Source organism: Achromobacter sp. FW305-C-28, assembly GCF_058783235.1.
The window spans coordinates 1-227,221 of record NZ_JBYSYL010000003.1 but is presented as its reverse complement, the minus strand read 5'-3'; the positions used below and the strand labels follow the sequence as shown (position 1 = coordinate 227,221).

The 227,221-nt window shown below is 67.0% G+C and carries 200 protein-coding genes and 1 pseudogene (1 of these 201 cut by a window edge); 106 read left to right on the top strand and 95 right to left on the bottom strand.

Annotated elements, in window-relative coordinates; translation table 11 throughout:
* A protein-coding gene (locus AC3WMR_RS09820) for a TetR/AcrR family transcriptional regulator (RefSeq protein WP_492262928.1) crosses the window boundary here: on the top strand, positions 1-498 show its 3' portion. The gene continues 75 nt to the left of window position 1, outside the view; 498 of the gene's 573 nt are visible here — the last part of the coding sequence; its start codon lies beyond the left edge, outside the window; its stop codon occupies positions 496-498.
* Positions 499-510: 12 nt separating this feature from the next.
* Here AC3WMR_RS09820 and AC3WMR_RS09815 read toward each other — a convergent pair whose 3' ends face one another.
* The 3 genes from AC3WMR_RS09815 to AC3WMR_RS09805 all read right to left on the bottom strand — a co-directional run bounded on the left by AC3WMR_RS09815 (position 511) and on the right by AC3WMR_RS09805 (position 3,949).
* Positions 511-1,521, bottom strand: coding sequence for an aldo/keto reductase (locus tag AC3WMR_RS09815; protein WP_492262927.1), 1,011 nt, complete (start codon positions 1,519-1,521; stop codon positions 511-513).
* 123 nt (positions 1,522-1,644) lie between these two features.
* The gene (locus tag AC3WMR_RS09810) at positions 1,645-2,697 is read right to left on the bottom strand and encodes a serine hydrolase domain-containing protein (protein ID WP_492262926.1); all 1,053 of its coding nucleotides are present in this window, start codon (positions 2,695-2,697) and stop codon (positions 1,645-1,647) included.
* 70 nt (positions 2,698-2,767) lie between these two features.
* Positions 2,768-3,949 carry a pyridoxal-phosphate-dependent aminotransferase family protein gene (locus AC3WMR_RS09805; protein WP_492262925.1) on the bottom strand — a complete coding sequence of 394 codons (1,182 nt, stop codon included), beginning with the start codon at positions 3,947-3,949 and terminating at the stop codon, positions 2,768-2,770.
* A 200-nt stretch (positions 3,950-4,149) separates the two neighbouring features.
* On the opposite strand from AC3WMR_RS09805, the gene AC3WMR_RS09800 reads away from it, so the two are divergent.
* The 6 genes from AC3WMR_RS09800 (at position 4,150) to AC3WMR_RS09775 (ending at position 10,614) form a co-directional block, all read left to right on the top strand.
* Positions 4,150-4,920 carry a GntR family transcriptional regulator gene (locus AC3WMR_RS09800; protein ID WP_492262924.1) on the top strand — a complete coding sequence of 257 codons (771 nt, stop codon included), beginning with the start codon at positions 4,150-4,152 and terminating at the stop codon, positions 4,918-4,920.
* A gap of 182 nt (positions 4,921-5,102) precedes the next feature.
* On the top strand, positions 5,103-6,710 hold the full coding sequence (locus AC3WMR_RS09795) for an ABC transporter substrate-binding protein (protein ID WP_492262923.1): 1,608 nt from the start codon (positions 5,103-5,105) through the stop codon (positions 6,708-6,710).
* 27 nt (positions 6,711-6,737) lie between these two features.
* Positions 6,738-7,655 (top strand): ABC transporter permease, encoded by a 918-nt coding sequence (locus AC3WMR_RS09790; protein ID WP_025138347.1) that lies wholly within the window; start codon positions 6,738-6,740, stop codon positions 7,653-7,655.
* Between the two features lies 1 nt (position 7,656).
* Positions 7,657-8,550 (top strand): ABC transporter permease, encoded by an 894-nt coding sequence (locus AC3WMR_RS09785; RefSeq protein WP_492262922.1) that lies wholly within the window; start codon positions 7,657-7,659, stop codon positions 8,548-8,550.
* Between the two features lies 1 nt (position 8,551).
* A complete protein-coding gene (locus AC3WMR_RS09780; RefSeq protein ID WP_492262921.1) occupies positions 8,552-9,538 on the top strand; it encodes an ABC transporter ATP-binding protein in 987 nt (328 codons plus the stop codon).
* A 143-nt stretch (positions 9,539-9,681) separates the two neighbouring features.
* Positions 9,682-10,614 carry an ABC transporter ATP-binding protein gene (locus AC3WMR_RS09775; protein ID WP_492263304.1) on the top strand — a complete coding sequence of 311 codons (933 nt, stop codon included), beginning with the start codon at positions 9,682-9,684 and terminating at the stop codon, positions 10,612-10,614.
* 57 nt (positions 10,615-10,671) lie between these two features.
* Here AC3WMR_RS09775 and AC3WMR_RS09770 read toward each other — a convergent pair whose 3' ends face one another.
* Complete coding sequence (locus AC3WMR_RS09770; RefSeq protein ID WP_492262920.1) at positions 10,672-11,556, bottom strand: LysR family transcriptional regulator; 885 nt, start codon at positions 11,554-11,556, stop codon at positions 10,672-10,674.
* Positions 11,557-11,695: 139 nt separating this feature from the next.
* Between AC3WMR_RS09770 and AC3WMR_RS09765 the strand changes: the two genes are divergently transcribed.
* Both AC3WMR_RS09765 and AC3WMR_RS09760 read left to right on the top strand, forming a co-directional pair.
* A complete protein-coding gene (locus AC3WMR_RS09765) occupies positions 11,696-12,109 on the top strand; it encodes a hypothetical protein (RefSeq protein WP_492262919.1) in 414 nt (137 codons plus the stop codon).
* Positions 12,110-12,207: 98 nt separating this feature from the next.
* Positions 12,208-13,263 (top strand): tripartite tricarboxylate transporter substrate-binding protein, encoded by a 1,056-nt coding sequence (locus AC3WMR_RS09760; protein ID WP_492262918.1) that lies wholly within the window; start codon positions 12,208-12,210, stop codon positions 13,261-13,263.
* A gap of 54 nt (positions 13,264-13,317) precedes the next feature.
* Here the strand turns inward: AC3WMR_RS09760 and AC3WMR_RS09755 are convergent, their stop codons facing one another.
* Positions 13,318-13,881, bottom strand: a complete 564-nt coding sequence (locus AC3WMR_RS09755; protein ID WP_492262917.1) for a TetR/AcrR family transcriptional regulator — start codon at positions 13,879-13,881, stop codon at positions 13,318-13,320.
* A 105-nt stretch (positions 13,882-13,986) separates the two neighbouring features.
* On the opposite strand from AC3WMR_RS09755, the gene AC3WMR_RS09750 reads away from it, so the two are divergent.
* Together AC3WMR_RS09750 and AC3WMR_RS09745 are read left to right on the top strand one after the other, a co-directional pair.
* Positions 13,987-14,556, top strand: a complete 570-nt coding sequence (locus tag AC3WMR_RS09750; RefSeq protein ID WP_492262916.1) for a carboxypeptidase-like regulatory domain-containing protein — start codon at positions 13,987-13,989, stop codon at positions 14,554-14,556.
* A 114-nt stretch (positions 14,557-14,670) separates the two neighbouring features.
* Positions 14,671-15,261 carry a hypothetical protein gene (locus tag AC3WMR_RS09745; protein WP_492262915.1) on the top strand — a complete coding sequence of 197 codons (591 nt, stop codon included), beginning with the start codon at positions 14,671-14,673 and terminating at the stop codon, positions 15,259-15,261.
* Between the two features lie 83 nt (positions 15,262-15,344).
* On the opposite strand, the gene AC3WMR_RS09740 is transcribed toward AC3WMR_RS09745, so the two are convergent.
* From AC3WMR_RS09740 to AC3WMR_RS09730, 3 genes are all read right to left on the bottom strand, one after another.
* Entirely contained in the window at positions 15,345-15,671 is a 327-nt protein-coding gene (locus tag AC3WMR_RS09740) for a hypothetical protein (protein ID WP_025138337.1), read from the bottom strand.
* Positions 15,661-16,251, bottom strand: coding sequence for a 2-thiouracil desulfurase family protein (locus AC3WMR_RS09735; protein WP_492262914.1), 591 nt, complete (start codon positions 16,249-16,251; stop codon positions 15,661-15,663). The genes AC3WMR_RS09740 and AC3WMR_RS09735 overlap by 11 nt, the downstream gene beginning before the upstream one ends.
* Positions 16,252-16,380: 129 nt before the next feature.
* A complete protein-coding gene (locus tag AC3WMR_RS09730) occupies positions 16,381-16,632 on the bottom strand; it encodes a hypothetical protein (RefSeq protein WP_492262913.1) in 252 nt (83 codons plus the stop codon).
* A gap of 93 nt (positions 16,633-16,725) precedes the next feature.
* Between AC3WMR_RS09730 and AC3WMR_RS09725 the strand changes: the two genes are divergently transcribed.
* On the top strand, positions 16,726-17,517 hold the full coding sequence (locus AC3WMR_RS09725; protein WP_492262912.1) for an AraC family transcriptional regulator: 792 nt from the start codon (positions 16,726-16,728) through the stop codon (positions 17,515-17,517).
* Between the two features lie 96 nt (positions 17,518-17,613).
* Here the strand turns inward: AC3WMR_RS09725 and AC3WMR_RS09720 are convergent, their stop codons facing one another.
* On the bottom strand, positions 17,614-19,242 hold the full coding sequence (locus AC3WMR_RS09720; RefSeq protein ID WP_492262911.1) for an NYN domain-containing protein: 1,629 nt from the start codon (positions 19,240-19,242) through the stop codon (positions 17,614-17,616).
* 132 nt (positions 19,243-19,374) lie between these two features.
* Between AC3WMR_RS09720 and AC3WMR_RS09715 the strand changes: the two genes are divergently transcribed.
* The 9 genes from AC3WMR_RS09715 (at position 19,375) to AC3WMR_RS09675 (ending at position 26,896) form a co-directional block, all read left to right on the top strand.
* Positions 19,375-19,965, top strand: coding sequence for a GNAT family N-acetyltransferase (locus tag AC3WMR_RS09715; protein WP_492262910.1), 591 nt, complete (start codon positions 19,375-19,377; stop codon positions 19,963-19,965).
* Between the two features lie 247 nt (positions 19,966-20,212).
* Complete coding sequence (locus tag AC3WMR_RS09710) at positions 20,213-21,076, top strand: motility protein A (protein WP_492262909.1); 864 nt, start codon at positions 20,213-20,215, stop codon at positions 21,074-21,076.
* The gene (locus AC3WMR_RS09705; protein ID WP_492262908.1) at positions 21,073-22,056 is read left to right on the top strand and encodes an OmpA family protein; all 984 of its coding nucleotides are present in this window, start codon (positions 21,073-21,075) and stop codon (positions 22,054-22,056) included. The genes AC3WMR_RS09710 and AC3WMR_RS09705 overlap by 4 nt, the downstream gene beginning before the upstream one ends.
* A 152-nt stretch (positions 22,057-22,208) precedes the next feature.
* The gene (locus AC3WMR_RS09700; protein WP_492262907.1) at positions 22,209-22,562 is read left to right on the top strand and encodes a YciI family protein; all 354 of its coding nucleotides are present in this window, start codon (positions 22,209-22,211) and stop codon (positions 22,560-22,562) included.
* A 160-nt stretch (positions 22,563-22,722) separates the two neighbouring features.
* Positions 22,723-23,136, top strand: a complete 414-nt coding sequence (locus AC3WMR_RS09695) for a YciI family protein (protein ID WP_492262906.1) — start codon at positions 22,723-22,725, stop codon at positions 23,134-23,136.
* Between the two features lie 33 nt (positions 23,137-23,169).
* Complete coding sequence (locus tag AC3WMR_RS09690; protein ID WP_492262905.1) at positions 23,170-23,577, top strand: VOC family protein; 408 nt, start codon at positions 23,170-23,172, stop codon at positions 23,575-23,577.
* The gene (locus AC3WMR_RS09685; RefSeq protein WP_492262904.1) at positions 23,574-24,869 is read left to right on the top strand and encodes an RNA polymerase sigma factor; all 1,296 of its coding nucleotides are present in this window, start codon (positions 23,574-23,576) and stop codon (positions 24,867-24,869) included. Before AC3WMR_RS09690 ends, AC3WMR_RS09685 begins: the two co-directional genes overlap by 4 nt.
* An 8-nt stretch (positions 24,870-24,877) precedes the next feature.
* Positions 24,878-25,756: an AraC family transcriptional regulator gene (locus tag AC3WMR_RS09680; protein WP_492262903.1), complete on the top strand. Its 879-nt coding sequence runs from the start codon at positions 24,878-24,880 to the stop codon at positions 25,754-25,756.
* Between the two features lie 180 nt (positions 25,757-25,936).
* Positions 25,937-26,896 (top strand): DMT family transporter, encoded by a 960-nt coding sequence (locus AC3WMR_RS09675; RefSeq protein WP_492262902.1) that lies wholly within the window; start codon positions 25,937-25,939, stop codon positions 26,894-26,896.
* Positions 26,897-26,905: 9 nt separating this feature from the next.
* Here AC3WMR_RS09675 and AC3WMR_RS09670 read toward each other — a convergent pair whose 3' ends face one another.
* Positions 26,906-27,577: an HAD family hydrolase gene (locus tag AC3WMR_RS09670; RefSeq protein ID WP_492262901.1), complete on the bottom strand. Its 672-nt coding sequence runs from the start codon at positions 27,575-27,577 to the stop codon at positions 26,906-26,908.
* 148 nt (positions 27,578-27,725) lie between these two features.
* Positions 27,726-28,934, bottom strand: coding sequence for an MFS transporter (locus AC3WMR_RS09665; protein WP_492262900.1), 1,209 nt, complete (start codon positions 28,932-28,934; stop codon positions 27,726-27,728).
* Positions 28,935-29,042: 108 nt separating this feature from the next.
* Between AC3WMR_RS09665 and AC3WMR_RS09660 the strand changes: the two genes are divergently transcribed.
* The gene (locus tag AC3WMR_RS09660) at positions 29,043-29,945 is read left to right on the top strand and encodes a LysR family transcriptional regulator (RefSeq protein WP_492262899.1); all 903 of its coding nucleotides are present in this window, start codon (positions 29,043-29,045) and stop codon (positions 29,943-29,945) included.
* 22 nt (positions 29,946-29,967) lie between these two features.
* Here the strand turns inward: AC3WMR_RS09660 and AC3WMR_RS09655 are convergent, their stop codons facing one another.
* Complete coding sequence (locus AC3WMR_RS09655) at positions 29,968-30,396, bottom strand: GNAT family N-acetyltransferase (RefSeq protein WP_025138317.1); 429 nt, start codon at positions 30,394-30,396, stop codon at positions 29,968-29,970.
* A 488-nt stretch (positions 30,397-30,884) separates the two neighbouring features.
* On the opposite strand from AC3WMR_RS09655, the gene AC3WMR_RS09650 reads away from it, so the two are divergent.
* Entirely contained in the window at positions 30,885-31,694 is an 810-nt protein-coding gene (locus AC3WMR_RS09650) for a nucleotidyltransferase domain-containing protein (RefSeq protein ID WP_492262898.1), read from the top strand.
* A gap of 15 nt (positions 31,695-31,709) precedes the next feature.
* Here AC3WMR_RS09650 and AC3WMR_RS09645 read toward each other — a convergent pair whose 3' ends face one another.
* Positions 31,710-32,591 (bottom strand): IclR family transcriptional regulator, encoded by an 882-nt coding sequence (locus tag AC3WMR_RS09645; protein WP_492262897.1) that lies wholly within the window; start codon positions 32,589-32,591, stop codon positions 31,710-31,712.
* Positions 32,588-33,220 (bottom strand): flavin reductase family protein, encoded by a 633-nt coding sequence (locus AC3WMR_RS09640; RefSeq protein ID WP_492262896.1) that lies wholly within the window; start codon positions 33,218-33,220, stop codon positions 32,588-32,590. The genes AC3WMR_RS09645 and AC3WMR_RS09640 overlap by 4 nt, the downstream gene beginning before the upstream one ends.
* 224 nt (positions 33,221-33,444) lie before the next feature.
* On the opposite strand from AC3WMR_RS09640, the gene AC3WMR_RS09635 reads away from it, so the two are divergent.
* The 7 genes from AC3WMR_RS09635 (at position 33,445) to AC3WMR_RS09605 (ending at position 38,822) form a co-directional block, all read left to right on the top strand.
* Complete coding sequence (locus tag AC3WMR_RS09635) at positions 33,445-34,407, top strand: Bug family tripartite tricarboxylate transporter substrate binding protein (protein ID WP_492262895.1); 963 nt, start codon at positions 33,445-33,447, stop codon at positions 34,405-34,407.
* Positions 34,408-34,479: 72 nt separating this feature from the next.
* A complete protein-coding gene (locus AC3WMR_RS09630; RefSeq protein ID WP_492262894.1) occupies positions 34,480-34,860 on the top strand; it encodes a RidA family protein in 381 nt (126 codons plus the stop codon).
* A gap of 24 nt (positions 34,861-34,884) precedes the next feature.
* Positions 34,885-35,757, top strand: a complete 873-nt coding sequence (locus tag AC3WMR_RS09625) for an amidohydrolase family protein (protein WP_492262893.1) — start codon at positions 34,885-34,887, stop codon at positions 35,755-35,757.
* A complete protein-coding gene (locus AC3WMR_RS09620; protein ID WP_492262892.1) occupies positions 35,754-36,617 on the top strand; it encodes a fumarylacetoacetate hydrolase family protein in 864 nt (287 codons plus the stop codon). The genes AC3WMR_RS09625 and AC3WMR_RS09620 overlap by 4 nt, the downstream gene beginning before the upstream one ends.
* A gap of 10 nt (positions 36,618-36,627) precedes the next feature.
* Positions 36,628-37,410, top strand: coding sequence for a 2-oxo-hept-4-ene-1,7-dioate hydratase (hpaH, locus tag AC3WMR_RS09615; protein WP_492262891.1), 783 nt, complete (start codon positions 36,628-36,630; stop codon positions 37,408-37,410).
* A gap of 10 nt (positions 37,411-37,420) precedes the next feature.
* Positions 37,421-38,191 (top strand): aldolase/citrate lyase family protein, encoded by a 771-nt coding sequence (locus AC3WMR_RS09610; RefSeq protein WP_492262890.1) that lies wholly within the window; start codon positions 37,421-37,423, stop codon positions 38,189-38,191.
* 145 nt (positions 38,192-38,336) lie between these two features.
* Positions 38,337-38,822: a DUF6882 domain-containing protein gene (locus tag AC3WMR_RS09605; RefSeq protein ID WP_492262889.1), complete on the top strand. Its 486-nt coding sequence runs from the start codon at positions 38,337-38,339 to the stop codon at positions 38,820-38,822.
* On the opposite strand, the gene AC3WMR_RS09600 is transcribed toward AC3WMR_RS09605, so the two are convergent.
* Complete coding sequence (locus AC3WMR_RS09600) at positions 38,819-40,012, bottom strand: citrate synthase family protein (RefSeq protein ID WP_492262888.1); 1,194 nt, start codon at positions 40,010-40,012, stop codon at positions 38,819-38,821. The genes AC3WMR_RS09605 and AC3WMR_RS09600 overlap by 4 nt on opposite strands.
* Before the next feature lie 161 nt (positions 40,013-40,173).
* On the opposite strand from AC3WMR_RS09600, the gene AC3WMR_RS09595 reads away from it, so the two are divergent.
* Positions 40,174-41,580, top strand: coding sequence for a CoA transferase (locus AC3WMR_RS09595; RefSeq protein WP_492262887.1), 1,407 nt, complete (start codon positions 40,174-40,176; stop codon positions 41,578-41,580).
* 34 nt (positions 41,581-41,614) lie between these two features.
* Here AC3WMR_RS09595 and AC3WMR_RS09590 read toward each other — a convergent pair whose 3' ends face one another.
* From AC3WMR_RS09590 to AC3WMR_RS09580, 3 genes are all read right to left on the bottom strand, one after another.
* Positions 41,615-42,691, bottom strand: coding sequence for a hypothetical protein (locus AC3WMR_RS09590; protein WP_492262886.1), 1,077 nt, complete (start codon positions 42,689-42,691; stop codon positions 41,615-41,617).
* 132 nt (positions 42,692-42,823) lie between these two features.
* Positions 42,824-43,330, bottom strand: a complete 507-nt coding sequence (locus tag AC3WMR_RS09585) for a cupin domain-containing protein (RefSeq protein WP_492262885.1) — start codon at positions 43,328-43,330, stop codon at positions 42,824-42,826.
* A gap of 130 nt (positions 43,331-43,460) precedes the next feature.
* Complete coding sequence (locus AC3WMR_RS09580) at positions 43,461-43,895, bottom strand: hypothetical protein (RefSeq protein ID WP_492262884.1); 435 nt, start codon at positions 43,893-43,895, stop codon at positions 43,461-43,463.
* 667 nt (positions 43,896-44,562) lie between these two features.
* Here AC3WMR_RS09580 and AC3WMR_RS09575 point away from each other — a divergent pair.
* Entirely contained in the window at positions 44,563-45,537 is a 975-nt protein-coding gene (locus tag AC3WMR_RS09575; RefSeq protein WP_492262883.1) for an IS110 family RNA-guided transposase, read from the top strand.
* A 176-nt stretch (positions 45,538-45,713) separates the two neighbouring features.
* Here AC3WMR_RS09575 and AC3WMR_RS09570 read toward each other — a convergent pair whose 3' ends face one another.
* On the bottom strand, positions 45,714-46,109 hold the full coding sequence (locus tag AC3WMR_RS09570; RefSeq protein WP_492262882.1) for a hypothetical protein: 396 nt from the start codon (positions 46,107-46,109) through the stop codon (positions 45,714-45,716).
* Entirely contained in the window at positions 46,109-54,415 is an 8,307-nt protein-coding gene (locus AC3WMR_RS09565) for a hemagglutinin repeat-containing protein (protein ID WP_492281568.1), read from the bottom strand. The genes AC3WMR_RS09570 and AC3WMR_RS09565 overlap by 1 nt, the downstream gene beginning before the upstream one ends.
* A gap of 321 nt (positions 54,416-54,736) precedes the next feature.
* On the opposite strand from AC3WMR_RS09565, the gene AC3WMR_RS09560 reads away from it, so the two are divergent.
* From AC3WMR_RS09560 to AC3WMR_RS09535, 6 genes are all read left to right on the top strand, one after another.
* Complete coding sequence (locus AC3WMR_RS09560; RefSeq protein ID WP_492262880.1) at positions 54,737-55,957, top strand: helix-turn-helix domain-containing protein; 1,221 nt, start codon at positions 54,737-54,739, stop codon at positions 55,955-55,957.
* Between the two features lie 35 nt (positions 55,958-55,992).
* The gene (locus AC3WMR_RS09555; RefSeq protein ID WP_175196340.1) at positions 55,993-56,634 is read left to right on the top strand and encodes a Vgb family protein; all 642 of its coding nucleotides are present in this window, start codon (positions 55,993-55,995) and stop codon (positions 56,632-56,634) included.
* A 263-nt stretch (positions 56,635-56,897) separates the two neighbouring features.
* Positions 56,898-57,899: a DUF3348 domain-containing protein gene (locus tag AC3WMR_RS09550; RefSeq protein ID WP_492262879.1), complete on the top strand. Its 1,002-nt coding sequence runs from the start codon at positions 56,898-56,900 to the stop codon at positions 57,897-57,899.
* A gap of 10 nt (positions 57,900-57,909) precedes the next feature.
* Positions 57,910-61,206 (top strand): DUF802 domain-containing protein, encoded by a 3,297-nt coding sequence (locus tag AC3WMR_RS09545; protein ID WP_492262878.1) that lies wholly within the window; start codon positions 57,910-57,912, stop codon positions 61,204-61,206.
* A complete protein-coding gene (locus AC3WMR_RS09540) occupies positions 61,203-61,859 on the top strand; it encodes an OmpA family protein (protein WP_175220215.1) in 657 nt (218 codons plus the stop codon). The genes AC3WMR_RS09545 and AC3WMR_RS09540 overlap by 4 nt, the downstream gene beginning before the upstream one ends.
* Positions 61,849-62,619, top strand: coding sequence for a DUF2894 domain-containing protein (locus AC3WMR_RS09535; protein ID WP_492262877.1), 771 nt, complete (start codon positions 61,849-61,851; stop codon positions 62,617-62,619). Before AC3WMR_RS09540 ends, AC3WMR_RS09535 begins: the two co-directional genes overlap by 11 nt.
* 66 nt (positions 62,620-62,685) lie before the next feature.
* Here the strand turns inward: AC3WMR_RS09535 and AC3WMR_RS09530 are convergent, their stop codons facing one another.
* The 14 genes from AC3WMR_RS09530 to AC3WMR_RS09465 form a co-directional block, all read right to left on the bottom strand.
* Positions 62,686-64,020, bottom strand: a complete 1,335-nt coding sequence (locus AC3WMR_RS09530; protein ID WP_492262876.1) for a carotenoid oxygenase family protein — start codon at positions 64,018-64,020, stop codon at positions 62,686-62,688.
* 125 nt (positions 64,021-64,145) lie between these two features.
* Positions 64,146-64,874, bottom strand: a complete 729-nt coding sequence (locus tag AC3WMR_RS09525; RefSeq protein WP_492262875.1) for a putative type VI secretion system effector — start codon at positions 64,872-64,874, stop codon at positions 64,146-64,148.
* A gap of 278 nt (positions 64,875-65,152) precedes the next feature.
* Positions 65,153-66,082, bottom strand: coding sequence for a DUF6708 domain-containing protein (locus AC3WMR_RS09520; protein WP_492266870.1), 930 nt, complete (start codon positions 66,080-66,082; stop codon positions 65,153-65,155).
* On the bottom strand, positions 66,082-68,718 hold the full coding sequence (locus AC3WMR_RS09515; protein WP_492266869.1) for a T6SS effector BTH_I2691 family protein: 2,637 nt from the start codon (positions 68,716-68,718) through the stop codon (positions 66,082-66,084). The genes AC3WMR_RS09520 and AC3WMR_RS09515 overlap by 1 nt, the downstream gene beginning before the upstream one ends.
* Positions 68,708-69,559, bottom strand: coding sequence for a DUF4123 domain-containing protein (locus AC3WMR_RS09510; protein WP_492266868.1), 852 nt, complete (start codon positions 69,557-69,559; stop codon positions 68,708-68,710). The genes AC3WMR_RS09515 and AC3WMR_RS09510 overlap by 11 nt, the downstream gene beginning before the upstream one ends.
* Before the next feature lie 23 nt (positions 69,560-69,582).
* Complete coding sequence (locus AC3WMR_RS09505; RefSeq protein ID WP_492266867.1) at positions 69,583-72,282, bottom strand: type VI secretion system Vgr family protein; 2,700 nt, start codon at positions 72,280-72,282, stop codon at positions 69,583-69,585.
* A 13-nt stretch (positions 72,283-72,295) separates the two neighbouring features.
* Positions 72,296-74,980 (bottom strand): type VI secretion system ATPase TssH, encoded by a 2,685-nt coding sequence (tssH, locus tag AC3WMR_RS09500; protein ID WP_492266866.1) that lies wholly within the window; start codon positions 74,978-74,980, stop codon positions 72,296-72,298.
* Positions 74,981-74,999: 19 nt separating this feature from the next.
* Complete coding sequence (gene tssG, locus AC3WMR_RS09495; protein WP_175196318.1) at positions 75,000-76,100, bottom strand: type VI secretion system baseplate subunit TssG; 1,101 nt, start codon at positions 76,098-76,100, stop codon at positions 75,000-75,002.
* On the bottom strand, positions 76,064-77,902 hold the full coding sequence (gene tssF / locus AC3WMR_RS09490) for a type VI secretion system baseplate subunit TssF (protein WP_492266865.1): 1,839 nt from the start codon (positions 77,900-77,902) through the stop codon (positions 76,064-76,066). The genes tssG and tssF overlap by 37 nt, the downstream gene beginning before the upstream one ends.
* Before the next feature lie 53 nt (positions 77,903-77,955).
* Positions 77,956-78,441 carry a type VI secretion system baseplate subunit TssE gene (tssE, locus tag AC3WMR_RS09485; RefSeq protein ID WP_006395403.1) on the bottom strand — a complete coding sequence of 162 codons (486 nt, stop codon included), beginning with the start codon at positions 78,439-78,441 and terminating at the stop codon, positions 77,956-77,958.
* Positions 78,442-78,512: 71 nt separating this feature from the next.
* On the bottom strand, positions 78,513-79,016 hold the full coding sequence (locus AC3WMR_RS09480) for an Hcp family type VI secretion system effector (protein WP_006395404.1): 504 nt from the start codon (positions 79,014-79,016) through the stop codon (positions 78,513-78,515).
* A gap of 40 nt (positions 79,017-79,056) precedes the next feature.
* Entirely contained in the window at positions 79,057-80,547 is a 1,491-nt protein-coding gene (gene tssC, locus AC3WMR_RS09475) for a type VI secretion system contractile sheath large subunit (RefSeq protein WP_025141191.1), read from the bottom strand.
* A complete protein-coding gene (tssB, locus tag AC3WMR_RS09470; protein ID WP_263915622.1) occupies positions 80,540-81,064 on the bottom strand; it encodes a type VI secretion system contractile sheath small subunit in 525 nt (174 codons plus the stop codon). The genes tssC and tssB overlap by 8 nt, the downstream gene beginning before the upstream one ends.
* Positions 81,065-81,132: 68 nt before the next feature.
* Positions 81,133-81,855: a hypothetical protein gene (locus AC3WMR_RS09465; protein ID WP_492266864.1), complete on the bottom strand. Its 723-nt coding sequence runs from the start codon at positions 81,853-81,855 to the stop codon at positions 81,133-81,135.
* Positions 81,856-82,011: 156 nt separating this feature from the next.
* Here AC3WMR_RS09465 and tssJ point away from each other — a divergent pair, with 156 nt between their 5' ends.
* From tssJ to AC3WMR_RS09435, 6 genes are all read left to right on the top strand, one after another.
* Positions 82,012-82,629, top strand: a complete 618-nt coding sequence (gene tssJ, locus AC3WMR_RS09460; protein WP_175196297.1) for a type VI secretion system lipoprotein TssJ — start codon at positions 82,012-82,014, stop codon at positions 82,627-82,629.
* A 68-nt stretch (positions 82,630-82,697) separates the two neighbouring features.
* Complete coding sequence (gene tssK / locus AC3WMR_RS09455; RefSeq protein WP_492266863.1) at positions 82,698-84,044, top strand: type VI secretion system baseplate subunit TssK; 1,347 nt, start codon at positions 82,698-82,700, stop codon at positions 84,042-84,044.
* A gap of 36 nt (positions 84,045-84,080) precedes the next feature.
* A complete protein-coding gene (locus AC3WMR_RS09450) occupies positions 84,081-84,860 on the top strand; it encodes a DotU family type IV/VI secretion system protein (RefSeq protein WP_025141186.1) in 780 nt (259 codons plus the stop codon).
* A gap of 23 nt (positions 84,861-84,883) precedes the next feature.
* Positions 84,884-90,091 (top strand): type VI secretion system Vgr family protein, encoded by a 5,208-nt coding sequence (locus tag AC3WMR_RS09445; RefSeq protein WP_492266862.1) that lies wholly within the window; start codon positions 84,884-84,886, stop codon positions 90,089-90,091.
* The gene (locus AC3WMR_RS09440; RefSeq protein WP_492266861.1) at positions 90,072-90,734 is read left to right on the top strand and encodes a hypothetical protein; all 663 of its coding nucleotides are present in this window, start codon (positions 90,072-90,074) and stop codon (positions 90,732-90,734) included. The genes AC3WMR_RS09445 and AC3WMR_RS09440 overlap by 20 nt, the downstream gene beginning before the upstream one ends.
* Positions 90,735-90,769: 35 nt before the next feature.
* Positions 90,770-91,141, top strand: coding sequence for a hypothetical protein (locus AC3WMR_RS09435; RefSeq protein WP_492266860.1), 372 nt, complete (start codon positions 90,770-90,772; stop codon positions 91,139-91,141).
* Here AC3WMR_RS09435 and AC3WMR_RS09430 read toward each other — a convergent pair.
* Genes AC3WMR_RS09430 through AC3WMR_RS09410 form a run of 5 tightly spaced genes read right to left on the bottom strand, consistent with a single transcriptional unit; the run spans position 91,138 to position 99,037 of the window.
* Complete coding sequence (locus AC3WMR_RS09430; RefSeq protein ID WP_492266859.1) at positions 91,138-93,459, bottom strand: T6SS phospholipase effector Tle1-like catalytic domain-containing protein; 2,322 nt, start codon at positions 93,457-93,459, stop codon at positions 91,138-91,140. The two genes, AC3WMR_RS09435 and AC3WMR_RS09430, sit on opposite strands and share 4 nt — an antisense overlap.
* The gene (locus AC3WMR_RS09425) at positions 93,452-94,231 is read right to left on the bottom strand and encodes a DUF3304 domain-containing protein (protein ID WP_492266858.1); all 780 of its coding nucleotides are present in this window, start codon (positions 94,229-94,231) and stop codon (positions 93,452-93,454) included. Before AC3WMR_RS09425 ends, AC3WMR_RS09430 begins: the two co-directional genes overlap by 8 nt.
* Before the next feature lie 36 nt (positions 94,232-94,267).
* Positions 94,268-95,257, bottom strand: a complete 990-nt coding sequence (locus AC3WMR_RS09420) for a DUF4123 domain-containing protein (RefSeq protein WP_492266857.1) — start codon at positions 95,255-95,257, stop codon at positions 94,268-94,270.
* Complete coding sequence (locus AC3WMR_RS09415; RefSeq protein WP_492266871.1) at positions 95,254-98,148, bottom strand: type VI secretion system Vgr family protein; 2,895 nt, start codon at positions 98,146-98,148, stop codon at positions 95,254-95,256. The genes AC3WMR_RS09420 and AC3WMR_RS09415 overlap by 4 nt, the downstream gene beginning before the upstream one ends.
* 28 nt (positions 98,149-98,176) lie before the next feature.
* Positions 98,177-99,037: a hypothetical protein gene (locus AC3WMR_RS09410; RefSeq protein ID WP_492266856.1), complete on the bottom strand. Its 861-nt coding sequence runs from the start codon at positions 99,035-99,037 to the stop codon at positions 98,177-98,179.
* A 311-nt stretch (positions 99,038-99,348) separates the two neighbouring features.
* On the opposite strand from AC3WMR_RS09410, the gene AC3WMR_RS09405 reads away from it, so the two are divergent.
* The 5 genes from AC3WMR_RS09405 (at position 99,349) to AC3WMR_RS09385 (ending at position 107,216) form a co-directional block, all read left to right on the top strand.
* Complete coding sequence (locus AC3WMR_RS09405) at positions 99,349-100,200, top strand: M15 family metallopeptidase (protein ID WP_492266855.1); 852 nt, start codon at positions 99,349-99,351, stop codon at positions 100,198-100,200.
* A complete protein-coding gene (locus AC3WMR_RS09400) occupies positions 100,197-101,606 on the top strand; it encodes a hypothetical protein (protein ID WP_492281567.1) in 1,410 nt (469 codons plus the stop codon). Before AC3WMR_RS09405 ends, AC3WMR_RS09400 begins: the two co-directional genes overlap by 4 nt.
* 65 nt (positions 101,607-101,671) lie before the next feature.
* Complete coding sequence (gene tssM, locus AC3WMR_RS09395) at positions 101,672-105,439, top strand: type VI secretion system membrane subunit TssM (protein ID WP_492266491.1); 3,768 nt, start codon at positions 101,672-101,674, stop codon at positions 105,437-105,439.
* Positions 105,436-106,419 (top strand): type VI secretion system-associated protein TagF, encoded by a 984-nt coding sequence (gene tagF / locus AC3WMR_RS09390; RefSeq protein WP_025137941.1) that lies wholly within the window; start codon positions 105,436-105,438, stop codon positions 106,417-106,419. The genes tssM and tagF overlap by 4 nt, the downstream gene beginning before the upstream one ends.
* Before the next feature lie 2 nt (positions 106,420-106,421).
* Positions 106,422-107,216: an OmpA family protein gene (locus tag AC3WMR_RS09385; protein WP_025137940.1), complete on the top strand. Its 795-nt coding sequence runs from the start codon at positions 106,422-106,424 to the stop codon at positions 107,214-107,216.
* Between the two features lie 96 nt (positions 107,217-107,312).
* On the opposite strand, the gene tssA is transcribed toward AC3WMR_RS09385, so the two are convergent.
* A complete protein-coding gene (gene tssA, locus AC3WMR_RS09380; protein WP_492266487.1) occupies positions 107,313-108,428 on the bottom strand; it encodes a type VI secretion system protein TssA in 1,116 nt (371 codons plus the stop codon).
* A gap of 142 nt (positions 108,429-108,570) precedes the next feature.
* Between tssA and AC3WMR_RS09375 the strand changes: the two genes are divergently transcribed.
* The 6 genes from AC3WMR_RS09375 to AC3WMR_RS09350 all read left to right on the top strand — a co-directional run bounded on the left by AC3WMR_RS09375 (position 108,571) and on the right by AC3WMR_RS09350 (position 113,310).
* Positions 108,571-108,822 (top strand): hypothetical protein, encoded by a 252-nt coding sequence (locus AC3WMR_RS09375; RefSeq protein ID WP_025137938.1) that lies wholly within the window; start codon positions 108,571-108,573, stop codon positions 108,820-108,822.
* 36 nt (positions 108,823-108,858) lie between these two features.
* Positions 108,859-110,013 carry a PAAR domain-containing protein gene (locus AC3WMR_RS09370; RefSeq protein WP_492266486.1) on the top strand — a complete coding sequence of 385 codons (1,155 nt, stop codon included), beginning with the start codon at positions 108,859-108,861 and terminating at the stop codon, positions 110,011-110,013.
* A 111-nt stretch (positions 110,014-110,124) separates the two neighbouring features.
* The gene (locus tag AC3WMR_RS09365) at positions 110,125-110,370 is read left to right on the top strand and encodes a ParD-like family protein (RefSeq protein ID WP_025137936.1); all 246 of its coding nucleotides are present in this window, start codon (positions 110,125-110,127) and stop codon (positions 110,368-110,370) included.
* Positions 110,371-111,162, top strand: coding sequence for a type I methionyl aminopeptidase (gene map / locus AC3WMR_RS09360; RefSeq protein ID WP_025137935.1), 792 nt, complete (start codon positions 110,371-110,373; stop codon positions 111,160-111,162).
* A 135-nt stretch (positions 111,163-111,297) separates the two neighbouring features.
* The gene (locus AC3WMR_RS09355) at positions 111,298-112,518 is read left to right on the top strand and encodes an MFS transporter (RefSeq protein WP_492266485.1); all 1,221 of its coding nucleotides are present in this window, start codon (positions 111,298-111,300) and stop codon (positions 112,516-112,518) included.
* A gap of 156 nt (positions 112,519-112,674) precedes the next feature.
* Positions 112,675-113,310 carry a glutathione S-transferase family protein gene (locus AC3WMR_RS09350; protein WP_492266484.1) on the top strand — a complete coding sequence of 212 codons (636 nt, stop codon included), beginning with the start codon at positions 112,675-112,677 and terminating at the stop codon, positions 113,308-113,310.
* Positions 113,311-113,331: 21 nt separating this feature from the next.
* On the opposite strand, the gene sodC is transcribed toward AC3WMR_RS09350, so the two are convergent.
* The 3 genes from sodC to AC3WMR_RS09335 form a co-directional block, all read right to left on the bottom strand.
* Positions 113,332-113,856, bottom strand: a complete 525-nt coding sequence (sodC, locus tag AC3WMR_RS09345; protein ID WP_263914507.1) for a superoxide dismutase [Cu-Zn] SodC — start codon at positions 113,854-113,856, stop codon at positions 113,332-113,334.
* 213 nt (positions 113,857-114,069) lie between these two features.
* Positions 114,070-115,314, bottom strand: a complete 1,245-nt coding sequence (locus tag AC3WMR_RS09340; protein WP_492266490.1) for a DUF445 domain-containing protein — start codon at positions 115,312-115,314, stop codon at positions 114,070-114,072.
* A gap of 139 nt (positions 115,315-115,453) precedes the next feature.
* The gene (locus tag AC3WMR_RS09335; RefSeq protein WP_492266483.1) at positions 115,454-116,323 is read right to left on the bottom strand and encodes a LysR substrate-binding domain-containing protein; all 870 of its coding nucleotides are present in this window, start codon (positions 116,321-116,323) and stop codon (positions 115,454-115,456) included.
* A 271-nt stretch (positions 116,324-116,594) separates the two neighbouring features.
* On the opposite strand from AC3WMR_RS09335, the gene eno (AC3WMR_RS09330) reads away from it, so the two are divergent.
* Positions 116,595-117,875: a phosphopyruvate hydratase gene (eno, locus tag AC3WMR_RS09330; protein ID WP_492266482.1), complete on the top strand. Its 1,281-nt coding sequence runs from the start codon at positions 116,595-116,597 to the stop codon at positions 117,873-117,875.
* On the opposite strand, the gene AC3WMR_RS09325 is transcribed toward eno (AC3WMR_RS09330), so the two are convergent.
* Complete coding sequence (locus AC3WMR_RS09325; RefSeq protein WP_492266481.1) at positions 117,839-118,630, bottom strand: AraC family transcriptional regulator; 792 nt, start codon at positions 118,628-118,630, stop codon at positions 117,839-117,841. The two genes, eno (AC3WMR_RS09330) and AC3WMR_RS09325, sit on opposite strands and share 37 nt — an antisense overlap.
* A 123-nt stretch (positions 118,631-118,753) precedes the next feature.
* Here AC3WMR_RS09325 and AC3WMR_RS09320 point away from each other — a divergent pair, with 123 nt between their 5' ends.
* A complete protein-coding gene (locus AC3WMR_RS09320) occupies positions 118,754-119,476 on the top strand; it encodes an HAD family hydrolase (protein ID WP_492266480.1) in 723 nt (240 codons plus the stop codon).
* A gap of 12 nt (positions 119,477-119,488) precedes the next feature.
* Here the strand turns inward: AC3WMR_RS09320 and AC3WMR_RS09315 are convergent, their stop codons facing one another.
* The 4 genes from AC3WMR_RS09315 to AC3WMR_RS09300 form a co-directional block, all read right to left on the bottom strand.
* On the bottom strand, positions 119,489-120,229 hold the full coding sequence (locus tag AC3WMR_RS09315) for a hypothetical protein (RefSeq protein ID WP_492266479.1): 741 nt from the start codon (positions 120,227-120,229) through the stop codon (positions 119,489-119,491).
* 115 nt (positions 120,230-120,344) lie between these two features.
* Positions 120,345-120,962, bottom strand: a complete 618-nt coding sequence (locus tag AC3WMR_RS09310) for a hypothetical protein (protein ID WP_492266478.1) — start codon at positions 120,960-120,962, stop codon at positions 120,345-120,347.
* Positions 120,944-122,224 (bottom strand): hypothetical protein, encoded by a 1,281-nt coding sequence (locus AC3WMR_RS09305; RefSeq protein ID WP_492266477.1) that lies wholly within the window; start codon positions 122,222-122,224, stop codon positions 120,944-120,946. Before AC3WMR_RS09305 ends, AC3WMR_RS09310 begins: the two co-directional genes overlap by 19 nt.
* 105 nt (positions 122,225-122,329) lie before the next feature.
* The gene (locus AC3WMR_RS09300; RefSeq protein WP_492266476.1) at positions 122,330-123,259 is read right to left on the bottom strand and encodes a LysR family transcriptional regulator; all 930 of its coding nucleotides are present in this window, start codon (positions 123,257-123,259) and stop codon (positions 122,330-122,332) included.
* Between the two features lie 252 nt (positions 123,260-123,511).
* Here AC3WMR_RS09300 and AC3WMR_RS09295 point away from each other — a divergent pair, with 252 nt between their 5' ends.
* The 6 genes from AC3WMR_RS09295 to AC3WMR_RS09270 are packed head-to-tail and all read left to right on the top strand — an operon-like array spanning position 123,512 to position 132,182.
* A complete protein-coding gene (locus tag AC3WMR_RS09295; protein WP_492266475.1) occupies positions 123,512-125,632 on the top strand; it encodes a 3-hydroxyacyl-CoA dehydrogenase NAD-binding domain-containing protein in 2,121 nt (706 codons plus the stop codon).
* A 35-nt stretch (positions 125,633-125,667) separates the two neighbouring features.
* On the top strand, positions 125,668-126,849 hold the full coding sequence (locus AC3WMR_RS09290) for an acetyl-CoA C-acyltransferase (protein WP_492266474.1): 1,182 nt from the start codon (positions 125,668-125,670) through the stop codon (positions 126,847-126,849).
* A gap of 11 nt (positions 126,850-126,860) precedes the next feature.
* Positions 126,861-128,063, top strand: coding sequence for an acyl-CoA dehydrogenase family protein (locus AC3WMR_RS09285; RefSeq protein ID WP_492266473.1), 1,203 nt, complete (start codon positions 126,861-126,863; stop codon positions 128,061-128,063).
* Positions 128,064-128,072: 9 nt separating this feature from the next.
* On the top strand, positions 128,073-129,206 hold the full coding sequence (locus tag AC3WMR_RS09280) for an acyl-CoA dehydrogenase family protein (protein ID WP_492266472.1): 1,134 nt from the start codon (positions 128,073-128,075) through the stop codon (positions 129,204-129,206).
* 17 nt (positions 129,207-129,223) lie between these two features.
* Positions 129,224-131,155, top strand: coding sequence for an acyl-CoA synthetase (locus AC3WMR_RS09275; RefSeq protein WP_492266471.1), 1,932 nt, complete (start codon positions 129,224-129,226; stop codon positions 131,153-131,155).
* 40 nt (positions 131,156-131,195) lie between these two features.
* Complete coding sequence (locus AC3WMR_RS09270) at positions 131,196-132,182, top strand: tripartite tricarboxylate transporter substrate binding protein (protein ID WP_492266470.1); 987 nt, start codon at positions 131,196-131,198, stop codon at positions 132,180-132,182.
* Between the two features lie 103 nt (positions 132,183-132,285).
* Here AC3WMR_RS09270 and AC3WMR_RS09265 read toward each other — a convergent pair whose 3' ends face one another.
* A complete protein-coding gene (locus AC3WMR_RS09265) occupies positions 132,286-133,335 on the bottom strand; it encodes a D-cysteine desulfhydrase family protein (protein WP_492266469.1) in 1,050 nt (349 codons plus the stop codon).
* A 165-nt stretch (positions 133,336-133,500) separates the two neighbouring features.
* The gene (locus AC3WMR_RS09260; protein ID WP_492266468.1) at positions 133,501-134,412 is read right to left on the bottom strand and encodes a LysR family transcriptional regulator; all 912 of its coding nucleotides are present in this window, start codon (positions 134,410-134,412) and stop codon (positions 133,501-133,503) included.
* Between the two features lie 132 nt (positions 134,413-134,544).
* On the opposite strand from AC3WMR_RS09260, the gene AC3WMR_RS09255 reads away from it, so the two are divergent.
* The 4 genes from AC3WMR_RS09255 to AC3WMR_RS09240 all read left to right on the top strand — a co-directional run bounded on the left by AC3WMR_RS09255 (position 134,545) and on the right by AC3WMR_RS09240 (position 138,381).
* Complete coding sequence (locus AC3WMR_RS09255; protein WP_492266467.1) at positions 134,545-135,519, top strand: tripartite tricarboxylate transporter substrate binding protein; 975 nt, start codon at positions 134,545-134,547, stop codon at positions 135,517-135,519.
* 74 nt (positions 135,520-135,593) lie between these two features.
* Entirely contained in the window at positions 135,594-137,000 is a 1,407-nt protein-coding gene (locus AC3WMR_RS09250; protein WP_492266466.1) for a dipeptidase, read from the top strand.
* Positions 137,001-137,139: 139 nt separating this feature from the next.
* Positions 137,140-137,826, top strand: a complete 687-nt coding sequence (locus AC3WMR_RS09245; protein ID WP_025137912.1) for a GntR family transcriptional regulator — start codon at positions 137,140-137,142, stop codon at positions 137,824-137,826.
* 108 nt (positions 137,827-137,934) lie between these two features.
* Complete coding sequence (locus AC3WMR_RS09240) at positions 137,935-138,381, top strand: universal stress protein (protein ID WP_492266465.1); 447 nt, start codon at positions 137,935-137,937, stop codon at positions 138,379-138,381.
* A 4-nt stretch (positions 138,382-138,385) separates the two neighbouring features.
* Here the strand turns inward: AC3WMR_RS09240 and AC3WMR_RS09235 are convergent, their stop codons facing one another.
* Positions 138,386-139,261 (bottom strand): LysR family transcriptional regulator, encoded by an 876-nt coding sequence (locus AC3WMR_RS09235; RefSeq protein ID WP_492266464.1) that lies wholly within the window; start codon positions 139,259-139,261, stop codon positions 138,386-138,388.
* Positions 139,262-139,361: 100 nt separating this feature from the next.
* Between AC3WMR_RS09235 and AC3WMR_RS09230 the strand changes: the two genes are divergently transcribed.
* Positions 139,362-140,900 (top strand): MFS transporter, encoded by a 1,539-nt coding sequence (locus tag AC3WMR_RS09230; RefSeq protein WP_492266463.1) that lies wholly within the window; start codon positions 139,362-139,364, stop codon positions 140,898-140,900.
* Here AC3WMR_RS09230 and AC3WMR_RS09225 read toward each other — a convergent pair.
* Entirely contained in the window at positions 140,897-141,502 is a 606-nt protein-coding gene (locus tag AC3WMR_RS09225; protein ID WP_492266462.1) for a TetR/AcrR family transcriptional regulator, read from the bottom strand. The genes AC3WMR_RS09230 and AC3WMR_RS09225 overlap by 4 nt on opposite strands.
* Positions 141,503-141,627: 125 nt before the next feature.
* Here AC3WMR_RS09225 and AC3WMR_RS09220 point away from each other — a divergent pair, with 125 nt between their 5' ends.
* Together AC3WMR_RS09220 and AC3WMR_RS09215 are read left to right on the top strand one after the other, a co-directional pair.
* Entirely contained in the window at positions 141,628-143,886 is a 2,259-nt protein-coding gene (locus AC3WMR_RS09220; RefSeq protein WP_492266461.1) for a TonB-dependent receptor, read from the top strand.
* Between the two features lies 1 nt (position 143,887).
* Positions 143,888-145,111, top strand: coding sequence for an MFS transporter (locus tag AC3WMR_RS09215; RefSeq protein ID WP_492266460.1), 1,224 nt, complete (start codon positions 143,888-143,890; stop codon positions 145,109-145,111).
* On the opposite strand, the gene AC3WMR_RS09210 is transcribed toward AC3WMR_RS09215, so the two are convergent.
* A complete protein-coding gene (locus AC3WMR_RS09210) occupies positions 145,081-146,373 on the bottom strand; it encodes a cystathionine gamma-synthase family protein (RefSeq protein WP_492266459.1) in 1,293 nt (430 codons plus the stop codon). The genes AC3WMR_RS09215 and AC3WMR_RS09210 overlap by 31 nt on opposite strands.
* A gap of 179 nt (positions 146,374-146,552) precedes the next feature.
* Here AC3WMR_RS09210 and AC3WMR_RS09205 point away from each other — a divergent pair, with 179 nt between their 5' ends.
* From AC3WMR_RS09205 to AC3WMR_RS09185, 5 genes are all read left to right on the top strand, one after another.
* The gene (locus tag AC3WMR_RS09205; RefSeq protein ID WP_492266458.1) at positions 146,553-147,032 is read left to right on the top strand and encodes an Lrp/AsnC family transcriptional regulator; all 480 of its coding nucleotides are present in this window, start codon (positions 146,553-146,555) and stop codon (positions 147,030-147,032) included.
* A gap of 119 nt (positions 147,033-147,151) precedes the next feature.
* Positions 147,152-148,270 (top strand): porin, encoded by a 1,119-nt coding sequence (locus tag AC3WMR_RS09200; RefSeq protein WP_492266457.1) that lies wholly within the window; start codon positions 147,152-147,154, stop codon positions 148,268-148,270.
* Positions 148,267-148,980, top strand: a complete 714-nt coding sequence (locus tag AC3WMR_RS09195; RefSeq protein ID WP_492266456.1) for an ABC transporter ATP-binding protein — start codon at positions 148,267-148,269, stop codon at positions 148,978-148,980. The genes AC3WMR_RS09200 and AC3WMR_RS09195 overlap by 4 nt, the downstream gene beginning before the upstream one ends.
* 43 nt (positions 148,981-149,023) lie before the next feature.
* The gene (locus AC3WMR_RS09190; RefSeq protein ID WP_492266455.1) at positions 149,024-149,953 is read left to right on the top strand and encodes an ABC transporter substrate-binding protein; all 930 of its coding nucleotides are present in this window, start codon (positions 149,024-149,026) and stop codon (positions 149,951-149,953) included.
* Between the two features lie 40 nt (positions 149,954-149,993).
* Positions 149,994-151,643, top strand: a complete 1,650-nt coding sequence (locus AC3WMR_RS09185) for an ABC transporter permease (protein WP_492266454.1) — start codon at positions 149,994-149,996, stop codon at positions 151,641-151,643.
* Positions 151,644-151,732: 89 nt separating this feature from the next.
* On the opposite strand, the gene AC3WMR_RS09180 is transcribed toward AC3WMR_RS09185, so the two are convergent.
* The 13 genes from AC3WMR_RS09180 to AC3WMR_RS09120 all read right to left on the bottom strand — a co-directional run bounded on the left by AC3WMR_RS09180 (position 151,733) and on the right by AC3WMR_RS09120 (position 164,795).
* On the bottom strand, positions 151,733-152,746 hold the full coding sequence (locus tag AC3WMR_RS09180; protein WP_492266453.1) for a diguanylate cyclase: 1,014 nt from the start codon (positions 152,744-152,746) through the stop codon (positions 151,733-151,735).
* Between the two features lie 36 nt (positions 152,747-152,782).
* A complete protein-coding gene (locus AC3WMR_RS09175) occupies positions 152,783-153,799 on the bottom strand; it encodes a chemotaxis response regulator protein-glutamate methylesterase (protein WP_492266452.1) in 1,017 nt (338 codons plus the stop codon).
* Positions 153,796-156,057: a hybrid sensor histidine kinase/response regulator gene (locus tag AC3WMR_RS09170; RefSeq protein WP_492266451.1), complete on the bottom strand. Its 2,262-nt coding sequence runs from the start codon at positions 156,055-156,057 to the stop codon at positions 153,796-153,798. The genes AC3WMR_RS09175 and AC3WMR_RS09170 overlap by 4 nt, the downstream gene beginning before the upstream one ends.
* Complete coding sequence (locus tag AC3WMR_RS09165) at positions 156,054-156,725, bottom strand: chemotaxis protein CheW (RefSeq protein WP_492266450.1); 672 nt, start codon at positions 156,723-156,725, stop codon at positions 156,054-156,056. Before AC3WMR_RS09165 ends, AC3WMR_RS09170 begins: the two co-directional genes overlap by 4 nt.
* Positions 156,718-158,172, bottom strand: a complete 1,455-nt coding sequence (locus AC3WMR_RS09160) for a CheR family methyltransferase (protein WP_492266449.1) — start codon at positions 158,170-158,172, stop codon at positions 156,718-156,720. The genes AC3WMR_RS09165 and AC3WMR_RS09160 overlap by 8 nt, the downstream gene beginning before the upstream one ends.
* On the bottom strand, positions 158,169-158,705 hold the full coding sequence (locus AC3WMR_RS09155) for a chemotaxis protein CheW (RefSeq protein ID WP_492266448.1): 537 nt from the start codon (positions 158,703-158,705) through the stop codon (positions 158,169-158,171). The genes AC3WMR_RS09160 and AC3WMR_RS09155 overlap by 4 nt, the downstream gene beginning before the upstream one ends.
* Before the next feature lie 7 nt (positions 158,706-158,712).
* Positions 158,713-160,332 carry a methyl-accepting chemotaxis protein gene (locus AC3WMR_RS09150; RefSeq protein ID WP_492266447.1) on the bottom strand — a complete coding sequence of 540 codons (1,620 nt, stop codon included), beginning with the start codon at positions 160,330-160,332 and terminating at the stop codon, positions 158,713-158,715.
* Positions 160,333-160,681: 349 nt separating this feature from the next.
* Positions 160,682-161,083 carry a type II toxin-antitoxin system VapC family toxin gene (locus AC3WMR_RS09145; RefSeq protein ID WP_492266446.1) on the bottom strand — a complete coding sequence of 134 codons (402 nt, stop codon included), beginning with the start codon at positions 161,081-161,083 and terminating at the stop codon, positions 160,682-160,684.
* Positions 161,080-161,352 (bottom strand): antitoxin, encoded by a 273-nt coding sequence (locus tag AC3WMR_RS09140; RefSeq protein WP_492266445.1) that lies wholly within the window; start codon positions 161,350-161,352, stop codon positions 161,080-161,082. Before AC3WMR_RS09140 ends, AC3WMR_RS09145 begins: the two co-directional genes overlap by 4 nt.
* A gap of 50 nt (positions 161,353-161,402) precedes the next feature.
* Complete coding sequence (locus AC3WMR_RS09135) at positions 161,403-162,881, bottom strand: amidase (RefSeq protein ID WP_492266444.1); 1,479 nt, start codon at positions 162,879-162,881, stop codon at positions 161,403-161,405.
* 176 nt (positions 162,882-163,057) lie between these two features.
* Positions 163,058-163,570, bottom strand: a complete 513-nt coding sequence (locus AC3WMR_RS09130; protein WP_492266443.1) for a PaaI family thioesterase — start codon at positions 163,568-163,570, stop codon at positions 163,058-163,060.
* A 128-nt stretch (positions 163,571-163,698) separates the two neighbouring features.
* Positions 163,699-164,583 carry a LysR family transcriptional regulator gene (locus tag AC3WMR_RS09125; RefSeq protein ID WP_492266442.1) on the bottom strand — a complete coding sequence of 295 codons (885 nt, stop codon included), beginning with the start codon at positions 164,581-164,583 and terminating at the stop codon, positions 163,699-163,701.
* Positions 164,571-164,795 carry a hypothetical protein gene (locus AC3WMR_RS09120; RefSeq protein WP_492266441.1) on the bottom strand — a complete coding sequence of 75 codons (225 nt, stop codon included), beginning with the start codon at positions 164,793-164,795 and terminating at the stop codon, positions 164,571-164,573. Before AC3WMR_RS09120 ends, AC3WMR_RS09125 begins: the two co-directional genes overlap by 13 nt.
* A gap of 146 nt (positions 164,796-164,941) precedes the next feature.
* Here AC3WMR_RS09120 and AC3WMR_RS09115 point away from each other — a divergent pair, with 146 nt between their 5' ends.
* Together AC3WMR_RS09115 and AC3WMR_RS09110 are read left to right on the top strand one after the other, a co-directional pair.
* Positions 164,942-166,471 (top strand): MFS transporter, encoded by a 1,530-nt coding sequence (locus AC3WMR_RS09115; protein ID WP_492266440.1) that lies wholly within the window; start codon positions 164,942-164,944, stop codon positions 166,469-166,471.
* 100 nt (positions 166,472-166,571) lie between these two features.
* Positions 166,572-166,976: a group III truncated hemoglobin gene (locus tag AC3WMR_RS09110; RefSeq protein ID WP_492266439.1), complete on the top strand. Its 405-nt coding sequence runs from the start codon at positions 166,572-166,574 to the stop codon at positions 166,974-166,976.
* 16 nt (positions 166,977-166,992) lie between these two features.
* Here the strand turns inward: AC3WMR_RS09110 and AC3WMR_RS09105 are convergent, their stop codons facing one another.
* The 3 genes from AC3WMR_RS09105 to AC3WMR_RS09095 all read right to left on the bottom strand — a co-directional run bounded on the left by AC3WMR_RS09105 (position 166,993) and on the right by AC3WMR_RS09095 (position 171,662).
* A complete protein-coding gene (locus AC3WMR_RS09105; protein WP_492266438.1) occupies positions 166,993-169,377 on the bottom strand; it encodes an ATP-dependent DNA helicase in 2,385 nt (794 codons plus the stop codon).
* Positions 169,374-171,065 (bottom strand): VRR-NUC domain-containing protein, encoded by a 1,692-nt coding sequence (locus AC3WMR_RS09100; RefSeq protein WP_492266437.1) that lies wholly within the window; start codon positions 171,063-171,065, stop codon positions 169,374-169,376. The genes AC3WMR_RS09105 and AC3WMR_RS09100 overlap by 4 nt, the downstream gene beginning before the upstream one ends.
* A 90-nt stretch (positions 171,066-171,155) precedes the next feature.
* Entirely contained in the window at positions 171,156-171,662 is a 507-nt protein-coding gene (locus AC3WMR_RS09095) for a P-loop nucleotide/nucleoside kinase family protein (protein WP_492266436.1), read from the bottom strand.
* A gap of 193 nt (positions 171,663-171,855) precedes the next feature.
* Between AC3WMR_RS09095 and AC3WMR_RS09090 the strand changes: the two genes are divergently transcribed.
* The gene (locus AC3WMR_RS09090) at positions 171,856-172,371 is read left to right on the top strand and encodes a GNAT family N-acetyltransferase (protein WP_492266435.1); all 516 of its coding nucleotides are present in this window, start codon (positions 171,856-171,858) and stop codon (positions 172,369-172,371) included.
* Positions 172,372-172,454: 83 nt separating this feature from the next.
* On the opposite strand, the gene AC3WMR_RS09085 is transcribed toward AC3WMR_RS09090, so the two are convergent.
* From AC3WMR_RS09085 to AC3WMR_RS09075, 3 genes are read right to left on the bottom strand one after another with little or no spacing between them, the layout of a single operon-like run.
* A complete protein-coding gene (locus AC3WMR_RS09085; protein WP_492266434.1) occupies positions 172,455-173,774 on the bottom strand; it encodes a c-type cytochrome in 1,320 nt (439 codons plus the stop codon).
* A 10-nt stretch (positions 173,775-173,784) separates the two neighbouring features.
* Complete coding sequence (locus AC3WMR_RS09080) at positions 173,785-175,560, bottom strand: GMC family oxidoreductase (RefSeq protein WP_492266433.1); 1,776 nt, start codon at positions 175,558-175,560, stop codon at positions 173,785-173,787.
* Positions 175,561-175,563: 3 nt separating this feature from the next.
* Positions 175,564-176,277, bottom strand: a complete 714-nt coding sequence (locus AC3WMR_RS09075) for a gluconate 2-dehydrogenase subunit 3 family protein (RefSeq protein ID WP_492266432.1) — start codon at positions 176,275-176,277, stop codon at positions 175,564-175,566.
* A gap of 349 nt (positions 176,278-176,626) precedes the next feature.
* Between AC3WMR_RS09075 and AC3WMR_RS09070 the strand changes: the two genes are divergently transcribed.
* Positions 176,627-177,232 (top strand): hypothetical protein, encoded by a 606-nt coding sequence (locus AC3WMR_RS09070; protein ID WP_492266431.1) that lies wholly within the window; start codon positions 176,627-176,629, stop codon positions 177,230-177,232.
* Between the two features lie 64 nt (positions 177,233-177,296).
* On the opposite strand, the gene AC3WMR_RS09065 is transcribed toward AC3WMR_RS09070, so the two are convergent.
* The 3 genes from AC3WMR_RS09065 to AC3WMR_RS09055 are packed head-to-tail and all read right to left on the bottom strand — an operon-like array spanning position 177,297 to position 181,281.
* Entirely contained in the window at positions 177,297-178,055 is a 759-nt protein-coding gene (locus AC3WMR_RS09065) for a GntR family transcriptional regulator (protein WP_492266430.1), read from the bottom strand.
* Positions 178,052-179,803 carry a glycerol-3-phosphate dehydrogenase/oxidase gene (locus tag AC3WMR_RS09060; RefSeq protein WP_492266429.1) on the bottom strand — a complete coding sequence of 584 codons (1,752 nt, stop codon included), beginning with the start codon at positions 179,801-179,803 and terminating at the stop codon, positions 178,052-178,054. The genes AC3WMR_RS09065 and AC3WMR_RS09060 overlap by 4 nt, the downstream gene beginning before the upstream one ends.
* Positions 179,800-181,281, bottom strand: coding sequence for an FGGY family carbohydrate kinase (locus tag AC3WMR_RS09055; protein ID WP_492266428.1), 1,482 nt, complete (start codon positions 181,279-181,281; stop codon positions 179,800-179,802). Before AC3WMR_RS09055 ends, AC3WMR_RS09060 begins: the two co-directional genes overlap by 4 nt.
* Before the next feature lie 184 nt (positions 181,282-181,465).
* Here AC3WMR_RS09055 and AC3WMR_RS09050 point away from each other — a divergent pair, with 184 nt between their 5' ends.
* From AC3WMR_RS09050 to AC3WMR_RS09025, 6 genes are all read left to right on the top strand, one after another.
* Complete coding sequence (locus AC3WMR_RS09050; RefSeq protein WP_025140691.1) at positions 181,466-182,500, top strand: substrate-binding domain-containing protein; 1,035 nt, start codon at positions 181,466-181,468, stop codon at positions 182,498-182,500.
* Entirely contained in the window at positions 182,497-184,020 is a 1,524-nt protein-coding gene (locus AC3WMR_RS09045; RefSeq protein ID WP_492266427.1) for a sugar ABC transporter ATP-binding protein, read from the top strand. Before AC3WMR_RS09050 ends, AC3WMR_RS09045 begins: the two co-directional genes overlap by 4 nt.
* Entirely contained in the window at positions 184,017-185,048 is a 1,032-nt protein-coding gene (locus AC3WMR_RS09040) for an ABC transporter permease (protein WP_492266426.1), read from the top strand. Before AC3WMR_RS09045 ends, AC3WMR_RS09040 begins: the two co-directional genes overlap by 4 nt.
* Positions 185,045-186,025: an aldo/keto reductase gene (locus tag AC3WMR_RS09035; RefSeq protein WP_492266425.1), complete on the top strand. Its 981-nt coding sequence runs from the start codon at positions 185,045-185,047 to the stop codon at positions 186,023-186,025. Before AC3WMR_RS09040 ends, AC3WMR_RS09035 begins: the two co-directional genes overlap by 4 nt.
* Before the next feature lie 28 nt (positions 186,026-186,053).
* Positions 186,054-186,902 carry a class I fructose-bisphosphate aldolase gene (locus AC3WMR_RS09030; protein WP_492266424.1) on the top strand — a complete coding sequence of 283 codons (849 nt, stop codon included), beginning with the start codon at positions 186,054-186,056 and terminating at the stop codon, positions 186,900-186,902.
* Positions 186,903-187,053: 151 nt separating this feature from the next.
* Complete coding sequence (locus tag AC3WMR_RS09025; RefSeq protein ID WP_492266423.1) at positions 187,054-189,159, top strand: DNA/RNA non-specific endonuclease; 2,106 nt, start codon at positions 187,054-187,056, stop codon at positions 189,157-189,159.
* Between the two features lie 85 nt (positions 189,160-189,244).
* Here the strand turns inward: AC3WMR_RS09025 and AC3WMR_RS09020 are convergent, their stop codons facing one another.
* Entirely contained in the window at positions 189,245-190,723 is a 1,479-nt protein-coding gene (locus AC3WMR_RS09020; RefSeq protein ID WP_492266422.1) for an MFS transporter, read from the bottom strand.
* A gap of 163 nt (positions 190,724-190,886) precedes the next feature.
* On the opposite strand from AC3WMR_RS09020, the gene AC3WMR_RS09015 reads away from it, so the two are divergent.
* Positions 190,887-191,777, top strand: coding sequence for a LysR family transcriptional regulator (locus AC3WMR_RS09015; RefSeq protein WP_492266421.1), 891 nt, complete (start codon positions 190,887-190,889; stop codon positions 191,775-191,777).
* 77 nt (positions 191,778-191,854) lie between these two features.
* On the opposite strand, the gene AC3WMR_RS09010 is transcribed toward AC3WMR_RS09015, so the two are convergent.
* Positions 191,855-192,889 carry a helix-turn-helix transcriptional regulator gene (locus AC3WMR_RS09010; protein ID WP_492266420.1) on the bottom strand — a complete coding sequence of 345 codons (1,035 nt, stop codon included), beginning with the start codon at positions 192,887-192,889 and terminating at the stop codon, positions 191,855-191,857.
* A 358-nt stretch (positions 192,890-193,247) separates the two neighbouring features.
* On the opposite strand from AC3WMR_RS09010, the gene AC3WMR_RS09005 reads away from it, so the two are divergent.
* On the top strand, positions 193,248-193,739 hold the full coding sequence (locus AC3WMR_RS09005) for a GNAT family N-acetyltransferase (RefSeq protein WP_025140700.1): 492 nt from the start codon (positions 193,248-193,250) through the stop codon (positions 193,737-193,739).
* A 71-nt stretch (positions 193,740-193,810) separates the two neighbouring features.
* Here AC3WMR_RS09005 and AC3WMR_RS09000 read toward each other — a convergent pair whose 3' ends face one another.
* Complete coding sequence (locus AC3WMR_RS09000; RefSeq protein WP_492266419.1) at positions 193,811-194,791, bottom strand: Bug family tripartite tricarboxylate transporter substrate binding protein; 981 nt, start codon at positions 194,789-194,791, stop codon at positions 193,811-193,813.
* Between the two features lie 116 nt (positions 194,792-194,907).
* Positions 194,908-196,425, bottom strand: a complete 1,518-nt coding sequence (gene argH, locus AC3WMR_RS08995) for an argininosuccinate lyase (RefSeq protein ID WP_492266418.1) — start codon at positions 196,423-196,425, stop codon at positions 194,908-194,910.
* A gap of 200 nt (positions 196,426-196,625) precedes the next feature.
* Here argH and AC3WMR_RS08990 point away from each other — a divergent pair, with 200 nt between their 5' ends.
* Complete coding sequence (locus tag AC3WMR_RS08990) at positions 196,626-197,525, top strand: LysR substrate-binding domain-containing protein (protein WP_175192186.1); 900 nt, start codon at positions 196,626-196,628, stop codon at positions 197,523-197,525.
* 44 nt (positions 197,526-197,569) lie between these two features.
* Here AC3WMR_RS08990 and AC3WMR_RS08985 read toward each other — a convergent pair whose 3' ends face one another.
* Both AC3WMR_RS08985 and AC3WMR_RS08980 read right to left on the bottom strand, forming a co-directional pair.
* On the bottom strand, positions 197,570-198,190 hold the full coding sequence (locus AC3WMR_RS08985; RefSeq protein ID WP_492266417.1) for a phospholipase D family nuclease: 621 nt from the start codon (positions 198,188-198,190) through the stop codon (positions 197,570-197,572).
* A 255-nt stretch (positions 198,191-198,445) separates the two neighbouring features.
* Positions 198,446-199,600, bottom strand: coding sequence for an MFS transporter (locus AC3WMR_RS08980; RefSeq protein ID WP_492266489.1), 1,155 nt, complete (start codon positions 199,598-199,600; stop codon positions 198,446-198,448).
* Positions 199,601-199,890: 290 nt separating this feature from the next.
* On the opposite strand from AC3WMR_RS08980, the gene AC3WMR_RS08975 reads away from it, so the two are divergent.
* The 3 genes from AC3WMR_RS08975 (at position 199,891) to AC3WMR_RS08965 (ending at position 202,342) form a co-directional block, all read left to right on the top strand.
* Positions 199,891-200,832, top strand: a complete 942-nt coding sequence (locus AC3WMR_RS08975; RefSeq protein WP_492266416.1) for a LysR family transcriptional regulator — start codon at positions 199,891-199,893, stop codon at positions 200,830-200,832.
* A 106-nt stretch (positions 200,833-200,938) separates the two neighbouring features.
* Positions 200,939-201,241 (top strand): ArsR/SmtB family transcription factor, encoded by a 303-nt coding sequence (locus tag AC3WMR_RS08970; RefSeq protein WP_492266415.1) that lies wholly within the window; start codon positions 200,939-200,941, stop codon positions 201,239-201,241.
* Between the two features lie 114 nt (positions 201,242-201,355).
* A complete protein-coding gene (locus AC3WMR_RS08965) occupies positions 201,356-202,342 on the top strand; it encodes a zinc-dependent alcohol dehydrogenase family protein (RefSeq protein ID WP_492266414.1) in 987 nt (328 codons plus the stop codon).
* Here AC3WMR_RS08965 and AC3WMR_RS08960 read toward each other — a convergent pair.
* The gene (locus tag AC3WMR_RS08960; protein WP_175192179.1) at positions 202,285-202,962 is read right to left on the bottom strand and encodes a TetR/AcrR family transcriptional regulator; all 678 of its coding nucleotides are present in this window, start codon (positions 202,960-202,962) and stop codon (positions 202,285-202,287) included. The two genes, AC3WMR_RS08965 and AC3WMR_RS08960, sit on opposite strands and share 58 nt — an antisense overlap.
* Positions 202,963-203,040: 78 nt before the next feature.
* Here AC3WMR_RS08960 and AC3WMR_RS08955 point away from each other — a divergent pair, with 78 nt between their 5' ends.
* The gene (locus tag AC3WMR_RS08955; RefSeq protein WP_492266413.1) at positions 203,041-204,168 is read left to right on the top strand and encodes an MBL fold metallo-hydrolase; all 1,128 of its coding nucleotides are present in this window, start codon (positions 203,041-203,043) and stop codon (positions 204,166-204,168) included.
* Here the strand turns inward: AC3WMR_RS08955 and AC3WMR_RS08950 are convergent.
* Complete coding sequence (locus AC3WMR_RS08950; protein WP_492266412.1) at positions 204,155-205,165, bottom strand: LacI family DNA-binding transcriptional regulator; 1,011 nt, start codon at positions 205,163-205,165, stop codon at positions 204,155-204,157. The genes AC3WMR_RS08955 and AC3WMR_RS08950 overlap by 14 nt on opposite strands.
* A gap of 145 nt (positions 205,166-205,310) precedes the next feature.
* Between AC3WMR_RS08950 and AC3WMR_RS08945 the strand changes: the two genes are divergently transcribed.
* The 6 genes from AC3WMR_RS08945 to AC3WMR_RS08920 all read left to right on the top strand — a co-directional run bounded on the left by AC3WMR_RS08945 (position 205,311) and on the right by AC3WMR_RS08920 (position 210,628).
* On the top strand, positions 205,311-205,757 hold the full coding sequence (locus tag AC3WMR_RS08945; protein WP_492266411.1) for a nuclear transport factor 2 family protein: 447 nt from the start codon (positions 205,311-205,313) through the stop codon (positions 205,755-205,757).
* An 85-nt stretch (positions 205,758-205,842) separates the two neighbouring features.
* Positions 205,843-206,691 (top strand): fumarylacetoacetate hydrolase family protein, encoded by an 849-nt coding sequence (locus AC3WMR_RS08940; protein ID WP_492266410.1) that lies wholly within the window; start codon positions 205,843-205,845, stop codon positions 206,689-206,691.
* Entirely contained in the window at positions 206,688-207,266 is a 579-nt protein-coding gene (locus tag AC3WMR_RS08935; protein WP_492266409.1) for a VOC family protein, read from the top strand. The genes AC3WMR_RS08940 and AC3WMR_RS08935 overlap by 4 nt, the downstream gene beginning before the upstream one ends.
* Before the next feature lie 88 nt (positions 207,267-207,354).
* Positions 207,355-208,329: a C-terminal binding protein gene (locus tag AC3WMR_RS08930; protein ID WP_492266408.1), complete on the top strand. Its 975-nt coding sequence runs from the start codon at positions 207,355-207,357 to the stop codon at positions 208,327-208,329.
* Complete coding sequence (gene eno / locus AC3WMR_RS08925; RefSeq protein ID WP_492266407.1) at positions 208,326-209,630, top strand: phosphopyruvate hydratase; 1,305 nt, start codon at positions 208,326-208,328, stop codon at positions 209,628-209,630. Before AC3WMR_RS08930 ends, eno (AC3WMR_RS08925) begins: the two co-directional genes overlap by 4 nt.
* Complete coding sequence (locus AC3WMR_RS08920) at positions 209,627-210,628, top strand: phosphotransferase family protein (protein ID WP_492266406.1); 1,002 nt, start codon at positions 209,627-209,629, stop codon at positions 210,626-210,628. The genes eno (AC3WMR_RS08925) and AC3WMR_RS08920 overlap by 4 nt, the downstream gene beginning before the upstream one ends.
* 139 nt (positions 210,629-210,767) lie before the next feature.
* On the opposite strand, the gene AC3WMR_RS08915 is transcribed toward AC3WMR_RS08920, so the two are convergent.
* Positions 210,768-211,619, bottom strand: coding sequence for an SDR family oxidoreductase (locus tag AC3WMR_RS08915; protein ID WP_492266405.1), 852 nt, complete (start codon positions 211,617-211,619; stop codon positions 210,768-210,770).
* 170 nt (positions 211,620-211,789) lie between these two features.
* On the opposite strand from AC3WMR_RS08915, the gene AC3WMR_RS08910 reads away from it, so the two are divergent.
* Positions 211,790-212,773: an AraC family transcriptional regulator gene (locus AC3WMR_RS08910; protein WP_492266404.1), complete on the top strand. Its 984-nt coding sequence runs from the start codon at positions 211,790-211,792 to the stop codon at positions 212,771-212,773.
* A gap of 12 nt (positions 212,774-212,785) precedes the next feature.
* Here the strand turns inward: AC3WMR_RS08910 and AC3WMR_RS08905 are convergent, their stop codons facing one another.
* The 4 genes from AC3WMR_RS08905 to AC3WMR_RS08890 form a co-directional block, all read right to left on the bottom strand.
* Positions 212,786-213,136 (bottom strand): VOC family protein, encoded by a 351-nt coding sequence (locus tag AC3WMR_RS08905; protein WP_492266403.1) that lies wholly within the window; start codon positions 213,134-213,136, stop codon positions 212,786-212,788.
* Between the two features lie 90 nt (positions 213,137-213,226).
* Entirely contained in the window at positions 213,227-214,369 is a 1,143-nt protein-coding gene (locus tag AC3WMR_RS08900; protein WP_492266402.1) for a protein NO VEIN domain-containing protein, read from the bottom strand.
* A 129-nt stretch (positions 214,370-214,498) separates the two neighbouring features.
* Positions 214,499-214,909: a GlcG/HbpS family heme-binding protein gene (locus AC3WMR_RS08895; protein WP_492266401.1), complete on the bottom strand. Its 411-nt coding sequence runs from the start codon at positions 214,907-214,909 to the stop codon at positions 214,499-214,501.
* Positions 214,902-215,678 (bottom strand): SDR family oxidoreductase, encoded by a 777-nt coding sequence (locus AC3WMR_RS08890; protein ID WP_199166006.1) that lies wholly within the window; start codon positions 215,676-215,678, stop codon positions 214,902-214,904. The genes AC3WMR_RS08895 and AC3WMR_RS08890 overlap by 8 nt, the downstream gene beginning before the upstream one ends.
* Before the next feature lie 93 nt (positions 215,679-215,771).
* Between AC3WMR_RS08890 and AC3WMR_RS08885 the strand changes: the two genes are divergently transcribed.
* On the top strand, positions 215,772-216,680 hold the full coding sequence (locus AC3WMR_RS08885) for a LysR family transcriptional regulator (RefSeq protein ID WP_233175453.1): 909 nt from the start codon (positions 215,772-215,774) through the stop codon (positions 216,678-216,680).
* A gap of 81 nt (positions 216,681-216,761) precedes the next feature.
* Positions 216,762-217,112 (top strand): nucleotide pyrophosphohydrolase, encoded by a 351-nt coding sequence (locus AC3WMR_RS08880; protein ID WP_492266400.1) that lies wholly within the window; start codon positions 216,762-216,764, stop codon positions 217,110-217,112.
* Positions 217,113-217,158: 46 nt separating this feature from the next.
* Here AC3WMR_RS08880 and AC3WMR_RS08875 read toward each other — a convergent pair whose 3' ends face one another.
* The 3 genes from AC3WMR_RS08875 to AC3WMR_RS08865 form a co-directional block, all read right to left on the bottom strand.
* Positions 217,159-218,286 (bottom strand): molecular chaperone DnaJ, encoded by a 1,128-nt coding sequence (locus tag AC3WMR_RS08875; protein ID WP_492266399.1) that lies wholly within the window; start codon positions 218,284-218,286, stop codon positions 217,159-217,161.
* Positions 218,287-218,323: 37 nt separating this feature from the next.
* Complete coding sequence (locus AC3WMR_RS08870) at positions 218,324-219,175, bottom strand: methylenetetrahydrofolate reductase (protein WP_492266398.1); 852 nt, start codon at positions 219,173-219,175, stop codon at positions 218,324-218,326.
* A gap of 121 nt (positions 219,176-219,296) precedes the next feature.
* Positions 219,297-220,220, bottom strand: coding sequence for a LysR family transcriptional regulator (locus AC3WMR_RS08865; protein WP_492266397.1), 924 nt, complete (start codon positions 220,218-220,220; stop codon positions 219,297-219,299).
* A gap of 143 nt (positions 220,221-220,363) precedes the next feature.
* On the opposite strand from AC3WMR_RS08865, the gene msuE reads away from it, so the two are divergent.
* The 3 genes from msuE (at position 220,364) to AC3WMR_RS08850 (ending at position 223,061) form a co-directional block, all read left to right on the top strand.
* Positions 220,364-220,945, top strand: a complete 582-nt coding sequence (gene msuE, locus AC3WMR_RS08860; protein WP_492266396.1) for an FMN reductase — start codon at positions 220,364-220,366, stop codon at positions 220,943-220,945.
* 75 nt (positions 220,946-221,020) lie between these two features.
* Complete coding sequence (locus AC3WMR_RS08855; RefSeq protein WP_492266395.1) at positions 221,021-222,004, top strand: DUF1852 domain-containing protein; 984 nt, start codon at positions 221,021-221,023, stop codon at positions 222,002-222,004.
* A 28-nt stretch (positions 222,005-222,032) separates the two neighbouring features.
* Positions 222,033-223,061, top strand: coding sequence for a methionine synthase (locus AC3WMR_RS08850; protein ID WP_492266394.1), 1,029 nt, complete (start codon positions 222,033-222,035; stop codon positions 223,059-223,061).
* Between the two features lie 160 nt (positions 223,062-223,221).
* On the opposite strand, the gene AC3WMR_RS08845 is transcribed toward AC3WMR_RS08850, so the two are convergent.
* The 3 genes from AC3WMR_RS08845 to AC3WMR_RS08835 all read right to left on the bottom strand — a co-directional run bounded on the left by AC3WMR_RS08845 (position 223,222) and on the right by AC3WMR_RS08835 (position 225,379).
* Positions 223,222-223,842: an alpha/beta fold hydrolase gene (locus tag AC3WMR_RS08845; RefSeq protein ID WP_492266393.1), complete on the bottom strand. Its 621-nt coding sequence runs from the start codon at positions 223,840-223,842 to the stop codon at positions 223,222-223,224.
* Between the two features lie 211 nt (positions 223,843-224,053).
* The gene (locus AC3WMR_RS08840; RefSeq protein WP_492266392.1) at positions 224,054-224,572 is read right to left on the bottom strand and encodes a lipocalin-like domain-containing protein; all 519 of its coding nucleotides are present in this window, start codon (positions 224,570-224,572) and stop codon (positions 224,054-224,056) included.
* A 90-nt stretch (positions 224,573-224,662) separates the two neighbouring features.
* On the bottom strand, positions 224,663-225,379 hold the full coding sequence (locus AC3WMR_RS08835) for a class I SAM-dependent methyltransferase (protein ID WP_492266391.1): 717 nt from the start codon (positions 225,377-225,379) through the stop codon (positions 224,663-224,665).
* Positions 225,380-225,470: 91 nt separating this feature from the next.
* Here AC3WMR_RS08835 and AC3WMR_RS08830 point away from each other — a divergent pair, with 91 nt between their 5' ends.
* Positions 225,471-226,235 carry an AraC family transcriptional regulator gene (locus AC3WMR_RS08830; protein WP_492266390.1) on the top strand — a complete coding sequence of 255 codons (765 nt, stop codon included), beginning with the start codon at positions 225,471-225,473 and terminating at the stop codon, positions 226,233-226,235.
* 115 nt (positions 226,236-226,350) lie between these two features.
* On the opposite strand, the pseudogene AC3WMR_RS08825 reads toward AC3WMR_RS08830, so the two are convergent.
* Positions 226,351-226,806, bottom strand: a pseudogene (locus tag AC3WMR_RS08825) (IS3 family transposase); the annotation flags it as partial.
* Positions 226,807-226,867: 61 nt separating this feature from the next.
* Between AC3WMR_RS08825 and AC3WMR_RS08820 the strand changes: the two are divergent.
* On the top strand, positions 226,868-227,221 hold a 354-nt coding region (locus AC3WMR_RS08820; protein WP_492281566.1), incomplete at its 3' end, for a transposase.

The window sequence follows — 227,221 nt, the reverse complement described above, 5'->3', positions numbered from 1 at the left end:
TTGCAGGAATTGGCCCGCGCGGTGGGCGTCAGCAAGGCCACGCTGTACCGCTTCTGTCAGACGCGGGACCAGTTGGTGACGCGCCTGATGACGCACGGGGCCCAGGTGATGAAGCAGGCGCTGGCCGATTCACAGCTGGATAGCGCGCCGCCGCGCGAGGCGCTGCGCAACCTGATCGAACAGCATCTGGCGCACAAGGAACTGGCGATCTTCCTGATGTATCACTGGAAGCCGGACACGGAAATGCAGCCGGACATCATGGACAGCTGGTCGGGCTACCAGGAAACGCTGGACGCGTTTTTCCTGCGGGGTCAGCGCGAAGGCGCCTTCCGCGTGGACATCACGGCGGCGGCGCTGACCGAACTGCTGATGGCGGTGCTGACCAGCATGGTCGACGCCGAACGGCGCGGCCGCATCGCCCGGCTGGGCCTGGCGGCGATGGCCGAGCAGATGGTGCTGCACGGCATCGCCGGGGAACCGGTGGCGGCGGCGCGTTAACGGTGGGCCCTGTCAGGCCACCGTGACGGGACGACCGAAGAACGGGTAGTTCGGGTCGTTGTAGCCATGCGTGGACGCATGGCCCGGGGTCACCCAGGTGTCGACCAGGGCTTCGTCTTCGGGCGTGATCTTCACGTCCAGCGCGGCGTAGTAATCGTCCATCTGCGCCAGGGTGCGCGGGCCGGCGATGACGCTGGTGATGATGGGATTGGCCAGCACCCAGGCCGTGGCAAAGTGGCCCGGCTGCACGCCGCGCGCGGCGCTGTGCTGCACCAGCTGCTGGGCGATCTGCAGCGACTCTTCGCGGAATTCGGTGGCCAGGATGCGGCGGTCGCCCCGCCCGGCGCGGGTATCCGCCGCGGGCGCCTGGCCCGGCAGGTACTTGCCGGTCAGCACGCCGCGGGCGATGGGGCTGTACGGCACCACGCCCAGCCCGTAATGCTGGCAGGCCGGCAGGATTTCGACTTCAGGGCCGCGGTTCAGCATGTTGTAGTACGGCTGGCACACCACCGGCTGCGGCACGCCCAGCTTTTCGCAAAGGCGCAGGGTTTCGGCGATACGCCAGCCGCGGAAGTTCGACAGCCCGAAGCTGCGCAGCTTGCCCGCGCGGATCAGGTCGCCCAGCGCGAACAGCGCTTCTTCCAGGTTTTCTTCGTGGTAGTCGCGGTGCAGGTACAGGATGTCCAGGAAATCGGTGCCCAGGCGCGACAGGCTCTGCTCGACGCCGCGGATCAGCCACTGGCGCGAGTAGCGCGACTGGTTCGGGGCCTTGCCCACCACGTTGCCGATCTTGCTGGCCAGCACCCAGTCGTGGCGCTGCCCGGCCAGCAGCTTGCCCACCACTTCTTCGGACCGGCCTTCGTTGTAAACGTCGGCCGTGTCGATGAAATTCAGGCCGTGGTCGCGGGCGGACGCGACGATGCGGGCGGCGTCATCGTCGGGCGTCTGCTCGCCGAACATCATGGTGCCCAGGCACAGGGGCGAAACGCGAAGATTGCTGGTTCCCAGTCGGCGGTAGTTCATGGCGAATGTGTCCTTGGTTGCTTGGCAAATGCGAACACGCTCGCCGGCTGCCCGGCGAGCGCATGGTTCATGTTGCCAGAAGAATGCTGACAGGCCGCGGAAAATCCCTGCGGCCCAGAGGGGCTACGGCGCGTCCACCGCGGCCAGGATCTTGCCGAACAACGCATCGGCATGCGCCGAATTGAGCCAGCGCACGATCACGACCATCTTGCGTTCGGGCTCGATCCAGGTGAACGAACTACCCGCGCCCACGCCGAAAAAGCTGGACGCCGGCACGCTGGGAAACACGCGCCCTTCGTGGTTCAGCCAGATCAGGTAGCCGTAGTATGGCGCGATGGCGCACGGCGTGCGCATGGCGGCCAGCCATTCGCTGGACAGGATGCGCCGGCCGTCGGCCGCGCAGCCATCGTTGAGCAGCATCTGGCCGATCAGCGCCTGGTCGCGTGCGCTGATGGACATGCCGCCGCCCCAGTGCGAACCGCCCGGCACCGACGGCATGCGCTGGCCGTCGATTTCGACCCAGGCGTTGTCGTAGCCCACCCACTGCCAGTTTTCGCTGGCGCCCAGGGGCCGCGTGACGGCTTCGCGAAAGACCTCGGGCAGCGGCTTGCGGAACAGGTGCAGCAGCGCGTACGACAGCTGGTTGATGCGCACGTCGTTGTATTCCCAATACGTGCCGGGCGCCAGCAAGGGGCGCGCGTCGCCCTTCTTGCCATCGGGCGGCACGCCGAAGGTGACGGCGCGGTAGCGGTCGGCCTGGTCCGACACGCCGAAGCGTTCGCCTTCCCATTCGCTGGTCTGCTGCAGCAGCTGGCGCCAGGTGATGCGGGCGTTCTGGCCGTCGTCAAAGCCGATGCCCGGCACGCGCTTGCCGACGGGCTCGTCCACGTCGGGCAACAGGCCACGGTCGTGGGCCACACCGGCCAGGATGGCCAGGTACAGCTTGGCCACGCTGAAGGTCAAGTCGGCGCGTTCGGGTTCGCCCCATTCGGCCACGGTCTTGCCGTCCACCACCACCACGCCCGACACCGGGCCGCGATCGTGGATGGGGCCCAGCAGCCGGTTCCAGGGCGGCGGGTCGTTCTGGTGCACGCCGAAGACGCCGTTGACGCTGCGGTCCCAGGTGGATTCATGGTCGTTGGCGAACTGGATCGCCTGCTGCATAAGCGCGTTCATTGCATTTCCTGGTGGTTGCGTGATCGCGCCATGAACCGGCGCGGCCACCGTTCAAAGGGGGCCGGCGCCGTCAGGGCGCCTTGGCCAGAAATTCCATGGCGGCCTGCAAGCCGCCGGGCCGGTGCGGCACGCCCGCCGCGGCCAGGCCCATTTCAACGCCGGCCAGCGTGCCGCATAGCGTCAGGTCGTTGAAGTGGCCCAGGTGCCCGATGCGGAAGATGCGGTCGGACAGCTGCCCCAGGCCCTGCCCCAGCGACATGTCGAAGCGGTCCAGCACGACTTTGCGAAAGGCATCCGCGCCGTGGCCCGCCGGCATCAGCACCGCCGTCAACGCGGGGCTGTGGGCGGCCGGGTCCAGCGACAGCAGTTCCAGCCCCCAGGCCTGCACGGCCAGCCGCGTGGCCCGGGCATGGCGCTGGTGGCGCGCGAATACCTGCGGCAGGCCCTCGGCCTGCAGCATGGCCAGCGCCTCATGCAGGCCGTACAGCAGATTGGTGGACGGCGTGTACGGGAAATAGCCGCGCGCATTGGCGGCCAGCATCTCGCGCCAGTCCCAGTACGAACGCGGCAGCCGCGCCGAGTCGGCGGCGGCCAGCGCGCGCGGCCCGACGGCATTGAAGGCCAGGCCGGGCGGCAGCATCAGGCCCTTTTGCGAGCCGGCCACGGTGACGTCCACGCCCCATTCGTCGTGGCGGTAGTCCACCGAGCCCAGGGACGAAATCGTGTCCACCATCAACAAGGCGGGATGGCCGGCGCGGTCGATGGCGGCGCGCACCGCGGCGATGTCGCTGGTGACGCCGGTGGAGGTTTCGTTGTGCACCACGCAGACAGCCTTGATGGCGTGCTGCGCATCCAAGGCCAGCCGCGCGCCGATGGCCGCGGCATCCACCGGGCGGCGCCAATCGCCCGCCAGGCAATCGACTTCCAGCCCCAGGCGGCCGGCCAGCTTGCGCCACAGGCTGGCGAAGTGGCCGGTTTCGACCATCAAGACGCGATCGCCGGGCGACAGCGTGTTGACCAGCGCGGCCTCCCAGGCGCCCGTGCCGGACGACGGGAAGATGATCACCGGCGCCTCGGTCTGGAACACGGGCTTCAGTGCCGCCAGCACCGCCAGCCCCAACTGGCCGAACATCGGCCCGCGGTGGTCGATGGTGGGCTGGTCGATGGCGCGCAGCACCCGGTCGGGCACGTTGGTAGGCCCGGGAATCTGCAGGAAATGCCGGCCGGAACGAGAGGTTTCAAGGGGATGCATGCGTAGCCTTGGAGGGGATTTTTTTGTATACCAACGAAAGAGGCGCAGCGGTTCAACGGCGCAATCGGGGCAAACCCGGCCACGTCATGCGCCACTCTATCCCATTGTTTTTAAGCCTATAAGCTAGGGTATTCACCCATGATTAAAGGATTGGGCCAGGGTTTATAGTCGGAAAAAACACGGGGAATTTTTGTATACCAATGCGCAGCGATCCCAGCCTGATGCCGGACGCCCTGCCCGCAGCCCCGGCTGCCGGCGCCGTCCCTGACGGGTCGTCCACCGACCTGCCGCGTCCCGCGCCGGGGACTGGCCGCACCTTGCCCGCCACCGTGGCAGGGCAACTGCGCGAACGCATCATCCAGGGCGAATTCGCCCCGGGCGCCCGCCTGAACGAACGCGCCCTGTGCGACCGGCTGGGCGTATCGCGCACGCCGCTGCGCGAGGCCTTCCGGGTGCTGGCCGCCGAAGGCCTGGTGCGCATCGAACCGAACCGCGGCGCGCAGGTGGTGGCGCTGGGCGTGGCCGACATCCGCGAGGCCTTCGAGGTCATCGGCGGCCTGGAAGCCATGTCGTGCCGGCTGGCCTGCGAACGCGCCACCGACGCCGAAATCGCCGAGATCCGCGCACTGACCTTCGAGATGATGGCCAGCCACGCCCGCCGCGACCTGCCCACTTATTTCCGCACCAACCGCGACATCCACGAACGCATCAGCCTGGCCGCGCACAACCACCTGCTCAAGCAGCTGTACGACGCGCAGAACGCACGCATCCAGAACCTGCGCTTCGTGTCCAACGAAGACCAGCGCAAATGGGACAAGGCCATGCGCGAGCACATCGACATGGCCGACGCCCTGCAAGCGCGCGACGCCGACCGCCTGGCCGGCATCATGCGCGAGCATCTGCAACGCAAATGCGAGGCGGCGCTGAAAAGCGTGTCGGCCCTGCAAGTAAGTCCGTCTGATTCTTCATAAGCCTTTCCCAGGCGCGACGACAAAACCTATAAGAATCGGGGTGGCGCATCCCGGCCCAGAGACGTTAGATACGCAGTACCGCAGTGACTGATTCATGTGAACCGACGGCCCAGACGCCGCTTCGGTTCATGCAGCACCCGGCAGTATTCCGTTCCACCGTTCCGGTCCACAGGAGCCTCGCCATGGCCGACCGCCGCGTCAATTCCGTTCCGTTCCGCTTTCCGTTGCGCGCTGCGCTGGGTTTCTCTCTGTTGCGCAAGCCGTTGCCGCGCCTGCCCTTGCGCACCCTGGCCAGCCTGCTGCTGGGCGCCGCCGCGCTCACCGCCCTGCCCGCCCACGCCGGCAAGAAAGACGACACCCTGCGCATGGCCTACGACCAGGCGCCCGAAAGCGTCGACCCGTACTACAACAACGTGCGCATCGGCGTCATCATCGCCGCCAACGTCTGGGACACGCTGCTGTACCGCGACCCGGTCACCAACGAATACAAGGGGCAGCTGGCCAAGAGCTTCACCCAGGTCGATGACAAGACCATGGAATTCGAGCTGCGCGAAGGCGTCAAATTCCACAACGGCGAAGAATTCGACGCCGATTCGGTCGTGTACACGCTGAACTATGTGGCCGACCCGAAGAACAAGGCCGTCACGCAGCAGAACGTGGCCTGGATCGACAAGGTCGAAAAGCTGGACAAGTACAAGGTGCGCCTGACCACCAAGGAACCCTTCCCCGGCGCCAAGGAATACCTGTCCACCACCGCCGCCATCCACCCGGCCAAGTACTACCAGGAAGTCGGCCCCAAGGGCATGAACGCGAAACCCGTGGGTTCCGGGCCCTACAAGGTGGTGGACTACCAGCCCGGCAAGTCCATCACGCTGGAACGCAACACCGACTATTTCAAGGACTCGCCCAAGGCGCAGCCCAAGATCGGCAAGGTGGTCATCCGCTTCATCCCCGACCGCCAGACGCAGATGGCCGAAGTCATCTCGGGCGGCGAAGACCTGATCATGAGCGTGCCGAAAGACCAGGCCGAACAGCTGGGCGGCCTGCCGCCGCTGCAGATGGTCACCGGCGACACCATGCGCATCGTCTTCATGCAGATGAACATCCAGGAAGGCACGCCGGCCCCGCAACTGAAAGACGAACGGGTGCGCCGCGCCATCATCCACGCGATCGACCGGCAGGCCATGCTCAAGAACATCGTGGGCGAAGGCGGCGGGCTGATCAACGCCATCTGCACGCCGTCGCAAGCGGGCTGCACACAGGACGTCACCCCCACGTACAAGTACGACCCGGCCCTGTCCAAGAAGCTGCTGGCCGAGGCCGGCTACCCCAATGGCTTTGACATCGACATCGTCGCCTACCGCGAACGCAACCAGACCGAAGCCATCATCAACTACCTGCAGGCCGTGGGCATCCGCGCCAAGCTCAACTTCCTGCAATACGCCGCCATGCGCGACATGATCCGCGCCAACAAGGCCGCGCTGACCCACCAGACCTGGGCGTCCAACCTGGTCAACGACGTGTCGGCGTCCACGCCGGTGTACTTCGCCTTCGGCAACGACGACGTCACCCGCGATGCGCAGGTGCGCGACCTGCTCGACAAGGGCGACCACACCATCGAGAGCGCCACGCGCAACGGCCTGTACAAGCAGGCGCTGGACCTGATCGCGCAAAAGGCCTACGCCGTGCCGCTCTGGACGCTGCCGGCCTATTACGTGGCCACCAAGGACCTGAACTTCAAGCCCTATTCGGACGAATTGATCCGGTTCTGGGACATGAGCTGGAAATAAACGGCTGACGCGGTCGGAGATTCACGCATGCTTTATTTCACGATCAGGCGGCTGGGGCTGGCGGTGCTGGTGGCACTGACGGTGTCGGTGCTGGCCTTCCTGCTGCTGCACCTGTCGGGCGATCCAGCGCTGGCGCTGGCGGGCGAAGGCGCGCGCCAGGCCGACATCGACATGATCCGCAAGACCTACGGGCTGGACCGGCCGCTGGTGGTGCAGTATGCCGACTGGCTGTGGCACATCCTGCAAGGCGACTTCGGCACGTCGGTGTATTTCAAGACCGATGCCGGGCCGCTGATCCTGTCCAAGCTCAAGACCACGCTGCTGCTGGGCCTGGGCGCGCTGGCCTTTGCCCTGGCCATCTCCATTCCGCTGGGCGTGCTGGCCGCGCTGTACAAGGGCAGCTGGATCGACCGCCTGTGCCTGGCCGTGGCGGTGCTGGGGCAGGCGCTGCCCAACTTCTTCTTCGCGCTGATCCTCATCATGCTGTTCTCGATCTCGCTGCGGCTGCTGCCCGTGTCGGGCAGCGGCAGCTGGCAGCATTTCGTCATGCCGGCCATTGCGCTGGGCTACTACGTGGCGCCGGCCTTCATGCGGCTGATCCGGGCCGGCATGGTCGAAGTGCTGGGGGCCGACTACATCCGCACCGCGCGGGCCAAGGGCCTGCCGGCCCGCAAGATCATCTTCAAGCACGCGCTGCGCAACGCCATCGTGCCGGTGGTGGCGCTGGCCGCGGTGCAGCTGGGCTACCTGCTGGGCGGGTCCGTGGTCATTGAAACCATTTACGCGCTGGACGGCCTGGGCTACCTGGCCTACCAGAGCATCACCTACAAGGACTACCCCGTCATGCAGCTGATCGTGCTGCTGCTGTCGGTGCTGTACGTGCTGCTGACGCTGGCCGCCGATATCGCCAACGCGTGGCTTGATCCGCGCATCCGGGTGTCCTGACATGACCACCGCTACCCTTGCCCCCCAATCGCCCGAACTGACCGCCTCGGCCCTGCGCTGGCGCCGCCTGCGCCGCAACAAGGCGCTGCTGGCCGGCGGCGGCATTCTGCTGGTCATCACGCTGATCGCGCTGTTCGCGCCCTGGATCTCGCCGCATGACCCCTACTACCAGGACCTGGCCTACCGCACCGCCCCGCCGGTCTGGTACGCCAAGGGCACCTGGCTGCATCCGCTGGGCACCGACCAGCTGGGCCGCGATTACCTGTCGCGCCTGTTCTACGGGGCCCGCATCTCGCTATTGATCGGCCTGTCGGTGGCGCTGATTTCCGGCCTGATCGGCACCGCCATGGGCATGGCGGCCGGGTACTTTGGCGGCAAGGTCGACATGGCCGTGTCGTTCCTGGTGACCACCCGCCTGTCGATGCCGGTGATCCTGGTGGCGCTGGCCACCGTGGCCATCGTCGGCGGCTCGCTCTGGGTGGTGATTTTGGTGCTGGGCCTGCTCAAGTGGGACCGCTACGCCGTGGTCATGCGCAGCGCCACGCAACAGGTGCGGGCGCTGGAATACGTGTCGGCGGCGCAGGCGGCCGGCGCGTCCACCTGGCGCATCGTCTGGGGCGAGGTGCTGCCCAACGTGGTGCCGCACCTGATCGTCATCGCCACGCTCGAAGCCGCCAGCGCCATCCTGCTGGAAGCCTCGCTGTCATTCCTGGGCCTGGGCGTGCAGCCGCCGCTGCCGTCGTGGGGGCTGATGATTTCCGAGGCCAAGGCCTATATGTTCTTTTCGTTCTGGCTAATCGCCATTCCCGGGTCGGCCCTGGCGCTGCTGATCTTCGCGATCAATCTGGCGGGCGACGGCCTGCACCAACTGCTGACCCCCGAAGAGAGAGCCTGACATGAGCGCCACGGACATCGTGCTGGACGTACAAGGCCTTACCGTGGACATCGCCACCCCGCGTGGCACGCTGCACGCGGTGCGCGACGTGTCGTTCCAGGTGGCGCGCGGCGAAACGCTGTGCCTGGTGGGCGAATCGGGCTGCGGCAAATCCATGACCTCGCTCGCCATCATGGGCCTGTTGCCCAAGGCGGCCCGCCGCAGCACCCGCCGGCTGGCGGTGCTGGGCGAAGACCTGTCCGGCGCCCGGCCGCGCCGCGTCAATGCGCTGCGCGGCAACAAGATGGCCATGGTGTTCCAGGAACCCATGACCGCGCTGAACCCCGCCTACCCCATCGGCGACCAACTGACCGAGCACTACATTCACCATCGCCGGGCCAGCGGCCGGCAGGCGCGCGACCGCGCGGTCGAGCTGCTCGAAAAAGTCGGTATCGCATCGGCCGCGCAGCGCCTGGGCCAATACCCGCACCAGCTGTCTGGCGGGCTGCGCCAGCGCGTCATGATCGCCATGGCGCTGATGTGCGGCCCCGAGCTGCTGATCGCCGACGAACCCAGCACCGCGCTGGACGTCACCATCCAGGCGCAGATCCTGCGGTTGCTGGCCGACCTGCAGGCCGAACTGGGCATCGCCATGGTGCTCATCACCCATGACCTGGGCGTGGTCGCTCGCATCGCCCGGCAAGTGGCCGTGATGTACGCCGGCCAGATCGTCGAAGAAGGCCCGGTGGCCGGCCTGTTCGCCGCGCCGCGCCATCCCTACACGCAGGGCCTGTTGGGCTGTATTCCCGTGCCCGGGCGCACCGCGCCGGGCCAACCGCTGGGCACCATTCCCGGCGTGGTGCCGTCGCTGGTGGGCGAATTGCGCGGCTGCGCCTTCATCGACCGCTGCCCCCACGCCCAGCCGCAATGCCGCGACACGGTGCCGGTGCATGGGCATGCGCCCGGGCCGCAATGGCGCTGCATCCGCACGGATGGGGGCTTGGCATGAACACGCCCTTGAATCGATCCGCCACGGAAGATCACGCCGCCTCGCCCGCCGGCGAGCTCGACGCGGCCGCGACCGCCCCGGCAGACGCGGAGCCACTCTTGCAGGCCCGGGCCGTCAGCCGGCAGTTTTCGATCCGCACCGGCATGTTCCGCCCGCGCACCACCTTGCAGGCCGTGAACGGCGTGGACCTGGACGTGCCGCGCGGCTCGGTGCTGGGCATCGTGGGGGAATCGGGCTGCGGCAAGTCCACCCTGGCGCGTGTGTTGCTGGGGCTGATTCCGCCCACCCAGGGCGCCATCCACCTGGGCGGCCAGGACATCCGCCAACTGAGCCGCCGCGCCCTGGCCCGGCGGGTGCAGCCGATCTTCCAGGACCCGTATTCGTCCTTGAACCCGCGCCGCTCGATTGCGTCCATCGTGTCGCTGCCGCTGGAAGTGCACGGCATTCCCAACCCCGGCATGCGCCGTGCCATCGAGATGCTCGAACGCGTGGGCCTGCCGCCGCGGCTGGCCCACAACACGCCCGGGCAGTTGTCGGGCGGGCAGCGCCAGCGCGTGGCGATTGCCCGCGCCCTGGTCATGCACCCCGAACTGGTCATCTGCGACGAGCCGACGTCCGCGCTGGATGTGTCCGTGCAAGCGCAGATCATGAACCTGCTGATGGACCTGCGGCGGGAATTCAACCTGACCTATGTGTTCATCAGCCACAACCTGGCGGTGGTGGAGCACATCGCCACGCATGTCGCGGTGATGTACCTGGGCCGCGTGGTCGAATCCGCCCCGACCGAGCGCCTGTTCCACGACCCGCGCCATCCCTACACCCAGGCGCTGCTGGCCTCGGTGCTGACGCCCGAGCCGGGCCTGGGCATTCCGGATACCGGGCTGGGGCTGTCGTTTCCCGACCCGCTGCATCCGCCGCCCGGCTGTCCGTTCCACCCGCGCTGCCGCCACGCCATGCCGCAATGCCACCAGGACCGGCCGACGCTGACGCCGCGTGACGGGGCGGTGGTGGCTTGCCATCTTTATCCGGCGGATGCGCTGCGCGCTGCGAACCATGGCGGTGTCGCGGTAGCGTAATCCGCCCCGCATCGCGGGAGGCGGGTTGCGTCGATTGCTCGGGTTGCGCCGATCGCGTCACCCCCCGCTGCGTTCGCGCAGGAAATCAATGCACTGCCGTACCTTGGCGCTGACGTGGCGCGTGTCCGGGTACACCGCGTACACCGGCTGCGGCGGCAGGGTGTACGACGGCAAGACCCGCCGCAATTCACCGCGCGCCAGCGGTTCCTGCAGCAGCCAGTCCGGCAGCGCCGCGACGCCGCAGCCCGCCAGGGCAAATGCCAGCAGCGCCGACGCGGTATCCGCTTGCGCCACGGGTTCAACCCGCAGTTCGTGTTCGCGCCCTTTGCTGTCGGCAAGCCGCCAATGGTCGCTACGCCCCGCCCGGTTGGCCAGCCACGGCAGCGCCGCCAGCGCCTGGGCCGTGCGCGGCATGCCATGACGCGCCAGCAGGTCCGGCGCGGCTACCAGCAACAGCTGGAATTCACCAATGCGCGCGGCACGGTGGCGCGAGTCTTCCTGCGCCCCCACGCGGATGGCCAGGTCCAGCCGCTCTGAAATCAGGTCTGCGTGCGCCGACGCCGCCTGGTAGTGGATGCGCAACCCGGGATGCTGCCGCGCGAATGCCGCCAACGCGGGCGCCACGACGCGGTTGCCGTAGTCGACACTGGCCGTCACGCGCAGGCTGCCTGACAAGTCGCCCTGCCCGGCGCGCGCGGTGTCTACCGCAGCATCGGCCTGACGCAGCAGGTTGGCGCAGTCCGAATAGAAACCTTCCCCCGCCTCGGTCATGGCCAGCCGGCGCGTGCTGCGCACCAGCAGGGCCACCCCCAGTTCGTGTTCCAGCTGCTTGATATTGAAGCTGACCACCGCCTTGGTGGTGCCCAAGGCCAATGCCGCCGCCGTGAACGAGCCGGCGTCGACCACGGCCACGAACATTGCCAGCCGGTTCAGGTTGATCATGCGTGCCCCGATATATTGTCAAATTTTCACGAACAGTATATCTACCATTAAGACCTTCTTTTCGAACAATGCAATTTCTAGAATGGCGCTCCGAAATCCACCCGCCTTGCCGCAGGCGCCCTGCCGGAGCCCCTTCTTCATGCCTGATTTTTCCGACCGTTGCCGCCGAGCGGCGCACGATGCCCACGCCCTGATCGAACAATGGATCGGCCAGACCGGCCTGCCATCCGACACCCTGCCGCGCCTGCTGGCGTATTTTTCCGACGACTTCAGCATGGTCACGACCGACGGGCAACGACTGCCCGACGGCGCGCTGCCTGGTCTGTTTGCCCACCTGGCAAGCAGCCGGCCCGGGCTTTGCATCCGCATCGACGAGTTCGCGGTGCTGCATGCCAGCGCAGGTTCCGCGGTGTTGACCTACCGCGAATCCCACACCTGGCACGGCGGCGCGACCGTGCGCCGAGCCACGGCCAGCTTCATCGCTGATGAAGATGGCCACCCCCGCTGGCAGCACCTGCATGAAACCTGGGTGACGACGCACGCACCCCAATAACGCATGGGAATAAGCAAGCGGGGAATTAATCGTTGGTGCGCGCGGACCGAGCCGGTAGAGTCCGACGCCGCGTAACACTTCACGAGCATCCCTGTCCCATGCCTACCCGTCGCATCCCGTCCCGCCTCATTCGTTCCGGCCTCATTCCGTCCGGCGCCGCTCATTGCGAACCTTCCGACCGAACCCGATCCCCCGCCCGCCGCGCCGTCCTGCTGGCCCTGACGGCTGCCCTGGCCGGCGCCGGCCTGGGCACCGCCCACGCCGAGCAGCGCGTGATCCGCATCGTGGTGCCGTACGGCACCGGCGCCGTGCAGGACACCATCGCCCGCGCCATCAGCGACGAGCTGGGCCAGGCGTTGAGCGCGTCGATCGTGGTGGAGAACCGCGCGGGCGCCGGCGGCACCGTGGGCACCGCCCAGGTGGCGCGCGCCACGCCCGACGGCAACACGCTGGTGCTGGCCGCGGCCAGCCACCATATTGCCGGCTATCTGTACAAGAATCTGAACTACGACCCCTACAAGGACTTCACCGGCGTGGCCTACCTGGGCAACACCGGCTACATCATCCTGGCGTCCGCTGCGCTGAAGGCCGCCAATACGGCCGAGTTCATCCAGGCGGTCAAGGCCAAGCCCGGCGCCTACGACTATGCGTCGGCCGGCAACGGCAGCGCCTCGCACCTGGGCATGGCGTCGTTCCTGACCGCCGCGGGCGCGCAGATGCAGCACATTCCCATGAAGTCGACCGGCGATGCCGTGACCGAATTGCTGGCCGGCCGGGTCGCTGCCGTGACGGCCGCGACCATCGGTGTGACCGGCTACCGCAACGACCCGCGCGTGGTGTTCCTGGCCTATACGGGCAAGCAGCGCTCGCGCTTTGCGCCGGACCTGCCGACCGTGGCCGAAAGCGGCCTGCCGGGCTATGCCTTCGATTCGTGGCTGGGCCTGTTGGCGCCGGCCGGCATTGCGCCCGCCGAACGCGACAAGATCAATGCTGCCGTCAACAAGGTGTTGGCCGACCCGAAGGTGCAGACGCGCCTGGCGTCGCTGGGCGTCGAAGCCGACGCCAAATCGCCCGCGCAATTCCAGGACCTGCTCAAGGCGGATTGGGACGCGGCGGGCAAGCTGGTCGCCGCGTCGGGCGCCCGCGTCGAATAGACGACGCATCGCCGTGGCGCCCTGCGCCACGGCGATGCTGTTTGCATGACGGCGTCAGCGCTGACGCACGCCTTCCAGGAACATATTGGTGATGAAGTCGGCCAGCGCTTCACGCTGCTGCTCATCGGGCAGTTGCCGCGTGAAGCGTTCGATGACGCCCATGAAGGCATGGGCCAGCCATTCGGGTGCGATGTCCTGGCGGAACAGACCGGCGCGCTGCTCGATGCGCACGTTCTCGGCGATCATCACCACCAGTTCGTCCTTCAAGGTTTCGGCCGCCTCGACCTGGAAAAAACCGATGCGCGTCAGGTTGGGATCTTCCTGCAGGATGGCCAGCCAATTGCAGACGCCGCGCCGTATGCGCACGTCTTGCGGCAGGCCTTGCAGGTCGTCGTCAAGCCGCGCCTGGCAGACCTCAGTGCGCAATCGCTGCGCGAACATGCCTACGAGTTCGTCGTAGGCCGCCTGCTTGCTGGCAAAGTACTGATAGAACACCGGTTGGGTCACGCCCGCCCGGGCGACGATGTCGCTGATCCGGGTATGCTGGAATCCGCGTTCGGCGAACTCCGCCGCCGCCACTTCCAGGAGTTGCAACCGGGTGCGTTCACCTTTGGTCAAACGCTTGTCTTCGGGTATTGAGGGGGGTAGTGCCGTCGTCATCGCGTGAAATTACTATCCTTCCAAAATTTTTGCCATACATTCCTACATACATAGAAGCGAGCAATGTTGCGATTGTTGCGTTCTATCCCTATATGTTGCGGCGCAGCGTTGGCCCTGATGCTGTCCGGCTGCATTCCCTACCCCACCCACAAGACCCTGCAACCGGCAGCGACCATCACCGTGCTGGACGAAGCCTCGCAGCCCATCAGCGATGCGCGGGTCGTGTTGATCGCGGGCGCCTACCCCTACGGTTTTGACCGCTTCCGCGAGGAAGCACGCACGTCGGCCGATGGCCGCGCCCGTTTCGAGGCGCGCCACGAATGGCGCGTCGAAGTGCTGGCCATCCACGGATCGGAAGTCTTCTTCTGGAACTGGTGCGTCGAAAAACCGGGCTACGAAACCTACGAAACGCAGGATCGCAACGCTGATAAGTTTGACGACAATGCTGCCATTCATCTCAAGGCCGGAGAGTCGCGTTCTTGCAACAACCCGGGCGGATCGCCGTTCATGCGCGAACCGCCCACGCCCGGCCAGCCCGGCGCCAAGGATGTCGCACCGGCGGGCAACCGGCCTGCGCCATCAAGCCCGCCGGTTCGCGCAACGGACAGCGCCGCGCCAGCCGTAAAGCCCTGAAATCACTTGAAATCTCCGTAGTTCTTGACACAACTATTGCGCGCCGGCGGCGTTACAGTACGGGTATCGCCAGTTGCTGCAACACGCGGAGCCTGGCGGATCAGGAGCAAGATCATGAAGCGGTTCACAGGTCGGATGGTCGGCGTTGCGCTGGCATTGGCCGTAGCAAGTTCTCCCGCCCTCGCCGGCGGCTACCGGGGCGGCCACGGTGGCTATCACGGCGGTTACCACGGCGGTTACCACGGCGGTTACCACGGCGGTTACCACGGCGGCGGTTATCACCATTCCCACGGCGGCGGCAGCAGCGGCTGGTGGGTGGGCGGCGCGTTGGCGCTGGCGGCCACCGGGTTGATCCTGGCTGCCAATTCCGGCCCCAGCTATGTGCAGACGGCAACTTACGCACCGGGCGTGGCCTACTACAGCCCGCCCGTCTATGCCGCGCCGGTCTACGACGCCCCGCCGGTGTATGCGGCGCCCCCGGTCTATGCCGCGCCCGAGCCGCAATATGCGCCAGTGCAATACTCGGCCCCCGCCCCGGTCAACAAGGCCCAGGCCAACGCGTCCAACGAATGCCGCCGCTGGGCCATGAATCAAAGCGGCTACGACCCGGCCACGATCTCGCAATGGACCACGCAAGTCATGGTGGATACCTACAACCGCGCGCTGGATTCCTGCATGAACAGCCAGGGTTACCGGGCCAACTGACGCCTTGATCCGGGCCGACGGCAACGTCGGCTCGGCCTCTGCCTCAGTTCGATACCCGCGCTCCGCCACGCCGCCCCCAGCGATCAACCGCGCCGGCCGCCCCAACCGCGCCAGGCGAAAAAGATGGCCGCCACCAAGGCCAGCGCTGCCGGCAGCACCCAGACGAAACCTGAATCCGTATACACCACGCCTTCGTCCGGATCGTAGTAGCGTCCCAGCTCGTTGAAGTCCCACTTCAGGTACATGGCGTACCAGAGCCAGAAGAAAAAAGCCGAAAACACCGCCGACACGCCCGCCCCGACGCGCGCCAGCAGACGCCCGCGCGCCGTGCCGGCCAACAGGCGCCAGGCCGACACCACGCCGGCCGCCACAGCCACCAGTATCAGCCAATCGCCGACGTTAAATCCCATTGCCGGCCTCCGGGGAAGAACAGGCCGGGTCCCGTGGCGATGCCGGGTCGTGCCTGACCGGCGACGACGTCGGCGCACGGTCGGCTTGCGCCTGCAACTGCGCCAGGCAGGCCTGGGCCTCGGCCCATTGGTGCTCGCTGAAGACGCGCACGCCGGCATCGGCCAGCAACTGCGCCGTGACGCCCACGCCGGGCTGCTTGACGCCCGCGAAGCGGCCGTCGTAGACATAGCCGCTACCACAGGACGGGCTGCCTTCTTTCAGCACCGCGACGCGGATGCCATGCTTGCGGGCCGCGGCCAGGGCTTCGTGGGCGCCGTTCACGAACGGCCGGGTCGCGTCGTCGCCCGACACCGCCACCACGCGGGCGCGCCCGGCCAACACGGCGACGGCAGTGGCGCCAGGCTCGATTTCGGCGGGAGGGCGCGGGATCGGCATGCCGCCGGCCACTTCCGGACAGACGGACACCACTTGGCCGGCCGCCAGCCAACCGGCCAACACGGCGTGGTCGTTGGGCACTGCGCGCCCGTCGTATCGCACGGGCTTGCCCAGGAGGCAGGCGCTGACAAGAACGTATTGCATGAAGAATCCGGCAAACGATGCGCGGCCGGGCCATGGCGATCTGCCGCCGGCGGCGCATCAAGGGCTGACGCCCGTGAATGCCTGATTAGAACACCGGCCGGCGCGAGGCGGCCAGCGTCGCCAGGACAGTCAGGCGGCGTCCAGCCACCGACGCAGCGCCGGATCGCGCACCTGCAACACGTCGAACAGGCCCAGCGCGCGCAACGCCGGCATGGCCTCGCGCATATCCCGCTCCGCGTCATCGCGCGCCTGCTGCGTGGCGGCGGGGTCGTTCCAGACCCGCGCATTGGCCAGGAAGGCGCCGACCGTGCCCTTGCGCACGGTCACGCCCTGGAAACTGCCCTCGTTCTGATCGTCGGGCAACACATCCTGTGCTTTCATGGTTTTCTCCTGTTGATAGGCACAGGGTTCACGATAAGCGCGCGGCGTCGGCAAATCTGCGGTAATTTGGTCAATCGATCCCGTATTTCTGCCATGACCCGCCCTGCCTCGCCCCCCTTGATCGCCCCCGACCTGGCCGCCTCGCCCCGCGGCCCCCGCCTGCTGGCGGTGCGCCGGCACGATGCAACGCTGCGGCATACGGCCATGCATCAGCACGCGCGCGGCCAATTGTTCGGCGCCTATCGCGGCCTGCTGACGGTGTACGCCGGCAACCGGCAATGGCTGGCGCCCCCGGCGCACGCGATCTGGATTCCGCCCCACTGCCCGCACGGGTTGCGCTCGCATGGCCCCTATGCGGGTTACAGCGCCTACCTGAGCCCGGCCGCCTGCGCCGGCCTGCCGGAACAGCCGTGCGCGTTGCGGGCGTCGGCGTTGCTGCTGGCCGCGGTGGAACGCGCCGCCAGTTGGAACGACCCGGCCGAAGACCAAGACGGCGCCCGCGCCCGCATCGTCGAGCTCGTGCGCGATGAGATCCGCACCCTGCCCGACGCGGGAAACGGGCTGACGCTGCCGCGCGACCCGCGCTTGCAGCGGCTGGCGCTGGCCTGGTCGGATACGCCGGAGGACACGCGTCCGCTGGCTGCCTGGGCCGCTGACATCGGCATGGCGCCGCGCACGCTGGCACGGCGCTTCCTGGAAGAGACCGGCTTGACCCTGGGCGCGTGGCGTCAGCAGGCGCGGCTGATGCGCGCCCAGGAAATGCTGGCCGCTGGGCACAGCGTGACCGCCACCGCGCTGGAATCCGGCTACGACAACGTCAGCGCGTTCATCGCGATGTTCAAGCGTGAATATGGGGTGACGCCGGGACGTTACGGCAGCGATTGAGTGAGGCCGCCGGCCCCTGCGGATAGAACGACCGAGGCCTGGCGCACGCGCCAGGCCTCGTTGCCTGCGATGACCGCCGGATCAATGACCGCCGGATTATTCGGCGTCCGCCGCCTTGCGCGGGCGACGAGCGCGCGTGGCCGTCTTGCGGGCCGGCTTGGGCGTGGGTTCGGCGACGGGTTCCGGCGCAGACGCCTGCGCCTGCTTTGACGCCCCTGCGGACGTGCGACGGCCGGACTTCGCGGCGCGCGCTGGCTTGCGGCCGGTGGCCGGGGCGGATTCTGCCGCGACCGGCTCACTGCCGGCCGGCGTCAACGCAGGCTCGCTTGCCTGACGGGACGGTGCGGCCTGCGCAGCGGCGGGTTCCGCGACAGGCGCGGTCCCTGCCGAGACTTGCGCCGTCGCGACGGTGGATGCGGCCGAATCCGCACCGGACGTCGCCGCGTTCCGACCGCTTTTAGCCGCCGCACGGCCGCCGCGCGACCCGCGCCGGCTCTTGTTGTCGGCCTGCGGCGCCGCGTCCGGCGACGACGACTGTTCCACGAAGGGTGATTCACTGCTTGCAGGCGCGGAGAACGGCCCTGCCGGCATCGATTGCGCCGCATCCACTTCGAACGCCTGCGACGGCGCAGCGGCAGGTTCTACGCCCCATAACGGCAACGCCACGGGTTCCTCGCCCTCGCGGCCCGGTTCATGACGGCCCGGGGCGCGGCCCGAACCCCCACGACCACCGCGGCCACCCGACGCGTCCGGATGCTTGCGGCCGCCGCGTGCATTGCGGGCCGGCTTGGCATCGGCCTCGTCAGCGGCAGAAACCTCTGCCTGAGCATCTTGCCCCGACGTCGACGCCAAGGCGCGCACGCCGGGCTTGCCACCCGTGCGCGCCTGGCCGCCGCCCGCGTTGTCGCGATACACGTAGGTGCCCGATTTTTCTTCGCGGCCCACTTCCAGGAAACCGCGCGACTGGGCTTCGTCCAGCAGATTGCCGAAGGCGCGAAAGCCGTAGTAGGACTCGTTGAAATCCGGCCGGCGGCGCTTGAGCGCGTCTTTCAGGGCGGACGCCCAGACCTTGCCGCTGTCGCCGCGCTCGGCCATCAGGGCCTCGAAAGTCTCGACCACCATGTCCACCGCCTGCGTCTTGCGGGCTTCCAGCTCTTCCTTGCGGCGCCGCTCTTCGTCCGGCGAACGGCGCTGGGTGGGGTTGGCCGCGCCGCGATTGTCGCGGCGGGCGTCGGCGGCGCGCTGGCCTTCGCGGGCCAGGTCGTCATAGAAAATGAATTCGTCGCAGTTGGCGATCAACAGGTCCGAGGTGGATTGCTTGACGCCCACCCCGATCACCTTCTTGTTGTTCTCGCGCAGCTTGGACACCAGGGGCGAGAAGTCGGAATCGCCGCTGATGATGACGAAGGTGTTGACGTGCGACTTGGTGTAGCAGAAGTCCAGTGCGTCCACGACCAGCCGGATGTCGGCCGAATTCTTGCCCGATTGGCGCACGTGGGGGATTTCGATGAGCTCGAAATTGGCCTCGTGCATGGGCGCCTTGAATTCCTTGTAGCGTTCCCAGTCGCAATAGGCCTTCTTGACCACGATGCTGCCCTTGAGCAGCAGGCGCTCGAGCACCGGGCGGATATCGAACTTCTGGTACTTCGTGTCGCGCACGCCAAGCGCCACGTTCTCGAAGTCGCAAAAAAGCGCCATGCTGACGTTTTCGTTGGCTGCATTCATGTTTTTCTCCGTTGCTGCGGCAACCCGGGCCCCTGCTTGCACCTCTCCAGGACCCACGGCGTTCGGCCGCGATATGTCGTCCATGATATACATATCCGCTCACCTACCCCGGACCCCGACTCCCTTGCCGCCATGCCCGACGCCGCCGCGCTGCCCACGCTTGCCACCGAACGCCTGATCCTGCCGCCGCTTGGGCTGGACGACGCACCGGCCATCCAGCGCATCTTTGCGCAATGGGAAGTGGTGCGCTACCTGGCGGACCAGGTGCCCTGGCCCTACCCGGCGGACGGCGCGCGCACCTATGTAGAGCAGGTGGCGCTGCCGGCGATGCGGCGCGGCGTGCAGTGGCATTGGTCGCTGCGCACGCGCGCCGAACCCGATCGCCTGATCGGCCTCATCAGCCTGATGCAGGACGACCCCGGCAACAACCGCGGCTTCTGGCTGGACCCGGACTTTCGCGGCCACGGTTACATGACCGAGGCCTGCGAAGTGGTCACCGGCTATTGGTTCGACGTGCTGGAACAATCGGTGCTGCGGGCGCCCAAGGCCATCGCCAACGAGGGCTCGCGCAACCTGTCGCGGCGCACCGGCATGCGCCTGGTCGCCACGGAAGAACGCGGCTTTGTCTCGGGCCGCATGCAGGCCGAAGTGTGGGAAATCACCCGTGACGAATGGCGGGCGCGCCAGCATCGGGCCGCCCCCTCGGCCGGGCCGGCGGCGTGACGGCGGCCGATCCCTCTTTCATCCGCCCTTAATCCGCCCCTATTTTTCTTCCGTGACGCGCCCTGGCGCGTCACCCTGGTTTTCTTGCGCAACGCGCCCCGGCGCGCACCCTGACAGGCGGTTTAAGCCGGCGCTTACCGCCCCTTTCGCCCCGTTTTCCTCCCGATTGGCCGGCCCGGTCCGTGGCTAGAATTTGCCACCATCCGGCATTCCGTGAACGGAGTGCCCTCGCTATCGGGCAAGATCCATGAATCCGTCTACCGTCATCGGCGCCGTCGTCGGCCTGCTTACCCTGGTTATCGTCGTGGCGCTGGCCGCCACCGACCCGGGCCTGTATTTCAACCTGCCGGGCCTGGCCATCGTGCTGGGCGGCACCTGCGCCGCGCTGTTCATCGCCTACCCGCTGTCCGAAGTGATGCGGGTGTTCAAGCTGGTGGGGACGGTGTTTCGCAACGACCAGCACGACCAGCAGCGCGACATCGAAGAACTGGTGTCGATGGCGCAGCTGTGGATGAACACGGACGTGCACAAGGTCGAACAGGAACTGAAAAAGGTCACCAACCCGTTCCTGCGCACCGGCGTGCAGCTCATCATCGACAACACCCCGGAAGACCAGATCATCGAACTGCTGCAGTGGCGCGTGTCGCGGCTGCGGGCCCGTGAAATGGCCGAGGCGCAGATGTTCCGCGTGATGGCCACGTTTGCCCCCGCCTTCGGCATGCTGGGCACGCTGATCGGCCTGATCAACCTGATGGCCGTGCTGGGCGACGGCAGCATGACGATGATCGGCCAGCAGCTGGCCATCGGCCTGATGACGACTTTCTACGGTATCTTGCTGGCCAACCTGGTCTGCAAGCCCATCGCCGTGAAACTGGAACGCCGTACCGCGCGCCGCGTGGAATCCATGAACATGGTGCTGCAGGGCATTGCCATGATGTGCGAGAAGCGCGGCCCGGCCGTGGTGCGCGAAACGCTCAATTCGTTCGTGATGCACGTCGAAGACGAAATCTACGACGGCGGCGCGCAGGCCCAGCGCGCCAAGACCGAAGGCCAGGTGGCCCCGGCCGCCAAGCCCGTCTCCATTACCCGCCCCGCCCCCGCGCGCCAATGAGCCTGATTTCCCCTTCCCTGGCGCAGCGGATCGAGCAGGCCCGCCAGGCCCAGATGCGCGCGCAGAAGGCGGCCGCCAACAGCGGCTGGCGCCCGACCAAGAGCGACCGCAAGGACCGCTACGCCCGCTGGCACGTCGAGGAAACGGTCGAGCAGGACGCCGAGAACTGGCTGCTGAGCTACCTGGACCTGATCACGCTGCTGCTGGCCATGCTGGTGGTGCTGCTGGCGGTGTCGCGGCTGCACGGCGGCTTTTACGAAGCCGGCGACAAGCAGGTGGACCTGGTCGGCACGCTGGCAACCAAGGGCTTGCCGACCTATGACGGCGAGTATTCCGAATTCGATGCGGTCGCCATTCCGGCCAGCTGGGCCGAACCGCCCGCGCCGGTTGCCGCGGCCGCCGCGGAAAGCGCCGAACCGCCGGCCGACGGCGTGGTGGTCGCCGACGCCGCCAAGCCGCTGAAGGCGCCGTCCAAGGAGTCGCTGGGCCTGGGCGACCTGGGCAAGTCGGTCGACGTCATCATCAATGAGCAATCGGTGAGCTTTCGGATCAGCAACGAACTGCTGTTCCCGTCGGGCCAGGCCACGCTCAGCCCGGCCGGGCTGGACGTGATCAAGCGCCTGGCCGTGATCCTGAACAAGAACGCCTACCAGGTATCGGTGGAAGGCCACAGCGACCCCGTGCCGATCCAGACGCGCCAGTTCGCCTCGAACTGGGAACTGTCCAGCAGCCGCGCCACCAGCGTACTGCGTGAACTGGTGCGCGACGGCGTGGCCGGCAGCCGCCTGCGGGCGGTGGGCTATGCCGAGACGCGACCGATCGAGTCGAACGACACGCCGGCGGGCCGGGCGGCCAATCGGCGGGTGGAATTGATCATGGACATCACGGCGCCGGCCAAGCCCGCCCAGGGCGAGGCCAAGGCGAGCGATGGCAAGGCCGAGAACAAGACCGCGGCGGCTGCCAAGCCTGGCGATTCCTGATCCTGGCGCTTCGGCCTTGTCTACAGCAACCGGCTTCGGCCGGTTTTATTTCGCCTGTGCAAACGCTTGCTCGGCCTGCCGCAAACCGCTGTACTCTGGCGGCCTGCCCCCTTCGAAAACGCGCCCCGCGCGCCGTCCACCAGGAAGAAACCATGCCGTACATGCTGTTGATAGTCGAACCGACGGGCCAACGCGCCGAGCGCACGCCGGAAGCAGGCCGCGAGGCCTACGCGCAGATGCTGCGCTATGCCGAAGGCCTGCAGTCGCGCGGCCTGCTGAAAGCCGCCGAATCGCTGAAATCCGATGCCGACGGCGTGCGGCTGCAGGTACGGGGCGGCCAGCGCACGCTGGTCGACGGCCCGTTCGCCGAAGCCAAGGAAATGATCGGCGGCTTTTTCCTATTGACCACTGACAGCCGCGAAGAAGCCTTGAAGCTGGCGGCCGAGTGCCCGGCCGCCCAGTGGGCCACGGTCGAAGTGCGGGAACTTGGGCCCTGTTTCCTGTAATCGCCCGACCGGCCATCGGCAGACACTGGCCGGCAGCCGACCCATCGACTAGGTATTTACCCTGAATTCGTGATGCCGCTGTCGATTTGGCCCTGCGCCATGCGTCGTGCCGGTACAAGCCCCAAGACTGGGGCCTTGCCATCGACACCAGGAGACTGCAATGCGATTCATGATCATCGTGCGCGCCACGTCCGACAGCGAAGCCGGCCTGCTGCCGGACGCCAGCCTGCTCGCCGCCATGGGCGCCTACCACGAAGCCCTGGCCAAGGCCGGCGTGCTGCTGGATGCCAACGGCCTGCGGCCCTCGTCGGCGGGGTGGCGCATCCAGTACGACAGCAAGGGCCAACGCAAGGTCGTGGACGGCCCCTTTGCCGACACCAAGGAACTGGTGGCCGGCTACACCCTGATCCAGGTGCGCTCGCGCGAAGAAGCCCTGCAATGGACGCTGCGCTTTCCCGAACCGTTCCCCGACCAGCCCTGCGAAATCGAAGTGCGCCAGCTGTACGAACTGGATGACCTGGGCGCCGGCGAGGCCATCGAGCGCTTTCGCGCCCTGCCCGGCAACGGCCGGTGATTCACCGCTGATCCCCCCGACACGAGGCACGCCATGCATAAACAGATCTTCGTCAACCTGCCCATCAGCGACATGCAGAAGTCGCAGGCTTTCTTCAAGCGCCTGGGCTTCACCTTCAATCCGCAATTCACCAACGACCAGGGCGCCTGCATGGTCGTAGGCGACGGCATCTACGTGATGCTGCTGGTCAAGCCCTTCTTCCAGGGCTTTACCGGCAAGCCCATCGCGGATGCCACGCAAAGCACCGAAGTGCTGATCGCCCTGTCCTGCGAAAGCCGCGCCGAGGTCGACGACCTGGTCGCCCGCGCCAAGGCCGCGGGCGCCACCGTGCCGCGCCAGCCGCAAGACCATGGCTTCATGTACGGCCATGGTTTTGACGACCTGGACGGCCACATCTGGGAAGTGTTCCACATGGTGCCGGGCGAGACCCCGCCGGCATGATTGCGCCGAACGCCGCCGCCACGCACCGCGCCATCGAGGCCGTTTGGCGCATCGAGGCCGCCAGCGTCATTGCCGGCGTGGCGCGCCTGGTGCGCGACGTCGGGCTGGCCGAAGAACTGGCCCAGGACGCGCTGGTGGCCGCGCTGGAGCGCTGGCCGACCAGCGGCGTGCCGGACAACCCGGGAGCGTGGCTCATGACCACCGCCAAAAACCGCGCTCGCGACCGCCTGCGGCTGGACGCCATCCACCACCGCAAGCACGAGCAGATCGGGCACGAACTCGAAGCCTTGCAGGCCGACGTCGAGCCCGATTTCGTCGACGCGCTGGACGCGGCGCGCCAGGACGATATCGGCGACGACCTGCTGCGGCTGGTGTTCACGGCCTGCCACCCGGTGCTGTCCACCGAGGCGCGGGTGGCGTTGACGCTGCGCCTGTTGGGCGGGCTGTCCACCGCCGAGATCGCACGCGCCTTCCTGGCGTCGGAATCCACCATCGCCCAACGCATCGTTCGGGCCAAGCGCAGCCTGGCCGCGGCCGGCGTGCCGTTCGAGGTACCGGGTCCGCAGGACCGCGCGCCGCGCCTGGCCTCGGTGCTGGAAGTGATCTACCTGATCTTCAACGAAGGCTATGCCGCCACGTCGGGACAAGACTGGATGCGCCCGGCGCTGTGCGACGAAGCCCTGCGGCTGGGCCGCATCCTGGCCCAGCTGGCACCCCTGGAAAGCGAGGTGCACGGGCTGGTGGCGCTGATGGAATTGCAGGCCTCGCGGCTGCACGCCCGCAGCGACGTCCAGGGCCGCCCGGTGCTGCTGCTGGAACAGGACCGGGGCCGCTGGGACACGCTGCTGATCCGCCGCGGCCTGGCCGCGCTGGCGCGGGCCGAAGACCTGGGCGGCGCAGACGGGCCTTATGCATTGCAGGCCGGCCTGGCCGCCTGCCATGCGCGGGCGCGGCAGGCCGCCGACACCGACTGGGCGCGCATCGTGGGGCTGTACGACCGGCTGTTGCGCGCCCAGCCATCACCGGTGGTGGCACTGAATCGCGCCGTGGCCGTCGGCATGGCGTTCGGCCCTCAGGCCGGGCTGGACCTGGCCGATGCCCTGGCCCAGGACCCGACGCTGGCCAACTACCACTGGCTGCCCAGCGTGCGCGGCGACCTGCTGGCCAAGCTGGGCCGGCGCGCCGAGGCGGCCGTGGAATTCGAACGCGCGGCCGGCATGACCCAGAACGCCCGCGAACGCGAGATGCTGCTGGCGCGGCTGGCGGCCATGCAGGACGGCAATCATGTTTAAATTCCCGCATGGCTTCCCTGTTGCCTCCCCCTCGCGGCGTCGCCGCGCCCGCTGAACCGATCATCGCGGGCGTGCCGCAGGCGTTCGACCACCCCAACGACCGCGCCGAATTCCGCCGCCAGGCACATCGGCCCGGCGTCGAGCTGTACCGCGCCCACATCATCCGCCACGCCTTCGAGCCGCATACGCACGAGGCCTTTGGCCTGGGCGCGATCGAAACCGGCGTGGAACGCTTTCGCTACCGCGGCGCCGAGCACCTGGCCCCGTCCGGGTCGGTGGTGCTGATGAACCCCGACGAACTGCACACCGGCCAGGCCGAGACCGAAGGCGGCTGGCGCTACCGCATGGCCTACATCGACCCCGCCGTGGTCGCACGGGTGACCGGCGAAGCCGATTGGTGGTTCGACTGCGCGGTGGGCCACGATGCCAACAGCGCGCAACGCGTCACCGCCCTGCTCGACAAGTTGTGGCAGGCGCGTGAACCGCTGGCGTTCGACAGCGCCCTGTATGCCCTGCTGGCGGAATTTCGCCGCCACGCCCGCGTGCCCCGGCCCTTGCAGGCCACCGCCGCGCCGCGTTTCGCCCGCGTCATCGACTACCTGCGCGCCAATCTGTCGCGGCGCCTGACGCTGGAAGAACTGGCCGAGGTCGCCGGGCTGAGCCCCTTCCATTTCCTGCGCAGTTTCCAGGCGCAGCACCATGCCACGCCGCAGCAGATGCTGATGGCGCTGCGCCTGTTCGAGGCCAAGCGCCTGCTGGCCGCGGGCGAAACCCCGGCGCAGACGGCGCTGGCCGCCGGCCTGACCGACCAGGCCCACCTGACGCGTGCGTTCACCCGCCGCTATGGGGTGACGCCAGCGCGCTATCAGAAGCAAGTGCGGGCCTAGCCGGCCGACCCATTGCCTCTCCTGGCAGGCGATCTCATCCTGACGGGCCCCGTGGACATCTCGTTGGCATCCATCAGCCAACGGATTGCCAGGCGCGGCGGCGCAGCAATCTCGTACAAGATTGCCCCCGCCCGTATCGCTAGACTGCCTGTCTGTATTGAATCTGCGATGGGAGTGTCTATGTGGGCAGGATCGATGTACGCCCTGGCGGCCGGCCTGATGTGGGGGCTGGTGTTCGTCGGCCCGCTTTTGCTGCCTGAATACCCCGCCGCCCTGCAATCGGTGGCGCGCTACCTGGCGTTCGGCCTGATCGCGCTGCCGCTGGCCTGGCTGGACCGCAAGGCGCTGCGCCAGTTGACGCGCGCCGACTGGATCGAAGCGCTGAAGCTGGCGGCGATTGGCAACCTGCTCTATTACCTGTGCCTGGCCAGCGCCATTCAGCGCGCCGGCGGTCCGGTGCCCACGATGATCATCGGCACGCTGCCCGTGGTGATCGCCATCTGCGCCAACCTGCGCAATGCGCGCCGCGACGGCCGGCTGCCCTGGAAGCGGCTGGCGCCGTCGCTGGCGCTGATCGCGCTGGGTATCGGCTGCGTCAACCAGGTGGAATTGCAGGCGCTGCGCCAGGAAGCCGACGCGGATCTCTCGCGCTATGCCATCGGCGCCATGCTGGCGCTGGGCGCGGTGGCCTGCTGGACCTGGTATCCCTTGCGCAATGCCGACTGGCTGCGCGACCACCCCGGCCGCAGCCCGCGCACCTGGGCCACCGCCCAGGGCGTGGCGACGCTGCCGCTGGCGCTGGCCGGCTACGGCTTGCTATGGGGCGGCATGACCGCCACCGGCAGCGGTTTCGCCATGCCGCTGGGGCCGCGGCCCGAGGTGTTCCTGGGCTTGATGATCATCATCGGGTTGTTCTCGTCGTGGCTGGGCACGCTGTGCTGGAACGAAGCCAGCCAGCGCCTGCCCACCGCCCTGGCCGGGCAGTTGATCGTGTTCGAGACGCTGGCAGCGCTGGCCTACGCCTTCATCCTGCGCGGCAGCATGCCGCAGCCGCTGACGCTCGTGGGTATCGCGCTGCTGGTGATCGGGGTGCTGCGCGCGGTGCGGGTCAAGCCCGAGGCCGTGCCCGCGGCGGCGTGACGTACGAGATCAGATGATGTCCGTCAGCCGCTGCAAATCATCGATGACCTCGAACGCGCCTTCGTCCAGCAGGCGCTGGCGCTGGTCCGGCCCGTTGTGCGAGGCGCCGACGTAGCCCACCGCCCGCATGCGCGCGGCCCGGGCGGCGCGCACGCCGGGCACGCTGTCTTCGACCACCACACAATCCAGGATCGCGGCGCGCATCTGGCGCGCGGCGAACAGAAACACATCGGGTGCGGGTTTGCCGTGCGCCACCTGCGCCGTGCTGAAGACATGGGGCGCGAATTCCTCCCACAGGCCGACCAGCTTGAGCGCGGCTTCCAGCTTGGGCGGGGTGCTGCTGGAGGCCACGCAGTATTCGATGCCGCGCTCGCGCAGCGCGGCCAGGGTTTCGCGCACGCCGGGCAGCGCACGCAGTTCCTGGCGGAAGGTGTCTTGCAGGCGGTCGGCGTAGGCGCGCGGAAAGTCTTCGGGCAGCACGCGCGCGTTTTCGTCTTGCAGCGTCTGCCACATGTCGGCGTCGGGGATGCCCGCAAAACGCCGGGCGGCCTCTTGCGGCGTGATCGCAATGCCGTGTTCGGCCAGCGCGCGCGACTGGGCGCGTGCGGCGATGATTTCGCTATCGATCAGGACACCGTCGCAATCGAAGATGACCAGGCGCGGGACAGACGAGGAAGACATGGCGGCTCCAGGTAAGACGAGTTTGCATGATAGGCCTGACGCGTGACAGCTGCACGTGCGTGGGGCGCGACCGCCACCATGATTGCCCGGGCGTTATCGCCCCGCCGATATGCCCCCGCCCGTATTGCGCCAACGATACTGCCTGCGCCTACAGCCCGGCCCCGCCCAGCCGGCGCAATCGCCACGCGATGAATACGCCGCCCAGCGCCGCGGCCGCGACGATCAGCGAGGCCTGCGCCCAGCCATAGCGGTCGATCACCCCGCCCACCGTGACCGGGCCGATCACCTGGCCCAGGTTGCTGCCCATCATCACCAGCCCGACGGCCGAGGCCGTCAGCGCCGGCCGGGGCGCCACCAGCGGCGCGGTGCCCAGCAGCGTGGCCGGGATCAGCCCGCCCACCGCCGAAAACAGCACGCACAGGAGAAAGGTCGGCATCGCCGGAAACACCGACCGGAAGATCAGCAACGCCACCACGCCCATCGCCGCGCTGGCGCAGGCGATAAGGGTCGACCGCCGCCAGCCGCGCGACAGCAGCACGCCCGCCCCCAGGTTGCCGATGATGTTGGCGGCGCTGGCTGCCGCGCTGTACAGGCCGGCGGTGGCCAACGGCAGGCCCAGCTTGTCCATCAGCAACACCGGCAGGAAGGTGAACAACGCAAAGAACATCAGGCTGTAGAGCGTGAACGAGGCGGCCAGCAGCATCGGCCCGCCGGCGCCCAGGGTGTCGGTGGTGTCCTGGCGCAGGCCGGCCCACGACAGGCCTTTGCCGCCCGGCGTGGCCGGCGCCAGCGCGGCCACGCAGGCCAGCGCCACCAGCACCGCGGCCCCGGCGCACCACCAGTAGGCATGCCAGTCGCCAAACGCCTGCGAGGCCAGCATGGCCACGGCCATGCCGGTGGGCATGTAGCAGCTCCAGAGCGCAAAGGCCAGGTCGCGGCTGGAGGGCAGCACGATGCGCTGCAAAGCCGCCGGGCCAGCCACGGTGATCAGCAGGAAACCCAGGCCTTCGACCACGCGCGTGGCCAGCAAGGCGCCATAGCCCGGCGCCAGCGCGCCCGCCGCCGTGCCCAGCGCGGTGGCCAGCAGGCCGCACAACAGCATGCGGCGCGCGCCGAACCGCGCGATGATGCCGCCCGCCGCAATGCCGCCCAGCACGCCCAGGATCGAGAACACGGCCGTCAGCGTGCCGATGGACGCCAGGTCCAGCCCCAGGTCGCGGCGCAAGAGCGGCGCCGCGATGATCACCTTGCCCACCTGCAACGACGCCACGACGCCTGCGCCCACGATCGCCAGCACCGCGCCCCAGCGCGTGCCTGCCGGCTGGCCGGCCTGCGCCGTGCCTTCTGCCTTGTCCATCCTTGCCTCTCCTCGCTTGGCGAAGCCGCCAGCATGCCGGGTGGAACCGATTCTGATAAGTGATAATCTTTTGATGAAACCGATCTAAAAAACAGATCAAGCCGCCCGATGATAGACGCCCTGACCCTGGACCAGCTACGCGTGTTTGCCGCCGTCGCCGACACCGGCAGCTTTCGCGCCGCCGCGCGCCAGCTGGCGCGGGTGCAATCGGCCGTCAGCCACGCCATTGCCAACATGGAAGCGCAGTTGGGCGTGCGGCTGTTCGACCGCACCGGCCACCGCCCCGTCATGACGCCCGAAGGCCAGGCCTTGTTGGCGAATGCGCGCGACATCCTGCTGCGCGTGGATGCCATGCGGGCCCGCGCCCAGGGGCTGGGCGAAGGGGTCGAGCTGGAACTGTCGCTCGTGGTGGACACGCTGTATCCCATTGCCCAGGTGGGCGCGGCGCTGAACCGGCTGCGCGCGGTCTATCCGTCGGTGGCCACGCGCGTGGCCGTGCTGCCGCTGGGCGGGCCGATTGCCTCACTGCTGGCCGGCAGCCATCAGCTGGGCATCGTGGCGGGCGAGCATTTCCGCCATCCCCGCATTGCCTTGCAGGCGCTGTCGTCGGTGCAGATGGTGGCGGTGGTGGGCGCCGGCCATGCGCTGGCCGCGCACGTAGCCGATGGCAAGCCGCTGGCCGCGCCTGACCTGGCCGACCACGTGCAGGTGGTGCAGACCGATCCGTCCACGCTCAGCGACGGCCGCGACTTTGCCGTGCTGTCGCCGCAGACCTGCCGGGTCAGCGGGCAGGACACCAAGCATGCGTTGATCCTGGCCGGCGTGGGCTGGGGCCGGCTGCCGCTGTGGCTGGTGGAACGCGACCTGGCCGAAGGCCGCCTGCTGCGCCTGCCCACCGGCAGCCTGGGACGCGGCAGCCAGGTGGCGACCGAGGTCTACCTGGCGCACCGGATCGACCAGCCCTTGGGGCCGGCGGCACGCACCCTGGCCGCGGCGCTGGCGGCGGTTTGACCGCGCCGCGCCGCCAGGCCGTTCAGCGCTGGCAGCGCTTCATCAGGTACTTCGGCGATTCCTCGTAGCCCTGGCGGTAATAGAAGCGGTGCGCGTCCACGCGCCGCTCGTGGCAATGCACTTCGATGCGGTCGCAGCCGCGCCCTACCGCCAACGATGCCGCCGCCTCTTCCAGCGCCCGGCCCACGCCGCTACCGCGCGCCGAATCGCTGACGCAGAAATAGGTGATGCGGCAGAAGTCGCCCGGCAAGGCCAGTTGCACCATGAAGTGCAGGCCGATGAATCCCAGCAGCCTGCCGCCGTCCTCGGCCACCAGCAGTTCGGCGTCGCGATGGCCCAGCAGGCGTTCGATTTTCTCGGGCACGAACGCCTGCGTGCCGGGGTAGCCCAACTGGGCCAGCAGTTCCACGATGTCGGCGCTGTCGCCGACCTCTGCATTGCGGATGATCATGTCGCCTCGCCGAAAAGCGCGATGCTAGAGCGGCGTCATGTCGGCGCGATGACCGTGCCCGGCCCGCGACCGCCGGGCGCGGCCAGGGCTGTCATCGCGCCGCAACATGTCGAACAGCGCCTGGACGGTCTTTGGTGCAGCCGCCCGACACTTTCAGAGAAGAGATCGGCTAATCTGCCAATTCTCCAAAGCCACCTCCGAGATTCGCGGCGGCAACAATTCCGGTACCTACAAGGCCGCGTTCGGCTCGGATGCAGTTATGTGGACCACGCGAAGCGGGCCGTATACATTCAAGAACAACATCAGCAGAATCGATCTCAAGTTCGTTCGCCAGATGTACAGTGAGTCCACTCGCAGCACATACACTAACGAAGCCGTCTGCGAGATCCAGAAGCCTCCCCAGTCCACCAAGTTCTGAATCAAAGCGCTTGCAAGCGGCGTTGGCGGCAGAAGCAGCAGATCGCTGTCCGCAGTGATAGCATTTCCGAATGACTTCGATCCTGCACGCCCACCCCATCGATCCGGCCATCCGCGAACGCGTCATGGCCACCCTGGAACACATCGAACAGCGCCACGACGTACGCGTGCTGCTCGCCTGCGAATCCGGCAGCCGAGGCTGGGGCTTTGCCTCGCCCGACAGCGACTATGACGTGCGCTTTCTGTACGTGCACAAGCTGGACTGGTACTTGCGCGTGTCGCCGCAGCGCGACGTGATCGAGCTGCCCATCGACGACGAACTGGACGTCTCCGGCTGGGAACTGCGCAAGGCGCTGCAACTGCTGCGCGGGTCCAACCCTACGCTGTTCGAGTGGCTGGATTCGCCCGTGCTGTACCGCCAGGACGAGGCCACCAGCGATTGGCTGCGGCATTTTCGCAGCGAGTATTTTTCGCAGATGAAGGGCCGCTGGCACTATGTGGCCATGGCCGGGCGCAACTTTCGCGAGTCGCTGCAGGGCGACACCGTGCGCCTGAAGAAATATCTGTACGTGCTGCGCCCCGTGCTGGCCGCGCAATGGATCGACAGCGGCCGCGGCATCCCGCCGATGCGCTTTGCCGACCTGGCCGACGCCATGGTCACCGATGCCGCGCTGCGCGACGAGATCAACCAGTTGCTGACCATCAAGATGCAGGCCGGCGAAGCGGAACACGGTCCGCGCTTTCCGCTGATCCACGCCTACCTGGAAACCACGCTGCAGGCCCTGGAAAAAGCGCCCTTCTTCGACCGGCCCGATGGCCAGACCGAACGGCTGGACCGCTTCCTGTACGAGGTCGTCACCGGCGCGTCGCTGACGTACTGACGCCCTGCGCCGCACCTACCGCCGCCGTTCGCTGACCTCGGCATGGCGCCGCGCGATGGCCTGCGCGCGGTCGCGCATGCGTTCGACCACCTGGGCCAGGCGGCCGCCAGCCAGCCGGTCGGCCATTGCGGTCACCGTCACGGCGCCCAGCGGTTCGCGATCGTCTGCCCGAATCGCCAGCGCCACCGCGCTGGTGCCCGGCATCAGCCCGTTGGGCGCATGCGCGATGCCGCTGGCGCGCGCTTGATCCACGCGCCGCAGGATGTCGTCAACCGATTCGCCCGCCACCGCCAGGCGCGCGGCGTTGGCCTGCACGATGGCGGCGCTTTCCGTCGCGTCCAGGCACGACAGCAGCGCCACGCCCGACACGCCCAGGCCCAACGGCCGGCGCACGCCCACTTCGATCGACAGCACCTGGATCGGATGATGCCCGGTCTTGCGGCCGATGCAGATGGAATCGTGACCGTGGCGCACGCTGAGGAAGACCGTGTCGCCCACTTGGTCGGCCAGTTCGGCCAGATACGGATCGGCCAGGGTCAAGAGCGGAAAGCGGCGCGTGCGTGCCAGGCCCAGCAGGCTGATCTCGCCGCCGATCAGGTAACGCCGGGTGGCCGCGTCCTGCTCGACGGCGCCTTCCTGCACCAGCGTCTTGAGCAGGCGGTGCACGGTGGGCCGGTTCAGGCCCGACATGCGTACCAGGTCGATCAGCCGCACGCCCCGCTCTTGCCCGCAGGCCACCAGCCGCAGGATTGCCATGGCGCGGCGCACGGTCTGCGCGCCGGGCAGCGCGTCGTCGGCCTCGTTGCCCGCCGCCGTACCGCGCGGCGTATCGTCATCGTGCGCCGTGCCGCGCAGCGCGTCGCCGTCGCCCGTTATGCCGCCCGCCCGCGCGTTCATGACGCGTCCTGCCCCATGACCGACTTGGGCGTCTGGCGCAGCGTGCGCTTGGTGATCAGCGGTCCCAGCCGCGCGTAGTTCGGCCCGCCGATGCGGCAGATGGGGTCGAGCAAGGTGGTGTCGATCTTGCCGTCGCGCGCCAGCCCGTCGCGGATGTGAAACAGCCGCACTTCGCCGACGAAGAATTCCGCGCCCGTGTCGCCAAACGGCGTCACGCTGTGCAGCACGCACTCCAGGCTGACGGGCGCCGCGGCCAGGCGCGGGGTGGCGATGGCCTCGCCCGGCAGCACGTCCAGCTGCAGCAGTTCGGCTTCGCTGACTTCGGGCGGATGCTCTTCGGCGCTGGCGTGAATGGCATCGAGCAGGTCTGCATTGCCGATGTTCACCACGAAATGACCGTGCTCAAGCATATTGCGGGCGGTGTCCTTGCGCAGCCCAGCCTTGCGGCCGATGTTCACGCCCAGCATCGGCGGGGTGTTGGACACGAAGGTGTAGCAGCTGAACGGCGCCAGGTTGACCTTGCCGCCCGGCCCCAGCGTGGTGATCCAGGCGATCGGGCGCGGCACCACGATGCCGCTCATGAGCTTGTAGGTTTGTTCGGGGGTGAGTTCCGGGGCGGCGATACGCATTACAAGACGTCCATATATTGAACCTGAAAAGCCGGCGAAAAACGCGGCTGGCGATAGCTTTGCGCCCATTTTCCCGGGTTTTACAGGGGTCGGTGAATCCGGACAAACCGCGATTCCCGCAATAAGTCCAATATTCGGACTTTTTCGAATTTTTGGCATTGTCGCCCGGCGGGCAAGTTTCTAGAGTCTGTCCAAACAACAGAACACCCCCAAGGAGACAACCCATGCACCCGCTTGCCAAAGCCTGCGCCGCCCTGGCGCTGACCGCCGTGACCACCCTGGCCCACGCCTGGCCCGACAAACCCGTGAAGATCGTGGTGCCCTACCCGCCCGGCGGCAATGTGGACGTCGCCGCGCGCCTGATCGGGCCGGGCCTGCAGGCGGCGTTCGGCCAGCCGTTCATCGTGGAAAACAAGCCCGGCGCCGGCGGCATGATCGCAGGCGAACAGGTGGCGCGCTCGGCGCCCGACGGCTACACGCTGTTCATGGCGGCCAACGGCCCCTTGCTGTTCAGCCCGCTGATCTTCAAGCGCCAGGCCTACAAGTGGGATCGCGATTTCGAACCCATCAGCTCGGTGTCGTACACGCCGCTGGTGTTGCAGGTGCGGCCCGGCCTGCCGGTCAAGACCCTGGGCGACCTGCTGGCGCTGGCCAGGCAGGAACCCGGCAAGCTGAACATGGCCTCGCCGGGCGCCGGCACCACCAACCACCTGGTGAGCGAACTGCTGCAATCGCTGACCGGCGCACGCTGGACCACGGCGCAATACAAGGGCAACGCCCCCGCCACCACCGACCTCTTGGGCGGCCAGGTGGACTTCAATTTCGACCAGATCTCGGTGTCGCTGCCGTACATCAAGGAAGGCCGCACGCGCGGCCTGGCCGTGACGACGGCGCAGCGCGTGCCGTCGCTGCCCGACGTGCCCACCTTTGCCGAAGCCGGCGTGGCCGGCATGGAAGCCGCCACCTTCACCGGCCTGCTCGCGCCCAAGGGCACGCCGCCCGAGGTGCTGGCGCAACTGAGCCAGGCGCTGGACAAGATCCTGCGCCAGCCCGACATCATCCAGCGCTTCCAGGAACTGGGCGCCGATGCCCAGGCCAGCTCGCCAGCCGAATTCACCCGCTACCTGGCCGCGGAAGACGCGCGCTGGACGCCCATCATCAAACGCGCGGGCATCACCGCCAACTAGGGCCTGCACAAGGCGCCTCGTGGCGCCGACAGACCCTGCCCGCCCCCCGATTCCCTTCCTTGGCCACACACCATGACACGACAAAGCATCTACGCCGAAGGCTTCAGCCACAAGAACCCCATTCCCGCCGCCTGCCGCGTCGGCAACCTGCTGTATTCCGGCAGCATCCAGGGCACCGACCCGTCCACGGGCGCCTACGGCGACACGCTGGAGCACCAGTGCGAGCTGATGTTCGACCACATCCGCCGCATCGTTCAAGCGGGCGGCGGGTCCCTCGGCCAGATCGCCAGGATGACCGTCTGGATGCGCGACCGCAGCCAGCGCGCGGCGCTCAACGCCGTGTGGCTGCGCGCCTTTCCCGATCCGGCCGATCGCCCCGCCCGCCACACCATGCAGGCGGACCTGGACGGCGACAAGCTCATCGAATGCGACTTCGTCGCGGTGCTGGGCTAGGGCCTGTCAACACCAAGGACCCACATGCCGCAATACCTGCCCTTTCACCCCCACCCCACCGCGCCGGCCAAGGTCTTGCCACCGAAAGCCTGCGACAGCCAGTTCCACGTGTTCGGGCCCGTCGACCGCTACCCGGTGCGCCCCGGCGCGGCCTATGAAATGCCCAGCGCCACCATCGACACCGCGCTGCGCCTGCACCGTTTGCTCGGTATCGAGCGCGGCGTCATCGTGCAGGCCACCACCTACGGCGCCGACCACCAGGTAGTGCTGGACGGCCTGGCCACGGCCGGCCCCGGCTACCGCGGCTGCGCCAACGCGCTGGTGCTGGCCGAACGCGACGACGCCTACATCGCCCGGCTGCACGACGCGGGCGTGCGCGGCGCGCGCTTCACCCGCCAGGGCCTGGGCATCAGCATGGACCCGGCCACGTTCCAGCGCGCCATCGCCCGCATCCGCGAACTGGGCTGGTACGCCAAATTCCAGCCCGAACCCGACGGCATGATGGCGCAGGCGGCGCAGTTCGAAGCGCTGGACATTCCGGTGCTGATCGATCACATGGGCCGCGCCGACCCCACTGCCGGGGCCGACGATCCCACGCGCCGCAAGCTGGTCGAGTTGCTGGACCGGGGCAACTTCTGGGTGATGCTGTCGCTGACCGAAAAGCTATCGCGATCCGGCCCGCCCTGGGACGACGTGGTGCCGCTGGCCCACGCCCTGATCGCCGCCAACCCCGACCGCGTCGTCTGGGGCAGCGACTGGCCCCACCCCGTGTCCGTCAAGCAGCCGCCCGACGAGGGCCGCCTGGTGGATCAGCTGCACCGCTACGCGGGCGACGGCGCCACGCTCAAGAAAATCCTGGTCGACAACCCGGCCCGCCTTTTTGGATTCGACACATGAAACTCCTGTCCTTTGAATACCAGGGCCGCGCCGGCTTCGGCCTGCTGCGCGGCGACGCCGTCGTCGACCTGAGCCGGCAAGGCCATGCCGACCTGCACGCCGTGCTGGCGGCCGGCGCCCTGCCGCACCTGGCCGACCTGGCCGCAGGCCTGGACGCCACGCTGCCGCTGGCGGCCCTGACGCTGCGCCCCCCCATTGCCGCGCCCGGCAAGATCATCTGCGTGGGCGTCAACTACGGCAACCGCAACGAAGAATACAAAGACGGCAGCGCGCCGCCGCAATACCCCAGCGTGTTCCCGCGCTTTCCCGAGTCGTTCGTGGGCCACGGCCAGCCGCTGCTGCGGCCGCCGGAATCCGAGCAGCTGGACTACGAAGGCGAAATCGCCCTGGTCATCGGCAAGGCCGGCCGCCGCATCGCCGCGGCCGACGCCTGGTCGCACGTGGCCGGCCTGACCTGCCTGAACGAAGGCACCATCCGCGACTGGCTGCGCCACGGCAAGTTCAACGTCACCCAAGGCAAGAACTGGGACGCCAGCGGGTCCATCGGTCCGTGGCTCGTCACCGCCGACGAGTTCGACCCCCGTGCGCCGCTGACCGTCACCACCCGCGTCAACGGCGAGATTCGTCAGCACGACACCACCGCCAACCTGATGTTCCCGTTCGCTGAACTGATCCGCTACATCTCCACCTGGACCACCTTGCAACCCGGCGACGTCATTTCGACCGGCACGCCGATCGGCGCGGGCGTGCGCTTCACGCCGCCCCGTTTCCTGAAACCCGGTGACGTGGTCGAGGTGGAAGTCTCGGGCATCGGCACGCTCTCCAACCCCGTGGCCTTCGAAGCGGCCGCGCGCTCCTGAGGTAAGCCCCATGTTGAACGAAGCCTCCCGCCAACGCGCTGCCGACCTGCTGATCGAGGCCGAACGCACCGGCATGCCCACCACCCAGCTGGACCAGGCCTTTCCCGGCATCGAGATCGACGATGCCTACGCCATCCAGCAACGCATCATTGCCGCCAAGCTGGCGGCCGGCGCGCGGTTACGCGGCCATAAGATCGGCCTGACGTCCAAGGCTATGCAAAGCACCGTCGGCATCAACGAGCCCGACTACGGCCATTTGCTGGACAGCATGTTCTTCCAGGATGGCGACACCATCGCCACCGACAAACTCATCGTGCCGCGCGTGGAAGTCGAGCTTGCCTTCGTGCTGGGCAAGCCGCTCAAGGGCCCGGACGTGACGCTGTTCGACGTGCTGGACGCGACCGACTACGTAGTGCCGGCGCTGGAACTGATCGATGGGCGCAGCAAGTACCCGCGCCGCATCGTCGACAACATCGCCGACAACGCCGCCTGCGCCGGCATCATCCTGGGCGGCCGCCCCGTACGGCCGCTGGACGTGGACCTGCGCTGGGTCGGCACGCTGCTCTTGAAGAACGGCGTCATCGAAGAGTCGGGGGTGTCCGCCGCCGTGCTGGGGCACCCGGCCATGGGCATCGTCTGGCTGGCCAATAAACTCGCGCAGCACGACACCGGCCTGCAAGCCGGCCACGTCGTGCTGGCCGGCTCGTTCACCCGCACCGTCGCGGTCGCCAAGGGCGACACCATCCATGCGGACTACGGTCCGCTGGGCAGCATCTCGGTGCATTTCTCGTAAGGAGCCGGCCGTGCAACTTCCCCTCAACGCATTCAAGCGGGCCCTGCGCGACCAACGCCACCAGACCGGCTTGTGGGTCACGCTGGCCAACCCCAACAGCGCCGAACTCGTGGCCGGGTCCGGCTTTGACTGGCTGCTGCTGGATACCGAGCATTCACCCGCCCTGCTGCCCACGGTGATGGCGCAGTTGCAGGCAGTGGCTGCGTACCCCTGCCATCCCGTCGTACGCCCGACCTGGAACGACAACCTGCAGATCAAGCGCTACCTGGACATCGGCGCGCAGACCCTGCTGCTGCCCTACGTGCAGAACGCCGCCGAAGCCGAACACGCCGTGGCCGGCATGCGCTATGCGCCGCGAGGCGTACGCGGCGTGGGCGGCACCGTGCGCGCCACCCGCTATGGCCGCGTCGCCGACTACATGCAGCGCTGCGAAGACGAACTGTGCCTGCTGATCCAGGCCGAAACCGGCGAAGCGCTGGAGCAGCTGGACGCCATGGTGGCCGTCGACGGCGTGGACGGTGTCTTCATCGGGCCGGCCGACCTGGCCGCCAGCCTGGGCTACCCCGGCGAGCCCGGCCACCCCAAGGTGGTGTCCGCGGTCGAATCCGCCATCACCCGTATTCGTCAGGCGGGCAAGGCGCCCGGCGTGCTGACCGTGGACGAAACGCTGGCGCGGCGCTACATGGCCGCGGGCAGCCTGTTCACGGCGGTGGGGGTCGACGCGGCCTTGCTGGCCAGGCAGTGCGATCAGTTGGCGCAGCGGTTCAACGTGGCCGCGTAGCGGCGCGGGACCGGAGCCCGGCCGCGCGAGGCGGCGCGGCCAGGCGCTTGCCCCCTGGGACGGGCATCCGACCGCGCGGCCAGGCATGGGCAAGCCGCCGCCCTTGCAGGTACGCTATCGGTTTTCTCACTTGCCGAACCCTCGCATGTCCGACAACACCCAAGCCTTTGACCCCACCACCTACATCGCCCAGAGCCTGGAAGGCCTGCGCGCCGCCACCGCCGCGCACTGCGGCACCTGGCACCTGGACGAAGCCGAGCAATGGTCCGTGGACATGGACAGCGGCCTGATCGTATTCCAGCTGCCCGGCGGCATGATCGCCCGCGCGCCGGTGCAGATCGTCGGCACCACCAACAGCGCCGACGGCACCTTCCTGTGGGGCTGGGACCACCCGTCCGTGCCCGCCGAACTGGCCGAGCATGCCCAGTTGGCGCAGGCCTTCGGCCAAGCCCATGGCCTGCCCGCCTACACCACCCGCCAGGTGGCCTGCGAAGACGAACAGGCCTGGGAATTCACCGCCGTCGCCATGCGCCTGGGCGAAGCCAGCGGCGCGTATCGCGCACAGGCGTCGGACACGGCGTATGTATGGATGACGTTCGGGCAGGTGACGCTGTCGCAGGCAGACGCCTAAGCCGGCTTTTCCGGCCGCACCCCGGTATACGCCGCGCGCGGCCGGATCACATTCTGGCTGCCGCGCTGCTCCAGCCCATGCGCCAGCCAGCCGATCGAGCGGCCCAGCGCGAACAGGCCGAATGCCGCGCCCGCCGGCAGCCCCAGGTGGCGGCGCACCGCCACCAGCGCGAAGTCCAACGACGGACGCTGCCCCACCAGCGTGAACGCCTGGTCGATGAACGACTGCCATGCCCCGCGCTGTGGCAGGATGCGGCCCAGCATGGCGATCGCGCGCGGATCGCCGCCCGGGTAGAGATGGTGGCCGAAACCCGGCAGGTCTTCGCCGCGCGCCAGGCGCTCGCGCAAGGTCGCGCTGGCGTCGCCGCCGCGGTCCCACTCGTCCCATAGCGCTTCGACGCGTGCCGTGGTGCCGCCATGGCGCCCGCCCGTCAGGGCCGCCAGGCCGCCGACGATGCCTGCGCGCAGGCTGGCGCCGGTAGATGCGATGCAGCGCGCGGTGAAACTCGATGCGTTCAATTCGTGGTCTGCACTGAGCACCAGCGCCATCCGGACCAGGTCCGCGCCGGCGGCATCCAGGCCCCAGGCGCGGGCGCACTGCACGTGAATCGGCGAGGTATCCGGCGGCGCCTGCAAGAGGCACGCGGCCAGCATGCGCACCAGATCACCGCACCCCTGAGCCTGGCGCGCCGCCGCGCCTTGCCACAACGCGGTCGCATCGTCGTCGCTGGCCGCGGTGAACAGCGGCAGCAGCGAGCTTTCCGCGCGCTGCCCGCGATGCTGCGCGAGCAAACCGGCCAGCCCGTCGGGCCACGGCAGCGCGGGCCCGCCGAACGCGGTGCGCGCATCGCACTGCCACAGATGCGCCGCCACGGCCTCCACCGAATCCGACTCGGCCAGCGTCACCGCGTTGACGCCGCGGTAGTACATCTGCCCGTCTTCGATCAGCGTGACGGCCGATTCCAGCACCGGCAGCCCCCAGCTCAGCGTCGCCTTGGCGACTTCCTTGGGCTTGCGGCCCCGCGTGCGCTGCGCGGCCAGCCGTTCGACGTCGTCGGCCAGGTAACGGCTTTCACGGTGGCTGTCGCCCGCTTCGGCATGCAGCAGGCCGCGGCTGACATAGGCGTACAGCGTCTGGCGCGACACCCCCAGGCGGGCGGCGGCTTCGGAAGAGGACAGGTGGTTGGGCATGGAGCGCAGGGGGACGAAAGGCCACGGAGTCACGAGCGACGGCCCAACGCGACAGTCGGTCTGCAGGCAGCCCGCTCGATAAGTTGATTAATTTAATCAATATTGACAATTAAAACCAGAAGAATAGGCTGTCGACATCGCTTGATGAACCAGGAAACGCCATGTCCGCCCCCCGCCACGATCCGACCTTGCCGCCCCCCGCCTTCGCCGATTACCTGCGCCAGTTCTGGCTCGCCGCGGGCGGCGACGCTGCCCACTTGCCCGGTGTCAGCGTCACGGGCCACGGCGCGCTGGCGTCCGCCTTTGCCGTCACCGACTTCGCCACCGCCGCCATCGGCGCCGCCGGCCTGGCGCTGGCGGAACTCGCCGCTGCCGGGTCAGGCGACCTGGCGCCCGTGCAAGTCGACCGGCGCTTGGCCTCCCTGTGGTTCGGCACCACCCTGCGCCCCGTCGGCTGGACGTCCCCGCCGCTCTGGGATGCGGTGGCGGGCGACTATCTGGCCTCCGACGGCTGGATACGGCTGCACACCAACGCCCCCCATCATCGCGACGCCGCCCTGGCCGTGCTGGGTGTCGCGGCCGAGCGCGACGCCGTCGCCCAGGCCGTGGCCCGCTGGCGCGCCGACGACCTGGAAGCGGCCGTGGTCGAACGCAACGGTTGCGCCGCGGCCATGCGCAGCCTGGATGCCTGGGCGGCGCACGCCCAGGGCCGCAGCGTGGCCGCCGAACCGCTGCTGCACCGCGCCCCTGGCCCTGAAGCCGCCCGCCCGCGCTGGCAGATTCCCCGCCAGCGCCCGCTGCAAGGCATCCGCGTGCTGGACCTGACCCGCATCCTGGCCGGCCCCGTCGCCACGCGCTTTCTGGCGGGCTTTGGCGCCGACGTGCTGCGCATCGACCCCATCGGCTGGGAAGAACCCGGCACCGTGCCCGAAGTGGTGCTGGGCAAGCGCTGCGCGCGGCTCAACCTGAAAGACCCCACCGACCGCGCCGTGCTCGAACAATTACTGGGCCAGGCCGATGTGATGATCCACGGCTACCGCCCCGATGCCCTGGCCCGCCTGGGCCTGGGCGCCGACCGCCGCCGCGCCCTCAACCCCGCGCTGGTGGATGTCTCGCTGGACGCCTACGGCTGGACTGGCCCCTGGCACGGCCGGCGCGGCTTCGACAGCCTGGTGCAGATGAGCACCGGCATCGCGGATGCCGGCATGCGCGCGGCAGGCAGCGACCGCCCCGTGCCGCTGCCCTGCCAGGCCATCGACCACGCCACCGGCTACCTGATGGCCGCGGCAGCGCTGCGCGGCCTGACGGAACGCTACGCGAGCGGCGTGGGCAGCAGCGCCCGGGCCTCGTTGGCACGGACGGCGCGGGTGCTGGTGGCGCATGCGGGCGCATTGCAGGGCGGACCGGCCTTGGCGCCCGAAACACCGCAGGACCTGACGGCGGCGATTGAAGAAACGTCTTGGGGCCCGGTGCGGCGCGTCAATGCACCGCTGCGGGTGGGGGACATCCCTGAAGTGTGGGATTTCCCAGCGAGTGCGTTGGGGTCGAGCGAGGCGCGGTGGGCATGAAAAGCCAAGCGCCAGTCGTGTGGCGTAGCCACTATTAACCCCGGCCCGGCTTGGCGCAGGCGACAGTATCAAAGGCATATCCACTGCCGCGCCTGCGCGCGCTCGACACTCGATCGTCGGCGATGCGCACGTATAACCCAGGGCCTGGCTCACCCGCGCATGCGCCTGCAGATGAATATTCCATCGCGACAAGAACATGGGAGAGCGCCGCCAGGGTTGACGGCGCTTCCATCATCCTGCCGGGCATGATCATCGCTATCATCGCAAAAAGAATGTAGGCAAGCGGCGCGAGAAATGTGCCAAGCGCCCGCAATTCACCGTCTTTGCGAGGGCTTGCGAATTTCTTGCCGGTGCGCAGGCGCGCCCAGAATCCTGTCCGATCTTTCGCGGACGGCCTCTTGAGCGCCTTGAAACCCCCGGTGAATCCTCCCAACATGATCACCAACAGTTGCACCAGCGCGAAGATCGCCAGCAGGACCGCCGCGTACTGGATCACGTGCAGCACAAAAGCCGCCGATGAAAGCAGCCCCAGGAAATTGGGAAAGCGCTCGGCGGGCTCTCCCGTCATTTCCAGCGTAAAACGCGCCGCCTGCGCCCTGCCAGTCCATAGCGCCACCGACCCGATCAGCAGATAAATCGATGCCCAGAACGGTCGGCTCCATCGCCAGACTGAACGCACGATGAAAAAAATATTCCGCAAGGCTGCGTACGTCAGCAACGCCAACGACACACCCATGACCCACGGCTGCTGCAAGAGGTTCATGTCGACGGCAATACCCAGCGCCAACGTGACGATCCACAAAATGGCGGTAGCGCCATAGCAGACCATCACATCCACCGGTATCTTCTGCAGCACCCTCAACTTGCGCATGAGTCGAACCGTCGCCCGAAGCATCCACGTTCTCAAGGGCCGAAACAACGGCAACCATTCGCGCAAGATCGGAAAAATCATGCTCAAGACCAGCAGCCCGACAAGTCCTTTCTTGACCGCCAAATTGGGGATGAACAAGACCGCCAGGATAATCGTCACCACATAAACGGCGCCGAATACTCCGGGAGTCTTGAGCTGGGAAATAATGCGCGTTCTGGAGTGATGCTTGTCGTTGTCCATGCCCATACCGTATCAGCGAATTCAGTGACCGCAGGGGAATCGCGGCCTGACATGCGGATCATCAAAAACGGTGCCGGTCTGACCCCTTGCTTATTGCCGCCGAATACGCGATGAGCGGTGCACTATTTGCGTTCATGCCTTCGGGTGCGGCGCGAGCTGCGCAACAGATTCTGCGTACTCTGGAAACGCCGCGGCCAACGCCGCCGCGTCCGCCAGTTCGAATTCAGAAAACTCGAAACCCGGCGCGACCGTGCAGCCCACCAGTGCGAGATGCTCAGGCGCCGCACAGCGCGCACCAAACCAGCATCCCGCTGGCACGACGGCCTGGAACACGCTGCCCGAATGGGTAAGCGGGTTACCCAGCCGGTGGACCGTCAACCCCTCGCCCTCGCTGAGCACCCACACCTCGAGCGGATCGCCCGCGTAGAAATGCCAGATTTCGTCCGAGCCGATCCTGTGCCACGAGGAATACGCCCCATCACACAACAAGTAATAGATCGCCGTTGATGCGGAGCGCGGCGCCCCATCTGCCTGCCTCAGGATAGCGTCGGAAGCACGATAGGTTTCACGAAAATAGCCCCCTTCGGGGTGTGGCTGCAGGTCAAACTGCGCAATCAGGTCAGCGGCAGAAATTGGCATGGCATGTGAGATCAATGAAGGGATGAATTAGCTCAGCAACAGACTGATCTGCCCTGATTACGTCTAAACGCTCGACGGGCAGGACGGCATCTTATTCTCCAGAGGTGTTGTGCGTGAGGTTGGCGCCCGCCTAATCGATGGATGACCAATCCAGGTCCTCGGCATTCACCCATGCGACCTTGTGGGATTTTTCCAAAGGATTCGTGAAAAAATCATCCAGCACGGCAAACGCCAACGTCGGCGGCAGGCAAGAACCCAAAGGAATATAGAGATCGGTGTCCGCATCCACGATGTCCTGCATTGCTTCGGCTTGCCCCACGCTGTACCAGCACGATCCCGCCCTGGCATTGGGCACGTTGCAGTCATAGCGCAGAGAGATTCCCTTACCGAAATAATCCACGACGAAAAGCACCACCTCGCCGCCCTCGATTCGACAGGTGAACCGGGCTTCACACCCATCCGCCTCCCAATCTGTTCTACGGTACGCCAGGAAGTACTTCGCATAGTCGGCAAGATTGGCCTCGGCGATGTCGGGCAGGCCCGGGAAAACAGCGGTGATTTTCATTTGATCATCTTCCCTCATGTTCATCGCGTGTCTCACCCAGCGATGCGACCAAACGATAGCGCAATTGCACACGCCCGAGATGCAGGCAATGCCCCCATCCGGCGAACGCCGGTGTCGAAAACGTAGTCTGAGCTACCCCACTCATGGCGGCGCCTGGCGTAAGTAGAAGATGCACGTGATTCGTCATCAGGCAGCAGGCGTGCAACTGCACGCCTAGTTCGACTTTCTTCTCATTGATATCAGCCAGGTAAGCGCCGTAATCATCCGCCGACACAAATACCGCTTGACGGCTGTGACCTCGCGGTACAACGTGATGCGGGCAGTGAGGCCCAATCAATCTGGGCAGCCTGGGAGCCATGGCACAGTTATCCAAGAACGTAACTGTGCCAGCCTGGCACTCGCCTCAACGGCTGACGAACAAAGGTGGGGCCGAAAACGTAGTCTGACACCTTGTATCTTCGTTCCTGTGGTGATTAGCTATCACCACTGCGGATTCGATGAGTTTGCTCTGACACCGAAAGCTTGGACTTTGCGATAAAGATTAAACCTCGATCTGCTCTTCTGAGCCGGCTGGACACTGGACGGTAGCCTAGGGCATTGGGACCCTGCATGTACAAAGCAAGTGGGCGCAGCGGGCATCTTCAGTATTGTGATGGGAGCTAAGTCCATGTTCTTCCTGGGAATAGATGTGTCCAAGGCCAAGCTTGATTGCTTGCTGCTTATGGACAACGGCACAACACGCAAGACAAAGGTCGTACCCAACACCGCCGCCGGCGTGCAAACGCTGTTGGACTGGTGCATCAAACACGGCGCACAGCCCGAGCAAACTCACGCCGTGCTCGAACCTACAGGCCAATATCACGAACCGGCCGCCATAGCGCTGCATGACGCAACGATGAATGTATCGCTGATTAATCCTGCGCAGGTTCGCAACTTTGCTGATGCATTGGCCGTGCGTTCCAAAACCGATGGGATCGACAGCTACGTCCTGGCCCGTTATGGCCAAGCACTCAAGCCTACGCTGTGGCACCCGGCCCCCATGCATGCCAGACAACTACGCGCACTCCTGGCGCGGCGCGAAGCCTTGGTCAAAGATCTCTTGCGAGAGCTCAACCGCCAGGAAAAGACGCAATTGAGCAGCCCACCGGCGTTGGTTGAAAGCTCCATCGACAAGGCCATCGCGTTCTTGCGCGAGGAGATCAAGCGGTTGGATCGCGCCATTGACGAGCATATCGACGGGCATCCAGACTTGAAAGCAGATCGGGATTTGCTCATCACCATCCCTGCCATCGGACCGCAAGCGGCAAACGCGATCCTGTCGATCATGCACAACCGGCGTATCGACTCCGCAGAGGGCCTGGCGGCATATCTGGGCCTGATTCCCGTGCACCGACAATCGGGAACCAGCCTGAATGGCCGGCCTTGCCTGTCCAAGGCCGGTCCACCACGCGTGAGAGCGACGCTTTACATGGCCGCGATTGTAGGAACACGCTTTAACCCTCACGTCCAAGCGCTATACGCCCGACTTCTGCTGGCAGGCAAAAGCAAGATGTCCGCACTCGGGGCTGCTATGAGAAAGCTCGCTCATCTGTGCTTCGGTGTACTAAAAACACGCTCACCATACCGCCCCGACTACGGCTAAACGCTTGACGGGCAAGACGGTATCTTATTTTTATTTCAGCCTGAGACTGTCCACTTCGGGGGAGGAGGTCAAATCTCCTTTAGCCCATCAACTCAGACTACGTTTCCATTGCGGCTTCTTCAGGCCAAAAGCGTAGCCTCATTCCTTATTAACTCAATCTGACACCTTACTTGCGCCTAGACTGTAGGCCTCTTTAAATATCGCTCTTCCAGTTTTTCAGCAGATCTTAGAACACCGCCCCCTTCATTCGGAAAGAAAGCAGAATAAACACTAGCTGCAATTTTCATCAAAAATACAAAGTCAGATATCGAAATACTTGAGGTCTCCACTTCGCCCAGAAAAAAGCTAACCTCATTGAAATTCTCAGGATTATCCCAGTCTTGATCAAGAGAGTAAAAAAAACCTTCACTTACAGAGAAACCGAAGCCCCTCGAAGCATCATATATAAACGCTGGAAAGCTAGTCCTACCTCTAGCTATAGAAGCCTCTATCAATTCGTAGAGATCCTCATAATCCAGTCCAGTTGAAGCAAATGACTCCTTGAGATTTCCAAGCCAAGTCAGATTAGCCATCATTTTATCCTCGGCGGCATAGTTATAAAGGAGTTTGTTACTTCCCCCGTCTTATTATTACGTGTAACCTGAAAATAATAACCATCAATTTTAATGCTGACCTCTCTCAACGAAGGATTGGCTATAAACAAAGAATCGGCTTGAAGAGCAGCACGACTAGACATATCAGCCACCTTACTATCTGATAAAACCTTTGGATCGTATGTTGTTTTCGTGGATATGGGTTTATATCCACCGATCAATTCGCCCTTAGTATTGGTTCTAGGCAACTGATAGCTATATTCGACAAGACCTGGATAACTGACGTCCGTAATTTTGTTGGAAATTCTCGCGCCGGTTATTTCAACCGATTCTAAGAAGGCATCGCGATTGTGAGCACCAGAGATCGTCCCCGCTTTACTATTTCGCACTCCGATTTGAGTGTTATGACCGAGAACTGACTCGCCAAAATTCTTCGGAAGTGTAGAGGATACTGGTGATCCACTACCTTTCACTCCTGCAACCGACGTCTTATTAGAGCCGACAGCGCCCACCGCCGCTGCCGCCCCTGTCACACCCGCCTTACCTATTTCATCCCACGCAAGCTGCCTGGCCTGATCGCCTCCCAGCAAAAGGTAATTCTTGATCGCAGCATTGCGATCAACATCAAGCAACAACGACGCGGACATCTTTAGAAGTGACCACTCCTCCAGTTCGGAAGCGCTCAGCCCGCCCTCCATACGCAGCTTTTCTTCCAAATTCGCAATTCGGCTGCCGTACTCCCCGAGCCGCGCCGCTGCTGCTTCTATTTCTGCCTTACAAATGTCCAAGCTCGCGCACTGGGCCAATGCCTTTCGATTCTCAGTGTCGATCCCCTGATACTTTTTCGCGACACGTTTTTCGCATATCTTGTCGAAATTGCATTGCGCCTTTTCTTGAATTCGCGCTTGATGTTCCAACACGCTCAAGGCGTTGTTTTCCGTCTCATTGATCGCCGCAAACACCGCCTCGGCACCGGACACGCCAGACGCTTGCGCGATTCCCGCGACCAGCGAGCCGATCAAGTTGCGACGCACCTCCTTCTCTTTCGGGGTCATTTTTGATGCATCGCCGCCTAGCAACGCATTAAGCACAGCACCGGAACCCGCGCCCAATGCCCCCGCAGCGCAATCGCTGCCCTTCCCCGCAGCGCCCGCGCACCCCACGATCGCGTGCATTGCCGCCCGTGCAGCTTCCGCCTGCGGCCCTTCTCCCAGTGCCGAGAGGATCTCCTTTACCTGGGACGCCGCCAACCCTTGCAAATAGTTGACCGCAACAGCCTGTATCGCGTCACCCGCCGCGCCCGTCACATTGCCGGTCACAGCCCCCATGATCGCGGTCAGCCAACGACGGCTCTCGCCGCCCGGGGCCCACGCTTTCGCATCCTCAAAGGCCTGCTGCAATTGATCTCGACGCGGTCCTTCGGGCTCATTCTTCAGCGCATCTTCCAGCGCCTTGGCTTCCTTCGCCCGATTCGTCAGGAACTGCCCTACCTGCCGTTGAGACTCCATCACAATCTCGAACCCCGCTTCGATCTTCTCCTTGTCAAAGATCGGTTTGAGCGCGTTCAACGTATCGGACGACGTGTCACGGTTGAGCGAGGCAATCGTCTGGGCCACCGTCGTTCCCGACAGATTCTGCTGAGCGACCTCGTCGCGGATCACGACCGTGCCGCCGCTGATCGCGCTATACGTGGTCGAGCCGCCCCGCCCGCTGGCGGCGGCCACCCCCGGGGTTCCCATTCCCAGGCCGCCCGATGTCTGCGGCACGTGCGTGCCCGGCTGCGCCTTCGAGCCACTGGCCACGTTGCCCTTGGCATCCGTACCTAGGCCTGCATCGTTGCCGCCTTCTTTGCCGCCCGAGCCGCCCCACCCGTACCCCCCACTGATCCCGACCTGGCTGGCCTTGTAGCTGGCGCTGTTCTTCAGGTTCTCGGTCACCAACGTGCCCGTCGCCAGCAGGTTCAGCCCGTCGGTCACGGCCTTGTCGCTGCTGGCGATGACTCCACCGATCAGCGTCGTGTTGTTCTTGACATCGACGATGAAGCCGCCGTCGCCGGCCTTCAGACCCGCCTGTTCCGTGGCGGACTTGAAGTCGCTTTTCATCTGGCCTTGCGACACGTTGGCCGATATGCTGCTGGTGCAATAGCCGTAGCAAAGACTGCCTGCAAAGCCCGCACTTTGCTGTTTGGACGCGTAGGTGCTTATGTCCTGCAAGGTCTCGATGCGCAGGTTGTTGCCGACCGACGCCACGATCTGGTCAGCCTGACCGATGGCGCCTATCAGCGACGTGTCGCCACCCGACTGCAGGCCAAGCACATTGCCCGCTGTCACGGTGCTGCTGGTCCAGCTGGTGTCCTTGCCATCGGCCTTGCCGCGCGCGGCACTGGCCGCTACGTTCAGCGTGAAGCCGACCCCATTCGAGCCCAAGGTCACGCCGACGCCGATGCTGGCGTTGGTGCTCTGGTTCGTGCTGTGCTGCTCGAAGGTGTTCTGGGCGGCGCGCAGAACAATGTCACCGTCCGCCTTGATGGCCGCGTTGTTACCGGCCGACAGACTCGATCCTGTCACCGTTACGTTGGAATCCTGCCCTCCGCCTCGCGCGACAACGGTCAGGTCGCCACCAGCAGCCACGTTAGAGCCGCGAACCGACGAGGACTCTCGCTTTGTGGTGCTTTGGCTCTTGCTTGATCCCAGGTCGATATTGATGTTCAGGCCGCCCGCCGTGCTGGGATTGGCTTGGATCGCGTCATAGGCATTGACGCCAGCCAATCCGGCCGTAGCCAGCGCTAGCCCCTGCATGACCTTGTTGTCGGTCTTACCCGCCGCGTCGCCCATCTTGCTGGCGGTCTGCATCGCACTCAAGAGTGGCGTACTCGCGTTGATGCTCAACCCGCTCTGCTTGACCTCGTGGAACTCCTTCTCGCGGGCGGTATCGATCGCGGCCGTGATATTCACGTCACGGCCCATCATCGTCACATCGCCTTCGCGCGCCAGTACATTGCTGCCGACGACATTTAGCGACTTGCCAGCGTTGATGAGCGTATTGCCCTGGACACTGCCCACCGTGCTCGCGGTATGCAGCACCTTGTCGCCTTCGAGAATGTCGGTCTGTTGGCGTGATCCATAGCTCAAGCCGCCCATCGCTCCTAAGCCCGACTTCTTGATTTTCTCGTACTGATACTCTTCGGACGTGTTCTGCGCCGCCACGATATTGACGTTGCGGTCGGCCGACATGACAAGGTCGTTCTGGGCCGCCACATTGGAGCCGACGACGTTCAGGTCGCGGCCAGCCATCAGCACCGTGGTGTCACCCGTGAAGGTCGAGGAAGCCGACGTCGTCCAGTCCGCCTCGGTCTTGCGGTGTTCGCTCTTGCTCGACAGGAATCCGCGCTTCTTGTAGTAGGTCTCGTTGTAGGCGTAATTTCTGCTAGTGCCGGCGGCCACTGTGATATCGCGCCCGGCGCCCACGGCCAGTTGCTTGTCCGAGGTGACCTCGGCCGCGCGGGCATTCACGTCCTGGCCTGCCATCAGCGTCAGGTTCCCGTCCGCGACGATGCGTGATCCAACCTCGGTGGTTGAACGCATTGCAGACCGGTTCTTCGAGCCGTAGTTGTACGACTCCGCGTACTCCTCCTGGACGGTGGTCAGATTGATGTTGTTGCCTGCCTTGATGCGCGCATCGCCACTAGCGAAGACGCCGGCTGCCTGGGCATTGATGTCGCGGCCGGCTTGCACATTCAGATCGCCGGCATCGATGCGAGCCACGCCATCCACACGCGTGCTGCTCACCCCGCCGCTGGCATTCGATTGCGTAGTGGCCAGCAGATTGATATCGCGCCCCGCGCTCAGGGCGACCTTGTCGCCCTTGAGCAACCCGGCAATGTTGTCGATGTCGTTGCGGGCGTTCAGGTTTACGGTCTTGCCCTGCATTGAACCCACGGTGTTGCGCACGTTCTGAGCATCAACGATCAATGCACTGCGTGCGCCGATGGTGCCGCTGTTGGCGACGTCACCGGTAACGGTGATATGCGTGTCACGGCCGGCGATCAACGTACCGTCGCCACGCAAGTCGCCTGGTTTGACGGCCAGGTAGACCTGCGGCGTCAGTGCCTTTTGTTGGGTGCCATCGGGCAGCGTGACGGTCTGTTCCACCAACCAGACGATGTCGCCCGTCAGGTGGCGCATCTGCTCTTCAGTCAGCGCAGTGCCGACGGTCAGGTCGAACTTGCCGGCGAAGTCTGCGCCTGCAGTGAGCAGCGCCTTGTACTGGGTTTCGCTGTCGGTGTAGTCGCCCACGAAGCGCTGGCCGCTGGCCAGCATGATCTGCTCGGCCACCAGCTTCTGTTCATAGAAGCCGTCCCCCAGGCGCTTGAGGACGTAGCTGCTGTTCTGGTTGAGTTGGCGCAGCAAGTAGTCGCTGGACGTGATCGTGCGCGAGCCGAGGAACTGGCGGTCGGTGGCAATCAGGTACGGCGCGCTGGGTGCCTGCATGACGCGATACAACGCGCTGGTCGGAATGACCGGCGGCAGGGTCGGCACGCGGATCACAAACTTACCGGGTGTGCCGATTTCCATCAACTGCGCAGGTTGAAACGGGCTGGTCACATTGATGCCCCCCGGCTTCTGGTTGCCGGTGGCAGGCAGCGCGGTATTGCCATCGGAACTCGCGATGGCCAGATCAATGCGCTCGGGCGCTACTACATCTTTGTAGTCAGACCAGCGTTCGTCACGGCCGCCGCCCTTGACTACGGTCCGGACTTCGGAACCTGTCCGCTCGATTGAACGGAGACCTTCGGCGCCCAGGTTGTTGATCGCAGGCCCCACCGCCGACAAGGTGCCGCCCGCAACGATGCGGCTCTTGTCATTGGTCACCGTGCCGGTGAACTTGGCCGCGCCGCCCACGATGATCTTGGCGGGATCCGTCGAAATCGTACGGCTTTCCAAAACGACCTCTTCCACCTTGTAGTAGAAGAAGTTCTTGACCAGCCGGCTGTTGAAATCCGCGTTGAAGGCGTAGATCTTGCCTTCCAGTTCCTTATGGCGAGCTTCGTTGGTCGCCAAGGCCTGGTCGCGTTCCGGCGTCGAAACCTGGCAGGTCTGGTTGATGTTGCACTTGACCTCGACCATGGGCGGCACGGGGATGGGTTCGGCCACGCCGAATACGCGCCACACGCCGTCGCCCGCCTTGTAGCGGGGGCCGCCCTTTTCGTAGTTGCAAGCGTCCCCACCCGGACCGCACACGTAGGGGTCCGGCAGATAGGCCGGCGGAATCGGCGCGTCTAGGCCCTCTTTGCCCCTTACGCCCTGAACGTAGTCGAACGGCGGACCGTAGCGAGACTCAGGATACTTGTCGGACGGCAGCAGCAGGCGGCGCTCGGAATCGTCCTCCAGGAATGTCACCGGGTCTTTGCCGCAGGCCGTGGTGACCGAATCACACAGCCACAATTTGGAGCCGTCCAAGAACTCCGTGGCGTTCTCCAATCGGTAGTAGAGCTTGGCTTCGCGGCCGACTTCGACGGTTTCGCTGGCGAAGTGCAGGTTGCGATTATGGATGCTGGCCGCCGCGATGTCGGCGTTGCGTTCGGCTTCGATGGTGGCCGACTCATTGACCAGCGACTGCGCCTGGCCCGTTGCCTTGCCCGTTGCGTCCAGCGCCCCGCCCACGCGCAGGTCGCCCGCCGAGTAGATCAGCGCATGCTCGCGATTGGTCAGCGTGCCCACGCCCAGGTCCAGGTCGCCGCGCGACGCGATGACGGCGTTGGGGTCGTTGACGAGCACCGGCGTCTGGATGCCGATGCGGTCGCCGTAGAGGCGGCCGGTGTTGGTGAGGCTGCCTGCGGTGATGCGGGTGTAGCCGCCGTCGATCAGGCCCGCGTTGGTCAGCAGGCCGCCAATGACCAAGGTGTTGTTACGCAGGGCGATCAGTTCGCCGGTGGCGCGGTTGGTCAAAGTGTTGGCGGTGATCTTCAGGTCCTGGCCCGCGTGGAGCTTGCCGTCGTTGTCCAGATTGTCGGTGGTCAGTTCCAGCGAATTGCCGGCCGTCACCGCGCCGTTGCTGTTGGTCAGGCGGTTGACCGCGAGCTTGGCGTTGGCGTCGGACGACACGTTGCCGGACGTGTTGTTGAGCGTGCCGGTGGCAACGCCCAGGTCTTGACCCGCGCCAATGCGGCCGGATTGGTTGTCGATGGTCTGGGCGTTGACTGTGACCTGATTGCCCATCACGCCCAAGGCGCTGATCGAGGTAGGCGTTGCGCCTGCTTGGGACGGCGATGCCGCGCCCGCGCCGGCCAGGCCATTGGCGAGCGTGTCGCGGTTGTTCAGGCTGCCGGCCGTCAGGGCCACGAGGTTGTCGGCCTGGATCAGGCCGGCACTGTTGTCTAGCAGGCCTTGTGTCTTGAGCGTCAGATTGCCGGCGGCAATCAGGCCACGCGTGTTGGACAGGGTTTGCGCGTTCAGGCTGGCCTGGCCTTGTGCGGCGACCGTGCCGTCGATGTTGTCCAGGTTGCCAGTAGTGCTGACGTCCAGCGCCCCGCCACTGACCACCTTGCCGCCCGTGTTGGACAGGCTGGCTGCCTTGATATCCGCCGAGCCGCCGTACAGGCCGCCGCCCTGGTTCTGCAAGGCGGCGGTGTTGGCGACGGTGAGCTTGCCGTCCGCCTGCGCAACGCCGTTGCGGTTGTCCAGGCTGGCCGCCTGGATATCGGCCGTGCCGCCCAGAAGCTTGCCGCCTTGGTTGTTCACGGCGCCTGCCGTTTCCACACGCAGCGCGCCGTTGGCTTGGACGGAACCGCCTTGGTTGTTGATGCCGGCCGTTCCCCTCAGCGCGACGCTGTCGCCCGAGACGACGCCGCCTGCCGTATTGACGATGGATTGGCCGGTGATGGCCACCGCGCCAGCGCCCGCCAGGGTGCCGGCGGTGTTGTCGACCGCGCCCGCGACGTTGGCCGTCAAGGCTCCGCCGCTGGTGAGCTTGCCGCCGGAGTTATCCAGGCTGGACGCGCGCAGCAGCACCGAGCCGCCGTATACCGAACCGGCGCGATTGGAGATTGCACCGTTGGCATCCAGCGTCAACGCACCGCCCGCAACGAATTTTCCGCCCGACAGGTTCAACGCATCGGCCGTAACCGTTGCATTGCCGCCTGCCATCAGCGTGCCCGCATTCTGCAAGCCTGTGACCTGCACACTCAGCGTGCCCAAGGGGCTGATGGAACCATCGGCCTGCAAGCCCGCCGTGAGGGCACCACGGTTATCCAGTTGGCGCGCCACGATGCTGGCGTTGCCCGCCGAGGACATGGCGCCAGTGTTGGCAACTGAACCAGGCGCGCTGAGCGCCAGCGCGCCGCCCGCCGCGACCGTGCCGTCATTGACGATGTCGCGCCCGCTTTGCACCGACAGGTCGGTGGCGGCCTGCATGCGGCCGGACGGCAGAATCTTGACGTCGCCGTTGGCGCTGACGGTCAGCGTGCCCGTCAGCGCAGCCAGGTTGCCGCCGATATTGACGCCGACGCCCGCTTCCGTGCCGATGAGCCGGATGCTGTTGGCGTACATGCCGCCCAGGGCTGCCACGTCGATGGATACGCCAGTCGTAGCACCAGCGCCGGTCAGGGCCGACACGTCGATACCTTCGTAGCCCACCCGCGCCGGCCCAGCCACCACGTTCAGGCGGTCCGCCCAGACCTGGGCGTTCAACTCCAGCGTGCGGGCCAAGAGGTCCAGCTGGCTTAGGTTGGCGCCGTACAGACCCGCGCCTTCAATGGCCAAACGCCCGCTGGCGATGTCAAAGCCCAGCGTGCCGTCCGGCCCGACGACCGGCTTGCCGGTGGTGAGCGTGGCGCGGTTGGCATTCAAAAACCCGCAACCGTTGCAGGTGATGCCGGCCGGGTTGGCAACGATGACGTTGGCGCGATTGCCGGCCACTTCCAGCATCCCGCGCAGTTGCGAGGGATTGGGGGCCGTGACCTGGTTCAGGATGGTGGTGGCGCGCTGGTTGCCCAGCATGGGGTTACCCGCCACCTGCCCCGCCACTTGCGTCTGGCTGGCCGCGCCGCTGTTATTGAGCACCACGCCGGACGGACCGACGTTGAACTGCGTGTAGCGGTTATTGGACACGCCACCGGCCGACGGCGGCGCGATGTTGACCACCGGCACGCCGCCCGCCACGCCCACCACGGGCTTCTGCCCGGCCACGTTCTGATCCACCGAAATCGGCAAGGTCTGCGCCAGGACGGGCGTCCAGATCTGCGCAAAGACCAACAACCAGGCAATCGGGCGGCGTAACGTCGACATGGCGGGCAAGACTCGGCAAGGGGTGAAACCACAACCGTTGCCAGGACAGCCGACACGCAACCCGCCCAAAACCCGCGGACTATCGACAAAGCCAAAAGCACCGATCCGGAAATTGCCCGCTTACGCTACGCAATCCGGATCGGATAGAGCATTGGAAAATTCTAATTTTTGGCCGATGCTGGCCCGTGATTGCAGAAGTCGGACGCATTCCGCCCATCCGTGAGTACGGAACGCCGCGGACCCAGTTGGTCCGTGACGGTGTAGATTGACGTCTTCGGCCCGCCATGCAGCCCTCCCACGACAACGCCACGATCGACTCCCATGGACTTGCTGATCACCGCCGCGGCACATGCATTGGCTGCGGGCGACCCGTTGGGCGCCCTGGGCCGCGTGGCCTTGCGCGACGATGCGCCGGCCCTGGCGCTGCGCGGCATTGCGCTGGCTCAGCTGGGCGACTTCGATCGCGCCCGGCCACTGGTGCGGCAGGCGGCGCGCAAGTTTGGCGCGCGGGCGCCCGTGGCGCGCGCCCGCTGCGTAGTGGCCGAGGCCGAGATTGCCCTGGCCTCGCGCGACCTCGCCTGGCCCGCCCAATCCCTGGACGCGGCCCGGCAGGTGTTGGACGCGCATGGCGATACCCGCAATGCGGCCTATGCCCAATACCTGGCGGGCCGGCGCCTGCTACTGATCGGCCGCCTGGACCAGGCCGAACAGGCGCTGGCGACGCTGGACCCGGCCGCGTTCCCGCCGGCGCTGCGGACCGTGCATGAACTGGTGGTGGCAGGCATCGCCATGCGGCGGCTGCGCGCCGACGCGGCCCAGGCGGCCCTGGCCCGCGCCGCCCAGGCCGCGCAGGACGCGGGCATCCCCGCCTTGCAGGCGGAAGTGCGCGAAGCGCAGCGTTTGCTGGATGCGCCGGCCGCGCTGCTGACGACCGCCCCGGCCCCCCGCCCGCTGCGCCTGGATGAAGTCCAGGCGCTGCTCGCCTCGAACACGCTGGTCATCGACGCCTGCCGCTATGCGCTGCACGGCGCCGGCCGCACGGTGGCGCTGGCCACCCGCCCCGTCCTCTTCGCCCTGGCCCGGACACTGGCCGATGCCTGGCCCGGCGACGCGCCCCGCGACGTGTTGATCGAACAGGCCTTTCGCACCCGTCGCCCCGACGAGACCCATCGGGCTCGCCTGCGTGTCGAGATCGGCCGCCTGCGCGCCGCGCTAGGCCCTTTGGCGACGCTGCACGCCACCCGGCGCGGGTTCGCTTTGATGCCGCCGCCGGAGCAGCAGGTTGCCGTCCTGACGCCCCCCGTGCAGGACAAGCACGCTGCCGTGCTGGCGCTGCTGGCCGACGGCCAGGCCTGGTCCAGCTCGGCCCTGGCGCTGGCATTGGACCTGAGCCAGCGCCACGTGCAGCGGGCGCTGGACGCCCTGGCCGACGCCGGCCGCGCCCAGTCTTTCGGCCGGGGCCGGGCGCGGCGCTGGATGACGCCGCCCTTGCCCGGTTTCGCGACCACATTGTTACTCCCGCTGCCGCCGCCGAATGCCTAGGATGGACACGTCAACCTCTTGAACAGGACATCGACATGAAATCCAAACCCGCAGACATCATCCGTGAATACGGCCCCTTCCCCGGCGTCAGCCAAGTGCACGGCGTTTCCTACGACGGCAAGCGCGTGTGGATCGCCGTCGGCGAGAAACTGCACGCGCTGGACCCGGCCACCGGCGCCGTGGTGCAGTCCATCGACGTGGCGGCCCAGGCCGGCACGGCCTTCGACGGCCAGCATCTGTATCAGATCGCCGGCGACGTCATCCAGAAGATCGATCCGGCCTCGGGCCGTATCCTGGGCACCATCCCCGCGCCGCACGGCGAAGGCAACTCGGGCATGGCCTGGGCCGAGGGCATGCTCTGGGTCGGCCGCTACAAAGACCGCACGATCCTCCAGGTAGACCCGGCCACCGGCGCGATTCTGCGCACCATCGCCTCAGACCGCTACGTGACGGGCGTGACCTGGGTGGACGGCGGCCTGTGGCACGGCACCTGGGAAGACGACGCCAGCGAATTAAGACACGTCGACCCGCAAAGCGGCGAAGTCCTGGAAAGCCTGGCCCTGCCCGCAGGCGTGGTCGTGTCCGGGCTGGAATCGGACGGCAATGGCGTGTTCTATTGCGGCGGCGCGACCAGCGGCAAACTGCGGGCGGTGCGCAAGCCGCGCGCCCTGGCCTGAGCGGCGACCGCCGATACGGCGCGGCGCTTCTCTCTTAGATAGAGAACGCGCCGCGGGCCGCCCGCCCGGCTGGCATGCATGGGGCACGGCCCTTGCCCGGCCCCGTTGGGCGCGGCGGCCAGCCCGGCCCGCCAGGCCGGGCAAAAATCCGTCAGATCCCCCGACTACTGACAAATTGTTGCAGCGGCAACCGCAACCCCGCCTTCCACCCCCCAGAAGGCCCCCGCCAGCGTGTAAACTCCCCCCTTTTTGACTCTGGTGGTATGTTGCAAGCCCCACAGCGCACAGGTTTAAGCGGCCCGACGCTCATTCGCTTGCTGACTCGCCTGACGGATGTCGACGTTCCGGAATCCAGGCAGCCGCTGTCGGATCATCTGAGCCAATGGCTCGGCTGGACCGACGCGATTGCGCTGTCCGCCGCCCTGAACAACCGCCCGCCGGCCATCGCGCCCGGTGCGCGCCAGTTCAGCAGCCAGGAAGAGCGCGAATGCGAGCGTGTCCGGACCACGCTGGCCGATGCCATCGCCAGCGATACCGCGGCCACGGCCGCCAAACGCGTGATCCCGGGGCAGATGCCGGCCAAGGCCGCCGCTGCCCTGCAAGCGGATGACGCCGATTACGCGAATTTCCGTCAGCGCTATCTGTCGTTGCAGCACACGATGGAAACCAGCATCGGTAACCTGCGCAGCCGCCTGCGCGGCATGGTCGCGGCCAAAACGCCCGACATGACGCGGCTGGCGGTGGTGGATGCCATCATGGACCGCGCCCTGCTGCCGCGCGAACGCACGCTGCTGGGTGCCATTCCGAAGCTGCTGCAGGGGCATTTCGACCGGCTGCGGCTGGCCGAGAAAGCGGCGCTGGACGAAATCGCGGCGCAGGCCGAGGCGCAAGCCCTGGCGCTGGCTGAAGCCGAAGCGCAGGCGTTGGCCGAAGCCGAGGCCGAGGCCGAAGCCGAGGCCGAGGCCGAAGCCGACGCGGAGGCCGAGGCCAGCGCGGAAGGCGACGCCAAGGCCGATGCCGAAGCCGCTCCCCAGGCCGGCGCGCAAGCGGACGCTTCGGCGGCCGATGCCGCGGCGGCCGGTGCCGCGGCGGCCGACGCTGACGCAAAACCCGCGGGGACGCCCCCGCAAGCCGCCTTGACGGCGCCCACGCCGGGCGCCTGGCTGGAGACGTTCCGCAAAGACATGCGCAGCGTGCTGCTGGCCGAATTGGATGTTCGTTTACAACCGGTGGAAGGGCTGCTTGCGGCCCTTCGTGCCAGCTAACCGGGACACTATGTCCAAGTATCTGATCAATATCGTTGTTTTCCTCAGCGGCCTGGCCGTGGCCGGCTGGATCGGCGCCGGCTACGCGGGCACCAATCCCCTGGCGCTGGCGGTCACCCTGCTGATCTGTGCCTGCTATCTTGCCGGCGCGCTTGAACTGCTGCGCTACCAGCAGGCCACGGCATCGCTCAGACGCGCGGCCAGCGGCCTGTCGCAGCCGCCCGCCAGCCTGGGCGCCTGGCTCGACACGCTGCACCCCAGCCTGCGCAGCGCCACCCGCCTGCGCATCGAAGGCGAACGCGTGGGCCTGCCCGGCCCGGCGCTGGCACCCTACCTGGTCGGGCTGCTGGTGCTGCTGGGCATGCTGGGCACCTTCCTGGGCATGGTGGTGACGCTACGCGGCACCGGCACGGCGCTGGAAAGCGCCACCGACCTGGCCGCCATCCGCGCGTCGCTGGCCGCCCCCGTGAAGGGCCTGGGCTTTGCCTTCGGCACATCCATCGCGGGCGTCGCCACCTCGGCCATGCTGGGCTTGCTGGCCGCACTCAGCCGCCGCGACCGCATCCAGGCCGCGCAACTGCTGGACAGCAAGGCCGCCACCACGCTGCGCATCTATACCCAGCAGCACCAGCGCGACGAAAGCTTCAAGCTGCTGCAACGCCAGGCCGAAGTGCTGCAACGGCAGGCCGAAGCCATGCCCACGCTGGTCGACCGCCTGGACGCCATGATGCGCAACATGGAACAGCAGAGCCAGTCGCTGAACGAGCGCCAGCTTGCCAGCCAGGACGCGTTCCAGGGCAAGGCCGAAGCCGCCTATGCGCGCCTGGCCGCCGTGATGGAACAGTCGATGAAGGAAAGCGTGGCCGAAAGCGCCCGCTCGGCCGGCGAGGCGCTGCAGCCCGCCGTGCAGGCCACCCTGGCCGGCCTGTCGCGCGAAACCGCCACGCTGCACGGCGCCGTGACCGACGCGATGCAGCGCCAGCTGGACGGCCTGACCACCGGCCTGCAAGCGGCCACCGCCAACGTCGCCGGCATCTGGAACCAGGCCCTGGCCGGCCAGCAGGCCGCCAGCGAAACCCTGGCGCAAGACCTGCGCGATTCGCTGGACCGTTTTGCCCAGACCTTCGAACAACGCTCGGCCGCCCTGCTCGATGGCGTGTCCACGCGCCTGGAAGCCTCGTCGGGCACGATGTCCGACGCCTGGCACACGGCGCTGACGCGTCAGGAACAGGCCAGCGAAAAGCTGGCCGGCGAGAACCTGCAAGCGCTGACGGCCGCGGCTGCCAGCTTCGAACAGCATTCGGCGTCGCTGCTGCGCACGCTGAATCAGTCGCACACGGCGCTGCAATCCGAACTGGCTTCGCGCGACCAGCAACGCCTGGCCGCCTGGACCGAAACGCTGGGCGCCATGTCCGCCACGCTGCGCCAGGAATGGCAGGCCGCGGGCGCCCAGGCCGCCGACCGCCAGCAGGAAATCAGCCTGGCGCTGGCCCGCACCGCCCAGGACCTGACGGCCCACGCGCAAACCCAGGCCGGCCTGCTGGACACCGTATCCGCCCGCCTGGAAGCCGCCGCCGGCAATGTCTCGGCCCAATGGCACGAGGCGCTGACGCGCCAGGGCGAAGTCAGCGACAAGCTGGCCGACGACAATCGCCAGGCCCTGGCGGCCGCCGCGGCCACCTTCGAAACGCAGGCCGCGTCGCTCCTGCGCACGCTGGATCAATCGCACGCCGACCTGCAGGCTGCCCTGGCCTCGCGCGATGAGCAGCGCCTGGCCGCCTGGGCCGGTACGCTGGGTGCCGTGGCCGACAAGCTGGGCCGTGAATGGGAACAGGCCGGCACGCAAGCCGCCGCGCGCCAGCACGAGATCAGCCAGGCCCTGGCGCAGACCACGCAAGACCTCGCCGCCCGCAGCGAAGCGCAAGCCGCCCTGCTCGACACCGTGGCGGCCCGCATCGAATCGGCGGCCAGCGGCGTGACGCAGGCCTGGACCGACGCCCAGGTACGCCAGGAACTGACCAGCGAGAAACTGGCCAGCGACAACCAGCAGGCCCTGGCCACCGCCGCGGCCGCCTTCGAAACGCATTCGGCGTCGCTCTTGCGCACGCTGGACCAATCGCAGGCCGACCTGCAAGCCGCCCTGGCCGCGCGCGACGAACAACGCTTGGCCGCCTGGAACGATTCGCTGGGCGAACTGGCCGCCAAGCTGGGCCACGAATGGCGCGAGGCCGGCGCGCAGACCGCCGCCCGCCACCAGGAACTGGGCCAGTTGCTGACCCAGACCTCGCAAGACCTGACCGCGCAGACCCAGGCCCAGGCCGCCCTGCTGCAAGACGTGTCGACCCGCCTGGAGACGGCCGCCGCCCGCGTGACCGACGCCTGGACCGAGGCCCAGGTGCGCCAGGAACTGACCAACGAGAAACTGGCCAGCGACAACCAGCAAGCCCTGACCACTGCCTCGACCGCGTTCGAGCAGCACTCGGCCTCGCTGCTGCAGACGCTGGGCCAATCGCAGGCCGGCTTGCAGGCCGAGCTGGCCGCGCAAGACCAGGCGCGCCTGGCCGCGTGGACCGACAAGCTGGGCGCGATGGCCGACGCGCTGCGCCAGGAATGGGAACAGGCCGGCGCCCGCAGCGCCAGCCTGCAGCAGGAGATCTGCGCCACGCTGGCCCAGACCGCCGACAGCATCGCCGCCCAGACCGAAGCCCACGCCAGCGGCACCATCGCCGAAATCAGCCACCTCGTACAAGCCGCCTCGGAAGCGCCGCGCGCTGCCGCCGAAGTCATCGGCGAACTGCGCCAGAAGCTGTCGGATAGCCTGGCCTACGACAACGCCATGCTGGAAGAACGCAACCGCCTGCTGGATACGCTGGCGACGCTGCTGGACGCCGTCAACCACGCCTCCAGCGAACAGCGCACCGCGGTGGACGCCCTGGTGTCGTCGTCGGCCGATCTGCTGGACCGCGTGGGCGCGCAGTTCACCGACAAGGTCGACGCCGAAGCCGGGCGCCTGACCGACGTGGCCGACCAGGTGGCCAGCAGCGCCATCGAAGTGGCCAGCCTGGGCGATGCCTTCGGCGCCGCCGTGCGCCTGTTCGGCGAGTCCAACGATTCGTTGGTGGCGCACCTGCAACGCATCGAGGCCGCGCTGGACAAGTCCATTGCCCGCGGCGACGAGCAACTGGCCTACTACGTCGCGCAAGCGCGCGAGGTCGTGGACCTGAGCACCCAGTCGCAGAAGCAGATCGTTGAAAACCTGCGCCAGCTGGCCACCCAACGCGCCGCCGCCGGCGCAGAAGCCGCATGAGCGCGGGCGAAGACATCGACGGCGGCGTCGAACCCGCCGTGCCCACCTGGGCCGTGTTCGGCGACCTGATGTCGGTGCTGCTGGGCGCGTTCGTCCTGATCCTGGTCAGCGTGGTGGCCGTGCAGCTCGAGCTGTCCACCCAGCTCGAACAAGAAGTCAAGCAGCGCCAGGAAGAAACCCAGCGCCGCCAGACGCTGGAACAGGCCCTGGCCGCGCCGCTGGCCGCCGGCCGCGTGACGCTCATCAACGGCCGCATCGGCATCAGCGGCAGCGTACTGTTCGCGTTGAATTCCGACCAGTTGCAGCCCGAAGGCCGCGAAGTCCTGAAAAGCCTGATCGAACCGCTGTCGGCCTACCTGAAGGCCAACAACGAAATCCTGATGGTCAGCGGCTATACCGACGACCAGCAGGTGCGCGAAGGCAACCGCCGTTTCGCCGACAACTGGGACCTCTCGGCCCAGCGCGCGCTGACCGTCACGCGCGCCCTGATCGACGAAGGCGTGCCATCGGCGTCCGTGTTTGCGGCCGCGTTCGGCTCGGAACAACCGGTGGCGTCCAACGCCGACGAAGACGGCCGGGCCAAGAACCGCCGGGTCGAGATCACCCCCATCCCCAAGCCGTCCAACGGCGAGGAGCCGCCGCGTGGCCAGTGACGGCAGCCTGGGCCCGGCGCAGTCGTCTTTGGCGGACCCCGTCACGGACATCCGCGCACGGCCGGACCCGGACGCCACGCTGCCCGCCTGGCGCGAGCGCGGCGACGACCGCCTGGACCCGATCGCGTTCCACGTCATCGAAGCCCTGGCGCGCCGCGCGGCCGACCAGCACGGCGCGGTGCGGCAACGGCTGGATGAACGGCTGGCGCACTTGATGCAGGCCTACGCCGACCGCCTGGCCGCCAACGCACCCTCGGCGGTCATTGCCGATGCGTCCGCCCTTACCGGCGATGCTCCGCGCCAGGAAAACCACCTGCCGCATCCGGCCGGCCACACCCCCCGGCCCGCGCCCGCCTCGCGCCCGCGCGGCCCCCTGGCCGAGCTGGCCGCCTTTCTGGCCTACCCCGGCGAACCCGGCAACGACCCCGATGCCGCCGCCGCGCAAGCGCGCCGCGACGCCTACCCCGACCTGCCGGCGCTGGATTACTTTCGCGAAGTCTGGTCGGGCCTGAGCGCCGACCGGCAGGTGCGCCAGTCGCAGCAACAGGTGCACAAGAACGCCGGACCGCTCAATTCCAACCAGCTGGTGCACCGCGCCCTGTCGCTGATGCGCGAGCTGTCGCCCGGCTACCTGCAGCAGTTCGTGGCGTACACCGAGACCCTGACCTGGATGGAACAGGTCACGGCGGCGGCCGCCCCCGCGCCGGTCAAAGACGCACCGCGCGCCGCCAAGAAGACCAGCCGGGCCAAGGCGCGCTGACGGCGGCGGCCTGGCCCAGCGGCCGCTTGCCGAGCCAGGCGTCACTTCCTTCAACCAGAAAGCGCCCTAAGCCGCTTCCCTGGGCAACCACGCGCCATGGAACCCGGCAGGAATCCGGCTGGGCAAGCGCACCGTCGCGAGCGGCCCGGCTTGCAGATCGCGCCCGTCCAGCACCACCACGTCGCTGGTATCGCTGGCCTGGCGGTACACGCACACCAAGACCCAACCATCGTCTTCATCCCGCGCCCCGGGCCGGGGCACGAACACCGGTTCGCTGTTCTGGTCGCCCGGCGCCACCCGATATTGCTGCGTCGCCCCCGTCGCCAGGTCGTAACGCACCACGCCGCGCATTTCCTGGTTGTTCGGCTGCTGCACCGCATAGACGTAGCGGTAGGGTCGCCCCGTCCTGCCCTCGTTGATACGCGGCAGCTCGATGCCCGCCTCGTCCAGTGCGCGCTCGCTGACCGTGCCGCGCGCCAGGTCGATCGTGTAGCGCCACAGCACGCCCAGCGAGTTCTCTTCAAAACCCGCACCGCTGCCCGACAGCCGCAGGTACTCCGGATAGCGCACCACGTCCAGCACCACCGTCGTGTCGTCCGCCTCATACGCATTCACCCCGTGCAGGATGAAACAGGGCGCCACCTCGAACCAGCGCACCGGTCCGCCGTGGCGCGGGATCACGCCCAGCCGCGACTGGCGTTCGTCATGCCAGCGCAGCGGCATGCGGTAGCCGCGTTGCAGCATGGAAAAGTCGTACGCGACGTTCAGGTCTAGCAGGATGCTGTAGCGCGCCGTGATCGCCATGTCGTGCATCATCGACGGCCCCGGCACCTCGATCAGCTGGTCCACCAGGGGCTGGCCGTCGGCGCCCGTCACGCCGTAGCACAACCACGGGCGTTCCCAATGGGCGCGAAAACTCATCAATTCGCCGCTCTCGGGGTCTGCCTTCGGATGCGCCGTCATGCCCGCCGCCAGGCCGGGATGGCGCTGGCTGGCGCCGCCGAAATCCAGCCCGGCGGTCATCACCAGGGGCGCCCCGCCCTCGGCCAGCGCCAGGGTTTCACCGGCATGGCGCAGCACGTTGACGTTGGGATTGGTGTCCGGCAAGGCGTCCGCGTGCGCCGGCGCATGCACGCGCGCCCAGATCCGGGTGCGGGCCCAGCGGTTGCGGTAGCGGATCGCACGGCCATCCCGAAATTCAATGGCGTGCAGCATCGCCGGCTGGGGCCACCACGACAGCACGTCGTTACCCTCGAAGCGCCCGCCCAGCGGATTGGGCCCGTTGCGGACCAGTACGCCGTCCAGCCCGGGCGGCAGTTCGCCGTCCACCGGCAGGTCCGTCAGATCGGTTTCATGGGCCAGCGCCGCGGTGGCGCCGGTGTTCAGATCAAATGTGCTCATGGTTGCGTCCTTTGTTGCGATAATTCGCAGGACGCATTTTTACCCGGATTAAATTAATCCGTCAATATTACCCGGGTTTTAATTGCCGCTGGCCGGCGTCGGGCCGACTGCCGCCCCCATCGCCATCAATACCTGAACACCCGCAGGCCATAGTCCCTGCCATCGCCCTCGTGCCGCAGCGCCCTGGACGTCTTGCGCAGGTTGATGCCGGCCGGGTCTTCCCAACCGAAGCCTGCAAAGATGCGTTCGGCGGTGCGGGCCAGCCCCTCGGTCTTGCGCCCTGCCCGCCACGCCAGAAAGCCGAACACCGCCAGCAGTGCCGGCAGGCCGTAAGTGCCGTACACGGCATAGGCCGCGCCTTGGTCCGCCACGCTGAACGTGCCCCGGAACAGCGCGAATACGGCGTCCAGCGCCATCATGAACAGGAAGATCACGGCCACCACGAGGCCCCAGAAGCGGAATGTGGACACGTAATGCGCCCGCCGGCCCTCGAAACAATGGGGGTATACCGCCACCAGGCCGTCGTGCTTGCGCCGCGCGCCCAGGGCCATCCAGCCGTGGGCGTCGCGCTCGGCGACCAGCTCGATCCGCTCGCCATCGGCGAACGGAAAGCGCCAGAACCAGCCGCGCACCGGTACACCATCCAGCGAGAATTCCACGAAATCGGCGGTTTCGCGGCTGTCCAGGCTGGCGATCGCCATGGCCGCGCCGCCCATGCCGGCCAGGCTGGCCGCCGCGGCAGAGGCGTCCACGCCCCCGCCCATCACGCCCAGCACGAAATCACGGTTCTGCCGGCGCCGGGCCAGGCCCGTGATCTGGCCTTCGAGCTTGCAGAGCGGGTCGGTGGCAGCCAACGCCCGTCCCCTAGGGCCTGTTCACACTAGAAGGCGCCTCGCACAGGCCGGTAATCGGGCGCCAGGCTAGGCGCGGTCGCCGCCGCGTGGCTATGCCACGCAAGGTGAGCGCAACGACGCCTGGCGCCCGATTACCGGCCTGCCCGAAGGGTGAGCACCCAAATGAGCGCCTCTCTGCGTTGCGAATGCTCGCCGGGGGCCGGCCACGACTGCGCTTCGCGCCTTGATAGCCACTCATTTGGGTACTCATGCGAGGCGCCTTCTAGTGTGAACAGGCCCTAGCGCAGATCCTCGGGGTTCATCGAGGCATCGCGCACGTACGGATCGCCCGGTTCAGGCTGCAGCGTCGCCTCGATCTCGGGCGGAAACGCCGGTATCTTGCTGGTGTGCACCACCACCCAGCGCATGATCGCGTGCAGGTAGTTCAAGGGGGCCGCGAGCACGTACATCAGGCCAGGCGTCTGGGCATCGTTGGCGAAGATGCGTTCCTTGCTGAAGGCGAAACTCTCGCGCTTGCCGTCCACAGGCATGCAATACAGCACGGCGTCCAGCACCGCCTGCGGCCCTTCTTCCATGTAGCGGCGCAGGAATTCCCAGTGGGAATAGGCGTTTTCGACGCGGCTGGTGGCGATGCAGAACGAAAACGTCTCCTTCACGGTGACGCCGTCCGGGTCCAGGATCAGCCCGCGAATATCCCAATTGCGCATGCCGAACGCGGCCTTGCTGCGGCCCAGCGTGAAGTAGATCTTGTCCCAGGGCGCGGTCAGCACGGTGCCGTCCAGCCGAAACACATGCACCAGGCGGCGCTTTCGGTCCAGCGCGATGGGGTAGTAAGTCCAGCGGAACATCTCTTTGCAGGCGATCCAGGCCCCCAGGGCGCCCACCACCGCGAACATCGCCATGCCGAAGAAAACCGCTTCCCAGAGGCCGTTCTCGTTGGGCAGGTCGTCCACCACCAGGATCCAGGCCAACTTCAGAATGACGCCAAGGCCGAACGCCACACCGACTGCCCCGAGCAGGGCCACGAAGCCGCGCCACCCAAACCAGCGGTCCACCGACAGCAGGCTGTTGGAATTCATCTTCACCACGCAAAGCTGGGCCAGCAGCGGGACGTCCAGGCGCTTTTTCTGCAGCAGCCGGTGTTCGCGGTCGAATTCAGTCAGGGGACGGTTGTTGGGAAACCGGGACAGCAACCCCGTGAAGTCCATCACTCCCCTCCCAGTGCCACACGCAGACTGTTCACTTCTTGTTGTACTCCATAGTAATAATCGGCGCCGGCCTGCCCCTGCAGCTTGCCCCACAGGCACCGCTTGAGCCATTCATCGATCTTGTTGCCTTTGTATTTCTCGATCAACACCGCCACGACGATCAGCAGGACGGCGGCGATCAGCCCCACGACGGTCCACGACATGGCGAACGCGCCCACGACAATCAGGCTCAGCCCCCCCGAGGCCAGGTACAGGCCGCCCATCCAGCCGTTTTTCTCGATCGTGATCTGATCCACGCCGGATTTCACGTCGAAGGCGGCCATGAGAACCCCGGTCACGACGCCCGTCCGGCTCCCCCAGCGCATCAGCAGCGACGCGGTGGATTCGAGCCCCAGGCCCATCCCCAAGCGCATGCCGGCGGCCATCCGGCCCTTCAGCGCCACGCCCAATACCTCCGCCACCGACCCGCCGGCCGATGCGATGCCGATCACGAACTTCCAGCTTGCATCGGTGCGTTCGTGCGGCATGGCCGATTCCAGATCGCTCCAGAGCTTGTAGACGGCCACGGTCTGGAACAGGCAGCTGACGACGCCGACCCGCACATCCGTGTTGATCGTCGTGCGCCAGCGCGACAGTTCGCGGGCCTCGTATTCTTCCATCGTCATGGACGTCTGCGCCAGCAGGCGGGCCCGGTCGGCAGGTCGGCCGTCCCGGGGCACGCTGGCCGCCGCTTCCCTGTCCACCAGCATGAACCAGCGCTTCTTGTCGGTGCCTTCCAGCTGTTCGCCGCGCACTTCCAGCCGCCGCAATTCGTCGGCCACGGCGCGCTCCATCTGCCGCATGTTCACCTGGCCGCCATGCTGGCGCATGAGTTCGCGGATCAGCGCGGCGCGGAAGGTCTTCTTGCCGCCCTCGACTTCGACAATCACCACATCGTGGCGCGACAGCAAGCCCAGGTACATGGCCAGCTTGCGCGCAATCGAGCTGTCCACGCCCAATCGCAGCACCTGCACCACCGGGCCCATGATCTGTTCGAGCAGGCGCGCCGTCTTGTCCATCTGGCCTTCGCTCAGCACCTTCAGGCCGGTCTTGTAGGCCTCGTGCAGGTTACCCCAGGGAATGGCCTTCCAGTCCAGGGCGGCCTCGTGCGCCTCGACCACCTTCTTGACCACGAAATCCTGGTTGTGGAACATGGACCGCAAGAGCAGATTGCGCGTGTCTTCGGGATCGCCTTGCAGCCATTCGACATACTGCTTGAAGCAGACGCGCTTGTCCTGGGTGCCGTCGATGCACAAAGAAAAAATGGTCTGGAAAACCTCGCCGCTATCTGCGTTGTTGACGTCGTAGTTGCACTCGAACCCATTGAGCGTATCGCCGCAGGTGATCCAGGCCACGTGCGCCTTCGCCATCGGCACGATGGTGGCGGCGTCGAATTTGGTCAGGCGCTCGTCGAAATCCTTCTGCCATGCCCGACGCGCGTTCTCGTCGTAGTTGTCGAAGTACTTCTTCCAGGCATCCCAACGCACCGTCCGGCGCTCTTGTTCGGTCGGGTGGCGGTAGTTCTCGGCCTCGGCCATGCGCTCTTTCTGGCGGTCCGGGTTGATCATGTCCAGCACCAGCTGGCCTATTGCCATGCCGCCGGCGCTGCCGCCGCCCCCGGGGCCCGCCATGTTCGGGCTGGTGGTGCCATAGACCGAATAGTTGGACGCATCCTTGGCGCGGTCGCGCAGCAGATCGTTCTCGGCGGCCTGCATGATGATCTCGCTGACCGACTCGATGGACTTCGATACCGTCAGCGGCCGCAGGTCTTCCTTGTTCGATACGAAATCGTCAAAGCGCAGGCGCATCAGCCGCGCCAGGTCCTGCAGGATGCCGGTGCTGTCCGGCAGCGCCAGCATCAGCCCCTTACCGGGCAGGAACGCCTCGGCGGCGTTCTCGATCATCTCGCCCATCCAGCCCTTCACGTCGTAGTAGCCGACGGTGCTCCAGCCCAGCATCTGCTGCTTCTGATGCAGATCAAGCTCGCGCTTGCGATGCACCACATACTCGGCCGCCGTATCCTTCAGGGTCTTGATGCTCTTGGCATTGGCGTGCTGGCCGCTGGACAGCCAGGCCTGCACGTCGAACTTGAACATGTGGCGCTCGCGCATGTCCGCGCCACGCCGGCCCTTGTGGGCCTTGCACACGTCCTTGGTCCACTGCACGTCCGAAAACGTCAGCCACACGAACGTGGCCTTGCGCGCGTTGGGAATGGTCAAGAGCGAGGCCTTCGCCTCGTGATCCATCGTGCAGGTGAACGTGCGGTCGCAGTTCTCCACCGGCTTGTCGATGTCAAAGTTGTACAGCGTGCCGTTCTCGTTGACGTAGTAGCCCTTGAGTTCCGATCGCGCTTCGTCATACACGTACAGATAGCCGGGGCGCAGCAGGCGCACGCCGTAGCGCGCGCTGTCGCCCAAGGGCCGTTCGGCCAGTTGCGGCATGTTCATGTCGCCTGCCAGCGCCGGGGACGGGTCCTCTTTTTTCAACACCGCATAGCGCAGCGGCATGATGGGCAGGCCCACCCGGTGAAACGGGCAATCTTCCTCGCAATCGATCGATGAACGCTTCTTTGCGCAGTTCTTCACATCATCGGCCATCGGGCTCTCCAGTTCGTTCCAGCTCCGTGCGCACGCGGGCCCAGTCGTCATCCGACAGGTCCTGGATCGCGGCAAGGTAGGGATAGTCGTCATCCGGCTGCATCGCCGCCAGGCACTCGCGCACCCGTTCGTGGCGATGGAAGGCGGGGTGCACCAGAAGGCCATGCCGGGCAAAGGCCTTGCGCTCCTGTGCCGTCGCCAGGCCCAGTTCGCGGGCGGTGCGGAAATGGTCCATCACGGTCTTGCCCAGGGCGATTCGCCCATCGGGCGCCAGGCTGTCCAGGCCGGACAGCACTTCATTCAAGGGCTGCATCTGGGTCAACGCGAACGACTGCTCCGCCGTCAGCCGAAGGCGCGGCGCCGGGTCCACGTCGGGCCGATCCAGCGCGCGCCATTCGCCATCCAGGTGAAACCGAAAGCGCTGCACCGGGCCACACAGCCAGGCCAGTTGGCCGGGGTCCAACAGCCACGACAGCTGCACCAGTACCCGCGGATCGAAGAACCGGAAAAAACACGGCCCCTGCCCCGCGATGTCGACGATCATGCGCGAGCGGCAATGCGCCGCCACCGCATCGGCCGGCCGTTCGGCCTGCAGCAGCAGCGCCAGCCACAGGTCTTCGCCGTCATGCGCCGCCTGGTTCAGGCTGGCCAGCACCTGCGTCTTGCCGGGCGCATCCAGGGCGGACAGATCCAGCAGCCGGGGCATCAACCCGGGCATTTTCCGCAGCGCGGGCGGCACCAGCGCCTGGGCCTGGGCGGCCGCCGCCGGCGGCACGCCGCGCGTCTGCTCATCCTGGATCAGGCCGAACCCATAGGTGCAAAAAGACTGGTAATCGAGCATGCCGCCTTCCATGTCGAATCGGCCTAGCCCAACGGCACGACGGCGCCGCCCAGCTGGGCCGCGCCGCGCACGCGCGCTTCGCACAAGGGGCTGGCTTCGTTGAAAGCCAGGTTTGCCTGCGAGGTCTGCGGGCCCACCCAGCTGTGCGCGCCCGCCTTCAGTTCGACCTTGCCGGGTGCATGCAACTGGATGCCGCCGCCTTCCAGCCGCACGTAGGCGCCGCCGGCCGTGGCCAGCACGCGCTCCTTGGCCTGCACCAGCACGGCCGCGCTGGCCGAGGCAAAGGTCACGGCCTTCTCGGCCGTCAAGGTCATCTTGGCGCCCTGGCTGTGCAGGCGCAGCTTGCCGCCGGCCGCATGCAGCCGCAGGCCGCGGTCCTGCACGGCGCGGCTGCCGCTCGCTTCCTGGCCCAGGGTGAACAGCACCACGCCGGCCGCCACCCCCACCGCCAGATGGGCGCTGCTGACCCAGTTCACGTCCGGCGCCACCTGCGCCAGCGTGCCCCCGGCCACCACGAACGCGTTGCCCGGGGTGTATTGCCCGATGCCGCTGGGCGCGCTGACCTGGATGTGCGGCTCGCTGTAGGCCGCCACCTTGACCGCGCCGCCCTGCGCGGCCGCATCATCCTGGGTGGCCTCGACCACGTCGCGCACGTGCGTCAGGCCTTCATGCGCCGGCAACGCCTGCGGGTCGCCATCCAGAATGGCTTTCTGCTTGATGGCGATGTCGCCCAGTTCCTTGGCCGATTCCAGCGCCGCCTCGATCTGCTTGGCGGCCTCGGCGCTGTCCAGCAGCGCACCGTCGGCGTTCTCGCGCAAGTCCGCGCTGATCAGCAAGCCCTGCCCGCCGCGCAGCGCCACGGCTTCCTTGGTCGACAGCTCGGCGCCATGGCCCAGGTCTTCCAGGCGTTCGTTGTCGCGCTGCTGCTTGACGTGCCCCAGGTTCAGGCGGGAATCGGCCTGCGTGGTGGACGCGGTCAGGCGCGACTGGCCCGGCGTGTCGTCCTGCACCAGCTGGTTGTAGCCGCCCGTACCCGCGCCGCTGGTCGACAGCGCCTGGGTCTTGAAACCGGACATCACCGCATTGTGGGCATGGCCGTCGCTACCGCCCGCGAACCAGGCCGGCGCGTTGCCGGTGGCGTTGGCCCCGCCCGCCTGCACCTGGTTGTGCGAGGCATCTTCGGCGCCCTCGCCGTTGTACAGCGCGCCCACCACCACCGGGCGGTCGATGTCGCCGTGCAGAAATTCCACCAGCACCTCCTGGCCGACGCGCGGCACGAAATGGCCGCCCCAATCGCCGCCGGCCACCGGCTCGGCCACGCGCACCCAGGCGCCCAGTTCGTCCTTGGCCGGCGCGTTCTCGTCACCCGACGGATGCGCCAGCCGGCTGCTGGACGCCTTGCCGCGCTGCCAGTGAAACTGCACCTTGATGCGGTGATCGCGGTCGGTGTGCACGGGTTCTTCGGCCCCCACCACCAGCGCCGTCTGGGCGCCGAACACCGTGGGACGCGGATGCAGCCGCACGCCATGGCCGTCCTGGGTCGCGGGGCGAAATTCGGTATCGCTGCCGATGCAGGTAAAGGTGTTGCGGTAGAAATCGGCCTCTTCGTCGTCGCCGCCCCCCAAGGCCTCGCTCACCGCGCGGCCCAGATCCGCGTCGAAGTTATTGCGCGCCTGGTGCGTGATGGCGATCACCACGAACGAGGACGCGCCGCCCTGCTGGTAGTGGCCGGTCAGCTCGAAACGCTGCCCTGGCGCCAGCGTGCGCACGGTGCCGGCGCCTTCCACGCTTTGCTGGCGCACGCGCAGCGCGGCCAGCGCGTTGTGCGCCAGGCGTTCGCCCTGCGCGCTGTCTTCGTAGGCATATTGGCCCGGATAGTCATCGCTGGTCAGTTCCACCGCGTTGGCCAGCTTGCCGGCGTCGGCCTGTGCCGACACGGGCCGCGACTGGGCGCTGCGGTAGTCCCAGCTGGCCATGCGTACGGCATTGGTCTGCCAGCGCTGGCGCGGGCTCCAGCGCTGGATGCTGTCTTCGGTTTCGGTCACGTCGGCGCGGGCAAAGCGCACGCTGGCCTGCGGGCCGGGCTTGAAGGCGCCGTTGTGGTCGGCAATGACCAGGGTGTGGCCGTCGTCCGCATGCTCGACCCAATAGAACAGCCCTTCTTCGGCCAGCAGGCGTTCGACGAAGGCGTAGTCGGTTTCGCGGTACTGGATGGTCAGGCTGCGCTTGGCGTAGGTGGCGCGGTCCTGCACGTCCCAGCGCCACTGCGGCGCCAGCGTGCCCTGGCCCTTGTAGTCGCCGAAAATGCTTTCGACGATATCGATCACCGTCTTGTCCTGGTAGGCAAAGCTGTCGCGCCGCGCACGCAGGAAGGCCAGCCACGGCTCAACGGTCAGGCCGTAACGCGCCAGGCCGCCGTTGGCGCCCAGGAAACGCGCCCCCGTGGCATGGCCGTGCCACAGGCGCGGCTGCTCGCGGTCCAGCGCCGTCTGCAGGCGCAGCGTGACCGGCTGGCCCAGCAAGGCCTTCAACGGAATATGCGCGTCGTCCGACAGCGCGGTGATTTCCAGCCGGCAGGCGCCGCCGCTCAGCTGTTCGGTGGCCGACAAGGTTTCGGCCACCAGGCGGTTCTCGCCCAGCGGCGTGCGCAGGTCCAGCAGGCGGTTGGCCTGCGCGATACCGGCGGTCGACAGGCGGGAAAGTCCGGAAGCATCCTGGGGCATGATCGGCTCCGGCTCAGGTCAGGCGGTAACGGAAGTCGCCGTTCTTGCCGGCGGTCACCCGGATGCGCGCGATCGCTTCGCCCTGCGCCATGCGGCCCAGCACCTGTTCGGCGATCTGCGGCAATAGGGTGCCGTTCAAGATGTGGTCGACGTTGCGCGCACCGGTGTCCACTTCGGTGCAGCGCGCCAGCACGGCCTCGACCAGTGCCTCGTCCCAGTCGAACACCGCGCGGTGGTTGGCCTGCACGCGTTCGGCAATGCGGCCCAGCTTAAGCCCGATGATGCGCGCCAGCGCGTCGTCATCCACCGGGTAGTAGGCAATGGTCTTCATGCGGCCCAGGAATGCGGGCTTGAAGGCCTTGTACAGCTGCGGGGCCAGCAGTTCCTGCAAGGCCTCCGGGTCCGGGCGTTCGTCCGCGGCCTTGTTCAGGCAGGCCTGCATGATGGCCGACGAACCGACGTTGGACGTCAGGATGATGAGCGTATTGCGAAAATCGATCTCGCGCCCTTCGGCATCGTCCATCACGCCCTTGTCGAAGACCTGGAAGAAAAGCTCCAGCACGTCGGGATGCGCCTTTTCGATTTCGTCCAGCAGCACCACGCTGTACGGTTGGCGCCGCACGGCCTCGGTCAGCACGCCGCCTTCGCCGTAACCCACATAGCCAGGCGGCGACCCTTTCAGGCCCGACACGCTGTGGGCCTCCTGGTATTCGCTCATGTTGATGGTGACCAGCTTGCGCTCGCCGCCATACAGGATGTCGGCCACCGCCAACGCGGTCTCGGTCTTGCCCACGCCAGACGGGCCGACGAACAGGAACACGCCCTTGGGCTTGTTCGGGTCTTCCAGCCCGGCGCGCGCGGTGCGCACGCGTTGGGCAATGGCATGCAGCGCATGGTCCTGGCCGATCACGCGTTCGGCCAGCAGCGGCTGCAATTCCAGCACCGTACGGATTTCGTCATTGACCATGCGGCCCAGCGGAATGCCCGTCCAGGCCGAGACGATCTCGGCAATCACCTGCGCATCCACATAGGCCGGCACCAACGGCGCTTCGCCCTGCAAGGCGCGCAACTGCTGCTGCAATTCGGCCAGTTGCGCCTGGGCGGGCGTGGGTTCCGCGGCCTTGCTGCCGCGGCGCTTGCCAGCGGTCTCGGGCTCGGGTTCCTGGCCCGCGGCCTCCAGTTCTTCACGCAATGCATGAATCTGGCGCACCAGCTCGCTTTCCTGGGCCAGGCGCGCCTCGGCGGCCGTCAGTGCCTGGCGCGTGGCGTCCATTTCCTCATCCAATTCGCGCAGGCGGGTCGATTGCGCGGCGCCGGCGGCGGCCTCGCGGCGCAGCGCGGCACGCTCGGTCTCCTGGCGGGCCAGGCGGTGTCGCGCGTCGTCGATCAGGGCCGGCGTGGCGCTGCGGCCCAGCGCCACCCGGGCGCAGGCCGTGTCCAGCACGCCCACCGCCTTGTCGGGCAGCTGCCGTCCGCTGATATACCGGTGCGATAGCCGGGCCGCGGCCACGATGGCCTCGTCCAGGATGCGCACGCCGAAATGCTGCTCCATCAACGGCGCCATGCCGCGCAGCATGCTGGCGGCCAGGGTTTCGCTGGGCTCTTCCACTTTCACGACCTGAAAGCGCCGCGCCAGGGCCGCGTCTTTCTCGAAGTACTTCTTGTATTCGCTCCAGGTGGTCGCCGCGATGGTGCGCAGTTCGCCGCGCGCCAGCGCCGGCTTGAGCAGGTTGGCCGCGTCGTTCTGCCCCGCCTGCCCGCCCGCGCCGATCATGGTGTGGGCTTCGTCGATGAACAGGATGATGGGCGTGGGGCTTTGCTTGACCTCGTCGATCACGCTTTTCAACCGGTTCTCGAACTCGCCCTTGACGCTGGCGCCGGCCTGAAGCAAGCCCATGTCCAGCGTGCGTAAGGCCACGCCGGCCAAAGCCGGCGGCACATCGCCAGCCACGATGCGCAGCGCCAGGCCTTCGACCACCGCGGTCTTGCCCACGCCGGCCTCGCCGGTCAGGATGGGGTTGTTCTGGCGCCGCCGCGTCAGGATATCGATCATCTGGCGAATTTCGGCATCGCGGCCGATCACCGGATCGATCTTGCCTTCGCGGGCGCGCTCGGTCAGGTTGGTGGTGTACTGGTCCAGCGCGGGCGTCTTGGACAGGCCAGCCGCGGGCGCGGCGTCGTCACCTTGCGCGGCGCCGTCGCCCAGCGCCACCGACTGGCCGGCCTCTTCCGAACCCGCCGTCAACGCGGCGAAATCGTGCTTCAGTTCTTCCAGCCGGAACGATTCGAACAGGCGCGACCCGCGCCGCGCCAGCGCGGCCAGATCCGGCTCGGTCAACAGCGCCAGCAATAGATGACCCGAGCGGATGCGGGTGGTCTGCGTATCCAGCGACGCGATCAGCCAGGCGTGTTCGAACAGGCGCGGCAAGTGTGGCGAAAACACCGGCGTACGGGTGTTGCCGTTCTTGAAGCCGCGGATTTCGGCGTTCAGGTCGGCTTCCAGCACGGCCGCCTCGATGCCGCTGCGGCGCGCCACCAGGCTGAAGTCGCTGGCCGGCTTTTCCAAGAGCGCCAGGAACAGGTGTTCCAGGTCTACCTCGTAGTGGCCTTGCGCCATGCACAGGCTGGCGGCGCGCTCGGCAGCCTGGCGGCAGGTCTGGTTCAGTTTCCCGATCAGGGTTTTCAGGGGAGTGGCCATGTTCTGGGTTGTCTTGTTCTTAGTGGATGGTGTGCAGTTCGTAGCTGGCGTCGTCGCGGTCCGACGCCGACGGTTCGGTGCAAAGAAAGGAATTCCAGCCCAGGCGCGCGCCGCCGCTGTCGGCGTCGCCGCCCAGCGCGCTGCCGGCGACGTCCTCTTTGGCCATCACCAGGCGCACTTCGTATTCGAAGCTCAGGCCGCCGAACATCGTCAGCAGCTTTTCCAGCGCCTGCGCGCGGGCGCCGCCGGGCAGGAAATCGGCGAACGCCGACTTGGACAACGGGCCGATCCACAGCCGGATGCGCAGGTCGCGCTGCCAGATGCGATCGCCCGCCATGGCCGACACGCCCAGCACGGCGCCGGGCCGGCCCAGCTGGGTACGGTTTTCGGGCGGCACGTGATACCAGCGGCCCACGAACTGCTCGACCCGCAGGGCCACCTGGAAGTAATCGGCCAGCACCCGTTGCAAATAGGCGGCCGACACCGGTCGCTGCCGCGCCGCCGCCGCATAGTGCGCCAACGACTCGTCGAACACGCGGCCCTCGCCCGCATGCAGGCGGTCGCGCAGCGCCGGGTGGCCCACGCCGCCCAGCGCCAGCAGCAGCGGCAGGTAGTGGTGGTCCTGTTCGGTCTCGTGCCGCAGCGGCATACGGTACTTCTTCCAGGCGGCGTAGAACAGCGCCGCCGCCCGGTTCGAGAAAATGTCGAAGAAAGCGCGCGCGCCGCGGTCGCGGGTGGCGCTTTCGCGGTGGCTCAGAATCTCGGAATAATGCAGCGGCAAGGCGCCCTGCCCGCCCAGCAAGCCGAAGAACGCCGGCTCGATCTCGACCCGGCCCAGCGTGCCCGCGGCCAGTGCCGCCAGGCGCGCATCGGCGTCGTGCAAAGCCTGGCCGTTCTTGTCAAAGGCGGTCAGTCCCGCGATCTCGCTGGCGGGAAAGCCCAGCGACGACGAATTCACGAAGCGCAGGTGCGTCGGCACGGCATTCTTGGCCCGCGTGCCTTCCTGGCGCGCAAACCAAAGCTCCAGCACCCGCACGGCTTGGAAGAACTTGAAGCGCTGCGGCTCGGCCAGCAGCGATTCGATTACGCTAGGATCGCGTCGCCGTTGCATGGAGGACACCGTAGGATTTCTTCCGCGCCGCGGCGCGACAGCACCACCAACTGCACGAAGCTGTTGGCGTGCACATAAAGGCCAAAGAAGCGGTTGATCACTGCCACGAAGGCATGCAGGCTGGTGCCCACGAAATTATCCTCGTTGATCGTCAGGCGGATCTCGATGCCCCGCACGAAGGTCGCGAACGGCTCGCCCGGCATCCAGTGGGTGGCGGGCTTGTAGTCCAGCCCCACCAGCCCTTCGATCTGGCGCGCCGCCACCGCCGCGTGCGACAGGTCATACAGGCGCAGCGTTTCCTTCAGCGCCGGCAAGCCGCTGTGCACCAGCGACAGATGATTCAACGCCAGGTGCGAGATCAACCGCCAGTGCGCCGCGCGGCCTTGCTGGAAGCGGTGCGTGTGGGTGGGGCGGCGCAACATGCGGATCTCGCGCGCCACCGAGCCGCCTTCCAGGAACAGGTCACCGCCCGGCTGGCCCACCGCCAGGTGCGACGGCAGGTCGCGGTTGGTGCAGGTCAGTTCCAGGCTCAGCGTCTCGGTCTGCGGCAGCGCCGGATTGAAGTCGATGTCCACGATGGACATCTCCATCTCGTAGCCCGGGCTGCGTTCGGCTACCATCGGGTCGCGCCGGGCCGTCCAGTAATGGCTGGCGCCTTCAGGCGTTTCGCCGTGGTGCAGCGAATAGAACGGCCGGAAATCCACCACCGAATCGCCCTGCGCGTTCTGCCGCACCAGGCGCACGCGGTCGATGGAATAGACCTCGTAGCCGTAGGCCCGGCGGGCGTCGGCCACCACCGGATACGAGGCGGCGGCATGCGTCACGCGAATCGGGTCGGCGCGCTGGTCGAACAGATTGATCACCGGCGTGCAGCCCAGCCGAAAGTTGTCGGCCGACGCCGATTCCAGCAGCCGCGCGGTATTCGAATCGGCGCGCAGCCCCTTGACCGGCAGGTGCAGCGTGAATTCGCGCACCGGCCCCACCGCGCGCCGCAGCGCCGCCAGGTCGATGTCGACGAAATTGAATTTCTCGGAAAAGACGAAATACTCGGCCAGCAGCCGGTAAGCGGGATGCGAGCTGGCCGGAAAATCGATCAGCGCATCTTCCTCGGCCAGGCCCACCTGCGCCAGCGGCACCTCGGGCAGGCGGTTCCAGCGGCCGGGCTGCGTCTCGATATAGGCCGCCGCAGTGCGCAGGAACAGGCAATCGCGCAGCGCCGCCACGAACGACGGCTCGCCATGCAGATACACACGCAGCCGGTCGGTGGCCAGCGTGGCAAAGCTCTGTGTTTCGGCCAGGCAGGCCAGCGTCAGCGACAGGCGGCCGGTCACGCCCGGCGGCAGCTGCGTGGACGACGGCGCGTTGGCGGTGGACGCAAACGCGGCGCGGCGTATCGCCACCGGCGCCAGCGTCACGTCATAGGCCGTGCGGAAACGGCAAGCCACGCCGCGCACGGCGTGGGATTTCAATTCGGTGCCGCGTGCCAGGCGCACCGGCGCGGTCAGTTGGGCCGCCACCCCGCCCATGTCGAACTGGGCGATAGAACACGACGGAAACGGCCGCAGGTAGTGCGGGTACATCACCTCGAACAACGCTTCCGTGAATTCCGGATAGTCGTCGTCCAGCTTCTTGTTGATGCGCGCCCCCAGCAGCGCGAAGGACTCGATCATCCGTTCGACGTGCGGATCCTCGCAGGTTTCCCCCGACAGGCCCAGGCGCGCCGCGATCTTCGGATAGCGCTGGGCGAAATCGCGCGACGAGCCGCGCAGGAACCCCAGCTCGCGTTCGTAATACGGCAGCAGTTCTTCCATCTTTCCCTTCCTCGCCGACGGTTGGCCGCCGGCGCCCGCGTGCGTTTATGTTGTCAGGCGGCCGCCGCGGCCTTGGCCCAGCCCTTGCTGACCGAATACTGCAGCGTCGATGGCTGCAAGGTCGCGTCGAACGTCACCGGCTCGTGGGCCGGGCCCACGTCCAGCATCGCGGTAATCGCGAAATACAGCACCGATGTCGCGCGGCTGTCGACCTGCAGCACCACCCGCACGTGCGTCAACCGAGGCTCATGCCGGGCAATCGCCTGCTCCAGCGACCGGCAGATGAATTCCCGGTCGTAGTGACTGGCCAGGCTCAACCCCGAAAAGTCCGACAGCCCATAGGTCAGGATGGACCGCTGGCAATTCGGATAGCGCTTGAGCGACGCCTCGGTAAAGACCATGCGGGTATTGAGCAGGGCCTCGATGTCGCGCGCGACGGTTTCCTTGATTTCCTCGACGGACAGGCGCCGCAGCGCATGCGGCGCCGGGCCATCCCCGTCGAACAACTTGTCGAACAGACTGGGTTCGAATCCCTTCATCACGGACCTCATTTACGGAAAACCGCGGCCCGGGGACGAGCCGCGGCCTTCGCCTTGCCGCGCGGTCGGGTTCAGACCGAGTAGGTCTTGTCGTTCTTGGTCAGGCTCCAGGCGCCCTGGGCGTTGCCGCCCTGGTTGCCGCCGACCTTCTGCTGCGTGTACTTCCACTGCACGGCGGCGTACTTCAGCGAGAACGATTCGTGCGGCAGGCCTTCGCTGACCACTTCCGGCGCCACGCGCGAGATGATCACGTACTTGAGCTTGATTTCCAGGTACTTGACGCGGTTGCCCTCGCCGTCGGCCCGCAGGAAATCGATGGTCACTTCGTCAAAAGTGGTGCCGCCCGAGGCGTGCTGATACAGCAGCGGGCTGACCACGTCCAGGTCTTTGGTGAAGACCATTTCACCGTGCTCGGTGCGCTCGGCGGTATGGCCGCCCGAGGTCGAAGCGGTGGCCGAGCGCGGCTGAATGATCTCGTGGCGCCAGGAACCGACTTCGATCCAGTCCGGGTGGTCCTTGTCCTGGGACTCGCCCTTGAGCGCAGGATTGCCGAATTTGACGTAGATGTCCTTCATTAAAGTTCTCTCCAGTTAAAAACCGCGTAGCAGACGAGCATCAGGATTTCTGGGCTTGGGCGGGAAGTTCCGCCACCAGACGCAGGGAAATCGACAGTTCGTCGAGTTGGAAATGAGGCCGCAAGAACGCTACGGCCCGGAACACGCCAGGACGGCCCGGCACTTCGGCCACTTGCACCGAGGCTTCACGCAAGGGGAACTGCGCTTTCTGCTCCTGGCTCGCGTTGTCGTCCAGCAGCACGTACTGCGAGACCCAGCGATTCAGGAAGCTCTCGACCGATTGCGCGGACGCAAAACTGCCGATCTTGTCCCGCATCATGGCCTTCAGGTAATGGGCCACCCGCGACACGGAGAAGATGTATTGCAACTGCGCCGACAGCACCGCGTTGGCGTTGGCGCTGTCGGTGTTGTATTTCTTGGCCTTCTGCACCGACTGCGCACCGAAGAACGCGGCGTAGTCGGAATTCTTGCAGTGCACCAGCGGGATCAGGCCCAGATCGCTCAGTTCCTTTTCGCGCCGGTCGGTGATGGCGATCTCGGTCGGGCACTTCAGCGCGATTTCGCCGTCGTCCGTCTTGAAGGTGTGGGTCGGCAGGTTCTCGACCAGGCCGCCGCCTTCCACGCCGCGGATCGCCGCGCACCAGCCGAAGTCGGCGAATGCCGCGGTCAGGCGCGCGCCAAACGCCCAGGCGGCGTTGCACCACAGATACTTGGAATGGTCGGTGCCATCCACGTCTTCGACGAAGTTGAAGCCTTCGACCGAGGTGCCCTCTTTCGGGTCGTACGGCAGGCGGCCCAAGAAGCGCGGCATGGTCAGGCCGACATAGCGCGAGTCTTCGGAATCGCGGAAGCTGCGCCACTTGGTGTATTCCACCGTGTCGAACACCTTGGCCAGGTCGCGCGGGCGGCCCAGGTCGGCAAACGTATCCAGCCCCAGCAATTCGGGCGAGGCCGACGCGATGAACGGCGCGTGCGAGGCCGCGGCCACGTGCGACATCTGCTCGATGAAGTACATGTCCTCGGGCTGGCGGGTGATCTCGAAATTGCCCAGCAGCGCGCCGAAAGGCGAACCGCCGAACGTGCCGAATTCTTCTTCGTAGACCTTCTTGAACATCAGGCTCTGGTCGAAGTCGATGGCGGTCTGGAAGTCGCGCACCAGGTCGCGCTTGGTGACGTTGAGCACCTTGATCTTGAGCATCGGCCCGGTGTTGCTTTCCTGGCACAGGTAATGCAGGCCGCGCCAGGTGCTTTCGAGCTTCTGGAATTCGGCGCCGTGCATCACTTCGCTGAGCTGGGCCGAGATCAGGCGGTCCAGTTCGGCGACGCGCGCATCGAGCATGGCGGACAGGTTGTCGGACACCACCACGGTGCCCTTCATGACTTCGCGGGCCAGTTCGCCGATCAGGTCCTTGGCGCGGTCGTGTTCGGCGGTGGACTTGGCGACGCGGCTCTGTTCGACGATCTGGTCGAGCAGGCCCGCGTCGGCGGCGGCCGGGGCGGACGCGCTATGCGCGGCGGCGGAATTACTCATTGCTGCCTCCCTTGCCGTCCTTGCCGGCTTCGCTGGTCAGTTGCTGCAGTTTTTCCGTGCTGCTGAGCACTTCGCCCAGCAGGTCTTCCAGCTTGTCGTTGCCGGCCAGCTTGTTGCGCAGGTCGGCCAGCTTGGTGCGAATGTCCAGCAGTTCCTTCAGGGGCTCGATCTGCTGCACCACCGCTTCGGGGCGGAAGTCCTCGACCGAGCGGAATTTCAGGTCCACGCCGAACGTGCCGCCCTCGTCGGTCAGGCGGTTCTTCACGCGGTAGGCGGCGCGCGGTTCCAGCCCGCGCATCACGTCGTCGAAGTTGTCGACGTCGATATTGACGAACTTGCGGTCTTTCAGGCGCGGCAGTTCGGCTTCCGACTGCGCGCTGAAGTCGCCCACCACGCCCACGACGAAGGGCAGTTCTTTCTGCTCGATCGCGTCGCCCTTCTCGACGTCATAGGTCAGTTGGACGCGCGGCGGGCGTACTTTCTGGAGTCTTTTCTGAACGCTTTCTTTCTTAGCCATGGGGGCTCCAAGCGGGATGCGAAGTGACGAAGGCAAGCGGACCCGGCCTGCCGGGGCCGGCGGGCCGATCAGGGTTTGAGAAGATTGCCGAACGGGTCGGGCGCTCGCCCCCCGGTGGGTTGGGCCGGCGGGGCGGATTGACCGCTGCCGGGGGATTGGACTGCGGGTTGGCGAGCGGGTGGGACCGCGGGCTGGCCGGCGCTGCCGGCCTGGGTCGGGCTCGTGGCCTGGCCCGGCTGGGTGGCAGGCGCCGCGCTGGCGGCGGGCGCGACCGGCGGCGCGTCCTGACGCTTGGGCGGCGGGCGCGTGCCGGTGCGCGGCGGCTTGCGGCCTTCGGGGAACAGCACGTCCTGTCCCAGCGTTTCGCGCATGGCGGCGGCCAGGGCCACCGCGTCGGTGCGGGCGTTGCCGGCCAACAGCGCGTCGGCGCGCAGGTCGGCCAGCGACTGCATGGCGACCCGCAGGCCACCGACGGCGCGCACCGTCTTGGCGGTGAAGTCATCCGAATCCCGGTTCAGGGCCTCGTCGGCGGCGACGATCGCTTCCCCGTACTTCTGTTCATCAAAGCGGATCTTGGCGATATACGACCAGGGCTCGCCGCGCGACGGATTGCGCTGTGCGATTTCCTGGAATTGGACGACCGCCTGATCGCTGCCTTTCGAGGCAAGCGTTTCGGTGGCCTGGGTAATCGACTGCTTATATTCGGCGTCCGTCTGGGGCTTGTTGGTAGCCGCACAACCCGCCATCAATGCCGCCATACCGCCAATGAGGAAATACCGGGAAAGTTGCATTTTTTGGGCACGTGTCTGATGTAACCAAGGGCCGCGTATTTCAACAACTTTTTGTTAGTACACCACTACAGGGAATTACGTCATGTAACTTGCCACGAAATGTAGTTCAACGTGCCGTCATCTGTAGTTTGTCTCCATGATCCGGTATAAAGAGCCATGTCAAAACATCTCAATTTATCGCGATGCTTGGCGGCCACGATCGCCATCGCGGCAGTCCCCGTCATTACTGGTTGCGCAGCGGTTTCGGCGCTTGGCGCCGTGGCCGGAATAACCGGCACGGCCATGGATGCGGCAGGCCTGAAAAAGGACCCGAATGCGCCGACGGATGTGAAATTGGCGATACACGCCGGAGAAAATTTGAATGCCAGTAGTGGTCAACCTACGGCTGTCGTTACGAAAGCATACTATTTGAAGAATGCCGAGGCATTTCTGCGCGCACCGCTCACGCAATTGGTTGATACTGAGCAGGAAAAGGCGGCGTTGGGTGACAGTCTCATTGCGTCGCGCGAGATTACCTTGACGCCCGGCCAGCGCTTCGAAAACGTCGAAAAAGTGCCCAAGGGCGCCAGTTATATCGCCGTCGCCGCCTTGTTTTACGCACCAGCGCCGCAACGCTGGAAATACGTATTTGAAGTCAAAGCGGCCGCGGACAGCGGCATTGTCCTGGGTGCGCATGCGTGCGCCCTGACGGTGGCCACGGGCAAGATCGTGCAGCCACCGGGCATGGCGCCATTCGATCCATCAAGGCTCGGATCGGTGCGCTGCCCTGACTGAATCCGGCCGCAACCCACGTCGTTAACAGACGCCCTCTGTATATAGAACATAGACAAGAGCCAGCCAACGTGAGTTATTCAGCAAAAGTATTGTGGGGTGAAGGGCTGTTCCTGCGGCCCCAGCATTTTCAGCGCCAGGACGCCTACCATGAGGCCCGCCTGGCGGAAATGAGCCGGGCCCTGCACCCGTATTCGTGGGGGCTGCGCACGGTGCGCTTCGATGCCGCGGCATTGGCCAACGGCATGCTGCGCGCCACCGAGTTGTCGGCCATCTTTCCCGACGGCGAAATCTACAACGCGCCCCACAACGACGACCTGCCGCCCGCCGTGGCGCTGGACGGCCTGGATGGCGCCAGCGAAGCGGTGTTCTACCTGGCGCTGCACCCCATGAAGGACATCGGCGGCAACTACCGCGATGCGCAGCAGGCGCAGGGCTTTGACGCCCGCTACGCGCACCACGACAGCCCCGCTCCCGACCTGTACACCAACGCCAGCACCGCCGAACTGGCGTTCCTGCGCAAGAACGTGCGGCTGTTGTCCGAACACGAACCGCGCGACGCGCTCCTGACCATTCCCGTGGCGCGCGTGCGCCGCAACGCCAGCGCGGGCTACGAGCTGGACACCAGCTTCATCGCCCCCAGCCTGACGGTGCAGGCCTGCGGCGCGCTGTTCGAACAACTGCGCCGCCTGCTCGATGCGCTGCAGGCCAAGGTCAATGCGCTGTACGGCTTTCACCGCGAACCCAACAAGAACATCATCGAGTTCCGCTCGGGCGACGTGGCCTCGTTCTGGCTGCTGCATACCGCCAACGAGGCCTATTCGGCGCTGTCGCACCTGTTCCACAACCCGCAGTTGCACCCCGAACGCCTGTTCCAGGAAATGCTGCGCCTGGCCGGCGCGCTGATGACGTTTTCCAAGGTGCACACGCTGGCCGACCTGCCCGCGTACCGCCACGACCAGCCGGGCGCGGCCTTCGCGCAGCTGGACGCCATCCTGCGCGACTTGCTGGACACCGTGATATCGACCCGCTACTTCTCTATCGTGCTGGAAGAAGTGCGGCCGTCCTTCCACGTGGGCCGGCTGGATTCCGACAAGCTGGACGAGACCACCGCGCTGTACCTGTCGGTGTCGGCCGCCACGCCCGCCAGCGAACTGGCCGAAACCGTGCCGCTGCGCTTCAAGGTCGGTGCGCCCGACGACGTCGAAAAGCTGGTGCTGTCGGCCATGCCGGGCGTGCAGCTGGCCTACACGCCGCAGGTGCCGCCGGCGGTGCCGGTCAAACCGGGCGCCTGCTATTTCACGTTGCAGACGCGCGGCTCGCTCTACGACCGCATGCTGCAGGCCCGCAGCATTGCCATCTACGCCCCGTCCGGCATCCCCGAACTGAAACTGGACCTGATCGCTGTCACTCGCTGACCGACGCCAACCCGACGCCAACCGAAAGAGCCCGCCATGACTGCCGACGCGCCCTCGTTGATGCCCGGAGCCACGCTCCCTCCCCGCGCCGCCGATTTCTACGGCACGCGCCCCGCCAAATCGCTGCTGGACCTGCTGTACGACGGTTTCCTCATGCTGTTCCTGCTCAAGAGCGGGCAGGAGCCCGCCAGCGCCGCGTCGTTCTCGGCGCGGGTGCAGCAGTTCCTGGCGGACTTCGAACGCAGCGCCAAGAAGCTGGACATCCCCGCCGAAGACGTCTACGCCACCAAGTACGCGTTCTGCGCGGCCGTGGACGAGACGGTGCTCAATTCCGGCTTTTCCATCCGCGACGCCTGGATGCTGCAACCGCTGCAACTGACCCTGTTCGGCGAGCAACTGGCCGGCGAGAACTTCTTTTCCCGCCTGGAAGACCTGCGCGCCCAGGGCGCGCCGCGCTTGCAATCGCTGGAAGTGTTCTACATGTGCCTGCTGCTGGGTTTCCAGGGCAAGTACATGATCGAAGGCCAGGAAAAGCTCGGCTACCTGACCGCGCGCCTGGGCGATGAAATCGCGCTGCTGCGCGGCAAGCGGGCCGGTTTTGCGCCGCACTGGCCGCTGCCCGACAAGATCGCCCATACGCTCAAGCGCGACGTGCCACTCTGGAGCATCGGCGCCCTGTTCGCCCTGCTGGGCCTGCTGGCCTTCCTGGGCATGGGCCACTTCCTGAATGGCGACATGCAGACTGCCATGGCCCCGTACCACGACATCGTCAAGCTGGGGCCGCGCGCCGCGCATCTGACCATCTCGCTGCCCTGAAGGTTCACGTTCCGCCACACGCCATGACCGACCGTTCTTCCACGCCTTCGGGCTACAGCAGCCTGGGCGTCGCCGCCCTGTCCCAGAACGCGCGCCTGTTGCAGGCGCAGACACCGCTCGGCGACGCGCTCACCGTCGAACGCCTGCACCTGCGCGAAGGCGTTTCGGAACTGTTCGCCCTGACACTCGATTGCCTGGCCTCGTCCGCCGAGCTGGACGTGGAACCCCTCCTGGGCAAGGAAATCAGCGTCAGCCTGTTGCTGGCCGACGGCACCTGGCGCCGCTGGCACGCCGTGGTGGAAGGCGTGGACGCGCTGGGCGCCGACGGCGGCCTGGCGCGCTACCGCCTGCACGCCGCGCCCTGGCTGGCCACGCTGCGGCTGCGGCGTGACAGCTTCGTGTTCCAGGACAAGTCGGTCACCGACATCCTGACCGACGTGTTTGCCGACTACCCGCTGGCGTCGTTCGCCTTCGAGATCACCGAGCCGCCCGCGCCGCGACCCGTGCGCACGCAGTACCGCGAGACCGACCTGGATTTCGTGCTGCGGCTGATGGCCGAGGCCGGCCTGAGCTTCCGCTTCGACCACCAGCAAGGCGATCAGCAGGCCGGCAGTGGCGGCGCGCAGCACCGGTTGGTGGTGTTCGACACCCGCACCGCGCGGCCCGACAACCCCGCCGCGACCCTGCGCTTTCACCGCAGCGACGCCACCGAATCCGAAGACAGCGTCACGCGCTTCGGCGCGGCCCGCCAGGTGCGCCCGAATGCGGTGACGCGCCTGGCCTGGAACGACCGCACGCTGCTGGCCCATGGCGCCCACGCGGCCTCCGACCTGGACGCCGGCGCCCTGCCCGCGCTGGAAGACTACGACTACGACGGCCATGGCCGCCACACGGGCGACGACTCGGCCGAACAACAGGCCGCCCGCAGCCTGCAGGCGTTCGAAGCGCGCATGCTGCGCTTTGACGGCGGCGGCACGGCGCGCCAGATGACGCCGGGCCATACCTTCACGCTGACGCAGCACGACCGCTATGCCCAGGGTTCGGGCAGCGCCATGGACGAACTGGGCGGCAACCGCTATACCCTGCTGCACGTCGAGCACGAAGCCGCCAACAACCTGGGCAGCCAGGCCGCCCAGGTGCTGGGCGCGGCCGATCTTGAGCGCGGCGCCTATCGCAACACCTTCAGCGCCCAGCCGGCGGCCGCCCCGCTGCTGCCCGCCTGGCGCGCCAAGCCCACCGCCCCCGAAGGCGCCACCGCCGTCGTCGTGACGGCCGAAGACGCGGCTATCACCACCGGCCGCGACCTGCGTGTGAAAGTGCAGTTTCCGTGGCAGCGCGGCGAACGCCCGCTGGCCGGCGGCCTGCGCCATCGCAGCCATGGCGACGACGCCGGCAACGCGCCGGGCGATGACAAGTCCGGCACCTGGTTGCGCGTGACCGGCGCGCAGGCCGGCCCCAACTGGGGCGCGCACCACCTGCCGCGCCAGGGCACCGAAGTGGTCGTGGAATTCCTGGATGGCGACATCGACCAGCCGGTCGTCGTGGCGCAGCTGTACAACGATGCCGACCTGCCGCCCTGGACGGCGGGCGTGGATGCCGACGCCAACCATCCGGGCACGCTCAGCGGCTGGCACAGCCAGGGCCTGGATGGCAGCGGCTACAGCCAGTGGCTGTTCGATGACACGGCCGGCCAGGTCCGCACGCGGCTGTCCAGTTCCATCGCCGCATCGCAATTGGGCCTGGGCTACCTGGTGCAGCAAGGCGCCGACGACGCGTCTCGCGGACAGTGGCGCGGCACCGGCTTCGAGTTGCGGTCCGACGCCTGGACCGTGGTGCGCTCGGGCCAGGGCATGCTGCTGTCGGCCAACGCCCGCGAAAGCGCCCGCTCGACCCAGGCCGATACGCAAGAGGCATTGCTGCTGCTGCGCGGCGCGCAGCATTCCGCGCAGCGCATCGACAACCTGGCCACCCGGAGCCAGGCGCGGCCCTTGGCGGCCAACGAACAATTCAATCCGCTGATCCAGGCGGTGGACCCCAAGGCCGACGGCCGGTACGCCGGCAGCGTCGGCGGCCAGCAGGCGGTGAAGGCCAGCGCCAATGAACGCAGCGGCAGCGACCCCGTCGAACGCATCGACGGCGCCCGCCTACTGATCGACGCGCCGAGTTCGCTGAACCTGTCCACCCCGGCCAGCGCCATCCTGCATGCCAGCGAGAACCTGCACGCCACGACGCAGGCCGACGGCCACGTCGCGGCGCGCCAGACCTTTGCCAGCGCGTCGGGCCGCTCGACCAGCCTGTTCGTGCAGGACGGCGGGCTGCGCGCCATCGCCGCCAACGCGCCGGTGTCGATCCATGCGCATACCGACATGCTGGAAATGCTGGCGGGCCAGGACATCACCATCACGTCCACCACCGACAGCATCGAGATCCTGGCGAACACGCGCATCACCTTGCAAGCGGCCGGCGGCAGTATCGTCATGGACGGTGGCGACATTCTCTTCAAGGGCCCGGGGATGTTTTCCGTCAAGGGCGCCTCGCACAACCTGATCGGGCCGGCCAGCGATGCCGCCGCCCTGCCCGCACTGCCGTCCAGCCAGGTCGGCGATCCAATGCTGGTGACGGCCGAACTGGTGCACCGCCCCGCGGCCATGAAGGCGGTGGCCACCGGGGCCGGGCAGGCCCTGAATGCGGCAGGCGCGTCCGACGCCGCAGCCGCCAGCGGCAGCGCGTCTTCGCTGGGCGGCATCGGCTCGGCCCTGGCCGGCGGCGCCGCCAGCCTGTCCAGCGGCTTGTCGGCCGCCAGCGATACCGCGTCAAACATGATGGACAAGGCCAAGTCCCTGGCCAACGCCGCGTTCAAGCCGGTGCAGGACCTGGGCGCCATGGCCAGCAAGGCCATGGGGTCGGTGACCGAGGCCGGCACAAGCCTGGCATCGGGCGCCGCGGCCAAGGTCGGCGGCCTGGCGCAATCGGCCGTGGGGTCCACGCCCTCGCTGATGGGCGGCGCCACGCCGTCCCTCATGAGCGGCGCACAATCGACGGCCGGCAACGCGGCGCAATCCCTGATGGGTAGCGGCGCGGCCAGCCTGACGCAGGGCGCCACGGGGGCCCTGGCCAGCGCAATGCCGGCCGGCGTCGCCAATGCGGCCGGTGCGGCCACGCAAGCCACGCAGATGGCCTCGCAGGCAGCCGACATCAGCGCCAAGGCCTCGGGCTTGCTGTCCGGCGGTGCATCGGGCGGCGCGGCCGGTGCGGCATCGGGTGGGGCGGCGGGCGGCGCAGGCGCATCCACCGCGGCCGCCTCCGGATTGGCAGCGCAGACCGCCGGCATGGCGTCTTCCGCCACCGGCATGGCCGCGCAGGCTGCCGGCGCCATGGGCCACGCGTCGGCGGCCTCGGCCCTGTCGGCTGCATCGAACCTGACGGCCTCTGGCGGCGGCGTGGGCTCGGCCATCGGCCCCGTGATGACCCAGGCGATGGGCGCCATGGGCGACCGCGGCGCCGCGCTGGGATCGGCGGTGAACTCGCTGCTGTCGATGCCCGACGTCAACCAAAGCAACCTGCCCGCGGTGGCCGGCGCCATCCTCAGCACGCCCGGCCTGACCGAGTCGGCCGTGCCGTCGGTGGTGGGCGCCATCCTGCAATCGCCCAACATTGCCAGCGTCACGCTGCCCAAGGTGGCCGAGACGATCATGAACATCCCGGCGGTGGCCAATTCGCCTTACCCCGGGCTGGCCAAGCGGGTCATGGAAGCGGCCGGCATCACGCTGCCCGGCGTCGCGGCACGCCCCGTCGGCCAGGACGCCGGCCAGAATGCGGAAGGCCCGCCCAGCCCTGCGTCCACGCCGTCGCCCTACCAGGCCCGCAGCGGCGCCAAGCTGCAATACGTCAACCTGACCGAGCCGGCCGAACGCTGGAACGACGGCCAGGCGCTCAACAGCCTGGACCGCCAGACCAACAAGCCCAAGATCCGCGTGCGCTTCGACAAGGCCGGGCAGCACCGTTTTACCGTCAAGGTCAGCCCGCGCCCCGGCAACGCCGTGTATTCGGCGCGGGAACTGAGCCGCCAGCCGCTCTACCGCGAACCCAACCAGCGGTCGTACAGCTACGTGACCGACCCGGACGGCACCAAGGTGGTCGACGACATCACCCTGCCCGCCGCGGGCCTGAACACCTATCTGTTCGAGGTCGTCAACGACAAGAACCAGATCATCTCGACGGAATTGGTCGAGACCGCGCGGCGCATCTACATCCAGGAACTCATGCTGCCCGGCCCGGAAACGCTGGCGCGTCCGCATGGATTCCAGCCCACCGCCACCGAGTATGCTCGCCACGGTGTGGACGTGGTGCAACTGCCACCCGTGAGCGGGCGCGGCGACGCCAATTCCGATGTCTTCACCGACGACGGCGACCCCCGGCTGCGCCAACTGGCGCGCGCGATCTATCCGCGCTCGCAGGGCCCGTCGCACGAGCCCTACACCATCGTGGTCTGCCACGTCGACCGGCTGGCCTCCATGCTGCCGGTGCAGCCGATCTACGTCCAGGCCGTGACCGGTCCAGGCGCCGCCGACAAACTGATCCAGTTCGTCAGCGCCGACGGCAACGTCAGCTTCCTCTGGCACCACATCGAGCCGAACACCGACTGGTTGGTCGAAGCCCTGTTCGAATACACCGACCCCGCGGCCGGGGTCAGGCAGATCCCGATTCCGCGCGACCGCCTGACGCCGGTGCCCTACGACGCCGCGGCGCCAAAGGAATGCAGCGCCGTCAATATCCGCATGGCCGGCCTGCTGCCCACGCCGACCAACGGCAAGGTCATCCTGCGCGTGCGGCTGATGGAAAGCGCGGCGGCCGGCGTGGCCTTCTACAACAGCAACCTGCTGTGCGTGGCCGCCATGTCGCCGTGGGAGCCGGTCACGATGGATTACCAGCAGCAGACGCTGGTGCATGAAATCGGCCACCTGATCGGCATGGTGCCCAGCGGCCCGGAATGGGTGCAGGCGCATCCCGACGAGGCCGACATGGACGCCTCGAAGCTGGACAAGGGGCCGTACTTCTATTCGCAATTCGGCAACCATTGCCATTTCGGCCTGCCTGCCAGCCAGGCCACCCCGACCTACACCGGCTCGTGCGTGATGTTCGGCGGCGACTGCCTGAGCATCCGCTATTGCGTGAACTGCGCCAAGGCCGTGCGCAAAGTGGACATGTCCCGTGGCTGGCCCTCGTTCTAAGCCCGGGCGCCGCCTGGCGCCGGCCCTGGCCCTGCTGGGCGTTGCCACCCTGGCAGCGACCCTGGCGGCCGCCCTGCCCGCCACCCCGGCGGCGGCGCGCACCGTGGGTGGCCCGCCTTCTTCCTCATCCGCACCTTCGACCGCTTCCATGAACACCGACTGGACCGACCCGCCCGCCTTCGCCACCGCCCCTATCGGCACCGTGCGTGACCACGCCTGCATTCCGCCCAACCGCGGCAGCGACGATCAATTGAACATCGCCGCCCCTGCCCGCGTGCGGCCGCAGGCGTCCGGCGCGCTGGTGATCCCCGTCTGCGCACAAGGCATCATCCCCGTGTCGCAGAACCAGAAGCTGCCGCGCTTCGTGGCCGTCAATACGCAGACCAAGGCGGTGTACGAAGGGGTGGCCTATGAATACAAACGCCCCTCCCCGCCACCCGGCGTCGAGGTCGACACCCTTCCGGGCTCGCGTCCGCCCAAGGGTATTCCGATCAGCCCGGGCATCAGCGTGGGCACGCAGTTCAGCACCGACCTGGCCGCCCAGGCCAAGCTGCCGACGACGCCCGCCACCTACGAGGTGTATATCGAGTCCAACGGCGTGCGGTCCAACACCGTGACGATCGAGGTGCAGGCGGCGAAATAGGCCGGCCGCCCCGCTGAGCCAGCGAGCACACCCGCATGATCCCGCCCGAAATACTCGCGCTGCTGATCGCTCTGGCACTGCTCGCGCTGATCGCCCTGATCGTGCTCGTGATCAAGCTGCTGCACCTGGTGTACTGGGCATGCTGGAACGAAGAGGTCATCCCGGCGGAACGCCCGCGTCTCAGCGGCGCCATCCTCGCCGCGTTTTTCAGCACCCTGGCCATCGCGGATTTTCTGCCGGACGAGATATCCAGCGTGATCTCGCGCTTCAATCCGATACCCCCCTACGACAGACAGACCCCGTACGCGCTGACATTGGCCGCGCTGACGATCCTGTCCTGGATCTACGGCAGCAGGATCAAGCAGCATCTCTGGCGCAAGCTGCGCGGCGTCAAGGCGCACCCCTAGGGCCGGGCCGGCGTCATACCGTTCATGTTGGCCTGCATGCGCGCCTGCATCTGGTCCACCCGCGCGGCCGATTCGGTGTCGGACTTCAGCTTGGCCTCTTCGGCCTTGTAGTCCGTCTTGCCGAAGATGTCCTTGTCGCGCACCCGGAAGTACAGGGACGTGCTGGCCAGCAGGTGATCCGGCCAACTGCTCAGCATGGCATCGTGCACCAGGAAATCGAACAAGGCCATGACCTTGGGGGGCAACGGATTGGTGCCCGCGCTAGCCTCTCGCCAGACGTTCAGCAAGCGCTGCTGGGTGGCGCGCCTGGCCTTCATGTCGGCCAGCGGGTCCTTGGGCTGGTCGGCCTCGGTCAAGGTGCCGCCATTGCGCACAATGATGTCGTTGCGCATCTTCTGCATGTCGCGCGGCATCTGGTTCACCTGCTCGATCTTGCGCACCAGATCCGGGTTGTTGCGACGCAGATCTTCCTTGCGCCGTTCGGCTTGCGCGTCAGTGCGTTCGGCGTCTTCAAGCTCGCGGTATTCCTCTTCCAGCCTTTGCCACAACGGCTTGAACCGCTTGGGCGGCAATTCGCCGCGGCTCTCGACCGCACGGTCCCAGCGTTCGTTCTTCAGCGCTTCCAGCTCTTTCAGGCGCGCCGTGTTTTCGGGCTTGTTGCGCTGGTCCGCCGGCAAGGCCGACACGCGCCGGAATTCTTCGTTGTATTCCTGTTCGGGGGTGAAGAAATCGCGGTCCTTGATCCACTTTTCGGCGGGGTCGGCCAGTTCACTCTTGAAGACCGGGTCTTGATAGCGGACGGCCAGCCAGCGCAGGAAGACTTCCATGTGGGGCATGAAATCGATACCCGGCTCGTACTTGACGACGCCGCGATAGGCGTCGACCAGTTCTGTGATGGATTGGCTGGTCCCGCCGTCCTTGATCTGCGCGGCCAGCGAGAACATGGTGAATACGACGGGCCGTCTCTCGAACAGCTGTTCCATGCTGTAGAGCGCGACGCCTTGAGCAAGCGCCAGATTGAGCATATCCCTCAATGGAACCCGAGAAAGCTCGGTCCGAGCACCCAGGGTACCCACCGGCCCCACCCCTGTGACATCCCCGCTGGACCCGGGATAGAGATACTGATCGCCGCGCGTCTTTTCCAGGCTGTCCAGACGTTGATTGGCGCGCAGTTCATGCGCGGCAGCGAAATGGACGCATTTTTCGACCGCGCCGGGCACCGTCAATGTCCGATCCTTGTGCGTCTGCTTGATGAAATCCGTGAGCGGCAGGAACCCAAGAAAGGCATTCTCAGCCATGATCGATGACACGGAATCGAACAGGCCCAGGAAGCGGATCTTGATTTCGGTATCGGGAGCGCCATTCTTTCCAAGGATGGCCAGATCCTTGTCATGCCGGCGGTGGAATTTCTTGACGACGTCGTTGATGAACTGACGGGCCATCACTCCGCCTCGATCTCCACCAAATACCGAGATCTCGATGCGCCGAACGTTATTCATCTCGCTACTGACTGACTCGTGCGCAGCAACAAGCTGGCGCAGGGCGGCATCCACGCGGACGTCGACCCCCGTTCCCATGATGTAGGCCACCGTTTCGTTGTCACGGATAACGGGAACCCCTTCAAGCGCCACGCTCTTGACTACCTCTTTGCCCGCCGTCCAGGCCACCTTCAACGGGTTTTTCTTGAAGCCCGCCCAAAATCCACGCACGGTTCCTTTCGCCCGGTTGACCAGGCGCTCGGGGTCCCAGGCGTTCCAGATGCGTACCATCTTGTCCGGCAGTGTCTGAACGTCTTTCACGACGTCCTTGTATGCCTTGACCACAGGAGAAAAAGACCCCTCCTTGATCATCTTCTGCGTCGCGCTGCGCAACCGCTTCAATGCGTCGCGCTCGGGAATTTCGTCCAGACGCGTGATGTTCTTGCCTGCGCTCGTGAGATTCTTGCCTCCTTCGGCAAGCAGCTTCTTTCCCGCTACCGTCGCGGCGTATATGAAATCGTCGCTCTTGGCGTCCTCGTTCAGCTCGGTTCCCAACCCGGAATAGTAGAAACGGAACCAGAACTGGTTGACGGGACGGCCAGTATCCTTTTGCTCGTAGTGCGCGTCCCAGAGACGGCAGATATTGGAATAGAACGTGGGATGGGACAGATCAACATCGCGACTCCTGCCAAACCCGTCGAAGAAGAAGCCGATCCTGATGACTGCCCCGCACTCCTGGCAGTCTTTGCTGGGATATGCATTTTGACTCGTCGCCATAGCCTTCAGCACCGAGGCTGGCGTCCGATCCGCAGCGGCCAGATTCGTATTGTTATCAGCCATTCTTGTCTCCCGCCGGCGTACCGGTCGCCCGCAGTTGGTCTATTTTTTCTGGAGAGAAACCCGAAATTGTCCGTGCGAAATCCCCGGGTTTTCTACCCGGCCTGGCAAGAATTTCGGCGACTTCCGGGTTGGCATCAAAGTTCGACGCGACCGTGAAATACAGGTACATGTACTGCTTCATGTCGCTTTCGTCTTCTATGCGGTATTTGATCCAGGCCTTTTTTGCGACCTTGCCCACAACACGCAACAGTTCCGAATCGCTGCGATAGTCCGACAGAGCGCTCCTGTACTTTTCGTATAGCCAGTCCGTCGTATCGACGAGTGGCAGGCGAGTCTGCCCCAGCAGTTTTCGCCCGAGGGCCAACTCCATGTGCTCATCGGGATAGATATGCAACTGGAGATAAAGCGGCCCCTTGCCCGACGGCACTTCAGTCGCGGGGAAGTGCAACGTCGTTGTCTTGTTGAAGAACACGTCGTCGAGTTTTTCATCGTAGACATGTTTCCTGATCTCCTCGCCGTCGGCACCTCGCCAGGCCACCGAAAAGTCCGTTCCCTTGAGGGTGTAGCAGCAAGAGCCTGACCCTTCACCTCCACCAACGCCAATGGCGCCCATGCTGGCGGCTCGGCCATCGGCATCCGTGATTCGCACACTGGCCAGATCCCACGGGGTGTAGTTGAACACCACGAAAGTGACGCCCTGGTAATTCGGTTCGCTATTGCAGCCGGTCAACAAGCCCAACCACATCAATACGAGAATCAGGCCCTTACGCATCAGAGCTCCCTCGCAACGTCATGCCTGCAAATAGCGTCATACCGCACTCCCCTCTTCCTGGTCCTGCTCGGCCCGCAGCAACCCATCCCACACGGCGTCCGGCACGTGCGCCAGCGCCTGCGCCAGGCCTTCGCCGCGTGCCTGGAAAGCCTGCAAGGCCGGCGCAATCGCCTCGTGTTCATCAAAGCGCGGGGAAATGGTGATGCCCCACGCCACGTAGTCCAGCATGTCGCGTTCGGTCTGGATGCCGTAGGCGCGGGCGCGCGCCATCTGCGCCAGCACCCGCGTGTACAGCTCGTCTTGCCGCAAGTCGCTGCCCAGCACGCCCAGGTAGATGCGGCAGATCTGCACCGCCAGCTTGTCCGGGTAGTCCAGGTCCAGCAGGGCCTCGTGCTGCGCCAGCGAAAAAGGCTGCTGCCTGGGCGCGTCCAGCCCGGTTTCCAGTTGATCGCCCAGGCCGGTCCATTGCGCCACCGAGCCGTCGCGGCGGGCGTAGCGCAGCAGGTTCACCGGCGCCAGGAAACGCTCGCGCTCACGATCCGTCCACACCTGCATGGCGCGGTCCAGGATGCGGCCGTCGTAGAAATGCAGGTAATACTCGCGGCCGTCCGGCAGACCGTAGTCGGTGTAATAGGCGTAGTGCGCCATCAGTTCGGCCAGCGGCAACGGCGACACGATGTGCGTCAGCGCATATTCGCCGCCTTCGGTCTGATGCAGCCGGTCGAGCAGGCGTAGCACCTGCGAGGCGCGCGGCTCGTCCTGGCCGCGCCAGAGTTCGAAGCGGGTCAGGTCATCGACCTCGATCAGCAGCGGGGCGATGTCCTGGTAGATGGCCAGGTCCGTGCCGACCCAGACCGAACCATGGCTGAGATCGGCGCTGGCGCGCACAGGCTCGGCCAGTTCGGGGCGACCCCGAAAATCCACCAGCAGGTAGGTGTTCAGCGTGGCGCCGGTGCCGGCAGTCAGTTCGGCAGCTGCGGCCAGGGTGTCGTTCAGCCGGGTTTCCCAATCGATCATGCGGGTCATGCCTTGTCGGTGATGGACTGCACGCCATCGTGCGCATCCAGCACGCATTGCTTGCACACGGTGAACTGCGGGAAGGCGTAGGGCAGCCGGTCTGGCCCGGCGAATTGCTTGTTGCCCGTTTTGACGTCGATGCGCCCCGGCGCGGTGACGGTGATGTTGCCGCCTTCGAGCACGATGCTGGCGCCCGCTGCCGTCGCGATGCGGATGCGCTTGGGCGCGGCGTATTCCACCGCGGTCTGCGCGCTGCCGATGGTGATGTCTTTCTGCGCCTGTACCCGCAGGATGTCGTGCTGGGCCTGCACGTCGACGTTGCCCTTGGCCGAGATCAGGTCCAGCCCCGAGTCCGCCCCGCCCTGCTGCAGGCCCGCGACGATGCCCAGGCCCTGGCCGGTGTGCAGGCGCAACGCGCCCATCACCGCCAGGTTCTGGTCCTTGCCGGCCGACCAGTGCACGGCCTCGCCTGCCGTCACTTGCAGGTGCTTGGCCGCGATCTGTGCCAGCCCGGCGCGCGCGGCCATCAGCACGACGGGATCGGTGGGGTGCGGCACTTTGCCCTGCGCGGCCTGCGTGTGCCTGGCCGCGGCATCGCCGCGCGCGCCTTCCAGGCTGTCGCCCGCGACCGTGCCCGAGACCGCGCGGTGCATGGCCGCCAGCGGCGCCTTCTCGCCATCCAGCACGCTGGCCTGCGGGCCCTTGGTGCCCAGCGCCGTGGCCAGCCGCAGGCCCTGGTGGGCGCCGACCACGCCGTCCAGCGAACGCGCCATCTGCTCGGTCTGGCTGGCCAGCGCCTGTACGCCCGCCGCATCGCCCACGGCGCTGGCGTTGCCGCCGGTGGCGCTGTAGGTGCTGAGCAGCACGCCCGCGCCGCCGCGCACGGCGCCGTAGGCGTCGGTGCGCAGTTCGGCGCCCACGCCGCGCAGGCCGCCGCGGTAGTTGCCGGCCTGGTGGATGAGATGGCCCAGGTTCAGTTCCGAGGCGTCCTGGCTGCTCTTGACCTGCATGCGCAGCTGGCCGTCGGTGTCGTCGAACACGATCTGGTTGTAGCCCGCGCCGCCGAATTCCTTGCTCTTGAAGCCGGTCAGCGCGGCCGCGTTGCGGTGGTTGTCTTCGCCTGCGGCCGCGCCGTGCCAGGCCGGCGCGTTGCCCGCGGCCAGGTTGGCCTGGGCGCTGGGCGCGTTGTCGCGCGCCGCGGCGTAGACCTGCGTATCGGCCGCGCTGCCTGCGCGCCCGCCGGGCGTGGCGGGCGTGCCGCCTTCGCCGCGGCCGTTGTACAGCGCACCCACGACGATGGGCTGATCGATGTCGTCGTCCAGAAAGCGCACCAGCACCTCTTGCCCGATGCGCGGCACGAAGCTGATGCCCATGCCGGCGCCCGACTGGCGCTGCGCCACGCGCACCCAGCGGCTGCTGGCCTCGCCGTCCTGGCTGCCCGCCTGCCAATGGAATCTGATGCGCACGTCACCGCGCTTGTTGCGCAGGATTTCGTCGCTTTGCTTGGGTTGCGTGCCGCCTTCGGCGTCGGTGACCACGGCGGTGTGCACGCCATGGACCGAGGGCGCGCCGCCCAGGCGGGCGCCGCGCGTTGCCGGCAAGGCGGGACGCCAGGGGCGGTCGCAGCGCACCGCTTCGAAGCGATTGGCGTAGCCGACTTCGCGGGCCTTGGCGAGGACGGCGGGGTCGGGGGAGATCGAGGCCTCATCCCACGTCGAATCATCGCCGCGCAGGGTCTCTTGCGGCGCGGCCACCGCCTCGCCGTCCAGCGTCAGGTACGCCTCCAGCCCGCCCAGGCGCTGCGCCAGCGGCGCCCGCGTGTCGGGCGGCAGGTTGTTGATGCCCACGTGCTCGATCCAGTCCAGCGCGAAGACCGGCTCGAATCCCGCTTCGCCCGTCGGCCCCAGCGACGACATGTCCTGCAGCGTGAAGCGCGTGCCCGAGCGGAACGTGCGCACCACGCCGCGCCCGGCGAAGGTCTCGGCGCGGGCGCGCACGGCCTCGCGCGCCAGTTCCGCCTGGCGGCGGGCCTGGGCCTCGTTGGCAAAGCCGCCGTGGCCGGCAACGTCGTACCAGTCCAGCCCCGCCGCATCGTCCTGCCCGCTGGCCGCGTTGACCAGCGCCTGCGCGGCGACCGCGCGCTTGCCGCTGTCATGCCAGCCCAGCACGGTGATGCTGTCGGGCGTGCGGCGGCGCTGGCGCACCAGGGCCTGCACGGTGTCGCGCGACTCCGTGGCGCTAGCGCGCTGGAACCGCACGCCGCCGCTGGCCGATTCCGCGTCTTCGGCCAGGCTGCGGCTGTCGGCAAAAATCTGCACCACGTGGCGCGCCGGCACCTCGGCATCTTCCAGCACGGTCCAGCCCAGGCCGGCCTCGGCCAACAGGCGGCTCACGAAGGCGTAGTCGGTCTCGCGATACTGCGTGGTATAGGGGCGCGGGGCCAGGTCGGCCAGCGCGCCTTCGACGTCGGCCGCGATGCGGTAGACGTAGCCTTCGTACGTGTCCAGCACGTGGCGCACGATGTCCAGCACCGGCTTGTTTTCAAACAGGCGACTGGCGCGCCGCTGCGTGGCCAGCCACAGCCACGGCGCCACCGTGAGCCGGTAGCGCGCCAGGCCCGCGTCACCAGCCAGCAGTTCCGCTTCGCGCACCACGCCGCTGCGGCCTAACTGGCTGCCGTCGGCACGCGTGGTCCACAGTGTTAGCGGGCGCGAGATCATGTCCTGCAACGGCAGGCCGGCGTCCTCCGACAGGGCCACCACGCGCAGTTGCGCCACGCCCGACAGCGCCTCGCGGCCGGTCCAGCCTTCGACATGCAGCGACGCCAGTGCACCCTCGCCTTGCAGGCGGTAGAGGCGGGCGTCGGAATTGAACAGGCCGGCGGTCGCGGTCGTATCCATCACGGGGGAAAACCTTATTCAGCAGCGCTCAAGGCTCGGTGTGAGCTTGCGCATTGGGACATTCCGGAGCGGTGCCCCAGTGGCCCGCGCAAACGCGCAGGCGGCATTGTTCGCTTTCAAGGAAACCGAGCTTGCGGCATTCCCCCAGGCGGGTGGACAGCGAAGCCCCCGGCAGCTCGCGCACGAAGATGCCGTCGGTCTTGTAGACCTTGGTGCCGGGCGGGGATGCGGGCGGCAGGCCGTAGGACATCAACGCCGCCAACAACGCGGCGTCGCTGTCGCTGCGTGGCGCGGCCTTGCCGCGCGCGGGCGTGGCGGCGGCCTTGGGCGCGCCTTTGGCCGTCGTGGCTTGCGGGGCGGCCGCCGTCGCCGCGGCTACCGAGCCGTCGCGCGCACGCTCGGTGCGCTGCGGGGCCGGGCCAGGCGCCTTGGCCGACGCCGCGGCCGCAGGCTTGTTGGGCGCGGCGGCCGTCACGGCAAGCGCGGCCAGCGGATTGGCGGGCTCGCGCAAGTCGGCCTGCGCATCGGGCTGGGTCAGTTGCGCCAGCGGATGGTCTTCGATGATGGTGGCCGCATTGGACGGCGGCGCTTCGGCATTGGCCCGCGCCGGCGCTTGCCCCGCAGCCGGCTGATTGAGCGAGGCCGTCGGCAATGCGGCGTTCGGCGTCGTGGCGCCTGACGGTGAAGTGCCCGGCACGGCGGCGCCGGACGTGGGCAGGCCGGACGACACATCGGCGTCCGCGCGGGCCACGACCACAGGCAACTGCGCCGTGTCGTACACCGCCCACAAGCCCGCGCCCACCGCGCCTAGAAACAGCAGCAGCAACACCACCAGCGGTGTCTTGGAACGCGTCTTGGGCGGCAGGTGCTTGACCTCGGCGTCGGGCACGCGGCCTTCGAGCGTGGCGAGTATGCGCGACGACTGCCGCTCATCCGGCGTGGATGAGCGCCCGGCCAGCAAACTTGGAATAGAGGGCGGTGGTCGCGATCTTTTTTCGTCTTCTGCCATGCGAGGTCCCGTGTTGGCTGGGGCGCATAAAACCCCTTTTAACCAAGGTGTCCGAGAATACCTGATGACATCTTTTAGATCACGGCTTCTTGTTACGATTCCTAAAGCATCGACGCTGTCTGCAACGCCCAAGCGCTTGCCTCAATCCCGAATAGAACAAAAGATTACGCCTTCGTGATTGAGGGATACCGTTGCTAGTTCTACTGCCCCTATATTTTCTGCTCGCGATAGGCGTTTCCGCGTTGCTGGTTTTCCCGTCCTTGCGGGCCGCAACCGCGCGAAGCGCGCGTGCGTTCGCGCAGGGATTTCGCCGCCGCGTGACGCGTGGCGCGGGCCATGCCGGGGGTATGGTCGGGGGCTCGGCGCAAGTGGTACGAGCAGGCGTCGGCAGGGCCGGAAATACGTTTTCCATCTACCGCTGGCAGATCGCCGCGGTGCTTGCGGTGGTGTTGCTTCCGTCCCTTTTCGCTTTCGTCATGCGACACAATCACACATTTATTTACGAGGACCGGATGGCCGGTCCGGACCCCAGAATCCAGGCATTGTTGACGGGCGAAAGGCTGGTGCCGCCGCCGCCCCTGCCCCCCGAAGTCTTCACTACGCGCGAGGTTGAATTGGTGCGTCCGAACCTGGGCGGCGCAAGCCGCGACTGGAACCTGCTGGATGCGGATTACCGCCAGCGCCTGCTGGCCGCGTATCGCGTCATGCGTGAAGAGCATGGCTACGAAATGGTGTTGATCGAGGGCTATCGCAGCCCTGAACGCCAGGCCGAACTGGCCGCCAAGGGATCGCACGTGACCAATGCCGGCGCCTACCAGAGCTATCACCAGTACGGCCTGGCCGCGGACAGCGCGTTCCTGCGCGACGGCAAGGTGGTGGTGTCCGAAAAAGACCCCTGGGCCATGCGTGGCTATGAACTGTTCGGCGAAACCGCCGAGCGCGTCGGCCTGACCTGGGGCGGCCGCTGGAAGCTGATGGACTTCGGCCACACCGAGCTGCGCCGCCCCGGCGTGATCCGCCGCGACGCCGGAGCCGCGCAATGATGGGCCGCCTCTTGAAGACCGGCCTCGTGCTGGCCCTGGTGTTTGGCGTCGTCTGGCTGGGCGTCATCATCTGGTGGCAGGAATCGCGCACGCTGCCCACCGGCGTGGATATCGGGCTGTACCTGTTCGCCTTGCCGCTGGCCCTGATTGCGGCGGGCTGGGCGGGCCTGCGCATCGCTCGCGCCCGCCGCGAGGCCCGCGCCGCCGCGGCCGCGGCCCCCAAGACCGATGGCGCCGCGGCGCAGGCCCCGGCCGCCGCCGCCGTGACCCGCCTGGTGGCCCTGGCCGGCGCCGCCCGCGCCGCGCCCGGCAGCGATGCCGCGGCGATCCACGACGCGCTGGCCGAGCAACAGCGGCCGGACCTGGACCCCCAGCTGACGAACGCGCGCGGCTTTCCGGTGTTCAGCGCCCGCGCCGAGCACCTGGATGTCGACGCCCTGCGCGAAGCCGCCCACGCCGACAAGGCTCCGCAGGTGGCGCGTTCGGATGACCGCCTGCGCGCCACGGCGCTGCTGTGCGAGGTGATTGAAACGCTGTCGCAAGAGGCCCGCGGCCACGTGCTGGATCACGGCACGCCGGAACGCGACCACGATTGGCCGCTGCTGCAGCTGGAGCTGCTGCTGCCCGCGCAATGGCCGCAGGCCGCACGCGACCACGCGCTGGAACAGGCCCGCGCAGCGGCCGTGTGGGCGCCCTCGCGCCTGACCGTGCAGTTGCACAAAGCCGAAGACACGCTGGCCAGCGACCGCCTGCTGCGCCAACTGGCGCTGGAACCGCTTGCCGCGGACCGCGCCCCGCTGCGCATCGTGGCCGCGGCCGATTCCTATATTGATGCGAACGTGGTGCAGGACTGGGATGCCGGCGGCACCTTGGTCAGCACCGCCACGCCGCAAGGCCGCGTGCCCGGCGAGGCCGCCGCGGGCCTGCTGCTCGACCTGGCGCAGACCGCGCCGCCCGACGCCAACAGCGCCCCGCCCGCCCTGCCGCCCGAAGGTGCCTTCGCGCTGACGCTGTCGGCCATGGCGCACCGCGCGACCGACGCAGACGCGCGCGGCGCCGCCAGCGAACCCATGCTGACCGAACTGGCCACCCACTTCCTGACCCAGCACGCGCGACGCGCGGACGACATCCGTGCGTTGGTCAGCGACGCCGACCACCGCGGCAGCCGGCCGCTGGAAGCCGCGGGGCTGGCCAGCACGCTGTTTCCCGCGCTGGACCCGAACCAGGATTGCCTGGCGGTCGGCACGGTCTGCGGCTACACAGGCTTGGCCGCGCATCTGCTGACCCTGGCCGTCGCGGGCCAGGCCAGCACGCAGGCCGAAGCGCCGGTCCTGGTCGTCATGACGCAAGACCCGGCGCTACGCACGCTAGCGCTGGTGTCCCACCCCCTTTCCCCCTCCGCTTGACCCCTATAAAAACAGCCAAAATCATGCGTAGCCCTTCAGGTTTCTTCTCCGGTATTTCCAGCGCCATGAGCGAAGGCAGGCACTGGACCTCACGCGCGCTGGGCAACCCGCGCCTGTTCATGGCGATCGGCCTGATCGCCCTGGTCGTGTTCCTGTTCCTGTTCGCCGACACGGTCGAGATCGGCCTCGTATGGGCGGGCATCGCGCTGGGGATCTTCCTGTTTCTCTGGCTGTGCGCCTTCCTGTGGCGCCGGCGCCGTGCGCGGCGCGCCAACAAGAACCTGGGCGACATGCTGGAGCAGCAGGTGCAGACGGGCGCGGCAGCCGCCAACCGCGGCGAGGTCGACGCGCTGCGCACGCGGCTGATCCAGGCGGTGCGCACCATCAAGACCTCGAAGATCGGACAGGTGTCGGGCAACGAAGCCCTGTACGAGCTGCCCTGGTACATCGTGATCGGCAACCCGGCCGCGGGCAAGAGCAGCGCGGTCATCAATTCGGGCCTGCAATTTCCCTTCGCCGACAAGAACGGCGCGGCCGTGCGCGGCGTGGGCGGCACGCGCAACTGCGACTGGTTCTTCACCACCGAAGGCATTCTGCTGGATACCGCGGGCCGCTATTCGGTGCACGAAGAAGACCGCAATGAATGGATGGGCTTTCTGGACCTGCTCAAGCGCCACCGCCCCAAGGCGCCGATCAACGGCATCATCGTGGCGGCCAGCATCGACGAGCTGACCGGCGCGGGCCCCGAATTCGCAATCAACCTGGCCAAGAACCTGCGCCAGCGCGTGCAGGAACTGACCGACCGGCTGGAAGTGTTTGCGCCGGTGTACATCATCTTCACCAAGGCCGACCTGATCTCGGGCTTCAGCGAGTTCTTCTCCGACAGCGACCAGCGCGAGCGCGACCGCGTGTGGGGCGCCACCCTGCCCTACGGTGCCGAAGAAAACCGCGACGTGCTGGCCCTGTTCGACGAACGCTTCGACGAGCTGTACGAGGGCCTGAAGGAAATGGGCACGGCGCAGATTTCGCTGCGCAGCCGCAGCGACCTGCCGCCGGGGCTGTTGACCTTTCCGCTGGAATTCGCCGGCATCAAGCCCGCGCTGCGCATGTTCCTGTCGACGCTGTTCGAAACCAACCCGTTCCAGTACAAGCCGGTGTTTCGCGGCTTCTATTTCACCAGCGCCTTGCAGGAAGGCGTGTCGCAAAGCACGTCCACCGAGCGGCTGGCCGAGCGCTTTGACCTGCGGCCGGCGGCGCGCGGCCAGGCCCGCAACGTGTCGTCGCACAACGGATTTTTCCTGCGCGACCTGTTTTCCAGCGTGATCTTCGCCGACAAGAAGCTGGTGCGCCAGCACGCCAGCCCGGCCAAGACGCGCATGCGCTACGTGACCTTCTTCGGCCTGGTGCTGGCGCTGGGCCTGGTGCTGGGCGGCTGGAGCTGGTCGTACCTGGGCAACCGCCAGCTGGCGCAGAACGTGCAGGCCGACCTGGACAAGGTGGTGCGCCTGCAAAGCGAACGCACCGATCTGCAAAGCCGCCTGGAAGCCATGGAGATCCTGCAGGACCGCATCGAGCAGCTGGACCGCTATTCGTCCAGCCGGCCGTGGTCGCTGGGCCTGGGCCTGTACCAGGGCGACGTGCTCAAGGAACGCCTGCTGGCCGAGTACTACAACGGCGCGCGCCAGTTCATGCTGAGTCCGGTCAAGGCCAGCCTGGAAGATTTCCTGGCCAAGGTGGACATGTCCGGCGCCGCCGCGGCTGCTGGCGGCGCGCCGCAACCGGCGCCGCAAGCCACGCGCACGCCGCACAATCCGGGCGGCGACACGCTGTTCCAGGATGCCTCCCCCACCAACGCCGACGACGCCTACAACGCGCTCAAGACGTACCTGATGATGGCCAATCACCAGCACGTCGACCCCACTCACCTGTCCGACCAGATCACGCGTTTCTGGCGCGGCTGGCTCGAGACCAACCGCGGCGCCATGCCGCGCGACCAGCTGATCCGCAGCGGCGAGCGCCTGATCTCGTTCTACGTCAGCCGCGCGCCCGATGCCGGCTGGCCGCAGATCGACACCAACCTGGCCCTGGTCGAGAAGACCCGCGCCAGCCTGCGCGCCGTGATGCAGGGCATGCCGGCGCGCGAACGCGCCTACGCCACGCTGAAGGCCCGCGCCGCCACGCGCTTCCAGACCATGACGGTGGCGCGCATCGTGGGCGAGAACGACGCAGGCGTGGTGGCCGGCAGCTACGCCATCCCCGGCACCTTCACCCGCGAAGCCTGGGAGCAGTACATCCAGCCCGCCATCAACGAGGCCGCCAAGAAGGAAGTGCAGACCAGCGACTGGGTGCTGGGCGTGAACGCACGCGACGACCTGACGCTGGACGGCAGTCCCGAGCAGATCCAGAAGAGCCTGGCGACGATGTACAAGACGGAATACGCCCAGGAATGGCAGAAGTTCCTGCGCGGCGTCACCATCAAGCCGTTCACCAGCTTCGAGCAGTCGGTGGGCGCCATGAACCGCCTGGGCGATCCGCAGACCTCGCCCATCGCCAAGCTGATCAACACCACCTACGAGCAGACCTCGTGGGACAACCCGTCGCTGATCAACGCCGGCCTGCAACAGGCGCAAAGCGGCGTGGTGGGCTGGTTCAAGCGCGTGATCCTGCGCCAGACGCCGCCCGCGCCGGCGGCCACCACCACGGCCAATGGCGAAGCGATTCCGATGGGCCCGGTGGGCCGCGAATTCTCGGATGTGGCCCGCCTGGTGGTCACGCGCGAGAACCAGTCGCTGCTGGGCAACTACATGGGCGCGCTGTCCAAGATCCGCACCCGCTTCAACCTGCTGAACAACCAGGGAGACCCCGGCCCCGGCTCGCTGATCCTGCTGCGCCAGACGCTGGAGGGCAAGGATTCGGAACTGGCCGATGCACTCAAGCTGGTGGACGAGCAGATGCTGGCGGGCCTGTCCGCGACCCAGCGCGAAACGTTGCGGCCGCTGCTGGTGCGGCCGCTGATCCAGGCCTACGCCGTGGCCATGCAGCCGGCCGAGTCTGAATTGAACAAAGTCTGGAACGCGCAGATCTACCAGCCGTTCAACCTGACGCTGGCCGAGAAGTATCCGTTTGCCGCGCGCGCGAGCGTCGAGGCCAGCAGCGACGAGATCGGCCAGGTGTTCGGCCCGCAAGGCAGCATCGCCAAGTACGTCAACGACACGCTGGGCCCGCTGACCGTGCGCCGCGGCGACATCCTGACGGCGCGCACCTGGGGCGACATGGGCGTGAGCCTGCAGCCGACGTTCACGGCGAACTTCGCGCAGTGGGTGGCGCCGCTGTCGGGCGGCGCGGCAGGCAGCGGCGCGGCCAGCCAGCCGCAGACGCTGTTCCAGATCCAGCCCAAGCCGGCCTCGGGCGTGACGGAATACACCATCGAGATCGACGGCCAGCAGCTGCGCTACCGCAACACGCCGCCGCAGTGGGTCAACTTCGTGTGGCCCAATGCGCAGGGCGCGCCGGGTGCGCGCATCACCGCCACCACCTTTGACGGCAGCGTGGTCGAGATCGTCAACGAGCCGGGCCGCTTCGGCCTGGAACGCCTGATCGCCACCGCCCAGCGCACGTCCAACGCCGACGGCAGCTTCAACATGAGCTGGGGCAAGTCCAACGTGACCGTCCCCGTGAAGCTGCGCATCATCAGCAACGCCCAGGCGCCTGGCGCCGGTGGCAGCGAGCCCGGCGGCAGCCAGGGCCTGCGCAACCTGCGCCTGCCCTCTTCCGTGGTGGGCGCCACCCCCGAATCCTCCTCCGCCCAGACGCGACCCGGAGCGCCGCAATGAGCAACTTGCAGTCCCCCCTGTTCCGCACGGCCTATTTCGGCAAGATCCCGGCCCGCGGCGACTTCGTCAAGAACACCTCGCACCCGCAGTTGATGGCCACGCTGGACGCCTGGGTCGCCAACACGATGGAACTGCTGGCCCAGGAACCGCACTGGAAGACGCTGTACGACGAAGCCGAACCCATGCCGTTTGCCATCCTGGGGTCGCGCGGCAAGCTGGCCATTGCGGGCCACCTGCAGCCCAGCCGCGACCAGTCGGGCCGGCGCTTTCCGTTCCTGTCCGCAACCTCGGTGGAGGTGCAGCGGCCGCTGGAATTCATCGCCCGCAGTCCCATGGCCTTCAGCCGGCTCTGGAACCGCATGAGCGGCGCCGCGGCGCTGCTGATGACCGACGCCGACCCCGCGGCCGCCTTGCAGGCGCTGAACGAACTCGAAGGCGAAATTCGCACCGAGGCCGACGACGGCTTTGACGCGTTTGTCGACCTGCAGACCGTCGAGCGCCTGGAAGCCATGCTGCGCGGCAACGGCCACGCGGCGCGGGTGCACGACATCATCCTGGCGCTGGGCATTCTGCTTGAACCCGTGATGTCCAGCGGCTCGTCGCAGCTCGATCGCGGGCTGGCGCTGCCGCTGCCCGACGATCCGCTCTACCTGAACCTGGTGGCCTCGTACTGGATGACGCTGATCGCGCCGTTCCTGTCTCGCGCCGATTTCGAGATCACCGTGTTCATCGGCCGCATTGCCGGCAAGCATCGGCTGGTGGCGGGCTTTCGCGGCGCGTCGCCGCAGACGCTGGCCAGCCTGCTGTCCACGCCGCAGGCGTTTGCCGAACAGCACATCGTGCTGGAAGACGCGCCCTGGGTGCGCAACCACGTGTCGGCCAGCCATGGCCTGGCCAAGCTGTCCAGCTACCTGGACCAACCGCGGTTGTCCCTGCGCATGGCGCTGGACACCTACCGCGAAGTCTTCACCGGAGCCTGACCATGCGCGTCTCTCTCCTGATCCTGGCGGCGCTGCTGTCGTCCGCCGCCATGGCGCAAGACGGCGCCACCGTCGTGCCCGCCAATGTCATTCCGCAACCGGGCCAGGTGGTGGCCAGCGGCGCCGTGCCCGACGAGGCCACCAAGGCCGACGTGCTGACGCGGCTGCAACAGGTGTATGGCGTGGGCAACGTGATCGACCAGATCGAAGTGGGCGGCGTGGTGGCGCCGCCGAACTGGTCCGAACACGTGGGCAAGCTGATCGGCCAGCCGCTCAAGCAGATCAACCGCGGCCAGCTGGAAGTGGACGGCACCCAGATCCGCCTGCGCGGCGAGGTGCAGAACGAAGCCTCGCGCCAGCAGATCGCCAGCACCTTCGCGACCTCGCTCAACCCCACCTACAAGATCGTCAACGGGCTGCGCGTGGCGGCCGGCAAGGACGAGCAGGGCCTGCTGGACAAGGTGCTGACCAACCGCGTGGTGGAATTCGAAACCGGCAGCGCCACGCTGACCGCGCGCGGCCGCGAGCTGCTGGACCAGGTGGCCGACGTAGTGCCCAAGCTGCACAGCGACAAGGTGCAGATCATCGGCCACACCGACAGTTCCGGCAGCCGCAGCACCAACCTGGCGCTGAGCCAGGCGCGTGCCGACGCGGTCAGGGCCTACCTGGTGGACAAGGGCTTGCCGCCCGGGCGCTTCGAGACCTTGGGCGCGGGGCCGGACCAGCCGGTGGCCACCAACGCCACCGCGGAAGGCCGGGCCAAGAACCGCCGGATCGAGTTCCGGGCCAGCCGGTAAGGCCTGCCCCCGGCCGCGACGGCCGGGCACCCATCGAACAGGCGGCGAACACGCCGCGTTGCGGGCCCCGGCAGCATGCCTGGGGCCCTTTTGCTATCAGCCGTTGTGCTCGGGCGGCTTGGGCACGCCCAGCAGCTCTTCCAGGCCCGACAGGGCCTCGCCGTTCTTGACCACGGTGCGCAGCCACAGGTGCAGCGACATCTCGCCCCAGCTGGCCGCCTTGTCGGCCAGATAGGCCACCGGGCTGTGCGGTTCGGTGCGGCGAAAGAACTCAGCCACTTCACGCAATTGCGCCAGGGCCTGGTCGCGGGTTTGCAGCGGGCCGCGCGCGGGCGCGGGCGCGGCGGACGGGAGATCGGCGGCAGCGGTCAAGGTGGGCTCCATCCGGATGGCGGGTGCGCCGGCAGGCGATGCGGCCGGGGCCACGGCTGGCGGCGCCAGGTCGGCGCGCACCAGCAGTCCGGCCTCGCGGGCGAAACGATGCACGAGTTCGGTCACGTCCTGCAGGGCCGTGCGCAGCGGCGTGAAGGCCGGGCCGTCATCGCCCAGGCGTTCGGTCAGCGTCAGTTCCAGCACGTCCACGGCCGCGAAGCAGCTTTGCAGCTGGCTTTCGAGGTCGGAATAAAACGCGGGCGGGGTATCGCGGCGGGCGGCATCGAACTGGTCCAGCGTGACCTTGCCGCGCGACATGTCGGCCGCATTCTGCGGCGTGCGCTTGATGGCGTTGGCCAACTGGCTGGCGCTATCCCACAGCACCGCGCCAAAGCGCCCGCCTTCGGACTGCGTCAGCGGCAGTTCGCGCACCAGTTGCTGCGAGCGCGACAGCAGCCAGGCCAGGTTGCCGACGCGCTGCTGCGCATCGCCCTCGTCCGGCACGGGATGCAGGCCGTCCCAGTAGTGGCGGCACAGGCCGTCGACCAGCAGGAAGCCGTCGCGCAGGCCGGCAAAGCCGCGCGTCTTGGCCCAGGCTTCGGCCAGCCAGGCGGCCACGCGCACGTCCTTGCTGCGATTGGCCAGCACGTCGGTGCAGATGCGGATGACCTGGGGCCAGTCGGCCTCTTTGATGTCGATGACCCAGTCGCCCTGGTCCAGGTGGGGGTCGTCGTGGCGGCGGGCTTCGCGGATGGCGTCGAATTCGGCCGAAAAAACCATGTCGGCGCCACAAGGCGCCGGGCCGGGAATGGGCTGCAACAATGCGTCGATATCGCTCATGGGTTCCTGAGTCGTGGCGGCGTCGAAAGCAGCGATGATCCCATATCTGTAACGACGTTACGTTCTAAGATGACACGTCCTATTACAAAGCGCATCAGGCACCCTGGATATCATTCAAGCTCTCCAAAAACTGGGAGTCGCGATGAACAAGTCATTCCACATGATGCCCAACGGCCGCTTCATCAATGGCACGCCGCGGCGCTGCCCGGACGGCACTTACGTCGGCGACGGCGGGCCGATCACACGGGCGCCGGACGGCACCTACGTTGCCGGCACGCCGCAGCGCGCGCCCGACGGCAGCTACCTGGGCAGCGGCGGTCCCGTGCGCATGGCGCCCGACGGCACCTTCGTCGTGGGCCCGCCTCGCATGGCGCCTGACGGCACCTATCTGTAAGCATAAATAACCATCCTTTCGGAGCAACGGCCGGCCATGGCGCAGCGATCCGTAATACGCAAGGGCGACCGCACGTCACATGGCGGCGTGGTCGTCACCGGGGACGAGTCCGTCCAGATCTTCGGCCAGCCCATGGCGCGCGTGGGCGACCGCGTCACCTGCCCCAAGTGCGCCGGCCAGCACACCATCGTGGAAGGCGTGCAGAGCGTCAGCTCGAACCGCCCCACCGCGCTGGAAGGCATGAAAACGTCTTGCGGCGCCACGCTGATCGCCAGCCAGCAGTTCTACCAGCTTGAGCATGGCGGCGGCCAAGGCGGCGGTTCGGGCGTGAACGATGCGGCCGCGGCCGTACAGGCCGGCGCGCCGGCCGCGCTGGCCGCGGCGATCGCGCCGCAGGACGCGCCCGCCCAATGCGCCCACGTGTCCGACACGCTGAAACTGACCGAGCAGATGTTCGACGCCAAGCGCGCGCCCGTACGCATGACCGGCCCATCGGCCTACCAGCCGCCGGCCGGCCAGGCCCGCCAAGGCGACGACAAGTGCGTCATGTACGAGGCCTGGCCCGGCGGCCAGCGCGTGCCGGTGGTGCTGGAGCCGCGCGAATCGCCCTGGACCGGCAACCTGTTGCAGCGCTCGTCCAGCGAGATCACCGAACGCCTGACCGAACAGCCCCAGCCGCAGCCCGAACAGGTGGCCAAGAGCCTGGGCGCGGCGCCCAAGGCGCTGTTGCAAGGCCGCGATCTGCAGATTCGCATTGCGCGCGGCATGTCGCTGGAAGACCGCGTCACCCGCCTGAACGCGCAGGTCGTCAAGGGCCCGCCGTGGGCCGACCCGACGCGCGACGCGCATACCGTGGGCGAAACGATGTTCTCGCACATCACGCTCTACAGCATGCCCGGCGAGCAAGGCATGGTCGACCACGCCGTGCTGCACGAGCTGGCCCACAGCTACGCCAACAACACCCAGGTCGACATGAAGGCCTGGGCGGCGGCCGCGCGGTCCGACGGCAAGGTGCCGTCCGACTACGCCAAGGCCGGCCCGCAAGAGGACTTCGCGGAATTCGTGGTGATGGCCGTGGCCACCCAGGGCACCGGCTGCGAGCCGTACGCACGGTCGCAGTACCCGGCGCGCTACAAGCTGCTGGACGGGATGAACCTGCTGGACAAGGCGCCGGCCGCGCAAACTGCCTGAGGCTGCCCGGCGTCGGCGTCCGTGGGCGTCCGTTCAGGGCGCCGATTTGCACCCGTCGGTAACCCGCAGTACTATACGTTCCATATACAAATCATATACGGAACGTTCACTATGGGCATCGTCAAGATCTCCGAGCAGATGCACGAAAACCTGCGCGTCGCCAGCGGCGCGCTCAGCCGCTCCATCAATTCCCAGGCGGAACACTGGATGCGCATCGGCATGCTGTCCGAGCTGTACCCCGAATTGCGCCACGCCGATATCTGCCAGCTGCTGATCCGCATCGAGCAGGCGGAGGGCTTCAGCATCGCGGCGCTGTCCCAGGGGCAACCGCAACCCGGCCAGCAGGAGGCCGCGTAAATGGCGAAGAAGGTTTCGATCAAGTCCGCCGCCGACATCGTCATGGCCCGCAAGGCCGGCGCACTGGCCGCGGACGTGCTGCACATGATTGCCGAGCACGTGCGCCCCGGCGTCACCACCGACGAACTGGACCGCATCTGCCATGACTACATCGTCAACGTGCAGCAGGCCATTCCCGCCAACGTCGGCTACCACGGCTTTCCCAAGACCATCTGTGCGTCGGCCAACCACGTGATCTGCCACGGCATTCCGTCGGCCAAGGTCCTGAAGAACGGCGACATCCTGAACATCGACGTCGCCGTCATCAAGGACGGCTGGTATGGCGACACCAGCCGCATGTACTTCGTGGGCCAGCCCAGCCCGCTGGCGCGGCGCCTGGTCAACACCACCTACGAAGCCATGCGCGCCGGCATCCTGGCGGTCAAGCCGGGCGCCACGCTGGGCGACATCGGCCACGCCATCCAGACCGTCGCGCACCGCGAGCACTTCAGCATCGTGCGCGAATACTGCGGCCACGGCATCGGCCAGATCTACCACGACGATCCCCAGGTGCTGCACTACGGCCGCCCGGGTGAAGGCATGGTGCTGCAGCCGGGCATGATGTTCACCATCGAGCCCATGATCAACGCCGGCAAGCCGCAGACCAAGCAACTGCCCGACGGCTGGACCGTCGTCACCAAAGACCGCTCGCTGTCGGCGCAGTGGGAACACATGGTGGTGGTCACCGAGACCGGCTATGAAGTCCTGACGCCTTGGCCGGACGGCTTCGGCGATTACCCGCCGATTCCTTGAGCGAAACGCCCGGGCGGCCTGGGCGACGGTCCGCCGATTCCTGGCGCTGAACCATCGCAACATTCGGAGTGCGGACCGCGCGGGGCCCGATCATGATCGGGCCCTTGCCGTTTCTGCGGCCCTGCCGCCCGCCCCATGCCCGCCCTGCCCCCGGCCTTCCGGCGTCTCGCCGCGTCCAACCTGGCCGCTCAGTTCTCTGAACAGATCGCCCTGGCCGCCGCGCCGCTGGTGGCCGTGCTGGCGTTGGGCGCGAGTGCGGCCCAAACCGGTTATCTGCAGACCGCGCAGACGTTGCCCTTCCTGCTGCTATCGCTGCCGGCCGGCGTGCTGGCCGACCGGATATCGCGGCGCGCATTGATGACGGCCGCCGAGTGCGCCCGCGCCGCCAGCCTCTTGGGCCTGCTGGCCTTGCTCGCGCTGGGCGGATTGAATCTGGGATGGCTGGCCGTGCTGGGTTTTCTGGGTGCGGTGGGCACGGTGGCCTACAACGTGGCCGCCCCGGCGCTGGTGCCGACGCTGGTGCCGGCCCGCGACCTGGGCAACGCCAACCGCTGGCTGGAACTGGCGCGCAGCGCGGCGTTTTCGGCAGGGCCGGCCCTGGGCGGCGCGCTGGTCGGCTGGATCGGCGCTTCCAGCGCCTATGGGCTGGCCACGGCGCTGTCGCTGCTGGCCGCCATGCTGCTGGCGGGCCTTCCGGCCGAGCCGCCGCGCACGGCGCCACGCCGACGGCTGTGGCGCGAACTGGCCGAGGGCGCCGCGTTCGTGGCCACCCATCCGCTGCTGCGGCCCGTGCTGGTGACCGCGGTGTTCTTCAATACCGCCTGGTTCGTGCTGCAGGCCGTGTACGTGGCGTATGCCGTCGCCCATCTGGGCCTGACGGCGGCGGGCGTGGGCGCCACGCTGGGCATCTACGGCGCGGGCATGCTGGCCGGCGCGCTGGCCGCGCCCTGGCTGGCCGCCCGTCTGCCGTTCGGCGCGCTGATCGCGGCCGGGCCGCTATGCGCGCTGGCGGCCAGCCTGATCCTGCTGTCGACCCTGGCGCTGCCGTCCGGCGCCTGGGCGGCAGTGGGTTTCTTTCTGTTCGGCGCCGGCCCGATCCTGTGGACGATTGCCACCACCACGCTACGCCAGTCGGTCACGCCCAATGCGCTGCTGGGCCGCGTGTCGGCCGTGATCGTCACCGCCACCTTCGGCGCGCGGCCGGTGGGCGCGTTGATAGGCGCGGCGCTGGCGGCGCGGGTGGGGGTCGAGGCCTGCCTGTGGGTGTCCAGCGTGGGGTTCGCGGTGCAGTTCGCGGTGCTGTTCGCGTCGCCCGTGCGGCGGCTGCGCCATCAGCCGCAAGCCGTGGCGGCTTGAGGCGCCGCCCATCTGTTGTGCCCATCAATCCGCCGATCTGTATCTGTCCGCCCGACCGCCTCTGCCGCTAGACTGGCGCGATATGCCAAGGCGTCCCAAGCGCCGCCGGCTTTCCGATCCCACATTTCTCCGCGCCCAGGCGGCGCGGCTGCCAACATGCTGAACATCCTGGGCAAGGCCTCTTCCATCAATGTCCGCAAAGTGCTGTGGACCTGCGCCGAACTGGACCTGCCGTTTGAACGTGAAGACTGGGGCGTGGGCTTTCGCCCGACACAGGACCCGGCCTTCCTGGCCCTGAACCCGAACGCCATGGTGCCCGTGCTGCGCGATGGCGACTTCGTGCTGTGGGAATCGAACAGCATCATCCGCTACCTCGCCGGGCAATACGCCAAGACGGACGCGCTGTACCCCGCAGCGCCCCAACGCCGCGCTCGCGTCGACCAATGGCTGGACTGGCAGGCCACCGACCTGAACCGATCGTGGAGCTACGCCTTCATGGGACGGGCGCGGCAATCGCCCGCCCACCAGGACCCGGCGGCCATCGCGGCATCGACCCGGGACTGGGCGCATTTCATGGGTATCCTGGAACAGCGCCTGCAAGCGACCGGCGCCTATGTGGCGGGGGATGATTTCACGCTGGCGGACATTGCGGTGGGCCTGTCGGTGAACCGGTGGTTCAGCACGCCGCTGGATAACGACAAACGGCCACCGCTACCCGCGGTGGCCGCCTATTACGACCGCCTGGCCGAGCGTCCGGCTTACCTGCTGTACGGACGCAACGGCACGGCTTGAGGCGCCTTACCTGACCACGCCTTACTTGACCACGCCGCACACCAGGCGCCCGCCTCCGCCGCCCAGCGGCTGGGGCGTGTCGCTGTAGTTGTCGCCGCCCACGTGGATCATCAGCGCGTGCTTTTTCACGTCGGCCAGCTTCAGGTGCGGCGCCACCACGGCCTGCTTGGCCGTGCCGTTGGCAGCCACGACAATGAAGGGCAAGTCGCCCGTGTGGCCGTCGGTGGCTTCAGGGCCCTTGTGGGCCTTGGTGCCGTGCGGGTCCAGGTGGCCGCCCGCCGCGCCCCCGGGCGCCATCTGGCCGTTCACCATGCCGGGGTCGCACGAGCCTTTTTCGTGCACATGAAAGCCGTGTTCACCGGGCGGCAGGCCCGTCAGGTTGGGGGTCAACTGCAGGCCGGCCTTGGTCTGCTTCAGTGAAATGGTGCCGGCGCTTTTACCCACGCCGTCGGCGGTCAGGAACGACATAGCGACGTTCTCGGCCTGGGCCGCGGCCGAGGCGCCGGCCAGTGTCAGCGTTGCAACAAGTATCGAGATTTTCTTCATGGACTTGCCTCCTGGGATCTTGCGCCGGTTGCGCGCCGCCCGGGTGGGCGGTGCCGGGTCTTGCCGCCTGTCGCCAGGCGCCGAAGACTGCGAAAGACAATAGCACCGGGGCGCGGCGCTTCGCCAGCAATCTTCATTCCTGATACATCCGAAGTAACACGCCGTTGCCGGCAGACCTGTCGGCCCCCCCGCGCACCCGGCAAACGCAGATTCCTAGCTACCCACCAGCAACACCCCGGCGTGCAGCAGCACGCCGATCAGCCCGCCCACCAGCGTGCCGTTGAAGCGAATGTATTGCAGGTCGCGCCCCACGCTCAGTTCCAGTTCGTCGACCAGATGCCGCTCGTCCCACAGCTTGACGGTGCGCGAGATGTGTTCGGTGACGCCGATGCGCAGACGCCCCGTCAGGCGGCGCGCGGCGCCCAGCACATGGTTGTTGATGGCCTCGCGCAGGTCCGGGTCTTCGCCCAGCTTGCGGGCCAGCGCCAGCAAGGCGCTTTCCAGGTGCGCGGCCAGGGCCGACTGCTCGTTGGCCAGGTCGCGGCGCAGCGCGGCGTGGATGTCGTCCCACAGGCCTTGCACGTATTCCTGCACCTTGGGGTGATCGATGACGCGCTGCTTCAGGGCTTCGACCTGCTCGGCCAGCGCCGGGTCGGTGCGCAGGCGCTCGATGTAGTCCAGCACCCAGGCTTCGTAGTCGCGCCGCACCGGGTGGCCGGGTTCGGACAGCACGTCGCGCAGTTCCTGCACCAGCGCGCGCGCCAGGCGGTCGGCCAGGTTGTCGGCGATGCCGTCGACCGAGGCGATGACGTCGACCGCCGAGATGATGCGCGGCCATTCCTTGCGCGCAAACTTCACCAGCAGCGCCGACGCGCGTTCTTTCACGTCGTCGTCGCCGAGGTAGCCGCCAAGGCGTTCCATCGCGGCGTCCAGCAGTTCCTGGTGGCGGCCGTCGCGGGTCAACAGGCCCAGCACCTCGCCCGCGGTGCCGGCGGCGTCCCAGCGGCGCAGATTCTTGACCACGAATTCCTGGATCACGCCGCGCACCGCCTGATCGTCCAGCAGGTCCAGCGTTTGCAGCGCCACGCGGCGCGCGCCGTCGCTCAGGGCATGCGCCTGCCTGGGGCGGGCCAGCCAGCGCGACAGGCGCGCGGCCGGGTCGAACACGCGCAGCTTTTCCATCAGCGTGTCCGGGTCCAGGAAATGGTCGCGCACGAACACCGCCAGGTTGTCGCCGATGCGGTCTTTGTTGCTGGGAATGATGGCGGTGTGCGGAATGGGCAGGCCCATGGGCCGGCGAAACAGCGCCACCACCGCGAACCAGTCGGCCAGCGCGCCCACCGTGGCGGCTTCGCAGAAGGCCCGCACCCAGGCCCACGCGCCCTGCCCGCCCATGACGTGGCTGGTGATGAACCCGCTGATCATCGCCACCAGCAGCGCCAGCGCGGCGAGCTTCATGCGCCGCAACTGCGCGCGGCGAGCTTGCGAGGCCAGCGCGGAATGGGTCGCGGACGAGCGGGCGGACGATGGTGTTGCGGTCATGAGGCCTCCGGCGGGAACGCGAGGCCCAGCATACCAAGCCTGCTGGTCGGCGGGATCAATCGCCCGCCTCGGCCAATGCGCCGCGCAGCCAGGCGATGAAGGCATCGGCGTGCGCCGTGCGCGTGCGGCCGGCGGCCGGCACCGCACGCAGGCCGCCGTCGAACGGCACGAAGCCGTAGGGCGCCACCAGTTGGCCGTCTTGCAGTTCACGCGCGATCAGGCGCCGTTCGACCAGCGCCACGCCCAGGCCGGACAACGCGGCCTCGATGCACAGGTGGGTGTGCGGAAACGCCAGCGTGTCGCCCTCGGCCGCCGGCTGGCCGGTGATGGCTTCCCATTGGTTCCAGGCGCTGGACGTGTATTCATGCGCGATGCGCACGCGCGACGCGGGCTTCTTGCGGGCATAGGCCGGGGTGCAGACCGCGCCGAAGCGCACCGGCGCCAAGGGCAGCGCCTGGCGCCGGTCGGCCTCGACGTAGCCGGACAGGTCCCAGGCCAGGATCAGGTCGGCGCCTTCGTTGCGCATTTCGCGCGCCGAGGTCATCGACAGGCGGATGCGGATGTCCGGGTGCTTGCGATAGAACACGGCCAGCTGCGGCACCAGCCAGCGCATGGCGAAGGTGGCGCTGCACGCCACATGCAGCCCCGGCGCCTGCGACTCGCGGGCCAGGCGCTCGTAGGCGTTTTCCAGCTGGTCGAACGCGGCGCGCACCGAGGCATAGAAGGTGGCGCCGGCCTGGGTCAGGCGCAGGCCGGTGCCATCTTTCTCGAACAGCGCCACGCCCGCGTGTTCCTGCAACAGGCGCAGGTGGCGGCTGATGGCGCCGTGGCTGCGGCAAAGTTCTTCTGCGGCGCGCGTGACCGAGCCGCTGCGGGCAATGGCTTCGAAGGCGCGAACGGCGGATAGCGGGGGCAATTGGCGCATGGCGTGAGGGACGTTGGCAAGGTTGGGCGCACGCGATGGCTGCTGGGTTCGGTTGCTTATTCGTCAAGAAAACTGACGAATAGGCAGAAAAACTGCATTGTCGGCGGCATGGCCTGTTTTTAGCATGGCGGCATTGCAATCGGGGCCGTTCAACGGGCATCACCCGCCCATTCAAGCCACTACGCACGGATTTCGGTGGCGCGGCCAGCGCAACGGCCCGGCACGGCATTACTTTCAATTAACTGACCTTTCCGTATCTGGAGCCCACGCCATGCACATCACCCACCTGACCGCCCACGAGGCGCTGGACAGCCGCGGCAACCCCACCGTTGAAGTCGAAGTCCGCCTGGACGACGGCGCCCGCGGCCTGGCCCTGGTGCCGTCCGGCGCGTCCACCGGCCAGCGCGAAGCCCTGGAAAAGCGCGACGGCGACGCCGCCCGCTACCTGGGCAAGGGCGTGCTGGGCGCGGTCAACGCCGTCAATACCGAACTGCGCGCCGCGCTGCTGGGCCTGCGCGCCGAGCAGCAGGCCGAGATCGACCAGACCCTGATTGCACTGGATGGCACCGCCGACAAGAGCCGCCTGGGCGCCAACGCGCTGCTGGGCGTGTCGCTGGCGGTGGCGCACGCAGCGGCGGCCAGCCAGGGCCTGCCGTTGTGGCGCCACGTGGGCGGCGTGCAGGCGCAGACGTTACCCGTACCCATGATCAACATCATCAACGGCGGCGCGCATGCCGACAACCCGCTGGATTTCCAGGAATTCATGATCCTGCCGGTAGGCGCGGACCGCTTTAGCGAAGCCCTGCGCATGGGCGCCGAGGTGTTCCACACGCTGCGCCACGCGCTCAAGGCAGCGGGCCACAGCGTCAACGTCGGCGACGAAGGCGGCTTTGCGCCCACCCTGCGCAACGCACCCGAGGCGCTGGACTTCATCATGGCCGCCATCGAACAGGCGGGCCTGCGCCCCGGCGCCGACATCGCGTTGGCGCTGGACCCGGCCGCCAGTGAATTCCATGGCGCCGAAGGCTACCGTTACCACGGCGAGAACCTGTTGCGCAGCCCCGAACAGCAGGTGCACTACCTGGCCAGCCTGGTGCGCGACTACCCCATCGTGTCGATCGAAGACGGCATGGCCGAAGACGACGCCACCGGCTGGAAGGTGCTGGGCGCAACCTTGGGCAACACCTGCCAGCTGGTCGGCGACGACGTGTTCTGCACCAACCCCGCGCTGTTCCAGGCCGGGATCGAACAAGGCATCGGCAATGCGATCCTGGTGAAGATCAACCAGATTGGCACCCTGAGCGAAACCTGGCGGGTGCTGGCGCTGGCGCGCCGCGCGGGCTATGGCGTGGTCATGTCGCACCGCTCGGGCGAAACCGAAGACACCACGATTGCCGACCTGGCGGTGGCGGCCAACTGCGGCATGATCAAGACCGGTTCGCTGTCGCGCGCCGACCGCACGGCGAAGTACAACCGCCTGCTGCGCATCGAGCGCGAACTGGGCGCGGCGGCCGTCTATGCCGGCGCCAGCGCGCTGGTACGGCGCGCCTGATCCGACGCCAGGCGGCCGGTCAGGCGCTTGAACATCGCGGCAAAGGCGCTGGCGGTGGCGTAGCCGGTTTCGTGCGCCACGACACCCACCGGCGCGCCCTGCCCCAGCCGGCTGAGCGCCACCATCAGGCGCAGCCGGTGGCGCCAGGCGGTAAAGCCCATGCCCAGTTCGCGCACGAACAGCCGCGCCAGGGTGCGTTCGGACAGGCCGAGCCGGGCGGCCCAGGCGGCCAGGCCGTCGGCGTCGGCCGGATGGCGCAGCAGATGGTCGTGAATACGGCACAGACGGGCATCCGCCGGCCAGGGCATGTCCAGGTGCGCCAGGCCGCGCCAGTCGATCTCCTGCATCAGCAGACGGGCGATCAGGCCGTCCTTGCCGGCCTCGTCGTAGTTCATCGGCATGTCCACCGCCCGCAGCAGCAATTCGTGCAGCAGCGGCGACACGCCGGTCAGCGTGGGCCCGCGCCCGCCGCCCAGGCCCGGCGTGAGATAAGCGGTGCGCAGCGACACCTTGCCGCGCATGCGGGTCTCGTGCAGCACGCCGGCCGGCATCCACAGCGCCGTGCGCGGCGGCACCAGCCACAGGCTGCCCGCCGCGCGCACCTGCATCACGCCTTGCACGGCGTACATCAGCTGGTCGCGCGGATGCTGGTGCGGCCGGCTGTAGTGGCCGTCGGGATATTCCTTGGGCATGGCGCCCAGCGGGCGGTCCAGCCACTGGTAGTCGATCTGGTTGCTGCTTTTGGGCGCCGTCATCGCGCTGTCGTCCCGAGCCGCCGTCGGCTGTCCGAAACGGCGTAGTCATTGTCCGAGGCGCCGCCATCGCGGCCGGCGCCCGTTCCTAGAATGCGGATTTTGACATTGCCCGCGAGGAACGACGTGAAGAAACATATTCTGGTGCTGGACATCGACGGCACCCTGACCGACACCGTAGCGTTGCACCAGCGCGCCTTCCTGGGCGCCATGCAGGCCCTGGCGCTACCAGCGCTGGAGACGGACTGGGGCGCGTATCCGCATCACACCGATACCGGCATCCTGCGCCATGCGCTGGCCACGAACGGGCGGGCCGAGCCGTCAGCCGGACAATTGATGGCGTTCGAACAGGACCTGGCGCGGCGCTTTCTGGATGAATTGGCGGCAGCGCCTGCGCCGGCAGCGCCGACGCCGGCCGCGCCTACGCCGGCAGCGCCCATTCAGCCCATCCCGGGCGCTGCCGACTTCGTGCATGGCCTGGCGGATTCCGCCTGGGCCGTGGTGTTCGCCACCGGCGGCGTGCGCGCGGTCAGTGGCGTGAAGCTGCTGGCCGCAGGCATTCCGTTTTCGGACGCTGCCCTGTTCACCGCCAGCGAAGAACCGGCGCGCGATGCCCTCGTGGCCCGAGCCATTGCGCACGCGCACCGTGCCTATCCACAAACGCGCAACGGCATGGTGGTGTCGATGGGCGATGGCCTGTGGGACCTGAAAGTGGCGCGGCAGTTGGGCCTGCGGTTCCTGGGCGTGGGGTCGACGACGCAAGCCTTGGCGGCGCGCGGCGCCACCGTTTTGCCCGACCTGACGGGTGCCGCCGCGGCACTGTCGGCGCTGTTGGCCGAACACGGTTGAAGGCGGTGAACCTCAGGCCTCGCCCCGATCCCGGTACGCGATGGCGCACTGGATGGCGAACGCCAATACCAGCACCAGCGTGATGATCAGGGCGCCCGCCCCGGTGGCGATCGCGTCGAGCCAGCGCGTATGCAGGGCCGTGGTGAGCGAGCCGGTGGCAATGGCGGTGGACGCGGTCAACAGCAACAGCAAGGCCGCAAACGGCCAGACCCGGCCGCGCAGCCAGCGGCGCGATTGGCCCAGCCCGTAGCGGCCCGCCAGGGCGGCTTGCGGCAGGCTCAGCGACCAGGCGCCCAGCCGATGCATCACCGGCAGCCAGATCGCCAGCCACAAGAGCAGCATCAGCGTCAGGAAGACCACGCTGGGCGTGCCCGGCATCTTGAAATACAAGGCCACGCCCAGCGACGTGCTGAATGATTTCAGGCCGACGATCAGCGCGGCCAGGCCGGTCAGCAGCGCCAGCACGCGCAGGTAGGCGCCATCGATGCGCAGCGGCGGCTTGGCCGGCGATTCGTTCAGGTAGTGCTGCCAGGCCACCACCAGCCGCGCCAATGACAGCAGGCAGACGATGGCGGCCGCCAGCAGCCAGCGTTCACGCGGACCGCCAATCTGGTCGAGCAGCAACGCGCCGGGCAGCGACATCACGAACAGAATGAACGCCAGCGGCGCGGCGGCGAACATGCCGGGAACCTGCCGGGTGAACTGGCGCAGCGTCTGGGCCAGCAGGCGGCGGCCGGTAAGCGGTTGCGGCACGGGACGGCTCTCCTTGGGCGGGTCGATTGGGGCTCGGCCAGGCCGGGCGTCCCAGCGTTATACCAGAGCGCCGCAAGCGCTACGGCAGCCCGCGGGGCGTCGCGGCGCCGTGGCCTCAATCCGTGAACAAGCGCGGCACCAGTTGGCCCAGCGTACTGATGTGTCCGTCCATTTTCTTGCCTTGCGGGTTGGCGATATTGGCCGCGCCTGCCGTACGCAGGCGCAGCGTCAACGTGCGGCCGCCTTCATCCACGTTGAACTGCAGCCCGAACACCCAGTCGACCCCCTCGGATCGGGCCATCAGCGTAAGCCAGCCTTCTTGCGGTTCCTGCGACGTCTGCGCGTACAGCAGTTCACGCTGTTCCAGGGCGGCCGGCGCGGCGGCGGCAAAACGCTGCATCGCGGCAAGCACGGTCGGCGTATTGCCGGCCAGGGGCAACTGCACCAGTTGCAGCGGCGGCACCAGCAAGCGATGGGAAAACAAAGTCGGCAACGCCAGGGTCGACGCGGGGCGGGCGCTCCCGCCGCCCGTCGCGTCGGACGGCGACCCAGGCTCGGCGGGTCCCGCAGCGGCCGGCGCGGACGGCGGCGCGACGGCGCTTCTTGTCGGGCCGGCGGCCGATGTACAGCCGCCCAGCAACACCACGATCAGGAACGGCCACAAGCCCCTGAGCAGCGGCCGGAACATACCGCCGCCTTCGGCCTGGCGCAGCGCTAGGTTCTTGCAGCGCATGCTTTGCCCTCCGGCTTGTCATGGAATTTAAGGAATTCTTCCACGCGCGTGAACTGCGCTTTTGGCTTGTAGCAGGCGTTCAACCCCCGCAGCAGCAGGAATTCCTCTTCGCTGCCCAACGCATTGGCGAAGAACTCGTCGTTCAGTTTGTCCGAGATCAGGTTCAGCGTCTTGTCATCGCGATAGCGCGCCAGGCGTTCGCCCAAGGTGTACGCCGTCAACGCGGCTTCCAGGCGGCTCTGCGCATCACTGACTTGCTCGATCGAAGCCCCCGTCCCTACCTTGCTCAGCAGCGCCGTCAGGGCCACCGATTTTTCCAGCACGGACTTGGGCACGATGCTTTCAAAGGTGCCCACCGACACCAGCGCGGTCGGCACGTTCAGCGGCGTGTCGCCGTCCAGCGCCTGGTTGGTGCGAATGTTGTAGCGCAGCGGCTTTTCCCAGAACGCGCGCGGCCCGCCCACCGGCCGGCCCACCACCACGTACGTGCCCTGCTTGAGCAGCCCCAGGTCGGAACCGGCCGCCTGGTTGACCGCCGCCTGCGAATACAGCTGCACGCTGTAGTCCAGCACCATGCGGTTGCGCTGGTTGGCCAGCACCAGTTCGGCGGCGGTAAAGGCCACCCCCACCAGCGGCGACACCAGCGGATTGTTGGCCAGGCTGGCCGCGCCGCTGGCCACGCCCTGCGCGCGTTGCAGGGCGCGCAGGGTCTCGGCGTTGCGCTCGGTGGTGACGTCCATCACCCGCAGTCGGAACGACGGCGCCACGCGCTCGTCCCAGCGCTGCACGTAATAGACCAGCAGGTTCGAGAAATTCAAGGACTGGTCGGGCTGCACGCCGCGTTGATACCAGACCACGATGGACTGGTTGCTGCCGTCTTCCTTGGCCGCGATGTCCAGGATCACGGCGTAGTCCGCCGGCCCGTCGATGCCGGCGGTCTTGTTGCCGCGGGCGTCTCGAATGGCCGGGATGTCGACCGACCGCATCATGATGGACAGCGGCGCGTTGGCCTGCACCACGGTGGACTGCTCGTTGGCCGACACCGGTGTGCCGGCCAATTCCAACGTTCGTACGGACTCGGCGGGATTGGCGGCCGGCTTCAGATAGAAGATCCGGTTATCCGCATAGATGGGCGTATGCACGGTGTAGCTGTCGCCGATACGGGGCTCGCCGCCCGCGCACCCGGCCAGCAGTCCGACCCCCCCCAACAGGCCCAGCCGCCACTTGCCGGCCAGCGCCCGGCGTAAGAACACGAAAGCCATACTTGCTCCGCAAGAAAAGGCCCGCAATGGATCGGAACGACGACGGGATTTTTATCATTATGTTTCTTTTTGTCAAACCTCGATAACCCGCGTCCGACCCCATCCCTACTCGCCCGTGCCCAGCAGCCCCGGCCGCCCTTCATGCGCCGCCTGGGCGCGCTGCTGGATGAACTCGATCAGCATCGCGATGGCGCGCGGGTGATGCCGATTGGGCATGTACAGCATGTACATGCCGCGCCCGAAGATGCTCAGGCGCCATTGCGGCAGCGCGGCCACCAGGTCGCCGCGCGCGACGTCGTCGTGCACCACGTAGTCCGGCACCACACCCACCCCCAGGCCGGCCAGCATGGCGTCGCGCAGGAAGGCGTAGTTGCGCGAGATGATGGTGGGTTCCAGCACCACGTGCTGGCGCGGCTGCCCGCCGTAGTAGGCCGACAGGCGCAGCGGCCGGCCAATGACGGCGGCGCTGATGACCGGCAGCCGGGTCAGGTCTTCGGGGCGCGCCGGCAGGCCGCGGGCGGCGGCGAAGTCGGGCGAGGCGCAGGCCACGTAGCGCACCTGCCCCAGTTCGCGCGCCACCAGGTTCTGCGGCGGCTCGGACATGATCCGCACGGCGATGTCGACTTCGTCGCGCAGCAGGTCGTCGACGCTGTTCTCGAACAGCACGTCCAGCACGATGTCGGGGTAGGTTCTCTTGAATTCCAGCAGCCATGGCGTCATGACGAACTGGCCGTAGCCGCTGGGCACGCTCAGGCGCACCTTGCCCTGCGGCGTCTTGCCCAGGCTTTCGACGGCTTCGCGCGCAGCCGCGAGTTCGTCCTGGATGCTGCGGCCATGCTGATACAGCTTCAGTCCTATTTCGGTGGGTTCGACGTGCCGCGTCGTGCGTCGCAGCAGCTGCATGCCGACGGCGCGCTCGAGCTGGGTCAGGTGGTAGCTGACGTTGGCGCGGGTCATTTTCAGGCGGCGCGCGGCCTCGCTGAGGTTGCCGGCGTCCAGAATCTCTACCAGCAGGGTCAGGGCTTTGGTGTCCATGTCGAATCTCCTCGACCGATTGTCAATTTTTTTTATCATCAATGTCAATTATTGATGTCATTGTCAAGACTTCTTTACTGGGAAAGAATAAGCAAATACAAGACGGGCCGTCCCTGGCCCGCCAGGCGCCGTGACTGCGCCGCGTCCGCCTCCGGGGCGTGCCGACCTGCTTGAAAAGCCCTGCGCGATTCAAAGCCGGCACACCCGGGCCAGGCCAGCGCGGGCGGCAAGCCCTACCGGAGACACTGTCCCATGACAGCCAGCGCAAACGCCGGCGCGGTGCACACGCGCCGCGACGGCGACATTCTTGTCGTCACCCTCGACCATCCCCCCGTCAATGCCCTCAGCTTCGCGGTACGCGGCGGCCTTGCACGCGCCATCGACGAAGCCGAAGCCGACCCGCAGGTACGGGCCGTGCTGCTGACCGGCGCGGGCAAGAATTTCATAGCCGGCGCCGACATCCGCGAATTCGGCAAGCCGCCCGTGCCGCCCAGCCTGCCCGACGTCTGCAACCGCATCGAAGCCTGCGCCAAGCCGGTGGTCGCGGTGGTGCAAGGCGCCGCACTGGGCGGCGGCCTGGAAGTCGCGCTGGCCGCGCATTACCGCGTGGCGCTGGCCAGCGCCAAGCTGGGCTTGCCCGAGGTCACGCTGGGCCTGTTGCCCGGCGCCGGCGGCACCCAGCGCACGCCGCGCCTGATCGGCGCGCAAGCCGCGCTGGACCTGATGCTGTCCGGCAAGCCGCTGGCCGCGCAGGCGGCGCTGGCCGCCGGGCTGGTCGATGAACTGGCGCCCGGCACCGACCCGCTGGCCGCCGGCCTGGACTACGCCCGCCGCCTGCTGGCGCAAGGCGCCCAGCCGCGCCGCAGCCGCGATGGCCGCGCCCTGGACGACAAGGCCACCGCGCTGGCCGCCGTCAACGCCGCCAGCCAGCAGGTCGCCAACACGGCGCGCGGCCTGTTCTCGCCCGCCAAGATCGTCGAGGCCGTGCGCGCCGCCATCGAGCAGCCCTTCGACGAAGGCCTGCGCACCGAACGCGCACTGTTCCTGCAATGCCTGGACAGCCCGCAACGCGCCGGCCTCATCCACGCCTTTTTCGCCGAACGCGACACCGCCAAGATTCCCGAACTGAAAGAAGCCAAGCCGCGCCCGCTGGACAGCGTGGGCGTGATCGGCGGCGGCACCATGGGCGCGGGCATCGTGGTGGCGCTGCTGGACGCCGGCCTGCCCACCGTCATGGTCGAGCAGGACGACGCCGCGCTGGAACGCGGCCGCAAGCGCGTCGAACAGGTCTACGACCTGTTGGTGAAAAAAGGCCGCATGACGGCGGACGAACGCGGCGCGCGGCTGGCGCGCTTTACCGGCGCCACGAACTACGACGCCCTGGCCGGCGCCGACCTCATCATCGAAGCCGTGTTCGAGGACATGGACGTCAAGCTGGCCGTGTTCGCGCAACTGAACCGCGTGGCCAAGCGGGGCGCGGTGCTGGCCACCAACACGTCCTACCTGGACGTGGACCGCATCGCCCAGGGCACCACGCGCCCGGCCGACGTGCTGGGGCTGCACTTCTTTTCGCCGGCCAACATCATGAAGCTGCTGGAAGTGGTGGTGGGCCGCGAGACAGGCGCCGACACCGTGGCTACCGGCTTTGAGCTGGCGCGCCGCCTCGCCAAGATCCCGGTGCGCGCGGGCGTGTGCGACGGCTTCATCGGCAACCGCATCCTGGCCGTGCATCGCCAGGCGGCCGACATGATGATGGAAGACGGCGCCTCCCCCTACGAGATCGACGCCGCCGTGCGCGAATTCGGCTACCCCATGGGCCCCTACCAGATGGCCGACCTGGCCGGCGGCGACATCGGCTGGGCCACGCGCAAGCGCCGCGCCGCCACTCGCGACCCGGCGCTGCGCTACGTGCAGATTCCCGACCGCCTGTGCGAACGCGGCTGGTTCGGCCAGAAGACCGGCCGCGGCTTCTATCTGTACCCCGATGGCGCGCGCACCGGCACGCCCGATCCCGACGTGCTGGCCATCATCGATGCCGAACGCCGGCGCGCAGGCGTCACCCCGCGCGACTTCAGCCACGAAGACATTCAGCGCCGCTACCTGGCCGCCATGATCAACGAGGCCGCCAACGTGCTGCACCAGGGTATTGCGCTGCGCCCGTCCGATATCGACATGGTGTTCCTGTCCGGCTACGGCTTTCCGCGCCATCGCGGCGGACCGATGCACTACGCCGACCGCGTCGGCCTGGCAAACGTGCTGGCCGACATCCGCGCCTTCGCCAAGGAAGACCCGGCATTCTGGAAGCCGTCGCCGCTGCTGGTGCAGCTGGCCGAATCCGGCCGCGATTTCGCCAGCCTGAATTCCGCCGGCTGACGCCCCCCAATACCTATACCTACCTGGACACCGACATGCGCGAAGCCGTTATCGTTTCCACCGCCCGCACGCCCATCACCAAGGCGCAGCGCGGCGAATTCAACCTGATCGCCGGCCCGACGCTAGCCGCCCATGCCGTGCGCGCCGCCGTCGACCGCAGCGGCATCGACCCGGCCCTGATCGAAGACGCCATCCTGGGCTGCGGCTACCCCGAAGGCGCCACGGGCCGCAACATCGGCCGCCAGGCCGTCATCCGCGCCGGGCTGCCCGTCAGCATCGGCGGCGCCACCGTCAACCGCTATTGCGCGTCGGGCCTGCAGGCGATTGCGTCGGCGGCCGCGCGCATCGTGATGGACGGCGCGCCCGCCATGATCGCGGGCGGCGTCGAATGCGTCTCGCACATCCGCACCCGCGACGACGGCGTGAGCGGCATGGACCCCTGGATCCTCGCCAACAAGCCCGAGCTGTACCTGCCCATGATCGAGACCGCCGACATCGTCGCGGCCCGCTACGGCATCAGCCGCGAAGCGCAAGACCGCTTTGCCGCGCAAAGCCAGGCACGCACCGAAGCGGCCCAGGCCGCCGGCCGCTATCGCGAGGAAATCATCGCCGTCACCACCACGATGTCGGTCACCGACCGCGCCACCGGCGCCGTGTCCGAACGCGAAGTGACGATCGACAAAGACACCTGCAACCGCCCCGGCACGACCTACGAGGCCCTGGCCGCGCTGGCCCCGGTGCGCGGCGCCGGCCAGTTCGTCACGGCCGGCAACGCCTCGCAGCTGTCCGACGGCGCCGCGGCCTGCGTGCTGATGGAAGCGGACGAAGCCAAGCGCGCGGGCATCCGGCCGCTGGGCGCCTTCCGCGGCCTGGCCGTGGCCGGCTGCGAGCCCGACGAAATGGGCATCGGCCCGGTCTACGCCGTGCCCAAGCTGCTGGCCCGCCATGGCCTGAAAGTCCAGGACATCGACCTGTGGGAACTGAACGAGGCCTTTGCCTCGCAGGCGCTGTATTGCCAGGAACGCCTGGGCATCCCCATGGACCGCCTGAATGTGGACGGCGGCTCGATCGCGCTGGGCCATCCATTCGGCGTCACCGGCGCCCGCCTGGCCGGCCACGTGCTGATCGAAGGCCGCCGCCGCGGCGCGCGCTACGCCGTCGTCACGATGTGCGTGGGCGGCGGCATGGGCGCGGCCGGCCTGTTTGAAATCTACTGAGGAAACGCGTCATGGATCTGGAATTCACCCCCGAAGAAAACGCCTTCCGCGATGAAGTGCGCGCCTTCCTGGCCGCCCACCTGCCCACGCGCCTGTCGGACAAGGTCATACAGGGCAAGCTGCTGGCGCGCGCCGACATGGTCGAGTGGCACGCCATCCTGAACCGCCAGGGCTGGCTGGCCAGCCATTGGCCCGTCGAGCACGGCGGCACCGGCTGGAGCACCACGCAGAAGTTCATCTTCGACAACGAATGCGCCCTGGCCGGCGCACCGCGCATCGTGCCGTTCGGCCTGAGCATGCTGGGCCCGGTGCTGATCAAGTACGGCAACGACGCCCAGAAGCGTCACTGGCTGCCGCGCATCCTGGATGGCACCGACTGGTGGTGCCAGGGCTATTCCGAACCCGGCGCGGGCTCGGACCTGGCCTCGGTCAAGACCACCGCCGTACGCAGCGATGACGGCAGCCACTACATCGTCAATGGCCAGAAGACCTGGACCACCCTGGGCCAGTACGCCAACATGATCTTCTGCCTGGTGCGTACGTCCAGCGAAGGCCGGCGCCAGGAAGGCATCAGCTTTCTCCTGATCGACATGGCCAGCCCGGGCATCGAAGTGCGCCCCATCATCACGCTGGACGGCGAACACGAAGTCAACGAAGTGTTCTTTTCCGACGTGCGCGTGCCGGTCGAGAATCTGGTGGGCGAAGAGAACCGCGGCTGGACCTGCGCCAAGTACCTCTTGACCTACGAACGCACCAACATTGCCGGCGTGGGCCAGTCCACCGCCGCGCTCGAACGCCTGAAGGCGGTGGCGGCCAGCCAGAAGAAAAACGGCAAGCCCCTGGACCAGGACCCGGACTTTGCCGCCCGCCTGGCGCGGGTTGAAATCGAACTGGCCAACATGCGCACCACCAACCTGCGCGTGGTGGCGGCCGCGGCGGGCGGTGGCGCCCCCGGCGCGGAAAGCTCGATGCTGAAGATTCGCGGCACCCAGATCCGCCAGGAAATCACGGCGCTGAACCGCCGCGCCATGGGCCCCTACGCCCGCCCCTTCGTGCCCGAAGCGCTGCATGACGGCTACGACGCCGCGCCCATCGGCCCGGACGGCGCCGACAGCGCCGCGGCGCAGTACTTCAACAACCGCAAGCTGTCGATCTTCGGCGGCTCCAACGAAATCCAGAAGAACATCATCTCGAAGATGATCCTGGGACTGTAAAGGCCGGCCATGAACTTTGAACACACCGAAGACCGGCGCATGCTGTCCGACATGCTGCGCCGCTTTGTCGCAGAGCAATACGATTTCGCCACCCGCGAACGCAACGCCAGGCTGCCGCAAGGCTACAGCCCCGACTTCTGGCGTCGCTACGCCGAACTGGGCGCCATCGGCGCGCTGTTCGCCGAAGAACACGGCGGCCTGGGCGGCGCGGGCTTTGACATCACCGTGGTGTTCGAGGCGCTCGGCCGCGGCCTGGTGCTCGAACCCCTGCTGGACGCCCTGATGGTGGGCAGCGCCATCGCGCAAGCCGGCAACGCCGCGCAACGCGAGGCGCTGGACGGCCTGATCGCCGGCGGCATCACCGCCGCGCTGGCCGCGGCCGAACCGCAATCGGGCTACGCGCTGTCCGACGTGCGCACGCGCGCCGAACGCAGCGGCGACGGCTGGGTCCTGAACGGCGCCAAGGCCGTGGTGGCGGCGGGTGAGCACGCCGACCTGTTCCTGGTGTCGGCCCGCAGCGCCGGGGCCGACGACGACGAGGCCGGCATCAGCCTGTTCCTGGTCAGCGCCGGCACGCCGGGGCTGACGGCGCGCGGCTATGGCCTGATCGACGGCGGCCGCGCGGCCGAACTCACCTTCGACCAGGTCGCCCTGGGCCCGGACAGCCTGCTGGGCGAAGCCGGCGCCGGCTACGCTTTGCTGGAACATGCCACCGGCCGCGGCATGCTGGCGCTGTGCGCCGAAGCCGTGGGCGCCATGGACTGCGCCCGCGACGCCACGCTGGAATACCTGCGCACGCGGCGCCAGTTCGGCGTGCCCATCGGCAGCTTCCAGGCACTGCAGCACCGCATGGCCGACGTCCTGCTGGAAATCGAGCAAGCGCGTTCGGCGGTCATCAACGCCGCCGCGGCGCTGGACCACCCCGACCGCGTCACCCGCGAACGCGCGCTGTCCGCCGCCAAATACACCATTGGCCGCATCGGCACGCTGGTGGCCGAAGAAAGCATCCAGCTGCATGGCGGCATCGGCATGACCTGGGAACTGCCGCTGGCGCACTACGCCAAGCGCCTGGTCATGATCGACCACCAGCTGGGCGACGAAGACCACCACCTGCGGCGCTACATCGCGCTGGGGCAGGCTTGAATGGCAAGGATGCAACCATGACCCAGGCCTACGCTGCCCCGCCCATCGCCCGGCCCTTTTCGGCGCCGTTTCCGGTCAAGACCGCCGCCGACGTCGCACGCCTGGCGGCCCGGCCGCTGGCCGACACGCTGACGGTGCACAGCACCTACGAGATCTTTCGCAACTCGGCCGCGGCCTTTGGCGCGCGCACGGCGCTCACCTTCCTGCGCAGCGCCGACCCGGACGACACGCCCATCCACTGGAGCTACAACGAACTGCTGGCCGGCATCCACCAGACCGCCAACCTGCTGCACAGCCTGGGCGTCGGCCCGCGCGACGCCGTGGGCGTGCTGTTGCCCGGCTGCCTGGAATACCACCTGGCGCTGTGGGGCACCGAGGCCGCGGGCATCGTGCAGCCCCTGAACCCGCTGCTGACCGAAGACAAGCTGGCCGCGCTGTTGACCACCGCGGGGGCCAAGGTCCTGATCGCCTACGGCTCGGACGTCGAATGCGGCGCCTGGTCCAAGGCGCTGCGGCTGGTCGAACGCGTGCCGTCCCTGAAGACGCTGCTGCGCGTAGCGCCGCACGACGAAGCGCCCGACCAGCGGCCCGCCCTGCCGGACTTCGCGCAGGACTTCAACGCGGCGCGGGCCGGGCAGCCGATGGACCGCCTGGTCAGCGAACGCGTCATCCGCGCCGAGGACGTGGCTGCGTACTTCCACACGGGGGGCACCACTGGCGCGCCCAAGCTGGCCATCCACACCCACGCCAACCAGGTCTTCACCGCCTGGGCGGCCGTGCAGCTGCAAGGCGCCGGGCCGGGCGATGTGGTCATCAACGGCTATCCGCTGTTTCACGTGGCGGGGGTGCTGCCGGCGTCACTGGCCGCGCTGTCGGCCGGCGTGCAGACCATCATTCCCACCACGCTGCTGCTGCGCAACCGCGACGTGCTGCGCAACTATTGGCGACTGGTCGAGCGCCACCGAGCCACATCGCTGCAGGGCGTGCCCACCATCCTGGCGGCACTGGCCGACATTCCGCTGGCCGGGGCCGACATTTCCTCGCTGCGCTATTGCCGCACGGGCGCCGCGCCCTTGCCGGCCGAGCTGGCCGCGCGCTTCGAACGCCTGTTCGGGCTGCACGTAAACGAAAGCCTGGGCATGACCGAAATGGCCGGCATCACGTCCATCACGCCGCCCGGCGCGCGCTTTCCGGTCAATTGCGTGGGCTTTCCGCTACCTTATGTGCAGGTGCGCGTGGCCAGCCTGGACACGCCCGCCGGCCAGCCGGCACGCGACCTGCCGCCGGGGCAGCCGGGCATGCTGCTGTTCAAGTCGCCCAACGTCATTCCGGGCTTTCTCGACCCCGAGGACACCGCGCGCGCCTTTACCGACGACGGCTGGCTGATCAGCGGCGACGTCGGCGTGCTGGACGCCGAGGGCCGCCTGCACCTGCAAGGCCGCGCCAAGGACCTGATCATCCGCAGCGGCCACAACATCGACCCCAAGACCATCGAAGACGCGCTGGCCACGCACCCCGCGGTGCACATCTGCGCCGCCGTCGGCGCACCCGACCCGTACGCCGGGGAACTGCCCATTGCCTTCGTCACGCTGGCCGAGGGCGCGACCGTGTCCGAAGCCGACCTGGTGGCCTATGCCGCCGCCCATGTCGACGAAGGCCCTGCGCGGCCCAAGCGGGTCATCGTGCTGGAACACATGCCCATGACCAACGTGGGCAAGATCTACAAGCCCGATCTGCGCCGCCTGGCCACGGCGGTGTCGGTGCAGGCGGTGGTCGAGCGTGTGCTGCAAAGCGCCGGCCTGCCGCCGGACAGTGCTGTCTTGCGCGTCCTGGCCGACGCGCAACCTGACGTCGCCGTAGAAGTCGACGCAACCGCCCCCGCGCCGCTGAAGGAGCAGCTGCGCGAGGCGTTGGCCCGTTTGCCGGTCAAGGTCGCCGTGCACGGCTGACGACTGGCACCCCCACAAAAAACACTGGAGACAACCCATCATGGTCCACCAACCCCTGCGCCGCACCTGCCTGGGCGCCCTGCTGCTGGCGCTGGGCGGCGCCCTGCTCGCCCCCGCCGCGTCGGCGCAAAGCGCCTTTCCCACCAAGCCGATCACCGTGATCGTGCCGTTCCCGGCCGGCGGGTCCACCGACCGCCACCTGCGCATCGTGGCGCAGGACGCGTCCAAGTACCTGGGCCAGACGGTCATCATCGAAAACCGCCCCGGCGCCGGTGGCACGCTGGGCCCGGCCACCATGTCGCGCACCGCCAAGCCCGACGGCTACACGGTCGCGCTGTACACGCTGGCCATGCTGCGCATGCCCTACATGCAGAAGACCACCTGGGACCCGATCAACGACTTCACCTTCATCATCGGGCTGTCGGGCTACACCTTTGGCGTCACGGTGCGCGCCGATTCGCCGTTCAAGACCTTCAACGAATACATCGAGGCCGCGCGCAAGAACCCGGGCAGCGTCGACTACGGCTCGACCGGCGTGGGGTCATCGCCCCACCTGTTGATGGAAGAGGTCGCCCTCAATGCCAAGGTCAAGCTGAACCACGTGCCCTACAAGGGCAACGCCGACATGCAGCAGGCGCTGCTGGGCGGCCACGTCATGGCGCAGAGCGACGGCACCGGCTGGGACCAGTTCGTGGACTCGGGCAAGATGCGCCTGTTGGTCACCTTCGGCGAAAAGCGCACCACCCGCTGGCCCGACGTGCCGACCGCGCTGGAGCTGGGCTACAAGGTCAGTTCCACGTCGCCCTATGGCCTGGCCGGCCCCAAGGGCATGGACCCGGCGGTGGTCAAGGTGCTGCACGACGCCTTCAAGAAGGCCTTGCTCGATCCGGCCAGCCTGGACGTGATGAAGCAGCTGAACCAAGAAGCCGTCTACCGCGACAGCGCCGACTACAAAGCCTGGGCGCAGGCCACCTACACCAAGGAAAAGGGCCTGATCGAGTACCTGGGGCTGATGGCGAAGGATTGATCCCGCCGCGCGCCGGGCGGCTTCGGCCCGGCGTGCGAGGGGGGCAAAGGCGGCGGGATCAAGGGCGGGGCTTGGCGTGCAGCCTGGCCCCGCCTTGTGCTTTTCAGAAGGCGCTTTTGTACGCGTACAGGCCCGGGGCGCCGCCCGTCATCACGAACAGTACGGCGGAATCGGGCGCGTGGTGGCCGGCGCGCACGTCGGCCAACAGGCCCGCGAAAGCCTTGCCGGAATAGACCGGGTCCAGCAGCAGTCCTTCGCTGCGCGCCAGCAGTTGCACCGCCTCGACCATGGCCGGGGTGGGCACGCCGTAGCCCGGGCCGCGCTGGCTGCCGTCCACCACGATATCGGCCGGCGCCAGGGCTTCTGGCGCCGCTTGTTCTGCATCCGGCCCGGCCTGCAGCAGCGGCAGGGTGGCCGCCGTGAGATCCAGCGTCTTGGCGTGGGCTACCGCCTGCTCGGCCAGCGTGGTGAACGATTGCACCGTGGTCGCCGGCTTGCCCGCCGAGATCATGCCCGCGGCCAGCCCGGCATGCGTGCCGGCGCTGCCGTTGGCCACCACCACGCGGGTGAATTCCACGCCGGATTCGCGCGACTGCGCCAGGATTTCCAGCGCGCAGGCCGCGTAGCCCAACGCACCGGTCGGCGTGGACCCGCCCAGCGGCGCCAGGTAGACGCGGCGGCCGGCCAGTTCCAGCGTGCGCACGCGCTCCAGCGCCGCGGCCATGGCGTCGGCGCCGGCCGGCAGGTCATGCACCACCGCGCCCAGCAGGCGGTTCAGCAACATGTTGCCGTTTTCTTCGTAGTCGACATCGCTGCGCGGCACCACCCGGCCCAGCACCAGCTCGCAGGCCAGGCCGGCGCGGGCGGCGGCCGCCGCCGTCAGGCGTGCGTGGTTCGATTGCAGGCCGCCCACGGTCACGACCGTGTCGGCCCCCATGCCGCGCGCCTCGCCCAGCAGGAATTCCAGCTTGCGCAGCTTGTTGCCGCCGCCGCCCAGCGACATGTGATCGTCGCGCTTGACGTACAGGCGCACGCCGCCCGCCGCCGCGCCCAGGGCCGCTTCCAGGCCGGCCAGGCGCTGGATCGGCGTGGGGCCGTCCAGCAAGGCATAACGGGGAAAGCGCTGCAGAGCAGCCGCAAGATCAATGGCCATGGAGGAATTCCGAAAAGCAAGGATGAAGGCGGGTCGGGGGCTAGGGTGGCATCCATGCAAAGCACGCCGACAGACCCCAGCAGGATACGCCAAGACCGCGACGCGATTCATCACGCCTGTCACGGTGATTGTGAAGCGGCCGGCACGAATCGCGGTCCCGCCGCATCAGGACGGGGGCAATTCCCCTGCCGCCAGGCCGATCTGGTCAAAACAGATTCCGCGTGCGATGCGGGTGGCGGGGCTTTCGCTGCGGCCGCGCAACGTGACGAAGGCGAAGTGCGCGGCGATGTCGAAATCGGCCGGTGGCGGCACGCGCGCCAGCGCACCGTCCGCGATCTGCGCGGCCGCCGACGCCAGCACGCCCAGGAATACGGCATCCGACTGCGTGGCAATATCCAGCAGGCAGGCGATGTCTTCGCTTTCCCGGTGCAGCGCAAAGCCATCCGGCCTGGCCGCGGCGACGCGCCGCGCGATCTCGGGCGACAGGCCGGTGGACATCACCGGATACGCCAGCACCTGCGGCAGCGACGGCCGCGCGCCCTTGAGCAGCGGATGGCCGGGCCGGCAGACAAAGCCCGAGGCCAGCGCCGGCATGGGCGCCACGTCCAGGTCGGCGTCGTTGTCCAGCGTGCGCACATGCACCACTAGCGCATCCAGCGTGCGCTCGCGCAGGCTGACCAGCAGCGAATCGGTGGGTCCGCGCGACAGCTTGACCCGCAGCGCGGGGTGGGCGTGCAGCATGCGCCGCATCAGCGGCACGCTGAGCAAGGCGCTGGGCGCGGCGCCCAGCCCCAACGCCACCGAGCCGGTCTGGCCTTGCGCCAGCATCTCGGCTTCGCGGCGAATCTCATGCACTTCGGCCAGCACGCGCCGGGCGCGCTGCGCCACCTGCCGACCCAGCGGCGTGGCCTCGTTGCGCTTGCCGATGCGGTCTACCAGCGGCGCGCCCAGCTCGGCTTCCAGCAACTGGATGCTGCGGCTGAAGGCCGGCTGCGACAGGTGCAGCGCTTCGGCCGCGCGGGTGAAAGAGCCGGTTTCCAGCAGCGCCACCAGGTGGGCCAGTTGCGACAGGTTCATGAGCGGATCGCCTCGTCAGGGGGCAAATAACCATGCATAAAACGCATTGTAATCAGCCAATCAATCGATTGGACAGATGAAATGCAGGCTTCTAGCATTCTGGAAAACACAACGACACACCAAGGGACCTTCATGAAAAAGCTGCTGTTTTCCGCTGTTGCCATCCTGGCCGCGCTGGGTGCGGGCGCTGCCTGGGCCGACGAATACCCCGCCCGCCCCGTCTCGCTGATGGTGCCCTACCCGGCCGGCGCGGCCAGCGACATCACCGCCCGCGCGCTGCAAGGCCCGATGGCCCAAGCGCTGGGCGGCCAGGTCATTGTCGAAAACCTGGGCGGGGCCAACGGCGCGCTGGGCGCCAACCGCGTGCTGAGCGCGCGGGCCGACGGCTATTACCTGTTCCAGGGGTCGCCCAACGAACTGATCCTGGCCGGGCTGACCAACAAGTCCGTCAGCTACAAGCCGGATGCGTTTCGGATGATCGCGCCGGTGGCGACCTCGCCCTACGTGGTGGTGACCCGCGCCGACCTGGGCGCGGCCAACGTCGACGAACTGGTGGCCATGGCGCGCCAGCGCAGCGTGCCGCTGACGTACGGATCGGGCGGCGCCGGGTCGATGATCCACCTCATCACCGAAGCGCTGTCGCGCCGCACCGGCATTGCGCTGACACACATTCCGTACCGTGGCGGCGCGCCGCTGATCACCGACATGGCCGGCGGCCAGATCGACTTTGCCATCATGCCGTACCAGGCCAACTATGACGACCTGCGGCGCGAGGGCCGCCTGAAAATCATCGGCACGCTGAACCGCGAACGCCTGGCGGCGCTGCCAGACGTGCCCAGCGTGCAGGAAAGCGCCAGCCTGAAAGACTTCAACTACACCATCTGGACCGCCTACCTGGTCAAGCAGGGCACGCCCGACGCGGTGGCGCAGAAGCTGCATGCCGCCGTCACCGCGTCGCTGGCCGACCCCGCGGCCCGCAAGACGTTGCTGGCCCAGGGCAAGATCCTGTTCGATCCGCAGACCTTGGCCGACAGCGCCGCCTTCTATGCCGAACAGACCGCCGCCCTGACCGAACTGGTGCGCGCCAGCGGTTTCACGGCGGACTGAGCCCCCGGCTGTTCCGCTTCCTGGCCCCCGCGCGGCCGCCGCCGGGGCCTGCATTCCGACTCATGGAGTTCCGCATGTCCGACACCCTGATCCAGCCCGTGCTGGCCCGTCTTGAAGAGCGCCAGCCGCTGATAGAACATTGGCTCAAGGCCTTCCTGCGCATTCCCAGCGTCAGCGCCGATCCGGCCTTTGCGCCGGGCATGGCCCAGGCGCGCGACTTCCTGTGCGAACGCCTGCGCCGCGAAGGCCTGGCCAATGTGCAGTTGCTGGACGGCGGCGGCGAAGCGGCCGTCTACGGCGAATGGTTGGGCGCGCCCGGCAAGCCCACGCTGCTGATCTACGGCCATTACGACGTGCAGCCGGCCGACCCGCTGGACCTGTGGCGCACGCCGCCCTTCGAACCCACCGAGATCGACGGCCGGCTGTATGCCCGCGGCACGTCCGACGTCAAAGGCTCGACCACGGTGGCGCTGGAAGTGGTGTTCGCCTACCTGGCCACGCTGCGCAGCTGCCCGGTCAACATCAAGGTCTTCCTGGAAGGCGAAGAAGAAACGGGCAGCCCCACCCTGCGCACGCTGATCCAGCGCCATGGGCCGCTGCTGGCCGCCGACGCGGTGCTGTCGGCCGACGGCGGCCGCGCCAGCGCCGAGGTGCCCACCATCAACACCGGCGCGCGCGGCAACGCGGCGCTGGAAATCCGCCTGCGCACGGCCGACAAGGACCTGCATTCGGGCCGCTACGGCGGCGGCGTGCGCAACGCGCTGCACGAGATGGCGGCCCTGCTGGCCACGCTGCACACGCCGGACGGCCGCGTGGCGGTGGCCGGCTTTGACGACGACGCCACGCCGCCCACGCCGCGCCAGCGCCAGGACACCGCCGCCTTTCCCTACGACGAAGCCGCCTTCTTCACCGACGTGGGCGCGGCCAGCCACGGCGAACCCGGCTACAGCCCGCGCGAACGCATCACGCTGCGCCCCGCGCTGGACGTAAATGGCATGTGGGGCGGCTACACCGGCGCGGGCACCAAGACCATCATCCCGTGCGAGGCCGCGGCCAAGCTGACGGTGCGCGTGGTGCAGGGCCAGGACCCCGCCCGTGTCATCCGCGCCGTGCTGGCCCACCTGCAAGCCGCCTGCCCGCCCGGCTGCGTGCTGGACGTGACCGCGCTGACCGACGGCTCGCCCGCGTCGACCCTGGCACCCGGGCATCCGCTGGTGCAGGCGGCCAGCGACGTCTTGCGCGCCAGCGCCGGCCAGGAACCGATCCACGTGCGGTTGGGCGCCAGCGTGCCCATCACGTCGGTGTTCAAGGAAACGCTGGGCATCGACACGCTGATGTTCGGCTTCAACCTGCCGGACGAAGACGTGCATGCGCCCAACGAGTTTTTCCGGCTGGGTTCGATCCGCGAAGGGGTGCAGGCCTGGACGCGGCTGCTGGATGCCTTGAGCCGCTATACGCCGGCGGCATTCAGGGAAGGTTGAGGGCAGGCATGGCCGTCAGGCGCAGCCACCAGCCCTCGCGCACAAGTTTGGTATGCAATAAATGTTGCCTTTCCTGTACGCGTTTTTGCTAGACTGACTGCCCTGCGTTCTCCCCTGTCGGCCGTTGTCGCCGCGCCCAATGACCGAGCAAGCCCTTCCCGACCCCAGTGCCGACGATATCGCCCGCGCCATCGCGGCCGCCATCGTGGCCCACCGCCTGCCCCCGGGCACCCGATTGCGTGAAGAGGCCCTGGCGCGGGTCTACAAGGTCAGCCGCACCAAGATCCGCGCGGCGCTGTTGATGCTGTCCAAGGACAAGCTGATCAACATCGTGCCCGACAAGGGCGCCTTCGTCAGCAAGCCCGACGCCAACGAGGCGCGCGAGGTCTACGCCGTGCGCCGCATCCTGGAAGCCGCGTTGGCGCGCGAATTCGTGGCTCGCGCCACCGCTGCCGACTACCGCCGCATCGACGCCCACCTGGCCGAGGAACGCGCGGCCGTGGAAGGCGGCGACGTGCAGGCGCGCAACCGCCTGCTGGGCGATTTCCACATCCTGCTGGCCGAAACCGTGGGCAATTCGGTGCTGACCGGCATGCTGCGCGAACTGTCGGCGCGCAGCGCCGTCATCACCGTGCTGTACCAAAGCTCGCACGACGCCAGCTGCTCGTCGCGCGAACACCATGCCTTCATCGAGGCCGCCCGCGCGGGCGACACCGAACGCGCCTGCGCACTGATGGACGAACATCTGGAACACGTGCAGACCGCCCTGGACTTCAACGAAGACGACCGCGCCGGCGGCGACCTGGTGACCGCCCTGCTCAGCTGAGGTGCGCCGGGTTTGATCCCGCGCAAACCGCGCCGCGCGCCTGCCCGATACAGTGTTACGTAGACGGCCGCCATTCGCGGGGGCCGCGGCACAAGCACGGGAGACACCATGTACAAGCACATCCTCATCCCCACGGACGGTTCGGCCCTGTCCACCGAAGGCGTCGTCAACGCCCTGAACCTGGCCCGCGCGCTGGGCGCCCAGGTCACCATCCTGACCGTCGAAGAGCCCTTTCACGTGTTTGCCATGGGCGCGGCCCAGGTGGCCCACAACCTGAACGAATACCAGGACCAGATCCGCGCCCAGGCCGAACGCCTGCTGAGCGCGGCGGCGTCCCAGGCGCGCGAAGCCGGCGTGCCGTGCGAAACGCTGCGCGCCACGCATGAAGACCCGTACCAGGCCATCATCGACGCCGCCCGCGAGCGCCACTGTGACCTGATCGCCATGGCCTCGCACGGCCGCCGCGGCATGGCCGCCGTGGTGCTGGGCAGCCAGACGCAGAAGGTGCTGGCGCATTCCACGACGCCGGTGCTGGTCTACCGCAAGAAGGCGTGAGTCGTCACGCTCCGGTTCGCAGCAACTGCCCCATTCTTTCCTGCAGCCACCGTTCGGTCGGGCTGGGGCTGCGGCCCTGCAACCATAGCGTGCGCACCGACAGCGGCGGCAGGGACAGCCCCGCGCACGGCACGCTGACCAGATCGTTGCGATAGCCCTCGTATTCGGCGATGTTCAGCGGCAGGATCGCCCAGCCCAGGCCGTCGGCCGCCATGGCGGCAATGCTGTAGAAGCTGTCCGAGCGCCAGGCCGACGGACTCATCACCACGTCCTGCACGCCGTCCATCTGCATCACCAGCTGGCGATGCCGCGCCAGGTCGTTGCGCGTGACTTCGGGCAGCGCGGCCAGCGCATGCCCGCGCGCCACGAAGATGCCCTGCCCCACGTCGCCCAGATAGAGATGCGCGAACGCCGCCCCCGGATCGCCGCGGTCGAAATGAAACGCCACGCTGGCGCGGCCCTGCTGCACGTAGTCGGCCACTTCGGTGGCCGTGCCGTTCAACTGGGTCAGTTCCAGCGCCGGAAAGCGGGCCGACACTTCCTTGACCAGCTCGCCCAGCACTAGGTAGGGCAAGGCTTCGTCCAGCGCCACGCACAGACGTGCATCCTGGCCAGCGGCAAACGACAGCGCACGTTGTTCCAGCCCCGCCGCCTGGCGCAGCAGTTCGCGCGCCTCTTGCAGCAGCACGTCGCCTGCCTGCGTCAACGTGGCATTGCGGTGCGAGCGGTCGAACAGTTCCACCCCCAGGTCGGCCTCCAGCAAGCCCAATGACGTGCTGACGGCCGATTGCGCGCGGCCCAATTGCCGAGCCGCCGCCGAAAACGAGCCCGCGTCGGCCGCCGCCACGAAATGCCGCAGCTGATCCAGCGTCCAGTTCATGGTTCCCCCTGCCCCCACAATCCATCTATTTTATAGATGCAATCAAACTTTTTATAGAAATTATGTAGATAGATAATGGCGCTCTTACAGGAGTACCCCTATGACGCAGCGGAACCTTACCCACGCTGTCGCCCCAGCCGCCCCCGGCCGCTGGCTCGTGCTGGCCATCGTGTCCAGCGCCCTGTTGCTGATCGTGGTGGACATGACGGTGCTGTACACCGCCTTGCCCCGCCTCACGCACGAACTGGGCGTGACGGCCTCGTCCAAGCTCTGGATCGTCAACATCTACGCGCTGGTGGTTTCCGGCCTGCTGCTGGGCATGGGCACGCTGGGCGACCGCCTGGGCCACAAACGCCTGTTCATGATGGGCCTGGTGGTGTTCGGCGCGGCCTCGCTGGCCGCGGCCTATTCGCCCAACCCGGGCGCCCTGATCGCCGCGCGCGCCGTGCTGGCCATCGGCGCGGCCATGATGATGCCGGCCACGCTGTCCATCCTGCGCCTGACCTTCACCGACGAACGCGAGCGCGCCGTCGCCATCGGCGTGTGGGCCTCGGTGGCCTCGGGCGGCGCGGCGCTGGGTCCGGTCATCGGCGGCGTCCTGCTGGAACATTTCTGGTGGGGCTCGGTGTTTCTCATCAACCTGCCCATCGTGCTGCTGGCGCTGCCGCTGGCGCGCCGCTACATCCCGGCCAGCCGCCCCGACCGCCAGCGCCCCTGGGACCTGATCGGTTCGCTGCAGGTCATGGCGGGCCTGATCCTGACTGCGTACGCCCTGAAGGAACTGGGCCGCGCCCAGCCGTCCTGGCTGCATGCCGGGCTGGCCTGCGCGGGCGGCGCCGCCATGCTGGCCGTGTTCGTGCGGCGCCAGCGCGCGCGACCCTATCCGCTGATCGACTTCGCCATTTTCCGCAACCCCGGCTTCAGCTCGGCGGTGGCGTCGGCGCTGTTCGCTGCGGCGGCCCTGCTGGGCATGGAACTGGTCTTCAGCCAGCGCCTGCAACTGGTGCTGGGCATGTCGCCGATCCAGGCCGCGCTGTACATCCTGCCCTTGCCGCTGGCCGCTTTCATTGCCGGGCCGCTGGCGGGCTGGCTTCTGTCGCGCGTCAGCGGCGCGCGGCTGCTGTTCGTGTCGCTGCTGGTGTCGGGCCTGGGCATGGGCGGCTACCTGTTCAGCTACGACGGCGCGCTGGCCGCGCAGATGGCCAGCCTGTGCGTGCTGGGCGTGGGCATCGGCGCCACCATGACGGCCGCGTCCAGCACCATCATGCAAAGCGCCACGCCGGAGCGCGCCGGCATGGCCGCGTCCATCGAAGAAGTCTCGTACGAGCTGGGCGGCGCGCTGGGCGTGACGCTGATGGGCTCGATCCTGTCGGGCGTCTATGCCCACACGCTGGATGTGCCGGCGGGGCTGCCGGCCGCCGGCGCGGGCGCCGCGCGCGACAGCCTGGACGAAGCCCTGATCGTGGCCGATGGCCTGTCGGCCGACCTGGGCGCCTCGCTGGCGCACCTGGCGCGCACGGCCTTCGATGCCGGCTACGCCGTGGTCATCGCCACGGCCACCGTGATGCTGCTGGGCACCGCCGTGCTGGTGCTGCTCAACCGGCTGCGCGGCGGCCCGAAGGCACGCCACCCAGCCTAGCGCACCGGTGTCACCAGGCTCAGCACATAGTCCAGGAATTGCGTCTCGCCCGGCATCGCGCCGCCGCCCGCCGCGATGGCGTCGGCCACTTCGATCTGGCTGTGCAGCCAGTATTGGATCAGCGCCCCGGTGGTGATCATCGCCTGCCCCGCCGGGATGTCGCCGCGCACGAAGCCGGCCTTCTGCGCGGCGGCGAATACCGGCACGAACAGCCGGTTCAGCCTTTCCGAGCGCGCCCGCCGCTCGGCTTCCTGCGCCCCCATCACCCGCCACAGCTGAAAGCGCAGTGCCGCCGGGTGGGTCTTCCAATACGTCAGGTAGCTGCCCACCATGTCGGGCACCGTACGGGCGGTGACGGCCTGGCGCGTGATCGGCTCGATCGCGGCCAGGAAATCTTCGGTAATGCACTCGCCCACCTTGGACCACAGGGTTTCCTTGTCCTTGAAGTGGTGGTGAATCAGCCCCGGCGACACCTTGGCTTCTTGCGCGATCAACCGCATGGTCGAGCCATCGAAGCCCAGCCGCGCGAACAGCGTCAACGCGGATTCCAGGATCACATCGCGGGCATCGGGCGTCGTGAATTGCGGGCGCAGCTCGGTCATGCAGGCAGTCCTGTCGGGGAAAGAAAGGCTCATGTTACGGGGACGGGACGCATTGATCAATTGACTGACCAAACGTTTAGTCAATAGAATTGCGACAAATTCTCATTAACCTGTTGGAGTCCGTCGTGCCCTCGTTCCCCGCGCAGCCGCGCCCCCTCTTCTCTCCCGCGCTGCTGGCGTTGTCGCTGGCGCTGACATCCGTATTCGCACGCGCCGAGCCGTCTGCGGGGCAACCCGTGGCGCAGGACGCACCGGCCCCGGGCGGCGTTACATCGCCTGACGCCGCCTCGCCCGACGCGGGATGGCCCGCCCCCCCCACCGAACTTGCTCCCGTCACCGTCACCGCCCGCCGTCGCGACGAAAACGCGCAGAACGTGCCCATCAGCATGACCGTCCTGAGCGGCGACTCACTGCGCGCCGACGCCGCCCCGCAGGCCGGCAACGCGGGCCTGGCGCGGTCGGCGCCCAACCTGTCGTTCACCGATACCGGCGGCCAGAATGCCAACGTCTTCAGTATCCGCGGCGTCGGCTCGTTCGCGCCACTGTCGCCCGACGACACCTCGGTCGTCATGTACGCCAATGACGTGCCGCGCTCGGTCTATGGCGCGCCGCCCACGCTGCTGGACGTGAACCGGGTGGAAGTGCTGCGCGGCCCGCAAGGCACGCTGTTCGGCCGCAACACCCAGGGCGGCGCCATCAACGTCATCGCCAATCAACCCGTGTTCGACCGCGAATACACGGTGCGCGGCGAGATCGGCACGCACGGCCACCGCCTGGGCGAACTGATCGCCAACGACGCCCTGTCCGACACCGTGGCCGCGCGGCTGGCGCTGCGCTACACCACCGTGGACGGCACCGTGTCCAACCTGGCCTCGGGCGGCAAGGACGGCTGGGCCGACGTGGGCGCAGCCCGCGCCACGGTGTTGTGGACGCCCGGCGCCAATACGGTCGTAACCTTCACCGGTTCGTACGATCAGCAGAAAGCCGCCTCGCCGCGCTTTGTGTGGGCGCAGAACCCCCACTACCCGCAAACCGCCACCGACCCCGAAAACAAGATCGACTGGAAAGACGCCAGCGGCAGCGTCAAGGTCGAACACGGGTTCGACGATTTCACCTTCACCTCGCTGACCAGCTACCTGGATTCGCGTTCGCGCCAGGCCTTCGACCTGACCGACGGCCTGATCTATGCGGCAATGACGGGCCGGCCCGCGTCGGTGTTCAACGTGCCCTACGCGGACTATGCCGACATCCGCTTCCAGGAACAGAGCTGGCAGCAGGAATTCCGCCTGAGTTCGCCAGACGCCAGCGCGCTGGGCTGGACGGTGGGCGCCAACTATTTCCAGTCGCGCTTTCGCAACGACACGCGCGCCAACGCTTCGCCCGCCGCGTTCAATTTCCAGACGCAGAACGGCACCCACGCCAATCGCATCCAGACCGACAGCGCCTCGCTCTTCGGCGAAGCCAGTGTGCCGCTCACGCAGCGCCTCAAAGCGCTGGCCGGCCTGCGCTACACCCATGAAGAGAAAGACGCCCGCTATCATTTCAGCGGCAATGGCAACAAGGCGGTCGTGGCCGATTTCCGCCAGCACAGCACGCTGTCCGACGATTTCGTCACCGGCCGCGCGGGGTTGTCGTATGACTGGACCGATGCACTCATGACGTACGCCACCGTGTCGCGCGGGTACGTCTCGGGCGGTTTTGCCGGCGTGTCGGTCAACACCCCGACCGGCAAGCCCGAAACACCTTTTGCCGCATCGACCAGCTGGACCTACGAGCTGGGCTTCAAGTCGCAATGGCTGGATAGGCGCGTGGACGTGAACGGCTCGGTCTTCCTGAACGAGGTCAGGAACGGCCACCTGATCGTCTTCAACCCTTCCGCCCTGCTGTTCACGCCCGCCTCGCTGGACTACCGCAGCAAAGGCGCCGAACTGGAATTTGCGGCCCGCGTGCATCCCCATGTGAAGCTGATCGGCGGCTTGGGTTACACGCATGCCGAACTGGTGTCGGTGCCGGCCAACAGCGGCACGGGCGCGCAGTCGGGCAACCGCGTGCCCAACGTGCCCCGACTGACGGCCAACCTGGGCGTGCAAGTCGAAGCGCCCGCCCAGCCGCTGGGCCTGCCCGGCCAGTTCAGCGGCCAGGTGGTGTGGCAGCGGGTCGGCGCGCGCGCGGCCGACGTCAAGGAAAGCTTCACCCTGCCCGCCTACGACGTGGTCAACCTGCGCGCGGGCTGGCGCAATGGGCCGCTGGAACTCTATGGCTTCGTCTACAACCTGTTCGACAAGCAATACGTGGTGGCCGGCCAGAGCTGGGGGCCCACCGTCAGTTCCGTGAGGCTGGGCCAGGAACGCCTGGCCGGCGTGGGCATGAGCTGGAAGTTCTGACATGCGTGGCCTGTCTCATCCCCCCCTGTCGACCGCCCCGTGGCCACGCTTGACCGCCATCGCCTTGCTGTACGTGTCGCTGGGCGCGGTGCTGGGCTTCGTGCAAGGCGGCATCGGCCCGATCTTGCGCAGCAAGGGCGTGGCGCTGGCATCGATGGCGCCGGTGTTCGCGCTGTACCTGCCGTTTGGCGTGACGTTTCTGTGGGCGCCGCTGGTGGACCGCTGGCGCCTGCCGTGGCTGGGCCGGCGCAGCGGCTGGATCGTCGCGGCGCAAGGCGTGGCCGTGTTGCTGGTAGTCGTCATCGCGCTGGGCGCCGCGCTGCCGCTGCCAGCGTTGTTCGCGTTGGGGCTGGCCACCACGGTGGCGGTCGCCACCATGGACGTGGCGCTGGACGCCTGGACGGTCGACCACATGCCCGAAGCGTGGCGCGGCGCGGCCTCGGCCGCCAAGGTCGGCGGGCTGTCGCTGGGCGCGGTGCTGGGCGGCGGCGTGCTGGTGGCGCTGTTCGCGCAGCTGGGGTGGGAAGGCGTGTTCCTGCTGCTGGCCGCGGTGATGGCCGTGGCGACGCTGCCTGCCTGGCGGCTGGCCGAGCTTGCGGCGCCTGCGCAGTCGCCCACAGAGTCACCCAATCAATCGCCCGTGCGGCCCGGCCTGCTGGCCGCCTTGCGCCAGCCCGCCATGGCCGGGCGACTGGTCCGCATCAGCCTGGTGACCTGCGCGCTGATGGCGCTGTTCAACATGAACCGGCTGATGCTGGTGGACCTGGGCGTGCCGCTGGCGCGCATCGGCTGGGTGCTGGGCACGGCCGCGCCGCTGGCCAACCTGGCCGTGGCGCTGGCCACGCCCGCGTTGCTGCGCGGCATGCCCGCGCGCGCCCTGTTGTGGGTCTTCCTGGCGGGGGCATTGGCAAGCGTGGCGGCCATTCTGTGGGCGCTGCACGGCCACGATGCCGGCCTGGCCATCGCGGCATCGGTGCTGGCGGGCGCCTGCGTCAGCGGCCTGTACATCGTAATGGGCGGCCTGATCCTGGGCTGGGCCGCGGGCGGCCAGGCCGCCACCGACTACGCGCTGCTATATGGCCTGGGCCGCTTCATCGGCACGCTGGCGCTGCTGGGCATGCCGGCGTTGATCGCGCACGCCGGCTGGCCCGCGTTCTACGCGGCGGCCGCCATCGCCGCCGCGCTGGCCGTCGGCTACTTCATGGCGGCGGTGCGGAAGGCCTGATCCATGTCGGCGATCAGGTCTTCTTCGTGCTCCAGGCCGATCGAAATGCGGATCAGGCCTTCGGACACGCCGGCCGCATCGCGCTCGGCGGCCGGCACGCCCGAATGCGTGGTGGACGCGGGATGGCACACCAGCGACTCGGTGCCGCCCAGGCTGACGGCCGACTTGAACAAGCGCAGCGCGTTGATGAAGCGAAACGCCTTGGGCCGCCCGCCGTCCAGCACGAACGCAAAGGTCGAACCCGGGCCGGTGCACTGGCGCTTGTAGACGGCCTGGTAAGCGTCGTCTGCGATCATTTCCGGATGGAATATCTGCACCTTTTCATGCGGATTGCCCGCCAGCCACTGCGCCACCTTGGTGGCGCTGCGCGCGGCCTGCTTCATGCGCAGCACCACGGTTTCCATCGAGCGCGTGATCATCCAGCACGAATGCGGGTCCAGTTGCGACCCGAAAGCACTGCGGATGGCGCGCACTTTCTTGATCAGGGCTTTCGAGCCCGTGACGGCCCCGGCCACCAGGTCGCTGTGGCCGCCCACGTACTTGGTCAGCGAATACACGCACAGGTCCACGCCATGCTCGGCCGGCTTCTGGAAGATGGGGCCCAGCAGCGTGTTGTCGCACACCGAGATCGGGCGGTAGCCGTGACGCGACGCAAACGCGTCCAGCTCGGCCGTCATGGCCTGGAAGTCGATCAGCGCGTTGGTCGGGTTGGCCGGCGTTTCCACGTAGAACAGGCGCACCGGGCCCTTGGCCGCGGCGGCTTCCAGCGCGTCGCGCATGCTTTGCGCCGACAGGCCGTCATGGATCGGATGCGAGCCGATGCCCCATTCCGGAAAGATCTTGGCGATCAGCGTTTCGGTGCCGCCATACAGCGGCACGGACTGCACCAGCTGGTCGCCGGGGCGCAGGAAAGCCAGGAACACCGCGCTGATCGCCGACATGCCGCTGGACGTCACCGCGGCGTCTTCCGAGCCGTCCAGCAATGACAGGCGGTCTTCGACGATTTCCAGGTTGGGATGGTTGAAGCGGCTGTACACCAGCCCGGCCGATTCACCCTGCGGCAAGGGCTTGCGGCCCGACACCAGGTCGAAGAACTCGGCGCCGTCTTCGGCCGACCGGAACGCGAAGGTCGACGTGAGGAACACCGGCGGCTTGACCGCGCCTTCGGACAGGAAGGGATCGAAGCCGTACGACATCATCTGCGTTTCCGCGTGCAGCGGACGGCCGAAGATGTCTTTCTTGTGATAACTGGAATAACTCATGGTGTGCCTCTCTTTGGGGAAATTGCGGCCTACCTGGCGGGCGCAATGCGCGTTCGGACACGATAGCGCCGCCCGCCAGGCGATGCAGCGAGTATGGGCCGCCCCGGCCACAATTTTCTTTCCATTTCTACTGCCGAAATCGGATAATGGGAAATATCGTTTCTCATAGCAACAGAACCATGAAAGACACTGCCTTGTTACATCAACTTGACGCGATCGATTGGAAAATCATGAAAATCCTTCAAGACGATGGCCGCCTGTCCAACGCCGAGCTGGCCGAACGCGTGTCGCTGTCCGCCTCGCCCTGCTGGAAGCGCTTGAAGCGCCTGGAGACGTCCGGCGTCATCCGCGGCTACCAGGCCATCCTGGACCGCCGCGCGCTCGGCATGGGGGTGGTGGCCTTCGTCAACATCTCGCTGGAAAACCATACCGAGAAAACCTGCCACGCCTTCGAGGCCTCGGTCGCCGCCATGCCCGAAGTGCTGGCCTGCCACAACACCACCGGCCAGCACGACTACCTGCTGCACATCGTGGCGCGCGACTTCGACGCCTATTCCGAATTCGTGCGCAACCGCCTGCGCACGCTGCCCGGCGTGAAGGAACTGCTCAGCACGCTGTCGATGCACGAGGTCAAGTCCTCGACCAAGCTGCATCTGTAGCGCGCACCGCGCCTTGCCCCAGGCACCCGAAAACCACAACCGCCAGGAGTGTCATGAAGCTGTAGCGACAGAAAAATAGAGTGTCGATTCCGATTGAATCCCAAAGAGGACTTCCTGTTATGAAATCGACGCTCCGCATTGCGGCGGCTGGCGCCTGCCTGTCCGTCTTCGCTCTCTCCCCCGCCCTCTCGGCGGCGGCCACCGCCACCTCGGTCCAGCTGTACGGCTTGATCGACACCGGCCTGCAATACATCAACAACGGCCCGGGCGGCAACAGCAAGACCGGCCTGTCCACGGGCAATCTCAGCGGTTCGCGCTGGGGCCTGCGCGGCACCGAAGACCTGGGCGATGGCCTGTCCACCGTGTTCGTGCTGGAAAACGGCTTTGATTCCGACAACGGCACCACCATGCAGGGCGGACGCCTGTTCGGCCGCCAGGCCTACGTGGGCCTGGCCAGCAAGGACTGGGGCCGCCTGACGCTGGGCCGCCACAACACGCTGATGATCGAATGGATGAGCAAGTACAACCCGTTCGACAACGCCAACTTCTCGATCAAGCGCCCTGACGCGGCGTTCTCCGACCGCACCGACAACGCGGTGATGTACGTCGGCAAGTTCGGCCCCGTCTCGGTCGGCGGCTACTACAGCTTCGGCTGGAACAACGAACAATCGTTCGACGACAAGACGCTGGGCCGCATGATCGGCGGCGGCGTGCGCTATCAGTCCGGCGGCCTGGACGCCGGCCTGCTGTACCACTCCAAGAACGCCGACAAGCCGGCCAAGGGCGCCAACAGCGACAACCGCGAAGACCGCATCGTGGCCGGCGTGTCGTACGACTTCGACGGCTTCAAGCTGTACGGCGGCTACCGCTGGCTGGAACAGAAGCTGACGCAGCGCAACTACAAGAACAACCTGACCTGGCTGGGTTTCACCTACCTGCCGGTGCAGAACAACCGCCTGTCGTTCACCGTGTATCACCTGGACGATGCCGTGTGCGACGACATGAACAACGCCGTCTGCCCCGCCGCCCAAGCCGCGGGCACCGGCCAGAAGTCGACCCTGTTCGTGCTGGGCAACGAATACGACCTGTCCAAGCGCACCACGGTTTACGCGGTGGCGGCCTACGCGGTCAACGACGACAAGTCGTCGCAGAGCGTCATCGGCGGCAAGTACGGCGCCAACGTCGAGCCGGGCAAGAACCAGTTCGGCCTGAACCTTGGCCTGCGGCACCGGTTTTGAGCGCGCTTGATCCCACCGCGGGCGGCACGGCAATCGCCGTGCGCGGCCTGCGGCACGCCTTCAACGGCCACACCGTGCTGGACGGCGTCGACCTGGACGTGCCCGCGGGCACCGTCCTGGCGCTGCTCGGCCCGTCGGGCTGCGGCAAGAGCACCCTGCTCAAGGCCCTGGCGGGCTTGCTGCGGCCGCAGTCCGGCCGCATCGAGTTCGGCGGCGCCGCCGTCTGCGACGAGCGGCGCCACGAGCCGCCGGAACGCCGCGGCCTGGGCATGGTGTTCCAGGACTACGCCCTGTGGCCGCACCTGAGCGTGGCGCAGAACGTCGCCTTTCCGCTGGAAATGCGCGGCGTGCCGCGGCGCGAGCGGCCGGCCCGGGTGCAGGAGGCCCTGGCCCTGGTCGGCCTGCACGAGCACGCCACGCGCCGCCCGTCGGATCTGTCCGGCGGCCAGCAGCAGCGCGTCGCGCTGGCCCGCGCCATCGTGGCGCGACCGCGCGTGCTGCTGTTCGACGAGCCGCTGTCCAACCTGGACCGGGCCCTGCGCGAATCGCTCTGCGTCGAGATCGGCGCGCTGCTGCGCCGACTTGGCACCACCGCCGTCTATGTCACCCACGACCACGAGGAAGCCCATGCCCTGGCGCACACGATCGCCCGCATGGCGCACGGCCGCATCGCCGACCTTGTCATGTCCAAACCCCAGGACTCTGCCTAAAATGCCCCACGCACCCCTTTCAAAACTCCTCGCTACGTTCTTTATGACGCTTTCGTTCGGATTGGCCTCGGGCCAGGCCAAGGCGCTTACCGTTTACACCGCGGGCCCCGGCGGCCTGATCAAGCAATTGGCCGCGGGCTTCCAGGAAAAGACCGGCATCAAGGTCGACGTGTTCCAGGCCACCACCGGCAAGGTGATGGCGCGCCTGGAAGCCGAGGCCGCGAACCCGCGCGCCGACGTGCTGATCTCGGCCTCGTGGGACACCGCGCAAGACCTGGACCAACGCGGCTGGCTGCTCGCCTATGAAAGCCCCAATGCCGCCCAGGTGCCGGCGCGCTTCAAGACCCCGACCTACGTCGCGCAGGGCATTTCCGCGCTGGGCATCGTCTGGAATTCGCGCAGCGGCACGCCCGAACCGCGCGACTGGTCCGACCTGACCGGCCCGCAGTTCAAGCGGGCCGTCACCACGCCCGACCCGGCGCTGTCCGGCGCCTCGCTGGACCTGCTGCTGGGCCTGCAAAGCGCCCAGGGCGAAGCCGCCTGGAAGCTCTTTGAAACGCTGCGCGACAACGGCATGACGATCTCGGGCCCCAACGCCCAGGCGCTGACGCCGGTGCTGCAAGGCGCCAAGGCGGCGGTGTTCGGCGCGGTCGACTACGTGTCGTACGCCAGCGTCGAAAAGGGTGAATCCATCAAGGTCATCTTCCCGTCCAGCGGCACCGCCATCGCGCCGCGCCCGATGATGATCCTGAAGACCACCAAGGCACCCGACGACGCCCGCAAGTTCATCGACTACGTGTTGTCCGAAGACGGCCAGCGCGCCGTCGCCGACGCCTGGCTGATGCCTGCGCGCCAGGACGTGGCCGGCAAACGGCCCCTGTTCAAGGACCTGGCGCTGCTGCCCGAGACCGCCCCCGGCGCCCATCGCGCCGAGGTGCTGGCCCGGTTCGCCCGCCTGTTCGGCCAACACTGACAGGCCGGGATGCCGGCCCGCCCGGCATCCCCATCCCACCATGAAAAGCGTCTTCATCCTGGCGGCCATTACCCTGGCCGCCCTGGGCGTGCTCGTCGCCCTGCCGATGGCCTTTGTCGCGCTGCAGGCCATCTTTCCGCACCTTGCCGAAGGGTCGCTGCGCAACCCCTTCGGCGCCTGGGCCGCGACCCTGGCGACCCCGGCCGCGCTGACCCTGGTCGGCGGCACCCTCAAGCTGGGCCTGGGCGTGGCGGCCGTCAGCGCCGCGATCGGCATTCCGCTGGGCGCCTTGCGTGGCCTGTTCCAGGTGCCGCTGGCGCGGGGGTGGGACCTGCTGTTCCTGGTGCCCTTTTTGCTGCCGCCCTACATCGCCGCGCTGTCCTGGACCATGGCGCTGCAACCGCGCGGCTACCTGGAACAACTGGTCGGTTTCAACCTGGGCCCACTGCTGTTTTCCCCGGCGGGCGTGACGCTGGCCATGGGGCTGGCGATCTTCCCGGTGGTGTACTTCGCCGTGTCGCGCAGCATGGCCGCCACCGGCGCGCGGCTGGCGGACGTGGCGCGCGTGTTCGGCGCCGGACCCTGGCGCGCGTTCCTGCGCGTCACCCTGCCGCTGGCGCTGCCGGCCATCGCGGCCAGCCTGTTGCTGGCCTTCACGCTGGCCATCGAGGAATACGGCGTGCCCGCCGCGCTGGGTTCGCAGGCCGGCGTCAACGTCATGACGACCGCCATCGAGCGACGCCTGGCGGACTGGCCCATCGACCTGCCCGGCGCCGCGCTGCTGTCGATGGTGCTGGTGGCGCTGGCGTTGACCGCCTACGCGGTGCAGCGTGCGCTGGTAGCCGGACGCGGCTTCGAAACCACCACCGGCAAGCCCGCCCCTTTGGCGCGCGGCCAACTCGGCGCGTGGCGCTGGCCGGTGCTGGGCCTGTTTGCCGCCGTCGCGCTGGTGGCCGTCGCAGCGCCCCTGGCCTCGATGCTGGCCGCCGCCTTGACGCGTCACGTCTCGGCAGGCCTGTCGCCGGCCAACCTGACCCTGGCCAATTTCGCGGCCTTGTTCCAGACCGGCGGCGAAGCCTGGCAGGCGCTGTCCACCAGCCTCTTCTTGGCCAGCGGCACGGCGCTGGCGGCCGGCGCCGTGGGATTGCTTGCCGCGTGGTGCGTGGCGGGCCGGCACGTGCCGGGCGCCGCCGTCATCGATGCGCTGGCGCTGTTGCCCGCGGCCCTGCCCGGCGTGGTGGTGGGCGTGGGGTTGATCCTGGCCTGGAACCAGCCGTTCTGGCCCGCGTCGCCCTACGGCACCTGGGGCATCCTGCTGCTGTCGTACACCTGCCTGCTGCTGCCCTACCCCGTGCGCTACGTCAGCGCGGCCCTGTCGCAGATCGGCGCCAACCTCGAAGCGGCCGCGCGGGTGCACGGCGCCAGCGCCGCGGCGGCGCTGCGCCGCATCGTGCTGCCGCTGGTGCTGCCAGGCCTGGCCGCGTCGATGCTGATGGTGTTTGCCGTGGCCTCGCGCGAACTGGTCACCTCGCTGCTGCTGGCGCCGGCCGGCGTGCAGACGGTGTCGATCTTCGTCTGGCGGCAGTTCGAACAGGGGTCGGTGGGCGAAGGCATGGCCATGGCCGCGGTGGCCGTGGCGGTCAGCCTGACGCTGATGCTGGCGGCCACGCTGATCCGGCGTCGGCAATAGGGCCGGCCTGAAGCGCCGCGGGGCCGTGCCTGGTTCACAGGCACGGCCCCGCGCGCAGGCCCCGCACAATGCCGGGGCCGTTTGCTGTATTACATCTGCCCCTGCACCACCCGGTTGCGGCCCTGGCGCTTGGCCTGGTACAGCCCGCGGTCGGCCACCTGGATCAGGTCGGTGCAAGGCTGGTCGGCCACCGGCACGGCGGTGGCGGTGCCCACGCTGACGGTCAGCCACGGGCCGCCGCCGGCATCCTTCTGCGGAATCTGCATCGCTTCCACCGCGCGGCGCAGCTTTTCGGCGGCCAGTCGGGCGCTGCCCGCCGGCGTACCCGGCAGCACCAGCGCGAATTCCTCGCCGCCAAAACGCGCCGCCAGGTCGGTGGACCGGTCGCAGCTGGCGAAGATGGTGTTGGCCACGCGTTTCAGGGCCTCGTCGCCGGCAATGTGGCCATAGGTGTCGTTGTAGGACTTGAAGTGGTCCACGTCGATCATCAGCATGCTGATCTCGCGGCCATCGCGACGCGCGCGCATCCATTCTGCGTTGAGGTATTCGTCGAAATAGCGGCGGTTACCCAGGCCCGTCAGGCCGTCGGAATTGGTCAGGCGGCGCAGTTCCATATTGCTTTCCAGCAACTGCTGCTGGCTCTGGCGCAGGGCCTGGTAGGCCTCGTCGCGCTGCACCATCGCCAGGTACGAGCGCGAGTGGTAGCGGATGCGGGCCACCAGTTCGATCGAATCGGGCAGCTTGACCAGGTAGTCGTTGGCGCCGGCCGCAAACGCCGCGCTCTTGATGGCCGGGTCTTCCTTGGTGGACAGCACGATGATGGGAATGTCGCGCGTCACCGGATGGCCGCGGTATTCCTGCACCAGGCTCAGGCCGTCCACGCCCGGCAGCACCAGGTCCTGCAGGATCACGGTGGGCCGCGTCTGAATGGCGACGGTCAGGGCCTTGTAGGGGTCCGAACAATAGTGGAAGTCAATGTTGCCCTCCGTGGCCAGGGCCCTGCGGATGGCCTCGCCGACCATTACCTGGTCGTCGACCAGCAATACCATGGCCGCATGCGAATTCAGGTCCGCCGACGCCGGGCTGTCAATGGGAGGGTGCATAGTGTCTTTCCTTGATTTCTCGCTGTATCCGCCGGGTCAGGCAAACGCCTGGATCAAACGGGGTGCAATCTTATCCAATGGGCGGATTTCAACGGCGGCCTCCAGGGCCGCCGCCGCTTTGGGCATGCCGTAGACCGCACTGGTCGCCTGGTCCTGGGCAATGGTCAGGCAGCCACGCTCGCGCAGCGCCTTCAGGCCGCGCGCCCCGTCCTGCCCCATGCCGGTCAGCAGCACGCCGACCGCCAGGCCGCGCCAATGCTGCGCGACGCTATGAAAGAATACGTCAATTGAGGGACGGTACAGGCTTTCTTTCGGATTCTCGGTGTACCGCAGCGTACCATCCGCCACCAGGTGCAGATGGTCGTCGGTGCCGGCCAGCAGTACCTGCCCGGGAGCGGGGCGCTCGCCTTCGCGCACCAGCCGCACCGGCAGCGCCACCTGGTCGTTCAGCCAGTCGGCCATGCCGGCGGCGAACGAGGCGTCCACATGCTGTACCAGCACGATGCCGGCGGGAAACGTGACGGGCAGGTCGTGCAGCAGCTGCGCCAGCGTGGCCGGGCCGCCGGCCGATGCGCCGATCACCAGCAGCCCGTGCGAGGGCCCGGGTTGCGTCGCGTTGCGGGCCACCGGCGACAGCGCCGTGCGGTTGTTGCCGTAGCGGCCGATCAGCCAGCCGATATTGCGAATCTTGCGCAGCAAGGGCGCGGCCGCCGTGCGCAGGTCGGCGCTGCCCACCACCGGCGTATCCACCGCGTCCAGCGCGCCGTGGCCCATGGCGTCGAACACCCGGGCGGTGTGGCGGGCCACGTCCACCGTGACCACCACGATGGCGCAGGGGCTTTCGGCCATGATGCGGCGGGTGGCCTCGACCCCGTCCATGACGGGCATGATCAGGTCCATCAGGACCACGTCGGGGCGGTCCTGGGCGCAGCGTTCCAGGGCCTCCTGGCCATTGGAGGCGACCCAGGCGACTTCAAGCCCGGGTTCCAGGGCAATGACACGCCGCAGGGTTTCGACGGCCATCTGCAGATCGTTGACGATGCCGATTCTCACGTTCGCGCCTTTCCGATCAGGTCTTCGACGGCGTCCAGCAGGGCGTCGTCGTGGAAGCTGCCCTTGGCGAGGTAATAGTCGGCGCCGGCATCCAGGCCCCGCCGTCTGTCCTCTTCGCGATCTTTGTAAGACACTACCATCACCGGCAGGCTTTGCAACTTGGGGTCAGCCTTGATGCGCGTGACCAGCTCGATGCCGTCCATGCGCGGCATGTCCACGTCGGTCACCACCAGGTCGAAAGGCTCGTTGCGCAGCATGTTCCAGCCGTCCATGCCGTCGACCGCCACCGCCACGTCAAAGCCGCGATTCAGCAGCAGCTTGCGTTCCAGTTCGCGCACGGTCAGCGAATCGTCCACCACCAGCACGCGCTTGCGGCGCCGCGCCTGCGCCACCGGGCCGCCGCCGTCCACGCGAGTCAGCCGGCCGCCTTCGACCAGCTTCTGCACCGACAGCAGCATGTCCTCGACGTCCAGGATCAAGAGCGGCGTGCCGTCGTCCATCAGCGAACCGGCCATCACGTCCTGCACCTTGCCCAGGCGCGGGTCCAGCGGCTGCACGACCAGCGTGCGCTCGCCCACATAGCGGTCCACGGCAATGCCGTAGAGCTTGTCGTGGTCGCCCACCACCACGACCGGCAGGGTCTCGGCCGCCGGCGCGGGGTCGCCCGACCGCAGGATCTGACGCGCCGACACCAGGCCGATCTGACGGTCCATGAAGCGGAAATGCTGGTGCCCTTCAAGCTGCTCGATGTCTTCAGCGCGCACCTGCAATGCATGGCTGACGTAGGCCAGCGGAAACGCGTAGATCTCGCCCTGCACCTCGACCAGCAGGCTGCGCACCACCGACAGCGACAGCGGCATTTCCAGCACGAAGCGCGTGCCCTGCCCCGTCTGCTGGTGGATGCGCACGGCGCCGCGCAACTGCCGCACCATGGTCTGCACCACATCCAGCCCGACGCCGCGGCCCGATATCTCGGTCACTTCGCCGCGCGTGCTGAACCCGGACAGGAACAGGAATTCCAGCAGTTCGGCCTCGCTCAGGCGAGCGGCGGTCTCGCTGTTGGTCAGCTTGCGCTGCACCACTTCGACCCGCAGACGGTCCAGCGAAATGCCGCCGCCGTCGTCGCTCAGTTCGATCAGCAGCATGCCGGCGGCGTGGCGCGCCGACAGCCGGATCAGGCCTTCGGGCGACTTGCCGGCTTCCAGGCGGTCCATCGGCATCTCGATGCCGTGGTCCACCGCGTTGCGCAACAGGTGCATGAGCGGGGCATCGAGCTTGTCCAGGATGTCGCGGTCGACCTGGGTGGTGTCGCCGTCGATTTCCAGGCGCACCTGCTTGCCCAGCGACCGGCCCAGGTCACGCACCATGCGCGCCATGCCGCCCACGCCGTCGCCAAAGGGCCGCATGCGGCAGGCCAGCGCCGTGTCGTACAGGCGCTGCGCCAGGTGGCCCATGCGCCAGCCGAATTCATCGACCTCGCTGGCGCGCTGCGTCAGTTCCTGCTGGCAGGCCTCGACGATGCGCTGGGCATCGTCCAGCGCGGCCTGGCTGCGGGCGTCCAGGTGCGCCCCGGCCAGCGAGGCGCGCAGGCTGTCCAGTGCCTGGCCGGCGCCCGATTGCAACCGCCGAAGCCGCAGCATCGATGCGCTGAACGGCGCGATCCAGTGCGATTCGACCAGGGTCTCGCTGGACAGGCCCAGCAGCTTGTTGAGCGTGTCGGCCGTGACCCGCAGCACCCGTTCGCCCTCGCCCAGCGCCTGGTCCGACACGCGGCGCGCGGGCGGTGGCGCCGGCGGCGGATCGTCCGGCCGCTGGATGGGCGGCAGGAAGTCGGACGGCCGGGGCGCGCGCTCGACCACCGGCGCGGCCGGCGGCGCATTCGGCGCGTTGGACAGGCGGGCCACCAGGTCGTCGATCTCGCTGCCGAGTTCGGCGCCGGGCGTGGCCACGCGCTGCAACAGGTCCGCGCCCAGCAGCAGCGCGTCGATATCGGCGGCCTGCAAGCGCAGCCGCCCTTCCTGCGCCGCCACCAGGCAGTCTTCCATGGCATGCGCGATGCGCACCGCCGGATGCAGGTCGACAATGCGGGCTGCGCCCTTGAGCGAATGCGCGGCGCGCATGCAGGCCTCGAGCTGGGGCGCCGACGTGGGATCGTGCTCCAGCGCCAGCAGGCCGTTGTTCAGCACCTGCACCTGATTGCGGGTTTCCAGCTGGAACAGTTCCAGCAGCGAGGCGTCGCGCATCTGGTCCGGGTTCACGCCAGGCTCCGTTCCAAGGCTTGCATCAACAGGGTTTCGTCCAATACGCCCACGCCGCGGGCCCCGCAGCGGACCACGCCGCGCGAGTATTTCAGGCTGGCGCCCTCGACGGTGGCGGGCAACGCACCCAGCGCGTCCAGGTCCACCGAATGAATGCCCTCGACCTCGTCGACGGGCAGCACCACCGCGCGGCCCGCGCCGCCGAAGATCAGCATGCGGGCCGCGGCCGGCCGATCACGGCCGCCGTCCGCCGCCGTGGCATCCAGCCCCAACAGCCGCGCCAGCGATACGCACACCGTCAGGGTGCCGCGCACGTTGGTCACGCCCAGCACCGCCGGGTCGCGCCGGTGCGGCAGCGTCAGGATGGCGCGCGTGCTGGCCACTTCGTCCAGCGCCTTGGTGGGCAGGCCCAGCCATTCATTGCGCAGGCGAAACACCAGCAGCGACGACAGGCGCGCCTGCGCCGCCAACGCGGCCGTAGTGTCTTCGGCCTGCACGGCGGCCTGCGGCGGCAGGCGGTCCAGGATGCGCTTGGCCGCCGCGGCGTACACCGGACAGTTGCGGCAATGCACGTGTTCGGGCAAACGTTCGCAGCTTTTATCGCCGCGAATGCCGATGCGGTTCCAGCAATCGTCCACTTCGGACAGCCTGGCCAATGCGTCAGTCACGGCGGGCCTCCTGGCGTGCGGCGCGCGCCTGCAAACGGCGGGCGCCTTCGTCGTCGCCCTCGGACGCGATCAGCGCGGCCAGGTGCAGCAGCGCCTCGCGGTGGGTTGGGTCCAGGTACAGCGCCTTGCGGTAGGCGGCCTGGGCCTGGCGGGCATCGCCCTCGGTGTCCTGCAACAGGCCCAGCAGATAGAGCGCCTCGGCGCTGGCGCCGTGGCGGTCCAGGTGGGCGCGGCATTGCGTCATGGCCTCGGCCACCCGGCCCTGGTCGGCCAGCGCGGCGATGCCGCGCAGCGAAGCGTCGGGATCTTGGGATGCGGACGTGGAGACAGATGCAGAGGCGGAACTGATCGTGGACGAGAAAGCCCGTGGGTCCGCCGCCGCCCCCCCGCGTACGGCGGTGTGCGCCGACGCCGCCCCCACGGTGGCCGACAAGGGATTGCCCGCGGACATGGCGGGCATCGTCGGCATTGCCTGCACCCCGCGCGCGTCAGCCGCGCGCATGGGCGCGTGGCCGTGGCCATGCGCCCGCGCGGCGGGCCGTGGCGCCGGCGGCGGCGCCGTCCAGGCCATCGAAGCGGGCGCGGCGTTTTCAACGGGCGGCGCGGGTTCGGCACGGAACGCAAACGCCCGTGCCATCGGCACCGCGGGCAGGCGCCGCGCGGTCAGCAGGCTGGTTTCGGCCGGCCCCACGAACAGCACGCCATCGCGGCGGGCAAAACGGCGCAGCACCGCGACCGCGCGTTCCTGCGTGGCCGCATCAAAATAGATCAGCAGGTTGCGGCAGAACACGAAGTCATACGGCACCGCGTGCAGCAACAGTTGGGCGTCGAACAGGTTGCCCGCCAGGAAACGCACGCGCGCCATGACGGCGTCGGCCAGCTGGTGGCCGTCGGCGGTCTCGGTGAAATAGCGGTCGCGGTACGACAGATCGTCGCCGCGGAAGGAATTGCGGCCATAACAGGCGCGCCGGGCGAATTCGACCATGCGCTCGCTGATGTCCACGGCGTCCACCTGGAACCGAGCGGCCGGCACGCCGGCATCCAGCAACGCCATGGCGATGGAATACGGCTCTTCGCCGCTGGAACAGGGCACGCTCAGCACGCGCAGCACCCGCGCGTCGCTGACGGCAGCCGATGCCCCGGCTGCCGCGGCCGAGGACATCGCGCGCCCGGTGCCGAACAGTCGCTCCCGCGCCAGCGCCGCCATCGCGGCCTGGGATTCCGGATAGCGGAAGAACCAGGTCTCCGGCACGATCACGGCCTCGATCAGCTGCTGCATCTCGGCCGGCGAGGTCTGCACGCGCATCAGGTATTCCTGCTCGTCGTCCGCGCCCACCGCCTGCATGCGCAGGCGAACCGCGCGCTCGATCGCGGCCTTGCCGATCGAGCCGCTGTCCAGCCCCATCTTGCGCTTGAGCACCGTGCTGAAATCATCCACCAGCATCATGGCAGGGCTCCGACCCGCGCCACATCGGCGGGAAACAGCAACGCGCGCACCGGCTCGGGCAACAGGTCCGCCACCCTCACGGCCTGCACCATGCCGCGCGCATCGCTCAGCACCGGACCCAGATAGCGCGCGGCCGGCGTATCCAGCCCGACGGGCTGGAACGCCGCCGGGTCATAGTGCACGGTTTCGGTTGCCTGCTCCAGGATCAGCCCCAACAGGCGCGCCTCGCGCTGGCCATCGGGCCGGTAACGCACCAGCGCCAGCCGGGTGCTGGTCACCATCACCGCGTCGCCGGCCCCCGCCAGGGCGCTCAGGTCGATGGCCGGCACGGCCGTGCCGCGGCAATCGAACATGCCGGCCACCCAGGGGGGCGTGCCGGGCACCTGCTTGAACCCGCGCATGCCCAGCACCTCGACCACGTCGGCCGCATCCAGCGCGTAGCGGTCCGCACCGATGCGAAACAGCAGGTACAAGCGGCGCCGGGCGGCGGCGTTGCCGGCCGCCGCGGGCGGGATCGGAGCAAGGTCGGGCATGGCCGCCTCAGACCTTGAAGCGCGATACGCCGCTGCGCAGGTCGTTGGCCACCAGCGTCAATTCCTCGATCGCCAGGCTGGACTGGCGCAGCGATTCCACTGTCTGCTGGGCCGCGTCGCTCAGTTGCTGCAACGCCTGGTTGATCTGTTCGGCGCCGGTCGCCTGCGCCTGCATGCCTTCATTGACCATCTGCACCCGCGGCGCCAGCGTCTGCACCTGCTGGATGATCTGCGACAGCTGGTCGCCCACCTGCTGCATGTCGGCCATGCCGCGGCGCACTTCTTCCGAGAACTTGTCCATGCCCATCACGCCGGCCGACACCGACGACTGGATCTCGCGCACCATCTGCTCGATGTCGTAGGTCGCCACGGCGGTCTGGTCCGCCAGGCGACGGATCTCGGTCGCCACCACCACGAAGCCACGGCCGTACTCGCCGGCCTTCTCGGCTTCGATGGCCGCGTTCAGCGACAGCAGGTTGGTCTGGTCAGCCACCTTCGTAATAGTTGTGACCACTTGCGTGATATTGCCGGCCTTCTCGTTCAGGATGGCAAGCTTGGCGTTGACCGAGCCGGCCGCGCCGACCACGTTGCGCATCGTGTCTTCCATGCGCGCCAGGCCCACCTGGCCGCTGCCGGCCAGCGAAGCCGTCTGCTCGGCGGCGCTGGACACTTCCGTCATGGTGCGCACCAGTTCGCGCGAGGTCGCCGAGATTTCACGCGAGGTGGCGCCGATCTCGGTGGTGGTGGCCGCCACTTCGGACGCGGTGGCCTGCTGCTGCTTGGACGTCGCCGCGATTTCGGTCACCGACGTGGCCACCTGCACGGCCGACCGCTGGGTCTTGCCGACCAGCCCGGTCAGTTCGTCCACCATGCCGTTGAAGCCGCCTTCGATGGCGTTGAATTCGTCTTTGCGGGCCAGCGTCAGGCGGCGCGTCAGGTCGCCGCCGCCGGTGGCTTCCAGCGTCTTGACGATGGAACTCATCGGGTTGACGATGGCGCGCATCAGCAAGATGCCGCAAATGACGGCGGCCACGATGGCCAGCCCCAGCGACACCAGCATGCCGATCTCGGCATTGTCCACGGCCCTCTGGATGCTCACCGCGGATTCGTCGGCCTGCAGCTTGTTGGCCGCCACCATCTGGGCCAGCATGTCGCGCCCGATGTAGAACGCCGGCCGCAGGTCGGACTTGACCCTGGCCTGCGCCTTCGCCGGGTCCGCCTGCATGGCCGGATCCAGGATCTCGCCGCGGATACGCATGTAGGCTTGCAGGGCCTTTTCAAACTCGTTGAACATCCGCTCGTCGTCGCCGCGCACCACCGTGCGGCGATATTGCTCGATGTTCTCTTGCAGTTGCTGGTCGTTCTTGGGCAGTGCGGCCAGGCCGGCCTGGCGCTCTTGTTCGGTGTCGCTGTTGAATGCGTCCTGCACCACCACGAAGCCCGCGAACCACGACGAGCGGATCGAGGTGCTGTAGTAGATGCCCGGCACGGCATCGGTGTTGATCGACTTGGCCTCGGCCTCGACCTGCAGCAGCCGTTGGTAGTCGACCACCACCATCAACGCCATGATGGCCAGGATGACCAGGAAGCTGGCGATGATGCGTTCGCGTAGTGTCAGATTCTTCATACCAGGGACCTTTGTGCAGTATCGGCTCGCCAACGCCCGGGTCGGCGCGGTCGATGCTGGCGGCGCACGTTGTCGGCGCGCCGGCCGCCCGTTCATGACGGGATGTGGGAATAATCAACAATTATTGCAAAGGCGCGGCCACTCAGCCATGAAAAAACAGGGGAAACCCCGTAAACCGGCCGCGGTTCGTCGGGAAAAAGCAAAGCTCTCTTACAAGGGCTTGTCTTTTACTGTGACAACGCGTACCCCGCGCCTGGCGATTGGCTTCGGGCTGCACGCGTAAAACACCCCGCGAAAAAAACTGGGGTTCGCGGCCTGAACCGGGCTGCTGGCTCATGGCCCAGCAATGTCAGAGCAGCCAGTTTTCCAGCGCCAGGCCGCGGATACGCTCGAATTCACGAGTATTGCCGGTCACCAGCGTCAGGCCCAGCACGCGGGCGTGGGCGCCGATCAGCAGGTCGTTGCCGCCGAGGGTGTGCCCCGCCGCTTCCAGTTCGGCCCGGATGCCGCCGTATTCAGCGTCGACCGGCACATCCACGGGCAGGATGGGAATCGTGTCCAGCAAGCGCTCGACGCGTGCCTGCAACCTGGCTGACCCTTTGCGGGCGCAGCCATAGCGCAATTCGGCGGCCACGATGACGCTGGTGCACAGGTCACGGTGGCCGACCCGGGCGACGTGCCGGGCCGCCCGCCCGTCGGGCTCGCGCAAGAGCGCGCTGATGATGTCGGTATCCAGCAAATAGCCGCTCACAGCACGTCCACGGGGCGCGGCGGTGTGTCGTCGATCTCCGGAAGTTGATCGTCCGGCCCCAGTGGCGCTTCCTTGCGCCACTGCGCCAGCAGTTCCACGAGGTTGGTCGGACCCGCCAACGGTTCAAGGATGAGCCGCGCGCCATCGCGCCGGATCAGCACGCGATCACCCGGCAATTCGAATTCAGCCGGGATGCGCACCGCCTGGCTGCGGTTGTTGCGAAACAGCTTGGCCTCGCGGGGCCGGGAGGCCGGTTTGGGAATCGCCATGGCATTGCTCGTCCTGAGGTTACATATGCCAAAGTGTATATGCCTACCGCCTACTCCCACAAACCCTGCGGCGATTGCTCGCCCACCCAGTCGCGCACTTGCTCATAGGCATGCGCCAGCCGCAGCACCGCCAGGTCGCCGCGCGGCGGCCCGATCAGTTGCATGCCCATGGGCAGCCCGGCCGCGCCAAAGCCCACCGGCACGCTGATCACCGGGCAGCCGGCCAGCGTCCAGGGCGTCACGGTTTCCATCCAGCGGTGATAGGTGTCCATGCTGCGGCCGGCAATTTCCTTGGGCCAGTCCAACTGCGCATCGAACGGAAACAACTGCGCCGTGGGCACCGCCAGGAAATCGACATCCTGGAAGATGGCCAGCACCGTCTGGTACCAGGCGCTGCGTTCTTCGGAGGCCTGGAACACCTGGTGCGCCGTCATGCCGTCCAGGCCTTCGACTTCCCAGATCAGCGCGGGCTTGACCAGCTTGCGCGTCTCGGGGTTGCGCACCAGGCCGTGAAACTGCCCGCCCACCATCAGGTGGCGGTGCGCCAGCCAGATGCGCCACAGCCGCGCCGGGTCGAACGGCACGCGATAGGCGTCGTCCTCGCAGCCCACGGCTTGCAGGCCGGACAGCGCCTGTTCGCACAGTTCAAGAATGCCCGGCTCCATCGGCAGATAGCCGTTCCAGTCGCCCAGCCAGCCGATGCGCGTGCCGCGCAGGTCGGCATCCAGCGGCTGCGCGAACACGGCCGGATCGTCGCCCAGCGACAGCGGCACCCGCGCATCGGGCCCGGCCATCACCGACAGCATGCGCGCCACGTCACGCGGCGTGCGGCCCATGGGGCCTTCGTAAGACAGCTGCTTGAGGAACACCTCGTTGGACGGCCCGTAAGGCACGCGCCCGGCCGAGGGCCGCATGCCGTAGACGTTGCAGAAGGCCGCCGGGTTGCGCAGCGAGCCGCCGAAATCGCTGCCGTCGGCCACGGGTAGCAGGCGCGCGGCCAGGGCCGCCGCCGCACCGCCGCTGCTGCCGCCTGCCGTGCGGGACCGATCGTAGGGATTGAGGGTGGTGCCATAGACCTGGTTGTAGGTGTGCGACCCCAGGCCGAATTCCGGCACATTGCTGCGGCCGATGAAGATCGCGCCCGCGGCGCGCATGCGTTCGACCAGGATGGAATCGTGCGGCGAAACATGGTCTTTGTAGACCAGCGACCCCATCGACGTGACCATGCCTCGCACGGCGGTCAGGTCTTTGGGCGCCTGCGGCAGGCCATGCAGCCAGCCCAGCCACTGCCCCGCCGCCAGTTGTGCGTCGCGCTCGTCGGCTTCGCGCAGCAGCTCGTCGGCATCGCGCCGCGCCACGATGGCGTTCAGTTGCGGGTTGACCGCGTCGATGTGCTGCAGATAGGCCGACATGACCTCGCGGCAAGACACCCGGCGCTGACGAATCGCGTCGGACAGCGCATGCGCGGGCATGGCGACGATATCGTTCAGGCGGCCCAGGGGCGCGGTCGGGGGGGTGTGGTGTTGCATCGTTGTCTCCTCTTGGGGCGGCTGTTGCGCCGGCTGTCTGGCCTGCTGTGCGGCTTGCGATCGGGCTAGTGATCGGGCCGTTATTGGCACGCCGACAATACTACGCCGTGTAGCGGGGCGCGCAGGCACCAGGAGGGACATTCCGGCGTCACCGCGCCGGACGGTCACGCACGGAATCAGACGGACGGACGCGCGAACACCAGCAGCGTGGACGTCGCCGACGCCAGCAAGCGCCCCTGCGCGTCGGTCAGCTTGGCTTCGGCATACGCCACCCGCTGGCCGAACGACAGCACCCGGCCCTCGGCCCGCAACAAGCCGCTGTGGCGCGTGATGGCCTTGTGATAGGCCACCTTCAGTTCCAGCGTGGTGTAGGCCTGCTCGGCCGACAGGCGCGAATGCACCGCGCAGCCGCAGGCCGAATCCAGCAAGGTGGCGGCATAGCCGCCATGCACCGTGCCGATGGGGTTGTAGGCGTGCGGGCCGGGGGTACCGGCAAACACCGCCAGGCCTTCCTCGGCCTCGACGAAATCGAAATCCAGCGACACCAGGATGCCCGGCTTGCGGCCCGAGGCCAACAGGGCGCGCAATTGCTCCAGGCCACTCAAGCCGGCCCCAGTCTGATCAACGAGGCTGGGCTCGCGTTGCAAGGCGGAGGACGCGCGGACGGACGGGGTGGAATCAGATGACATGCGTAGGGCTCCGGAAGGGGATGGGAACGGGCCGGGCGGCGCGGCGACACACACGCCCCCGGCGCCTGTTGAACATGTTCACGATCCTAATATGACGATCATCATATAGCAAGCGCAGCCGTCTCGTTTTACGCGAACAGATGCTGCGCCAGGTGATCCACGAACACCCTGAGTTTGGGCGACGGATGCCGGCTGGCGGGCCACAGCGCCCACATCGTGCCATTGCCCCGCGTGCGCTCATCCAGCACGATTTTCAGCCGACCGGACGCCAGTTCGTTGCGGATGGTGAAGTCCGGCAGGCAGACGATGCCCAGCCCGCTCAGCGCCAGGAATATCCGCATCTCGACGCTGTTGCACACCAGGGTCAGCGGCAGCTCGGGCGCCTGCGCCGAGGGCCCCATCTTCAATGGCCATTTTTCCAGCTTGCCGGTGCTGGGGTAGCGGTAATGCAGGCAGCAATGGCGCAGCAGATCGGCCGCGCGCTTGGGCGTGCCGTGCTTTTCCAGATACTCGGGCGAGGCAGCCAACACGCGCCGAAACGGCCCCAGGCGCCGACGCTTGAGTCCCGAATCGTCCATCTCGCCGGTGCGCACCACGGCGTCGTAGCCTTCGCCGATCACATCGACCATGCGGTCGGTGAAATCCAGGTCCAGTTCGACCTGCGGATAGCGCTTCAGGAAACTGGCCAGGGCCGACTCGAACAAACCGCTGTAGCGCGGCAGGCTGACCCGTAGCCGACCGCTGGGCGTGCCACTGGCTTCGGACAATTCCAGTTCCGCGGCTTCCACCTCGCACAGGATGCGGCGGCAACGTTCCAGGAACTTCTCGCCTTCGGGCGTCAGCGCAATGTGGCGGGTGCTGCGATGAAACAGCCGCACCTTCAACCGCGCTTCCATCCGCGCCACGCTCTTGCCCACTGCCGACGCCGACACCCCCAGCACCCGGCCCGCCTCGGCAAAGCTGCGCGTGTCGGCCACCAGCACGAACACGCCGATGCCGCTCAGGCTATCCATTGCGTTGCCTCTCTACTCATTTGCGTCGCCTCTCTAATCATTTGCCTGGCCTTGCTATTCATTTGCCTGGCTTCGCCGTTCATTGCCTTGCCCTCGCCGTTCATTTCCTGGCCTCGCCCTTCATTGCCAGGCCATTCACTTGCCTGGCCTCGCGCTGTTGTTGCCCTGCCATCCATTGAGCCACCTTCCGCCATTTCAATACGGACTTTCATGTCCGGAATATTCGGAATCCTAGCCTATTTTTCTTTTATCTCCGGCTGCTTATTCTGCGGGCACCGCGTGGGTGGAGTGGCGTGATTGCCGCCCATCACGCCCCTCTTCCTGCTTGCCCTGCGGCGCCGCGCCGCGTATTCCGACCATGACATCGCTCGAACTTTCCCCCGCCCCCAACCGCTGGCTGCAACTGCTGGCCGCCTGCCTGACCGCCGTATTGATCCCGTTATGCTTCACCGGCCCCGCCGTGGTGCTACCTTCGATCAGCCAGGCGCTGGGCGGCACGCCGGTGCAATTGAACTGGATCCTGAACGGCTACATCCTGGCCTACGGCAGCGTCATCATGGTGTCCGGCAGCCTGACCGACCTGTATGGCCCGCGCCGCGTCTGGCTGGGCGGGCTGGCGTGGTTCTGCGCCTTCACCTTCCCGGTCGCCTGGGCGCCGTCGGCCGGCTGGATCGACTTCCTGCGCCTGATGCAGGGCGTGGGCGGCGCGGCGGCCTTTGCCGCGGCCATGTCGTCACTGGCGCCCCTGTTCCATGGCGCGGCCCGCGCGCGCGCCTTCAGCCTGCTGGGCACGACCTTCGGCATCGGCCTGTCGTTCGGCCCGCTCATCTCGGGCTGGCTGGTGCAGACGGCCGGCTGGCGCTGGGTCTTTCATGGCACGGGCCTGGTGGGGCTGATCGGCCTGGCGCTGGTGGCCGCCAGCGTGCCCGCCACGCCCGGCTTGGCACACGGCCGCTTCGATTGGCGCGGCGCGCTCAGCTTCACGGGCGCCCTGGGGCTGTTCACCTACGGCATGCTGCTGGCCCCGGAAAACGGCTGGACCGACGCCGCCGTCGCCGGATCGCTGATCGCCTCCGTGCTGCTGGCTGCCGCCTTCATCGTCGCCGAACTGCGCACGCCGCATCCGATGCTGGACCTGTCGCTGTTTCGCAGCGCGCGTTTCGTCGGCGTGCAGGTGCTGGCGGCTTCGCCTGCCTTTCTTTTCATTGTCTTGATCGCCATCCTGCCCGGACGCTTCATCGGCATCGACGGCTACAGCGCGTTGCAGGCCGGGCAACTGATGATCGGACTGGCCGCTCCCTTGCTGGTCGTTCCCTTCCTGGCGGCGCTGCTCACGCGCTGGGCCAGCCCGGGTGCGCTGTCCAGCGCAGGCCTGGTCGCGGTCGCGGCGGGCCTGGCCTGGCTGGCCCGCGACCTGTCCGGCGGGGCGCACGCGCTGTGGCTGCCCATGGGCCTGATCGGCATCGGCATCGGCCTGCCGTGGGGCCTGATGGACGCCATGGCGGTCAGCGTGGTCGAACGCGAACGGGTGGGCATGGCCACCGGCATCTTCAATACCGTGCGCGTGTCCGCCGACGGCGTCGCCATCGCCGTGGTCAGCGCCCTGCTGGCCACGTTGATCCACGCGCAGACGGCCAGCGCGCTGCCCGGCGCCGATCCCCTGGCGCTGCTGCAAGCCGCCAACCGCGCCGCGCTGGGGCAACTGGCCGAGGCGGCCCAGGTGCTGCCTGGCGCCAGCACGCTGCTGCACCAGGCCTATGACACGGCCTTCGGCCACGTGCTGTATGTCTTGGCGGGCATTGCACTGCTGCTGGCCGTGCTGGTGTACGCGCTGCTGGGGCGAACGCAGGCGATAGCGGTCGCAGCCGTGCGCACGCAGGCATCCTGATACCGCCGGATCCCAGGGGTTTGCGCCAGATCAACTCGCCGGCCCCACCCCGCGCCCTACTATCTACGGCATCTTTTTTTCCGCCGCCCGGGAGACGCCCTTGTCCGAATCCGACCTTTGCACCGAAGCCGAAATCCGCGACCTGGTGCATACCTTCTACGCCAAGGCGCGCGCCGATGCCGCCTTGGGCCCGGTATTCGAGTCCCAGGTGCACGACTGGGATGAGCACTTGACCACGCTGTCGGACTTCTGGTCGGCCGTGTTGCGGGGCACCCGGCGCTTCACGGGCATGCCGATGCCCAAGCACGTGGCCATGCCGCACCTGAGCGCCGAATTGTTCGAACGCTGGCTGGCGTTGTGGAGTGAAACCCTGGCCGCCCTGCCCAACCGCGCTCTCGCCGACGCCGCGGGTGAAATGGCCCAACGCATGGCGCGCAGCCTGTGGTACGGCTACCAGTTGAGCCGCGACCCGAACCAGCCGCTGACGGAACTGCGCCCGGCGTAAGGGCCTGCCCCAGGCCCTAGTCCACCCGCCACCAGCTGGGCAGCAGATTGCGCACCTTGGCCCGCCGATAACGGTCATCGATCAGGTGCACCGTGCCCACGTCCTGCTCGGTGCGAATCACCCGGCCGGCCGCCTGCACCACCTTTTGCATGCCGGGGTACAGATAGGTGTAGTCGTAGCCTTGCGCCTCGCCATAGCGCAAGTCCATGGCGCGCTTGATGTTTTCGTTCACCGCGTTCACCTGCGGCAGCCCCAGCGTGGCGATGAAGGCGCCGATCAGGCGCTTGCCTGGCAGGTCCACCCCTTCGGAAAACGCGCCCCCCAGCACCGCAAACCCCACGCCCTGCCCGCTTTCGGTAAAGCGCGCCAGGAACGCCGCGCGGTCGGATTCCCCCATGCCGGGCGTCTGCAGCCAGATCGGCACCTGCGGATGACGCTGGCGCATCAGGTCAGAGACCTGCCGCAGGTAATCGAAGCTGCTCAGGAACCCCAGGTAGTTGCCCGGCCGACGCGCGTATTCGGCCGCGATCAGGTCGACGATGGGCGCCAGCGAGCGTTCGCGGTCGCGATAGCGGGTGGACACGTTGCCCACCACTTTCACCGCCAGTTGCTCGGCCTGGAAGGGTGCGGCCACGTCGATCCAGGCGGCATCCGCCGGCAGCCCCAAGGTATCGCGATAGAACTGCTGCGGGCTCAAGGTGCCAGAAAACAGCACCGTGGCATGCGCCGCCGCATGGCGGGCCGCCAGATACGGCGCGGGTATCACGTTGCGCACGCACAGGGTCGACGGCGGCGTCTTGGCGCCCTGCCCCCGCCCATCGGCGCGTGTCACATCGAACAAGGCGTGCGACCCGAACTGCTCGGCCAGCCGCATGAAATGCAGCGCCTCGAAATAGAACGCCAGCACCGGATCATCCTGCGCCAGCGGCGATTCCCCCAGGTACTCGGTAATGGCCGCCACGGCCTTCTGCACGGCCGCCAACACCCCGGCCGGCGCGGCCTCGTAGGCCTGGTAGGCGTCGGCCTGCTTCTTGTTCAGCGCCGTCCACGACCGCTGCAGGCCGTCCAGCGCTTTCTTCAGCGGCTTGGGCGCGGCCTGGCGCGCGGCAGCCAGGGTCAGTTGGTCGAGTTCACTGGTATACATGCGACGGGCGCGTTCGACCAGGTTGTGCGCCTCGTCCACCAGCACCGCGACCTTCCATTGGTTGGCCTGCGTCAAGCCATGCAGCATGGCGGTGGAATCGTAGTAGTAGTTGTAGTCGCCCACGACCACATCGCTCCAGCGGATGAGTTCCTGCGACAGGTAGTAGGGGCAAAGTTGATGCGCGCGGGCCACGGCGCGCACGGTAGGCGCATCCAGGCGCCCTTGAAGCCGATGCCCGGTCTGCCCTGCAACCAGGCCGTTGCCTGGGCTTGAGCTTGCATCGAGACGTGGGGGTGAGCGCTGGCCGGCGTCTTCACGTCGGTCACCGCCTTGAATCACCGCCAGCGCCGCCTCGCGCGCCGCCGGCAGGCGGTCGTAGAACCCTTGCGCCAACGGGCAGGAATCGCCATGGCAGGCCTTGTCGGGATGCTCGCAGGCCTTGTCGCGCGCCACCAGGTCCAGCACCCGCAGCCCGGGCGCTGCCGGCTGCGCGTTCAAGGTATCCAGGGCTTCAAGCGCCAAGCCCCGCCCCGACCCCTTGGCTGCCAGGAAAAACACCTTGTCCAGCCCAGTGCCCGGGCTGGCCTTAAGCAACGGAAACAACGTGCCCAGCGTCTTGCCGATGCCGGTAGGCGCCTGCGCCATCAGGCAGCGGCCGTCGCGTGCGGTGCGATACACGGACACCGCCAGTTCGCGTTGCCCGCTACGGAATTCGCCATGCGGAAACGCCAGCTTTTCCAGCGCCGCATCGCGCGCCTGGCGATGCGCCAGTTCGGTGCGCGACCACGCCAGGAAACGGCTGCATTGTTCCTGGAAAAACGCCGCCAGCCAAGCCGCGTCGCGGCTTTCGGCCAGCACGGTTTCTTCTTCGGTGGCCACGTTGAAATACACCAGGGCCACCTGCACCTGTGCCAGGCCGCGCGCCTGGCACAGCAGGTGCGCATAGACCCGCGCCTGCGCCCAATGCGCGGCGCGGTGGTTCTCGCGCACGCTGTCGAGCCTGCCGCGATAGGTCTTGATTTCTTCCAGGCGGTTGGCCACGGGGTCGTAGCCGTCGGCGCGGCCCCGCACCATCAGTGTTTCGTACTGGCCGGACAGCGCGACCTCGGTTTCGTAGGCCGGCCCGCGCCTGCCGGTGACCACGGCATGGCCGGCCATGCCTTCCAGCCCGCTGGGCGCCGGCGTGAAGCGCAGGTCAAGGTCGCCCTCGCGGGCGGTGAATTCACACAGCGCGCGCACCGCCACCGCATAGCTCATGCCGCGGCCTCGCGCCAAGTGACATGGCACACGCGCACCGGGATGCCGTGCGCCGCGCAGTACGCCAGCCAGCGAATCTGGTTGTCCTGCAGCTTGTCGCCCGGCCCCTTGATTTCGATGAGTTCATAGCCAGGCGCATCGGGGCAGAAGCGAATCAGGTCGGGCAGGCCCGAGCGGTTGGCCTTGACGTCGCGCAGCAGGCGTTCGAAGAACAATTTCAAGTGGGTGGCCGGCAGGGAATCCAGCGCCTGGTCCAGCAGGGCATCGGACAAGGCGCCCCAGAATACGAACGGCGACTGCACGCCCTGCTTGTCGGCGTAGCGCTGGCGGATAGTGGCGCGGTACTGGCCGGTATCCAGTTGCGCCAGGCATTCGGCGAACAGCGCCTGGCGCCGCGCGTGGAAATCCGGCGCGTCCAGGTCGGCCGGGCCACGCTGGAACGGGTGAAAGAACGCCCCGGGCAATGGCGCGAACACCGCCGGCCAGCACAACAGGCCGAACAAGGAATTGATCAGCGCATTTTCCACGTAATGCACGGGCGCATCATCGCGATGCAGGTGGTCGCGTGCCGCAAATTCCACGGACGCGGGCGGTTGGGGCCGGTTCAGCTCAAGGTCGACGCGCGTGACCGGCGCCGCCGCCGCGCGGCGCGGCGCGCCGTGGCCCAGCTTGCGACGCAGGCGCGGCAGCATGCGCGCCAGCCGCTGGGTTTCTTCTTCGCTTTCGGGCTGGGCCTGGGCCTGCAAGGCCAGCGCCAGCGCATCGTCGAAGCGTTCCATGCGTTCGTGCACGCGAATGCGGCGATGCCGCGCGCCGGGATAGGCGCACTGGGCATAGACCCGCTGGGCCGCGGGCCAGTCCTGCGCGCGCTCGCACGCCTGGCCGATGCGCAGCAGCACCTTGGCGCGGCGCTTTTCCAGCCAGGCATTGGCGCTGGCGCAATCGGCCACCGCCTGCAGCAGGGCGTCCAGGTCCAACAGCTCGTACGGCACGTCGTCCAGCGCGCGGCGGCAGGCGTGCAGTGCCAGGTAGCGGTCGACGTCGTCGCGCGACTGGAAGGCCCGCGAGGCCGCATCGAGCGGCACCGCTTCGTACTGGAACACGCCCAGGTCGGCCAGCACGAATTCGGACCAATCCTGATGCAGGTTGCCAAAGAACATCAGGCGGAAGCGTTCGCACAGGTCCGCCACCCCGACGCGCCAGGCGGGGTCGGCAGCGACGGGTTCGGATCGGATGTCGCCCCCGCAAGGACGCCCTGCCGCCATCCACCCCACATAGGACTGAGCCTGGGGCTGAGTTACCCGCAGCGTTTCCAGCAACTCGCCCTTACGTCCGCATTTGGACGCCACGCCCGCAAAGATCCGGTCCAGTTCCGGCCGCGTATGCAGCCCGAACAGCTCGTCCAGCGTCATGGGCACATCGGCATCCAGCCAGCCCAGCGCCAGCAACGGCGCCGCGGCGTCCGCCGTATCCGGGATTTCTTCGTAGACCAGGCGGCTGGCCCGAAACCAGGGCCCGCGCCGCATCAGCATGCGTACAAGCAACGCCTGCGATGCCTGCGGCAACGCCGCGAAATCCGCCATGAAGCGGCGTTCGCGGTCGTCCAGCAGGTCGGCATAGCGTTCGCCGACCCAGGCCAGGGCGCGCTGGAAATTGTGCAGGTAGTAGTAGCGGTGCGGGGCAAGCATCGGCGGGGCCGGATGACTGGTTATTTATCCAGTAATCATAGCAGGCCGGGCTGCCCCCGTGTGCCGCCGTTCCGGCCCTGTGACGCGGATTTATCCATGCCGCACGATCTCGAATCCCTCGTCATCCTGCGGCGCCACGAAATACGCAGTGATGGCGTCGTACTGCGCCTCGCTGGTAGTGAAAGGATGCGTGCCCGACGCGTTGCGCGCCCGCAGCCGCGCCTTGCAGACCTCGTCCGGCAGATCCAGGAAATGCAGCTGCTGCGGGCAGCCGGCGGCCGTGGCGACCTCGCGCAGCCATTCACGGCTGCGGCGGGTGTTCGCGGGAAAGTCCAGCACCACCGACAGCCCGGCTTGCACCAGCGCGGCCACGTGGCTGCCCATGGCATTGCGCAGCCGGCCGGCACAGCGGCCATAGTCGGCCACGTCCAAGATCTCGCCCGGGTACAGCGCCGCCAGCCAAGCGTCTTCGCTGATCAGCAGTGTGCGCGGCTGCGACGCCAGTTGTGCGGCCAGGGTGGATTTGCCGGCGCCGATCTTGCCGCACAGGAAATGCAACGTCGGCGTGGGAGTATCGCGGGAAAGCGTGGATTGCATGGCTTGCCTTCAGGAAAGAAACCAACCGGCGGGCCAACAAAAAACCCGCCAGTGGCGGGTTGATGTAGCGATGATCCGACGCGCGCTAACCCACCATTGGCCCAATGGTGGTAATAATCGAAGCGAACGAAAGCTGCGGGCGGTTCATGCGAAGATGATGCGCGCGCCCACCGACGCTGTCAACAAGGATCCCATGCCCTCTCCCACCGTGACCCTGCGACAAGCCACTGCCCGCGACGCCGATGCCATCGCGCAAATGCACGCGGCCAGTTGGGCCGTCACCTATCGCGGCCTGCTGCCCGATGGCTTTCTCGACACGAACCTGGCCAGCGAACGCATGGTGCATTGGCAAGACAAGATGCAGGACGCCAATGCCGACGCGCAGGCCGTGTTCATCGCCGAACAGGACGGCCAACCCATCGGATTTGTCTGCGTGAAACAGGAACATGACAGCCCGGATGGCGTGCTGCTGGACAACCTGCACGTGCTGCCCGCCTACCAGGGCACGGGCGCGGGCAAGCGCATGGTGGCCCAGGCCGAAGCCTGGGCCCGCGCCCGCGGCGCCTCGCACCTGTACCTGTACGCGCTGGAAGGCAACACCCGCGCCATCGATTTCTATGAACGCCAGGGCTGGCAATATGCCGGCACGGAAACCGACCAGATCGGCGGCATCACCGCGCAGGCGCGACGCTACGAGCGGCCGCTGTAAGACTGCGGTAGCCCCCAAAGAAAACGGCGCCGCGCCGCCCGAAGGCAACGCGGCGCCGTTGGCCGCATGCAAAACGCGTGAAGCTAGCGCTTGGGCTGCGGCGCCGCGCCCACGTCCTTGCGCACCTTGGCCACGTCGGACGCGCTGACCTTGGCGCCCTGGTTGCCCCAGCTGGACCGCACGAAGGTCACCACGTCGGCGACTTCCTTGTCGGTCATGCGCCAGTCAAAGCCCGGCATGGCGTAGGCCGTGGGGGCCGCCGTCGTGCCCGGCATCTGCGCGCCCTTGAGCACGATGTGGATCAGCGAAGTCGGGTCCGCCGAATTCACGGTCGAGCTCAGCGCCAGCTGCGGGAACGTTTCCGTGTAGCCCTTGCCGGTGCTGCGGTGGCATGCCGCGCAGTTGTTCAGGAACGCCATGGCGCCGTCGCCCTTGTCCGTGCCGGTGCGCAGCGCCTGCGACACCGTCTCGTTGTAGGCCAGCGGCTTGGTCGCGTCCTTGTTGACCGGCGGCAAGCTCTTCAGATATACCGCGATGGCGTTCAGGTCGGCATCGGTCAGGTGCTGCGTGCTGTCCTGCACCACCTGCGCCATGCCGCCGAACGCCGCGGAATGGCCGTTGCGGCCGGACTTCAGGAAGGCAGCAATGTCTTCCTTGCTCCAGCTGCCCAGGCCGTCGGTCATGTCGCCGCGCAGGTTCTTGGCCAGCCAGCCGTCGACCACGCCGCCCGACAGGAAGGCCGAACCGTCCGCGTCGCTCAACGCCTTTTCCTGCAAGGCCACGCCGCGCGGCGTGTGGCAGGTGCTGCAATGGCCCAGGCCTTCGACCAGGTACTGGCCGCGCAGCAGCGCCTGCTTGTCCGCATCGGCCACCGCGGCGGCGTTGGCGGTGGGCGCCGTCACGACGTCCGGGGCGAACATCCAGCGCCACACGCCCAGCGGCCAGCGCATCGACAGCGGCCAGGTGATGTCGGTGTCCTTGTTGGCCTGCTTGACCGGCTCGACGCCGTGCATGAAGTAGGCGTACAGGGCCTTGACGTCATCCGGCGTCACCTTGGCGTAGGCGGTATACGGCATGGCCGGATACAGCGAATGCCCGTCCTTGGCCACGCCGTGGCGCACGGCCCGGTCGAAGTCCTCGTAGGTGTAGTTGCCGATACCCGTGTCTTTGTCGGGCGTGATGTTGGTGGAATAGATGGTGCCCAGCGGCGATTCGATGCCCAGGCCGCCGGCGAACGGCTTGCCGTTCGTGGCGGTGTGGCAGGCGATGCAGTCGCCGGCGCGCGACAGGTATTCGCCCTGCTTGATCAGTTGCGCATCCGCGGCGGCCGGGGTGCCGTCGGCCGCCCAGGCGGCGCCGCACACCAGCATAGAGAGCGCCGCAACAATGGTTTTCTTCATCATTGTGGGCTCCTTAGGCCTGGACCAGCGGGCCGGGGTTCTTCAGGTACTGGTCGCGAATCGCTTGCGCGGCCCAGTACGCCAAGGCGCCGACCAGCCCGGTCGGGTTGTAGCCCATGTTCTGCGGGAAGGCGCAGGCGCCCATCACGAACACGTTCGACACGTCCCAGCTTTGCAGGTACTTGTTGACCACGCTTTCCTTGGGGTTGGACCCCATGATGGCGCCGCCGGTGTTGTGCGTGCTCTGGTACACCCGGGTGTCGTAGCGCGCGCCCTTCTTGCGCACGGCGACGAAGTGCTTTTCGGGTTTCATGGCCTTGGCCACTTCGTCCATGCGGCCGCCCATGTAGCCAAGCATGTCGAATTCGTTGTCGTGCCAATCGAACGTCATGCGCAGCAAGGGCTGGCCGAAGCTGTCCTTGTAGGTCGGGTCCAGCGACAGGTAGGCGTCGCGGTACGACATGACCGAACCGGAAATGCCGATGGTCATGAAGCGCTGGTAGGCGTCCTGCACGCCGGCCTTCCAGGCCGTGCCCCAGCTGGGCGTACCCGGCATGGTGGGCGTGGTCTTGATGGGACGGCCGCCGTAGCGCACGTGGCGGATGCTGGCGCCGCCCACGAAGCCCAGCGGGCCGTGGTCGAATTGGTCGCCGTTCAGGTCGTCCATGCCCACGCCGCCCGCGCCCGTGCCCACGAAGGGGTTGAGCTGGGTGCCCTTGGGCAACAGCACGTTGACCGCGCCGTTCATCTGGTAGGCGTAGTTCTTGCCCACCACGCCTTCGTTGGTCTTGGGATCGTAGGGCTTGCCGATGCCCGACAGCAGCAACAGGCGCACGTTGTGCATCTGGTAGGCCGACAGGATCACCAGGTCGGCGGGCTGCTCGATCTCGCGGCCCTCGGCGTCGATGTAGGTCACGCCGACGGCCTTCTTGCCGGTCGAATCCAGGTTGACCTTGATGACGTGCGACTGGGTGCGCAGTTCGAAATTGGGCTTCTTGAGCAGCACCGGCAGGATCGTGGTCTGCGGCGAGGCCTTCGAATACATATAGCAGCCGTAGTTTTCGCAGAAGCCGCAGAAATTACAGGGGCCCAGGCGCACGCCGTACGGGTTGGTGTACGGGCCGGACGCATTGGCGGCCGGTGCGGGGTACGGGTGAAAGCCCACTTCGCGCGCGGCCTTCTCGAACAGCTGGGCGCCGTAGGTGTTGGCCAGCGGCGGCAGCGGGAATTCCTTGCTGCGCTTGCCTTCCAGCGGGTTGCCGCCTTCGACGATCTTGCCGTTCAGGTTGCCGGCCTTGCCCGACGTGCCGCAGACGTACTCGAACTTGCTGAAGTACGGTTCCAGTTCGTCGTAGGTGACGCCGAAGTCCTGGATGGTCATGCCTTCGGGAATGAACTTCTTGCCGTAGCGCGTTTCGTAGCGCGTGCGCAGTTCAAGCTCTTCGGGCAGCGTGCGGTAGTGCATGCCGTTCCAGTGGAAACCCGCGCCGCCCACGCCCGTGCCCAACAGGAACGAGCCGTTCTGGCGATACGGCACGGCCACGTCATCCACGCCATGGCGGATCGTGACGGTTTCCTTGGACAGGTCCTGGAACAGCTTGCCGCGCACGGAATACGCCAGTTCGTCCAGCACTTTGGGGTATTCCGCGTCCTTGGGCGTGTCCTGCATGACGCCGCGTTCCAGCGCCAGCACGTGCAGGCCGGCCTCGGTCAGTTCCTGGCCCAGAATGGCGCCGGTCCAGCCAAACCCGACCAGCACGGCATCGACTTTTTCTTTCTTGATTGCCATGGCTTACCCCTTTTCCCCGGAAATCGATACAGGCCCATAGGGGTACTTGACGTTGGGCTGGTCGACCCAGTCCATGAAATCGCCGCGCGCGCCAGGGAAACCCACCATCTTCCAACCCACCATGTTCTTGTTGCCGCCATACATCGGGTCGGCGAAGAAACCTTCCTTGGTGTTGGACAACAGGAAGCTGAAGAACGTCTTGGCGGGCACGCTGTCCAGTTCGATCTTGCCGCCTTGCAGGTCTTTCAGGATCTGCTCTTGCAGGGGCTTGTCGAGTTCGGCGTAGACCTTGCCGTGGGTCTTCTTGCACCAGGCATCACAGGCCTCGATACCGTGGCGATAGACCTCGCGCGGATTCTGGTTCAGCTGGTAGCCCAGTTCGGGCGCCACGTCGGGATGGAACGGGCCCTGCATGTACCAGAGCTTGCCGTGGCCGAACGGCGTTTCCATCTGGCGGTCGATGAATTCCGGCACACCAGCTTCGATCGCGCCCGGACCGTACTGGTCAGCGGGGATCAGGTGATCGACCGCGGCGACGATGAAGTTCCATTCGGGCTTGGTGAAGTAGGTAGGCTCGTAAGCCTTGGCCGCGCTGGCCGCGCCGCCCTCCGACGCGTTGGTACAGGCGGTGGTCAGCGTGCCGACCGCGAGTGTGGACGCTGGCACGATCGCCAACGCCTGCAGAAACCGCCTGCGCGGCTTTGCGTCTTCTGTCATAGACATCTCCGTGAGAATTCCAAGTTGTCCTAGCGCGCTACCGAACATGAACCCTGGAAACACGAACTGCCGAGCTAGAAACAACACGCTTTTCGTTACAGAAAAACTGCTTTCCCTTGAAAAGGGACGCAAGGGAAAGCGGTCCCCATTATGCGCTTTTTGCCGCATCTGATCCGCTCGCCTGACCGGATCAGTTCGTATTTCTTGACTTGGGATTCAGTTTTGCATTAAGGACACTGTAAGAAGACGGTGTTCACGCGACGGCTCTGTATAGTGCAGAGGCCCCTTTTGTTCGGTCGCCAGACAGACGTACGTACTGCCAATAAAAGTTACTCACGGACACCAATCGATGACAGAGAAAAACAAAACCTGGCGCAGCTCGACCACCACGACCCGCTGGAGCACCACGAAAGGCCTGTCCGACGAACAACGCGCCAGTATCGAATCGCTGCTCGACGGCCAGCTGGGCGGCCCTGGCGTGCGCGTCAGCGAGCAATGGAACTACGCCAGCAGCGGCGACGATGGCCCGTTCAAGGTGGAAATCAAGGATGGCGCGGTCACGGTGAACGGCCAGCGCTACAACAGCCTGGAAGAGGTGCCGCGCGCCGAGCGCGAGCGCATCGAGGCGCTGCGCGGCGGCCTGGCCGATGGCGGACTGTGGAGCATGCTGAAGGACGCCGGCATCGACATCGGCGGCCTGGCGGGCGCACCGGACAAGCGTGATCCGGACAAGCCCGAATTCATCATCGAAACGGATATCCCCGACGTGCGCAGCGCGGCGCCTGCCGAGCGTGGCGCGCCGCAGGCGCAAGCGTTTCCGGCAAGCGCGTCGTCGCCCGACGCGCCGGCGCCAGGCGCGGTGCCGCGCAGCGGCGGCGGCCTGCTGCGCATCGTGCTGGTGGCGGTGGCCGTGGGCCTGGCCTGGTGGGTGCTGCGGCTGATGAACGTGGTGTGACCATGGCACCGCGCCCGCCGCGGCGCCGGCGCCCTCCCGTCAAAGAAGGGCTCGGCGGAACCGGTCAGGTGGTCGTCTGCACGTGCAACCGGCTGGTCTGGCAGCGGTGCAGCGCGCGGTAGTGTTCCAGCGGCCGGCCATTGGCGCCGTACGCAATCGACTCGATGCGCAGCAGCGGCTCGGGCTCGGTCATGCCCAGCAGCGCGCAGGTGTCGGCGTCGGGCAGCACCGCGTCGATCCAGCGCTCGGCGCGCACGATGCGCAGGCCGTACTGGCGACGCAGCACGTCATACAGTGAACGATTTTCCAGCCGGGTGCGGTTCAGCCCCGGCGCCAGATCCGCGGGCACCGCGGTTTCCACCAGCAGCTGCAATTCGCCGTCCACGCTGCGCAGGCGTTTCAGCGCAACCACCTGCGCGTCGTCGGCCAGGCCCAGCGACGTGGCCTCGCGCGCGGTGGGCGCACGCAGTTCTTGCAATAGCACCCGGGTGCGCACCGTGCGGCCCTTGCGCTCCATTTCATCCGAGAAGCCCAGCACCGTCGAGACGAAATCCTCGTCGCGTTCGCGCGCCGACACAAAGGCGCCCTGCCCGCGGATCTTGTAGATCAGGCCATTGCGCACCAGGTCGGCCAGGGCTTCGCGCACCACGATGCGCGAAATGCCGTATTGCTCGCCGAACTCGGCTTCGGTCGGCAGTTTGGCGCCGACGGCCAGTTCGCCTTGCAGGATCTTGCCGCGCACCACATCGCGGAACTGCGCCCACAACGGGGCGCCCGCGCTGCGGTCCAGTACGGTGTCTTCGGTCGGGGTCGGGCTGCTCATATCGTGACGGAACTGGAAATCGAAACAGGAAACAAAACAAAGTGCCGATCGCGCAAGGTGGCGATGCAGGCCTGCAATTCGGCGTCGCGGCGCGCGGGGCTCCAGCCCAGCTCGGCCGCGGCAATGCCGGCCAGCTCGGCCGCCAGCGCCCCGGTCATGCGGCCGCGGATGGCCAGCAGCGTGCGGCGGATGACCAGGTCGGCCAGGTGCTGCACGGCGGTATCGCGGCACAGGAAACGCACTTCCGGGGCCGAGTATTCCGGCGCATGCCGCAGCGGCGCATCGCCCTCGTGCGCAAAACCCCGCGCCAGCGCCTGCGCCCCAGAACCATACCGGCTGACCAGTTCGGCCACGCGCGTCCGGCCCAGGCCGCTGGCCGCCTGGATGGCATCGAGCAGACGGTCCAGCCCCGGGGCATCGGCCGGCATGCCGGCGCCGCCACCGATGGCCAACTGTTCGGTGGAATGCGCGCGGGCGCGGCCCAATTGCGCCAGCACCGCGTCGGCCGCCAACTGCGCCAATGAGCGGAAGGTGGTCCATTTACCACCCACCAGGCAGATCAGCGGCACGTCGCGCGAAGCGTTCGGCGGGTCGATCACCACCGCATGGTCGCGCGAGATCTGGCCCGGCTTGTCGGCATCCGAATGGGCCAAAGGCCTGACGCCGACGTAAGTGTAGACCACGTCGCCGCGGCCGAAATCCAGCCGCGGGAACACCTCGCGCAGCACGTCCAGCAGGTAGTCGATCTCGGCCGGATCGGTGGCCGCCTGGTCCGGATCATCCACCGGAATGTCAGTCGACCCGACCAACACCCGGTCCAGGAAGGGATAGACGATGCAGACCCGGCCGTCGGACGCCTCGAAGTACGCCATGCGGCCGCGCAAGGCCTCGCGCAGCGCCGGGTGATCCAGGATCAGGTGCGAGCCCTTGGTGCCCATCACGCGCGAACCCTGGCCTTGCAGTGCGTTCGCAGAGCGGTCCAGCCACGCACCGGTGGCGTTGACCACGGTGTCGGCCGTGACCTGCACCGATTCGCCGGTAAGGGCATCGCGCAACGTCACGGCGCGCCCTTGGCAGGCCGTGACGCTGCAGTAGTTGGACGCGACGGACGCGGGCTGGTCGCGGTGACCGTCGCGGATCAGTTCCAGCACCAGCCACTCCGGGTGGCGGATCCAGGCGTCGTAGTAGGTGGCCGTCCAGCGCACGGCCGTGCCGAACAAGGCGCCATCGGCCTCGGGCACGCGCGCGATGCGGTGTTCCGGCATGACGCGCTGGCGCCGGCCCAGGCGGTCGTACAGGCGCAACCCCAGCCCCACCACGCACAGCCCGCGCGCGCCTGGCGAGGCGCGCAGGCCCGCAAAGCGCAGCACGCTGCCCACCAGACCGCCGAAGCGGCTGGACAGCGGCACCACGGTTTCCAGCGGCCGCACCAGGTGGGCGGCGTTGCGCAAGAGCAGGTTGCGTTCGCGCGTGGCCTCGGCCACCAGAGAAAACGCGCCGCTTTCCAGGTAGCGCAGGCCGCCGTGGATCATGCGTGACGGCGCGCTGCTGGCGCCCGCGGCGATGTCGCCCTTGTCCACGATCAGGCAGTCCACGCCTTGCAGACACAGGTCGCGAAAGACGCCCGCGCCGTTGACCCCGGCGCCGACGATCACGGTGGAAAAGTGGCGGCCGGCGAGCTGCGCGGGACGCAAGTATGGGGTGTCGGCGGCGGGCGTACCGGCTGCGGGCGTACCGGCGGCGCTCATCGCGCGGCTCCCGTCACCTGCCCGAACGCCGGCGCCATGCTGTCCACCAGCGCATGGAATTGCGCGTAGAAATCGGCATGCGCCGACTGCTGGCCGGGGTCCGGCTCGACCCGTTCGCACGGCGCCGGCAGGCAATCATCGGCGCCCTGCGACAGCGCCGCATACCCCGCCGCGCCGCGGGCACCGGTTTCATCATCGCCGCAGCGTTCCACCGCGTGGCCCAGCAGGCCGGCCAGCAGTTGCGCCATGCGGCGATCGCGAGCACCGCCACCCAACGCAGCCACCCTGCCCGCCACGCCCAGCCCCTGTGCCGCCAGGCGCTTCAAGTGCCAGGCATGCCAGGCCGCGACGCCATCCACCACGGCCCGCGCCATATGGGCGCGACTATGGTGGCCTTGCAAGCCCACGAACCCGGCGCTGGCGCCCGGCGGCCAGTTGCCGCCATTGATGAACGGCAGAAAGCGCAGGCCCTCGGCCCCCAGGGGTACCGACATCGCGCTGTCGACCACCGCGGCCGCATCGGGAAATTGCAGCGCCCGCGCCGCCCAGGCCAGGTTGGCCATCGACGAAGGACTGTTCTCAAGATACAGCCGGCGGTCGGGGGCGCCGAAACGCACGATGGCGCCGACCTGCGGCTTGGGTTCGCGCGCGGGCGCCACCACGGCATTGACGCACCAGGTGCCCAGCACCGCCACCGCGTGGCCCACGCGCTCGGCGCCCACGGCCCGCAACGATGCCAGCAGATCGATCGCGCCCATCGCCACCGGCACGCCCGCCGGCAGGCCGAACGCCGCCGCGGCCGACGCCGACACCTGCCCGACCACCGATCCGGCCACGAGAAGAGGCGCCGCCTGCCCATGCAGGTCGGCCACCCCGGCGGCTTCGAACGCCATTGCCGACCAGGCGCCGGTATTCAGATTCAACAGGCCCGCCGTGCTGGCGTCGCTGGCATCGGTGGCGACCTGGCCGGTCAGCAGGAACGCCAGGTAGTCCTTGGCGAACAGCAGGTGCCGCACGCGGCCGCGCAGCGCCGGATCGGCCTGGAAACGCTCGGCGGCGATCAGCGACGACTGCCCCGACCACGGTCGGCAACCCACCTCGTCATACAACGCATCGCCCAGCCGCTGCCCCAGCGCGCGGGCGCGGGCCGCGGCGCGCTGGTCGGTCGACGCCACGGCGCTGGCGCCCAGCAAGCGGCCACCGTCGTCCAGCAGATACAGGCCCGCACCGTGGCCCGTGCAACTGAGCGCGCGCAGATCGCGCAGGCGTTCGCCCAACTGCCGCGCCACGCCTTGCAAGGCATGCGCCAGCGCGGACGCGATGGCGTCGGCCGCCAACTCGCACCCACCCTGCGGCAGTTGCCGATACGGCAGCGCCCCGCCCGCGGCCGCCAGGGTGGCCCCGCTCCCGGCTTCGAAGGCAACCGCCTTCAAGCCCGTGGAGCCCATGTCTATCCCGAGGTAGATGTCTGTTCTCATGTCATAACATTGTCTACGGAAATTTTCGGCAGGATAGCAGTGTTTCCCCTAGTAATCTAAAAAATTCGGCTGCCCTATAGTGCTGTCGATGTCATAACAACGAATCGATCAAATCAGGTCGATCGGCAGGTTCCCCGGGCCAGACGGCCGATGGTTGCATCCATGCAATAAAAGGAGCGGAGACATGAGACGAGATTTCCTGAAGACTGTGGCGGCGGCGGGCGCGGGCCTGGCCAGCGCCAATGCCTTTGCGCAGGCCGCGCCGCAAGCCCCCGGGCTGCGCGGCAACGCCAATGACGTCTACGTGATGAACGTGATGGTGTCGGGCGTGGAGTACTGGTTCCCGGTGTACGAAATGATGAAGCAGCTGGGCCAGTCGCTGGGCGTGCGCACCCGCTATTCGGGCACGCCCGAGTACGACGTCAACAAGCAGCTGGCCTCGTTCGAGCAGGAACTGGCGCGCAAGCCCGCCGGCATCCTGCTGCACCCGATGAACCCGGACCCCTTCATCGAGCCCATCAACCGCGCGGCCGCGATGGGCATTCCGGTGGTGACCTTCGCCGCCGATTCGCCCAACTCCAAGCGGGTGTCCTTCGTCACGTCGGACAACGACCGCGAAGGCGCGCAGGCCGCCGACGCCATCGCCGCCGCGTTGGGCGGCAAGGGCGAATACGCGGTGCTGGAAAACCCCGGCCAGGACAACCACGACCGCCGCATCGCGGCCTTCATCAACCGCATGAAGACCAAGCACCCCGGCATGAAACTGGTGGGCCGCGCGGCCAGCAACCAGGATCCGAACAAGGCCTACCAGGCCACGCTGAGCCTGGCGCAAGCCAATCCCGGCCTGGGCGCCCTGTTCATGCCCGAGGCCAACTCCGCGCTGGGCGCCGCGCAAGCCAGCATCGAGACCAAGAAGAACATCAAGGTGCTGTGCTGCGACGTCAACGCCAAGATCCTGGACATGATCAAGTCCGGCGAGGTCTACGGTTCGGTCAACCCCAACCAGGGCGTGCAGGGCTACATGGGCATGATGCTGCTGTTCCTGGCGCGCAATCAGCAACTGATCGACCCCATGAACGACGCCAAGCGCAACGGCAGCAACCCCATGGCCGTGCCGTTCCTGGACAACGGCCTGTCCATCGTCAGCAAGGCCAATGCCGACGACTTCTATTGGGACAAGTACCTGGCGCGCCGCGGCACCAAGGGCATCAACGAATGACGCCCGCCACGCCCCTGCTGGAACTGCAGGGCATCAGCAAGCGCTTCGGCGCGGCGCAGGCGCTGGCCGGCGTGCGCTTCTCGCTGCAGCGGGGCGAAATCCATGCCCTGTGCGGCGAGAACGGCGCCGGCAAGTCCACGCTGATGAAAATCATCGACGGCATCCATGCGCCCGACGCCGGCGCCATCCTGCTTGAAGGCCGGCAGGTGGTCATCGACGGGCCGGCTCATGCCATGCGGCTGGGCATCGGCCTGGTGCACCAGGAAATCGCGCTGTGCGGCGATGCCACCGTGGCCGAAAACCTGTTCATGCCGCACATCAATACGCAGCCCGGCGCCTGGATGGACTACGCCGACTTGAACCGCCGCGCCACGCAGGTGCTGCGCCGCCTGGGCCAGGACATCGACCCGGCGCTGCGGGTGGATCAACTGGGCATCTCGCGCCAGCAACTGGTCGAGATCGCCCGCGCGCTGACGCTGGACTGCAAGGTGCTGATCCTGGACGAACCCACCGCGGCGCTGACCGAAGTGGAATCGGCCGCGCTGTTCCGCGTGCTGCACGGACTGAAGGCGCAGGGCATCGGCATCATCTACATCAGCCATCGCATGGCCGAGATCTTCGAACACTGCGACCGCGTCACCGTGCTGCGCGATGGCCGCGAGGTGCATTGCGCCGCCATTGCCGACATGACGCCGGACGCCCTGGTGCGCAGCATGGTCGGACGCGACCTGGGCAACTATTACCCGCCCGGGCAGGCCGATACCGCCCAGCCGCCCGAGACCCTGCTGGACGTGCAGGACATCGACGACGGCGCGCGCGTGCATGGCATTTCGTTCCGCCTGCGGCGCGGCGAGATCCTGGGCATTTCCGGGCTGATGGGCGCCGGCCGCAGCGAGCTGGCCGAAACCGTCTGCGGCCTGCGACGCGCGCGCCAGGGCACGGTCAGCCTGCGCGGCAAGCCCCTGCGGCTGCGGCGTTACGCCGATGCGCTGCGCCATGGCATCGCCTACCTCAGCGAAGACCGCAAGGCCGCCGGCCTGTTCCTGGACATGCCGATCGAACAGAACGTGTCGTCCATGGCGCTGGCCCGCATCAGCAGCCGCTTCGGCCTGTTGCGGCGCACGGCAGAACGCCAGTTGGCCGCCGACCTGGGCTTGCGGCTCAAGCTCAAGGCGGCCAGCGTGGGCCAGGATGCGGCCTGCCTGTCGGGCGGCAACCAGCAGAAGGTGGCCATCGCCAAGCTGCTGGCCACCCGCCCCGCGGTGCTGCTGATGGATGAACCCACGCGCGGCGTCGACGTGGGCGCCAAGTCTGAAATCCACCACCTGCTGCGCGAACTGGCCGACCAGGGTGTGGGCGTGGTGGTGATTTCTTCGGAACTGCCCGAAATCATCGGCCTGTGCGACCGCGCGCTGGTGATCCGCAACGGCAGGCTGGCCGGCGAGCTGGCCCGCGCCGACATGACAGAAGAAAAGCTGCTCAGGCTGGCCTCGGGCCTGGGCGCACAGGAGACGGCATGATGACCGACCTACCCTCCCCGCAATCCGCCAGCGCCGCGCTGACGCCCCCCGCCCGGGCCGCCGACGCGCCGCCGCGCCTGCGCCACCGGCTGGCCAGCCTGCGCGAAGCCGGCCTGCTGCTGATCATTGCCGCGCTGTGCATCGTGATGAGTTTCGCCTCGCCCCACTTCCTGACCTGGGAAAACGTGCGCGCGATGCTGCTGTCGTTTTCCATCGAGGGCATCGTGGTGGTCGGCATGACCTTCCTGGTCATCGTCGGCGGCATCGACCTCTCGGTGGGGTCGGTGGTGTGCCTGGCGATGGTGGTGACCGGCAAGTTGTTCCTGATGGGGCTGGACCCCTGGACGGCGGGCCTGGCCGCCATTGCCGCCAGCGCCGCGGTGGGCGCCATGATCGGCGGCTGCGTCACGCGCATCGGTCTGTCCCACTTCATTGCGTCACTGGCTTTCATGGTAATCGTGCGCGGCCTGTGCCTGGCCATCACCCAGGGCACGCCGCAATCGCTGTTTTCCTTGCCGGCGCAGTTCAAGTTCATCGGCCAGGGCACGATTGCCGGCATCCCCGCCGTGATCCTGATCTTCGGCGCCATCGTCGCCATCAGCGACTTCGCCCTGCGCCGCTCGGCCCTGCTGCGCAAGGTGTTCTACACCGGCAGCAACGAAAAGGCCGCGCTGTATGCCGGCATCCGCACCGGCCGCGTGAAATTCTGGGTCACCGTGCTGTGCTCGGCGCTGGCGGGCCTGGCCGGCGTGGTCTACACCGCGCGCTTCGGCGCCGCCACGCCCACGTTCGGCGTCGGCATGGAACTGAACGTCATCGCCGCCGTCGTCATCGGCGGGGCCAGCCTGAAAGGCGGCTCGGGCACCGTGCTGGGCGCCGTGCTGGGCCTGGCGCTGCTGTCGGTGGTGACCAGCTCGCTGATCCTGCTGGACGTATCGCCGTACTGGCAGGACGTGGTCAAAGGCCTGATTCTGCTCGGCGCCGTCACCGTCGACCATCTCATGAACGTCAAGAAAGGACACCGATGAACACGATCACGCTGGGCACCTCCGGCATCCGCTGCCAGACCGTGGGCCTGGGCACCTGGGCCATGGGCGGCTGGATGTGGGGCGGCAACGACGATGCCGCCGCCATCGACGCCATTCGCGCTTCGCTCGATGCCGGCGTGCAGTTGATCGACACCGCCCCCGCCTATGGCCTGGGCCACGCCGAAAACCTGGTCGGGCGGGCCCTGGAAGGTCGCCGTCAGCAGGCCGTGATCGCCACCAAGTGCGGCCTGGTCTGGCACACCCGCCAGGGCCGCCACTTCTTTGACGAAGACGGCCAGGCCGTGCACCGCCACCTGGGGCGCGCGTCGATCTTTCATGAAATCGAGCAAAGCCTGGCGCGGCTGCGCACCGACTATATCGATCTGTACATCACCCACTGGCAGGACGACACCACGCCGGTGGCCGAAACCATGGATGCCCTGCTCGACCTGAAGCGCCAGGGCAAGATCCGCGGCATCGGCGTCAGCAACGTCGAAGCCGCTACCTTGGCCGAGTACCTGCGCCACGGCCCCGTGGATGCCATACAGGAACGCTACAGCCTGATCGACCGCGACATCGAATCCACCCTGATGCCGCTGTGCCGCGAGCATAGCGTCGGCATCCTGGGCTATTCGTCGCTGGCGCTGGGCTTGCTGGCTGGCCCCATCGACCCGGCGCGCCAGTTCGGCGGCGACGACCAGCGCGCCGGGAACCCGCGCTTTTCCACGGGCAACCGCGTTCGCCTGCAAGCCTTTTTCCAGGATCTGGAGCCGCTGCGGCAACAGTTGGACTGCACGCTGTCGCAACTGATGATCGCCTGGACCACCCGGCCCGGCGGCGTCACCGTGGCGCTCTGCGGCGCCCGCGACGCCCGACAGGCGACTCAGAACGCCCGGGCCGCCGCGCTGCGCCTTGACCCCACCCACATCGCCGCCATCGACGCGGCCGCCCAGCGCCACTTGCAAGCGCTGGACTGATCCCGCTGGACTGACCCCCGGAGCCCTCATGCCGTCTCTCAAACAAGCCCGCCTGAACCGCCTGCTGAACGCCGGCCGCTGCCTGGACATCGCCGTGGACCATGGCGTCTGCAACGAGCCCAGCTTCCTGTCCGGGCTGCAAGACATGCCCGCCGTCATGGCCCAGCTGCTGGCCGCCGGCCCCGACGCCATCCAGCTGAACTACGGCCAGGCCGACCTGCTGCAACAGCAGCCCGGCCGCGACAAGCCCGCCCTGGTGATGCGCCTGGACATGGGCAACCCCTACAACGCCACCATCCACCGCGTCATGTGGGCGGTGCTGCAGAACGAGCAAGACCCCGTGCTGCCCGCCGTGCAGATGGATGCGGCCTGCGTCGTGGTCAACCTGTTCATGCTGCCCGGCGAACCCGACCTGTTTCGCCAATGCGTGGCCAACATCGCCCGCGTGCGCGCCGACTGCGACCGCTACGGCATGCCCCTGATGATCGAACCGCTGGTCATGGCGCCGCACACCGAGCGCGGCGGCTACATGGTCGATGGCGACGCCGAAAAGATCGTGACGCTGGTGCGGCTGGCGCGCGAAATGGGCGCCGACATCGTCAAGGCCGACCCCACCACGCACACGCAGGACTTTCACCGCGTGGTGCAGGCCGCCCGCTGCCCGGTGCTGGTGCGCGGCGGCGGCCGCGAAGACCTGCGCCAGGTCTTTGGCCGGTCGCGTGAACTGCTGGACCAGGGCGCCGTGGGGCTGGTGTACGGCCGAAACGTGTACCAGCATGCCGATCCGTCGGCGGTAGTGCGGGCGCTGATGGCGATGATTCACGACAACGCGGATGCCAGGCAGGCCTGGGATATTTACGAGACCGGTAGCCGATAAGGGGTGGCCGAGCCGCCGGCAAGGCGGTTCTTGCCCCAGGTCTCGTCCGCCCGGCCTCCGCCTTTTCGGCAATGTTCCTGTCATCGATCGCACGCTACGCTCGACGCTACCCAGGCGAAGCCCCGCTTCGCCGCCCTGGCGGAGGCCCCCCATGAAGCTGCCGGTCGAACTGCTTGCTCAAGCCGAAGCGGCGTATCCCATCGGCGCCGACGATGTCACCGCGCTGCGCCAGCGCAATGCGGCCGCGTCGGCCCGCGACCTGGACGGCGCGGTGCATTTCGAGCGGCGCCGCGCCATGCTGTCGGCCACCGCCCGCGAAAGCGCCGACCTGGCCTTTGAACGCTACGTCGGCACCAACGACCTGCTGCCCAGCAATTACCTGCTGTCCGGCTACCTGCATGCGCGTTCGGTCGGGCGGGTCCGCTACCTGGACAAGACCACGCGCAGGGCCGCCTACGCCACCGGCTTCATGGTCACGCCCGAACTGATGCTGACCAACCATCACGTCTTTCCGGTCGCCACGGTCGCCGAATTCGCGGCCTTTGCCGACGACGCGGCGATCGAATTTGGGTACGAATACGACGTGCTGGGCCGGCGCCAGGAACCCGTGGCCCATGCCCTGGCTCCGGAGACCTTCCTGCACACCTACGCCGCGCTGGACCTGGCGCTGGTGGCGGTCAAGCCGCGGGATGTGAGCGGCCAGCGGCGTCTGTCGGACCAGGGTTACCTGGTGCTGGACGGCACGCTGGGCAAGGCCGGCGCCGGCGACTACGCCACCATCGTGCAGCATCCCGACGGCCGCGAAAAGCAAGTGGCGCTGCGCAACAACGAAATCGTCGACAACAGCCTGCCCGATGCGCTGATCTACCAGAGCGACACCGCGCCGGGCAGCAGCGGCGCGGCCGTCTTCAACAACGAATGGCAGGTCATTGCCCTGCACAGCGCCGGCGTGGCCAGGAAAGACGCCGCGGGCAACTACCTGGACCGCGACGGCCAGCCCATTCCCGTCGAAAACGGCCGCGTCGATGAATCCCGCGTGGTGTGGATCAGCAATCGCGGCTTTCGTGTCAGCGCCATCGTCGGCTACCTGCTGTCGCCGGCCAGCGGCGTCGACCGGCATCCCTTGATCCAGACCCTGCGCAGCCCTGCCTACACCAACGCCCGGCCCTTCACCGCCGCATCGTTGCCGGTGCTGCCCGCGCAGGAACTGGGGCTTGCTGCGGCGGCCCCTGCCGCGGCCCCGAATCCCGCCCCCGCCGCCGTTGATATCCGTATCGTCGTCAGCGCCGGCCAGCCGGTCTCGGTGCAGACGCTGGCCGACCCGGCCACAGCCCTGCCGCAAGCCTTCGAGACCAAGCGCGAAGACGAACAGGACTATTCGGCCTGCCTGGGCTACGACGACCAGTTCATGGGCCTGCGCCTTGCCCTGCCCGCCCCCAGCGCCGCCTTGCGCAAGAAGCTGGCGATGCAGGGCAACGCCCCCAACGACTACGTGCTGAAGTACCACCACTTCAGCACGATCCAGCACGCCGTGCGGCGCGTGCCGGTGCTCAGCGCCCTCAACGTCAACGGCAAGCAGCGCTATGCCGAGCTGGACAACAGCACCCGCAAGGACCGCTGGTTGCGCGACAACCGCATCGACTACGCCGCCCAGCTGGACGACGCCTGGTATGCCAAGAGCGGCTTTGACCGCGGCCACCTGTCGCGCCGCGAAGACGCCGAGTGGGGGCCGACCAGGGAGGCTGCCAAGACCGCCGCGGACATGACCTGCTCGTATGCCAATGCCGTGCCGCAGGTGCCGGCCTTCAATCGCGCCGTCATGGGCTACCACGGCCAATGGGGCCGGCTGGAACAACTGCTGCTGGAACAGGGCGTGGAAGGCGAAGCCGGCAAAAGCGCGCGCATCTGCGTCTACAGCGGCCCGCTGTTCCTGAACAGCGACCCCGTCTACAGCTCGGTGCAGGTGGCGCTGAGCAACTTCAAGGTGGTCGCCTGGTTCGACGCGGACGGCGCGCTGCGAGCCACGGGTTTTCGCCTGTCGCAGGAAAAGCTGGTCGACGGCATCGACTTCGAAGTGCTGCATTTCGACAAGCTGTTCAAGCTGCAGCAAAAGCCCATCAGCTGGATCGAAAGCGCCACCGGCCTGGTGTTTCCGCAAGCACTGCGCGATGCCGATACCTTTGACGGCGCCTCCGATGGCGTCGACGACGCCGCCATCGAACGGCTGGTAGCGCGGCCCAGGCGCACGCGCCGATAGCGCCGGGGTCTGGCCGATCCCGTCCGACCGGGCCAGCTTCGGCCAGGTTCGGCGATGGCGCCGGCGCTATCCGGTACAGCCCGGCTCAACCGCGCCGCTGACGCCCGCCGATTCCCCAGGCGCAGGCCGCCAGCGCCGCGGCCACCCCAAACGCCACGCCCATTCCCCGCGCCACCGCCCCAGGCGCCGCCGCGGTCAGATCCACCGCCCCCGCCGCCAGGGCAAACACCGCCCCCATGGCCGACGCGCCCGTGACCAGCCCCAGGTTGCGCGACAGGCTCAGCATGCCCGACACCAGCCCGCGCTGGCGCGGGTCCACATCGGCCATGACGCCGGTATTGTTGGCCGCCTGGAACACCGCATAGCCGATCGTCAGCACCACGATCGGTCCCAGATACCCGGCCACGCCCAGCCTGGCGGGCAACGCCGCCAGCAAGGCCGCGCCTAAGACCATGGCGGCCAGGCCCAGCCGCGCAATCCGCGCGGCGCCAAGGCGATCCACCAGGCGCCCTGCCGGCACGCCGCACACCGCGCTGATCAGCGGCCCCACCGACATCACCAGGCCGGCCTCGGCCGCGCCCAGCCCCAGCGCCTGGGTCAGGTAGAACGGGCCGACCACCAGCGTCGCCATCATCACCGTCGACACCAGCGCGTTCATGGCCAGCCCCTCCCCCAAGCCGCGTTCACGCAGCATGGCCAGGCGCACCAGCGGGGCCGGCACCCGGGTCTGGACCCGCAGGAACAGCCATGCGCCCGCCACTGCAGCCAGCAGTAGTGCAATATTCAAGGCGCCGAATTGGCCGCGTCCCAGCGTCATCGCCAGCGCATAGACCGCCAGCGTGACCCCCAGCAACATCGTGCCGGCCACATCGAAGCCCGCGCCCGACGTCCTGGGGCGATCCGCCGGCAGAAAGCGCGCCACCAGGAGGATGCCCAGCAGGCCCAGCGGCAGGTTTGCCAGGAAAAGGAACCGCCAGCCCAGCGCCGCGATCAGCACGCCGCCCAGCGTCGGCCCCAGCGCGGTGCCCACCGCCGACATGGTGCCCAGCAGCCCCATCGCGCTGCCCATCCGGTGCTGGGGCAGGATGTCGCCCACGAAGGCCATCGACAGCGCCATCATCACCGCCGCACCCGCACCTTGCACGGCCCGCGCCGCGATCAGCAGCCCCAACGTGGGCGCCAGGCCGCATAGCGCCGATCCCAAGGTGAACACCGCGATACCCGACAGCAACAGGCGCTTGCGCCCCCATTGGTCCCCCAGACGGCCGGCGCCGACCACGCAGACCGTGATCGCCACCAGGTAGGCCAGCACGATCCACTGCACTTGCGGGAACGGCGCGGAGAAGGCCTGCGCCAATGCGGGCAAACCCACGTTGGCGCTGCTGGTGCCCAGGGACGCCAGCAGCAAGGAGAGCGCCAGGCTGGCCAAGGCCCAGGCGGTGTGCGGGGCGGCGGCGGCGGTCAGGCTCGGGTTCGGGTTCGGGTTCGGGTTCGGGTTCGGGTTCGGGTTCGGGTTCGGGTTCGGGTTCGGGTTCGGGTTCGGGTTCGACAAAGTTTGCGACATGGTTTTCTGCGAAGACGGGCATCGAAAAAGGCCGCCCTCCGTACGCCGGGCAGACCGTGACCCCCAGCTTATGGCCGTCCGAACCCTGGCGGAAGGCGCAGCATTTGCACTTTATACGTGCACCAAACGCCATCTTTCGCGCCTGCCGTGATAACGTCGCGCCATGCCCCACCCCGACCTCAACCTGCTGCTGACGCTGGACGTGCTGCTGGCCGAAGGCAACGTGGCGCGCGCCGCGCGCCGCCTGCATCTGAGCCCCTCGGCCATGAGCCGGGCGCTGGCACGCCTGCGCGACACCACGGGCGACCCCCTGCTGGTGCGGGCCGGCCGCGGCCTGGTGCCCACGCCGCGCGCCATGGAACTGCGCGAGCAGGTGGCCCGCCTGGTGCAGCAAGCCCACGCCGTGCTGCGCCCCGCCGAATTGCTGGACCCGTCCCGGCTGGCGCGCACGTTCACGCTGCGCACCAGCGACGGCTTCGTGGAGAATTTCGGCGCCGCCCTCATCGCGTTGGCGGGCCGCGAGGCGCCCGGCGTCACGCTGCGCTTTGTCGCCAAGTCCGACAAGAACAGCGCGCCGCTGCGCGATGGCACCGTGGATCTGGAAACCGGCGTGGTCGGCGCCGCCAGCAGCCCCGAAATCCGCACGCGCGCGCTGTTCCGCGATAAGTTCATCGGCGCCGTGCGCGCCGATCACCCGCTGGCCAGAGGCAAGATCACGCCAGCCCGCTACGCCGCCGGCCAGCACGTGCTGGTATCGCGGCGCGGGCTGGACAAGGGCCCCATCGACGAGGCCCTGGCGTCACTGGGCCTGACCCGCCAGATCGCCACCATCGTGGCCGGTTTTTCCGACGCGCTGACGCTAGCCCGCGGCACCGATCTCATCGCCAGCGTGCCCGAACGCCACACCGGCAACCTGCGCGCCGGCATGCGCAGCTTCGCGCTGCCCGTCGACACGCCGGACATCACCGTGTCCATGCTGTGGCATCCGCGCATGGACGCCGATCCCGGGCACCGCTGGCTGAGGGAGTGCGTGCGGCAGGTCTGCGCGCAATAGTCCGCGCGCCATAGTCTGCCCGCAACAAGACAGGCGGTCAGAACGCCCGCCAGCGCGCCTTCGCCGATGGCATTGCACTACGCCAGCTGCTTCGCCGGTTCCGGCCACCGCCACGATTGCTCGCGGAATTCCTGCGGCGCCATGTCGTAGGCGCGCCGGAACGCCCGGGTAAAGTCCGACGCGCTGCCGAACCCCAGTCCGTACGCGATTTCCATCACCGTCAGGTGCGGATAGCGCACCAGTTCCTCGGCCGCCAGCTGTAGCCGCAGGTGGCGGATGTAGGCGCCCAGCCCGCCTTCGTGCTGGAACATCCGGTACACCGTGGGCCGAGGCAATTGCAGCGCCTGCACCACGGATTCCGGCGTCAGTCCGGCCTGGTGCAGATTGGCCTGGATGTAGCGCCGCACCTCGCCGAACATCGCGGCCCGCGCCGCCGCCCGGGCATTGCCCGACAGGCGCGCGTCCTTGCCGAACGCGGCCAGCAGCAGCCGCACGCAGGCGCTGATGTCGTCCTGGGCCTGCGCCGCGCTCAAGCCGCGCACCGCCTGTCCCAGCGCGGCCGCCTGCCGCAGAGCCAGCCGGGCCAGCGGCGTGGCGTCTCGCAGCATCCGGCCATGCAACGCCTGCGGGTCCGGAAATACCTCCAGCACCCTGTCCGCCGGCACGAAAAACGTCAGCATGCGGCAGGCATGGCGGTGCATCCGCACGGGCTGGCCGAGGTCCACGGCCAGCACCCGTACCCCGCCGCCCTCGTCCTGCGTGCGCGACCCATTGCGCAAGGCGACGCCATCCACGCTGCCTTCCAGGAACACATGGAAGGCGAAATCCCGGATGTTGTCGCGTGAAATGCGCACCAGCGACCGTTCCAGCCGCATGGCGTCGGATCGGCAATCCGTGAACATCAGGGGGCCGACCCGAAAGCGGTCGATCGAGGCATTGAAGGGCTGTTGCAGCGCATCACGCGTGGGCAGCACATCCACTACGTGGCCGACCTGTTCCCGCCAGGCCAGCAAACGGCGTTCGGGGGCCAGCGCCGCGACATCGAAATGATGGTGGACGATATCGGACGTGGCGGACGGCGGCAGGCCGGCCAGGAAAGCATTTGAGTTCATGCTCGAAGGTCGCTGCGCGGTGGGCGGCAGGCTGGGCTGTCCCGAGCATAACAAAAAGTAAATACCCGGAGGATTACCCTGAAACTGAGACGCACGGTATAGCCGTGCGACCAACAGTATCTAATCTGGCCGCGAGTTCCCGCAGCAGTTCGCGGACTCGGGCCGAAGTACCGCAAGCCGGCGGGGTGCCGCAAGCAGGTTTCTCGTGCGACGCCACACAGCTATTTCGCGCATTCCCCCTCCCCGGGGAATGCGCTTTTTTTGTCTGCGGCGCGGTCGGCCGGCCCCGGAGCGGGCACCGGCCGGCGAACCGGCTACCATACCGCCCTTGCCCGTTTTTTGCTGCACCGCTACCGCCATGCCCAACCTGGTATTCCGCCCGCCCCAACCCGCCGACGTCGACCGCTGCTTCCAGATCGAGACCACCGCCTACGAAGGCGACGAAGCCGCCACCCACGCCAAGATCGCCACCCGCATCGCCCAATATCCCCAGGGCTTCCTGCTGCTGGAGGCCGACGGCCAGATCGTCGGCTTCATCAACAGCGGCTGCGCCCACGACGTGGTCATGTCCGACGAGGCGTTCAAGGAACTGGTCGGCCACGACCCGGATGCGCCCAACGTGGTGATCATGTCGGTGGTGGTCGACCCCGCCCACCAGGGCAAGGGCTATTCCACCCGGCTGATGCACGCCTTCGTCGACAATGCCCGCCAATTGGGCAAGCAGACCATCCACCTGATGTGCAAGGAACGCCACGTCGAGCTCTACCGCAAGCTGGGCTACCGCTACGTGCGGCCGTCGCCGTCCGACCATGGCGGCATGGCCTGGCATGAAATGGTGATGGACCTGTAGGCCAGGCGCCGCGCGGGCGGCGTCGCCCGTTGCGCCGCTGCCCGCGCGCCGCGCAACAGGCGTCGTGCGCTTCAATCGAGCTGGATCTTCGCGCTGTCGATGATTTCCTTCCACCGGCGGGTCTCTTCAGAAGACAGCTTGGCCAGGTCTTCGCTGGTGCCCGGGTACGGCACTGCGCCCTGATCGGCCAGCTGCCCCACCAGCGCCTTGTCGTTGGCAATCGCAATCACCGTGTCCTGCAGCTTGCGGATCACCTGCGGGTCGGTGCCTGCCGGCGCCATCACGCCATACCAGGACTCGACCACCGCGTCCTTCACGCCCGCTTCCGCCAGCGTCGGCACGTCCTTGATGGATGCGCTGCGCTTGTCGCTGGCCACCGCCAACACCCGCACCTGGCCCGTCTTCACGTAGGGCAGCACATTGGGCAGATTGGCGAACAGCACCTGCACCTGGCCTGACAGCAGGTCCGACGTGGCCGGCCCCGCCCCACGGTAAGGCACGTGCTCGAACTTGGCGCCCGAGCGGAACATGAAGAGCTCGCCGGTCAGGTGATTGACCGAGCCCATGCCCGCCGACGCCATGTTCAGCTTGCCCGGATTGGCGCGGCCGTACGCCACCAATTCCGCCACCGTGGCGGCCGGCGCGTCCTTGGACACCGCCAGCACATTGGGCACCGTCGAGAACAGCGCCACCGGCGCGAAATCCTTGTCGGCGTTGTACGGCAGGTTCTTGGACAAGAGCGGCAGAATCGACTGCTGCCCCATCGTCGCCAGCAGCAGCGTGTAGCCGTCCGGCGCTGCCTTGGACACGAAATTGGCCCCGATGCTGCCGCCCCCGCCCGGCTTGTTCTCGACGATGACCGTCTGGCCCAGCTTTTCCGACATATGGTTGGCCAACAGGCGCCCCATCAGGTTCACCGTGCCCCCCGGGGCGAAGGGCACCACCAGCGTGATCGGCTTGTTCGGATAGCCCGTCTGCGCCGCCTGGGCGCCCACGCTGATTCCCAATGCCGCGACCAGCGCCGCGGCGAACTTCGGCAATGCATAACCCATGATTGAATTCCCCTTGCATGGTGTGATTTATACGGTGGCGCAGGATGCCGCGCCTTGTGCCGTGTGTTGAATCGATGTGAATCTGCCGCGATCAGGCGGCGTGTCTGACAGGATCGCTACGCCGGCGCCGTTTCCGCGGCCGCCAACGCTACGGCCTGGCGCTGCAACGCGCCCTGAGCATCGGCCGCCCGTTGCTGCGCCGTGTCGATCGCCGCCTGCTGCAACGCCAGCCGTGCGCGCTGCTCGGCCAGGTGCGCCCGCACCGACTGCGGCGCCGGCCCGCCCAGCGACTGGCGTGCCGCCACGTTGCGCGCCGGGTCCAGGCAGGCGGCGATGTCCGCCTCGTCCAGCGTCACCGGGCGCCCCAACTGCTCGGCCGCCGCCGACGTGATCATGGCTGGCGTGATGGCGCGCGCCGGCAGGCCCGCTTCCAGCGCCTGCCGCACCACCGCGCCGATGATGTGGTGGGCGTCGCGAAACGACGCATCCGCGCGCCGCACCAGCAGGTCGGCCAGGTCCGTCACCGTGGAAAAGTCGTCCGCCGCACGTGCGGCCATGCGGTCGCGGTTGGGCGCCACCTGCTCGACCAGCAGTTGCATCAGTTCCAGCGCCTTCAGCGCTTCCTCGCAAGACTCCCAGCACGTACGCGTGCTTTCGCGGCTGCTGTCGCCCGAATGCGTGAAATGGGTCGACTTCACCGTCGACAGCGCCGCCGAGGTCAGCCCGATCAGGTGGCCCGTCTTGCCGCGCAGGTATTCCAGCACCGCGGGGTTCTTCTTCTGCGGCATGATGCTGGACGTGCTGGCAATACTGTCCGGGAACGTCAGGTAGCCGAATTCGGGCGTGGACCAGATGTAGAAGTCCTGCACCATGCGGCTGCACGTGATCATCATGATCGACAGCGTCGCGCTCAGTTCCAGCGCGAAATCGCGCGACGCCACGCTGTCCAGCGCGTTGGCCAGCGGGCCGCTGAACCCCAGCAGCGCGCTGGTCGTGTCACGGTCGATGGGAAACGACGTGCCCGCCAGCGCGCAGGCGCCCAGCGGCGAGGCATCCGCCGTTTCCAGCGCGTGCGCCAGCCGGCCGATATCGCGCGACCAGGCGTCCACCAGCGCCGACAGGTAATAGCCATAGGTGATCGGCTGCGCCGCCTGCATGTGCGTGTAGCCGGGCATGACACAGTCCGCATAACGCTCGGCCTGCGCCAAGGCCGCCTGCGACACGCCGATCAGGGCGGCGCCGATGCGGGCCGCGAAATCTCGTGCGCGGATGCGGTCGATGGTGGCGCCGATGTCGTTGCGGCTGCGGGCCGTGTGCAGGCGGCCGCCCAATTCCTGCCCCACCGCCTTGATCAGGTGCGCCTCGTAGTTGAAATAGGCCTCTTCGCGCGCCGCGTCCAGCTCGACCACATGGGGGCCTTCGGCCTGCATCACCAGCAGCGCCTGCGCCAGGCGCTGCGAGGCGTCATGGTCCAGGATGCCCTGCTCGTGCAGCATCAGCAGATGCGCCAGGTTCACCTGGGTCAGCATCTCGAAATTGGCGAAGAACTCCCGATTCAGGCGCGGCAGGAAAAGGTGCTGCAGCACCTCTTTGGCCAGGGGTTGCTTCAAGCGCGTACTGACTTTCGATTCCATATCGGGTCCGGAGGAAACAGGGAAAACCGTAGTCTCTCGCCGGGCCAATTCATACGTCAAATCAGATTCTTACGACTACTCATACAAAAATGATATGATTTGAACCGCCTGCCGCCCCGGGGTCGGCAGATGCCCATGCGCCCAGGCGCCGTCTGACGCAAGCGGCTGGGTTCCGATTCGCCCCGCCAGGATTTCCGTCCATGAATTTCAAGCAAGTCGAGGCCTTTCGCGCCGTCATGATGACGCGCTCGATGACCACCGCGGCCGGCCTGTTGCACACCTCGCAGCCGAACGTCAGCCGCTGGATCGCCCTGCTCGAGAAAACGTTGGGTTTCGTGCTGTTCCAGCGCGTGGGCACCCGCATCATTCCCACCCCCGAGGCCGAGGCCTTCTATGCCGACGTCGAACGCGCTTTCATCGGCCTGGAATCGCTGAACGACAGCGCCAGTTCGATCCGCCGCCGCGGCACCGGCTTGCTGCGCGTGGGCGCCGTGGGGTCCATCACCCAATGCGTGCTGCCCGACGCCATCCGGCTGTTCCGCCAAAAGTTTTCCGACATCCCCGTCGTGGTCAACACCGGCGGGTCAGATGTCGTCGCCAAATGGCTGGCCACGGGCGTTTGCGACATTGGCTTTTGCTCGCTGCACACCGACCTGCCCGGCCTGCATTACGAACGCATCAACACCGCCCACGGCGCCGGCATCGTGCCCGCCGCGCATCCGCTGGCCGCCAAAGCCTTGCTGACCCCAGCCGACTTTCACGACGAGAACTTCATCTCGTTGCCCGCAGGCAGCTTCAACCGCGCCGCCATCGACCGCTACTTTCCCGACGACGCCCGCATCCTGTCGATCGAAACGCCTTACGCCACCACCATCTGCACCATGGTCAGCAAAGGCCTGGGCATCTCCATCGTCAATCCCGTGGTGCCGCGCGCGCTCGCCATCCCGGACCTGCGCGAGATCCCGTTTTCAGAAAAGGTCGAATTCCACAGCTACGCGGTCACGTCGGATCACCACCCGGTCAATACGCTGGCCCGGCGCATGGCCGAATGCGTGCGCGAAACCTTCACCGCGTTGGACATGCCGGCCACGCCGGGCTGAGCGCCGACCTGGCCCGACCGCTTGTACAGCCGTCGCGCGGCCGGTCAATCCGCCGAACGGAACGGCTGCGACAGCGCCCAATTGCGCTCGAAATGCGCCAGGTACGCCTTGGCCAAAGCCGGGTTGTTCCAGTTCACCAGTGCGTTCTCGGAATTTTCGTGCGCCGCGGAATTGGCGAAATTGAAGCTGCCCAGTTCCACGGTCTGCTTGTCGGCGATCAGCACCTTGTCGTGATGCAGCTTGAAGGCCGACACGATGCGCACGTTCACGCCGGCCTCGGCCAGCGTTTCCAGCGCATTGCGGGATTCGCCGCTGCGGTCCGTGACCAGATTGCGCTTGTGGTCGGCCAGCAGCGACACCGTGACGCCGCGCTGGGCCGCGCGCACCAGCGCTTCTGTCACGCGTTTGCTGGAAAAGCTGTAGGCCATCACGTTGAGCTCGGTCCTGGCCGAATCGATCACGCGCAGCACCAGCGTTTCGGCGCCTTGGTCGGGGGAAAAGCCGACTTCGATCGTACCGGCGGCAGGCAAGGAAATGGGGGCGACGCCGGCGCTTGCTGCGCCCGTGCCAGCCGTTGCCGACGCCGCGGGCTTGTTTTGCGCCTGCGTGGGCAACGGCGACGTCAACGCCAAACCGGTCGCACAGACCGCAACGAATCGGGACAAGGCACACGAAGCATTCACGGCAATCATCCGGAAAAAGCACCGGCGGCATCGTTGCCGCCCACGGTGCCAACTGTACCGCGACGCCCCCTCGTGCGCTGTCCGTGATTGCCGCAAGTCAATGTCGCAGATTCACTGCCATCCCTTCATTGCCTCGAATTCATTGCTGCCGATTCATTGCTCCCGATTCATTGCTGCCGATTCACTGCTGCCGATTCATTGCTCCCGTTTCACTGCCCCGACTTCACTGCCTCGACTTCACTGCCGCGACACGCGCCGCCCCGGCTTGAACCCATGCGTCCGCGCCGCCCCCGCCGCCAGTAGCCCCACCACCAGCAACGCCGCCACCACCCGCGGCAACGCGCCCGCCCCCGTCGTTTCCAACAGCACCCCGCCCAGCACCCCGCTGGCCGCGAACGCCACGTTGAACACCGTCACCAGCATCGACTGCGCCACCTCTGCCCCGTCGCCCGCCGCGTCGGCCAAGGCCGTCTGCAACAGTGTCGGCGCGCCGCTGAAACTCAGGCCCCACACGGCCACGCCCACAAACACCCAGGGCGTCTGCACCTGGCCCTGACCCAGCACCAATGCCACCACGGCAAACGCGGCCAGACTGACCAGCACCAGCGCCCGCAGCCAGCGGTCCACCATCAGCCCGGTGATCCAGATGCCCGCCAACGACGCCACGCCGAACACCAGCAACGCCACGTCCACCTGCCCCGCCATTCCCAGCGACGCCATGAACGGCGCGACATACGTGTACAGCGTGTAGTGCGCCAGAATCCACGCCAGGATCACGAACAGCACGGGCCGCACGCCCGGCGTCGTCCAGACCTGCCGCATCGGCACGCGCCGCGCCTCGGCCTGGCCGGGGTAATCGGGCACCTTCAACCACACCCACGCCATCAGCGCCAGGCTCAGGCCCGACAAGATGCCGAAGATGCCGCGCCACCCCACGATGCCGCCCAGCCACGCCGCCAGCGGCACCCCCAGCGACAGCGCCAGCGGAATCCCCACCATCGCCACCGCCATGGCCCGCCCCTGCTGCGCGGGCGGCACCATGCGCCGCGCATAACCCGCCAGAAGACTCCATGCCAGGCCCGTCGCCACGCCCACCAGGAAACGCGCCGCCAGCGTCAAGCCGTAAAAGGGCGACCACGCCGTCACCGCATTGCAGGCAAAGAACCCGCCTATCGCCAGCAACAGCGCCACGCGTCGCCGACAGCCCCGCAACAGCAGCGTCAGCGGAATCGCAGCAAGACCCGACCCCAGCGCGCACAACGTCACCAGTTGTCCGGCCCAGGCCTCGGACACCCCGAAGCCGTCCGCAATTTGCGGCAACAGGCCGGCCGGCACGGTCTCGTTGGCGGTCGCGATGAAACTGCACATCGTCAGCGCCAACAGCGCCGCCATGGGCAGGCTGACTGACGCGGCGGGTTGCCTGTAGGCAGGCGTCGCCGCAGCCGGTACATGGGCAGCCGGTACATGGGCAGCCGATATCAGGGCAGCCGGCGTACGGGCATCCGGCATACGGGCATCCGGCACGCGATCGGACACCGCCGCGGAAGAAGAGGTTTGACGCATTGTTGGCTTCCCTTGCATCGTGGGCCAAGGCCCTGGATTGAAGAGACGCCAGTCTGCTACCCATTATTGAATTTGATAATTGGCCTAGAATTTGAATAAATTTCAAATCCAGATTCAAGATGGCAACGGATCGACTCGGTGACATGCGTTTGTTCGCGCAGGCAGCGGCTCTGGGCAGCCTCTCTGCCGCCGGCCGCAAGCTCGGCCTGTCGGCGGCCGCGGCCAGCGCCCGCCTCATCAAGCTGGAAACCGCGCTGCACGCCAAGCTGTTTCACCGCAGCACACGTCAGCTGCGCCTGACCGAAGAGGGCCGCGTCTACCTGGCCCATTGCGAAGTCGCGCTGCGCGCCATCGATGACGCCGAAGCCGCCCTGCAAGCCGGCCAGCACAGCGTGCGCGGCAAGCTGCGGCTGTCGGCGTCCGCCGACTTCGGCCGCCACCTGCTCAGCACCTGGCTCGACGAATTCAGCGCCGCCCACCCCGACCTGAAGATCGCGCTGACCCTGTCCGACTCGCTGTCCAACCTGCTGCAGGACGACATCGACCTGGCCATTCGCTTCGGGCAACCCCAGGACGGCTCGCTGGTCGCCCGCTACCTGGCGCCCAACTGGCGCGTGCTGTGCGCATCGCCCGAGTACCTGGCCAAGCGAGGCCAGCCCCGCACGCCCGCCGACCTGGCCGACCACGACTTCATCGTGCTGGTCACCGCCGCCGGCCCCCTGAACCAGTTCCACTTCGCCCGCGACGGCCAGCGCCAAAGCATTACCGTACCGCTGGAACGCGCCTGGGAAACCAACGATGGCGCGCTGGCCCGCAACTGGGCCCTGGCCGGCCGCGGCATTGCCCGCAAAACCATCTGGGACGCCGCCGACGACCTGCGCGCGGGGCGCCTGCACGCCGTACTGCCGCAATACTGCGTCGCCGAATCGGGTGTGCACGCCGTGTTTCACGGCACCCGCTACATGGCGCCGCGGGTGAGACGGCTGCTGGATTTCCTGATCGAGAGATTTGCCCGTGCCAACGACGAGTTCTTGCCAGACGGGCCGCCGGGCACGCCGTAGACCCATTGGCGCGGACAGTTGAACGGGAAATGCAGAACCCCGGCAGTCTCAGTCCTCGCCGCTCCCCCTGTATTGACATATCGGTAAATCTCGATATCATCACATCATGGATCTGCTCGAAATCTTCAAAGCCCTCTCGAACCGCACACGCCTTGAAATTCTGAAAGGCTTGAAAGACCCCGCCAAACACTTCCCCGCGCAGGACGAAGGGGATGTCGATGTGGTCGGTGTCTGCGTCAGCAGCATCCAGGAAGGCGTCGGGCTGTCGCAGTCCACCGTGTCCGATTACCTGGCCACGCTGCAACGCGCCGGCTTGGTCGAAGTCAGGCGTATCGGTCAGTGGACCTACTACAAGCGCAACGAAGCCACCATTCGTGCGCTGGCCGGCGTCATCGGCCAAGAGCTCTGATCGTTCAATCGCAACCATTTTTTTCCCCACAGTATCGATAAATCTCGATATCTCTATTTACAGTTAAACATCTGGAATTCCCGATATCCCTTTTTCCAGAAATAAGGAATTGCAATGAAAGCATTGATACTCAAATCCTTTGGCGGCCCGGAATCGTTCGCGCTGTGCGATGTGCCCAAACCAGCCCCGCAGGTGGGACAAGTGCTGGTCCAGGTTCAGGCCACATCGATCAATCCGCTGGATTATCAGGTCCGCCGCGGGGACTATCCCGATCTGGTGCCCTTGCCCGCCGTTACCGGCCACGATGTATCCGGCATCGTCGAAGCGGTCGGACCGGGTGTGACGGCGTTCTCACCCGGAGACGAGGTCTGGTACACCCCCCAGATCTTCGATGGCCCGGGCAGCTATGCCGAATATCACGTCGCAGCCGAAAACATCGTCGGCAAGAAGCCCACGACGCTAAGCCATCTTGAAGCGGCAAGCCTGACCCTGGTGGGCGGCACGGCCTGGGAGGCGCTGGTCGTGCGCGCCGGGCTGCGAGTGGGGGAAAGCGTTCTGATTCACGGCGGCGCCGGTGGTGTCGGCCACGTCGCGATTCAACTGGCCAAGGCCATTGGCGCCAAGGTGTACACCACCGCACGCGAAACCAACTTCGAATTCGTTCGCCGCATGGGAGCCGATGAGGTCATCGACTATGAAAAGGAAGATTATGTGGACGCCGTCACGCGACTGAGCGGCGGCCTGGGCGTCGATGTCGTATTCGACACCATCGGCGGCAACACCTTGGCGCGCAGTCCCGACGTCCTGGCGCAGCTTGGCCGCGTCGTCAGCATCGTGGATATTGCCCAGCCGCAAAACCTCATCCAGGCCTGGGGCAAAAACGCGAGCTACCACTTCGTCTTCACCCGCCAGAACCGCGGCAAACTGGATGAGTTGCGTGCGTTGGTGGAACGCGGCCAACTGCGGCCGCACGTCGGTGCCGTTTATTCGCTGGCCGACATTCCGCAAGCGCACGCACGGCTGGAAAGTCCCAACAATGGCCTTCAGGGAAAAATCGCGATCGCGGTTGGGTCATTGGCCGCGCCCGCTTTCACCGCGTAACACCCCAAGAACATCGCCACCGCCGAATCCGCCACCCGCTGCCGTTCGGCCAACGCCAGCGGCGGCTGCCCCAGCGTCACCTGCGGCCAGAATGCAAAGCTCTTCACCAGCCCTTGCAGCTGATGCCCGGCAAAATCCACATCCACCTCGACCAGCCGTCCGTCGGCCATGGCCGCGCGGATCCATGCGGTGACGCCGGTTTCCTTTTCGCCGATGCGGCAGATCATTGCCTGCGCCCGCTCGGGCGAATGAATGACCTCGGCGATCGCCACGCGCGCCAGGTCAATGAAGCTGGCATCGCCCAGCAACGCCAGCTTTTGCATCAGCAACTGGCGCAGTTGCTGGTCCAGCGGCAGGTCCGCCCGATAAGCCATGTCTTCGCTTTCGGCGCTGCTTGCCCATAGATGCTCCAGCGTCAGCCCGAACAATTCATCTTTGCTGGGAAAGTGGTTGTAGACCGTGCGCTTGGACACGCCCGCCGCCGCGGCAATGCGGTCCATGCTGGTGGCGTCGAACCCGGCGCTGCGAAATTCCTCGACCGCGGCGCGCAGGATGGCTTCGCGTTTGCGGTCGGTCAGGCGTCGGGGAGTCTGGGGCGGGGATGAACGGGTTGCTGGCATGTGAACGATTTTACACCGGTCAGTGTACTTTTCAGAAAAACGAAACTACACTGTTCAGTGTAATTTTGGACGCCATCCATGAAGCGCACTTTTGCCGCTCTCCTGCTAGGAATTCTTGCCGTGACCGCCCTGACCAGCCTTGCCTTGTGCAACAGCCGCAACCCCAGCTACCCCGACTCCCCCCAGCACCGTGACGGCCGCTTCACCAACCCGTCGCCGCGCCCGCCCATGGGCTGGTGGAACGGCCTGAAACTGACATGGGCCTTCCTGTTCGACAAGCCCACCGGCACGGTGCCCGACCAGCCGGTGCCGGTACGCGCCCTGACCCGCGCCGACCTGGATGCCGCCCCCGACCGCAGCCTGTACCGGCTGGGGCATTCCACCATCCTCCTGAAACTGCGCGGCCGTTACTGGATCACCGACCCGGTGTTTTCCGAGCGGGCATCGCCGGTGCAATGGGCCGGGCCGGCGCGCTTTCATGCGCCGCCCATCAGCCTGGACGATTTACCCCCGCTGGCCGGCGTGATCCTGTCGCACAACCACTACGACCATCTCGACCACGCCGCCGTCCTGCAGCTGGCCGGCAAGACCGGGCGCTTCATCACGCCCCTGGGCGTGGGCGACCAGTTGATCGCCTGGGGCATCGACCCCAAGCAGGTCGAACAGCTGGACTGGTGGCAATCCACCATGGTCGACGACCTGCGCCTGACCGCCACCCCGGCCCAGCATTTCTCGGGCCGCGGCCTGACCGACAGCGACCGCAGCCTGTGGGCGTCGTGGGTCATCCAGGATGACGACCTGCGCGTGTTCTTCAGCGGCGACTCGGGCTACTTCAACGGCTTCAAGGCCATCGGCGATGCCTTTGGCCCGTTCGACCTGACGCTGATGGAAACCGGCGCCTACGACAAGCGCTGGGCGTACGTGCACATGCAGCCCGAAGAAACCCTGCAGGCCCACCTGGACTTGCGCGGCCGCGTGCTGCTGCCGATACACAACGGCACCTTCGACCTTGCCATGCATGCTTGGCAAGAGCCTTTCGAACGCATCACGGCCCTGGCCGCCGCGCAAGGCGTGGCGCTGACCACCCCCGAAATGGGCGAACGCCTGGACATTGCCGCTCCGCAAGCGGGATCGCCGTGGTGGCGCAAACTGACCCAACCGGCTGCGAACACGCACGGCACGGCCAGCGCCCTCAAGACGCAGTAATGGCCCGCGTGCTGCCGCGCACAATCAGTTCCGCGTGCGACACCGAGGTATAGGGTGCCAGTCCCGTCGCACGGGTCTTTAACTGGTGCAGGAACCACAGGCCACAGGCGGTAGCCAATTCGGACACGGGCATGGCCAGCGTCGTCAGGCCCGGCCCCCACCAGCGAAACCCTGGTTCGTCGCCAAAGCCCACGACGGACAAGCGCTGGCGCACCGCGCTGTCGTACGCACACAGCGCATCCAGCACGCCATACGTGATCTGCACGGATCCCAGCACGATCGCCGTCGGCGGCGCCGGCAAGTCGAGCAGGCGGTGGACAGCGCCGCGCCCGACTTCCCACGACGACGGCGGGCCCACTTCTTCATGCGCCCAAGCGGCGGCCCGGGAGCCCCGCAGCGCCTCGCGAAACCCATCCAATCGCGCCGCGCCGGTAGACAGGTCGGGCGATCCGCCGATATAGCCGATACGCTCATGGCCCAGCGTCATCAGGTGCCGGGTCGCGGCGTGAATCGCCTTGGCGTCGTCGATCACAAAGCACTGATTGCCCAGCGCGGCATAGCGGCGCAGCAGCTGGCAATGCGGCATGGCGCTCAGCAGGCGCACCGACTCGGGCAAGGGTTTGGCGCTCGGTACGATGATCACGCCTGCCGCATGGGCGCTCGACAACTCGCGCAGATGCTGCGACTCGATCACGCGATCGTCCCCCGTCTCGCACAGCATCAGCTGGTAGCCGCCAGCGGCCAGGCATTGCGATAGCGCATGCGCCGCGGTGGAATAAAAGCCGTTGCGGATATCCGGAAGCAGCAGCCCGACCAGATTGCTGGACACGCCGCGCATCATCTGCGCCGCGCGGTTGGCCACGTATCCCCGCTCGGCCGCGGCCCGCAACACGCGCTGCTTGGTCTCTGCGCTGATCCGCGGATCGTCGCTGAGCGCCCGCCCCACTGTCGATACCGAAATCTGCAACATCGCCGCGATGTCTTTCGCTGTTGCCATGAGAGGCCCGAGTCTTTTTGGTTGCCAACGATGGCACGGAGTATACCGCCGGGCGCTCGGCCGGCCGGGGGAATATTTATGCTATCGATTGCACCATTTCCTGAAAAGTGCCATGCTTGGGCCGTCATTGATCTGGAGACCACGCATGGACCACACCGATCAAGCCCTGGAGCACTGGGTCACCGTCATGCGCTGCGAAGCGGCAATTCTGCGTTTCACGGCCCACTTCGACGCTGGCCAATATCACGAAATGGAACGCTATTTCGCGCCCGATGGCCTGTGGAAACGGCAAGACGGCGACGTGCGCGGCATCCTCCAGTTGCGTGAGCGCTTGGCCCGGTTCAAGCCCGATTTCGTGATGCGGCACGTCATCAGCAATATACGCACCACCGTACATAGCCGCGAGACTGCCACCGTGGACTCGTACGTCACGCTCTACATGCACGTCTATGGCGATGCCATCGCGCCGCTGCACGCGCCGCTCACGGGTCCAGTGGTGGTCGGACGCTATATCGACGAGATGCGCTGCATCGACGGCGACTGGAAAATCCAGGTCCGCCAGCCTATCCACGACTTCAAGGCCCACGCCTGAGACAACGCATCGCACGACGCCATGGCGCGGCCCGCGGCGCGAACGTTAGCACCAACCTGATTTCTCAGCCAAGACAAGGACACTCATGAAACTCGCTACCGTGAAAGCCGGCGATCACATCGCATTCGGCGCCATCGTGGACAACGGCTTCGTCGACCTGAAGGCAAGATTCCAGGGGCGCTGCCAGGACCTGCGCGAGCTGCTGGCACAAGGCCTGACTGGTGAAGCCCAGCGACTGTGCGAACGGGCGCCCGCCGACTTCAAGCTGTCCGAAATCGAATTCCTGCCGGTCAATCCCAGGCTGGACGCACGCATCTTTGCCCTGGGTTGGTCGTACCTCTCGCACCAACTCGAAACCGGCAAGGACGCACCCGAGTTTCCGGTCCTGTTCAGCAAACACCCGCAGGCCATCGTCGGGCATGGCCAGCCGTTGCTTTACCCGGCGCCCAGCACCCAATACGACTACGAAGGCGAGATCGCCATCGTCATCGGCCGCAGCGGGCGGCGCATCCCTCGCGAGCGATGGCAAGACTACGTCGCCGGCTACAGCATCTTCATGGACGGCTCGGCCCGCGACTTCCAGAAACACAGCATCACCGCGGGTAAGAACTTCGATTCCAGCAGCGCGTTGGGGCCGTGGCTCGTCACCGCCGACGACATTCCCGATCCCTCCCGGATGCATCTGACGACACGGCTGGACGGCGAAGTCATGCAGGACAGCGGCTTTGACATGATGGCATGGGACCTGGGCTTTCTCCTGAACTACATCTCAACGATCTGCCAACTGGAGCCCGGCGACGTGATCGCAACGGGCACGCCCTCGGGCGTCGGGGCTCGGCGTCATCCGCCACGGTTCATGCAAGCCGGACAGACCGTGGAAGTTGAAGTGACCGGCATTGGGACTTTGCGAAACGTCATTGGAGCCGCCAAATGAACACCTCTGAACCGCCGTCTCTGCAACCCCGCCCGACGGTCACCGCGGCACGTGTCACGCCCATCAAGTTGGCCCACCTGGTCTTTCGCACCCGGCGATTGAGCCAAATGGTCGACTGGTACCGCACGGTACTGGGCGCGCACGTCGTCTTTGCCGCAGACGAGATCACCTTTCTGACCTATGACGACGAACATCATCGCATTGCGCTCATGGGCTCGAACGATTGGATCGATCCGGCGCCGCCGGACAGCGTCGGCTTCTATCACGTCGCCTTCACTTATCAGAGCCTTGAGCAGCTTCTGCAGACCTACACTCGCCTGAAGGCGATCGACATTCTGCCCTACTACCCGATCGTGCACGGCCCGACCGTGTCGATGTACTACCGCGATCCGGATGGCAATGCCATCGAATTGCAGATCGACGTCTTCGAGACCAGCGACGAAGCGACCGCCTGGATGAACGGCGAAGCTTTCCGCCGCAACCCCATCGGCGTCATCTTCGATCCCGAAGACATGATCCGCCGCTATGAAGCCGGCGAACCGATAGCGCAGCTCACCAGACGCGCCGACACCTGACTCGGAAACACCAGGGACCACCTACGCGGTCATGGCGGTCCGGCCACGCCTGCCGCGCGGGCGTCTTGCACACCATTGGGGGTACACAATGCCGAAAAAAGTACTGTTGACGGACTACGCCTGGCCCGATCTGGACATCGAGCGGCACATCATCGAATCAGCCGGGTTCGAACTGGTCCACGGCCCTTCCTCTCCCCCCAGCGAGCAAGACGTGGCGCGCCTGGCCGCCCTGCACCGGCCGGCCGCCATCCTGACCTGCTGGGCCCAGGTCAATGCCCAGGCCATTGCCGCCAGCCCGGAACTGCTGGTGATTGCGCGCATGGGGGTGGGCCTGGACAACATCGACGTCGCCCAGGCCACCCGCCGCGGTGTGCGGGTCACCAATGTGCCGGACTATTGCGTCGAGGAGGTGTCGGATCATGCCCTGGCGATGGTGCTGGCCTGGACCCGGGGCCTGTGCATGTTTTCTGCACGGATCCGGGAAGGACACTGGGAGCCCGAAACCGCGCGCTTGAGGCGTCTGTCCGACCTTGCCGTCGGTATTGTTGGCTACGGCCGCATTGGCCGGCGCACCGCGGCCAAGCTGAAGGGCTGGGGCTGCCGCATCGTGGTCAACACGCCCGGCCAGGTGGTCGAAGATGGCGTCAGCAACGTTCCCCTGGAAGCGCTGCTGGCCGCGTGCGACGTCGTCATCGTGCACGCGCCGCTGACCCCGGAGACGCGGCATCTGTTCAATGCCCGCCGCCTTGCACTCATGCGGCCAGGCGCCCTGTTGGTGAACGTCAGCCGCGGAGGGCTGGTCGACACCGACGCGCTCACGGCGGCACTGATCACTGGCCAGCTTGGCGCCGCCGGCCTGGACGTGCTCGATGGCGAGCCCCGCGTACCCGACCGCCTCGCCAGACTGCCCAACGTCATCCTGACGCCTCATGTTGCGTTTTCTTCCGACGCCTCGCTCACCGAACTTCGCCGCCGCGCCTGCGAAGAAGTGGTCCGAGTGCTTGGCGGCGGCGCCCCGCGCCATGCCGTGAATCAACCCTTTTCCAACGCGGAGAAGCCATGAAATCCCATATCAGATCCCTACACGCCAGACAGATTCTGGACTCCCGTGGCCGTCCCACCATTGAAGTGGACGTCGAACTGCAGGACGGCTCGCTCGGACGCGCCGCCGTGCCCTCCGGGGCGTCCACCGGGGCGGCCGAGGCGCACGAGCTGCGCGACGGCGATCCCGCGGTGCATGCCGGCCTGGGTGTGCGCAGGGCCGTGGATCATGTAAATACCGAACTTGCGCGCGCGCTGGCAGGCTTTGACGCGGCGGATCAGGAAGGCGCCGACCATCTGCTGCGGGCAACCGATGGCACGCCCAACCTGTCGCGATTGGGCGCCAATGCCATCCTGGGCGTTTCCCTTGCGCTATGCCGAGCCTTTGCCATCACGTCCGGCCAGGCCCTGCATGCACGCATCGCCGAGCTGTCCGGCAACCCGCAGGCGATGATGCCCATGCCGATGGTGAATATCCTCAGCGGCGGTCTGCACGCCAGCCGGGGCATGGATGTGCAGGACTTCCTGGCCGTGCCGGTGGCGGCCCGTTCCATCGAGGAGGCCATCCGTCACGTCGCCCAGGTGCGCGCCAGCGCCGCGACGTTGATGGCGCAACGCGGACTGCCCACCCTGCTGGCGGACGAAGGCGGTTTGAGCCCGGGCTTTCGAACCGGCCGCAAAGCCCTGCAGTTCATGGTCGAGGCGTTCGAACACGCGGGCTTTCGCCCCGGCCTCGACATGGGCATCGCCATCGACGTGGCCGCCAGCACCCTCCATGCGCCCGACGGCAGGTATGACCTGGCACGTGAAGGGCACGTGGCGACAGCGCAGGAAATGATCGCCCTGTTTGACGAGTGGGTCCGCGACTTCCCGATCTGCTCGATCGAGGACGGACTCGACGAAGAGGCCTGGAGCGACTGGCAAACGCTGACGGAACAGCTTGGCGCCCGCGTCCAGCTTGTGGGCGACGACCTTTTCACCACCAACGCCGCGCGTCTGGAAAAAGGGATTGCGGCCCGCATCGGCAATGGCGTGCTGGTGAAATTGAACCAGAACGGCACCCTGACGGGCACGTTGGACGTCATCGCGCGGGCGCGCCGAGCAGGCTACGCGGCGATCGTCTCGGCCCGTTCCGGCGAGACCGAAGACCCTTTCATTGCGGACCTTGCCGTCGGTTGCGCGACGGGCCACATCAAGATCGGCTCTGTCCGTTGCTCCGACCGCCTGGCCAAATACAACCAGCTGTTGCGCATCGAAGAACAGACCGGCGCCCCCTTCGCGGGCATGTCCCAGTACCGCGCGTGGCAAGGAAATGCATCATGACCGCTCCAGACGCAGCACTGCTGGACTTCTTTCTGCGCACCGGCCTGGGCAAGCCCGGCGAGCCCGCGCAGTGGACCCCGCTGGCCGGAGGGGTGTCTTCGGATATCTGGCGGGTGGTCACCCCCCGGCACGACATCTGCATCAAACGCGCGCTGCCGCAGCTGAAAGTGCAGGCCGACTGGCATGCGCCCATTTCGCGCAATGCGTCGGAATGGGAGTGGCTGCGGTTCGCGGCCCGCCATGTCCCCGCCGCCGTTCCCGAACCGCTGGCGCACGACGCCAAGGCAGGCCTGTTCGCGATGCGCTTTCTGCCTGCCCACGACTACCCGGTGTGGAAGACGCAGCTGCTGGAAGGCAAGATCAGCCATGCCACCGCGGCGTCGGTAGGCGCCACGCTGGCCATCATTCAAGGCGCCAGCACGGCCGATGCCACCCTGCCCAGCCGTTTTGACACCACCGACAATTTCTACGCATTGCGGCTGGAACCCTATCTGGTGGAGACCGGCAGAAAGCACCCGGCGCTGGCCGGCAAGCTGGATTCACTGATTCAGACCACGCTCGCTTCACGCTGGGCGCTGGTGCATGGCGACGTCAGCCCCAAGAATATTCTGGTCGGGCCCTCCTCGCCGGTGCTGCTGGACGCCGAGTGCGCCTGGTACGGAGACCCGGCTTTCGATCTTGCCTTTTGCCTGAACCATCTCTTGCTCAAGGGCCTGGTCCGGCCGCAGCAACGAGACGAGTATCTCGCCGCCTTCGCGGCCTTGCGCGGCCACTATCTGGCGCGTGTGCAGTGGGAGCCGGCCAGCGGCCTGGAAGCCCGCACCGCGGCGCTGCTGCCGGCTTTGCTTCTGGCGCGCGTCGACGGCAAGTCACCGGTTGAATATCTGCAAGACGACCGTGACAAGGACCTGGTACGCGCGTGCGCCATCCCCTTGATTGAATCCCCGCCGGCTACCCTTGACGCGGTGGTCGCCAGGTGGATCAACGCAACGCCGTGATCCCCCCCTGGGTGCAGGCAGGAACACGACGCGCGGCAAGCAGGCTGGCGCCCTGCCTGCATGGCTGGACGCCGGCCCCGTCCAGGGCCGGTTCGCACCAGAAGGCGCCTCGCACAGGCCGGTCATCGGGCGCCAGGCGTCAGTCAGCGAAATCCGTCGCCTCCGACGCGCCTCGCCAGGCATCGATATCCCGGCGCGCGGCGGCCTGCTTCTCGTCGGCAAAGCCATTGGCGACCTTGCCCACGAACAGATGCACCGGCGGTTCGGCCACCGACGCGGCCTGCTGGATCAGCAACGCCACCTTTTCCGGGTCCCCGTCCTGCTTGCCGTCCAAACCCTGATGCAGATCCAGCGAGGCTTGCGCCGCGGTGTAATCCGCAATCGAACGCTGGGCGATCACCAGGCTGTTGTTGGCCAGGAACTCGGTGCGCACCGGCCCCGGATACACCACCGTGGCCTTGATGCCCAGTTCGGCAGCCTCGGCCGCCAACGTCTCGGTCAGCCCCGCCAGCGCGAACTTGGTCGCCACGTAGCTGCCCCAACCCGCATAGCCGCCCATGAAGCCGGCGATGGAGGCCACGTTGAAGATATGCCCGCTGCGCTGCTGGCGCAGATGCGGCAGGCTGTGACGCAGCACGTGCAGCGGCGCGAACACGTTGACCTCGAAATTGCGGCGCACTTCTTCGTCCGTCAGCGCTTCCAGCGTCCCCTGCTGGCCATAGCCCGCGTTGTTGACCACCACGTCGATGCGGCCAAACGTGGCCATGGTCTGTTCGATGGCGGCCTGGACACTGGCTTCGGATACCAAGTCGACCTGCAGTGCGAGCAGATTCGCGGTGTCGTTGCCCAACGCCTTGTGCAGGCTGTCCAGCGTGCGCGACGTCGCCGCGACCTTGTCGCCGCGCGCCAGCAACTGGCGAGCCAGCGACAACCCGATGCCGCGAGCGGCGCCGGTGATGAACCACACGTTATTGCCTCGATGATTTTGCATTGTTCCGTGCTCCTGAAGTGAGGGATTGCAGGAACAGATGCTAGGCGCGCCAGCCTGGGCCGAATAGGCACACAGCTATCGGATGATTGCCTATTCCTAAACCTTATCCGCCACTCTTGCCCGATACCGGGCAAAATCATGCCTAAGCCTCTTAGCCGAAGATTCACCCCATGGCTACTGCAACCGCCGCCCAGCACCAAATGACCGCCCTGCTCGCCCAGTTGGCCCCCCAAGAGGGCTACACCCGGTCGCGCCTGGACGGCGTGCGCTTCATGCGCGCCAACCGGCCGCTGGGCCGCACGCCGGTGCTGTACGAACCCAGCATCGTCATCGTCTGCCAGGGTTCCAAGCGGGGCTATCTGGCCGACAAGGTCTACCGCTATGACGCGCAGCATTACCTGGTGCTGTCCGTACCCCTGCCGTTTTCAACGGAAACCGACGCCACGGCGGACGAACCGCTGCTGGCGGTGTCCGTACGCCTGGACATGACGACGGTGGCAGACCTGGCGATTGAAGTGGATGACCCGGCCATGCAGGACGCGGCCCTGGAAAAACCCGGGCTGGCTACCGATCCGGGTCAGCGTGGCCATGCGCCCGAGGGCATTGTTTCCACCCCGCTGGACGACGCCTTGGCCGACACCACGCTGCGCCTCTTGCGCGCCCTGGCCTCGCCCATCGAAGCCCGGGTGCTGGCGCCCGGCATCGTGCGCGAACTGTGCTTTCGGGTACTGCAAGGCGAACAAGGCGGCGCCATCCGCGCCGCCCTGGCCAGCCAGGGCAACTTCGGCCGCATCTCGCGCGTCTTGCAGAGCATCCACAACGACTACGCGCGCCCCCTGGACGTCGGTTCGCTGGCCCGCGAAGCCGGCCTGAGCGTGCCCGCCTTCCACGCGCACTTCAAGGCCATCGCCCGCACGTCCCCGATTCAATACATCAAGTCCGTCCGGCTGCATCAGGCCCGCCTGCTGATGATCCGCGACAACCTCACCGCCGCAGCCGCCTCCGCGCGCGTCGGCTACGAAAGCGCATCGCAGTTCAACCGGGAATTCAAGCGGCAGTTCGGCCGCAGCCCGGGGGAAGAAGCGCGAGAGATGAAATTCGCATTTGCGCTGTTGCCGGCGGTGCAGTTGGAGGCCGTGGCGTCAACGCATTGATCGCAGCGCGTGCTATTCATGCTGCAAGATATTGACCAACGTCCCCACCGGGTCCCTGACGTAGAACCGGCGCACGCCCCAGGGTTCGCTGACCGGGCCATACTCCACGGCAACACCGGCCGCCTCGACCCGGCGCAGCGCCTCGGCCAGGTCATCCACCTCGATCGACAGCGCCGGCAGTGGCGTATCCGAGCCGCCCTGGCTGCCGACACTGACCTGCACCGTCATCTTGGCCGACCCCGCATAGGTGCGGATCCAGCCGTGGTCCATGGCCAGGTCCAAACCCAGGATTTCCCGGTAGAACCGGTCCACCACGGCGGGGGCGGCGGCGGGGATATTGGCGATGATGCGCTTGACTTGCATGGAGCGTCCTATGGGAAGTCGGGTGATGGATGCGCGAGGATACGGCGCACGCGGCGCGACGTCGGCCACCAGACACGCCTTGGCCGCATACTACCCGGTCACGCGCCGAAATGACGCCCGATAATCAATCGGCTCCAGGTGCAGCTGATCCTTCAGCCTGCCCTTCAGGATATAAAGCTTGGGCGCCTCGCTGAACTGGAATACACGGTACAGATGAAATGCCTCTTGCGCTTCCTCGGAGAATTCCAGTTCGTTGCGGCTGATGATGAATGACGACGCATGGGCGCCATTCGTGGTCTTGACCTCGATGTAGCGATGCTGGCTTGGTGTTTCATGCGACAGGATGTCGTAACCGATGCCATCCCCCAGCCGATCCGATACCCAGTCCAGCCGTTCGAAGAGTTCCGGATACCCAGCTTCGAAAAGACGGCGCTGCTCGAAGCCGATCACCCAGTGTTCGCCGGCACGCCCTAATTTTCGGTTCGCTTCGTCGCGCTGCGCCCAGTTGGTTTTGCGCGGCAACCTGAGTTTGGATACGCCCTTTTCCAGCTGCGCCACCGTTTCAAGCGCCGGCGGGTCCACCAAGGACGCGTGAAATGTCCGTTCGCCCGGCGTCTTGACTTCCTCCAGCGCATCAACGACCTGTGAAACCAGGCCCGGCTGCGCTTGGATGAACTGCTGAACTCCCTGGCGCAGCAGCAATTGCGCGTTGCCTCGGGGCTTGTAGCCGCGAATGAAGGGCAATTCCAGACCGTTCAAGATCGCGCTGATGTTCTGGTACTTCAGTTCCACCGACGCTTTGCTGCGGTTGCGCAATCGCGGACGCAGCTGCGCATTGAATTCCGACTTCACATAGCCCTGTTGCGCGGCTTCCAGCCGAAGCATCTCGAAGTACGACGCGACGGTGGCCTGCACCTCGTCCGCGGTCCAATCCTCGCCGATGGTCACGACTTCAAAACCCAGCTGTTGCAGCCGGGGCACGACGGTCGCCTCGCCCCCGGAAAAGTCCGTGGGTTTCAGCGGCCCCTCGCCGGGAAACTGATAGCCAAACGCCACGCCGACGATGGCCTTGGAATCGCACAACTGCCCGGTCTTGGCGTTGCGCACCAGAAAGCTGCGCGACTTCGCGTACCCGTAGCGCGACAGAAAGGCCGTTCGGCCAAGTTGTGCGAACTCGTCCAGTGCGCGTTGAACGGCGGCCGGGCTCTGCAAGCGGGACAGTTCCACCGCCATCAGGCCCCCACCCTATTGCCTGCCGGGCAGTACCTGCCGCAGGCGATGCATTCACGTTGTGGCATCGAAAGTATGACGACTAAGAATTTAGAAGTAACACTCGATGCTACAGCATCCTACTTTGCCGTATTACCCATGGTCCGGGCTGGACGCCGCCCGCGCAATCGCCGCATCCTGTTCCGGCGTCCCGCCGGACACCCCCAGCGCCCCCAGCAACGCCCCTTGCTCGTCAAACAGCGGTATCCCGCCGCCCATCAGCAACAGGCCCCCTGCATGCACATGATCAAAGTGCGGCGCCGGCACGCCCACCTGCAACGGCGCATTCAGCGCCTCGCTGGGCATTCGGAACATCACCGACGCCCGCGCCTTGGCCAGCGCCAGTTCGTTCGACGCCAGCCACGCATCATCCATGCGCGTAAACGTGACCAGGTTCGCGCCGCGGTCCAGCACCGCAAACACCGCCCTCACCCCGGCCTGCTCGGCGGCCTGGCGGCCCCGGGCCACCAGGCGATGCGCGTGATCGATCGCGATGTCATGCATTCTGCGACCACTCCGTCGCCTGCCACTGCTTGGCCACATCGATCGTCGCAAGCGGCCGCATCGTACGGTACAGGTGTTTCTCGGCGGGAATGATCTCGACCATCGCGTCGATCATTTCCTGCGGATCGGCCTGGTGCAGCAGGCTTGCGCTGAAGTCCGGCATCGGCACCACCGCCTTGTCGGCGTCGTACCACTGCACGAAGCTCTCAGCGCCCGTGTCGTTGAAACCCGTGCCAAAGACGCCGGGGTTCACGGTGGCGACCTTCACGCCATGGGGTTCCAACTCGGCCTTCATCGATCCGGCAATCGCTTCGATCGCGTGCTTCGTCGCGCAGTAGATGCCCAGAAACGGCACCACCAGAATGCCGCCCATCGACGACGTCCACACCACCTTGCCCGACCGGCGCGCCACCATCCTGGGCACGATGGCCTGCACCAGCTGCAAATGCCCGAACACGTTGATGTCGAACGATTCTCGGACCCGCTGCATCGGGATATCCGCGATCGAGCCCCCTTCCATCACCCCCGCGTTCAGCACCAGCACGTCGGGATCAAAGCGGCCGGCGTGCGCGATGTCGATGCTGTCCAGCAGGTTGAGCTTGATGACCTCCATGGCCACGCCCGCCTCGGCGGCATCTGCCCGCAGGCTGCGCACTTGCGGCCAGGTTTCGGCGGTGGCCACGACCTGGTGGCCCTGACGCGCCAATTCAATCGCCGCGCCCCGGCCAAAACCCGAGCTGGCGCCTGTAATCAAGATCTTTTGCGACATGGTCTGCATTCCTTGCGTGCTGGTGTGAATTCCTGCCAGCCAGTGTAGGAAGCCGCTACTATCAAAACAATCACATCAATGCTTGGCGACTCGATGAATCCCATTCACCAATTCAAAGGCTGCGACCTGCTGGCCCTGAACGTCTTCCTGGCCGTCGCCGCCCACCGCAACTTTCGTGCGGCGGCCAAGGAAGTCGACATCACGGCATCTGCGGTCAGCCATTCCATCAAGACCCTCGAGCAACGCCTGGGCGTACGGCTGCTCAACCGCACCACGCGCAGCATGTCGTTGACCGATGCCGGCGAGCGGCTGGCGGCCCGGCTGCGCCCGACCCTGTCATCGCTCAGCCACGCCCTGCAGGAAATCGACGACCTGCGCGAAACGCCCAGCGGCACGGTGCGCATCAACGCCAGCGAAGGCGCGGTGCGGTTGGTTCTCAGGCCGCTACTGGCGCGTTTTCTGCGCACGTATCCGCAGGTGCATCTGGATATCGTGTGCGACGGCAGGCTGAGCGACGTGGTGGGCGAAGGCTTCGACGCAGGCATCCGGCTGGCCGAGGCCGTGCCGCAGGACATGATCTCGGTGCGAGTCGGCGGCCCGGTGCGCTTCGCGGCCGTGGCCTCCCCGGCGTACCTCGCCGCGCGAGGCCGGCCCACGGTGCCGCAGGATCTGCATCAGCATGACTGCATCCGGTTTCGCTTTGACAGCGGGGGCCTGTACCGGTGGGAGTTCGCGCGGCATGGGGTGCAAGAAAGCATCAACGTGAACGGGCCGCTGACGCTGACGGACCAGCCGCTGATGGTGGATGCGGCGGTGGATGGCATCGGCATTGCCTTCGTGCCGGACCATCTTGCGGTGCAGGCGCTGGAGGACGGCAGGCTGGAACGGGTGTTGGAAGATTGGTGCCCGGCGTATCCGGGGCTGTGTCTGTATTACTCGGGGCACCGGCATGTGTCGGGTGCGTTGCGGGCGTTGATTGAGATGTTGCGGGAGGCTGTGTGAGGGGCGTTCGTTTACGGGCTTACGCCGCCTCTGATAAAACCATCCATTCGCCCACCGTATTACGCCGCCGAGAATTCATTCATGACCGATACGCTGCAACACCTTAGCCAACAACAACGTGAATTCGCCCAGGATCGCGATTGGGAGCAATTCCATTCCCCCAAGAACCTGGCGTCTGCCCTGATCGTGGAAGCGGGCGAATTGCTCGAACACTTCCAGTGGATGACCGAAGCGCAAAGCCGGTCGCTCTCTGCTGAGAAACTCGAAGAGGTCGGCAGCGAGATCGCCGACGTGCTGCTTTATCTGGTCCAACTGAGCAACGTGCTGGGCATCGATCCCGTGCAAGCCGCGCAGGCCAAGATCCAGGTCAACGCGCGGAAATACCCGACTGACCGCGCCAAGGGCCGCAGTACGAAATACGATCAGCTTTGACGGCGCCTGACGGGATGGCTTTTACCCAGCCCGACCAAGCGCATCACTAAAACGGCATGTCCTCGAAACGCGGCATGGCCAGTGACCGTTTCATGACCTTCAACCAGCCCTTGAGTCGCTTGATGTCATCGAACGCCAGCAAGTCGCGCTCATATATGTCGAGATTCTTGCGTAGCGAGGCAAGGTCAGCGACAAGATTTCGCATGATCGTGGCCGGCGACACGTCGACAAACGGCGGAATTCCGTAGTTGTTCCTGAACGAATTCTCGACGTGCTCGATTTCCTGATCAAGCTCACCGACCTGTTCCTTCAAAATCGTGTTGTAGTGCTTCAACCGGTCTTCGCCGATGTTGTTGATGGCGTGCTGGTCGATGTGCTCCAGTTCCAATTGCAATTCCAGCAATTGCAACAGGCTATTCTTGCCATATGCCTCGTTGGCCCGCTGCATCAGCGCGGTCTTGCGTTCACGTTCCCGGGCATCGGTTTCACGGTCGGGATGCAAGGCGCTGACCAGTTTGCGGTAGACCTCGCGGATCGACAGGCTCAGTTCGGCCTGCGCGGCTTGTTCTCGCGCTTCGGCGGCGAGTTGCTTGGGCGTCTTCTTTCGTTTGGCCCGACGCGCGTCCCGCGCTTGATTTTCTCGAACCTCTTCCGCCTGACGCTGCTCCATTTGCGCCTGTACGCGTTGCAACATCTCGTCAGGCGAAGCCATGTCGGCATCGTCGCTCAGGTCGACTCCAAGCACGGCTTCAAGCGCCAGTTTCAGCTCATCCAGCTCGGCGGCGGCTTCGCTGTCAAAGTCGGATTCGGTGTATCGGTTGTAAATGGCCTTCAGATCCGGATCGTCGGTCTGCGCGGCCAGGTCACCCGCCAAGTCGATGATCAGGTCTGCAATAGTGGCTCGCTCGGATTGGGTCAGCCCCTTCTGATCGTGCGCCTCATCCAGGCGATGCACCAATCTGGTTCGCAAATCGATGGTCGTTTGCTCGAGAGGAACGAACTCGCCCACGAATTTCTGATGAAAGGCAGGCGTTGCGGCTTCCCAGGCGCTCAGTCGTGAACGCCGTTTTTCAATCTGCTTGATGAGCCGGTTGAACGTCTTTTGCCCTGCCGAGAGCGTTGGCTTGTCCGGGTCAGCAGCAATGCTGATGGGCTTGAGATGGGTCCTGGTCATGTAGCGCTTCATTGATTGAGGTGATGACGAATACGCCCTATCTTAGTCTGTGCGCGTCGATCCATTTCACCGACTGCGCAATTCCCCCGAACGGAAAGAAATGCAGGCTCACCGGTCCATGGGCGTCCGTCAGCCCGGCGGTCAGGCGATCCACGAACACATCCGGCCCCGCCGTGCCGAACAGCTTGCCCAGCGAGATGCCGTACTTGGACCACATTGACGCGCAGGCGCTGACGCCGCACAGCGCGGCATAGCGCGCCAGCACCGCAATACCCGCGGGCCCCGGCACCCCCACCCGCACGGGGTGGTCAATGCCCCGCTCGCGCAGCGTTTGCAGCCACGCCAGCGCCACGTCGGCGTCAAATCCGAACTGCGTGATGATCAAGGGGGCCATGCCGCGGCGGGCAATCATCTGGCACTTGCGTTCCAGCACCTCCCACCGATCGGACGCGCTCATGACCGGATGCCCTTCCGGATGCCCGCCCACGCCAACGACCCGGATGCCCGCGCGTTCGAAAACGCCGGTTTCGATCAACGTCGCACTGTCGGCAAACGGCCCGACCGGGGTCGATGGGTCGCCTGCGATCACGAAGCAGCGCTCGACTCCGGCTTCAGCCACCGCGCGCGTGACGAACGCATCCAGCTCGGCAAGCGACGCGATTCGCCGTGCGGACAGGTGCGGCATGGGCTCGAAGCCCAGCCCGCGCACGGCCCGCGCGGCAGCCAGTCGCGCCTCGTCGTCCTGCCCGGGCAGGTAGGGAATGGAAATGGTCGATCCGGGCAATATCCGGGGCGCCGCGGCGGTCAACGCGGCAATGTCCTTGGTGCTGACTTCCAACGAATAGCCGTCGGTGATGTGGCGAAGGGACTTGGGCGTACTGGGATGCATCAAGGAATCAATGAAGGGCCCGCCGAACGGGTCGAAAACGGGTCGAAAACGGGTCGAAAACGGGCTCGACAAATGGGCTCGACAGTCGGCTCGGCGGACGGTCTGCGTTCAGCGGTAGGGTTCAGGCAATGGCTTCCGGCGCAATGGCGGCGACGGGGACGGCGGCGGGATGGCGAGCCAGCTCGATGAAGGCCCGCACGTAGTCGATGGTGGCATCTGCCTCGCGCGCGCCCAAGTAGATCTGCTTGGCGATGCCGCGCACGCCCAGCCGCACGGGCACCACGTCCATCCTGGCCGCGTATTCCTCGACCAGCCAGCGCGGCAAGGCGGCCACGCCGCGGCCGCTGGCCACCATCTGCACCATGATGTCGGTGGTCTCGATGGCCTTGTGGCGCCTGGGCGTAACCCCCGCCGGCAACAGGAACTGGTTGTAGATGTCCAGGCGCTCGATGTCCACGGGGTAGCTGATCAGCACTTCCTGGGTCAGCTGCGGGGGCTTCACATAGGCCGCGCCCGCCAGGGGGTGGCCCTTGGCCACGACCAGCACCTGTTCGTAGTCGAACACCGGCTCGAACTTCAGGCCGGGCTTGAACAGCGGGTCGGGCGTGACCAGCAGGTCGATCTCGTAGCCGAACAGCGCGCCGATTCCGCCAAACTGGAACTTCTGCTTGACGTCCACGTCCACGTCCGGCCAGGCCGCCAGATAGGGCGACACCACCTTGAGCAGCCACTGGTAGCACGGGTGGCATTCCATGCCGATGCGCAGCGCGCCGCGCTCGCCCTGCGCGAACTGGCCCAGGCGCTCTTCGGCCAGGTCCAGCTGCGGCAGCACCCGGTTGGCCACTGCCAGCAGGTATTGGCCGGCCTGCGTCAGGCGCAGGCTGCGACCTTCGCGCAGCCAGACGTCGGTGCCCAGCTGCTGTTCCAGCTTCTTCATGCTGTGGCTCAGGGCCGACTGGGTCAGGTTCAGCACGCCCGCGGCGGCTGTCAGTGACCCCTGTTTTTCGACCTGCTGGACGATGCTGAGGTGGATGCGCTCAAGCATTCAGATGATTCTCGCTCATGGATTCGTGAAATAAAACCATTTTACTTCATCACCCCCCTCCTCTAGCATGCGCTTCCGGCTTGTTGCTGCACCTGCACAAAAGCAGATGCGGCGCCGCGTAGATCCCTTCAAGTGAAGCAAAAATGACACGCCCCCTCCGTCTAGTCGCAGTTTCCGGCGGACTGCAACGCCCCTCCAAGTCTGCGGCCCTGGCCGAGCACCTGCTGGACCTGATCGCTGACGAGTTTTCCTGCGAACAGCACCTGGTCGAACTGGGTCAGCTTGCCCCGCAACTGGCAGGCGCGGTCTGGCGGTCGCAACTGCCCGCCACGGTCGAGCGGGAACTGAGCATCGTCGAACAGGCGGACATCCTCGTCGTGACCACCCCCGTCTACCGCGGCTCTTACACGGGCCTGTTCAAGCATTTCTTCGACTTCATCGACCAGGACGCCCTGGTCGACACGCCCGTCCTGCTCGCCGCCACCGGCGGCAGCGAACGCCACGCGCTGATGATCGACCATCAATTGCGGCCGCTGTTCAGCTTCTTCCAGGCGCGCACCTTGCCGCTGGGCGTCTACGCCACCGACAAGGACTTCGTCGACTACCGCCTGCAAGACCCGGCCCTGATCGAACGGGCCAAGCTGGCCATCCAGCGGGCATTGCCCTTCATCGAACTGACGCGCGATCTACGCGCCGCCATGGCGCAAGAAGCGGTCGCGGCCTGAAAGCCAAGGCCTCCACTGCCCAAACCAGCGCTACCGCCCTGCAGACCTTTTTAAAAACTGGCACACCCAATCAAAATGAGCAACGCGTTCACCTTCAGCATCAAAAGCATCAATTTTGATGAAAATTATCAGCCGTCTGACAGTACGCGCATCACGACCAACTTCGCCAATCTGGCCCGGGGTGCGAGTCGCCAGGAAAATCTGCGCAACACCCTGAAGATGATCGACAAACGCTTCAATAGCCTGGCGCATTGGGACAACCCCACCGGCGATCGCTATTCGGTCGAAGTCGAGATCATTTCCGTTGAAATGAACATGGGCGCCGAAGGCGGCGATGCCATTTTCCCGCTGATCGAGATCCTGAAGACCAACATCGTCGACAAGAAGAACAACGAGCGCATCGAAGGCATCGTCGGCAACAACTTCTCGTCGTACGTGCGCGACTACGACTTCAGCGTGCTGCTGCCCGAGCACAACAACAACAAAGCCACCTTCAGCACGCCCGACAACTTCGGCGAACTGCACGGCAAGCTGTTCAAGCACTTCGTCAATTCCAGCGCCTACAAGGCAAACTTCAGCAAGCCGCCCGTCATCTGTATCAGCGCCTCGAGCAGCAAGACCTACCAGCGCACGGAAAACCAGCACCCCATCCTGGGCGTTGAATACCAGCAGAACGAATTCTCGTCGACCGACCAGTACTTCGAAAAAATGGGCTTGCAGGTCCGCTACTTCATGCCCCCGGGCAGCGCCGCGCCGCTGGCCTTCTACTTCCAGGGCGATCTGCTGGGCCACTACACCACGCTTGAGCTGATCAGCATCATCAGCACGATGGAAACGTTCCAGAAGATCTACCGCCCCGAGATCTACAACGCCAATTCCGCCGCGGGCAAGCTCTATCAACCGAGCCTGAAGAACCAGGATTACTCGTTGACGCAGATCGTCTACGACCGCGAAGAACGCAGCCAGCTGGCCGTCAAGCAAGGCAAGTTCACGGAAGAGCACTTCATCAAGCCGTACGCCAAGACGCTCGAAAACTGGGCCGCCAACGCCGCCCTCTAATCACTCGAAACACACAAGACCACAGATCATGAAAAAACTTCTGCCCACTTCCACCGCCGGCAGCCTGCCCAAGCCGTCCTGGCTGGCCCAGCCTGAAAAGCTCTGGTCGCCCTGGAAGCTGCAAGACGAAGAACTGGTCGAGGGCAAGCAAGACGCCCTGCGCCTGGCGCTGCAAGAACAACAGCACGCCGGCATCGACATCGTCAGCGACGGCGAGCAAACCCGCCAGCACTTCGTCACCACGTTCATCGAACACCTCAGCGGCGTCGATTTCGAGAAGCGCGAAACCGTCCGCATCCGTGATCGCTACGACGCCAGCGTGCCGAGCGTCGTGGGCGACGTCAGCCGCCAGAAGCCGGTTTTCGTCGAAGACGCCAAGTTCCTGCGCCAACAGACCAGGCAGCCCATCAAGTGGGCCTTGCCTGGCCCCATGACGATGATCGATACGCTGTACGACGGCCACTACAAGAGCCGCGAAAAGCTGGCCTGGGAATTCGCCAAGATCCTGAACCAGGAAGCGCGTGAACTCGAAGCCGCGGGCGTCGACATCATCCAGTTCGACGAGCCGGCCTTCAACGTCTTCTTCGACGAAGTCAATGACTGGGGCATCGCCACCCTGGAACGCGCCATCGAAGGCCTGAAATGCGAAACCGCCGTGCACATCTGCTACGGCTACGGCATCAAGGCCAACACCGACTGGAAGAAGACCCTGGGTTCGGAATGGCGCCAGTACGAGGAATCGTTCCCCAAGCTGCAACAATCCAACATCGACATCATCTCGCTGGAATGCCACAACTCGCACGTGCCAATCGATCTGCTCGAACTGGTTCGCGGCAAGAAGGTCATGGTCGGCGCCATCGACGTCGCCAGCGACAAGGTTGAGACCGCGGAAGAAGTGGCCAATACGCTGCGCAAGGCGTTGCAGTTCGTGGATGCGGACAAGCTGTATCCGTGCACGAACTGCGGCATGGCGCCGCTGTCGCGCGCGATTGCCAAGGGCAAGCTGCTGGCGCTGAGCGAAGGCGCCGAGATTGTCCGCAAGGAACTGCAGGGTTGATAGCCCGCTGAAGCGGGATGGGTGTGGAGGGATTGAAGCGGCAGCTTGGTCCTCCAGACCCATCCATGACCCGTCCTGCCACGGGTTGATACGTAAGACGACTTTCAGCGCTGCACGGCGCCGCACATGACGGCGCAAGAGGCCCTGGACACCCGGTTGCTCAATCGCAGTACGCGCGCAGCAGGTGCTCTCTGACGATGGGTGCCAGTTCACCTGCATACTCGTGGGCAAGATCGTGATGCCCGCCGTTGATGACCCGCAATTCAGCATTTGGCAACAGCGCCAAAAGCTTCTTGCCAACAGCCACGGGACTAAACGGGTCGGCATCCCCCCACAGCAATAGCACGGGCTGAGAGACACGACCGATCTCGCTCGACAGATCCGATTCGAACGACAGAAACCACGACGGGAGACTGGCGTTCGCCTTCACGAATTCGGGGCGCCAGTCTGTAGCCCCCAACGCTCGCGTATCCAAGCCGCCGGAGGTCACACTCAGTACCAGATGGGTAATAAGATTCGGCAGCTCAAGTGCGAGACGCACTGCAAGAATGCCCCCCATTGACTGAGCGATCAAAGCCGTCGGCTGATCGATATCTTTGACGATGCGTTGAACCAGATCGTCGATGCTGTCGACGCAGGGGTCGGCAGGTGTGGCGCCAAATCCCGGATAAGAAACGATCTGTTTCTCTGCGCGATATTCCAGCAGATTCGCAAGCGGTTGCCAGAACGCGGTGCTGCCGGATGCTCCGGGAAGAAAAAGTAATTTTGTGGGCCGCTGCATTACGGTTGCCCGCCTGCTGCTGCGATGGATGGCTTCGAGTGCAGCGTGTCAGGCATCCGGGTCGCCTCGTTAATTGTCCGTTAAGGGCCGAACTCGGCCAGCCATGTCAGTGATCTTCCTGGATGTGAAAGACCCCTTCAGTTATCCACGGAATATCTTTTGATTTGCGCGCACCCTGGGCTGCGGTACCGCAAACAGCCTGCACGCAGTTTTAGTTCACTTTCCGCCACACAGAAATCGGCACATCACCATTGGGCCGCGGCACGACGCGATAACTCAGCTCGCCGTTTTTAAGCTCATAGGTCCGCTTTTGTTGCTGTCCTTCCCAGTTGGGGAAGGATGCGCTTTCGATGCGAAAAGTCAGTGTGGCGGTGGCCGGATCGACGCTGATCGTGCCGAAGTGCGTGCTGGAACCCATGACAGCCGTTTTGTACTCATCGGGTGTTGCCGCGCTCTTGTCGGCTGACGCAAACCTGGGGCGTTCCGCCTTGAAAATCTGCAGTGAGTAATGTCCTTGTGCGTCGATCATCAACATGCCCTTGGGGGCAGCACCATAGTCGCGTGCCCGCGAGCCATCCGGGTGCTGCACATCCGCAGCGACCAGGGTCCATGTTCCCACCATCGAGGGGACGACCGTCGTGGCGTCAGCACGTGCGACCGCCGTCAATAGCGCGCTGGTGAAAGAAATCGCACTGATGAAACCGTACTTGAGAATTTTCTGCCTATTCATGATCTTCTTTGCTCCGTTACTCAGGTTGTTGGCAAGGCTTTATCGAGACTGGTGTTGCAGTCGGCATCGCGACCACATGTCTTTGGCGGGCTATATCGCCGTTGACGTGCGTCGAGCCAACCACGCTCCCCAAAACAGGCTGGCAAAGAAGCGAAGCGGCTGCACGAAACCCGCTTTCTCCAGCAGAGAAAACACGGCTTCTTCCGACTGGGGCGGCTCTGCCCCACGCAGGATCTTGTTCATCCTGGATTGAACTTCTTCCGGATTCGCGCCGTTCATCCGCCAACGGGCAGCCCAGGCATCCATAAGCAAGGGCTGCGAAGCATAAGGCCGATAATTTCCGGCAATGACCACGGGGGCCGCCGGTAGCAAGCGTGCGGCAATCTGCGTCAAAATTTCCTGCTTCGCCTCATTCCCGGCAAGGTGATGCAGCACGCCGATCATGATGGCGGCATCGAAGGACAGCGTTGGATCAATGTCTTCGGCAGTACCGAGAACAGTGTTCACGCGATCAGAAATACCCGCATCGTCCAAGTGCGCTCGCGCCAGCTCCAACATTGGCGGTGATGGATCGACAGCAACAAAAGACCATGTGGGCTCCAACCGCGCGGCAGCGATGATTTCGCCTGCGGTTCCACCGGCGCCGACCACCAAGACCCGTGCGGGCTTTCCATCGCCCAGGGCGGCCGACAGCATGCAGGCAGAAAGCTCATGGCAGGCGTCATAGCCCGCGAGTGCGATCCGACTCTGGGATGCATATTCTCCTGCGCGATCAGCATCGAATTTTCGGGCGGAATTCTGCGTCATACAGCCTCTTGCGTGTCGTGTTTGAGTAGCGGGCTAGCGCACCACGGCATAGCATGATAAAAGATTTAGGATCAATTTATCTTCAAAAATCATGATCGAAAGTTCCAAAATAGACCGAAAGCATGATCGGTTGGTGGCGTTTCTGAAAGCCTTTTCGCTAAGCGCCGCGCATTGCGAATCAATAGAGCAGGCCAATCTCCTCATCGTCGATGTTGAAGAGTCCGGTGAGCCCACCCATCTGCTCTACCGCGCACGATCCAAAGCAACGCTGCCGGAAGGAGTCGTTGTGTGCGCTGCTACGACAATAGATTTTGGTGGCAATGCAAATCCGCTTGTCGGTGCATTGCCTGATGAGTTGTGTTTCTCATTGGCTGACGACCCGCAATTGCTCGAGTTGTCGAAGCTGATCGTGGCCGAGGTGAACGTTGCGCGTTGCGGTGGAGGTTCCATCCGGGCGCGATTGTGCGAGGTCATTGTGGTTCTGGCGATCCGTAAAGCAATAGCCATTGGTACTGTCAATGCGGGATTGCTGGCGGGGCTTGCCCATCCCAAGCTGCACGTAAGCCTCATTGCAATGCACGATGATCCTGCGCGGAACTGGAAAATTGCTGATTTGATGGCCCTGGCGGAAATGTCGCGCGGGCCGTTCATCGCAGCCTTCAAACAGACCGTTGGCCAGTCGCCCGGCGCATATTTGAATGGGTGGCGCTTGGCACTAGGGCGCGCGCACTTGCTCTCCGGGCGAAGCGTCAAGGTTGTGGCCGCAATGGTCGGCTTCGGTAGTGCCGCCGCATTTTCTCGCGCGTTTTCACGTAAGTTTGGTCATCCCCCGACGCAGAGCAAGTTGCCACATTGAGAGGTACGAGACGGCTTTTGCCGCCGAGGACCCCGCACGGGCGCGAAGACGTGCTTATCTGCGGTGACCCGTCCTGCCATAGGTTGACACCTACCGGACGGTATCCGTAGCGCTGCTACGGACTGAACGCCCGATGAACCTCATCGGGCGTTTTGCATTGTAGGGACAGATGTGGGCGCTCGGTGTTGTAGATCTCGATAGACTGCTTGACCATGAGCCTGGCTTGGGCCAGGTCGGCGGGCCTATGGGGCAACAACTCTCCCTTCAGGATGCCATTGACCCGCTCGGCCAAGGCGTTCTGGTAGCAGTCGTAGCCGTCGGTCATCGAGCAGCGGATGCCATGGCGGGCGTGCAGGCGCTGGTAGTACGTCGAGCAGTACTGGATGCCTCGATCCGAGTGGTGCACCAGCGGTTGGTTCAAACGCCGCGAGCGCAACGCCATCTCCAGCGCGCGGCGCACCCCTTCGGTCTGCAGATTCTCGGCCACGTGGTAGCCCACGATCTTGCGCGAGTAGGCGTCGGTCACCAGGCTCAAGTAGGTGCACCGCTGGGCCGTCGGCAGGTACGTGAGGGCCTATCCGGGATTTTGTGGGCGGGGCATATCATGAGGACTAAAGATCATGGATATGCCGATGAAGAAGAAACGTACAGCCACCGCTCAGGCAGCGGCCCGAGGGCCGCTGCCTGAAGTCCCGGCCGAGTTGCTGGATCACCTGGTCAAAGGACCGATGACGCCCAGCGAGGTCCAAGACCTGTTCCTGTCGTTCCAGAAGGCGGTAATTGAGCGGACGATGGCCGCGGAGATGAACCTGCATCTGGGATATCGCCCGGGCCAGGACAAGCCCGAAGGCCAGGCCAACGAGCGCAACGGAGTCAGCGGCAAGACGCTGTTGACCGACCATGGCCCGGTGCGCGTGCAGCTGCCGCGCGACCGCGACGGCTCCTTTGCTCCGATCCTGATCCCCAAGCACGAGCGGCGCTTCACC

What these genes read in the sequence shown, in the direction of transcription:
- AC3WMR_RS09815 (WP_492262927.1), bottom strand. Translation starts at nt 1,521, where the DNA reads ATGAACTACCGCCGACTGGGAACCAGCAATCTTCGCGTTTCGCCCCTG.
- AC3WMR_RS09810 (WP_492262926.1), bottom strand. Translation starts at nt 2,697, where the DNA reads ATGAACGCGCTTATGCAGCAGGCGATCCAGTTCGCCAACGACCATGAA.
- AC3WMR_RS09805 (WP_492262925.1), bottom strand. Translation starts at nt 3,949, where the DNA reads ATGCATCCCCTTGAAACCTCTCGTTCCGGCCGGCATTTCCTGCAGATT.
- AC3WMR_RS09800 (WP_492262924.1), top strand. Translation starts at nt 4,150, where the DNA reads ATGCGCAGCGATCCCAGCCTGATGCCGGACGCCCTGCCCGCAGCCCCG.
- AC3WMR_RS09795 (WP_492262923.1), top strand. Translation starts at nt 5,103, where the DNA reads ATGGCCGACCGCCGCGTCAATTCCGTTCCGTTCCGCTTTCCGTTGCGC.
- AC3WMR_RS09790 (WP_025138347.1), top strand. Translation starts at nt 6,738, where the DNA reads ATGCTTTATTTCACGATCAGGCGGCTGGGGCTGGCGGTGCTGGTGGCA.
- AC3WMR_RS09785 (WP_492262922.1), top strand. Translation starts at nt 7,657, where the DNA reads ATGACCACCGCTACCCTTGCCCCCCAATCGCCCGAACTGACCGCCTCG.
- AC3WMR_RS09780 (WP_492262921.1), top strand. Translation starts at nt 8,552, where the DNA reads ATGAGCGCCACGGACATCGTGCTGGACGTACAAGGCCTTACCGTGGAC.
- AC3WMR_RS09775 (WP_492263304.1), top strand. Translation starts at nt 9,682, where the DNA reads ATGTTCCGCCCGCGCACCACCTTGCAGGCCGTGAACGGCGTGGACCTG.
- AC3WMR_RS09770 (WP_492262920.1), bottom strand. Translation starts at nt 11,556, where the DNA reads ATGATCAACCTGAACCGGCTGGCAATGTTCGTGGCCGTGGTCGACGCC.
- AC3WMR_RS09765 (WP_492262919.1), top strand. Translation starts at nt 11,696, where the DNA reads ATGCCTGATTTTTCCGACCGTTGCCGCCGAGCGGCGCACGATGCCCAC.
- AC3WMR_RS09760 (WP_492262918.1), top strand. Translation starts at nt 12,208, where the DNA reads ATGCCTACCCGTCGCATCCCGTCCCGCCTCATTCGTTCCGGCCTCATT.
- AC3WMR_RS09750 (WP_492262916.1), top strand. Translation starts at nt 13,987, where the DNA reads ATGTTGCGATTGTTGCGTTCTATCCCTATATGTTGCGGCGCAGCGTTG.
- AC3WMR_RS09745 (WP_492262915.1), top strand. Translation starts at nt 14,671, where the DNA reads ATGAAGCGGTTCACAGGTCGGATGGTCGGCGTTGCGCTGGCATTGGCC.
- AC3WMR_RS09740 (WP_025138337.1), bottom strand. Translation starts at nt 15,671, where the DNA reads ATGGGATTTAACGTCGGCGATTGGCTGATACTGGTGGCTGTGGCGGCC.
- AC3WMR_RS09735 (WP_492262914.1), bottom strand. Translation starts at nt 16,251, where the DNA reads ATGCAATACGTTCTTGTCAGCGCCTGCCTCCTGGGCAAGCCCGTGCGA.
- AC3WMR_RS09730 (WP_492262913.1), bottom strand. Translation starts at nt 16,632, where the DNA reads ATGAAAGCACAGGATGTGTTGCCCGACGATCAGAACGAGGGCAGTTTC.
- AC3WMR_RS09725 (WP_492262912.1), top strand. Translation starts at nt 16,726, where the DNA reads ATGACCCGCCCTGCCTCGCCCCCCTTGATCGCCCCCGACCTGGCCGCC.
- AC3WMR_RS09720 (WP_492262911.1), bottom strand. Translation starts at nt 19,242, where the DNA reads ATGAATGCAGCCAACGAAAACGTCAGCATGGCGCTTTTTTGCGACTTC.
- AC3WMR_RS09715 (WP_492262910.1), top strand. Translation starts at nt 19,375, where the DNA reads ATGCCCGACGCCGCCGCGCTGCCCACGCTTGCCACCGAACGCCTGATC.
- AC3WMR_RS09710 (WP_492262909.1), top strand. Translation starts at nt 20,213, where the DNA reads ATGAATCCGTCTACCGTCATCGGCGCCGTCGTCGGCCTGCTTACCCTG.
- AC3WMR_RS09705 (WP_492262908.1), top strand. Translation starts at nt 21,073, where the DNA reads ATGAGCCTGATTTCCCCTTCCCTGGCGCAGCGGATCGAGCAGGCCCGC.
- AC3WMR_RS09700 (WP_492262907.1), top strand. Translation starts at nt 22,209, where the DNA reads ATGCCGTACATGCTGTTGATAGTCGAACCGACGGGCCAACGCGCCGAG.
- AC3WMR_RS09695 (WP_492262906.1), top strand. Translation starts at nt 22,723, where the DNA reads ATGCGATTCATGATCATCGTGCGCGCCACGTCCGACAGCGAAGCCGGC.
- AC3WMR_RS09690 (WP_492262905.1), top strand. Translation starts at nt 23,170, where the DNA reads ATGCATAAACAGATCTTCGTCAACCTGCCCATCAGCGACATGCAGAAG.
- AC3WMR_RS09685 (WP_492262904.1), top strand. Translation starts at nt 23,574, where the DNA reads ATGATTGCGCCGAACGCCGCCGCCACGCACCGCGCCATCGAGGCCGTT.
- AC3WMR_RS09680 (WP_492262903.1), top strand. Translation starts at nt 24,878, where the DNA reads ATGGCTTCCCTGTTGCCTCCCCCTCGCGGCGTCGCCGCGCCCGCTGAA.
- AC3WMR_RS09675 (WP_492262902.1), top strand. Translation starts at nt 25,937, where the DNA reads ATGTGGGCAGGATCGATGTACGCCCTGGCGGCCGGCCTGATGTGGGGG.
- AC3WMR_RS09670 (WP_492262901.1), bottom strand. Translation starts at nt 27,577, where the DNA reads ATGTCTTCCTCGTCTGTCCCGCGCCTGGTCATCTTCGATTGCGACGGT.
- AC3WMR_RS09665 (WP_492262900.1), bottom strand. Translation starts at nt 28,934, where the DNA reads ATGGACAAGGCAGAAGGCACGGCGCAGGCCGGCCAGCCGGCAGGCACG.
- AC3WMR_RS09660 (WP_492262899.1), top strand. Translation starts at nt 29,043, where the DNA reads ATGATAGACGCCCTGACCCTGGACCAGCTACGCGTGTTTGCCGCCGTC.
- AC3WMR_RS09655 (WP_025138317.1), bottom strand. Translation starts at nt 30,396, where the DNA reads ATGATCATCCGCAATGCAGAGGTCGGCGACAGCGCCGACATCGTGGAA.
- AC3WMR_RS09650 (WP_492262898.1), top strand. Translation starts at nt 30,885, where the DNA reads ATGACTTCGATCCTGCACGCCCACCCCATCGATCCGGCCATCCGCGAA.
- AC3WMR_RS09645 (WP_492262897.1), bottom strand. Translation starts at nt 32,591, where the DNA reads ATGAACGCGCGGGCGGGCGGCATAACGGGCGACGGCGACGCGCTGCGC.
- AC3WMR_RS09640 (WP_492262896.1), bottom strand. Translation starts at nt 33,220, where the DNA reads ATGCGTATCGCCGCCCCGGAACTCACCCCCGAACAAACCTACAAGCTC.
- AC3WMR_RS09635 (WP_492262895.1), top strand. Translation starts at nt 33,445, where the DNA reads ATGCACCCGCTTGCCAAAGCCTGCGCCGCCCTGGCGCTGACCGCCGTG.
- AC3WMR_RS09630 (WP_492262894.1), top strand. Translation starts at nt 34,480, where the DNA reads ATGACACGACAAAGCATCTACGCCGAAGGCTTCAGCCACAAGAACCCC.
- AC3WMR_RS09625 (WP_492262893.1), top strand. Translation starts at nt 34,885, where the DNA reads ATGCCGCAATACCTGCCCTTTCACCCCCACCCCACCGCGCCGGCCAAG.
- AC3WMR_RS09620 (WP_492262892.1), top strand. Translation starts at nt 35,754, where the DNA reads ATGAAACTCCTGTCCTTTGAATACCAGGGCCGCGCCGGCTTCGGCCTG.
- hpaH (WP_492262891.1), top strand. Translation starts at nt 36,628, where the DNA reads ATGTTGAACGAAGCCTCCCGCCAACGCGCTGCCGACCTGCTGATCGAG.
- AC3WMR_RS09605 (WP_492262889.1), top strand. Translation starts at nt 38,337, where the DNA reads ATGTCCGACAACACCCAAGCCTTTGACCCCACCACCTACATCGCCCAG.
- AC3WMR_RS09600 (WP_492262888.1), bottom strand. Translation starts at nt 40,012, where the DNA reads ATGCCCAACCACCTGTCCTCTTCCGAAGCCGCCGCCCGCCTGGGGGTG.
- AC3WMR_RS09595 (WP_492262887.1), top strand. Translation starts at nt 40,174, where the DNA reads ATGTCCGCCCCCCGCCACGATCCGACCTTGCCGCCCCCCGCCTTCGCC.
- AC3WMR_RS09590 (WP_492262886.1), bottom strand. Translation starts at nt 42,691, where the DNA reads ATGGACAACGACAAGCATCACTCCAGAACGCGCATTATTTCCCAGCTC.
- AC3WMR_RS09585 (WP_492262885.1), bottom strand. Translation starts at nt 43,330, where the DNA reads ATGCCAATTTCTGCCGCTGACCTGATTGCGCAGTTTGACCTGCAGCCA.
- AC3WMR_RS09580 (WP_492262884.1), bottom strand. Translation starts at nt 43,895, where the DNA reads ATGAAAATCACCGCTGTTTTCCCGGGCCTGCCCGACATCGCCGAGGCC.
- AC3WMR_RS09575 (WP_492262883.1), top strand. Translation starts at nt 44,563, where the DNA reads ATGTTCTTCCTGGGAATAGATGTGTCCAAGGCCAAGCTTGATTGCTTG.
- AC3WMR_RS09570 (WP_492262882.1), bottom strand. Translation starts at nt 46,109, where the DNA reads ATGGCTAATCTGACTTGGCTTGGAAATCTCAAGGAGTCATTTGCTTCA.
- AC3WMR_RS09565 (WP_492281568.1), bottom strand. Translation starts at nt 54,415, where the DNA reads ATGTCGACGTTACGCCGCCCGATTGCCTGGTTGTTGGTCTTTGCGCAG.
- AC3WMR_RS09560 (WP_492262880.1), top strand. Translation starts at nt 54,737, where the DNA reads ATGGACTTGCTGATCACCGCCGCGGCACATGCATTGGCTGCGGGCGAC.
- AC3WMR_RS09555 (WP_175196340.1), top strand. Translation starts at nt 55,993, where the DNA reads ATGAAATCCAAACCCGCAGACATCATCCGTGAATACGGCCCCTTCCCC.
- AC3WMR_RS09550 (WP_492262879.1), top strand. Translation starts at nt 56,898, where the DNA reads ATGTTGCAAGCCCCACAGCGCACAGGTTTAAGCGGCCCGACGCTCATT.
- AC3WMR_RS09545 (WP_492262878.1), top strand. Translation starts at nt 57,910, where the DNA reads ATGTCCAAGTATCTGATCAATATCGTTGTTTTCCTCAGCGGCCTGGCC.
- AC3WMR_RS09540 (WP_175220215.1), top strand. Translation starts at nt 61,203, where the DNA reads ATGAGCGCGGGCGAAGACATCGACGGCGGCGTCGAACCCGCCGTGCCC.
- AC3WMR_RS09530 (WP_492262876.1), bottom strand. Translation starts at nt 64,020, where the DNA reads ATGAGCACATTTGATCTGAACACCGGCGCCACCGCGGCGCTGGCCCAT.
- AC3WMR_RS09520 (WP_492266870.1), bottom strand. Translation starts at nt 66,082, where the DNA reads ATGGACTTCACGGGGTTGCTGTCCCGGTTTCCCAACAACCGTCCCCTG.
- AC3WMR_RS09515 (WP_492266869.1), bottom strand. Translation starts at nt 68,718, where the DNA reads ATGGCCGATGATGTGAAGAACTGCGCAAAGAAGCGTTCATCGATCGAT.
- AC3WMR_RS09510 (WP_492266868.1), bottom strand. Translation starts at nt 69,559, where the DNA reads ATGCTCGATTACCAGTCTTTTTGCACCTATGGGTTCGGCCTGATCCAG.
- AC3WMR_RS09505 (WP_492266867.1), bottom strand. Translation starts at nt 72,282, where the DNA reads ATGCCCCAGGATGCTTCCGGACTTTCCCGCCTGTCGACCGCCGGTATC.
- tssH (WP_492266866.1), bottom strand. Translation starts at nt 74,980, where the DNA reads ATGGCCACTCCCCTGAAAACCCTGATCGGGAAACTGAACCAGACCTGC.
- tssF (WP_492266865.1), bottom strand. Translation starts at nt 77,902, where the DNA reads ATGGAAGAACTGCTGCCGTATTACGAACGCGAGCTGGGGTTCCTGCGC.
- tssE (WP_006395403.1), bottom strand. Translation starts at nt 78,441, where the DNA reads ATGAAGGGATTCGAACCCAGTCTGTTCGACAAGTTGTTCGACGGGGAT.
- AC3WMR_RS09480 (WP_006395404.1), bottom strand. Translation starts at nt 79,016, where the DNA reads ATGAAGGACATCTACGTCAAATTCGGCAATCCTGCGCTCAAGGGCGAG.
- tssC (WP_025141191.1), bottom strand. Translation starts at nt 80,547, where the DNA reads ATGAGTAATTCCGCCGCCGCGCATAGCGCGTCCGCCCCGGCCGCCGCC.
- tssB (WP_263915622.1), bottom strand. Translation starts at nt 81,064, where the DNA reads ATGGCTAAGAAAGAAAGCGTTCAGAAAAGACTCCAGAAAGTACGCCCG.
- AC3WMR_RS09465 (WP_492266864.1), bottom strand. Translation starts at nt 81,855, where the DNA reads ATGCAACTTTCCCGGTATTTCCTCATTGGCGGTATGGCGGCATTGATG.
- tssJ (WP_175196297.1), top strand. Translation starts at nt 82,012, where the DNA reads ATGTCAAAACATCTCAATTTATCGCGATGCTTGGCGGCCACGATCGCC.
- AC3WMR_RS09450 (WP_025141186.1), top strand. Translation starts at nt 84,081, where the DNA reads ATGACTGCCGACGCGCCCTCGTTGATGCCCGGAGCCACGCTCCCTCCC.
- AC3WMR_RS09445 (WP_492266862.1), top strand. Translation starts at nt 84,884, where the DNA reads ATGACCGACCGTTCTTCCACGCCTTCGGGCTACAGCAGCCTGGGCGTC.
- AC3WMR_RS09435 (WP_492266860.1), top strand. Translation starts at nt 90,770, where the DNA reads ATGATCCCGCCCGAAATACTCGCGCTGCTGATCGCTCTGGCACTGCTC.
- AC3WMR_RS09430 (WP_492266859.1), bottom strand. Translation starts at nt 93,459, where the DNA reads ATGGCTGATAACAATACGAATCTGGCCGCTGCGGATCGGACGCCAGCC.
- AC3WMR_RS09425 (WP_492266858.1), bottom strand. Translation starts at nt 94,231, where the DNA reads ATGCGTAAGGGCCTGATTCTCGTATTGATGTGGTTGGGCTTGTTGACC.
- AC3WMR_RS09420 (WP_492266857.1), bottom strand. Translation starts at nt 95,257, where the DNA reads ATGACCCGCATGATCGATTGGGAAACCCGGCTGAACGACACCCTGGCC.
- AC3WMR_RS09415 (WP_492266871.1), bottom strand. Translation starts at nt 98,148, where the DNA reads ATGGATACGACCGCGACCGCCGGCCTGTTCAATTCCGACGCCCGCCTC.
- AC3WMR_RS09400 (WP_492281567.1), top strand. Translation starts at nt 100,197, where the DNA reads ATGATGGGCCGCCTCTTGAAGACCGGCCTCGTGCTGGCCCTGGTGTTT.
- tssM (WP_492266491.1), top strand. Translation starts at nt 101,672, where the DNA reads ATGAGCGAAGGCAGGCACTGGACCTCACGCGCGCTGGGCAACCCGCGC.
- tagF (WP_025137941.1), top strand. Translation starts at nt 105,436, where the DNA reads ATGAGCAACTTGCAGTCCCCCCTGTTCCGCACGGCCTATTTCGGCAAG.
- AC3WMR_RS09385 (WP_025137940.1), top strand. Translation starts at nt 106,422, where the DNA reads ATGCGCGTCTCTCTCCTGATCCTGGCGGCGCTGCTGTCGTCCGCCGCC.
- tssA (WP_492266487.1), bottom strand. Translation starts at nt 108,428, where the DNA reads ATGAGCGATATCGACGCATTGTTGCAGCCCATTCCCGGCCCGGCGCCT.
- AC3WMR_RS09375 (WP_025137938.1), top strand. Translation starts at nt 108,571, where the DNA reads ATGAACAAGTCATTCCACATGATGCCCAACGGCCGCTTCATCAATGGC.
- AC3WMR_RS09370 (WP_492266486.1), top strand. Translation starts at nt 108,859, where the DNA reads ATGGCGCAGCGATCCGTAATACGCAAGGGCGACCGCACGTCACATGGC.
- AC3WMR_RS09365 (WP_025137936.1), top strand. Translation starts at nt 110,125, where the DNA reads ATGGGCATCGTCAAGATCTCCGAGCAGATGCACGAAAACCTGCGCGTC.
- map (WP_025137935.1), top strand. Translation starts at nt 110,371, where the DNA reads ATGGCGAAGAAGGTTTCGATCAAGTCCGCCGCCGACATCGTCATGGCC.
- AC3WMR_RS09355 (WP_492266485.1), top strand. Translation starts at nt 111,298, where the DNA reads ATGCCCGCCCTGCCCCCGGCCTTCCGGCGTCTCGCCGCGTCCAACCTG.
- AC3WMR_RS09350 (WP_492266484.1), top strand. Translation starts at nt 112,675, where the DNA reads ATGCTGAACATCCTGGGCAAGGCCTCTTCCATCAATGTCCGCAAAGTG.
- sodC (WP_263914507.1), bottom strand. Translation starts at nt 113,856, where the DNA reads ATGAAGAAAATCTCGATACTTGTTGCAACGCTGACACTGGCCGGCGCC.
- AC3WMR_RS09340 (WP_492266490.1), bottom strand. Translation starts at nt 115,314, where the DNA reads ATGAAGCTCGCCGCGCTGGCGCTGCTGGTGGCGATGATCAGCGGGTTC.
- AC3WMR_RS09335 (WP_492266483.1), bottom strand. Translation starts at nt 116,323, where the DNA reads ATGCGCCAATTGCCCCCGCTATCCGCCGTTCGCGCCTTCGAAGCCATT.
- eno (WP_492266482.1), top strand. Translation starts at nt 116,595, where the DNA reads ATGCACATCACCCACCTGACCGCCCACGAGGCGCTGGACAGCCGCGGC.
- AC3WMR_RS09325 (WP_492266481.1), bottom strand. Translation starts at nt 118,630, where the DNA reads ATGACGGCGCCCAAAAGCAGCAACCAGATCGACTACCAGTGGCTGGAC.
- AC3WMR_RS09310 (WP_492266478.1), bottom strand. Translation starts at nt 120,962, where the DNA reads ATGCGCTGCAAGAACCTAGCGCTGCGCCAGGCCGAAGGCGGCGGTATG.
- AC3WMR_RS09305 (WP_492266477.1), bottom strand. Translation starts at nt 122,224, where the DNA reads ATGGCTTTCGTGTTCTTACGCCGGGCGCTGGCCGGCAAGTGGCGGCTG.
- AC3WMR_RS09300 (WP_492266476.1), bottom strand. Translation starts at nt 123,259, where the DNA reads ATGGACACCAAAGCCCTGACCCTGCTGGTAGAGATTCTGGACGCCGGC.
- AC3WMR_RS09295 (WP_492266475.1), top strand. Translation starts at nt 123,512, where the DNA reads ATGACAGCCAGCGCAAACGCCGGCGCGGTGCACACGCGCCGCGACGGC.
- AC3WMR_RS09290 (WP_492266474.1), top strand. Translation starts at nt 125,668, where the DNA reads ATGCGCGAAGCCGTTATCGTTTCCACCGCCCGCACGCCCATCACCAAG.
- AC3WMR_RS09285 (WP_492266473.1), top strand. Translation starts at nt 126,861, where the DNA reads ATGGATCTGGAATTCACCCCCGAAGAAAACGCCTTCCGCGATGAAGTG.
- AC3WMR_RS09280 (WP_492266472.1), top strand. Translation starts at nt 128,073, where the DNA reads ATGAACTTTGAACACACCGAAGACCGGCGCATGCTGTCCGACATGCTG.
- AC3WMR_RS09275 (WP_492266471.1), top strand. Translation starts at nt 129,224, where the DNA reads ATGACCCAGGCCTACGCTGCCCCGCCCATCGCCCGGCCCTTTTCGGCG.
- AC3WMR_RS09270 (WP_492266470.1), top strand. Translation starts at nt 131,196, where the DNA reads ATGGTCCACCAACCCCTGCGCCGCACCTGCCTGGGCGCCCTGCTGCTG.
- AC3WMR_RS09265 (WP_492266469.1), bottom strand. Translation starts at nt 133,335, where the DNA reads ATGGCCATTGATCTTGCGGCTGCTCTGCAGCGCTTTCCCCGTTATGCC.
- AC3WMR_RS09260 (WP_492266468.1), bottom strand. Translation starts at nt 134,412, where the DNA reads ATGAACCTGTCGCAACTGGCCCACCTGGTGGCGCTGCTGGAAACCGGC.
- AC3WMR_RS09255 (WP_492266467.1), top strand. Translation starts at nt 134,545, where the DNA reads ATGAAAAAGCTGCTGTTTTCCGCTGTTGCCATCCTGGCCGCGCTGGGT.
- AC3WMR_RS09250 (WP_492266466.1), top strand. Translation starts at nt 135,594, where the DNA reads ATGTCCGACACCCTGATCCAGCCCGTGCTGGCCCGTCTTGAAGAGCGC.
- AC3WMR_RS09245 (WP_025137912.1), top strand. Translation starts at nt 137,140, where the DNA reads ATGACCGAGCAAGCCCTTCCCGACCCCAGTGCCGACGATATCGCCCGC.
- AC3WMR_RS09240 (WP_492266465.1), top strand. Translation starts at nt 137,935, where the DNA reads ATGTACAAGCACATCCTCATCCCCACGGACGGTTCGGCCCTGTCCACC.
- AC3WMR_RS09235 (WP_492266464.1), bottom strand. Translation starts at nt 139,261, where the DNA reads ATGAACTGGACGCTGGATCAGCTGCGGCATTTCGTGGCGGCGGCCGAC.
- AC3WMR_RS09230 (WP_492266463.1), top strand. Translation starts at nt 139,362, where the DNA reads ATGACGCAGCGGAACCTTACCCACGCTGTCGCCCCAGCCGCCCCCGGC.
- AC3WMR_RS09225 (WP_492266462.1), bottom strand. Translation starts at nt 141,502, where the DNA reads ATGACCGAGCTGCGCCCGCAATTCACGACGCCCGATGCCCGCGATGTG.
- AC3WMR_RS09215 (WP_492266460.1), top strand. Translation starts at nt 143,888, where the DNA reads ATGCGTGGCCTGTCTCATCCCCCCCTGTCGACCGCCCCGTGGCCACGC.
- AC3WMR_RS09210 (WP_492266459.1), bottom strand. Translation starts at nt 146,373, where the DNA reads ATGAGTTATTCCAGTTATCACAAGAAAGACATCTTCGGCCGTCCGCTG.
- AC3WMR_RS09205 (WP_492266458.1), top strand. Translation starts at nt 146,553, where the DNA reads ATGAAAGACACTGCCTTGTTACATCAACTTGACGCGATCGATTGGAAA.
- AC3WMR_RS09200 (WP_492266457.1), top strand. Translation starts at nt 147,152, where the DNA reads ATGAAATCGACGCTCCGCATTGCGGCGGCTGGCGCCTGCCTGTCCGTC.
- AC3WMR_RS09190 (WP_492266455.1), top strand. Translation starts at nt 149,024, where the DNA reads ATGACGCTTTCGTTCGGATTGGCCTCGGGCCAGGCCAAGGCGCTTACC.
- AC3WMR_RS09185 (WP_492266454.1), top strand. Translation starts at nt 149,994, where the DNA reads ATGAAAAGCGTCTTCATCCTGGCGGCCATTACCCTGGCCGCCCTGGGC.
- AC3WMR_RS09180 (WP_492266453.1), bottom strand. Translation starts at nt 152,746, where the DNA reads ATGCACCCTCCCATTGACAGCCCGGCGTCGGCGGACCTGAATTCGCAT.
- AC3WMR_RS09160 (WP_492266449.1), bottom strand. Translation starts at nt 158,172, where the DNA reads ATGATGCTGGTGGATGATTTCAGCACGGTGCTCAAGCGCAAGATGGGG.
- AC3WMR_RS09155 (WP_492266448.1), bottom strand. Translation starts at nt 158,705, where the DNA reads ATGCCCGACCTTGCTCCGATCCCGCCCGCGGCGGCCGGCAACGCCGCC.
- AC3WMR_RS09150 (WP_492266447.1), bottom strand. Translation starts at nt 160,332, where the DNA reads ATGAAGAATCTGACACTACGCGAACGCATCATCGCCAGCTTCCTGGTC.
- AC3WMR_RS09140 (WP_492266445.1), bottom strand. Translation starts at nt 161,352, where the DNA reads ATGGCGATTCCCAAACCGGCCTCCCGGCCCCGCGAGGCCAAGCTGTTT.
- AC3WMR_RS09135 (WP_492266444.1), bottom strand. Translation starts at nt 162,881, where the DNA reads ATGCAACACCACACCCCCCCGACCGCGCCCCTGGGCCGCCTGAACGAT.
- AC3WMR_RS09130 (WP_492266443.1), bottom strand. Translation starts at nt 163,570, where the DNA reads ATGTCATCTGATTCCACCCCGTCCGTCCGCGCGTCCTCCGCCTTGCAA.
- AC3WMR_RS09125 (WP_492266442.1), bottom strand. Translation starts at nt 164,583, where the DNA reads ATGGATAGCCTGAGCGGCATCGGCGTGTTCGTGCTGGTGGCCGACACG.
- AC3WMR_RS09120 (WP_492266441.1), bottom strand. Translation starts at nt 164,795, where the DNA reads ATGAAAGTCCGTATTGAAATGGCGGAAGGTGGCTCAATGGATGGCAGG.
- AC3WMR_RS09115 (WP_492266440.1), top strand. Translation starts at nt 164,942, where the DNA reads ATGACATCGCTCGAACTTTCCCCCGCCCCCAACCGCTGGCTGCAACTG.
- AC3WMR_RS09105 (WP_492266438.1), bottom strand. Translation starts at nt 169,377, where the DNA reads ATGAGCTATGCGGTGGCGGTGCGCGCGCTGTGTGAATTCACCGCCCGC.
- AC3WMR_RS09100 (WP_492266437.1), bottom strand. Translation starts at nt 171,065, where the DNA reads ATGCTTGCCCCGCACCGCTACTACTACCTGCACAATTTCCAGCGCGCC.
- AC3WMR_RS09095 (WP_492266436.1), bottom strand. Translation starts at nt 171,662, where the DNA reads ATGCAATCCACGCTTTCCCGCGATACTCCCACGCCGACGTTGCATTTC.
- AC3WMR_RS09090 (WP_492266435.1), top strand. Translation starts at nt 171,856, where the DNA reads ATGCCCTCTCCCACCGTGACCCTGCGACAAGCCACTGCCCGCGACGCC.
- AC3WMR_RS09085 (WP_492266434.1), bottom strand. Translation starts at nt 173,774, where the DNA reads ATGATGAAGAAAACCATTGTTGCGGCGCTCTCTATGCTGGTGTGCGGC.
- AC3WMR_RS09080 (WP_492266433.1), bottom strand. Translation starts at nt 175,560, where the DNA reads ATGGCAATCAAGAAAGAAAAAGTCGATGCCGTGCTGGTCGGGTTTGGC.
- AC3WMR_RS09075 (WP_492266432.1), bottom strand. Translation starts at nt 176,277, where the DNA reads ATGACAGAAGACGCAAAGCCGCGCAGGCGGTTTCTGCAGGCGTTGGCG.
- AC3WMR_RS09070 (WP_492266431.1), top strand. Translation starts at nt 176,627, where the DNA reads ATGACAGAGAAAAACAAAACCTGGCGCAGCTCGACCACCACGACCCGC.
- AC3WMR_RS09065 (WP_492266430.1), bottom strand. Translation starts at nt 178,055, where the DNA reads ATGAGCAGCCCGACCCCGACCGAAGACACCGTACTGGACCGCAGCGCG.
- AC3WMR_RS09060 (WP_492266429.1), bottom strand. Translation starts at nt 179,803, where the DNA reads ATGAGCGCCGCCGGTACGCCCGCAGCCGGTACGCCCGCCGCCGACACC.
- AC3WMR_RS09055 (WP_492266428.1), bottom strand. Translation starts at nt 181,281, where the DNA reads ATGAGAACAGACATCTACCTCGGGATAGACATGGGCTCCACGGGCTTG.
- AC3WMR_RS09050 (WP_025140691.1), top strand. Translation starts at nt 181,466, where the DNA reads ATGAGACGAGATTTCCTGAAGACTGTGGCGGCGGCGGGCGCGGGCCTG.
- AC3WMR_RS09045 (WP_492266427.1), top strand. Translation starts at nt 182,497, where the DNA reads ATGACGCCCGCCACGCCCCTGCTGGAACTGCAGGGCATCAGCAAGCGC.
- AC3WMR_RS09040 (WP_492266426.1), top strand. Translation starts at nt 184,017, where the DNA reads ATGATGACCGACCTACCCTCCCCGCAATCCGCCAGCGCCGCGCTGACG.
- AC3WMR_RS09035 (WP_492266425.1), top strand. Translation starts at nt 185,045, where the DNA reads ATGAACACGATCACGCTGGGCACCTCCGGCATCCGCTGCCAGACCGTG.
- AC3WMR_RS09030 (WP_492266424.1), top strand. Translation starts at nt 186,054, where the DNA reads ATGCCGTCTCTCAAACAAGCCCGCCTGAACCGCCTGCTGAACGCCGGC.
- AC3WMR_RS09025 (WP_492266423.1), top strand. Translation starts at nt 187,054, where the DNA reads ATGAAGCTGCCGGTCGAACTGCTTGCTCAAGCCGAAGCGGCGTATCCC.
- AC3WMR_RS09020 (WP_492266422.1), bottom strand. Translation starts at nt 190,723, where the DNA reads ATGTCGCAAACTTTGTCGAACCCGAACCCGAACCCGAACCCGAACCCG.
- AC3WMR_RS09015 (WP_492266421.1), top strand. Translation starts at nt 190,887, where the DNA reads ATGCCCCACCCCGACCTCAACCTGCTGCTGACGCTGGACGTGCTGCTG.
- AC3WMR_RS09010 (WP_492266420.1), bottom strand. Translation starts at nt 192,889, where the DNA reads ATGAACTCAAATGCTTTCCTGGCCGGCCTGCCGCCGTCCGCCACGTCC.
- AC3WMR_RS09005 (WP_025140700.1), top strand. Translation starts at nt 193,248, where the DNA reads ATGCCCAACCTGGTATTCCGCCCGCCCCAACCCGCCGACGTCGACCGC.
- AC3WMR_RS09000 (WP_492266419.1), bottom strand. Translation starts at nt 194,791, where the DNA reads ATGGGTTATGCATTGCCGAAGTTCGCCGCGGCGCTGGTCGCGGCATTG.
- argH (WP_492266418.1), bottom strand. Translation starts at nt 196,425, where the DNA reads ATGGAATCGAAAGTCAGTACGCGCTTGAAGCAACCCCTGGCCAAAGAG.
- AC3WMR_RS08990 (WP_175192186.1), top strand. Translation starts at nt 196,626, where the DNA reads ATGAATTTCAAGCAAGTCGAGGCCTTTCGCGCCGTCATGATGACGCGC.
- AC3WMR_RS08980 (WP_492266489.1), bottom strand. Translation starts at nt 199,600, where the DNA reads ATGGCGGCGCTGTTGGCGCTGACGATGTGCAGTTTCATCGCGACCGCC.
- AC3WMR_RS08975 (WP_492266416.1), top strand. Translation starts at nt 199,891, where the DNA reads ATGGCAACGGATCGACTCGGTGACATGCGTTTGTTCGCGCAGGCAGCG.
- AC3WMR_RS08970 (WP_492266415.1), top strand. Translation starts at nt 200,939, where the DNA reads ATGGATCTGCTCGAAATCTTCAAAGCCCTCTCGAACCGCACACGCCTT.
- AC3WMR_RS08965 (WP_492266414.1), top strand. Translation starts at nt 201,356, where the DNA reads ATGAAAGCATTGATACTCAAATCCTTTGGCGGCCCGGAATCGTTCGCG.
- AC3WMR_RS08960 (WP_175192179.1), bottom strand. Translation starts at nt 202,962, where the DNA reads ATGCCAGCAACCCGTTCATCCCCGCCCCAGACTCCCCGACGCCTGACC.
- AC3WMR_RS08955 (WP_492266413.1), top strand. Translation starts at nt 203,041, where the DNA reads ATGAAGCGCACTTTTGCCGCTCTCCTGCTAGGAATTCTTGCCGTGACC.
- AC3WMR_RS08950 (WP_492266412.1), bottom strand. Translation starts at nt 205,165, where the DNA reads ATGGCAACAGCGAAAGACATCGCGGCGATGTTGCAGATTTCGGTATCG.
- AC3WMR_RS08945 (WP_492266411.1), top strand. Translation starts at nt 205,311, where the DNA reads ATGGACCACACCGATCAAGCCCTGGAGCACTGGGTCACCGTCATGCGC.
- AC3WMR_RS08940 (WP_492266410.1), top strand. Translation starts at nt 205,843, where the DNA reads ATGAAACTCGCTACCGTGAAAGCCGGCGATCACATCGCATTCGGCGCC.
- AC3WMR_RS08935 (WP_492266409.1), top strand. Translation starts at nt 206,688, where the DNA reads ATGAACACCTCTGAACCGCCGTCTCTGCAACCCCGCCCGACGGTCACC.
- AC3WMR_RS08930 (WP_492266408.1), top strand. Translation starts at nt 207,355, where the DNA reads ATGCCGAAAAAAGTACTGTTGACGGACTACGCCTGGCCCGATCTGGAC.
- eno (WP_492266407.1), top strand. Translation starts at nt 208,326, where the DNA reads ATGAAATCCCATATCAGATCCCTACACGCCAGACAGATTCTGGACTCC.
- AC3WMR_RS08920 (WP_492266406.1), top strand. Translation starts at nt 209,627, where the DNA reads ATGACCGCTCCAGACGCAGCACTGCTGGACTTCTTTCTGCGCACCGGC.
- AC3WMR_RS08915 (WP_492266405.1), bottom strand. Translation starts at nt 211,619, where the DNA reads ATGCAAAATCATCGAGGCAATAACGTGTGGTTCATCACCGGCGCCGCT.
- AC3WMR_RS08910 (WP_492266404.1), top strand. Translation starts at nt 211,790, where the DNA reads ATGGCTACTGCAACCGCCGCCCAGCACCAAATGACCGCCCTGCTCGCC.
- AC3WMR_RS08905 (WP_492266403.1), bottom strand. Translation starts at nt 213,136, where the DNA reads ATGCAAGTCAAGCGCATCATCGCCAATATCCCCGCCGCCGCCCCCGCC.
- AC3WMR_RS08900 (WP_492266402.1), bottom strand. Translation starts at nt 214,369, where the DNA reads ATGGCGGTGGAACTGTCCCGCTTGCAGAGCCCGGCCGCCGTTCAACGC.
- AC3WMR_RS08895 (WP_492266401.1), bottom strand. Translation starts at nt 214,909, where the DNA reads ATGCATGACATCGCGATCGATCACGCGCATCGCCTGGTGGCCCGGGGC.
- AC3WMR_RS08890 (WP_199166006.1), bottom strand. Translation starts at nt 215,678, where the DNA reads ATGTCGCAAAAGATCTTGATTACAGGCGCCAGCTCGGGTTTTGGCCGG.
- AC3WMR_RS08885 (WP_233175453.1), top strand. Translation starts at nt 215,772, where the DNA reads ATGAATCCCATTCACCAATTCAAAGGCTGCGACCTGCTGGCCCTGAAC.
- AC3WMR_RS08880 (WP_492266400.1), top strand. Translation starts at nt 216,762, where the DNA reads ATGACCGATACGCTGCAACACCTTAGCCAACAACAACGTGAATTCGCC.
- AC3WMR_RS08875 (WP_492266399.1), bottom strand. Translation starts at nt 218,286, where the DNA reads ATGACCAGGACCCATCTCAAGCCCATCAGCATTGCTGCTGACCCGGAC.
- AC3WMR_RS08870 (WP_492266398.1), bottom strand. Translation starts at nt 219,175, where the DNA reads ATGCATCCCAGTACGCCCAAGTCCCTTCGCCACATCACCGACGGCTAT.
- AC3WMR_RS08865 (WP_492266397.1), bottom strand. Translation starts at nt 220,220, where the DNA reads ATGCTTGAGCGCATCCACCTCAGCATCGTCCAGCAGGTCGAAAAACAG.
- msuE (WP_492266396.1), top strand. Translation starts at nt 220,364, where the DNA reads ATGACACGCCCCCTCCGTCTAGTCGCAGTTTCCGGCGGACTGCAACGC.
- AC3WMR_RS08855 (WP_492266395.1), top strand. Translation starts at nt 221,021, where the DNA reads ATGAGCAACGCGTTCACCTTCAGCATCAAAAGCATCAATTTTGATGAA.
- AC3WMR_RS08850 (WP_492266394.1), top strand. Translation starts at nt 222,033, where the DNA reads ATGAAAAAACTTCTGCCCACTTCCACCGCCGGCAGCCTGCCCAAGCCG.
- AC3WMR_RS08845 (WP_492266393.1), bottom strand. Translation starts at nt 223,842, where the DNA reads ATGCAGCGGCCCACAAAATTACTTTTTCTTCCCGGAGCATCCGGCAGC.
- AC3WMR_RS08840 (WP_492266392.1), bottom strand. Translation starts at nt 224,572, where the DNA reads ATGAATAGGCAGAAAATTCTCAAGTACGGTTTCATCAGTGCGATTTCT.
- AC3WMR_RS08835 (WP_492266391.1), bottom strand. Translation starts at nt 225,379, where the DNA reads ATGACGCAGAATTCCGCCCGAAAATTCGATGCTGATCGCGCAGGAGAA.
- AC3WMR_RS08830 (WP_492266390.1), top strand. Translation starts at nt 225,471, where the DNA reads ATGATCGAAAGTTCCAAAATAGACCGAAAGCATGATCGGTTGGTGGCG.